This is a genomic window from Aureimonas sp. SA4125, from assembly GCF_019973775.1.
GTDB lineage: Bacteria > Pseudomonadota > Alphaproteobacteria > Rhizobiales > Rhizobiaceae > Plantimonas.
The window spans coordinates 4,582,501-4,806,965 of the sequence record NZ_AP025032.1; the positions used below are offsets into that span (position 1 = coordinate 4,582,501).

212 protein-coding genes, 2 tRNA genes and 6 pseudogenes (1 of these 220 running past the window's edge) are annotated in these 224,465 nt (G+C 67.1%); 94 read left to right on the forward strand and 126 right to left on the reverse strand.

What is annotated here, in order from left to right; all coding sequences use genetic code 11:
- Window positions 1–435, reverse strand: a complete 435-nt coding sequence (locus tag Sa4125_RS21670; protein ID WP_224001565.1) for an OsmC family protein — start codon at window positions 433–435, stop codon at window positions 1–3.
- 192 nt (window positions 436–627) lie between these two features.
- Between Sa4125_RS21670 and Sa4125_RS21675 the strand changes: the two genes are divergently transcribed.
- The 5 genes from Sa4125_RS21675 to Sa4125_RS21695 all read left to right on the forward strand — a co-directional run bounded on the left by Sa4125_RS21675 (window position 628) and on the right by Sa4125_RS21695 (window position 4,785).
- A complete protein-coding gene (locus tag Sa4125_RS21675) occupies window positions 628–1,599 on the forward strand; it encodes a tyrosine recombinase XerC (protein ID WP_224001567.1) in 972 nt (323 codons plus the stop codon).
- 188 nt (window positions 1,600–1,787) lie between these two features.
- A complete protein-coding gene (locus Sa4125_RS21680) occupies window positions 1,788–2,072 on the forward strand; it encodes a hypothetical protein (RefSeq protein WP_224001569.1) in 285 nt (94 codons plus the stop codon).
- 31 nt (window positions 2,073–2,103) lie between these two features.
- A complete protein-coding gene (locus tag Sa4125_RS21685; RefSeq protein ID WP_224001571.1) occupies window positions 2,104–3,114 on the forward strand; it encodes a radical SAM protein in 1,011 nt (336 codons plus the stop codon).
- Window positions 3,115–3,379: 265 nt separating this feature from the next.
- Window positions 3,380–4,492 carry a TraB/GumN family protein gene (locus Sa4125_RS21690; protein WP_224001573.1) on the forward strand — a complete coding sequence of 371 codons (1,113 nt, stop codon included), beginning with the start codon at window positions 3,380–3,382 and terminating at the stop codon, window positions 4,490–4,492.
- Between the two features lie 155 nt (window positions 4,493–4,647).
- A complete protein-coding gene (locus Sa4125_RS21695; RefSeq protein WP_224001575.1) occupies window positions 4,648–4,785 on the forward strand; it encodes a hypothetical protein in 138 nt (45 codons plus the stop codon).
- 106 nt (window positions 4,786–4,891) lie between these two features.
- Here Sa4125_RS21695 and lpdA read toward each other — a convergent pair whose 3' ends face one another.
- The 18 genes from lpdA to Sa4125_RS21785 form a co-directional block, all read right to left on the reverse strand.
- Window positions 4,892–6,310: a dihydrolipoyl dehydrogenase gene (lpdA, locus tag Sa4125_RS21700; RefSeq protein WP_224001577.1), complete on the reverse strand. Its 1,419-nt coding sequence runs from the start codon at window positions 6,308–6,310 to the stop codon at window positions 4,892–4,894.
- A gap of 47 nt (window positions 6,311–6,357) precedes the next feature.
- Window positions 6,358–6,759 carry an MAPEG family protein gene (locus Sa4125_RS21705; protein WP_224001579.1) on the reverse strand — a complete coding sequence of 134 codons (402 nt, stop codon included), beginning with the start codon at window positions 6,757–6,759 and terminating at the stop codon, window positions 6,358–6,360.
- A gap of 88 nt (window positions 6,760–6,847) precedes the next feature.
- Complete coding sequence (locus Sa4125_RS21710) at window positions 6,848–7,603, reverse strand: SDR family oxidoreductase (RefSeq protein WP_224001581.1); 756 nt, start codon at window positions 7,601–7,603, stop codon at window positions 6,848–6,850.
- A gap of 7 nt (window positions 7,604–7,610) precedes the next feature.
- Complete coding sequence (locus tag Sa4125_RS21715; protein ID WP_224001583.1) at window positions 7,611–7,943, reverse strand: pentapeptide repeat-containing protein; 333 nt, start codon at window positions 7,941–7,943, stop codon at window positions 7,611–7,613.
- Complete coding sequence (locus Sa4125_RS21720) at window positions 7,927–8,331, reverse strand: hypothetical protein (protein WP_224001585.1); 405 nt, start codon at window positions 8,329–8,331, stop codon at window positions 7,927–7,929. Before Sa4125_RS21720 ends, Sa4125_RS21715 begins: the two co-directional genes overlap by 17 nt.
- Window positions 8,332–8,352: 21 nt before the next feature.
- The gene (gene odhB / locus Sa4125_RS21725) at window positions 8,353–9,609 is read right to left on the reverse strand and encodes a 2-oxoglutarate dehydrogenase complex dihydrolipoyllysine-residue succinyltransferase (RefSeq protein WP_224001587.1); all 1,257 of its coding nucleotides are present in this window, start codon (window positions 9,607–9,609) and stop codon (window positions 8,353–8,355) included.
- A 77-nt stretch (window positions 9,610–9,686) separates the two neighbouring features.
- The gene (locus Sa4125_RS21730; protein WP_224001589.1) at window positions 9,687–12,671 is read right to left on the reverse strand and encodes a 2-oxoglutarate dehydrogenase E1 component; all 2,985 of its coding nucleotides are present in this window, start codon (window positions 12,669–12,671) and stop codon (window positions 9,687–9,689) included.
- A gap of 213 nt (window positions 12,672–12,884) precedes the next feature.
- Window positions 12,885–13,787, reverse strand: a complete 903-nt coding sequence (gene sucD, locus Sa4125_RS21735) for a succinate--CoA ligase subunit alpha (RefSeq protein ID WP_224001591.1) — start codon at window positions 13,785–13,787, stop codon at window positions 12,885–12,887.
- Between the two features lie 55 nt (window positions 13,788–13,842).
- Window positions 13,843–14,256, reverse strand: a complete 414-nt coding sequence (locus Sa4125_RS21740) for a PIN domain-containing protein (protein ID WP_224001594.1) — start codon at window positions 14,254–14,256, stop codon at window positions 13,843–13,845.
- The gene (locus tag Sa4125_RS21745) at window positions 14,195–14,479 is read right to left on the reverse strand and encodes a DUF6364 family protein (RefSeq protein ID WP_224001596.1); all 285 of its coding nucleotides are present in this window, start codon (window positions 14,477–14,479) and stop codon (window positions 14,195–14,197) included. The genes Sa4125_RS21740 and Sa4125_RS21745 overlap by 62 nt, the downstream gene beginning before the upstream one ends.
- A 55-nt stretch (window positions 14,480–14,534) precedes the next feature.
- On the reverse strand, window positions 14,535–15,728 hold the full coding sequence (gene sucC, locus Sa4125_RS21750) for an ADP-forming succinate--CoA ligase subunit beta (RefSeq protein ID WP_224001605.1): 1,194 nt from the start codon (window positions 15,726–15,728) through the stop codon (window positions 14,535–14,537).
- 90 nt (window positions 15,729–15,818) lie between these two features.
- Window positions 15,819–16,781, reverse strand: coding sequence for a malate dehydrogenase (mdh, locus tag Sa4125_RS21755; protein ID WP_224001607.1), 963 nt, complete (start codon window positions 16,779–16,781; stop codon window positions 15,819–15,821).
- A gap of 506 nt (window positions 16,782–17,287) precedes the next feature.
- Entirely contained in the window at window positions 17,288–18,463 is a 1,176-nt protein-coding gene (gene zapE, locus Sa4125_RS21760) for a cell division protein ZapE (protein WP_224001609.1), read from the reverse strand.
- A 310-nt stretch (window positions 18,464–18,773) separates the two neighbouring features.
- A complete protein-coding gene (locus tag Sa4125_RS21765; RefSeq protein ID WP_224001619.1) occupies window positions 18,774–19,310 on the reverse strand; it encodes a protease inhibitor Inh/omp19 family protein in 537 nt (178 codons plus the stop codon).
- A 330-nt stretch (window positions 19,311–19,640) separates the two neighbouring features.
- On the reverse strand, window positions 19,641–20,315 hold the full coding sequence (locus Sa4125_RS21770) for a carbonic anhydrase (protein ID WP_224001621.1): 675 nt from the start codon (window positions 20,313–20,315) through the stop codon (window positions 19,641–19,643).
- Window positions 20,316–20,402: 87 nt separating this feature from the next.
- Entirely contained in the window at window positions 20,403–21,260 is an 858-nt protein-coding gene (locus Sa4125_RS21775; RefSeq protein WP_224001623.1) for a DUF429 domain-containing protein, read from the reverse strand.
- On the reverse strand, window positions 21,257–22,150 hold the full coding sequence (pdxY, locus tag Sa4125_RS21780; RefSeq protein ID WP_224001625.1) for a pyridoxal kinase PdxY: 894 nt from the start codon (window positions 22,148–22,150) through the stop codon (window positions 21,257–21,259). Before pdxY ends, Sa4125_RS21775 begins: the two co-directional genes overlap by 4 nt.
- Window positions 22,151–22,155: 5 nt before the next feature.
- Window positions 22,156–22,437, reverse strand: a complete 282-nt coding sequence (locus Sa4125_RS21785) for a hypothetical protein (RefSeq protein WP_224001627.1) — start codon at window positions 22,435–22,437, stop codon at window positions 22,156–22,158.
- A gap of 150 nt (window positions 22,438–22,587) precedes the next feature.
- On the opposite strand from Sa4125_RS21785, the gene Sa4125_RS21790 reads away from it, so the two are divergent.
- From Sa4125_RS21790 to Sa4125_RS21805, 4 genes are all read left to right on the forward strand, one after another.
- Window positions 22,588–23,190 carry a LemA family protein gene (locus Sa4125_RS21790; protein WP_224001629.1) on the forward strand — a complete coding sequence of 201 codons (603 nt, stop codon included), beginning with the start codon at window positions 22,588–22,590 and terminating at the stop codon, window positions 23,188–23,190.
- Window positions 23,191–23,275: 85 nt separating this feature from the next.
- On the forward strand, window positions 23,276–24,073 hold the full coding sequence (locus Sa4125_RS21795) for a YgcG family protein (RefSeq protein ID WP_224001631.1): 798 nt from the start codon (window positions 23,276–23,278) through the stop codon (window positions 24,071–24,073).
- Window positions 24,067–24,708, forward strand: a complete 642-nt coding sequence (locus tag Sa4125_RS21800) for a TPM domain-containing protein (protein WP_224001633.1) — start codon at window positions 24,067–24,069, stop codon at window positions 24,706–24,708. Before Sa4125_RS21795 ends, Sa4125_RS21800 begins: the two co-directional genes overlap by 7 nt.
- Window positions 24,709–24,860: 152 nt before the next feature.
- On the forward strand, window positions 24,861–29,756 hold the full coding sequence (locus Sa4125_RS21805) for an NAD-glutamate dehydrogenase (RefSeq protein ID WP_224001635.1): 4,896 nt from the start codon (window positions 24,861–24,863) through the stop codon (window positions 29,754–29,756).
- 345 nt (window positions 29,757–30,101) lie between these two features.
- On the opposite strand, the gene Sa4125_RS24260 is transcribed toward Sa4125_RS21805, so the two are convergent.
- Window positions 30,102–30,236 (reverse strand): hypothetical protein, encoded by a 135-nt coding sequence (locus Sa4125_RS24260; protein WP_267461347.1) that lies wholly within the window; start codon window positions 30,234–30,236, stop codon window positions 30,102–30,104.
- 95 nt (window positions 30,237–30,331) lie between these two features.
- On the opposite strand from Sa4125_RS24260, the pseudogene Sa4125_RS21810 reads away from it, so the two are divergent.
- A pseudogene (locus Sa4125_RS21810) lies at window positions 30,332–31,837 on the forward strand (MFS transporter); the annotation flags it as partial.
- 99 nt (window positions 31,838–31,936) lie between these two features.
- On the opposite strand, the gene Sa4125_RS21815 reads toward Sa4125_RS21810, so the two are convergent.
- The 6 genes from Sa4125_RS21815 to htpX form a co-directional block, all read right to left on the reverse strand.
- The gene (locus tag Sa4125_RS21815) at window positions 31,937–32,266 is read right to left on the reverse strand and encodes a hypothetical protein (RefSeq protein ID WP_224001639.1); all 330 of its coding nucleotides are present in this window, start codon (window positions 32,264–32,266) and stop codon (window positions 31,937–31,939) included.
- A gap of 252 nt (window positions 32,267–32,518) precedes the next feature.
- The gene (gene purH, locus Sa4125_RS21820; protein ID WP_224001641.1) at window positions 32,519–34,183 is read right to left on the reverse strand and encodes a bifunctional phosphoribosylaminoimidazolecarboxamide formyltransferase/IMP cyclohydrolase; all 1,665 of its coding nucleotides are present in this window, start codon (window positions 34,181–34,183) and stop codon (window positions 32,519–32,521) included.
- Window positions 34,184–34,629: 446 nt separating this feature from the next.
- Complete coding sequence (locus Sa4125_RS21825) at window positions 34,630–34,785, reverse strand: hypothetical protein (protein ID WP_224001643.1); 156 nt, start codon at window positions 34,783–34,785, stop codon at window positions 34,630–34,632.
- 58 nt (window positions 34,786–34,843) lie between these two features.
- Window positions 34,844–36,535: a heparinase II/III family protein gene (locus Sa4125_RS21830; RefSeq protein ID WP_224001651.1), complete on the reverse strand. Its 1,692-nt coding sequence runs from the start codon at window positions 36,533–36,535 to the stop codon at window positions 34,844–34,846.
- Between the two features lie 296 nt (window positions 36,536–36,831).
- The gene (locus tag Sa4125_RS21835) at window positions 36,832–38,286 is read right to left on the reverse strand and encodes an RsmB/NOP family class I SAM-dependent RNA methyltransferase (RefSeq protein WP_224001653.1); all 1,455 of its coding nucleotides are present in this window, start codon (window positions 38,284–38,286) and stop codon (window positions 36,832–36,834) included.
- Window positions 38,283–39,308, reverse strand: coding sequence for a zinc metalloprotease HtpX (gene htpX, locus Sa4125_RS21840; protein WP_224001655.1), 1,026 nt, complete (start codon window positions 39,306–39,308; stop codon window positions 38,283–38,285). Before htpX ends, Sa4125_RS21835 begins: the two co-directional genes overlap by 4 nt.
- Window positions 39,309–39,318: 10 nt before the next feature.
- On the opposite strand from htpX, the gene Sa4125_RS21845 reads away from it, so the two are divergent.
- From Sa4125_RS21845 to Sa4125_RS21855, 3 genes are all read left to right on the forward strand, one after another.
- Complete coding sequence (locus Sa4125_RS21845; RefSeq protein WP_224001657.1) at window positions 39,319–39,474, forward strand: hypothetical protein; 156 nt, start codon at window positions 39,319–39,321, stop codon at window positions 39,472–39,474.
- A gap of 59 nt (window positions 39,475–39,533) precedes the next feature.
- Window positions 39,534–39,734 carry a succinate dehydrogenase assembly factor 4 gene (locus Sa4125_RS21850; RefSeq protein WP_224001659.1) on the forward strand — a complete coding sequence of 67 codons (201 nt, stop codon included), beginning with the start codon at window positions 39,534–39,536 and terminating at the stop codon, window positions 39,732–39,734.
- A gap of 188 nt (window positions 39,735–39,922) precedes the next feature.
- Window positions 39,923–40,426, forward strand: coding sequence for a thermonuclease family protein (locus Sa4125_RS21855; RefSeq protein ID WP_224001661.1), 504 nt, complete (start codon window positions 39,923–39,925; stop codon window positions 40,424–40,426).
- A gap of 133 nt (window positions 40,427–40,559) precedes the next feature.
- On the opposite strand, the gene Sa4125_RS21860 is transcribed toward Sa4125_RS21855, so the two are convergent.
- Window positions 40,560–41,129, reverse strand: coding sequence for a carboxymuconolactone decarboxylase family protein (locus tag Sa4125_RS21860; RefSeq protein WP_224001663.1), 570 nt, complete (start codon window positions 41,127–41,129; stop codon window positions 40,560–40,562).
- 67 nt (window positions 41,130–41,196) lie between these two features.
- Window positions 41,197–41,733, reverse strand: a complete 537-nt coding sequence (locus Sa4125_RS21865; RefSeq protein WP_224001665.1) for a cell envelope integrity protein TolA — start codon at window positions 41,731–41,733, stop codon at window positions 41,197–41,199.
- Window positions 41,734–41,865: 132 nt separating this feature from the next.
- Here Sa4125_RS21865 and Sa4125_RS21870 point away from each other — a divergent pair, with 132 nt between their 5' ends.
- The 3 genes from Sa4125_RS21870 (at window position 41,866) to Sa4125_RS21880 (ending at window position 45,749) form a co-directional block, all read left to right on the forward strand.
- Window positions 41,866–43,182 carry a cyclopropane-fatty-acyl-phospholipid synthase family protein gene (locus tag Sa4125_RS21870; RefSeq protein ID WP_224001667.1) on the forward strand — a complete coding sequence of 439 codons (1,317 nt, stop codon included), beginning with the start codon at window positions 41,866–41,868 and terminating at the stop codon, window positions 43,180–43,182.
- Window positions 43,183–43,584: 402 nt separating this feature from the next.
- Complete coding sequence (locus Sa4125_RS21875) at window positions 43,585–43,875, forward strand: type II toxin-antitoxin system death-on-curing family toxin (protein WP_224001670.1); 291 nt, start codon at window positions 43,585–43,587, stop codon at window positions 43,873–43,875.
- Between the two features lie 665 nt (window positions 43,876–44,540).
- The gene (locus tag Sa4125_RS21880; protein ID WP_223998612.1) at window positions 44,541–45,749 is read left to right on the forward strand and encodes an IS256 family transposase; all 1,209 of its coding nucleotides are present in this window, start codon (window positions 44,541–44,543) and stop codon (window positions 45,747–45,749) included.
- 16 nt (window positions 45,750–45,765) lie between these two features.
- Here the strand turns inward: Sa4125_RS21880 and Sa4125_RS21885 are convergent, their stop codons facing one another.
- The 3 genes from Sa4125_RS21885 to Sa4125_RS21895 all read right to left on the reverse strand — a co-directional run bounded on the left by Sa4125_RS21885 (window position 45,766) and on the right by Sa4125_RS21895 (window position 48,971).
- On the reverse strand, window positions 45,766–46,110 hold the full coding sequence (locus Sa4125_RS21885) for a GFA family protein (protein ID WP_345944302.1): 345 nt from the start codon (window positions 46,108–46,110) through the stop codon (window positions 45,766–45,768).
- A gap of 1 nt (window position 46,111) precedes the next feature.
- Window positions 46,112–48,061: an acetate--CoA ligase gene (gene acs, locus Sa4125_RS21890; protein ID WP_224001672.1), complete on the reverse strand. Its 1,950-nt coding sequence runs from the start codon at window positions 48,059–48,061 to the stop codon at window positions 46,112–46,114.
- Window positions 48,062–48,296: 235 nt separating this feature from the next.
- Window positions 48,297–48,971: a YggS family pyridoxal phosphate-dependent enzyme gene (locus Sa4125_RS21895; protein ID WP_224001674.1), complete on the reverse strand. Its 675-nt coding sequence runs from the start codon at window positions 48,969–48,971 to the stop codon at window positions 48,297–48,299.
- 144 nt (window positions 48,972–49,115) lie between these two features.
- On the opposite strand from Sa4125_RS21895, the gene leuS reads away from it, so the two are divergent.
- Genes leuS through holA form a run of 3 tightly spaced genes read left to right on the forward strand, consistent with a single transcriptional unit; the run spans window position 49,116 to window position 53,344 of the window.
- Window positions 49,116–51,719, forward strand: coding sequence for a leucine--tRNA ligase (leuS, locus tag Sa4125_RS21900; protein ID WP_224001676.1), 2,604 nt, complete (start codon window positions 49,116–49,118; stop codon window positions 51,717–51,719).
- A gap of 13 nt (window positions 51,720–51,732) precedes the next feature.
- On the forward strand, window positions 51,733–52,269 hold the full coding sequence (locus Sa4125_RS21905; RefSeq protein WP_224001678.1) for a hypothetical protein: 537 nt from the start codon (window positions 51,733–51,735) through the stop codon (window positions 52,267–52,269).
- 22 nt (window positions 52,270–52,291) lie between these two features.
- Window positions 52,292–53,344, forward strand: coding sequence for a DNA polymerase III subunit delta (holA, locus tag Sa4125_RS21910; RefSeq protein ID WP_224001680.1), 1,053 nt, complete (start codon window positions 52,292–52,294; stop codon window positions 53,342–53,344).
- Window positions 53,345–53,405: 61 nt separating this feature from the next.
- Here the strand turns inward: holA and Sa4125_RS21915 are convergent, their stop codons facing one another.
- From Sa4125_RS21915 to rho, 7 genes are all read right to left on the reverse strand, one after another.
- Entirely contained in the window at window positions 53,406–54,440 is a 1,035-nt protein-coding gene (locus Sa4125_RS21915) for a DUF4424 family protein (protein WP_224001682.1), read from the reverse strand.
- Between the two features lie 185 nt (window positions 54,441–54,625).
- Window positions 54,626–55,591, reverse strand: coding sequence for a ParB/RepB/Spo0J family partition protein (locus tag Sa4125_RS21920; protein ID WP_224001684.1), 966 nt, complete (start codon window positions 55,589–55,591; stop codon window positions 54,626–54,628).
- 100 nt (window positions 55,592–55,691) lie between these two features.
- Window positions 55,692–56,477: a ParA family protein gene (locus Sa4125_RS21925; RefSeq protein WP_224008126.1), complete on the reverse strand. Its 786-nt coding sequence runs from the start codon at window positions 56,475–56,477 to the stop codon at window positions 55,692–55,694.
- A gap of 43 nt (window positions 56,478–56,520) precedes the next feature.
- Window positions 56,521–57,276, reverse strand: coding sequence for a 16S rRNA (guanine(527)-N(7))-methyltransferase RsmG (gene rsmG, locus Sa4125_RS21930; RefSeq protein ID WP_224001686.1), 756 nt, complete (start codon window positions 57,274–57,276; stop codon window positions 56,521–56,523).
- The gene (mnmG, locus tag Sa4125_RS21935; RefSeq protein WP_224001689.1) at window positions 57,266–59,155 is read right to left on the reverse strand and encodes a tRNA uridine-5-carboxymethylaminomethyl(34) synthesis enzyme MnmG; all 1,890 of its coding nucleotides are present in this window, start codon (window positions 59,153–59,155) and stop codon (window positions 57,266–57,268) included. Before mnmG ends, rsmG begins: the two co-directional genes overlap by 11 nt.
- Before the next feature lie 79 nt (window positions 59,156–59,234).
- On the reverse strand, window positions 59,235–60,548 hold the full coding sequence (gene mnmE, locus Sa4125_RS21940; protein ID WP_224001691.1) for a tRNA uridine-5-carboxymethylaminomethyl(34) synthesis GTPase MnmE: 1,314 nt from the start codon (window positions 60,546–60,548) through the stop codon (window positions 59,235–59,237).
- A 268-nt stretch (window positions 60,549–60,816) separates the two neighbouring features.
- The gene (gene rho / locus Sa4125_RS21945) at window positions 60,817–62,082 is read right to left on the reverse strand and encodes a transcription termination factor Rho (protein ID WP_224001693.1); all 1,266 of its coding nucleotides are present in this window, start codon (window positions 62,080–62,082) and stop codon (window positions 60,817–60,819) included.
- A gap of 460 nt (window positions 62,083–62,542) precedes the next feature.
- Between rho and Sa4125_RS21950 the strand changes: the two genes are divergently transcribed.
- Window positions 62,543–65,074: a membrane-bound PQQ-dependent dehydrogenase, glucose/quinate/shikimate family gene (locus Sa4125_RS21950; RefSeq protein ID WP_224001696.1), complete on the forward strand. Its 2,532-nt coding sequence runs from the start codon at window positions 62,543–62,545 to the stop codon at window positions 65,072–65,074.
- A gap of 137 nt (window positions 65,075–65,211) precedes the next feature.
- On the opposite strand, the gene secB is transcribed toward Sa4125_RS21950, so the two are convergent.
- Both secB and Sa4125_RS21960 read right to left on the reverse strand, forming a co-directional pair.
- A complete protein-coding gene (gene secB, locus Sa4125_RS21955; RefSeq protein WP_224001698.1) occupies window positions 65,212–65,709 on the reverse strand; it encodes a protein-export chaperone SecB in 498 nt (165 codons plus the stop codon).
- A 217-nt stretch (window positions 65,710–65,926) separates the two neighbouring features.
- Complete coding sequence (locus Sa4125_RS21960) at window positions 65,927–66,433, reverse strand: FxsA family protein (protein ID WP_224001700.1); 507 nt, start codon at window positions 66,431–66,433, stop codon at window positions 65,927–65,929.
- Between the two features lie 218 nt (window positions 66,434–66,651).
- On the opposite strand from Sa4125_RS21960, the gene Sa4125_RS21965 reads away from it, so the two are divergent.
- The 4 genes from Sa4125_RS21965 (at window position 66,652) to Sa4125_RS21980 (ending at window position 69,647) form a co-directional block, all read left to right on the forward strand.
- Entirely contained in the window at window positions 66,652–67,353 is a 702-nt protein-coding gene (locus tag Sa4125_RS21965; protein WP_224001702.1) for a Tim44/TimA family putative adaptor protein, read from the forward strand.
- A 39-nt stretch (window positions 67,354–67,392) separates the two neighbouring features.
- Window positions 67,393–68,490, forward strand: coding sequence for a murein transglycosylase A (locus Sa4125_RS21970; protein WP_224001705.1), 1,098 nt, complete (start codon window positions 67,393–67,395; stop codon window positions 68,488–68,490).
- On the forward strand, window positions 68,487–69,149 hold the full coding sequence (locus Sa4125_RS21975) for a Smr/MutS family protein (protein WP_224001707.1): 663 nt from the start codon (window positions 68,487–68,489) through the stop codon (window positions 69,147–69,149). The genes Sa4125_RS21970 and Sa4125_RS21975 overlap by 4 nt, the downstream gene beginning before the upstream one ends.
- A 102-nt stretch (window positions 69,150–69,251) precedes the next feature.
- Complete coding sequence (locus Sa4125_RS21980) at window positions 69,252–69,647, forward strand: helix-turn-helix transcriptional regulator (RefSeq protein WP_224001709.1); 396 nt, start codon at window positions 69,252–69,254, stop codon at window positions 69,645–69,647.
- A 141-nt stretch (window positions 69,648–69,788) separates the two neighbouring features.
- Here Sa4125_RS21980 and Sa4125_RS24265 read toward each other — a convergent pair whose 3' ends face one another.
- The 5 genes from Sa4125_RS24265 to Sa4125_RS22000 form a co-directional block, all read right to left on the reverse strand.
- Window positions 69,789–69,911, reverse strand: coding sequence for a hypothetical protein (locus Sa4125_RS24265; RefSeq protein WP_267461348.1), 123 nt, complete (start codon window positions 69,909–69,911; stop codon window positions 69,789–69,791).
- Window positions 69,912–70,108: 197 nt separating this feature from the next.
- Window positions 70,109–70,831, reverse strand: coding sequence for a DNA polymerase III subunit epsilon (gene dnaQ / locus Sa4125_RS21985; RefSeq protein ID WP_224001711.1), 723 nt, complete (start codon window positions 70,829–70,831; stop codon window positions 70,109–70,111).
- A gap of 111 nt (window positions 70,832–70,942) precedes the next feature.
- Entirely contained in the window at window positions 70,943–71,539 is a 597-nt protein-coding gene (gene coaE / locus Sa4125_RS21990; RefSeq protein ID WP_224001713.1) for a dephospho-CoA kinase, read from the reverse strand.
- On the reverse strand, window positions 71,539–72,441 hold the full coding sequence (locus Sa4125_RS21995; protein ID WP_224001715.1) for a shikimate dehydrogenase: 903 nt from the start codon (window positions 72,439–72,441) through the stop codon (window positions 71,539–71,541). Before Sa4125_RS21995 ends, coaE begins: the two co-directional genes overlap by 1 nt.
- A 50-nt stretch (window positions 72,442–72,491) precedes the next feature.
- Complete coding sequence (locus Sa4125_RS22000; protein WP_224001717.1) at window positions 72,492–73,091, reverse strand: Maf-like protein; 600 nt, start codon at window positions 73,089–73,091, stop codon at window positions 72,492–72,494.
- A gap of 531 nt (window positions 73,092–73,622) precedes the next feature.
- Between Sa4125_RS22000 and hemE the strand changes: the two genes are divergently transcribed.
- From hemE to Sa4125_RS22015, 3 genes and pseudogenes are all read left to right on the forward strand, one after another.
- Window positions 73,623–74,651 carry a uroporphyrinogen decarboxylase gene (gene hemE / locus Sa4125_RS22005; RefSeq protein WP_224001719.1) on the forward strand — a complete coding sequence of 343 codons (1,029 nt, stop codon included), beginning with the start codon at window positions 73,623–73,625 and terminating at the stop codon, window positions 74,649–74,651.
- A gap of 14 nt (window positions 74,652–74,665) precedes the next feature.
- A pseudogene (gene hemJ / locus Sa4125_RS22010) lies at window positions 74,666–75,082 on the forward strand (protoporphyrinogen oxidase HemJ); the annotation flags it as partial.
- A gap of 399 nt (window positions 75,083–75,481) precedes the next feature.
- Complete coding sequence (locus Sa4125_RS22015) at window positions 75,482–76,306, forward strand: alpha/beta hydrolase (RefSeq protein ID WP_224001721.1); 825 nt, start codon at window positions 75,482–75,484, stop codon at window positions 76,304–76,306.
- 123 nt (window positions 76,307–76,429) lie between these two features.
- On the opposite strand, the gene Sa4125_RS22020 is transcribed toward Sa4125_RS22015, so the two are convergent.
- A complete protein-coding gene (locus Sa4125_RS22020) occupies window positions 76,430–77,413 on the reverse strand; it encodes a DUF1402 family protein (protein ID WP_224001723.1) in 984 nt (327 codons plus the stop codon).
- Between the two features lie 88 nt (window positions 77,414–77,501).
- Between Sa4125_RS22020 and Sa4125_RS22025 the strand changes: the two genes are divergently transcribed.
- Both Sa4125_RS22025 and Sa4125_RS22030 read left to right on the forward strand, forming a co-directional pair.
- The gene (locus Sa4125_RS22025; RefSeq protein WP_224001725.1) at window positions 77,502–77,678 is read left to right on the forward strand and encodes a hypothetical protein; all 177 of its coding nucleotides are present in this window, start codon (window positions 77,502–77,504) and stop codon (window positions 77,676–77,678) included.
- Window positions 77,679–77,875: 197 nt separating this feature from the next.
- On the forward strand, window positions 77,876–78,673 hold the full coding sequence (locus Sa4125_RS22030) for a class II glutamine amidotransferase (protein WP_224008129.1): 798 nt from the start codon (window positions 77,876–77,878) through the stop codon (window positions 78,671–78,673).
- Between the two features lie 131 nt (window positions 78,674–78,804).
- On the opposite strand, the gene Sa4125_RS22035 is transcribed toward Sa4125_RS22030, so the two are convergent.
- Both Sa4125_RS22035 and hslU read right to left on the reverse strand, forming a co-directional pair.
- Window positions 78,805–79,389, reverse strand: coding sequence for a histidine phosphatase family protein (locus tag Sa4125_RS22035; protein WP_224001727.1), 585 nt, complete (start codon window positions 79,387–79,389; stop codon window positions 78,805–78,807).
- Between the two features lie 32 nt (window positions 79,390–79,421).
- Window positions 79,422–80,729: an ATP-dependent protease ATPase subunit HslU gene (gene hslU, locus Sa4125_RS22040; protein WP_224001729.1), complete on the reverse strand. Its 1,308-nt coding sequence runs from the start codon at window positions 80,727–80,729 to the stop codon at window positions 79,422–79,424.
- Between the two features lie 457 nt (window positions 80,730–81,186).
- Between hslU and Sa4125_RS22045 the strand changes: the two genes are divergently transcribed.
- Window positions 81,187–81,888, forward strand: coding sequence for a LuxR family transcriptional regulator (locus Sa4125_RS22045; protein ID WP_224001731.1), 702 nt, complete (start codon window positions 81,187–81,189; stop codon window positions 81,886–81,888).
- Window positions 81,889–81,992: 104 nt separating this feature from the next.
- Here the strand turns inward: Sa4125_RS22045 and Sa4125_RS22050 are convergent, their stop codons facing one another.
- The 5 genes from Sa4125_RS22050 to Sa4125_RS22070 all read right to left on the reverse strand — a co-directional run bounded on the left by Sa4125_RS22050 (window position 81,993) and on the right by Sa4125_RS22070 (window position 86,744).
- Complete coding sequence (locus tag Sa4125_RS22050; RefSeq protein WP_224001734.1) at window positions 81,993–83,555, reverse strand: glucan biosynthesis protein; 1,563 nt, start codon at window positions 83,553–83,555, stop codon at window positions 81,993–81,995.
- A gap of 217 nt (window positions 83,556–83,772) precedes the next feature.
- Window positions 83,773–84,729, reverse strand: coding sequence for a type I pantothenate kinase (gene coaA / locus Sa4125_RS22055; RefSeq protein ID WP_224001736.1), 957 nt, complete (start codon window positions 84,727–84,729; stop codon window positions 83,773–83,775).
- 8 nt (window positions 84,730–84,737) lie between these two features.
- Window positions 84,738–85,061, reverse strand: coding sequence for a phosphoribosyl-ATP diphosphatase (locus Sa4125_RS22060; RefSeq protein WP_224001738.1), 324 nt, complete (start codon window positions 85,059–85,061; stop codon window positions 84,738–84,740).
- A 217-nt stretch (window positions 85,062–85,278) separates the two neighbouring features.
- Window positions 85,279–86,061, reverse strand: coding sequence for an imidazole glycerol phosphate synthase subunit HisF (gene hisF / locus Sa4125_RS22065; RefSeq protein WP_224008132.1), 783 nt, complete (start codon window positions 86,059–86,061; stop codon window positions 85,279–85,281).
- A gap of 176 nt (window positions 86,062–86,237) precedes the next feature.
- Window positions 86,238–86,744, reverse strand: a complete 507-nt coding sequence (locus Sa4125_RS22070; RefSeq protein WP_224001740.1) for a hypothetical protein — start codon at window positions 86,742–86,744, stop codon at window positions 86,238–86,240.
- Window positions 86,745–86,874: 130 nt separating this feature from the next.
- Between Sa4125_RS22070 and Sa4125_RS22075 the strand changes: the two genes are divergently transcribed.
- Both Sa4125_RS22075 and Sa4125_RS24270 read left to right on the forward strand, forming a co-directional pair.
- Complete coding sequence (locus Sa4125_RS22075) at window positions 86,875–87,066, forward strand: hypothetical protein (protein ID WP_224001742.1); 192 nt, start codon at window positions 86,875–86,877, stop codon at window positions 87,064–87,066.
- A gap of 92 nt (window positions 87,067–87,158) precedes the next feature.
- Window positions 87,159–87,293 carry a hypothetical protein gene (locus Sa4125_RS24270; RefSeq protein ID WP_267461349.1) on the forward strand — a complete coding sequence of 45 codons (135 nt, stop codon included), beginning with the start codon at window positions 87,159–87,161 and terminating at the stop codon, window positions 87,291–87,293.
- Between the two features lie 96 nt (window positions 87,294–87,389).
- Here the strand turns inward: Sa4125_RS24270 and rpsA are convergent, their stop codons facing one another.
- The 3 genes from rpsA to aroA all read right to left on the reverse strand — a co-directional run bounded on the left by rpsA (window position 87,390) and on the right by aroA (window position 91,426).
- Window positions 87,390–89,132, reverse strand: coding sequence for a 30S ribosomal protein S1 (gene rpsA, locus Sa4125_RS22080; protein WP_224001744.1), 1,743 nt, complete (start codon window positions 89,130–89,132; stop codon window positions 87,390–87,392).
- A 273-nt stretch (window positions 89,133–89,405) separates the two neighbouring features.
- A complete protein-coding gene (gene cmk, locus Sa4125_RS22085; protein WP_224001746.1) occupies window positions 89,406–90,074 on the reverse strand; it encodes a (d)CMP kinase in 669 nt (222 codons plus the stop codon).
- Complete coding sequence (gene aroA, locus Sa4125_RS22090) at window positions 90,074–91,426, reverse strand: 3-phosphoshikimate 1-carboxyvinyltransferase (RefSeq protein WP_224001748.1); 1,353 nt, start codon at window positions 91,424–91,426, stop codon at window positions 90,074–90,076. The genes cmk and aroA overlap by 1 nt, the downstream gene beginning before the upstream one ends.
- A 355-nt stretch (window positions 91,427–91,781) precedes the next feature.
- Between aroA and Sa4125_RS22095 the strand changes: the two genes are divergently transcribed.
- The 4 genes from Sa4125_RS22095 to rhuM all read left to right on the forward strand — a co-directional run bounded on the left by Sa4125_RS22095 (window position 91,782) and on the right by rhuM (window position 94,803).
- Window positions 91,782–92,189 carry a TIGR02300 family protein gene (locus Sa4125_RS22095; protein ID WP_224001757.1) on the forward strand — a complete coding sequence of 136 codons (408 nt, stop codon included), beginning with the start codon at window positions 91,782–91,784 and terminating at the stop codon, window positions 92,187–92,189.
- Between the two features lie 139 nt (window positions 92,190–92,328).
- A complete protein-coding gene (locus Sa4125_RS22100) occupies window positions 92,329–93,165 on the forward strand; it encodes an IS5 family transposase (protein ID WP_224001759.1) in 837 nt (278 codons plus the stop codon).
- A 356-nt stretch (window positions 93,166–93,521) separates the two neighbouring features.
- Window positions 93,522–93,597: transfer RNA gene (locus Sa4125_RS22105), tRNA-Ala, on the forward strand.
- 180 nt (window positions 93,598–93,777) lie between these two features.
- The gene (gene rhuM, locus Sa4125_RS22110) at window positions 93,778–94,803 is read left to right on the forward strand and encodes a RhuM family protein (RefSeq protein ID WP_224001761.1); all 1,026 of its coding nucleotides are present in this window, start codon (window positions 93,778–93,780) and stop codon (window positions 94,801–94,803) included.
- A gap of 139 nt (window positions 94,804–94,942) precedes the next feature.
- Here the strand turns inward: rhuM and Sa4125_RS22115 are convergent, their stop codons facing one another.
- The gene (locus tag Sa4125_RS22115; protein ID WP_224001763.1) at window positions 94,943–95,086 is read right to left on the reverse strand and encodes a DUF1127 domain-containing protein; all 144 of its coding nucleotides are present in this window, start codon (window positions 95,084–95,086) and stop codon (window positions 94,943–94,945) included.
- A gap of 287 nt (window positions 95,087–95,373) precedes the next feature.
- Entirely contained in the window at window positions 95,374–95,934 is a 561-nt protein-coding gene (hslV, locus tag Sa4125_RS22120; protein ID WP_275967458.1) for an ATP-dependent protease subunit HslV, read from the reverse strand.
- 230 nt (window positions 95,935–96,164) lie between these two features.
- Here hslV and hisB point away from each other — a divergent pair, with 230 nt between their 5' ends.
- Genes hisB through hisA form a run of 4 tightly spaced genes read left to right on the forward strand, consistent with a single transcriptional unit; the run spans window position 96,165 to window position 98,725 of the window.
- On the forward strand, window positions 96,165–96,773 hold the full coding sequence (hisB, locus tag Sa4125_RS22125; protein WP_224001764.1) for an imidazoleglycerol-phosphate dehydratase HisB: 609 nt from the start codon (window positions 96,165–96,167) through the stop codon (window positions 96,771–96,773).
- Between the two features lie 22 nt (window positions 96,774–96,795).
- Complete coding sequence (locus Sa4125_RS22130) at window positions 96,796–97,287, forward strand: DUF2628 domain-containing protein (RefSeq protein WP_224001765.1); 492 nt, start codon at window positions 96,796–96,798, stop codon at window positions 97,285–97,287.
- Window positions 97,284–97,934, forward strand: coding sequence for an imidazole glycerol phosphate synthase subunit HisH (gene hisH / locus Sa4125_RS22135; RefSeq protein WP_224008139.1), 651 nt, complete (start codon window positions 97,284–97,286; stop codon window positions 97,932–97,934). The genes Sa4125_RS22130 and hisH overlap by 4 nt, the downstream gene beginning before the upstream one ends.
- A 56-nt stretch (window positions 97,935–97,990) precedes the next feature.
- Window positions 97,991–98,725 carry a 1-(5-phosphoribosyl)-5-[(5-phosphoribosylamino)methylideneamino]imidazole-4-carboxamide isomerase gene (hisA, locus tag Sa4125_RS22140; RefSeq protein WP_224001766.1) on the forward strand — a complete coding sequence of 245 codons (735 nt, stop codon included), beginning with the start codon at window positions 97,991–97,993 and terminating at the stop codon, window positions 98,723–98,725.
- 353 nt (window positions 98,726–99,078) lie between these two features.
- Here hisA and Sa4125_RS22145 read toward each other — a convergent pair whose 3' ends face one another.
- The 4 genes from Sa4125_RS22145 to Sa4125_RS22165 all read right to left on the reverse strand — a co-directional run bounded on the left by Sa4125_RS22145 (window position 99,079) and on the right by Sa4125_RS22165 (window position 101,145).
- Window positions 99,079–99,381 carry a BrnA antitoxin family protein gene (locus tag Sa4125_RS22145; protein WP_224001768.1) on the reverse strand — a complete coding sequence of 101 codons (303 nt, stop codon included), beginning with the start codon at window positions 99,379–99,381 and terminating at the stop codon, window positions 99,079–99,081.
- Between the two features lie 312 nt (window positions 99,382–99,693).
- Entirely contained in the window at window positions 99,694–100,311 is a 618-nt protein-coding gene (locus Sa4125_RS22155; RefSeq protein WP_224001770.1) for a ribonuclease D, read from the reverse strand.
- 232 nt (window positions 100,312–100,543) lie between these two features.
- Entirely contained in the window at window positions 100,544–100,936 is a 393-nt protein-coding gene (locus tag Sa4125_RS22160; protein ID WP_224001772.1) for a type II toxin-antitoxin system VapC family toxin, read from the reverse strand.
- Window positions 100,936–101,145: a type II toxin-antitoxin system VapB family antitoxin gene (locus Sa4125_RS22165; RefSeq protein WP_224001774.1), complete on the reverse strand. Its 210-nt coding sequence runs from the start codon at window positions 101,143–101,145 to the stop codon at window positions 100,936–100,938. Before Sa4125_RS22165 ends, Sa4125_RS22160 begins: the two co-directional genes overlap by 1 nt.
- 217 nt (window positions 101,146–101,362) lie before the next feature.
- Between Sa4125_RS22165 and ppk2 the strand changes: the two genes are divergently transcribed.
- The 5 genes from ppk2 to Sa4125_RS22190 all read left to right on the forward strand — a co-directional run bounded on the left by ppk2 (window position 101,363) and on the right by Sa4125_RS22190 (window position 107,255).
- Entirely contained in the window at window positions 101,363–102,277 is a 915-nt protein-coding gene (gene ppk2 / locus Sa4125_RS22170) for a polyphosphate kinase 2 (protein WP_224001776.1), read from the forward strand.
- Between the two features lie 179 nt (window positions 102,278–102,456).
- Window positions 102,457–103,473, forward strand: a complete 1,017-nt coding sequence (locus tag Sa4125_RS22175; protein WP_224001778.1) for a CorA family divalent cation transporter — start codon at window positions 102,457–102,459, stop codon at window positions 103,471–103,473.
- 115 nt (window positions 103,474–103,588) lie between these two features.
- On the forward strand, window positions 103,589–103,855 hold the full coding sequence (locus Sa4125_RS22180) for a DUF3297 family protein (protein ID WP_224001780.1): 267 nt from the start codon (window positions 103,589–103,591) through the stop codon (window positions 103,853–103,855).
- A 134-nt stretch (window positions 103,856–103,989) separates the two neighbouring features.
- Complete coding sequence (locus tag Sa4125_RS22185; protein WP_224001782.1) at window positions 103,990–105,231, forward strand: cyclopropane-fatty-acyl-phospholipid synthase family protein; 1,242 nt, start codon at window positions 103,990–103,992, stop codon at window positions 105,229–105,231.
- Window positions 105,232–105,356: 125 nt separating this feature from the next.
- Window positions 105,357–107,255 (forward strand): EAL domain-containing protein, encoded by a 1,899-nt coding sequence (locus Sa4125_RS22190; protein WP_224001784.1) that lies wholly within the window; start codon window positions 105,357–105,359, stop codon window positions 107,253–107,255.
- Between the two features lie 147 nt (window positions 107,256–107,402).
- Here Sa4125_RS22190 and Sa4125_RS22195 read toward each other — a convergent pair.
- Window positions 107,403–107,487, reverse strand: a tRNA-Leu gene (locus Sa4125_RS22195).
- A 369-nt stretch (window positions 107,488–107,856) separates the two neighbouring features.
- Between Sa4125_RS22195 and Sa4125_RS22200 the strand changes: the two genes are divergently transcribed.
- Both Sa4125_RS22200 and Sa4125_RS22205 read left to right on the forward strand, forming a co-directional pair.
- A complete protein-coding gene (locus Sa4125_RS22200) occupies window positions 107,857–108,858 on the forward strand; it encodes a complex I NDUFA9 subunit family protein (protein WP_224001786.1) in 1,002 nt (333 codons plus the stop codon).
- A 9-nt stretch (window positions 108,859–108,867) separates the two neighbouring features.
- A complete protein-coding gene (locus Sa4125_RS22205; protein ID WP_224001788.1) occupies window positions 108,868–109,410 on the forward strand; it encodes a GNAT family protein in 543 nt (180 codons plus the stop codon).
- A 4-nt stretch (window positions 109,411–109,414) separates the two neighbouring features.
- Here Sa4125_RS22205 and Sa4125_RS22210 read toward each other — a convergent pair whose 3' ends face one another.
- On the reverse strand, window positions 109,415–110,221 hold the full coding sequence (locus Sa4125_RS22210; protein WP_224001790.1) for an undecaprenyl-diphosphate phosphatase: 807 nt from the start codon (window positions 110,219–110,221) through the stop codon (window positions 109,415–109,417).
- A gap of 328 nt (window positions 110,222–110,549) precedes the next feature.
- Between Sa4125_RS22210 and Sa4125_RS22215 the strand changes: the two genes are divergently transcribed.
- Complete coding sequence (locus Sa4125_RS22215; RefSeq protein ID WP_224001792.1) at window positions 110,550–111,242, forward strand: glutathione S-transferase family protein; 693 nt, start codon at window positions 110,550–110,552, stop codon at window positions 111,240–111,242.
- Window positions 111,243–111,307: 65 nt separating this feature from the next.
- Here Sa4125_RS22215 and Sa4125_RS22220 read toward each other — a convergent pair whose 3' ends face one another.
- Together Sa4125_RS22220 and Sa4125_RS22225 are read right to left on the reverse strand one after the other, a co-directional pair.
- Window positions 111,308–111,889 (reverse strand): DinB family protein, encoded by a 582-nt coding sequence (locus Sa4125_RS22220; RefSeq protein WP_224001794.1) that lies wholly within the window; start codon window positions 111,887–111,889, stop codon window positions 111,308–111,310.
- 124 nt (window positions 111,890–112,013) lie between these two features.
- Entirely contained in the window at window positions 112,014–112,208 is a 195-nt protein-coding gene (locus Sa4125_RS22225; RefSeq protein ID WP_224001796.1) for a hypothetical protein, read from the reverse strand.
- Window positions 112,209–112,667: 459 nt separating this feature from the next.
- Here Sa4125_RS22225 and queG point away from each other — a divergent pair, with 459 nt between their 5' ends.
- The 5 genes from queG to Sa4125_RS22250 all read left to right on the forward strand — a co-directional run bounded on the left by queG (window position 112,668) and on the right by Sa4125_RS22250 (window position 116,321).
- Window positions 112,668–113,813: a tRNA epoxyqueuosine(34) reductase QueG gene (gene queG / locus Sa4125_RS22230; RefSeq protein WP_224001806.1), complete on the forward strand. Its 1,146-nt coding sequence runs from the start codon at window positions 112,668–112,670 to the stop codon at window positions 113,811–113,813.
- Window positions 113,806–114,285, forward strand: coding sequence for a hypothetical protein (locus Sa4125_RS22235; RefSeq protein WP_224001808.1), 480 nt, complete (start codon window positions 113,806–113,808; stop codon window positions 114,283–114,285). The genes queG and Sa4125_RS22235 overlap by 8 nt, the downstream gene beginning before the upstream one ends.
- A 2-nt stretch (window positions 114,286–114,287) precedes the next feature.
- Window positions 114,288–115,151: an SDR family oxidoreductase gene (locus Sa4125_RS22240; RefSeq protein ID WP_224008142.1), complete on the forward strand. Its 864-nt coding sequence runs from the start codon at window positions 114,288–114,290 to the stop codon at window positions 115,149–115,151.
- A 166-nt stretch (window positions 115,152–115,317) separates the two neighbouring features.
- Window positions 115,318–115,719, forward strand: coding sequence for a septal ring lytic transglycosylase RlpA family protein (locus Sa4125_RS22245; RefSeq protein WP_224001810.1), 402 nt, complete (start codon window positions 115,318–115,320; stop codon window positions 115,717–115,719).
- A 224-nt stretch (window positions 115,720–115,943) separates the two neighbouring features.
- Complete coding sequence (locus Sa4125_RS22250) at window positions 115,944–116,321, forward strand: hypothetical protein (RefSeq protein WP_224001812.1); 378 nt, start codon at window positions 115,944–115,946, stop codon at window positions 116,319–116,321.
- A 179-nt stretch (window positions 116,322–116,500) separates the two neighbouring features.
- Here the strand turns inward: Sa4125_RS22250 and Sa4125_RS22255 are convergent, their stop codons facing one another.
- From Sa4125_RS22255 to Sa4125_RS22270, 4 genes are all read right to left on the reverse strand, one after another.
- The gene (locus Sa4125_RS22255) at window positions 116,501–118,006 is read right to left on the reverse strand and encodes a tripartite tricarboxylate transporter permease (protein WP_224001818.1); all 1,506 of its coding nucleotides are present in this window, start codon (window positions 118,004–118,006) and stop codon (window positions 116,501–116,503) included.
- 3 nt (window positions 118,007–118,009) lie between these two features.
- Complete coding sequence (locus tag Sa4125_RS22260; protein ID WP_224001819.1) at window positions 118,010–118,474, reverse strand: tripartite tricarboxylate transporter TctB family protein; 465 nt, start codon at window positions 118,472–118,474, stop codon at window positions 118,010–118,012.
- 199 nt (window positions 118,475–118,673) lie between these two features.
- Window positions 118,674–119,648 carry a tripartite tricarboxylate transporter substrate-binding protein gene (locus Sa4125_RS22265; RefSeq protein ID WP_224001821.1) on the reverse strand — a complete coding sequence of 325 codons (975 nt, stop codon included), beginning with the start codon at window positions 119,646–119,648 and terminating at the stop codon, window positions 118,674–118,676.
- 197 nt (window positions 119,649–119,845) lie between these two features.
- Window positions 119,846–121,249 carry an MATE family efflux transporter gene (locus Sa4125_RS22270; protein WP_224001823.1) on the reverse strand — a complete coding sequence of 468 codons (1,404 nt, stop codon included), beginning with the start codon at window positions 121,247–121,249 and terminating at the stop codon, window positions 119,846–119,848.
- Window positions 121,250–121,447: 198 nt separating this feature from the next.
- On the opposite strand from Sa4125_RS22270, the gene Sa4125_RS22275 reads away from it, so the two are divergent.
- Both Sa4125_RS22275 and Sa4125_RS22280 read left to right on the forward strand, forming a co-directional pair.
- Window positions 121,448–122,545, forward strand: coding sequence for a catalase family protein (locus Sa4125_RS22275; RefSeq protein ID WP_224001825.1), 1,098 nt, complete (start codon window positions 121,448–121,450; stop codon window positions 122,543–122,545).
- A 15-nt stretch (window positions 122,546–122,560) separates the two neighbouring features.
- Window positions 122,561–123,283, forward strand: coding sequence for a glutathione S-transferase (locus Sa4125_RS22280; protein ID WP_224001827.1), 723 nt, complete (start codon window positions 122,561–122,563; stop codon window positions 123,281–123,283).
- A 66-nt stretch (window positions 123,284–123,349) separates the two neighbouring features.
- On the opposite strand, the gene Sa4125_RS22285 is transcribed toward Sa4125_RS22280, so the two are convergent.
- Window positions 123,350–124,177, reverse strand: a complete 828-nt coding sequence (locus Sa4125_RS22285) for a lytic murein transglycosylase (RefSeq protein ID WP_224001829.1) — start codon at window positions 124,175–124,177, stop codon at window positions 123,350–123,352.
- 439 nt (window positions 124,178–124,616) lie between these two features.
- Between Sa4125_RS22285 and Sa4125_RS22290 the strand changes: the two genes are divergently transcribed.
- Entirely contained in the window at window positions 124,617–125,693 is a 1,077-nt protein-coding gene (locus Sa4125_RS22290; RefSeq protein ID WP_224001831.1) for an ATP-binding protein, read from the forward strand.
- A gap of 121 nt (window positions 125,694–125,814) precedes the next feature.
- Here Sa4125_RS22290 and Sa4125_RS22295 read toward each other — a convergent pair whose 3' ends face one another.
- A complete protein-coding gene (locus tag Sa4125_RS22295; protein WP_224001833.1) occupies window positions 125,815–126,198 on the reverse strand; it encodes a DUF3307 domain-containing protein in 384 nt (127 codons plus the stop codon).
- A gap of 198 nt (window positions 126,199–126,396) precedes the next feature.
- Here Sa4125_RS22295 and Sa4125_RS22300 point away from each other — a divergent pair, with 198 nt between their 5' ends.
- The 8 genes from Sa4125_RS22300 (at window position 126,397) to Sa4125_RS22335 (ending at window position 135,980) form a co-directional block, all read left to right on the forward strand.
- A complete protein-coding gene (locus tag Sa4125_RS22300; RefSeq protein WP_224008145.1) occupies window positions 126,397–127,245 on the forward strand; it encodes a DMT family transporter in 849 nt (282 codons plus the stop codon).
- A gap of 285 nt (window positions 127,246–127,530) precedes the next feature.
- Window positions 127,531–128,547 (forward strand): ABC transporter substrate-binding protein, encoded by a 1,017-nt coding sequence (locus tag Sa4125_RS22305; protein ID WP_224001835.1) that lies wholly within the window; start codon window positions 127,531–127,533, stop codon window positions 128,545–128,547.
- Between the two features lie 276 nt (window positions 128,548–128,823).
- Entirely contained in the window at window positions 128,824–130,314 is a 1,491-nt protein-coding gene (locus tag Sa4125_RS22310) for a sugar ABC transporter ATP-binding protein (protein ID WP_224001837.1), read from the forward strand.
- A gap of 210 nt (window positions 130,315–130,524) precedes the next feature.
- Window positions 130,525–131,463, forward strand: a complete 939-nt coding sequence (locus Sa4125_RS22315) for an ABC transporter permease (RefSeq protein ID WP_224001840.1) — start codon at window positions 130,525–130,527, stop codon at window positions 131,461–131,463.
- Window positions 131,460–132,437: an ABC transporter permease gene (locus Sa4125_RS22320; RefSeq protein WP_224001842.1), complete on the forward strand. Its 978-nt coding sequence runs from the start codon at window positions 131,460–131,462 to the stop codon at window positions 132,435–132,437. Before Sa4125_RS22315 ends, Sa4125_RS22320 begins: the two co-directional genes overlap by 4 nt.
- A gap of 98 nt (window positions 132,438–132,535) precedes the next feature.
- A complete protein-coding gene (locus Sa4125_RS22325) occupies window positions 132,536–133,441 on the forward strand; it encodes an SMP-30/gluconolactonase/LRE family protein (protein ID WP_224001844.1) in 906 nt (301 codons plus the stop codon).
- 468 nt (window positions 133,442–133,909) lie between these two features.
- Window positions 133,910–135,424 (forward strand): altronate dehydratase family protein, encoded by a 1,515-nt coding sequence (locus tag Sa4125_RS22330; RefSeq protein ID WP_224001846.1) that lies wholly within the window; start codon window positions 133,910–133,912, stop codon window positions 135,422–135,424.
- 121 nt (window positions 135,425–135,545) lie between these two features.
- On the forward strand, window positions 135,546–135,980 hold the full coding sequence (locus Sa4125_RS22335; RefSeq protein ID WP_224001848.1) for a pyridoxamine 5'-phosphate oxidase family protein: 435 nt from the start codon (window positions 135,546–135,548) through the stop codon (window positions 135,978–135,980).
- 61 nt (window positions 135,981–136,041) lie between these two features.
- Here the strand turns inward: Sa4125_RS22335 and rsgA are convergent, their stop codons facing one another.
- The 15 genes and pseudogenes from rsgA to Sa4125_RS22410 all read right to left on the reverse strand — a co-directional run bounded on the left by rsgA (window position 136,042) and on the right by Sa4125_RS22410 (window position 152,698).
- Window positions 136,042–137,139 (reverse strand): ribosome small subunit-dependent GTPase A, encoded by a 1,098-nt coding sequence (gene rsgA / locus Sa4125_RS22340; RefSeq protein ID WP_224001850.1) that lies wholly within the window; start codon window positions 137,137–137,139, stop codon window positions 136,042–136,044.
- 87 nt (window positions 137,140–137,226) lie between these two features.
- Entirely contained in the window at window positions 137,227–138,552 is a 1,326-nt protein-coding gene (locus tag Sa4125_RS22345; protein ID WP_224001852.1) for a folylpolyglutamate synthase/dihydrofolate synthase family protein, read from the reverse strand.
- Between the two features lie 64 nt (window positions 138,553–138,616).
- Window positions 138,617–139,531 carry an acetyl-CoA carboxylase, carboxyltransferase subunit beta gene (accD, locus tag Sa4125_RS22350; RefSeq protein ID WP_224001855.1) on the reverse strand — a complete coding sequence of 305 codons (915 nt, stop codon included), beginning with the start codon at window positions 139,529–139,531 and terminating at the stop codon, window positions 138,617–138,619.
- Between the two features lie 74 nt (window positions 139,532–139,605).
- A complete protein-coding gene (gene trpA / locus Sa4125_RS22355) occupies window positions 139,606–140,439 on the reverse strand; it encodes a tryptophan synthase subunit alpha (RefSeq protein ID WP_224001857.1) in 834 nt (277 codons plus the stop codon).
- A gap of 1 nt (window position 140,440) precedes the next feature.
- A complete protein-coding gene (locus Sa4125_RS22360; protein WP_224001866.1) occupies window positions 140,441–141,496 on the reverse strand; it encodes a CBS domain-containing protein in 1,056 nt (351 codons plus the stop codon).
- Window positions 141,496–142,746 carry a tryptophan synthase subunit beta gene (trpB, locus tag Sa4125_RS22365; RefSeq protein WP_224001868.1) on the reverse strand — a complete coding sequence of 417 codons (1,251 nt, stop codon included), beginning with the start codon at window positions 142,744–142,746 and terminating at the stop codon, window positions 141,496–141,498. The genes Sa4125_RS22360 and trpB overlap by 1 nt, the downstream gene beginning before the upstream one ends.
- Window positions 142,743–143,429 carry a phosphoribosylanthranilate isomerase gene (locus Sa4125_RS22370; protein WP_224001870.1) on the reverse strand — a complete coding sequence of 229 codons (687 nt, stop codon included), beginning with the start codon at window positions 143,427–143,429 and terminating at the stop codon, window positions 142,743–142,745. Before Sa4125_RS22370 ends, trpB begins: the two co-directional genes overlap by 4 nt.
- Window positions 143,426–143,977: a hypothetical protein gene (locus tag Sa4125_RS22375; protein ID WP_224001872.1), complete on the reverse strand. Its 552-nt coding sequence runs from the start codon at window positions 143,975–143,977 to the stop codon at window positions 143,426–143,428. Before Sa4125_RS22375 ends, Sa4125_RS22370 begins: the two co-directional genes overlap by 4 nt.
- A gap of 95 nt (window positions 143,978–144,072) precedes the next feature.
- A complete protein-coding gene (locus Sa4125_RS22380; protein ID WP_224001874.1) occupies window positions 144,073–144,846 on the reverse strand; it encodes a SprT family zinc-dependent metalloprotease in 774 nt (257 codons plus the stop codon).
- Window positions 144,847–144,970: 124 nt separating this feature from the next.
- Window positions 144,971–145,399 (reverse strand): DUF2852 domain-containing protein, encoded by a 429-nt coding sequence (locus Sa4125_RS22385; protein WP_224001876.1) that lies wholly within the window; start codon window positions 145,397–145,399, stop codon window positions 144,971–144,973.
- Window positions 145,400–146,201: 802 nt separating this feature from the next.
- Window positions 146,202–147,404, reverse strand: a pseudogene (gene phaZ, locus Sa4125_RS22390) (polyhydroxyalkanoate depolymerase); the annotation flags it as partial.
- Between the two features lie 341 nt (window positions 147,405–147,745).
- A complete protein-coding gene (locus Sa4125_RS22395) occupies window positions 147,746–148,033 on the reverse strand; it encodes a DUF1330 domain-containing protein (protein WP_224001879.1) in 288 nt (95 codons plus the stop codon).
- Between the two features lie 20 nt (window positions 148,034–148,053).
- A complete protein-coding gene (gene pyrF, locus Sa4125_RS22400) occupies window positions 148,054–148,752 on the reverse strand; it encodes an orotidine-5'-phosphate decarboxylase (protein ID WP_224001881.1) in 699 nt (232 codons plus the stop codon).
- 177 nt (window positions 148,753–148,929) lie between these two features.
- On the reverse strand, window positions 148,930–151,881 hold the full coding sequence (gene polA, locus Sa4125_RS22405) for a DNA polymerase I (RefSeq protein ID WP_224001883.1): 2,952 nt from the start codon (window positions 151,879–151,881) through the stop codon (window positions 148,930–148,932).
- A gap of 415 nt (window positions 151,882–152,296) precedes the next feature.
- Window positions 152,297–152,698: a DUF2442 domain-containing protein gene (locus tag Sa4125_RS22410; RefSeq protein ID WP_224001885.1), complete on the reverse strand. Its 402-nt coding sequence runs from the start codon at window positions 152,696–152,698 to the stop codon at window positions 152,297–152,299.
- A 410-nt stretch (window positions 152,699–153,108) separates the two neighbouring features.
- Between Sa4125_RS22410 and Sa4125_RS22415 the strand changes: the two genes are divergently transcribed.
- From Sa4125_RS22415 to Sa4125_RS22425, 3 genes are all read left to right on the forward strand, one after another.
- Window positions 153,109–154,509, forward strand: coding sequence for a dipeptidase (locus Sa4125_RS22415; RefSeq protein WP_224001887.1), 1,401 nt, complete (start codon window positions 153,109–153,111; stop codon window positions 154,507–154,509).
- A 327-nt stretch (window positions 154,510–154,836) separates the two neighbouring features.
- Window positions 154,837–155,658 carry a MipA/OmpV family protein gene (locus Sa4125_RS22420; protein WP_224001889.1) on the forward strand — a complete coding sequence of 274 codons (822 nt, stop codon included), beginning with the start codon at window positions 154,837–154,839 and terminating at the stop codon, window positions 155,656–155,658.
- Between the two features lie 558 nt (window positions 155,659–156,216).
- Window positions 156,217–158,853: a transglycosylase domain-containing protein gene (locus Sa4125_RS22425; RefSeq protein WP_224001890.1), complete on the forward strand. Its 2,637-nt coding sequence runs from the start codon at window positions 156,217–156,219 to the stop codon at window positions 158,851–158,853.
- Between the two features lie 204 nt (window positions 158,854–159,057).
- Here the strand turns inward: Sa4125_RS22425 and Sa4125_RS22430 are convergent, their stop codons facing one another.
- The 3 genes from Sa4125_RS22430 to Sa4125_RS22440 all read right to left on the reverse strand — a co-directional run bounded on the left by Sa4125_RS22430 (window position 159,058) and on the right by Sa4125_RS22440 (window position 161,809).
- A complete protein-coding gene (locus tag Sa4125_RS22430) occupies window positions 159,058–159,630 on the reverse strand; it encodes an ActR/PrrA/RegA family redox response regulator transcription factor (protein ID WP_224001891.1) in 573 nt (190 codons plus the stop codon).
- 129 nt (window positions 159,631–159,759) lie between these two features.
- On the reverse strand, window positions 159,760–161,115 hold the full coding sequence (locus tag Sa4125_RS22435; protein WP_224001892.1) for an ActS/PrrB/RegB family redox-sensitive histidine kinase: 1,356 nt from the start codon (window positions 161,113–161,115) through the stop codon (window positions 159,760–159,762).
- Between the two features lie 100 nt (window positions 161,116–161,215).
- Complete coding sequence (locus tag Sa4125_RS22440; RefSeq protein WP_224001893.1) at window positions 161,216–161,809, reverse strand: TetR/AcrR family transcriptional regulator; 594 nt, start codon at window positions 161,807–161,809, stop codon at window positions 161,216–161,218.
- 73 nt (window positions 161,810–161,882) lie between these two features.
- Between Sa4125_RS22440 and bdcA the strand changes: the two genes are divergently transcribed.
- Window positions 161,883–162,596, forward strand: coding sequence for an SDR family oxidoreductase (bdcA, locus tag Sa4125_RS22445; protein ID WP_224001894.1), 714 nt, complete (start codon window positions 161,883–161,885; stop codon window positions 162,594–162,596).
- Between the two features lie 59 nt (window positions 162,597–162,655).
- On the opposite strand, the gene Sa4125_RS22450 is transcribed toward bdcA, so the two are convergent.
- Both Sa4125_RS22450 and Sa4125_RS22455 read right to left on the reverse strand, forming a co-directional pair.
- Window positions 162,656–162,997 (reverse strand): Atu4866 domain-containing protein, encoded by a 342-nt coding sequence (locus tag Sa4125_RS22450; RefSeq protein WP_224001895.1) that lies wholly within the window; start codon window positions 162,995–162,997, stop codon window positions 162,656–162,658.
- The gene (locus Sa4125_RS22455; RefSeq protein WP_224001896.1) at window positions 162,997–163,725 is read right to left on the reverse strand and encodes an SDR family oxidoreductase; all 729 of its coding nucleotides are present in this window, start codon (window positions 163,723–163,725) and stop codon (window positions 162,997–162,999) included. The genes Sa4125_RS22450 and Sa4125_RS22455 overlap by 1 nt, the downstream gene beginning before the upstream one ends.
- A 140-nt stretch (window positions 163,726–163,865) precedes the next feature.
- On the opposite strand from Sa4125_RS22455, the gene Sa4125_RS22460 reads away from it, so the two are divergent.
- Window positions 163,866–164,768, forward strand: a complete 903-nt coding sequence (locus tag Sa4125_RS22460; protein WP_224001897.1) for a LysR family transcriptional regulator — start codon at window positions 163,866–163,868, stop codon at window positions 164,766–164,768.
- A 162-nt stretch (window positions 164,769–164,930) separates the two neighbouring features.
- On the opposite strand, the gene hrpB is transcribed toward Sa4125_RS22460, so the two are convergent.
- The 6 genes and pseudogenes from hrpB to Sa4125_RS22490 form a co-directional block, all read right to left on the reverse strand.
- Window positions 164,931–167,510, reverse strand: a complete 2,580-nt coding sequence (hrpB, locus tag Sa4125_RS22465) for an ATP-dependent helicase HrpB (RefSeq protein WP_224001898.1) — start codon at window positions 167,508–167,510, stop codon at window positions 164,931–164,933.
- Window positions 167,511–167,653: 143 nt separating this feature from the next.
- Window positions 167,654–168,277: pseudogene (locus tag Sa4125_RS22470) on the reverse strand (ATP-binding cassette domain-containing protein); the annotation flags it as partial.
- Window positions 168,277–169,962, reverse strand: coding sequence for an ABC transporter permease (locus tag Sa4125_RS22475; RefSeq protein ID WP_224001900.1), 1,686 nt, complete (start codon window positions 169,960–169,962; stop codon window positions 168,277–168,279). The gene Sa4125_RS22475 and the pseudogene Sa4125_RS22470, both read right to left, overlap by 1 nt.
- A 61-nt stretch (window positions 169,963–170,023) precedes the next feature.
- A complete protein-coding gene (locus tag Sa4125_RS22480; RefSeq protein ID WP_224001902.1) occupies window positions 170,024–170,365 on the reverse strand; it encodes a transcriptional regulator in 342 nt (113 codons plus the stop codon).
- Complete coding sequence (locus tag Sa4125_RS22485; RefSeq protein WP_224001904.1) at window positions 170,362–170,646, reverse strand: DUF6516 family protein; 285 nt, start codon at window positions 170,644–170,646, stop codon at window positions 170,362–170,364. The genes Sa4125_RS22480 and Sa4125_RS22485 overlap by 4 nt, the downstream gene beginning before the upstream one ends.
- Window positions 170,647–170,701: 55 nt before the next feature.
- Window positions 170,702–171,922 (reverse strand): ABC transporter substrate-binding protein, encoded by a 1,221-nt coding sequence (locus Sa4125_RS22490; protein WP_224001906.1) that lies wholly within the window; start codon window positions 171,920–171,922, stop codon window positions 170,702–170,704.
- 201 nt (window positions 171,923–172,123) lie between these two features.
- Here Sa4125_RS22490 and Sa4125_RS22495 point away from each other — a divergent pair, with 201 nt between their 5' ends.
- Window positions 172,124–172,882 (forward strand): SDR family oxidoreductase, encoded by a 759-nt coding sequence (locus Sa4125_RS22495; protein WP_224001908.1) that lies wholly within the window; start codon window positions 172,124–172,126, stop codon window positions 172,880–172,882.
- Between the two features lie 60 nt (window positions 172,883–172,942).
- Here the strand turns inward: Sa4125_RS22495 and Sa4125_RS22500 are convergent, their stop codons facing one another.
- From Sa4125_RS22500 to cueR, 8 genes are all read right to left on the reverse strand, one after another.
- Window positions 172,943–173,662, reverse strand: a complete 720-nt coding sequence (locus Sa4125_RS22500) for a hypothetical protein (RefSeq protein ID WP_224001910.1) — start codon at window positions 173,660–173,662, stop codon at window positions 172,943–172,945.
- 235 nt (window positions 173,663–173,897) lie between these two features.
- Complete coding sequence (locus tag Sa4125_RS22505; protein WP_224001912.1) at window positions 173,898–174,485, reverse strand: NAD(P)H-dependent oxidoreductase; 588 nt, start codon at window positions 174,483–174,485, stop codon at window positions 173,898–173,900.
- A 24-nt stretch (window positions 174,486–174,509) separates the two neighbouring features.
- Window positions 174,510–175,139 (reverse strand): methyltransferase domain-containing protein, encoded by a 630-nt coding sequence (locus tag Sa4125_RS22510; protein ID WP_224001915.1) that lies wholly within the window; start codon window positions 175,137–175,139, stop codon window positions 174,510–174,512.
- Between the two features lie 30 nt (window positions 175,140–175,169).
- Window positions 175,170–175,781, reverse strand: coding sequence for an rRNA adenine N-6-methyltransferase family protein (locus Sa4125_RS22515; RefSeq protein ID WP_224001917.1), 612 nt, complete (start codon window positions 175,779–175,781; stop codon window positions 175,170–175,172).
- A 120-nt stretch (window positions 175,782–175,901) separates the two neighbouring features.
- The gene (dnaJ, locus tag Sa4125_RS22520; RefSeq protein WP_224001918.1) at window positions 175,902–177,047 is read right to left on the reverse strand and encodes a molecular chaperone DnaJ; all 1,146 of its coding nucleotides are present in this window, start codon (window positions 177,045–177,047) and stop codon (window positions 175,902–175,904) included.
- Between the two features lie 298 nt (window positions 177,048–177,345).
- Window positions 177,346–179,268, reverse strand: a complete 1,923-nt coding sequence (dnaK, locus tag Sa4125_RS22525) for a molecular chaperone DnaK (protein WP_224001920.1) — start codon at window positions 179,266–179,268, stop codon at window positions 177,346–177,348.
- A gap of 473 nt (window positions 179,269–179,741) precedes the next feature.
- Window positions 179,742–180,233, reverse strand: coding sequence for an MmcB family DNA repair protein (locus tag Sa4125_RS22530; RefSeq protein ID WP_224001922.1), 492 nt, complete (start codon window positions 180,231–180,233; stop codon window positions 179,742–179,744).
- 64 nt (window positions 180,234–180,297) lie between these two features.
- Complete coding sequence (gene cueR, locus Sa4125_RS22535; protein ID WP_224001924.1) at window positions 180,298–180,717, reverse strand: Cu(I)-responsive transcriptional regulator; 420 nt, start codon at window positions 180,715–180,717, stop codon at window positions 180,298–180,300.
- A 240-nt stretch (window positions 180,718–180,957) separates the two neighbouring features.
- On the opposite strand from cueR, the gene Sa4125_RS22540 reads away from it, so the two are divergent.
- Window positions 180,958–181,740, forward strand: a complete 783-nt coding sequence (locus Sa4125_RS22540) for a L,D-transpeptidase (RefSeq protein WP_224001926.1) — start codon at window positions 180,958–180,960, stop codon at window positions 181,738–181,740.
- Between the two features lie 181 nt (window positions 181,741–181,921).
- Here the strand turns inward: Sa4125_RS22540 and Sa4125_RS22545 are convergent, their stop codons facing one another.
- Entirely contained in the window at window positions 181,922–182,614 is a 693-nt protein-coding gene (locus Sa4125_RS22545; RefSeq protein WP_224001928.1) for a ceramidase domain-containing protein, read from the reverse strand.
- Between the two features lie 150 nt (window positions 182,615–182,764).
- On the opposite strand from Sa4125_RS22545, the gene Sa4125_RS22550 reads away from it, so the two are divergent.
- Both Sa4125_RS22550 and Sa4125_RS22555 read left to right on the forward strand, forming a co-directional pair.
- Window positions 182,765–184,378 (forward strand): pilus assembly protein, encoded by a 1,614-nt coding sequence (locus Sa4125_RS22550; RefSeq protein WP_224001930.1) that lies wholly within the window; start codon window positions 182,765–182,767, stop codon window positions 184,376–184,378.
- 151 nt (window positions 184,379–184,529) lie between these two features.
- Window positions 184,530–184,853: a multidrug efflux SMR transporter gene (locus Sa4125_RS22555; RefSeq protein ID WP_224001932.1), complete on the forward strand. Its 324-nt coding sequence runs from the start codon at window positions 184,530–184,532 to the stop codon at window positions 184,851–184,853.
- A 33-nt stretch (window positions 184,854–184,886) separates the two neighbouring features.
- On the opposite strand, the gene Sa4125_RS22560 is transcribed toward Sa4125_RS22555, so the two are convergent.
- The 6 genes from Sa4125_RS22560 to Sa4125_RS22585 all read right to left on the reverse strand — a co-directional run bounded on the left by Sa4125_RS22560 (window position 184,887) and on the right by Sa4125_RS22585 (window position 192,420).
- Entirely contained in the window at window positions 184,887–187,052 is a 2,166-nt protein-coding gene (locus tag Sa4125_RS22560) for a malate synthase G (protein ID WP_224001933.1), read from the reverse strand.
- A 124-nt stretch (window positions 187,053–187,176) separates the two neighbouring features.
- Window positions 187,177–188,220: a small ribosomal subunit Rsm22 family protein gene (locus Sa4125_RS22565; protein ID WP_224001935.1), complete on the reverse strand. Its 1,044-nt coding sequence runs from the start codon at window positions 188,218–188,220 to the stop codon at window positions 187,177–187,179.
- A gap of 9 nt (window positions 188,221–188,229) precedes the next feature.
- On the reverse strand, window positions 188,230–189,894 hold the full coding sequence (betA, locus tag Sa4125_RS22570) for a choline dehydrogenase (RefSeq protein WP_224001937.1): 1,665 nt from the start codon (window positions 189,892–189,894) through the stop codon (window positions 188,230–188,232).
- A 64-nt stretch (window positions 189,895–189,958) separates the two neighbouring features.
- On the reverse strand, window positions 189,959–190,585 hold the full coding sequence (gene betI / locus Sa4125_RS22575) for a transcriptional regulator BetI (protein ID WP_224001939.1): 627 nt from the start codon (window positions 190,583–190,585) through the stop codon (window positions 189,959–189,961).
- 49 nt (window positions 190,586–190,634) lie between these two features.
- On the reverse strand, window positions 190,635–191,069 hold the full coding sequence (locus tag Sa4125_RS22580) for a GFA family protein (protein WP_224001940.1): 435 nt from the start codon (window positions 191,067–191,069) through the stop codon (window positions 190,635–190,637).
- 88 nt (window positions 191,070–191,157) lie between these two features.
- Window positions 191,158–192,420: an ROK family transcriptional regulator gene (locus Sa4125_RS22585; RefSeq protein ID WP_345944303.1), complete on the reverse strand. Its 1,263-nt coding sequence runs from the start codon at window positions 192,418–192,420 to the stop codon at window positions 191,158–191,160.
- Between the two features lie 367 nt (window positions 192,421–192,787).
- Here Sa4125_RS22585 and Sa4125_RS22590 point away from each other — a divergent pair, with 367 nt between their 5' ends.
- From Sa4125_RS22590 to Sa4125_RS22625, 8 genes are all read left to right on the forward strand, one after another.
- A complete protein-coding gene (locus tag Sa4125_RS22590) occupies window positions 192,788–193,822 on the forward strand; it encodes a sugar ABC transporter substrate-binding protein (protein WP_224001942.1) in 1,035 nt (344 codons plus the stop codon).
- A 384-nt stretch (window positions 193,823–194,206) separates the two neighbouring features.
- Entirely contained in the window at window positions 194,207–195,307 is a 1,101-nt protein-coding gene (locus Sa4125_RS22595) for an ABC transporter permease (RefSeq protein WP_224001943.1), read from the forward strand.
- Window positions 195,304–196,086, forward strand: coding sequence for an ATP-binding cassette domain-containing protein (locus tag Sa4125_RS22600; protein ID WP_224001945.1), 783 nt, complete (start codon window positions 195,304–195,306; stop codon window positions 196,084–196,086). Before Sa4125_RS22595 ends, Sa4125_RS22600 begins: the two co-directional genes overlap by 4 nt.
- A gap of 114 nt (window positions 196,087–196,200) precedes the next feature.
- Window positions 196,201–196,452 (forward strand): DUF1902 domain-containing protein, encoded by a 252-nt coding sequence (locus Sa4125_RS22605; RefSeq protein WP_224001947.1) that lies wholly within the window; start codon window positions 196,201–196,203, stop codon window positions 196,450–196,452.
- Window positions 196,452–196,652, forward strand: coding sequence for a type II toxin-antitoxin system HicA family toxin (locus tag Sa4125_RS22610; RefSeq protein WP_224008151.1), 201 nt, complete (start codon window positions 196,452–196,454; stop codon window positions 196,650–196,652). Before Sa4125_RS22605 ends, Sa4125_RS22610 begins: the two co-directional genes overlap by 1 nt.
- A 274-nt stretch (window positions 196,653–196,926) precedes the next feature.
- The gene (locus Sa4125_RS22615) at window positions 196,927–198,135 is read left to right on the forward strand and encodes an IS256 family transposase (protein WP_223998612.1); all 1,209 of its coding nucleotides are present in this window, start codon (window positions 196,927–196,929) and stop codon (window positions 198,133–198,135) included.
- 38 nt (window positions 198,136–198,173) lie between these two features.
- Entirely contained in the window at window positions 198,174–198,764 is a 591-nt protein-coding gene (locus Sa4125_RS22620) for an NADPH-dependent FMN reductase (protein ID WP_345944304.1), read from the forward strand.
- Window positions 198,765–198,989: 225 nt separating this feature from the next.
- Window positions 198,990–199,271, forward strand: coding sequence for a hypothetical protein (locus Sa4125_RS22625; protein WP_224001949.1), 282 nt, complete (start codon window positions 198,990–198,992; stop codon window positions 199,269–199,271).
- Window positions 199,272–199,395: 124 nt separating this feature from the next.
- On the opposite strand, the gene Sa4125_RS22630 is transcribed toward Sa4125_RS22625, so the two are convergent.
- Window positions 199,396–202,041, reverse strand: coding sequence for a bifunctional acetate--CoA ligase family protein/GNAT family N-acetyltransferase (locus tag Sa4125_RS22630; protein WP_224001951.1), 2,646 nt, complete (start codon window positions 202,039–202,041; stop codon window positions 199,396–199,398).
- 265 nt (window positions 202,042–202,306) lie between these two features.
- On the opposite strand from Sa4125_RS22630, the gene minC reads away from it, so the two are divergent.
- From minC to Sa4125_RS22650, 4 genes are all read left to right on the forward strand, one after another.
- Window positions 202,307–203,038 carry a septum site-determining protein MinC gene (minC, locus tag Sa4125_RS22635; RefSeq protein WP_224001953.1) on the forward strand — a complete coding sequence of 244 codons (732 nt, stop codon included), beginning with the start codon at window positions 202,307–202,309 and terminating at the stop codon, window positions 203,036–203,038.
- A gap of 28 nt (window positions 203,039–203,066) precedes the next feature.
- Complete coding sequence (gene minD / locus Sa4125_RS22640) at window positions 203,067–203,882, forward strand: septum site-determining protein MinD (RefSeq protein WP_224001955.1); 816 nt, start codon at window positions 203,067–203,069, stop codon at window positions 203,880–203,882.
- Window positions 203,879–204,154, forward strand: a complete 276-nt coding sequence (gene minE, locus Sa4125_RS22645; protein ID WP_224001957.1) for a cell division topological specificity factor MinE — start codon at window positions 203,879–203,881, stop codon at window positions 204,152–204,154. Before minD ends, minE begins: the two co-directional genes overlap by 4 nt.
- Window positions 204,155–204,329: 175 nt before the next feature.
- A complete protein-coding gene (locus Sa4125_RS22650; RefSeq protein WP_224001959.1) occupies window positions 204,330–204,485 on the forward strand; it encodes a hypothetical protein in 156 nt (51 codons plus the stop codon).
- A gap of 723 nt (window positions 204,486–205,208) precedes the next feature.
- On the opposite strand, the gene Sa4125_RS22655 is transcribed toward Sa4125_RS22650, so the two are convergent.
- On the reverse strand, window positions 205,209–205,544 hold the full coding sequence (locus Sa4125_RS22655) for a hypothetical protein (protein WP_224001961.1): 336 nt from the start codon (window positions 205,542–205,544) through the stop codon (window positions 205,209–205,211).
- Window positions 205,545–205,990: 446 nt separating this feature from the next.
- Here Sa4125_RS22655 and Sa4125_RS22660 point away from each other — a divergent pair, with 446 nt between their 5' ends.
- Window positions 205,991–206,431: a ferritin-like domain-containing protein gene (locus tag Sa4125_RS22660; protein ID WP_224001963.1), complete on the forward strand. Its 441-nt coding sequence runs from the start codon at window positions 205,991–205,993 to the stop codon at window positions 206,429–206,431.
- Between the two features lie 108 nt (window positions 206,432–206,539).
- On the opposite strand, the gene Sa4125_RS22665 is transcribed toward Sa4125_RS22660, so the two are convergent.
- Window positions 206,540–207,052 carry a DUF892 family protein gene (locus Sa4125_RS22665; RefSeq protein ID WP_224001966.1) on the reverse strand — a complete coding sequence of 171 codons (513 nt, stop codon included), beginning with the start codon at window positions 207,050–207,052 and terminating at the stop codon, window positions 206,540–206,542.
- 274 nt (window positions 207,053–207,326) lie between these two features.
- Here Sa4125_RS22665 and glgX point away from each other — a divergent pair, with 274 nt between their 5' ends.
- The gene (glgX, locus tag Sa4125_RS22670) at window positions 207,327–209,615 is read left to right on the forward strand and encodes a glycogen debranching protein GlgX (RefSeq protein ID WP_224001975.1); all 2,289 of its coding nucleotides are present in this window, start codon (window positions 207,327–207,329) and stop codon (window positions 209,613–209,615) included.
- A gap of 184 nt (window positions 209,616–209,799) precedes the next feature.
- Entirely contained in the window at window positions 209,800–210,393 is a 594-nt protein-coding gene (locus tag Sa4125_RS22675; RefSeq protein ID WP_224001977.1) for a hypothetical protein, read from the forward strand.
- Window positions 210,394–210,747: 354 nt separating this feature from the next.
- Here Sa4125_RS22675 and Sa4125_RS22680 read toward each other — a convergent pair whose 3' ends face one another.
- From Sa4125_RS22680 to Sa4125_RS22725, 10 genes and pseudogenes are all read right to left on the reverse strand, one after another.
- Window positions 210,748–210,972, reverse strand: a complete 225-nt coding sequence (locus tag Sa4125_RS22680) for a hypothetical protein (RefSeq protein ID WP_224001979.1) — start codon at window positions 210,970–210,972, stop codon at window positions 210,748–210,750.
- A 492-nt stretch (window positions 210,973–211,464) separates the two neighbouring features.
- The gene (locus tag Sa4125_RS22685; RefSeq protein ID WP_224001981.1) at window positions 211,465–211,917 is read right to left on the reverse strand and encodes an NUDIX hydrolase; all 453 of its coding nucleotides are present in this window, start codon (window positions 211,915–211,917) and stop codon (window positions 211,465–211,467) included.
- A 138-nt stretch (window positions 211,918–212,055) separates the two neighbouring features.
- A pseudogene (locus Sa4125_RS22690) lies at window positions 212,056–212,157 on the reverse strand (ATP-binding cassette domain-containing protein); the annotation flags it as partial.
- A gap of 23 nt (window positions 212,158–212,180) precedes the next feature.
- Window positions 212,181–212,293 (reverse strand): annotated as a pseudogene (locus Sa4125_RS22695) (glycerol-3-phosphate transporter); the annotation flags it as partial.
- A 76-nt stretch (window positions 212,294–212,369) separates the two neighbouring features.
- A complete protein-coding gene (locus tag Sa4125_RS22700) occupies window positions 212,370–213,251 on the reverse strand; it encodes an amidohydrolase family protein (protein ID WP_224008157.1) in 882 nt (293 codons plus the stop codon).
- A 165-nt stretch (window positions 213,252–213,416) separates the two neighbouring features.
- Window positions 213,417–214,454, reverse strand: coding sequence for an aldo/keto reductase (locus tag Sa4125_RS22705; RefSeq protein ID WP_224008160.1), 1,038 nt, complete (start codon window positions 214,452–214,454; stop codon window positions 213,417–213,419).
- Window positions 214,455–214,761: 307 nt separating this feature from the next.
- Complete coding sequence (locus Sa4125_RS22710) at window positions 214,762–215,751, reverse strand: succinylglutamate desuccinylase/aspartoacylase family protein (protein ID WP_224001984.1); 990 nt, start codon at window positions 215,749–215,751, stop codon at window positions 214,762–214,764.
- A 10-nt stretch (window positions 215,752–215,761) separates the two neighbouring features.
- Complete coding sequence (locus tag Sa4125_RS22715) at window positions 215,762–216,721, reverse strand: pyridoxal-phosphate dependent enzyme (RefSeq protein WP_224001986.1); 960 nt, start codon at window positions 216,719–216,721, stop codon at window positions 215,762–215,764.
- Window positions 216,722–216,787: 66 nt separating this feature from the next.
- The gene (locus Sa4125_RS22720; protein ID WP_224001988.1) at window positions 216,788–217,987 is read right to left on the reverse strand and encodes an IS256 family transposase; all 1,200 of its coding nucleotides are present in this window, start codon (window positions 217,985–217,987) and stop codon (window positions 216,788–216,790) included.
- 565 nt (window positions 217,988–218,552) lie between these two features.
- Window positions 218,553–219,086, reverse strand: a complete 534-nt coding sequence (locus tag Sa4125_RS22725; protein ID WP_224001990.1) for an XRE family transcriptional regulator — start codon at window positions 219,084–219,086, stop codon at window positions 218,553–218,555.
- A gap of 148 nt (window positions 219,087–219,234) precedes the next feature.
- Between Sa4125_RS22725 and Sa4125_RS22730 the strand changes: the two genes are divergently transcribed.
- From Sa4125_RS22730 to Sa4125_RS22755, 6 genes are all read left to right on the forward strand, one after another.
- A complete protein-coding gene (locus Sa4125_RS22730; protein ID WP_224001992.1) occupies window positions 219,235–220,182 on the forward strand; it encodes an ornithine cyclodeaminase family protein in 948 nt (315 codons plus the stop codon).
- A 29-nt stretch (window positions 220,183–220,211) separates the two neighbouring features.
- Window positions 220,212–221,345, forward strand: a complete 1,134-nt coding sequence (locus Sa4125_RS22735; protein ID WP_224001994.1) for an aminotransferase — start codon at window positions 220,212–220,214, stop codon at window positions 221,343–221,345.
- 71 nt (window positions 221,346–221,416) lie between these two features.
- Window positions 221,417–222,196 (forward strand): transporter substrate-binding domain-containing protein, encoded by a 780-nt coding sequence (locus Sa4125_RS22740; RefSeq protein WP_224001996.1) that lies wholly within the window; start codon window positions 221,417–221,419, stop codon window positions 222,194–222,196.
- A gap of 46 nt (window positions 222,197–222,242) precedes the next feature.
- Window positions 222,243–223,625, forward strand: coding sequence for a M20/M25/M40 family metallo-hydrolase (locus Sa4125_RS22745; RefSeq protein ID WP_224001998.1), 1,383 nt, complete (start codon window positions 222,243–222,245; stop codon window positions 223,623–223,625).
- Window positions 223,622–224,293, forward strand: a complete 672-nt coding sequence (locus Sa4125_RS22750; RefSeq protein ID WP_224001999.1) for an ABC transporter permease subunit — start codon at window positions 223,622–223,624, stop codon at window positions 224,291–224,293. Before Sa4125_RS22745 ends, Sa4125_RS22750 begins: the two co-directional genes overlap by 4 nt.
- 4 nt (window positions 224,294–224,297) lie before the next feature.
- A protein-coding gene (locus tag Sa4125_RS22755; RefSeq protein WP_224002000.1) for an ABC transporter permease subunit crosses the window boundary here: on the forward strand, window positions 224,298–224,465 show its 5' portion. It continues 513 nt past the right edge of the window; the window shows 168 of its 681 coding nt (coding positions 1–168); the start codon lies at window positions 224,298–224,300; its stop codon lies beyond the right edge, outside the window.

Genomic DNA, 224,465 nt, shown 5'->3' on the forward strand with positions numbered 1-224,465 from the left:
TTACGCCAGCTGGGCGTCGAGGGTGACGCTGATGGCGCCGAGCGCCTTCGAAATGGGGCAGCCGGCCTTCGCCTTTTCGGCGAGTTCCTGGAATGTCGCATCGTCGATGCCCGGGACCTTGCCCTTCAGGGTGATGGCGCTGGACTTCACCTCGAATCCGCCCTCGACCTGATCGACCGTCACCAGTGCCATCGCTTCCAGCGTCTCCGCCGGCGTGCCGTTCTCGGCGAGGAAGTGCGACAGCTGCATGGCGAAGCAGCCGGCGTGTGCGGCAGCGAGCAGCTCTTCCGGATTGGTGCCGGACTTGCCGCTGTCATCCTCGAATCGCGCCTTGAAGGAATAGCCGTGGTGATCGAGCGCGCCGGACTGCGTGGTGATGTCGCCCTTGCCGTCGCCGAGTGCGCCGTGCCAGACCGCGGTTGCGTGACGTTTCATGGAATTTTCCTATCGCGTTGGATGGATCGCGCCAGTCCGGATTTTTCCCGGACGGTCGTTGCCAGATCTAGGAATGTTCGCCGCCATTTTAACCCGTCCCACGCAAGGGTGATGAATCCTCGCCATCGAGGCCGGCGGCGCCTATCCTGCGCCATCCCGTTCTGCCCCCGGCGGATTTCTGAGAGGACCTGCATGTCCGAGACGTTCCTCGTCAATGCCTCGCCCGCGCTGCTGGCGGAAAAGACCGCCTGGCTCAGGGCTCTGGAAGAGGAGCGGCGGTCTGCAGCCAATACGCTCGAGGCCTATGAGCGCGATCTCCGGCAGTTTCTCTCCTTCCTGACGGGCTATCACGGGCGCCCGGCCGACACCGCCGATCTCAAGGATCTGAGACCGGTGGACCTGCGCGCCTTCCTCGCCGCCCGCCGCCGCGACGGCGCGGGCGCAAAGACGCTGGGGCGCGGGCTTGCCGGCGTGCGCTCCTTCATCCGGCATCTCGAACGCCGGGGCCTTGCCTCGGCCGCCGGCGCCAAGGCGATGCGCGCGCCCAGGCAAGCCAAGAACCTGCCGCGGCCGCTCAGCGTCACGGATGCGCTGCAGCTCTCCGAAGACGCCGGCGCGCTCGGCACGGAGCCCTGGATCTCGGCCCGCAACGTCGCGGTGCTGACGCTCCTCTACGGCTGCGGTCTGCGCATATCCGAGGCGCTGGACCTGCCCGGGAATGCTTTGTCGGATCCGGGCGCCCGCTCGATGCCGGTGACCGGAAAGGGCGGCAAGGCGCGCCTGGTGCCGCTCTTGCCGGCCGTCCTGGCCGGTGTCGCCGACTATCGCCGTCTCTGCCCGTATGATCTCGTGGCGGGCGAGCCGCTGTTTCGCGGTCACCGCGGCGGGCCGCTAAGGCCGCAGATCATCCAGCGCGAGATGCAGAAGCTGCGCGGCGCGCTCGGCCTGCCGGACACCGCGACGCCGCACGCGCTGCGCCATTCCTTCGCCACCCATCTCCTTGCCGCGGGCGGCGATCTCAGAACGATCCAGGATCTTCTCGGCCACGCCTCGCTGTCGACGACGCAGAATTATACCGCCGTCGACCAGAACCGGCTGATGACGATCTATGAGAGCGCCCATCCGCGCGCGCGGCGGCGGCCGTCTGACGCTCCAGCGTCCTGAATCTGGCCTGACGCGGGCCCGAACGACAATCGACGTCTTCCCGGCGCCGGCCTTTCTTCGTCCGGTGCGAGTGGCGCTGCCTGTCGCGCCGGACCATCTCGTCCTGCGCCGCACAACCGTTTTCGCTTGATCGGACTGCCGGGCTTTGATATCAACTTCTAGATGTATTTCACAACCTGGAGGATGGAATGGCAACCAAGATCACCACAGACGACGTCCGGGTCGAAGCCGACAGGATCGTCGTGCATGGCGCCGGCGGCAAGGCGCTGGCCAACAGCCTCGTCAAGAAGAACGCGGTGGCTCTCGCCGAAATGGCCGAGAAACTCGGCTTCGTGCATCCAGAAGACATTTCCATCGAGTCCGACGGCTCCGTCGAGATCCGGGGCCAGGGCGTGGTCGACCGGGTGAAAAGCCTGTCTCGCGACGCCGGCGGAGGCTCGAGCCTCTGGGACACCAACTGCGGCTGCAAGTAGCAGGCGCAACCCACGGGAGCGGAGCCGGGCAATGGCGAGCGTCCTTGACCATGAGCGGGCCCGCGGCCTGGCCGCGGACCGTCTCGACCTGATCCTGATGCCGACCGAGAAATGCAACTTCCGGTGCGTCTACTGTTACGAGGATTTCGTCCTCGGCCGCATGGCCGAAGCGACGATCACGGGCATCACAAGGCTTCTGGCCCAACGCCTGCCAAAACTGCGCTCGCTCAACATCGGCTGGTTCGGCGGCGAACCGACGCTGGCGCTCGACATCGTCGAGCGCGTGAACGATTTCATCCTTGCCCATCGCCCGCCGGGCCTTGCCTTCACGTCGGCCATGTCGACGAACGGCTTCAGGCTGGACGGGCGGACCCTTCGCCGCCTCGTCGACCGCGAGATCCGGCTGTTCCAGATCTCGCTCGACGGAGACCGGCAGGAACATGACGCGACACGGCGGCGCAAGGGTGGCGGCGGGTCCTTCGACGTCATCCTCGGTCACGTCGAGGCGGCGCTGCGCACCGATCTCGACTTCCGCCTCGCCCTGCGCCTGCACGCCCGCGCCTCCAATCTGGAATCGCTCGCCCGGCTGATCGACCGACTCGCCGCGCTCTCTCCACCGAGCGGACGGATCTCGCTTTACATCAAGGCGATCGAGCGCCTGGGCGGGCCCGCCGATGGCGGGTTGGACTTCATCGACAACAAGGCCGTTCTTGCCCCGCTGGAGGACAGGATCCGCCAGGCCGGGCTGGAAGAGGAACGGGCCCGGCCGATCGCCTGCTACGCCGCGCTGCCCAATTCCCTGGTGGTGCGGGCCGACGGCCGGATCGCCAAATGTACCGTGGCCTTCGACGATCCGCGCAACACCGTCGGCACACTGCGCGAGGATGGAACCCTCGCAATCGATCACGAACGGTTCCGGCCGTGGGTTCGCGGCATCCTTTCCGGCGAGGCTGCCAGCATGGGATGCCCGCTCTATGGCCTCCCCGGTCCAAAGACAGCAGAAGCCGGAACGGCAGCGTCCGCCGCGACATCGGCGCTCTAGCGTTTCGGGCGATTTTCCGGGACCGCGCGAAACGCCGGCTTTTAAGTTGCCGCGCCGGATACGGCGAAAACCGGTTCCCACTTTTTCGCCCGGCGCTCTAGATGTGAGCGGGTTGCGGCGGCGGTCTCCGGGGACGGCCCGTCCCCGGAGCCGGGGCAGGTGCACCGCGGGGCGCTGGGCCGGATGGCAACGCCCGAGGACTGCCCTCGCTTGACCCGCGGCATCGGCCCGGCTTTTGTTGCCGCCAGCGGCCGGGCCGGCCGCGATGTCCATCCGGCAGGTGGAGACGAGCGGAGTTTTCCAGATTTCCAGTTCCTTCAAACCGCTGCTTCGTTGGGTCTTTCCTTTCGTCTCGGCGCTTGTTCTTTCCGCCGGGGGCGCCACGGCCCTCGCGAAAACCCAAGGCGACGTCCCGGCGACGCCGGCAATCGACGGAAATGTCTCGGCGGCGACCCCGTGTCGTGGCCGCGATCTGATCCCCGAACTCGTTCGCAGCGGCCGTTACGCGGCGATGGAGGAAGCCGCCGCGGGCATCGCGAATGGCCGCGGCAAGCTCTACCGGATCGAGCACGAGGGCATCGCCGCATCGACGCTTTTCGGCACCATGCATCTCAGCGACAAGCGGCTGGCCCCCGGGCCACGAGCCAGGGCTGAGTTCCGCGCGGCCGAGACGCTGGTGATCGAGACCACCGAGAGCCTCGACCCGGCTGCGACCACGGCCGCACTCCTGGCGCGGCCGGACCTCCTCTATCTGCCGCAAGGCCAGACGATGGGCGACCGCCTGACCGCGCCGCAGGCCGCTGCCGTGGCGGAGGGTCTGGAACGGCGGGGAGTCCCGCCGGCCTCGGTCGAGACGTTGCAGCCGTGGTTTCTCGCCGTCAGCCTGATGCTGCCGGCCTGCGAAACCCAACGCCTGGCACGTCGCGAGCGCCCTCTCGACCTCGCGCTCGCAGCCCTCGCCAAGGCAGAGGGAAAGCCGGTTCTCGGCCTCGAAAGCGGCGCCGAGCAACTCGAGGCGCTGGCGTCGATGTCGATGGACCTGCAGGTTTCGAGCCTTCTGTCGACGCTGGCCCTCGGCGACCGTCTGCCCGATCTGTTCGAGACGATGACGCTTCTCTATCTCGGTGGCCGCATCGCGCTGATTGCGCCGCTGGCGGAGGCCATACTGCCGCCGGACAGCACCGCAGCGGCCCGCGACGCCGCCGCCTTCGAGAAACGCCTTGTGACCGATCGCAACCACCTGATGGCCGAGCGGCTGGAGCCGCTGCTGCAACGGGGCGGCGCCTTTGTCGCCGTCGGCGCCCTGCATCTTCCCGGCGACGAAGGCCTCGTCGCCCTGCTCCGGGCAAAGGGGTATCGTCTCACGCGACTCGACTGACGTCACCAAGGCTCGCTCGTCATGACGGAGGGTCGGACCGCGGCGGTTCGCGCAGTCCTTGCAACTGCACCACAACGTGAAGTGCCTGCGACTTGCGCATCTAAGCCGTCAGTTCATATTCTCGGCAGTGCCCAACCATGGAAGGACCAGACGACATGAAGAAGATTTCTGCCGCCGTCCTCACTCTCGGTCTCGTGAGCTTCGCCACTTCGGCATTTGCCTATCCCTGCTCGCAGAAGATCGTGGCTGAGACGCCGCCTGTCGTGACCACGCAGACCGTCGACGAGAGCTGATCTGCAACGACCGACCCTGTCCTCCAGACAGGCAAAGGCCCGGATCCTGCGAAGGCAGGCCCGGGCCTTTGTCGTTTCGTGAGCCGCCGGCGCGGCCCGTATTTTCTCAGGCGTGGATCGGCTTGCCGGAGAAGGCAGCGAACGCCGCTTCGCGCACCGCTTCCGACAATGTCGGATGGGCGTGGCTGGTGCGGGCGAGATCCTCGGCCGAGCCACCGAACTCCATCAGGATGGCCGCTTCGTGCACGAGATCGCCGGCATTGTGTCCGAGGATATGGACGCCCAGCACCCGGTCGGTGTCCTTGTCGGCCAGGATTTTCACGAACCCGTCGGTGGCCAGCATGGCGCGGGCCCTCCCATTGGCGGTGAAGGGAAATTTGCCGACCTTGTAGGCGACGCCATCGGCCTTCAGTTCCTCCTCCGTCCGGCCGATCGAGGCGACCTCCGGCGCGGTGTAGACGACCGCGGGAATGACGCCGTAGTTCACATGCCCGGCCTGGCCGGCAAGGATTTCGGCCAGCGCGACACCCTCGTCCTCCGCCTTGTGCGCCAGCATCTGCCCCCGCACCGCGTCGCCGATGGCATAAATGCCCGGAACGTTCGTCTGGAAATGCGCGTCGATCTCGATCCGGCCGGCGCGGTCCGTCGCGATTCCGAGTTCCTCGAGGCCGAGCCCCGCGGTAAAGGGGCGGCGTCCGGTGGCGACGAGGACGACATCGGCGTCGATCGCCTCCGCCGCGCCGCCGGCGACCGGCTCGAAGGTCACAGAGGCCCCCTCGCCCTTGCGCTCGACGCCCGTGACCTTGGCATTGAGCTTCACCTCGATACCCTGCTTGGCGATGAGCTTCTGGAACTGGGCGGAGACTTCGCCGTCCATGCTGCCGAGCAGCTTTCCGAGATATTCGATGACGGTCACCTTCGCGCCGAGGCGCGACCAGACCGAGCCGAGTTCGACGCCGATGACGCCGCCGCCGACGACGACCATGGTCTTCGGCACCTTGGGGAGAGCGATGGCGTTGTCGGAGGAGACGATCACCTGGCCGTCGAAGGCGACGTCGACGCCGGGAATGCCGGCGACTTCCGAGCCCGTGGCGATGCAGATCGCCTTGGCCGAGAGCGTCTCGGTCGAGCCGTCCGCCTTGGCGACCTCGACCGAGCCGGCCGCCTTGATCGAGCCGGTGCCGGTGATGCCGGTGATCTTGTTCTTCTTGAACAGGAAGGCGATGCCGTCGACATTGGCCTTCACCGTCTTGTCCTTGTGCTCCAGCATTTTTGCCAGATCCAGCGTCGGCGACACCTGGATCCCGAGCTCGCCGAAGGAATGGCCGGCCTCGGCGAACATTTCCGAAGCGTGCAGCAGCGCCTTCGACGGGATGCAGCCGACATTCAGGCAGGTGCCGCCATAGGTCGCGCGTTTTTCGACGACCGCCACCTTCAGGCCGAGTTGCGCCGCCTTGATCGCCGCGACATAGCCGCCGGGGCCGGAGCCGATGACGACGAGATCGTAGAGGGTGCTGTCAGCCATTGATGTTCTCTTGATTTGCCGGACTTGTTGAAGCGGATGTGGGGATTTCAGAGCAGCTGCGAAAGGACGAGGACGATGCCGATCGCCGATGCGATCCAGGCGAGGCTTCGGATATAGGGGATGCCCGCGAGGTACAGCGGGATGTAGGCGAGGCGAGCCAGCAGCCAGAGCCAGACGCCGGCCTCCGACCAGCCGCCGGTGCGGCCGGAAACGACGACGACGAGAACCGCCGCGACGAAGGCCGGATAGGTTTCCCTGAAATTTGCCAGCGCACGTTCCGCGCGGGCGGCCAGAGGCTTCAGGGGCGGCATCTCGCCATCGCGCGGGCCGGCATTCCAGGCAGAGCCCCGCTCGCGCGTCGCCAGCATGCCCTGCAGCGAAATGTGGACAAAGAGGAGCAGGACGGAGAGCGCGAGGATCGTCAGTTCGATCGGGAGCGGCGTGGTCATTGTCTGTCCTTCGATTGAGGCTCAGCCGGCAGACCGGTCGCCGCCGCGGTCACGCTCGGATAGATCCGGGCGCATGCCCCGGCGCGCCTCACGGCAGGATCGCGCGGCCGCCGGACACGTCGAGAATCGCCCCGGTGGAGTAGCTGGCCTCGGGCGAGGCGAGCCAGAGGATCGCCTTGGCCACTTCGTCGGCGGTGCCGGGACGCTTCATCGGCAGGTTCGGCGTCATCTCGGACACGCGGCCGGGCGTGCCGCCGGAGACATGGATGTCGGTCTCGATGATGCCCGGACGCACGGCCGTGACCCGGATGCCTTCGAGGGCCACTTCCTTGGCGAGGCCGACGGTGAAGGTGTCGATTGCGCCCTTCGAAGCGGCGTAGTCGACGAACTGGCCGGGACCGCCGAGCTTGGCCGCGGCCGAGGTGAGGTTGACGATCGCGCCCCCGGCGCCGCCTTTCGACACGGCCATACGCTTGATCGCCTCGCGCGCGCACAGAAAGCTGCCGATGACGTTGATCCGGAACATGCGCTCCAGCCGCTCGGCGCTCATCTCGGCGACGGATGACGGCAGGTCGACGACGCCGGCATTGTTGACGAGGACGGCGAGGGTTCCGAGCCTGTCGGCGGCGGCGAAGATCGCCAGGATGTCCGCCTCGACCCCGACATCGCCGGCAACGGCGACGGCGCGGCCGCCGGACGCTTCGATCTCGCCGACGACGGCGGCGGCCGCGGCCGAATTGGCGGCATAGTTGACCACGACGGCGTATCCCGCGCTTGCAGCAAGCTTCGCGGTAGCAGCGCCGATGCCCCGGCTGCCGCCGGTGATGATCATGACTTGTGACATTGACTACTCAAATGATGGAGGGCTCGGAGATGCCGACACGAACCGACAGTCGGGCACGATCGATGTAAGCCGGCAGTCTGGTACTCTCGTCGAAAATAGCACCGAGAAGCTGCTCGACGGTGAGGTTCCTTGCACCGGTGAGATCGGCGCCGCGAAGGTCCATGCCGGCCATGTCTGCGTCGGCGAAATTGGCGCGCACGAGAATTGCGTCACGCGCATCCGCGCGTTTCAGATTGGCATATGAGAGATTGACGCCCGTCAGGTCGAGCGTGCGCAGGACCGTGCCTTCGAAGTGAAACCTGTGGGGCAGAGATGTTCGTCGCTCAAGCACCGAACTCATCATTCATCCTCCTTCTCAGGACTTCCGCGATAGCCCGGGCATCAGGCGGCGCATTCTCTCCATCAAAGTTCGCCATGGTCGCATCGAGATGCGTCTCGAGCAGCTTGAAGACCGGCCCCGCAAGATCCGGGAAGTCGGCGACCGTCTCGCCGAGAATATAGATTGCCGCGAGCCGGACTTCCATTCGTTCGTCGCCGAGCTGACCCGCGGCGCGATTGAAGAGCTCCATGACATGAGCCCGGCGCGCCAGCGTCGCCTGAAACACCGCCGATCCCGCTTGTGTCGTCTCGGGACCGAGCTTCTTCCAGGCGAGCCATGCGCCGACGGCGGCAGCCGCCGTCAGCGCCAAATTGCGGAGAATCTCGGACAGGGCGACCAGCGCTTCCATCCGCGACCCCCTTGCCGATCCTCAGAGGTCGAGGACCAGGCGCTCCAGATCCTCGAGGCTCTCCTTGACGCGGACGAGGAAGGTCACCGCCTCCTTGCCGTCGACGATGCGGTGATCATACGAAAGCGCCAGGTACATCATCGGGCGGATCACCACCTGGCCTCCGATCGCCACCGGCCGCTCCTGAATCTTGTGCATGCCGAGGATGCCCGACTGCGGCGCGTTGAGGATCGGGGTCGACATCAGCGAGCCATAGACGCCGCCATTCGAGATGGTGAAGGTGCCGCCCTGCATGTCGGCCATGCCAAGCTTGCCGTCGCGCGCGGCAAGACCCAGGCGGCCGATCTCCTTCTCGATCTCGGCGATCGACATCTGGTCGGCATCGCGCACCACCGGCACGACGAGGCCTTTCGGCGTGCCCACCGCGACACCGATATGGGCGTAGTTCTTGTAGACGAGGTCGGTGCCGTCGATCTCGGCATTGACCGCCGGGATCTCCTTCAGCGCATGGCAGACGGCCTTGGTGAAGAAGCCCATGAAGCCGAGCTTCACGCCGTGCTTCTTCTCGAACAGGTCCTTGTACTTGGTGCGCAGCGTCATCACCGCCGACATGTCCACCTCGTTGAAGGTGGTGAGCATGGCGGCGGTGTCCTGCGCATCCTTCAGCCGGCGGGCGATGGTCTGGCGCAGGCGCGTCATCTTCACGCGCTCCTCGCGCGGCGCGTCCTCGGCCGAGGACGGCGCGCGGGCGGCGGCCGGCGCCTTTTCCGACGGCGCGGAAGACGGGCCGCGGGCGATGGCGGCAAGGACGTCGCCCTTCAGCACCTGCCCGCGACGACCCGAACCGTCGACGTCGGAGAGACTGTTCTCGGTCATCAGCTTCTGCGCCGAAGGCGCCGGCGGCATGCTGCCAGCGGTGGGCGCGGGAGCCGACGGGGCCTCGACCTTTGCCGCCGCCGGTGCGGCGGCGGGCGCCGCTGCCGCCGGGGCAGGCGCCGCTGCAGGTTTGGCAGGCGCCGCGGCGCCGGCTGATGCCGTCCCGCCCTCGCCGATCGAGCCGAGGAGCGAGCCGGCCGCGACCGTCTCGCCGTCCCTGACGAGAATTTCCTCCAGAATGCCGGCGGCCGGTGCTGGCACTTCCACCGTCACCTTGTCGGTCTCGAGTTCGGCGATGGTCTCGTCGAGTTCGACGCGGTCGCCGACCTTCTTGTACCACTGGCCGACGGTCGCCTCGGTGACGGATTCGCCCAGCGTCGGAACTTTGATTTCGGTGCTCATCGGATGATCGATCTCTTCGAGGGTCTGCCAGGAAAGCTTTCGCGCATCACGAAAGACTAGGGATAGGGTGGACGGCGTCAGCCGAGGGCTTCCTCGAGGAAGGCCTCCAGCTGCGACAGGTGTTTTGACATGGTGCCGGCGGCGGGAGAGGCCGCGGCGGCGCGGCCGGCGTAGCGGACCTTCCGCTTCTCGGCGCCGATATGCTCCAGCACCCATTCCAGATAGGGGTCGATGAACGACCAGGCGCCCATGTTTTTCGGCTCTTCCTGGCACCAGACGATCTCGGCCTGCTTGAAGCGAGCCAGTTCTCCGATCAGCGCCTTGGCCGGGAAGGGATAGAGCTGTTCGAGGCGCAGGAGGTAGACGTCGTCGACGCCGCGCTTCTCGCGCTCCTCGAAGAGGTCGTAGTAGACCTTGCCCGTGCAGATCACGACGCGCCGCATCTTGGCGTCCTTGACGAGCTTGATCGGCCCGTCCTTCTTGATCTCGGCATCGTCCCAGAGAAGGCGATGGAACGAGGTGTCGCCCGACATTTCCGACAGGCTCGAGACGGCGCGCTTGTGGCGCAGCAGCGATTTCGGCGTCATCAGGATCAGCGGCTTGCGGAAGTCGCGCTTCATCTGCCGGCGCAGGATGTGGAAATAGTTCGCCGGCGTCGTGACGTTGGCGACCTGCATGTTGTCCTGCGCGCATTGCTGCAGGAACCGCTCCAGGCGCGCGGAGGAATGCTCCGGCCCCTGGCCCTCGTAGCCGTGCGGAAGAAGCATCACGAGGCCCGACATGCGCAGCCACTTCGCCTCGCCCGACGAGATGAACTGGTCGATGACGACCTGCGCGCCATTGACGAAATCGCCGAACTGCGCCTCCCAGAGCGTCAGCGCATTCGGCTCGGCAAGCGAATAGCCGTATTCGTAGCCGAGCACGGCCTCTTCCGAGAGCATCGAGTTGATGACCTCGTAGATCGCCTGGCCCTTGGCAAGGTTCGCCAGCGGCACGTAGCGCGTCTCGTCGCGCTGGTCGTAGAGGACCGAATGACGCTGCGAGAACGTCCCGCGCTCGGAATCCTGTCCGGACAGGCGGACAGGCGAGCCTTCCGTGACCAGCGTGCCGAAGGCCAGAGCCTCGGCGGTCGCCCAGTCGATGCCCTCGCCGGTCTCGATCGCCTTCGAGCGGTTGTCGAGGAAGCGCTGGATGGTCTTGTGGACCTCGAACCCCTCCGGTACTTCCGACAGCTTCTTGCCGATATCCTTCAGCGACTTCAGCTGGACGCCGGTGACGCCGCGGCGCGGCTCGTCCTCCTGCTCGGCGCGGCGCAGGCCCGCCCAGGCGCCGTCGAGCCAGTCGGCCTTGTTCGGATTGTAGCTCTGCCCGGCCTCGTGCTCCGCTTCCAGATGCGCGCGCCATTCCGCCTTGCGGGCGTCGACGTCCGCCTGGCTGATCGTGCCCTCCTCGACCAGCTTCTTGGAATAGAGCTCCAGCGTCGTCGGGTGGTTGCGGATCGTGCGGTACATGATCGGCTGGGTGAAGCCCGGCTCGTCGCCTTCGTTGTGGCCGTAGCGGCGATAGCAGAACATGTCGATGACGACGGGCTTGTGGAACTGCATGCGGAATTCGGTGGCGATCTTCGCCGCGTAGACCACCGCTTCCGGATCGTCGCCGTTGACGTGGAAGATCGGCGCCTCGACCATCTTGGCGACGTCCGACGGATAGGGCGAGGAGCGCGACAGACGCGGGTTCGTCGTGAAGCCGATCTGGTTGTTGATGATGAAATGCAGCGAGCCGCCGACGCGGTGGCCGCGCAGGCCCGACAGGCCAAAACACTCGGCGACGACGCCCTGGCCGGCGAAGGCCGCGTCGCCGTGAATGAGGAGCGGCAGGACCTGCGCCCGGACCTCTGCCGGCACGACCTCGGTGCGCGTGCCGCCGACGAGCGCGTCCTGCTTGGCGCGCGCCTTGCCCATCACGACCGGGTTGACGATTTCCAGATGCGAGGGGTTCGCCGTCAGCGACAGATGCACCTTGTTCTGGTCGAACTCGCGATCGGACGAAGCGCCGAGATGGTATTTCACGTCGCCCGAGCCTTCGACGTCCTCGGGCTTGTAGGAGCCGCCCGAAAATTCGTGGAAGATCGCCCGATGGGGCTTTGCCATCACCTGGGAGAGCACGTTCAGCCGGCCGCGATGGGCCATGCCGAAGACGATCTCCTTCAGGCCGAGCTGGCCGCCGCGCTTGATGATCTGCTCCAGCGCCGGGATCAGCGACTCGCCGCCGTCGAGACCGAAACGCTTGGTGCCCTTGTACTTGACGTCGATGAACTTCTCGAAGCCCTCGGCCTCGATCAGCTTGTTCAAAATGGCGCGCTTGCCCTCGGGGGTGAAGGCGACGCCCTTGTCCGGACCCTCGATGCGGGCCTGAAGCCAGGCCTTCTCGGCCGGGTTCGACATGTGCATGAACTCGATGCCGAACGTCGAGCAGTAGGTCCGCGTCAGGATGTCGACGATCTGGCGGAGCGTTGCGAACTCCATGCCGAGCATGTTGTCGATGAAGATCTTGCGGTCGTAGTCGGCCTCGGTGAAGCCATAGGCCTTGGGCGACAGCTCGTTGTAGTCGTCGTCCGGCTGGTCGGCGATGCCAAGGGGATCGAGCTTGGCGTGGAGATGGCCGCGCACGCGAAAAGCCCGGATCAGCATGATGGCCCGCACGGAATCGCGCGTCGCCTGCGTCACGTCCTCGGGGCTGAGCGGCGCTCCCGCCTTCTCGGCCTTCTCCTTGACCTTGCCGGCGACCTTCGCCTCGACCTGGCCCCAATCGCCGTCGAGCGCCGAGACGAGCTCGCCATTGGCCGCGATCGGCCAGTTCTTCTGCGTCCAGGAGGCCCCCTCGGCGCTCTTGATGACCGCCGCCTTGTCGTCCTTCAGCTCGCGGAAGAAATCCGCCCACTCCGGCGTGACCGACATCTCATCGGTCTGGTAGCGGGCATGCATGTCCTCGATATAGTCGGCATTGCCGCCATACAGGAAGGAAGTCATCGCCAGCGCGTCGTTGTCGGTATTGCGTGCCATCGTGTGTCGCGGCGCCGTCGGGACGCCGTCTCCTTCAGTCTGGGTTACGCGCGGCGGGGGCCCCTTGCCCCGCGCTGCACCTCGTCTCGTCCCGGATCCACGCAGTGCGCCCCCGGCTCATTTCGGGCCGCCGACGATGTCGACGGTTCCCTTCGTATCGACCGAAGTCGGCGATCCTGTGCCGACAGCGATGTTTTCCGCCGCCTGTTGGCGTCAGCCGCGCAGGAGCGCCGCCAGGGTCTTGCCGAGCTGCGCCGGCGACGGCGAGACGCGGATGCCGGCCGCCTCCATCGCCGCGATCTTGTCCTCGGCGCCGCCCTTGCCGCCGGAGACGACCGCACCGGCGTGGCCCATGGTGCGTCCGGCCGGAGCCGTGCGGCCGGCGATGAAGCCGACCATGGGCTTGGAACGGCCCTTCTTCTTCTCGTCGGCGATGAACTGCGCCGCGTCCTCCTCGGCCGAGCCGCCGATCTCGCCGATCATCACGATCGACTGCGTCTCGTCATCGGCCAGGAACATCTCCAGCATGTCGATGAACTCGGTGCCCTTCACCGGATCGCCGCCGATGCCGACGGCCGTGGTCTGGCCGAGGCCCTCGTTCGTCGTCTGGAAGACCGCCTCATAGGTAAGCGTTCCCGAGCGCGAAACGATACCGACCGAGCCTTTCTTGAAGATGTTGCCGGGCATGATGCCGATCTTGCACTGGTCGGGCGTCATCACGCCCGGGCAGTTCGGGCCGATCAGCCGCGAGGGCGAGGCATCGAGCCGCGCCTTCACCTTGACCATGTCCATCACCGGAATGCCCTCGGTGATGCAGACGATCAGCGGAATCTCCGCCTCGATGGCTTCCAGGATGGCGGCCGCGGCGCCCGCCGGCGGCACGTAGATCACCGAGGCGTTGGCGCCCGTCCGGTCGCGGGCTTCGGCGACGGAGGCGAAGATCGGCAGGCTCTCGCCCTTCGATCCCGTCCAGGTCTCGCCGCCCTTCTTCGGGTGCGTGCCGCCGACCATCTGCGTGCCGTGATAGGCCAGCGCCTGCTCGGTGTGGAAGGTGCCGGTCTTGCCGGTCAGGCCCTGGACGATGACCTTGGTGTTCTTGTCGACGAGAATGGACATGGATCAATTCGCTCCGTGGCGCAGCCGGGCGCCGGATGAAAGTGCCCCGGTCGCGTTAGCGTTCGGGGAAGGGGTTGACGGCACGGACAGTCCCGTAGAGCTGCCCGTGATTGAGGTCTTCTGTATAGAGCGTCCCGGCCCCGAGGCGCCCTGCTGCGGCGATGAGCGCGGCGTCCCAATAGTGAATCTGGTAGCGCTGCGAGAGGGCGATGCCCTCGACGACGATGTCGGAACCGACCTCGGCGACAGGCATGAGCGACAGCCGGCGGATCCATTCGAAGGCTTCGCCCACCGGCAGTCCGTACTTTTTCGTGGTGACGACATAGAATTCCGCCAGCACCTGTCCGGACAGGCCGTTGCCGCCAGCGGCAAGGATGTCGTGGGCGATCTCCCAGTGTCTCGGATAGTCATGTCTCCCCGTCGCCGCATAGATCAGGACGTTCGTGTCGAGGAAGCACGTGCTCCGCATAGATGCCCTCCCGATCGAACCGATAGCTCGGCCCGAGGCGCGCCGATGTGGTCTCGCTCATCGCGCGCAGTTCGCGCATCGCCTCGGCCACTCGCTCCTCGTTCTGGCCAAGGCTTTCCAGATGCTGACGCACGATGGCGTTGAGCGTCGTACCACGCTTGACGGCATAGGCCCGGGCGCGGTCGAGGACTTCGTCTTCGATGGCAAGAGTGACGTTCTTCATCGCACCATCTCCACAGGATCACACAGTGACAGAATGTGTGATCCTGTGCTCCGATTCAACCCTTGACGGCGGCGACGATCTTCTTCGCCGCATCGTCGAGATCGTCCGCCGCGGTGATGGCGAGGCCGCTCTCGTTCAATATCTTCTTGCCCTCGGCGACGTTCGTGCCTTCCAGGCGCACCACCAGCGGCACGGTCAGGCCGACATCCCGGACCGCGGCGACGACGCCCTCGGCGATGACGTCGCACTTCATGATGCCGCCGAAGATGTTGACGAGGATGCCCTTCACGTTCGGGTCGGCGGTGATGATCTTGAAGGCCGCGGTGACCTTCTCCTTGTTGGCGCCGCCGCCGACGTCGAGGAAGTTCGCGGGCTCGGCGCCGTAGAGCTTGATGATGTCCATGGTCGCCATCGCAAGGCCGGCGCCGTTCACCATGCAGCCGATGTCGCCGTCGAGCGCGACATAGGCGAGGTCGAACTTCGACGCCTCGATCTCCTTGGCGTCCTCCTCGCTCTCGTCGCGCAGCGCCTTGATGTCGTCGTGGCGGTAGAGCGCGTTGCCGTCGAAGGACATCTTGGCGTCGAGGACGCGCAGCCGGCCGTCCTTCATGACGATCAAGGGGTTCACCTCGAGGAGCGCCATATCCTTCTGGGTGAAGGCGTCATAGAGGATGGGGAAGAGCGTCAGACCGTCGGTCCGTGCCTGGTCCTTCAGCTCCAGCGCGTCGCAGAGCTTCGCCGCGTCGGCATCGGTCACCCCGGCCGTCGGATCGATCGCGACGGTCACGATCTTCTCGGGCGTGTCGTGCGCGACCGTCTCGATGTCCATGCCGCCCTCCGTCGAGACGACGAAGGCGACCTGGCCGACCGAGCGGTCGACGAGGATCGACAGGTACAGCTCGCGGTCGATGTCGGCGCCGTCCTCGATGTAGAGGCGGTTGACGACCTTGCCGGCGTCGCCCGTCTGCTTCGTCACCAGCGTGTGGCCAAGCATGTCGCGGGCGTTGGCGACGACTTCCTCGATCGAGCGCGACAGGCGCACGCCGCCCTTGGCGTCGGGGCCGAGCTCGACGAACTTGCCCTTGCCACGGCCGCCGGCATGGATCTGGCTCTTCACGACATAGAGCGGACCGGGCAGCTGCTTCGCCGCCGCTTCCGCCTCGCTCGCCGAGGTGATCGCAACGCCCGCAGCGACGGGCGCGCCAAAGCTCTTCAGCACTTCCTTGGCCTGGTATTCGTGGATGTTCATCGGGGATCTCTTTTCCGTGTGGCGGTCGCAGCCTTTCGGCGCGCCAAGTGTCGGATGCTAAAAGGGCCGGCGCGGGGCCGGCCCAGAGGATCAGGCGAGGTTCGGGGCGATGGTGGCGCAGGCCTCCATCAGGCCGCGCACCGAGGCGACGGATTTCTCGAACTGCGCCTGCTCGTCGCCGATCAATTCGATCTCGATGACCCGCTCGACGCCGCCGGCGCCGATGACGCAGGGCACGCCGACATACATGTCCTTCTGGCCGTACTCGCCCTTGAGGGCGGCGGCGCAGGGCAGGACTCGCTTCTTGTCCTTGAGATAGCTCTCGGCCATCTCGATCGCGGAGGCGGCCGGCGCGTAGTAGGCCGAACCGGTCTTCAGCAGGCCGACGATCTCGGCGCCGCCGTCGCGGGTGCGCTGGACGATCTCTTCCAGCTTCTCCTTGGAGATCCAGCCCATCTTGACGAGGTCGGTCAGCGGGATGCCGGCGACCGTCGAATAGCGCGTCAGCGGAACCATGGTGTCGCCGTGGCCACCCAACACGAAGGCGGTGACGTCCTGCACCGAGACGTTGAACTCGGTCGCGAGGAAGGTGCGGAAACGACCGGAATCGAGAACGCCGGCCATTCCGACGACCTTGTTCTTCGGCAGGCCGGAGAATTTCTGCAGCGCCCAGACCATGGCGTCCAGCGGGTTGGTGATGCAGATGACGAAGGCGTCCGGCGCGTATTTCGCAATGCCGGCGCCGACCTGCTCCATGACCTTCAGGTTGATGCCGAGGAGATCGTCGCGGCTCATGCCGGGCTTGCGCGGCACGCCGGCGGTGACGATGCACACGTCCGCGCCCTCGATGCCGGCATAGTCGTTGGCGCCGGAGAGCTTTGCGTCAAAACCTTCCACCGGGCCGGACTGGGCGATGTCGAGCGCCTTGCCCTGCGGCGTGCCCTCGGCGATGTCGAACATGACGATGTCGCCGAGTTCCTTGAGCGAGGCGAGGTGGGCGAGCGTGCCGCCGATCATGCCGGAGCCGATGAGGGCGATCTTCTTGCGGGCCATGGATGTCCTTCGTATCGGTTGCTTGGCGCCTGTTACGCCGCGATCACTGACAGTTCATTGACGACCACGGGTGGAAACATCACGGGGGTCGCCGCAGCCCTGCCTGAACGATCACTGTCCAATGCGCGGGCGGCACTCTGCCGCAGGGCATAAAGCGCTTCGCCCGTCTTTTCAACAGTTCGCGTTGCAGCATAACGTTTTCAAACGTTTAGTGCGCTCGGCATTTACGTAAACGGAAGAGTGTTTTGCCTGCCGGAACAAGGCGAAGCAGGGGCGGACCACTGTGACAAGAAATTCATCGAATATTTCTATCGGTCGACGGCCTGACGCCCGCAGGCGGGCCGGAAGGATGCTGTTCGTCGGATCGCCGACAGCGTCGCCGGCGTGGCGGCGCGCTCACAGGAAGAGCCGGGAGCTCACGGCGCGGCAGACTGCCCCGTGAAGGAGGCCGTCGCATCTCGCCCGCCGGCAGCGTCGAACGCCGGTCGTTCGCGGTCGGACAGCAATCAGGCCGGCGTCTCCTTGCCGGCGGAGGCGGCGGCCAGATAGTCGGCCGAGCGCATCTCCGTCAGCCGCGACACGGTGCGGGCGAACTCGAAGGCTTCGGTCCCGGTCTGGCCCCGGTAGATCTCGTCGATCGGCGCCTCGGCCGACAGGACGACGCGCCGGCCGCAATCATAGAGCGTATCGATCAGCGTGATGAAGCGCTTGGCCTCGTTGCGCTCGGCCTCGGCCATGACCGGCACACGGTCGATCACCAGGGTATGGAAGCGCTTGGCGAGCGCCAGGTAGTCCTGTGCACCGAGCGGCCGCTTCAAGAGGTCGCCAAAGTCGAACCGCGCCGCGCCATTGCCGGCAGCCGGCACGCGGACGGTGCGCCCCTTGACCGAGAGCGAGGCCGGGCCGGGCTTCTGTCCGGCCAGCAGCGCCGTCCAGACCGTGTCCATGCGCGCATCCGCCTCGGGACCGAGCGGCGTCACATAGAGGTTCTCCTCCCCCACGGCCGCGAGGCGGTAGTCCTCGGCGGCGTCCAGCCGGACGATGTCGACATGGAGCTTCAATTCGTCGAGGAAGGGCAGGAACAGACCGCGGTTCAGACCGTCGCGGTAGAGATCGTCCGGCGCGACGTTGGACGTGGCGACGAGGACGACGCCGGTTTCGAACATCGCCTTGAAAAGGCGCGACAGGATCAGCGCGTCGGCGACGTCGGTGACCGAGAACTCGTCGAAGCAGAGGAGCTTTGCCGTCGCCGCGATGTCGGCGGCGACCGGCGGCATCGGATCGTCGCCGCGCGCGCTGCCGTCCTTGACCGCCGCGCGGTGCGCGCCGATCCGCTCGTGCACCTCGGCCATGAAGGCATGGAAATGCACCCGGCGCTTCGGTGATACCGAGGCCGAGCGATAGAACATGTCCATGATCATCGTCTTGCCGCGGCCGACCTCACCATGGATGTAGACGCCCCGCACCGGCTCGGCCGGCCTGGACTTGCCGAACAGCCAGCCAAGCGCGCTCTGCTTGGAGGCGAGATTGGTTGCCGAGAGCTGGCGATCCAGGAGGTCGAGCCGATCGGCGAGCCTGCGCTGTGCCGGATCCGCCTCGATCTCGCCGCTCGAGACGAGCCGGTCGAGCGCCGACCGGACCGGGCCCGGACGCTGGCGGATCGGCGGGGAGGAAGGGGACATGGCAAGACTCGGGATGCGAAGAGCGATGGATGAGCGATCGACAGTAGGGAGAGGTCCGGTGCCCCGACGCCATCCCGGCTCGATACGACCCCGGTCTTGGCCGAACGCCCTCCCGTTACGCCAGCTTGACCCGGGATCCCTTTCTCGAACGCCGAAGAGATCCGCGGACGGGCCGGCCGCCAAGAGCTGAGCCGGTTCAGAACAACCTCGGTCATGCCGGGTATGGACAGTTCAAGTCACGCCGGTCGCCAGACCGTATCGCGACCGGAACGGACAGGGGATGGCCCCGGCCCGCCGCAGGGCGAAGGGATCAGCGGTAGAGGCTGATCGCCGCGCCGCCGGTGGTCTGGCCGTCATAGCGGGTGCCGCCGGAATTGTTCAGGCTGGCCACGGTCGACCCGCTCGAATCCTTCAGGACGACCTGGCTTCCCGACACGTCCCAGGCCGAAACGTCCGCGACCTGACCCGGGCATCCGCGCGAGGCGGCGCGGTAGCCGCCGGTCCACTTGGTCAGGGCCATGAAGATCTGGCAGTTGCCGCCGCCCGAAGAAACCTTCCAGGCGCCGACGAGGCCCTCGCGCGTGACCGGGCCGGCCGAAGCGGTCTGTACCGGCGCAGCCGGAGAGGCCGGCGTCGTCCCGGCCGTCGGATCGACGGGTGGCGGCGTGGCCGTAGCCACGGTCACCGGCGGGGGAGGCGCAGGCGGCGGCGGCAGCTGGCTCGACGATACCTGTCCGGTCGGGGCGGGCCGCAGGGGTGCCAGTCCGCTGTCGGCCATCGGCGAGACCGAGCGGGTGCAGGCGGAAACCGCCAGAACCGACGCCAGAACCGCACATGTCTTCATCATTCGTGTCATCACTTGGTCTTTCCCCGGCGCCGGCTGTACGGTCCGTGTCGGCCGACAGCGCTCCAGCGCTAACCCTCTTGACCGATTTCCGATCCCTCGACCGTCGCGGTCGATCCGCCATCCTTGCCGAAGGAGAGGCGGCTCGGATGCCGCGCCTCCTGCCGAAAAAGGCTTCATTTCCTCTTAAAGCGGAGCGAACCGGCCTTTCGCAAGGTGGAATAACGCGCATTTGCGCACAATTGGCGGCAAAACGGTCGATCAGGCGGCAGATCGGCCAAATCGCAACAGTTTGCCACAAATGCCACCGGCTGCCGCGACTAGGGGCTTCGATCAGCTGTCGGAATCGGCTTTCGGGATTTCGACGTCGATCATCGGACGGTGGAAATCGCCGGTCACCGGGTCCATCGCCCAGAGCTCGCCGGTGGAGATATCGAACCAGGCGCCGTGAAGGCTCAGCCGGCCCTTGCCCTCCAGGATGGAGACGCAAGGAAAGGTGCGCAGATTGGCAAGCGAGAAGCGGATCGAGATGCGCTCCAGCGCCGTCTGGCGTTCCCCCGTCGTCATCAGACCGTTCGCCATCACGACCTTGGCCGGCGCCTCGACCATGCTCATCCACTTGCCGATGAAATCGCCGGGCGAGAGCGGCTTGGCCTCCGGATCGAGCGCCGCCTTGATGCCACCGCAGCGGCCGTGCCCGAGCACCACGATGTGCTGGACCTTCAGCGCCTGCACGGCGAATTCAAGCGCCGCGGATGTCGCATGGTATTCGCCGTCGGGCGAATAGGGCGGCATCAGATTGGCGACGTTGCGGATGACGAAGAGCTCGCCCGGCGCCGCGTCGAAGATCGTCTCGGGCGCCGCGCGCGAGTCGCAGCAGGCGATGACGAGCGTGCGCGGCTCCTGGCCCTCGCGCGCGAGTTCCCGGTAGCGCTGCTCTTCCGTCCGGTAGCGCCCGGACATGAAGGCCTTGTGGCCGGCAAGAAGATGGTCGGGTAACAGCTCCATGCCTTCGCTCCTACCGCATCGCGGTTCCGCCATCAATCGGCTCCCGTGCGGCGAGCGGGCATCTGCTCTCGCACGCTCGCCTGTCGGCTACGCCCAGATCGCGATCGGCAGGCCCTGCGCATCGCGGTCGGGCGGCGCCGGATGCGCCACGGCGATGCCGGCGACATGGCGCGCGGCCACACACAGCATGGCGCAGGCGTCCAGAAAATCGTCCTGGGCCGAGCCCGCCGGCGCCGGTGCATAGAGAAAGCCGCGGTCGAGCCCGGCGGCCAGAAGAAGCCGGCGCCGCTCCTCCATGCCCGCGGCGTCGACGCTGCCCCGGATCTTCTTCGGACTGGCCACGGGTTCACTGCCATTGAGGAGGCGGAAGGCCAGCTCCGGATGGCTCTCGATCACCCGATCCGCGCGGCGGGGATCGGCGCGCAGCAGACGGTCGATCTCGATGATCTTGGGGAACAGGCCGAATCCCTGGATCGAGATGCGGCGTGGCGGGTGCGACAGCCGCGCGGCGATGTCACAGGCCGCGCGATAGGCTTCGCGGCGATGCAGCTCGGAACGGAAGGGTCCCGCCCCGGCCTCCACCGCCGCCCGTGCCGGAATCGAGAAGACGCTGGACTGGCGCGCGCCGAGGAGCGGCCGCGTCGCCTTTTCCGCTGCCCGTCCCGGTCCCTCGATCCGCTCGGGCAGGCCGATCGGCATGTCGACGGCAAGAACGGCGTCGTCCGGCAAGGCACCCAGCAGAAAATCGAAGCGCGGAAACACCCGCGCCTCCAGCCTCGCGGGCAACAGGGCACCGACAGCGTCCCCGGCTGGCCCCGCGTCTGTCCCACCCAGCCGCCCGATCACCGCCACCCAGCCGGCGCGGCAGCCGTCGACGCCGGCGATCACGCGCCCGCTGCCGGCAGCGTCGGCCGCATCATACGATCCGGTGACGTCCCCGCTCACGCCCGCCGGTTGCCGTGCGGCAGTCCGAGCCGGCGCATCTGCACCATGGCCATCGGATGCTTCAGGCTGTCGGTGTCGGTTTCCAGCGTCAGCTCGTTGGCGCCGCGCTTCGTCGTCCGCGCCAGGATCTCGTAGACCGCTGCCGTCGTCGTCTGCAGCGCCTTTTCGTTCGTCATGCCGGAGAGGATGCGGGCGAGAAATACCGCCGAGGTGAGATCGCCGAGACCGTTCGGGGCGTTCGGGATCTGCCGGTGCTCGGCCAGAGCCGCCTGATATCCGTCGACGAGGAGGTTGCCGGTGCCGCCCTTCAGCAGCGGAAAGGCCGAGGTGACGACCACGGTCGGCGGCCCGAGGGCACTGGCCGCCTCGATGAGATGCGAATTGTCGGAGAATTCGAGCCCGGTCAGAAACTCCAGCTCGAAGCGGTTCGGCGTCACGATATCGGCGAGCGGCAGCAGATGATCGCGGATGGCGACGAGCGTGGCCTCCGGCTGGTACAGCTTTCCGCCGTCGCCGAGCACCGGATCGAGCAGGTAGACGAGGTTCGGATTGACCGTTCGGATCGCCTCGATCAGGCGCGCCGCGGGCTCGACCTGTTCGGGCGCGCCGAAATAGCCGGTGATGACCGCACCGATCTCGCCCAGCCAGGGCGCGCGGCAAAGGTCGGCGACAAGGCTGGCGAAGGTATCTGCGGGCGGCACGATGCGCGTCGACGGGCCGTGGCCGGGATGCCAGGGCAGCGTCACCGTCGGCACGGCCCAGACCGGAAAGCCCAGCGATTCCAGCGCCAGCACGACGGCGCGGTTGCCCACCGTGCCGCGCACGACATGGCTGGAGATCGAAAGGACGGCCGGCAGGTCCCGCCGGGACGAAGCATGTGTCGCGCTCATCGGAACTAGCTGCGCATGAGGTAGAGAACGAGTGAAACCGCCATCGCCAGGAAGGCGATGAAACCCAGGATCCGGCCGATACGCGTGCCCAGCACCTCGATCGGATCGTCTCGGTCGGCATCGACGGCGGAAAGATGGCCCCAGGTATTCGACAGGAGCCGGCCGGTCCCGGCCCCGATCTGCGGGCTGGTCTCCTCGTTGATGCGATGCAGGATGGCCGCCGCCTCGCGGGTCCGCGCATCGTCGCCGGATTCATGCCGGGAAGGGCCTGTGGATGGTTCGCTCATGCCGGGAAGCCTGACGGAAAAGACGGTCGAGAGCAAGCCGCGGACCGTCTGTCGCGCCTGCAAACGCCGTGTTACAGAGGCGGGCGCGCCGGCAGCCCGGCTGGACGTGCCCCTCCCCGGCTTGCCCCGGATCGCCCCTCGGAGCCGATGATGTCCCCTGCCGCCCGCCTCTTCCGTCCCCTACTTGTCCTGGCCTTGCTCGGGCCGCTTCTGTCCGCCTGCGGGATCAACACCATCCCGACGCTGGAGGAGCAGGCGAAGGCCTCCTGGAGCCAGGTGCAGAACCAGTACCAGCGCCGTTCCGACCTCATCCCGAACCTCGTCGAGACGGTGAAGGGGTATGCGGCACAGGAGAAGGAGGTTCTGACCGCCGTGGTCGAGGCGCGCGCCAAGGCGACCGCCACCAATATCGACGCCAGCCAGCTGACCGACCCGGCCGCGGTGCAGAAATTCCAGGCCGCGCAAGGCGAGCTCTCCGGCGCGCTGTCACGCCTGCTCGTCACCGTCGAGGCCTATCCCGACCTCAAGTCGAACCAGAATTTTCTCGCTTTGCAGAGCCAGCTCGAAGGCACCGAGAACCGCATCGCCGTCGCCCGGCGCGACTTCATCGATGCCGTGCGCGTCTACAACACCGAGCTCCGGACGATTCCCGGCTCGTGGTATGCGAGCTGGTTCTATCCGGAGTCCAAGCCAATGGAATCCTTCACCGCCGAGGCCGGCTCCGACCAGCCGCCGACGGTGAAGTTCAACTGAGGTCTTGCCGGTGATTCCCCGGCCTGCAACGGCTATCCCGCCCGGCGGTGACCGGGGCAGCTGGCGGGGGAAAGCGCTCGTCATCGTGTTGGCGCTCTTCGTCGTCGCGCTGGTTTCCGGCGTGCAGCCGGCGGCGGCTCAGGACTACCCGGCCCTCACCGGCCGCGTCGTCGATGCGGCCGATCTGCTCGATCCTGCGACGGAAACGGCCCTCGACCAGAAGCTTGCGGCCTTCGAGCAGACATCGTCCGACCAGGTCGTCGTCGCCACCGTGCCCGATCTCCAGGGTCAGGCCATCGAGGAATTCGGCGTCGGTCTCGGCCGTGCCTGGAAGATCGGCCGCGAGGGCGAGAACAACGGCGTCGTCCTCCTCGTCTCCCGCGACGACCGCAAGGTGCGCATCGAGGTCGGCTACGGCCTCGAAGGCACGCTCACCGACGCCCTGTCGTCGCTGATCATCCAGAGCGATATCCTCCCCTCCTTCCGGGCCGGCGACTATCAGGCGGGAATTACCAACGGCGTCGACGGCATCCTGAAAGTGCTCTCCGGCGATGCCGCCGAGCTCCAGGCGCGGGCCGAGCGCAATGCCGGATGGGAGGGGGAGGACGTCGAAGGCATCGTGTTCTTTCTGCTCTTCGCGCTGGTCTGGATCTTCGTGATCGGGGCCGGCATGATGAGCTTCTTCGCCCGCCGCTTCGGCACCAAGGTCGGCAAGAACCGCTGGCGCTGGCTCGGCATGGTCTGGGCGCTCTCGCAGTCGAGCGGCGCCGGCCGTTCCGGCAGTTCCTTCGGGGGCGGCGGATTTTCCAGCGGTTCCTCGGGCGGCGGCTTCTCCGGCGGCGGCGGCTCCTTCGGCGGCGGAGGCTCGTCCGGCTCATGGTGAAAAACCTCGCCTTCACCAAAGCCGACCACGCCCGCGTCGACGCGGCGATCCGCGCGGCCGAAGCAAGGACGAGCGGCGAGATCTTTGCCGTCTTCGCACGGTCGAGCGACAGTTACGTCTTCGTCTCCTCCTTCTTCGCGCTTCTCCTCACCTTCGCCGCGGCGCTCATCTCGGCCCTCGTCGCCGCCATCGCGGACATCCCCGTCTCGGGCCTGACGCTGCAGGTGACGGAGCTGGTCCTCGCAGGTCTCCTGCTGCTGGCGCTTCGCCTGTCCGTGCCGCTGCGCATGCTCTTCGTCCCCGCCGGGCTGAAGGCCGAGCGCGCGCACCGCACCGCGCTTGCGCAGTTCATGGCGCACAATCTCCAGGCGACCGAAAACCGCACCGGCGTCCTCATCTTCGTCTCCGAGGCCGAGCACCACGCCGAAGTTATCGCGGATGCCGGCATCAACGAAAAGGTGCCCCAGGCCGAATGGGACGCGCTTGTCGCCATGCTCGTCGAGGCGGCGAAGGCCGATCGCCTCGCCGACGGCTATGTCGAGGCGATCGCCGCCGCCGGCCGCATTCTCGGGGCGCACTTTCCCGCCACCGGCAGAAACCCGAACGAAATCCCGGACCGCCTCGTCGAACTCTGACGGACGCCGGCGGCACCCGCGATGGCGAGGCCGCGATCGTCCCGTCATCCGGGCATGACATGCTGCGCCGAGCCGCATTCATGAGAAGTCGCAAGGGTCGAATCGCCGTCCCGCCCTATGTTGCCGTGAAGACCGATGGAGGACGAGACCGCATGACCCCTGCCAAAGCCGACATCCTGGCCGCCGTTCTCGCCACGCTCGATACCGCGGGCGATGCCGCGACCCTCGCGCCGCTTCTCTTCGACCGGCCGCCCGCCGACGATCTCGCCGGCTTCGAGCCGGCGGCCCTGGCCTTTGCGGCGGCCCACGCCGCCGCCGCGCTGACCGCCCATCGCGCCGGGTCGCCGGTCGTCGCCGTCGAAATGGCCGACACATTCGCTGTTGCCGGCACCGAACTCTTGCTCACGACCATCGTCAACGACGACATGCCATTCCTCTTCGACTCCGTCATGGCGGAGATCGCCGAACGGGCTGCCGGAATCGCCTATATCTCGCACCCGATCCTCGACATCGCCCGCGACGCGGGCGGGACGATCCGGAGCTTTTCCGCTGCCGGCGCGCTGGGGTCCATCGGCGAAAATGCCGCCCGCGTCAGTCTGATCCAGGTCGCGATCGAGCCGGATTCCGACCCGGACGGCGCCGCCCGTCTTGCCGCCGCGCTCGACCGGATCCTGCGCCAGGTCCATCTCGCCGTCCGCGATTTCCGCCCCATGCTGAAGCGTGTGGGCGAGGCAGCGGCGGACATGCGCGAGCGTGCGAACGCCCTCGCCGGCACGCCGCAGCAGGCGATGGTTGCCGAGTCCGCCAATCTTCTGGACTGGCTTCTGGCCGACAATTTCATCTTCCTCGGCGCCCGCGAGTTCGACTATGTCGGCGCCGCGCACGAGGAAGCGCTGGTGCGCCGCGACGAGGAAGCGCTCGGCATCCTGTCCGACCCGGAAGTGCGCGTCCTTGGCCGTGCCGGCCAGGCCGTGACGACGACGCCGGAGATCCGCGCCTTCCTGCAGGCGCCGAACCCGCTGATCGTCACCAAGGCCAATTCCCGCTCCTTGGTCCACCGCCGCAGCTACATGGATTACATCGGCGTCAAACGCTACGCCGAGGACGGCAGCTTCATCGGCGAGCTGCGCATCGTCGGCCTCTTCACCTCCTCGGCCTACACCCACTCCATCCTGACCATCCCCTATCTCCGGCTGAAGGCCGAGACCGTGATCGCGCGCTTCGGCCTCGCCAGCGGCTCGCACTCGGCCAAGGCGCTCCTCAACGTCCTGGAATCCTATCCGCGCGACGAAATGTTCCAGATCGACGTCGATCTCCTCGAGCGCTTTGCCGGCACCGTGCTCGACCTCGGCGAGCGGCCGCGGGTGCGGGTCCTGCCGCGCGTCGACCGCTTCGACCGTTTCGTCTCCATCCTCGTCTTCGTGCCGCGCGACCGCTATGATTCGCGCCTGCGCGAGCGCATCGGCCAGCTCCTCGCCGAAAGCTTCGACGGCCACATCTCGGCCTACTACCCGGCCTTCCCCGAGGGTGGACTGACGCGAGTCCACTTCATCGTCGGCCGCCCCGGCGGATCGACGCCAACGGTCGACGCCGCCGCGCTGGAGCAGCGCATCGCCGAGATGGCGAAAGCCTGGGAGGACGGCTTCATCCGGGCGATCCACGCCGAGGGCGCGTCGCACGACCTCGTCGACTTCGCCGCGGGCCTGCCCGACAGCTATCGCGACGTCGTCGCGCCGGCCGAGGCGGTGGGCGACACGCAATGCATGGCGGAGCTCAGGCAGGACGCGGCGCTCTCGGTCGACTTCTACCGTCGTCCCGGCGATCCGGACACGCTGGTACGGCTGAAGATCTACCATCTCGGCGCCGCCGTCGCCCTGTCGACGCGCGTGCCGATCCTCGAAAACATGGGCTTTTCAGCCATTTCCGAGCGCACTTTCCAGATCCGCCGCCCGGACGGCGAGACGGTCCACCTCCACGACATGGACCTCGTGCGCCAGCGCGGGGGGGCGATCGTCCTTGCCGACGACGGCGCGGCCCTGCAGGTGACCTTTGCCGCGGTCTCCGCCGGCGAGATCGAGAATGACGGCTTCAACGCCCTCGTCCTCGAAGCTGGCCTTTCCTATCGCCAGGCGAATGTTCTCAGGGCCTATGCGCGCTATCTGCGCCAGGCCGGCATCGCCTACGGCCAGGATTTCCTCGCCGCGACGCTCCTGCGCCAGCCGGCGATCGCCGCTTCGCTCTGGCAGGTCTTCGACGCGAGCTTCAATCCGGCCCACGCACCCGTCCCGGCCCCCGCAACCTCGGACAATCCGGAGGATCCGGCCGATCCGCAGGCCGTCCAGCGCCGCCTGGCCGAGGCGCATGGCGCCGCGAAATGCTTCGATGCCGTCATCGAGGCCTTGGACGACGTCGACAGCCTCGACGACGACCGCATCATCCGCCGCTTTCTCGGCGTGATCCTGGCGACCCTGCGCACGAACTTCTACGCCGTCGACGGCACCTCGGCCGAGGAGGGCTCCACACCGACCCATGTCGCGCCCGCGCTCGCCTTCAAGCTCGATTCCTCGGCCGTCGAGGGGCTCCCCGCGCCGGTGCCGTTCCGCGAGATCTTCGTCTTCGATGCCCGCGTCGAGGGCGTGCACCTGCGCTTCGGCCGCGTCGCCCGCGGCGGCTTGCGCTGGTCCGACCGCAGCCAGGACTACCGCACCGAGGTGCTCGGCCTCGTCAAGGCGCAACAGGTGAAGAACGCCGTCATCGTGCCGGTCGGCGCCAAGGGCGGCTTCTTCCCCAAACGCCTCGGCGATCCCGCGAGCCGCGACACCTGGTTCGAGGCCGGCCGCGCGGCCTACGTGGTCTTCATCGCCTCGCTGCTCTCGGTCACCGACGATATCGACGGCGCCGACATCGTGACGCCGGACAAGGTCAAGCGCTATGACGGCGAGGATCCCTATTTCGTCGTCGCCGCCGACAAGGGCACCGCGACCTTTTCCGACACCGCCAATGCCATCGCACAGGCCAACGGCTTCTGGCTCGACGACGCCTTCGCCTCGGGCGGCTCGGTCGGCTACGACCACAAGGCCATGGGCATCACCGCCCGCGGCGCCTGGGAAGCGGTGAAGCGGCATTTCCGCGAAATGGATCGCGATATCCAGACGGCGCCCTTCACCGTCGTCGGCTGCGGCGACATGTCGGGCGACGTTTTTGGCAACGGCATGCTCCTGTCGCCCGAAACGCGGCTCATCGCCGCCTTCGACCACCGCGACATTTTTCTCGACCCCAATCCTGACGCGGCCGCATCGCTTGCCGAGCGCCAGCGCCTGTTCGCCCTTCCGCGCTCCTCCTGGGCCGACTACGACAAGGCGCTGATCTCGGCCGGCGGCGGCGTCTTTTCGCGGCGGGAGAAGCTGATCCGCCTGTCGCCGGAAGCCGCCGCCGCCATCGGCTGGGACCGGATGTCGGGGACACCCGCGGAAATCATCAACGCCATCCTGAAGGCGCCGGCGGACCTCCTCTGGTTCGGCGGCATCGGCACCTACATCCGCTCGTCCGCCGAGACCAATGCCGATGTCGGTGATCGCGCCAACGATGCCCTGCGCGTTACGGGCGCCCAGGTCCGGGCGAAAGTCGTCGGCGAGGGTGCCAATCTCGGCGTCACCCAGCGCGGCCGCATCGAATATGCCCGGGCCGGCGGGCGCATCAACACCGACGCCATCGACAATTCCGCCGGCGTCAACACGTCCGACGTCGAGGTCAACATCAAGATCGCGCTGAAGAGCGCCATGGCCGAGGGCCGCCTCACCCGCGAAAGCCGCAACGTGCTCCTGGCCTCGATGACGGCCGAGGTCGGCCAGCTCGTGCTCGCCAACAATTACGAGCAGACGCTGGCGCTGTCGCTGGAGGCGCGGCGCGGTGTCTCGGCCCTGCCGCTGCAGGCGCGCTTCATGACGGTGCTGGAGGAGGCGGGCCTGCTCGACCGCGCCGTCGAGCTCCTGCCGACCGATGCCGGGCTCGCCGACCTGCGGGCCTCCGGCATCGGCCTCTCCCGGCCGGAAGTCGCGGTGCTGCTCGCCTATTCCAAGATCGTTCTGTTCGACCAGTTGATCGACAGCAGCCTGCCCGACGATCCCTATCTCCGCGATCGGCTGTTCACCTATTTCCCGGCGCCGATGCGGCAGGCGCATGCCGGCGACATCGAGGGCCATCGCCTGGCCCGCGAAGTCGTCGCGACGGTGCTGGCCAATCTTGCCGTCAACTGTCTCGGTCCGACCTTCGTCACATCGGTGCGCGACGCGACGGGCGCCGCGCCCGCCGAGGTCGTCGCGGCCTTCGTCGCGGCCTATGACGGGCTGGGCGGCGGCGGCCTCCTCACCCGGATCGACGGACTCGATGCGAAAATCCACGGCGAGACGCAGAACGCACTCTACGCCGCCGCCTCCGGCATGCTTCAGGGCGTGACCCGCTGGTTCGTGCAGAATGGCGACCTCGGCACGGGTCTGGGCACCGCCATCGCCGCCGTGCAGGAGATCGCCGCGACGCTGCGACCGCAGCTCCTGTCGCTTGCGAGCAACCGTGCCCGCCAGGAGGCCGAGGATCGCGTCAGGCAATGGCAGGAAAAGGGCGTGCCGGGCGATCTCTCGGCCGAGATCGCGCTCCTGCCGCTTCTCGCGCTCGTGCCGGACATCGCCTTTGTCTCACGTGAAACAGGAACGCCGCTGCAGTCGGCCGTGTCGGCCTATTTCGACATCACCCGGCTGTTCGAGATCGGCCGGCTGGAGGCAGCCCTCCAGCGGCTGGAGCCGGTCGACTACTACGAGATCCTGGCACTCGACCGCGCCGCCAGCCAGATCGCCAGCGCCCGCCGCCGCCTCACGGCGCGCGCGCTCGCCGAATTCGGCGCGGCGGCAGCTCCCGTCGCCGCCTGGGCCGAGAGCCGCCAGGCGACGGTCGGCCGCATCACCGCCCAGATCGCCGCCCTCGCCGGCAGCGGCGACACCTCGGTCGCGCGTCTGACGGTGGCGGCGGGATTGCTGTCGGATCTGTCGGCCTAGAGTCTCGGGCGATTTATCGAGATCGCCCTATAATCTAGGTCTTTGCTTGCCGCGCCGGATGCTGCGAAAAACCGGATTCCGCTTTTTCGCCCGGCGCTTTAGGCGCGTCGGGGATGGGTATTGTCCACCGTGGGCCCCCTCATCCAGCCCTTCGGGCCACCTTCTCCCCGATGGGAAGAAGAACAGGCGTCGAGGCCCTGACAGAACTTGGTGCCATTCCTCGCCCCGCAGGGGAGAGGGTGGCCGGCGCAAAGCGCAGGACGGAAGAGGGGCGGCGCAGACTTTGGCTTTACTGGTCGCACGCCTTCCTCAGGCTGGAAGCCGTCGGCCTCTCAGCCCCCATCCTCACTTCTTCTTGTCGGCGCCCGTCGTCTGGGCTGCTGCGAACTTGCCTGGGACGGTCGAGGGAACCGCGGCCTTGGCCTTGTCGGCCTTGGGTTTGCGGGTTTCCTTGTTGCTGCGCATCTGACCTTTGGCCATGGTCTTTTTCCTCACTGGGTTGAAGGTGGGCGAACCTAGCATGGGCCGAAGCGGCGAGGCAGGGGGATTCGGCGGTTGCCAGCCCGGTCGGTGGCGCGGCGTTCGCGCACTGGCATCTTGTCCGCCCGCGCGTCACAGTGGCACTTGCCCCGGCCCGTGGCCGGCCCTGCCCGAGCCCCGGAAGACCCATGCCGACAGTTGACACGCCGCCTTTCGCCCACCCGCTCCGGCAGAAGGCGGTCTGGGGCTGGATGGCCTTCGATTTCGCCGCCCAGCCCTTCTTCACCGTGATCATCACCTTCGTCTTCGGGCCCTATCTGGTGTCGCAGATGGCGACCGACCCGGCCACGGGCCAGACCGCCTGGGGGCTGGCCGCCGCCGCCGCCTCAATCACGGTTGCCCTGTTCTCGCCCTTCCTCGGCGCCGTCGCCGATCGCACCGGCCCGCGCAAACCCTGGATCGCCTGTTTCGCCGCGGTGAAGATCTTGGCGCTCTGCGCGCTCTGGACGGCAGCACCCGGCACCAGCCTGTTCGCCGCCCTGGCGCTTCTGGTGCTGGCGCAGGTCGCGGCGGAATTCTCGATCGTCTTCAACGACGCGATGATCCCGCGTCTTGTCCGGCCCGCCAATATCGGGCGCGTGTCGAACCTTGCCTGGGGTCTAGGCTATCTCGGCGGGATGATCTTTCTCGGCCTGACGCTGGCCTTCATCGCCGGGAGCCCGGACACCGGGAAGACGCTGGCCGGCCTGCCGCCGCTGTTCGGGCTCGACCCGGCGGCGGGCGAGGGAGCGCGGGCGACGGCGCCGATGGCGGGACTCTGGTACCTCGTCTTCGTCCTGCCGATGTTCCTGTTCACGCCCGATGTCGCCGTGCGCGAGCCGATCGGACGGGCGGTGCGCGACGCGCTCGGCGATCTCGCCGGCACGGTCAGGGAGGCCCGCACGCGCCGACCGCTGTTCCGCTTCCTGCTCGCCCGGATGGCCTACCAGGACGGCGTCAACGCGCTGCTGGTTCTGGGCGGCGCGTTTGCGGCGGGCATGTTCGGCTGGTCGGTGACCGAGTCCGGCCTTTTCGGCATTCTGCTCACCGTCACGGCGATTCTCGGCTGCGCCGCCGCAGGGCTGCTCGAGTCGCGGCTGGGTTCCAAGCGCGTGGTGATCGCCTCGATCCTCTGCCTGATGCTGGCGACGCTGGGCATCGTCTCGACCGCGACGGACTCGACCCTGTTCGGGATGCTGGCCTGGCCGGCCGTGACCGCGGACGACCGTCTGTTCGCAACGCCGGCCGAGCGGGCCTATCTCGGCTGGGGACTTCTCATCGGCCTCGCCTTCGGCCCGATCCAGGCCTCGTCGCGGGCCTGGCTCGCGCAATCGGTCAGTGCCGACGAGGCAGGCCGCTATTTCGGCCTCTACTCGCTGACCGGCCGGGCGACGTCCTTCCTCGCCACGCTGTCGGTCGCGGCGCTGACCTTCCTGGCGGCGCAATGGACCAGCCCCGAACTGGCGACGCGGATCGGCATGTCGGCGATCCTCGCCTTCTTCCTCGTCGGGCTCGTCTTGTTGTGGGGCACACCCGCACCAGCGCGCGAAACCCTCCGCTGACCCAGCGGCCGATCCCGCGGCCCGGCCAGATTTCCAGGAGGCCCAGTTTTCGAAGAGGCCAGTTTTCGAAGAGGCCCGGTTTTTAAAGGGCTCGGTTTTCTAAGAAGCAGTGTCGACAGGGATGGTGAAACTCACCTTTTCGTGGCGGATCATCGCCTCGGTATAATCGTTTCCGGCCGGGCTTTCCCGGTAGGCGACCTCGACCGCCGTGATGACCTCCAACACAGGGCCGGCCGGCGGCGTCGCCCTGATCTCCAGAATTTTGATCTGCGGATTGATCCCTTGGGGGACGGCCGCGACGAGGTCGATCGTCCAGCCCGACGTTGGTGCCTCGCAGGTGCCCTTGACGATGAAGCTGGGCGTCGCCCCGGGGCCCGGCATGGCGTCGATCCAGGCCGAAAAGGTTTCCTTCTGCACGACGATGGCCATGGCTTGCCTCCCCCTTTCGACAATCGAACCGATCAACCCCTGCGAGCAGTACAGCGCAAGATGCTGAGATCGGCAAGTGGGTGGCAGCGGCCATGTCGCCCGACACCGGCCGCGGCGCGTCTCAACGCCCCCGCGGCCAATTCAGCGGCCCACATCTCTGCCCGTGAGCGCCACGCCCCGGGAAGAGGAAGGCGATACCTTGGGAAGACCACAAGCGGTGACCGCGCAGGCGACCGCCGCGGAGACCCCCCGTCAGTGCCGGAAGTGGCGCATGCCGGTAAACACCATGGCGATGCCGTGCGCGTCGGCGGCGGCGATCACCTCGGCGTCGCGCATCGAGCCGCCCGGCTGGATCACCGCCGTCGCCCCCGCTTCGATCGCCGAGATCAGGCCGTCGGCGAAGGGGAAGAAGGCGTCGGAGGCGACCACGGAGCCGTGCGTCAGCGGGACGATGGCGTGCTCCAAAACCAGCCCTGCCACGACTTCCGCGCCGGAGCGCAAGGTCGCCATCGCCCGCGCGGCATCCTCGGCCTTGCGCGCGGCGATGCGCGAGGAATCGATGCGGCTCATCTGCCCGGCGCCGATGCCGACACTGGCGAGGTCCTTGGCATAGACGATGGCGTTCGACTTCACGTGCTTGGCGACGCGAAAGGCAAAGCGCAGATCGTCCATCTCGGCCGCCGTCGGTTCCCGCTTGGTCACCACGGTCAGCTTGAGATCGTCGACGACGCCGTTGTCGCGCGACTGCACGAGAAGGCCGCCGGCGACGGATTTCACCGTCGTTCCGGTCGCGCGCGGGTCCGGCAGGCCGCCGGTGAGGAGCAGGCGCAGGTTCTTCTTCGCCGCGACGATCGAGATCGCCTCGGCATCCGCGTCCGGCGCGATGATCACCTCGGTGAACACCTCGACGATCGCGCGCGCAGCTTCCGCATCGAGCGTCCGGTTGAGCGCGACGATGCCGCCGAAGGCCGAGACCGGGTCGCAGGCGAGCGCGGCGCGGTAGGCGTCGGCAAGGTTGAGCCCTTCCGCGACGCCGCAGGGATTGGCGTGCTTGATGATGGCGACCGCCGCCGTGCGCGCGGGATCGAACTCGGCGACGAGCTCGAAGGCGGCGTCGGTGTCGTTGATGTTGTTGTAGGACAGCGCCTTGCCCTGGACCTGGCGCGCCGTCGCCACGCCCGGCCGCGCGGCGCCGTGGCGATAGAAGCCGGCCGTCTGGTGCGGGTTCTCGCCATAGCGCAGCGTCTCCGCCAGCGTCCCGGCAAAGCTGATCTTCTGCGGCGCAAGATCTTTAACTTCGTCGGCAAACCAACCGGCGATCGCACTGTCATAGGCCGCGGTACGCGCAAAGGCCCGCGCCGCCAGCCGCTTGCGAAGGTCGAGCCTTGTCTCGCCGGTGCCCTCGACCAGTGCCGCCAGGATCTCGGCATAGTCGGAAGGATCGGTCGCGACGGTGAGATAGGCGTGGTTCTTGGCCGCCGCCCGGATCATCGCGGGCCCGCCAATGTCGATGTTCTCGACTGCGGAGGCATAGTCGGCGCCGGCCGCGACCGTCGCTTCGAAGGGATAGAGATTGACGACGAGGAGGTCGATCCCGGCAATCCCATGCGCTTCCATGGCCTTCGCATGGGCCGGATCCGCCCGCACGCCGAGGAGACCGCCATGCACGCCCGGATGCAGCGTCTTCACCCGCCCGTCCATGATCTCGGGAAAACCCGTGAGATCGGCGACGTCGCGCACCGCAAGCCCCTCCGCCTCAAGCGTCTTGCGGGTACCGCCGGTCGAGACGAGTTCGACACCCTGCGCCGCCAGCGCCCGGGCGAGGTCCACCAGCCCGGTCTTGTCGGAGACCGACAAAAGCGCCCGGCGGACGGCGACGCGGTCGGGCGCGGGAAAGGCACTGGCGGTGACGGCCATGGGAAATCCTCTGGAAAATTGCGAAAGTCCGCTGTTTCCGGGGTGATACCGTGCCGGGCCGGAGGGAGCAATGTCGGGCCTTGGCCGCCTACGGCCTGATTCGTCGGCAATTCCGGAAGAGGCGGCCGCAAGGCCGGACGCGCCGAAGGCGCGGAGCTGTCCAGTTACGTCCGGGTCGAGCGGAAGCGCGGATACCTCTTTGGACCCAATGGGACCCTCATCCCGCTGCCTGTCCAGCGGATTGATGAGTAACAGAACTGCCCGGATGGATGGGTTACACCTCTTCGGTTTTGGAAGGGTCCCTCTCTGCGTCGGCTGGGGGTTTCGGTCGTATCGGGCGGCGGAGTTTTCGGTGGGTCTGATCGATGATGCCGAGCGGCAGGCCGATGAGGGGGCAACCGGCGGCAGGCCTGCGATGCCGTGGAAACAGCGCGCCGGCCAATCCCCTACTGCCCCGTCGCGGAATCCGCCGCGCCGCGCAAGGCCGCGCTCTTTTTCCCGAGATCGTCGAACGTGTTCGGCACGACGCCCACCGCGCGCGTCATGCCGCCGCAGCCGGCGAGAACGAGAAGCGCCACCGTCAATGCCATCAGCTGTTTCATGCCCATCCCTCTTCCGCTGGCATCGGCATGCCGGCGAAACATGGCAGAGATCCGGCTGTCAGCGGCGCTTGACGAAGCGCCAGGCGACGGCGTCCTGGTCCCGCGGGTCGAAGGCGACGACGATCTGCAGCGTCGGCCGCGCCCCGGAATTGTCGGCAAAGAAGATGGAATCCTCGATCTCGACCGGGAGGTTGGCAGAGAAATGCCATTCCTCGCGGCCGGCGGCGAGCGTCACGCCCTCGACCGTCCGAATCGCCGCAACGCCGGGATGAAGGTGGAAGCGCAGGGCCGCCGGCGTGCGGTCGGGCAGGCGGACGGGGCGCCGGCCGGCCGGAAACAGGCGGTCTGCGCCTTCGATCAGGCCACCGTCGCGGGCAAGGAAGAGCGTTCGCTCGTGCGCGAGGCCGAAGCGGGCGGCATAGCCGTCATGGGCGGCGGTGAAGCGCTGACCGGCGTCGCTGTCGTCGCGGCTGACCGGCACGCGCGTCGGTCCGCCGATCAGCGGTGCGCCGAGAAAGCGCTCGACGAGGCCCTGGCTGGAAAAGCGGGCGGAGGAATGGTCGGCGACCGTCAGGGTCGAATGCGCAGCGGTGGTCCGGGCAAGACGCCGCCAGTCGGAATCGGCCCGCGCCGGCGCGCCGCAGTTGACGACGAAGCGATGGGCGCCGCTGGAAAATTCGAAGGCGAGCGTGCCGGCATGCGCCTCGCCCGAGACGGCGGAGGGCGGCGGCAGGCCGGTATCGGCGATCACCACGGTGCCGCCCGCGGCAAGCCGCTGATAGCCGGAAGGGCGGGCATGGCTGATCGGATCACCGAGCGTTTCGTCGTGGCGCAAGAGCGCCGTCAGGAGATGCGCCTCCGAAACCCCGGCGCCGTTGAACAGCGCCAGCGCGCCGTCGCCATGGCGGAAGAAGCGCAGCGCCGGCAGCATCCGGTCGATCGCCTTGATCAGGCCTTTCGGCACCGGCTGGTTCTGCTCGGCGAAGGTCTGGCGCAACGGCAGGAGGTCGGCGAGGATCACGAGATTGGCGGCCGGATTGCGCGAGATATGGACGCCGTCGACAAAGATCTGCCGGTCGAGTTCGTCGGAGAGGTGCCGGGCGGCGCTGCGCATGTGGCCAACGCCGGTCGGCAGGCACAGCGACAGGAAGGCGAGCGCGATCCGGGCCCGCAGGCGTGGGAGGCCGTCCGGCGCCTCGGGCGCGACCGAGCGCAGAATCCGCGTCTCGCGGGCAAGACTGCGCAGGAATTTCCGGTAGAAGCCGAGATCCGCATCGGCGAGGATGAGGTTGGCATGGGTCAGCCAGGCGATGGCGCGCCGGGCGGCCACGTCGACGTCATGGGTGCGCGGCGTGATCGTCGAGCCCGACAGGCGCTGCCAGTCGGTGAACAGCGCCCGCGCATTGGCCGAAGCCAGGGCATCGCCGGCCTCGCTGAGATGGCGCAACCATTCGAACGACTGCAGTTCGGCGTTCCAGCCCGGCGAGGGCGGGACCGCCTGGAAGGGGGACTGACCCGAGGTGTCGACGAGACGGCCGGAAAAGTAGAATATGCCGGCATAGAGATCGGCGGCGATCAGCGGATCGCCCCGGCGCAGTTCGGTCGGCGTCACCAGCAGGCGATCGGGCGCGCCGCCGGCAAAACGCCAGCGATGCAGGGGCCCGATGCGAAGACGCCGGCGCACACGGCGCCAGGCCTCCTTCAGCATCAACGCCGCAAGTTGCGGTTCTTCGGCCAATTCCGCTGCCACTCCAGGTCCGCTCCGCACAGGTCGATAAGGGCCCGTTCGACCTCGCAGGGACGGCTGGGCACAGGCGGACACACACAGGGCCGCCCGAATCATTTTCTGCCATTAAGGTAAATGCATTGCTAATACGGCACTGTAGCACGCTCACTGAGCGATTTTTGCAGGCGTTCGGGTTGGATGGGCGTCTGGTTCGGCCGGCCCCTGGGCCGGGCGCCGCTGTCTCGTGATTCAGCGGGCGCGGACCTTCGGCGGGGGCAGCTCCCGCCGAAAAAGCACGGCGGCGGCGAGGCGCCAGATCCCTAAAGCTTGCGCAGCCGAGCGGCGAAGAAGCCGTCGAGGCCGGCAAGGCGCGGATCCTCCGCCGGCAGCAGGTCGGGCGCCGTGCGCAACATCCCCTTGGCGTCGATGGCCGCCTCCAGACCCGGCAGTTCCTCCGGCCTGATCGGGTCCACCCCGAAATCGGCGTGCACGGCCAGGAATTCGGCGACGACAATCTCGCCCTCCCGGGGATCGAGCGAGCAGTTGGAGAAGACGAGGATCCCGCCCGCCCGCACCAGCCGCGCCGCTTCCCCGAGGAGCCGGGCCTGAACCTCGGCGAGCTTTTCCACCTCGGCATCGTCCTTGGTATAGGCAACGTCGGGATGGCGCCGGACGGTGCCGGTCGAGGAGCACGGCGAATCGAGGAGCACGGCGTCGAAGGGCGTCTCCGGCACGTAGCGGGCAAGGTCCGTCACGACAGTCTCGACATCCAGCTGCAGCCGGCCGAGGTTTTCCTGCAGCCGCTTCATCCGGTTGGCATTGATGTCGAGCGCGGTCACCCTGGCGCCCGCAGAGGCAAGCTGCGCCGTCTTGCCGCCGGGGGCGGCGCAGAGGTCGGCGACCCTCAGCCCCGCGACATCGCCGAAGAGCCTCGCCGGCAGCGCGGCAGCAGCGTCCTGCACCCACCAGGCGCCCTCGGCAAATCCCGGCAGCGCCGTCACCGGTCCGTCGAAGGCGCCGAGCCGCACCGTTCCCGTCGGCAGCATCACGCCGCCGAGCTTTTCGGCCCAGCCGGCGGCATCGCTCTTCACCGTGATATCGAGCGGGGCGGGCGTCAGGTGCGCGGCGGCGATCGCCAGAGCACGCTCCTTGCCATAGGCGCCGACAAGCTTCTGCATCAGCCATTCCGGCACGTTCTCCCCGGGCTTGGAGACGAGCTTCAGGCTTTCCTTCTCGCGCGAAAGGCGCCGCAGCACGGCGTTGACCATCCCGCCGAAACGCTGGCTGCGCGAATCGACGGCACAGGCGGCGACGGCAAGGTCGACGGCCGCCGAATCCGGCACGTCGAGATAGAGCACCTGCGCCGCGCCGACGTGCAGGATGTGCCGCAGCGCCACTGCGTTCGGCGGCAGCGGCCGGTCGAGGCAGCGGTCGATCGCGCGCTCGATCGTGCCGCGAAAGCGCAGAGCCGTCAGGATGATCGCCTTGACGAGACCCTGGTCGCGGCCCTCGAGCGCACGGAAGCCGGGATGGCCGTTGCCGCCGTCGAGAAGGCCGTCGGCGGACGTCTTGGCGTCGACGATCGCCGACAAGAGTTTTGCCGCGACGAGACGGGCACCGAGGCCGGGCCGGTCGCCGGCGGAATAGCCGTCCTGGACATAGGTGTCATGCGCAGCCGGCCGGGCGGCGGGCGCCTTGCCCGGCAGCGGCTTCTTGCGGGGTGCCGAACGCGTGGCGTCGAAATTGCCGCCGCGGCGCGGTGTGTCGGCGCTCAACCCCACGGTCCCTTGCCGGTCGCGGAAGGCGGCCGCCGATCGGCACCGCGCGACCAGGGTCCGGCGGGCCCTGCATCGCCACCCGTACCGCGCCCGGCATCGCCCCCGGCGCCGCTATTGACGCGGGCCTGCCGAAGGCCCGGCGCGGCGGAGCGGCCGGCGATCGGTGCGCCGGGGCGGCCGATATCGGTCATCGCCCGCAAGGCCTCGATGCGGTTGGCGGTATCGGGATGGGTGGAGAACAGGCTGTCCATGCGTTGGCCATTCAAGGGGTTGATGATGAACATGTGGGCCATCGCAGGATTGCGCTCGGCATTTTCGTTCACCGTGAGGTGGGCAGCGCCGGCGATCTTGGCCAGCGCCGAGGCAAGCGACAGCGGCGCGCCGGAAATTTCCGCGCCGCGCCGGTCGGCGGCGTATTCGCGGGTGCGCGAGATCGCCATCTGCACCAGCATGGCGGCAAAGGGTGCCACGACCATCGCGACGATCACGCCGACAAAGCCCATCGGGTTGTTGTTGTCGCGGTTGCCGCCGAAGAAGAAGGCGAAATTGCCGAGCATGGAGATCGCGCCGGCGAGCGTCGCCGTCACCGTCATGATCAGCGTGTCGCGGTTTTCGACATGGGCGAGCTCGTGCGCCATCACGCCCGCGACCTCGTCGGCCGACAGCCGCGAGAGAAGTCCGGTGGTCGCGGCAACGGCGGCATTTTGAGGGTTTCGGCCGGTGGCAAAGGCGTTCGGCTGGTCTTCCTGGATCAGGTAGACGCGCGGCATCGGCAGGCCGGCATTCTGGGCGAGGCGTTCGACGAGCGCGTAGAACTCCGGCGCGGTGCGGGCGTCGACCTCCTGCGCATTGTTCATCCGCAGGACGAGCTTGTCGGCATTCCAGTAGGAATAGACGTTCATGCCGAGCGCCACGACGAGCGCGATCATCATGCCGGCGCGGCCCCCGATAAGCAGGCCGATGCCCATGAACAGGGCGGTCATGAAGGCGATCAGCATCGCCGTCTTCATCATGTTCACGAGACCCTCCTTGCTGGCACCGATCGGCCGCGATATCCGCGCCCGGACCCTTGGACGCCATCAAAAACTGGGGATCGTCGCTCCCGCGTTCAAGCTGGGAGACGCCGGCCGCTTCGCCGCCGAAGCGCTACACATCGCGCCGGGGATCGCTACATACGGGCTCTAACACAGGATCGGCGTGGCGGCGACCGCTGCCATCTGCCGAAATCCCGGAGCCACAACTTCATGAACGATCCGATCCCGATGGACGAGACCCCTGCGCAGGACACCCTCTCGCCCGCCGCAAGGCGCGCTCTGGCAGAAGCCGCCGAACGTCGGCGGCTTCGCGAGGAAACCGTCCTGCCGCCGGAAAAGGGAGGCCGCGAGGGTCCGGACCCCGTTCGCTACGGCGACTGGGAGCGCAACGGCATCATCTCGGATTTCTAGGAAGGGTTGTAGGATTTTCACCCTACGGCCATACCGCCCGCCCTATCTTCCATCAACGCCCCGTCGATCATCCGCTTGATGCGACAGGATCGATTGTCTCGTCCGATTGCGCCTGGCGTGAGATTGCAATCTGAGGCGGAGGGCAGTATAGGATTATTGTCCTTACACTGGAACTTACCTGACCTGCCATGCCCCAGTCTTCTCTTTTCGGCTATCGCCTCGTCCTGCTCCTCGTCGGTGCAAGCTTTCCCGCCGCCTCGACCTTGGCCGCAGAACCACGCATTGCCGGGCCGGTCGCAGCCGATATCGTCAAGGTCCGGGATGGCGATACGGTCGAGGTCGAGGCGCATATCTGGCCGCAGCAGGTGGTGCGGGTCGCGGTACGGCTTCGTGGCATCGACGCACCGGAGCTGAAGGCGCGTTGCGACGCAGAGAAGACCGCGGCGATCGCGGCGAGGACCCGTCTGACGGCGCTGCTGGCTCCCGGCGGCGTGACGCTCTCGAACATTTCCGGCGACAAATATTTCGGCCGGGTGCTGGCCGAGCTCAACACCGCAGATGGCACCGATGTCGGTCGCGCTCTCCTGCGCGAGGGGCTCGTCGTCGCCTATGGCGGCAAGACGCGGCGCGACTGGTGCAAGACACGCCCAACTCCCCATTCGGCCGGAGCCGCGACGGGTCACGCCGGATAGACGGGCGGGGCAGAGAGAGCGCCGCGACAGGCGCACAGCCCTCGTTCGCGGGGAAAAGCAGCGGCACGCCGCCGCCCGGATACGCTCGCTCGCCCACGACAGCCTGCTGCCGGAAACCAGCGGGTGCGGGCCTTCAGTCCTCCTCGTCCGGGACCGGGACGTCGAAACCATTCAGTGTCACCGATACCAGGCAGTAGAGCCCGACGAGCGTGATCAACTCGTAGGTGCCCTTCGCCCCGAAAGCCTTGATCGACGCCTCATGCAGATCGTCCGGCAGGCTGCCACCCCCGAGCAGCGCGAAGGTGACGTCGTGCGCGGTCTCCTCGTCGGGCGTCAGATCGTCCGGCTTTTCGCCGGCCAGCAGCGCCTGGATCCGTGCCTGGCCAAGGCCGTCGCTCTCGGCAATCGCGACATGGGCGTAGATCTCGTAGGCCGCGTCGAAATCGACGCCGACGACGAGGATGGCGATCTGCCGGATGTTGTCCGGAAGGACCGAATGCAGCGACATTGCTTTCGTCAGTTCCCAGACCGCCCCGCCGATCTTCGGTTCGTGCAGCCAGGGATTCCACGGACCGAGAAGGGCGCCATTCCTGTCCACCGTCTTGAAGGCGTCGAATTGCTCCGAAATTCCAGCCTTCATGTCGGCATAAAGAGGCTTCTGCGCCTCGGTCAGAGCGTCGGGAGCGATGAGGGGAAGGCGCATGATCAGAACTTTCTCCGGGGGGCGTCGCACCGACGATGCCGCATGAGGACGACATCGGCACGACGGCTCAGAAGTCGAGGGTGTCGAACACCAGCATGAGATCCTTCCAGCTCTCGTACTGTTCGGGCGGCAGACGGTAGGGCGCACATTTGCTGATCGCCGCGGCGGCGCTTTCGGCAAAGATCCCGCCCAGCCGGCCGGCCGGCTTGTCGATGATCGCCGGCGGCGCGGCAAGCGTGCCGTCAGGCTGCAGCTTCACCCGGATGCGCGCGACGCCGCCCTCCCCGATGTCGCCCTTCATCACCGGCACGGACCAGCATTTCTGGATCTGGCTGTCGATGACGCCCGGCAGGAGTTCCGGCTGACCCGTGGGAATGGCCGAGGGACGGACCGGCGGCGCTGCGGGGTCGGCGCCGAGAGGGCCAGGCGTCGGCTGTTCCGTTGCATCGTTCAGGGCGCCCGGCGCCGAGATCGCCGGCAGATCGGGCTGCGGCGCTTCCATGACCTCCTGAGCCCCAGCCGGAGCCACCATCGCCACCAGCATGCCGGCGAGGGCGACTGCCCTCCTGATGCCGATCCCCATCATCTTATCCGTCGGGTACATTCTTCTTCCTCGCATGGCGGACGGAGTTTCACGTGAGACATCCGCTGGCCGCCTTTCACATGCTGCAGACAGACCACGTGACAAGGCAAGCCGGATCGTCTTAGCTTGCCCCAGGGGAAGCGGAGACGCGTCATGGATGTCCGGATTGCAGGCAGCAAGGTGCAGGCGCGGGCGGATGCCTTTCGCACCTTTCTCTCCCATGCGCGCGAGCGCCTCGGCCTGACGCTTGGCTTCCGGTTGTGGGATGGCTCGCGCGTTCCGGCCGACCTTGCCGACGACGCCTTCGCGGTCTCCTTCGCCGACGAGAACCTCGTCGCCGCGCTGATCCGCCGGCCGACGATGGAGACGCTCGCCAATCTCTGGGTTTCCGGGCGCATTGACCTCGTCAACGGCTCGATCTTCGATCTGGTAAAGCACCGGCCAAGCGTGAAGACCGCCGAGTTCCGCCGGACGGTCGATAAGATGCTGGCGCTGCGCACGAACCTCAAATTCCTCTTTCTGCCCCGCGGCGGCCCCTGGCCGCTCGAGACCGTCGGCGAGGAGAAGCCGAGCGACGGCAGCCCGACCGAGAACAAGAAGAACATCGCCTATCACTACGACGTCTCCAACGCCTTCTACGCGCTCTGGCTCGACCAGGAGATGGTCTACACCTGCGCCTACTGCACCGACTGGGACAACGACATCGACCGGATGCAGCAGGACAAGCTCGAGCTGATCTGTCGCAAGCTCCGCCTCAAGCCCGGCGACCGCCTGCTCGACATCGGCTGCGGCTGGGGTGCGCTCTCCTGCTATGCCGCAGAGCACTACGGCGTGACCGCGCTTGGCGTGACGCTGTCGGAGCAGCAGGTCGCCTACGGCCAGGAGAAGGTGAAGCGCCTCGGGCTCGAGGACCGTGTGCGGATCGAGCTGCGCGACTATTCGACCGTCGAGGGCAGCTTCGACAAGGTCGCGGCCATCGGCATCCAGGAACATATCGGCATCGACAACTACCCGACCTACTACCGCACCGTGAAGCGCGTGATGACGAAGGACGGGCTGTTTCTCCACCACGCCATCACCCGGCCGGCCAAACGGAACGACAAGGTATTTCGCCGCAAGCGCCCGGAATTTGCGCTGCTGACGAAATACATCTTCCCCGGCGGCGAGCTCGACAACATCGGCACCACCGTGAAGAACCTCGAGCAGAACGGTTTCGAGGTGCACGATGTGGAGGCCTTGCGCGAGCACTACCAGCGCACCTGCCGCCATTGGCACGACCGGCTGCTCGCCCGCTACGCCGAAAGCGTCGCCGAAATCGGCGCGCCGAAGACTCGGCTTTGGCTCGCCTATCTCGCGGCCTGTTCGATCTCCTTCGAGCGCAACACCGTCTGCCTCTACCAGACCCTCTCCTCCCGCCGCCACCGCGGGGCTTCCGGCCTGCCGCCGACACGGGCGGATCTGTATCGCTGACGCGTGCGTCGATGATCGACAGCGTCCGGCGACTGAGACAAGGCTGATTGGACTCTTGTGCTGCCAACTATAGATTGGGCAGACAGATTCTGGTTTCACAGGGGCACAACTTGAGCAAAACGCCCGGCGCCGGCCCTTCCATCGGCACAGAGCTTGATGCCGGTTCCATTCGCGAGGTTGAGGCCGAGAGGGAGCCGGGGGCAACTCTTGCGCCCCGCCCCGTTCAGTTCGCTTCGACAGCGGAGGCTCTCGCCTCGGCGCGTCGCATCATGGAGAAATACGATCCTGTCCTCGTCGAACTGGCAAAATGAGCCGTGTTCTTCCTCGATCTCGAGACCGTTCTCGAAATTCACCGGATCGAGAGTGAGAAGCGACAGACGCGCCCAGGCGTAGGGATCTGCGTTGCTGGAATCGGCTCTTGGCCGTGCGGTCAACCACTATGCCTATGCCGACGATCCGACCGTCGCGAGCACAGCTGCAGCCCTCGCCTTCGGGCTCGCCATGAACCACCCATTCATCGACGGGAACAAACGCACGTCCTTCATCTCAGCGCTCGTCTTCGTTGACTTGAATGGCCAGAGTCTCAGCGTCTCCGACAACGAGATTGTCGATACTTGGCTGGCATTGGCGTCACGCGGACTGAGCGAACAGGATCTCGCCTCCGGGTTCAAGCGACACCTGCAGCAGCGCTGACACGACATCGAGCCATGACCGGCTAGTGGTGCCAATCGACATCCAGCGCAGAGCATCTGCCGCCCCCAGAGAAACACAAAAGGCCGCTCCTCATCTCTGAGAAGCGGCCCCGTGAAGTCTGTCATGCCGGCGGTCGTCGGACCCTAGCCGGATCGACATATCCTAAGCGCGTGAAGGAGACTGCTCCTTGGAAACACCGAGATACAAAGACCCAGCCGGCATTTGGAAATCACTCGACATTGGATCACCTCCTTTCACTGCGTTGAACACAAAAGGAGTATGGGGCGCGAAATGAGGCAGCGCAAGAGCCTGCACCCAAAAAAGCCAGCTCCGCGCAAGGTACTGGTGCGGCAGCAGGAACCGGGCTGCCATGACGCTTCCGGGTTGCTTCGGCGGACATGGGACCCCTCATGATGCTGTCTGCGCGAACTCGGCCATCAACGCCGGATACTGTTCCGGCGGTGGATACCCCTCGAAACTGTGCACTGCCGGCGTGGTCGCCCAGCCAAGCTTTTCACCGGTGCAGACCTCGATGAACGGCCGATATTGCGGGTAGTGTCCGCGCTGGTGGTGGAAACTCGGATCTCAGATGGTGCGACGGAGGTGGCCACCGGATTGGCCGGCTAAGGTGGAGTTGCGAGACTTCAACCTGACCGGAGCACCCGATGACCGAGGACAGATTACCGCTTGCCGAGCTTCTGGCAAAAGCCGGAGACGGCGATTTCCTGAGGACGATAGCCGAGAGCGTGATGCAGCTTCTCATGGAGGCCGACGTGGAGGGCATGATCGGCGCCGGGCGCCATGAACGCACCCTGGAACGGGCGACCTATCGCAACGGCTACCGGGACCGCTCGTTCGATACCCGGCTTGGCTCCTTGCAGCTTCGCATCCCCAAGCTTCGACAAGGCAGCTACTTTCCGCCGTTCCTGGAACCGAGAAAGCTCTCGGAGAAGGCGCTTGTCGCGGTCATCCAGGAGGCCTGGATCAGCGGCGTGTCCACGCGTCGCGTCGACGATCTGGTGCAGGCCATGGGACTGTCGGGGATCGGCAAGAGCACGGTGTCGAAGCTGTGCAAAGATATCGACGACCGCGTCGGCGGCTTTCTCGATCGCCCGCTCACCGGCGACTGGCCCTATCTCTGGCTCGACGCGACCTACCTGAAGCAGCGCGAAGGCGGCCGTATCGTCTCGGTGGCGGCAATAATCGCTGTCGCCGTCAACACCGACGGCAAGCGCGAGATCGTCGGCCTTCACATCGGGCCCTCGGAAGCGGAGACCTTCTGGTCGACCTTCCTCAAGAGCCTCGTGCGCCGCGGCCTTTCCGGCGTGAAGCTCGTGATATCGGATGCCCATGAAGGGCTGAAGGCCGCCATCCGCCGGGTGTTCAGCGCCTCCTGGCAGCGCTGCCGCGTCCACTGGATGCGCAACGCCCTGTCCTATGTCCCGAAGGCGCAGCAAAGCATGGCGGCTGCGGCCCTGCGCCAGGCCTTCATCCAACCCGATCGCGCCGGCGCGGCCCAGGCGCTGCGCCACGTCGCCGACCAGCTCCGGGGAAAGTGTCCCAAGCTCGGCAGCTTCATCGACGACAGCGAGACCGACGTGCTGGCGCATCTGGACTTTCCCGGTCAGCATCGGACCCGGATCCATTCGACCAATTCCCTGGAGCGCCTGAACAAGGAGGTGAAGCGGCGCGCCGATGTCGTCGGCATCTTCCCGAACGAGGGCTCCATCATCCGCCTCATCGGCGCCGTCCTCCTCGAGGCCAACGACGAATGGCAGACGCAAAACCGCTACATGCAGACCGAACCCATGGCCGAACTCATGTCCAACAGCACCAAGCCCGAAACCGTACGTATTTCCACCGCAGCCGCCTGAAACCGAGCCGCTTCAGTTACACCCCAATTTCCACCACGTTGACGGACACGACCATATTGCGCGGCATCATCGAGAAGCGGCGACCGGACCATGACGAAGCCCTCCATCCCCGCCGGCCGGGTGAACAACCAGCTGAGGCAGGTCGGGCAAAGAAGTGGCGATGCTCACCGTGGAGAGCTCCGAGCACCGGATTCCCGTCGGCAACGTCGAAGGCCTCTGCCGCAAACAGGCTGCTGAGGGAAAAAGCGCTCGCCGTCATCTTCTGGCAGCCGGTACAGTGGCACGCCATCGTCATCAGAGGTTTTCCGCTCATGCGAAGCATCACCTGCCCGCAACGGCAGGCGCCTCGGGTGTCGGCCATGTCAGGTCCTCTTGTTCTGCCGATGCTCGATCAGATCCTCGACCACCGCCGGGTCGGCCAGGGTCGACGTATCGCCGAGCGCGGAAAAGTCGTCCTCGGCGATCTTGCGCAGGATGCGGCGCATGATCTTGCCCGAGCGCGTCTTGGGCAGGCCGGGGGAGAACTGGATCTGGTCGGGCGAGGCGATCGGGCCGATTTCGGCGCGAACATGCGCCACGAGTTCCTTCTTCAGGGCGTCCGAGGGCTCCTCGCCGGCCATCAGGGTGACGTAGCAGTAGATGCCCTGGCCCTTGATGTCGTGGGGATAGCCGACGACCGCCGCCTCCGAAACCTTGGGATGCGAGACGAGCGCCGATTCGACCTCGGCCGTCCCCATGCGGTGGCCGGAAACGTTGATGACGTCGTCGACGCGGCCGGTGATCCACCAGTAGCCGTCCTCGTCGCGCCTCGCCCCGTCGCCGGTGAAGTATTTCCCGGGATAGGTCGAGAAATAGGTCTGCTCGAAGCGTTCATGGTCGCCATAGACCGTGCGCATCTGCCCCGGCCAGGAATCGGTGATGCAGAGATTGCCGGAGACCGCGCCCTCGAGAACGCCGCCTTCCGAATCGACGAGCTCGGGGATGACGCCGAAGAAGGGGCGCGTCGCCGAGCCGGGCTTCAGCGCCGTTGCGCCCGGCAGCGGGGTGATGAGAATACCGCCGGTCTCGGTCTGCCACCAGGTGTCGACGATGGGGCAGCGCTCTTCGCCGACGATCCTGTAGTACCAGTTCCACGCTTCCGGGTTGATCGGCTCGCCGACGGAGCCGAGCACCCGCAGGCTTTTTCGCGAGGTCTTTTGCACCATCGCGTCGCCCGCGCCCATGAGGGCCCGGATCGCCGTCGGGGCGGTATAGAAGATGTTGACCTGGTGCTTGTCGATCACCTGCCAGAAGCGCGAGGCGTCGGGATAGTTCGGCACGCCCTCGAACATCAGCGTCGTCGCGCCGTTGGCGAGCGGGCCGTAGACGATGTAGCTGTGGCCGGTGACCCAGCCGACATCGGCCGTGCACCAGTAGACCTCGCCCTCGCGTACGTCGAAGACGTACTGATGCGTCATCGCGGCATAGACCAGATAGCCGCCGGAAGTGTGGAGGACACCCTTCGGCTGGCCGGTCGAGCCCGAGGTGTAGAGGATGAACAACGGGTCCTCCGCACCCATCGGCTCGGGCGCGCAGGTCGCGGAGACGGTGTCGCGCGCCTCGTGCCACCAGATGTCGCGGCCGGGCGTCACCGCAACGTCGCCACCGGTGCGCCTCACGACGAGGACGGTGGAGACCGCCTGACCGGCCTTGGCGGCGATCTCGACGGCGCGGTCGGCGTTTTTCTTCAGGGGCACGCTCTTGCCGCCGCGCTTGCCCTCGTCGGCGGTGATGAGCACCGAGGAGCCGGCGCCGGCAAGCCTTCCGCCCAGCGCATCGGGCGAAAAGCCGCCGAAGACGACCGAATGCACCGCGCCGATGCGGGCGCAGGCGAGCATGGCGTAGGCCGCTTCCGGGATCATCGGGAGATAGATGGTGACGCGGTCGCCCTTCTCGACGCCCTTCGCCTTCAGCACATTCGCCATGCGGCAGACTTCGGCGTGAAGCTCGCGATAGCTGATGGCGCGGGAGTCGGAGGGATCGTCGCCCTCGAAGAGGATCGCCGTCTGGTCGCCGCGGTTTTCGAGATGCCGGTCGAGGCAATTGGCGGAGACGTTGAGGACGCCGTCCTCGAACCATTTGATCGAGACATTGCCGGGGGCAAACGAGGTGTTCTTTACAATGGTGAAAGGCTCGATCCAGTCGACCCGCTTTCCATGCTCGCCCCAGAACGCGTCGGGATCCTCGATGCTCTTCCGGTACCAGGCCTGATAGTCGGCATCCGAAAGCAGCGCGCCTTGTTTCCACTCGTCCTTGACCGGAATCGTCGTCATGTGGCCTCCCGCCGTTCCTGCAGCCCCCCAGGCCGCGGGCGCCGGGCTTTTGCCGGCGCGTTTGGGTCCAATCTAGAAGCAGAGCCGAGAAGGGTCCAGCCGCCGGGGCTTATACTTTCGCGGGGCGCGCGCGCGCGCGTCCGCCGGACAACGTTCTCGGCTGACGTGTTCCCGAACCGACGCGCCACACGGGCTCGCGCTGCGCCCGAGAGGACGCGGGCCGCACACCCTCTCCTCACCCCTTCGGCCTCGCACCAAAGATCGCCGAGCCGACGCGCACCGACGTCGCGCCCTGGGCGATCGCCGTCTCGTAGTCGCCGGACATGCCCATTGACAGCCTGTCCACTCCTGCCTCCCGCGCCAGGGCGGCCAACTGGCCGAAATGCGGGGCGGGATCGTCCTCGGCGGGCGGGATGCACATCAGGCCCTCGATCGCGAGCTTGTGCACGTCGCGGCAGCGCGCGACGAAGGCCACCGCCTCGCTTGGCAGGATACCGGCCTTCTGCGGCTCGGCACCGGTATTGACCTGCACGTAGAGACGCGGCGTCCGGCCCTGCTTCGCCATTTCGGCGGCAAGCGCCTTCGCGATCTTCTCGCGGTCGACCGTCTCGATCACGTCGAAGGTCGCCACCGCCTCCGCCGCCTTGTTGGACTGCAGCGGGCCGATCAGATGCAGCTCGATGTCCGGAAAGCGCGCGCGCAGCGCCGGAAACTTCGCGATGGCCTCCTGCACGCGGTTTTCGCCGAAGACGCGCTGGCCGGCCGCCGCGACCGGCGCGATATCCTCGACCGCATAGGTCTTCGACACCGCCACGAGCTGCGCGCTGCCCGCCGGGCGTCCGCCCTTCGTCTCCGCCTCGGCGATCCGCCGCAGCACCGCCTGCCAGTTGTCGACCGTCGTTTCGCCCATCGCCTGCCCGCCTGCTCCAGCCGTTTCGCACCCGCCCGCCCTGCCGCGTCACGCTTCTTGTTGACGGGGTGCGTGCCGCCGTGTTGAACGGCGTCACCCCGAGATAAGTCAATATCGACTGTCGTGAACCGACGGACCTGCCGAATGTCCAGCGAACGCTACAATCCCCGCGAAGCCGAACCGCGCTGGCGCGCCGCCTGGGACGCGGAGAAGCTGTTCGAGACGGACGACAATGCGCCGGGCGAGAAATACTACGTCCTCGAGATGTTTCCCTATCCTTCCGGCCGCATCCACATGGGCCATGTGCGCAATTACGCCATGGGCGACGTGGTGGCGCGCTACAAGCGGGCCCGCGGCTTCAACGTCCTGCACCCGATGGGCTGGGACGCCTTCGGCATGCCGGCCGAGAATGCCGCGATGCAGAACAAGGTGCATCCGCGCGAATGGACCTACCAGAACATCGCGACCATGCGCGCCCAGCTGAAATCCATGGGCCTGTCGCTCGACTGGTCCCGTGAATTCGCGACCTGCGACGTCGACTACTACCATCGCCAGCAGATGCTCTTCCTCGATTTCCTGAAAGAGGGGATCGCCTACCGCCGCAACGCCAAGGTCAACTGGGACCCGGTCGACATGACCGTGCTCGCCAACGAGCAGGTGATCGACGGCAAGGGCTGGCGCTCGGGCGCCCCGGTCGAGCAGCGCGAGCTGACACAATGGTTCTTCCGCATCACCGACTATGCCGAGGACCTCTTGGCCGCACTCGACACCTTGCCGGAATGGCCGGAAAAGGTCCGGGTGATGCAGAAGAACTGGATCGGCAAGTCGGAAGGCCTGCTCGTCCGCTTCGCGCTGGAAAAGGCGCCGGATGCGGCGGAAGACGTCACCGTCTTCACGACGCGGCCGGACACCCTCTTCGGCGCTTCCTTCATCGCGGTCGCGCCCGATCATCCGCTGGCCAAGGCCGCGGCGCAAAACAATCCGGTGCTGGCCGAGTTCATCCTCGCCTGCAAGCGCGGCGGCACCACCGCGGCGGCGATCGAGACCGCCGACAAGCTCGGCATGCGCACCGGCATCGAGGCCGTGCATCCCTTCGATCCCGCGTGGAAGCTGCCCGTCTACGTCGCCAATTTCGTGCTGATGGAATACGGCACCGGGGCGATCTTCGGCTGCCCCGCGCATGACCAGCGCGATCTCGACTTCGCCCGGAAATACGAGCTGCCGGTCACGCCCGTCGTCCTGCCCCCGGATGCCGAGGCCGCGAGCTTCACGGTCGGCACCGAGGCATTCGTCGGCGACGGAACGCTGTTCCATTCCGCCTTCCTCAACGGCATGACCCCGGCCGAAGGTTTTCAGGCGGTGGCCGACAGGCTGGCCGCCACCGATCTCGGCGGAAGGCCGCAGGCCGAGCGCAAGATCAATTTTCGCCTCCGCGACTGGGGCGTGTCGCGCCAGCGCTACTGGGGCTGCCCGATCCCGGTCCTCCACTGCGAGACCTGTGGCGTCGTGCCCGAAGCGCGCGAGAACCTGCCGGTCAAGCTTCCGGACGACATCGACTTCGACAAGCCCGGCAATCCGCTCGACCGCCATCCGACCTGGCGCCACGCGCCCTGCCCGCAATGCGGCGGCAAGGCGCTGCGCGAGACCGACACGATGGACACGTTTGTCGACAGTTCCTGGTATTTTGCACGGTTCACCGCGCCGCATGCCGAGGAGCCGACCGATCCGCAGCGCGCCAATGCCTGGCTGCCGGTCGACCAGTATATCGGCGGCATCGAGCACGCGATCCTGCATCTCCTCTATTCCCGCTTCTTCGTCCGGGCGATGCGGGCCTGCGGCCACGTCGCGCTGGACGAGCCGTTCAAGGGCCTGTTCACGCAAGGCATGGTCGTGCACGAAACCTATCGCGCGGGCCGCGACTGGGTGGCCCCGGCCGACATCCGCATCACCGAGGAGGGCGGCACGCGCACCGCGACGCGGATGAGCGACGGCGCCCTGCTCGAGATCGGCTCGATCGAGAAGATGTCGAAGTCGAAAAAGAACGTCGTCGACCCCGACGACATCATCGCCTCCTACGGCGCCGACACCGCGCGCTGGTTCATGCTGTCGGACTCGCCGCCCGAGCGCGACGTGATCTGGACGGAATCGGGCGTCGAGGGTGCCCACCGCTTCGTCCAGCGGCTTTGGCGCCTCGTCGCCGACGCCGCGCCGCGGTTGGCGGCATCCACCGCAGGCGAGTCGGACGCCGCCCGTTCCACCGAGATCCGCCGCGCTGCGCACCGCACCATTGCCGGCGTCGCCGACGACATCGAGCGGCTCGCCTTCAACAAGGCGGTCGCGCGGCTCTACGAACTGGTCAACACGCTGTTTGCAGCCTTCGGCGAGGGCCGAAGCCTTGCCGGCATCGAGGCGGCGGCAGGCGAGTCTCTCTCCATCCTGACGCGCCTCGTCGCGCCGATGGTGCCGCATCTGGCGGAGGAATGCTGGACGACGCTGGGCCATGCCGGCCTCTGTGCCGCCGAGCCCTGGCCGGCCGTCGAGGCCGAACTTCTCGTCGTCGACGAGATCATGCTGCCGGTCCAGCTCAATGGCAAGAAGCGCGGCGACTTGACGGTTTCCGCGAAGGCCGGCAAGGCTGACATCGAACGCGCCGTGATGGAACTCGACTTCGTCAAGGCGGCACTGGAGGGCCGTGTTCCCCAGCGGATCGTGGTCGTTCCCGGAAGGATCGTGAATGTCGTCGTCTGATCGGGCTCGCGCCATGAAGGCCGGACTTCTCCTCTGCTGCGGGCTGGTGATGCTCTCCACCTCGGCCTGTACGGTCGCCCCGCTCTACGGCAAGTCGCGGGTCGACGCGCTGTCCACGGGCGTGCCGGGAACCGAACTCGCCGACATGCGCGGACGCATCAGTGTCTCCCAGGCAAACAACCGGACGACGCAGATCGTCCGCAACGCCCTGCTGTTCAACCTCAACGGTGGCAAGAAGCCCGAGGCGCCGGTCTACGAGATCCGCAACAGCGTCACCGGCCTTGAAACCGTGGTATCGATCCAGTCCGGATCGGGCGTTCCTTCGGCCAGCACCTACAAGATGACCGTCGCCTACCAGGTCGTGCGCCTCGCCGACCAGACCGTCATCGCCACGGGCTCGCGCAACGCCACCGCGCCCTTCGACCGGTCCGCGCAGCTCTTCTCGTCGTCCCGCGCTCTACTCGACGCGCAGAGAAAGGCGGGCGAGCTCGTCGCCGGCCAGGTCGAGCTCGCCGTCGTCTCCGCCATCCGCAAGGACCTCCAGAAGTGAGCCGCGGCGCGGCGCGGGCCTGATGGCGGAGAAGAAGGCCGGGGAGGTCGAGGCCTTTCTCTCCCGCCCCGACACCAGCTTTCCGACCGTCCTTCTCTACGGCCCCGATTCGGGGCTCGTTTCCGAGCGCGCCGCAAAGATCGCGAGCCTCTCCGGCGTCAACCTGAAGGACCCGTTCGCGGCGATCGCCCTTTCCGCCGACGAGCTCGAAAAGGACATCGGTCGCCTCTACGACGAGGCCCGGACCATTTCGATGTTCGGCGGCCGCCGCCTGATCCGGGTGCGCGGCGCCGGCACGGGCAGCGGCAAGGCGCTGGCCGAGGCTGTGGCGGTCTTCGGCAAGGAACCGCCCGTCGACGTTACCATCATCATCGAGGCCGGCGACCTGAAGAAGAGCGCGCCGCTGCGCGCCGCCGCCGAGAAGGGCAGGGCGGCGATGGCGCTGCCCTGCTACCAGGATGAGGGGCGGGCCCTCGACATGATGATCGACGAGGAGATGAAACTCTCCGGCCTCACCATTGCCCGCGACGCCAGGGAGGCCCTGCGCGCGCGCCTCGGTGCCAACCGCCTGGCGTCGCGCGGAGAAGTGCAGAAGCTCTGTCTCTACTGCCTGGGGAAGACGGCGGTGGAAGAGGCCGACATCGAGGCGATCGTCGGCGACGTCTCGGTCGACACGGTCGAGGAGACGATCGATGCGGCAGCGTCGGGCGAGGTGCGCAAGCTGCCCGAGCTGATCGCCCGGCTGACCTCCGCCGGGACCGCGCCCTTTCTCCTGCACCAGGGTCTCCTGCGCTATTTCCAGGCACTGCAGCTGATGCGCCAGTCGGTCGAGCGGGGCGGCCAGACGGTGTCGCGCGTCGTCGAGAGCCGCCACCCGCATTTCCGCCGCAAGGCGGCGATGGAGGCGGCCGTCGGCCTGTGGAGTCTCGACGCCGTCGGCCCGGTTCTGGCCGGGATCGAGGCCGACATCCTTGCCAGCCGCAAGGAATCGGCTCTCGCGCAGACCATCGTCCGCCAGACGCTCCTCACCGTCGCCGTCGAGGCCGCACGCCTGCGCTCGCGCGGCCGGCGATAGGGGATTGCCTGCGCCGGCCGGGCTGCCGCCACGGGGCGTCACCGCCTGTCCGGAAAGTCGGTCACTGTGGCGCGCGCAAGCCTTCATTGTCGGGCGAGGCGAACAGGATCGCGAGGTCGCGCTTCGGCACGTAGTCCCTGGCGGTGAATTCGAAGGTCGTCGGCGAGGTCTTCGTCAGGCCGTCCTGGCAGAGGCTGACGACGTTGCCCGGTGCGCCCTTGTCGATGGTCAGGCGGAATGTACCGATCGGCCCCGCCCAGTTGTTGGCGGTCGTGAGAATGTACTGGACGACCGCGCTGTAGGCGACGCCGTCCATCGGGTCGGCCTTGAGCCCTGCATTCTCCACGGGATCGGCTTCGTAGCTCGCCGCGGCCGCCTTGCGGATGACGCCGGCCATCGCCCTCTTCGTTCCCGCGTCGATACAGTAGGTCCTTGTGTCGGCAGGATCGCCGATCGAGGACTTCACCAGGAAGGTGCGTCCGGTCACCGGACGGTAGGAATGCGTGACGGCAACCGGCCGGCCGGCGGGAAACGTCTGGTCGAAGTGGAACTTCGCCTCGTAGCGCCAGAGCGCCTCGCCGAAGTCGCGCGGGGTCGCGATGCCCTGGCTCTCGAGCTCGGCATAGTCCTCCGCGCTGAGATCGCCGAGCGCCTTTTCGCCTGTCCCGAGGGGATTGAGGCCGAGCCCGTGGCGCCGCAGGATCGCCGTCACGTCCCGGTCGCCGACAAAGGCACGCTCCTCCAGCTCTGGCTCGATCGCCTTCCCGTCGACCGCGACGGTGAAGCCGACGAAGTTCGGCTGGTCCGGAAAGGGCAGATCGACCGGCTGCTGCGACAGGCCGAAACCCTCGATGGCGGGGAGCGGAAAGGCGACGGTCAACTCCTGGTCCTCGGTTCCGTCATTTTGGAAGACATACTGGATATCGATCGCCGTCGGAGAGATCCGGAGGTCCTCGGCAACCATCCGGACCCGATCATTGGCAATGAGTTCCAGCCCGCCGGCGGCCTTCTGCGCAGACGAATCATTGGCGTGCGCAAGAGCGCTCGAACTCGCCAGCCATGCGAGCGACAGGACAAGGAAACGGCGGGTTTTCATGACTTGACCTCCGGCCCGGGAAACCTCTCTTCCCACAGGTCGTGCGCCATCCGATAGGCCTTTCCGCCCTTGCCATCAGCGCCGCCCGCCTCACCAGACGGCCAAGGCAGATCCGGCGCAGATCCGGCGACGCCGGCGCGCGAAGGTCGCCGACACGCAGGATAGTCAGCCGGAAGCCGGTTGCCTCAGAAACTCACCACCCGCGGCTCGGCGGCGCGCTTGGCCTTGGCCTGCAGGAGGCGGCAGATTTCGTCGAGCTGTTCGAGATTGCCGTAGTCGATGCGCAGGTCGCCGCCTTCTTCGGGCAGTCTGATCTCGACGCGCATGCCGAGCGTCTCAGACAGAAGCCGCTCCAGCGCCCGCGTGTCGGCATCCTTCTCGCGCGGAGCCGGCACGGGCGGCGCTGGCGCCTTCACCGTGCGGGGCGATCGCGGCGCGGCAGGGCGCGCCGGTGCCTCCACGGGTCCGCGGGCCATTTCCTCGGCCTCGCGCACCGACAGGCCGCGCTCGACGATCTGCCGCGCGAAGGCTTCGGGGTCCTCGGCCGAGACGGCCGTGCGAGCGTGTCCCGCCGAGAGCTCGCCGCGATCGAGCATGCCGCGAACGGCGTCCGGCAGCTTCAGGAGCCGCAGTGTGTTGGCGACGTGGCTGCGGCTCTTGCCGAGGACGTCGCCGAGATCGCTCTGGGTGTAGCCATGCTCGTCGATCAGCATCTGGTAGGCATTGGCTTCCTCCAGGGCGCTGAGGTCGGCGCGCTGGACGTTCTCGATGATGGCGATTTCCAGCGACTCGCGGTCGCTGATCTCGCGCACCACCACCGGCACCTCGGCAAGGCCGGCAGCTGCGGCCGCGCGCCAGCGCCGCTCGCCCGCGACGATCTCGTAGCGGTCGTTGCCGAGCGCGCGCACCAGGATCGGCTGCACCATGCCGTGGCTGCGGATCGACTGCGTCAGTTCGGCAAGCTCCGCATCGCCGAAATGCCGGCGCGGATTGCGCGGATTGGCCGACAGCCGGGCGAGGGGAACGCGGCGCTCGCCGGCCTCTTCCTGCGGGGCGAAGGCGGTCGAGTGCCGGGGCTGGACGGCACCGCCGGTGCCGATCAGCGACGCCAGGCCGCGCCCGAGCCGCTGCCGCGATCTGTCCTCGTTCATCCCCATCTCCCTGTGCTGCCGGATGTCCCGACCCGTACGCTGCCGTAGCGCGGGGCGGAGCGCATCGTGCCGGCGCCCGTCGCGGTCTTGCCACCGCCGCTCATGCGACCTCCAGCCGACGCTCGCGCTGGATCACCTCCGAGGCCAGCCGGATATAGGCCTGGCTGCCCGGGCATTTCATATCGTAGAGGATCGCCGGCTTGCCGAAGGACGGCGCCTCCGACACCCGCACATTGCGCGGGATGATCGTGTCGTAGACGTGCCGTCCCATGTAGGAGCGCACGTCGTTCACCACCTGCGACGCCAGGTTGTTGCGGCCGTCGAACATGGTCAGGACGATGCCGTGCAGGGTCAGCGCCGGATTGAGCGAGTCGCGCACCTGCTCGACCGTCTGCAGGAGCTGGCTGAGACCTTCCAGCGCAAAGAACTCGCACTGTAGCGGCACGAGGATCGAGTCGGCCGCGGCCATGGCGTTCACGGTCAGGAGGTTCAGCGACGGCGGGCAGTCGATGAGCACGAAATCGAACTGCGGGCTTTCCATCGTGTGGAAGTGAAGTGCGTCGCGCAAGCGATAGGCACGGCCCGTCGCACCGGAGATCTCCATCTCCAGCCCGAGAAGATCGAGCGTCGAAGGCACCAGAAAGAGGTTCGGCACCGCCGTCGCCATCGACGCCTCGGTAATCGATGCCTTTTCGACCAGCACGTCGTAGGACGACACGTCGCGGTCCTCCCGGTCGATGCCCAGACCCGTGGAAGCATTGCCCTGGGGATCCAGATCGATCAGCAGTGTCTGGCGCCCGACGGCAGCCAGCGCCGTCGCGAGATTGATCGCGGTGGTCGTCTTGCCGACTCCACCCTTCTGGTTTGCGATGGTGATGACTCGCATCCGTCTCGGCGTCATGACATCCATCATTCGTCCCTGGCGATCATCATTTCGACGACGAAACGGTTTCAGTCGCGACCGTCTTGTCGGCAGAAGAGCCACGGCGCGCGATGGAACGAACCTCCAGGATCGCAGCATCGTCGCGCGTTGCCGAAGCATGCTTCACCAGTGTGAATCGCCAATGGCGCGACGCGTCAACGATTTCTTCGGAATGGGCTCCCCCTTTGGCGAAATAACAGGGGATTTCCGGCCGGATACGCCCGGCGACGAAGCCGAAGAGCAGATCGAGAGAAGCCAGCGCCCGGGCGCTGACCGCATCGGCCCGGCCAAGGATCGCGGCACAGTCCTCGATGCGGGCCGCATGGACGGTGGCGGAGACGCCCGTTTCGCGGATCGCCGCGCGCAGAAAAGCGGCCTTCTTGTCATTGCTTTCGATGAGATCGACATGCGCATCCGGTATGCCGACGCCCAGGATCGCCGTGACGATCCCCGGAAATCCGCCGCCCGACCCCAAGTCGCACCATCGGGCCGTGGTCGGCGCGAGCTCGGCGAGTTGCAGGGAGTCTTCCAGATGGCGGGTCCAAAGTTCTGCCAGGGTCGAGGAGGCGACAAGATTTGTTTTCGCCTGCCATTCGAGCAGCAGCGAGACGTAGCGGTCCAGCCTCTCCAATGTTTCACGTGAAACAGGCCGGCGCGACAGAAAGGCGGCACGGTCCGCCGCCAGGATCGTAGGATCCACCCGGTCCGGCTTTTTCGTCCGTCGAACGGCGACGCGGGGTGGGGGCTCGCGTTCAGGCCGCATCGACGGTCTCCTTCCGCATTGCCTTCCGGATACCGATGAGAATCAGTGCCAATCCCGACGGTGTCATGCCGTCGATGCGCTCGGCCTCCGCGAGAGAGGCTGGTCGATGCAGAGTGAGCTTATGCTTCAATTCATTGGACAGCCCCGGAAGCTGGCTGAAGTCGAATCCGGTGGGAATGACCACCGCCTCGTCGCGCCGCAACCGGTCTTGCTCGCGCTGCTGACGGTCGAGATAGACGTCGTATGTCGCCTCGATTTCGATACGCTCCCGAATCGATCCGCCGATGTCGGCAATTTCTGGCCAGATCGACGCAAGCCGAGAGAGATCGATATCCGGCTGGGCAAGCAGGCCCCAAGCGCTGCGAGGGCGTCCGTCACGATTGAGAGACAGGCCGAGCCGCTCGCCGCTGCTCGGAGAGATTGTCAGCTTTTCCAACGTCTCCCGCGCCGAGGCGAGCAGAGCCTCGCTGGATTGGAAGGCTGTTTCCCTCTCGCTGCCGACCAGGCCGAGCGACAGCCCCAGCGGCGTCAGCCGCCGGTCGGCATTGTCGGCGCGCAGCGACAGGCGGAACTCGGCGCGCGAGGTGAACATGCGGTACGGCTCGCTCACACCGGTGCGCGTCAGATCGTCGAGCATCACGCCGAGATAGGCGTCGGCGCGGCCGATGCGGACGGGTTCCGATCCGCCGGCGCGGCGAGCGGCATTCAGCCCGGCCCAAAGCCCTTGCGCCGCAGCCTCTTCGTAACCCGTGGTCCCGTTGATCTGTCCGGCAAGAAACAGGCCGGGAGCCGCGCGAACCTCGAGGGTCGCGTGCAGCTCGCGCGGATCGACATGGTCGTATTCGATGGCGTAGCCGGGCTTCAGGATCTCGACGCGTCCAAGACCTGGAATCGACCGCAAAAACTCCTGCTGAACCTCCTCGGGGAGCGAGGTCGACAGGCCGTTCGGATAGACCGTGTCGTCGTCGAGGCCCTCCGGCTCGAGGAAGATCTGATGACCGTCGCGTTCGCCGAACTTGACGATCTTGTCCTCGATCGACGGGCAGTAGCGCGGGCCGACGCCCTCGATCGCACCGGAATAGAGCGCCGATCGCTGGAGATTGTCGCGGATGATCTGATGCGTCTGCGGCGTCGTGCGCGTGATGCCGCAGGCGATCTGGCGATTGGTGATCGTCTGCGTGAGATAGGAAAAGGGCTGCGGCTCGTCGTCGGCCATCTGCATGTCGAGGCCTGACCAGTCGATCGTCTTTCCGTCGAGGCGTGCGGGTGTGCCGGTCTTCAACCGGCCCAGGCGCAATCCAAGGCGGCGCAGAGTGCCGGAGAGGCCGAGCGACGGATCCTCGCCCATGCGACCGGCCGGGATCTGGCGGTCACCCATATGGATAAGACCAGAGAGGAAGGTACCCGTGGTCAGGATGGCGGCGCCGCACCGGATCGTGCGACCGTCGGCGAGGATGACGCCGTTAAGGACATTGTCCCCGGAGAAAGCGAGGTCGAAGACATCGCCTTCAACGACGGTGAGATTGGCGGTGTCGCGGATCGCTGCCTGCATCGCCAGGCGATAGAGCTTGCGATCCGCCTGCGTCCGCGGCCCTCGAACCGCCGGGCCTTTTCGCCGGTTGAGCAGGCGAAACTGGATGCCGGCGGCGTCCGCCACCCGGCCCATCAGACCGTCCAGCGCATCGATTTCGCGAACCAGATGGCCCTTTCCGATCCCGCCGATCGCCGGATTGCAGCTCATCGCGCCGATCGTGTCGAAGCGATGGGTGACGAGCAGCGTCCGCGCACCGAGCCGGGCTGACGCCGCCGCCGCCTCGCAGCCGGCATGGCCACCGCCGATGACGATAACGTCGCAGGATGGATTCGGATTGTCTTGCATGACGAGGGTTAAGCCGATGGGTGGCCTGCCTGTCAATGGAAGCTCACGTCCTCGCCGGCGTCCGCCTGTTTCACGTGAGTCACTTGCCGATGCAGAATTCGGAAAAGATGACGTCAAGAAGGTCCTCGACCCCGACCCTTCCCGTCAGCGCGCCCAGACGATCGGTCGCCCGACGCAACCCGTCCGCCTGGATCTCCGGCGCCGACAAGGCCTGCGCATCGCCAAGCAAGGCCAAGGCATCGGCGACGATTTCGCGATGACGCAAACGGACGGGAACGACGGCGCCAGGATCACCCGCGGCCTCTTCTGCATACCGCGCGAGCACGGACAAAAGCTGGGAAAGCCCCTCGCCCGTCGCCGTTGAAACCGCCAGTGTTTCGCAGCCGAATCGATCGTCGCGCGACATCAGGTCAGATTTCGTCCTCAGCCTGAGATACTTTTGTCCCTCGCCACTCCCGCCATGTTTCACGTGAGTCGCGGTCCCGTCGTCCAGCACCAGAACAAGATCTGCCGCTGCCGCCGCCTCCTGAGCCCGGGCAATTCCGATGGACTCGATTGCATCCTCGGTGTCGCGAAGGCCGGCCGTATCCGAAATGCGGACGCGAATACCGCCGAGGTCGAGGGATACGTCAATCACATCGCGCGTCGTGCCTGGGATATCGGAGACGATGGCGACATCGCGGTCGGCGAGGGCGTTCAGCAGGCTCGACTTGCCGACATTCGGCGCACCGATGATCGCGACGCGAAATCCGTCGCGCAAGATCTCGCCCCGATGGGCCGAAGCGAGATGGGTCTTCATCTCCGTGGCAAGTCTTGCCAAAGCGGGCGCCACAGCATCGGCAGCGTCTTCGCCGACGTCTCCCTCATCGGAAAAGTCGAGCGATGCCTCCAGCATCGCGCGCGCCTGCACCAGCGAGGTCATCCAGCCTTCGTACAGCCCGCGAAGGCTGCCACCGACCTGCGACAGCGCCAGGCGGTGCTGCGACGCAGTTTCGGCCGCCAGGAGATCGGCGAGACCCTCGGCCTCCGTCAGGTCGATCCGGCCATTTTCGAAAGCGCGGCGGGTGAACTCGCCGGCCTCGGCCAGACGGATTCCGGGCAGGGCGGTGAGTGCCTCGAGGCAGGCGGCGACAACGGCCCTTCCACCGTGAAGATGGAGTTCGGCCAGATCCTCGCCCGTGACCGTCGCCGGTCCCTGGAAGAAGAGAACGAGACCCCGGTCGATCTCGAGCCCCTCGATATTCCCGATCCGCCGCAGCACGGCTCGCCGCGCGGCCGGAACGGATCCTGTCAACGCTTCCAGCGCGACCGTGCTGGCGGGACCGCTGATGCGCACGACCGCAATGCCGGACGGCAGCGATCCCGAAGACAGCGCGACGATGGTCTCTTGCAAGGGCGTATCCGACGTTTTCCGAGAGAGATTGCCAGCAGGTGATGCGAGGTCGTTCGTAGCGGTCGGTCCGGATCCGAATCAATTTATTGACAAGGAAACTGTACCGGAAATCCCGCGGTCGGCGGGCGCCCCTAGGCTGGAACCCGTCACCCCAGCGCCGTTCCAAGCGCGGCTCTCATCATCGATGGCGCAGCGAGAATCCCGGGCCGAACGCAAAACGGTCCGACCCCTGAGGGATCGGACCGCCTGCGAATCGATGCCGGATCGATCAGGTATTCATGGAGTCGAAGAAGTCCGCGTTCATCTTCGTCTGCTTCAGCTTGTCGTTCAGGAATTCGACCGCATCGGTCGTGCCCATGGGCGCGAGGATGCGGCGCAGAACGAAGATCTTCTGAAGGTCGGCCTTCGGAACGAGCAGCTCTTCCTTGCGCGTTCCGGACTTGAGGATGTCCATGGCGGGGTAGATGCGCTTGTCCGCGACCTTGCGGTCAAGAACGATTTCCGAATTGCCGGTGCCCTTGAACTCTTCGAAGATGACTTCGTCCATGCGGCTGCCGGTGTCGATCAGGGCGGTCGCGATGATGGTCAGCGAGCCGCCTTCCTCGATGTTGCGCGCGGCGCCGAAGAAGCGCTTCGGCCGCTGCAGGGCGTTCGCGTCGACGCCGCCCGTCAGTACCTTGCCGGAGGACGGCACGACGGTGTTGTAGGCGCGGCCGAGGCGGGTAATGGAATCGAGGAGAATGACGACGTCGCGGCCATGCTCGACGAGGCGCTTGGCCTTTTCGATGACCATTTCGGCGACCTGGACGTGGCGCACCGCCGGTTCGTCGAAGGTCGAGGAGACCACCTCGCCGCGGACCGAACGCTGCATGTCGGTGACTTCCTCCGGCCGCTCGTCGATCAGGAGGACGATCAGGTAGCATTCCGGATGGTTGGCGGTGATCGAATGGGCGATGTTCTGCAAGAGCACCGTCTTGCCCGTCCGCGGCGGTGCGACGATCAGCGCGCGCTGACCCTTGCCGAGCGGTGCGACGAGATCGATGACGCGGGCCGAGAGATCCTTCGAGGTCGGATTCTCCAGTTCCATGTTGAAGCGCTCGTTCGGATAGAGCGGCGTCAGATTGTCGAAATGGCTCTTGTGCTTGATCCGCTCGGGATCATCGAAGTTGATCGTGTTCACCTTGAGGAGCGCGAAATAGCGTTCGCCGTCCTTCGGGCTGCGGATCGGGCCTTCGACGGTGTCGCCGGTCTTCAGCGAGAAGCGGCGGAGTTGCGAGGGCGAGATGTAGATGTCGTCGGGGCCCGGCAGGTAGTTCGCATCGGGGGAGCGCAGGAAGCCGAAACCGTCCTGCAGCACTTCGACGACACCCTCGCCGATGATCTCGACACCCTGGGCCGCGAGGTTCTTCAGGATCGCGAACTGCAGTTCCTGCTTGCGCAGGACCGGCGCGTTCTCGACCCCGTTCTCCTCGGCAAAGGCGATGAGCTCGGGGGCCTTCTTGTTCTTCAGATCCTGAAGCTTCATTTCGGACATGGGAGTTATGGGGCTCCGTCCCGCTCGCTTGGTCGGTTTCGACCGGGGGGACTGCTGTGACATGGGAAAGTAGGGATGCGGAGCGCCGTCGATGCGACGGCTTCGGCAATGCAAAGGCGGGGCGGAAACGCCGGCCCGCGCCTCGGAAGGCGGGAAGTCTCTTTTTGCTATACGGCCACGCGCCCGCCGGTGCAAGCCCATTTCGCTCGCTTGACGCGCACCCGCCGCCGGAGGTCGGCACCCGCATACCGGGGTATGCGCCTGCCGGCCGACCATGGATGCAGCATTTGGACCGCAAAATGCCGGGGCCATGCCCTTTTCATGCAGCACGGGGCGACTAGGTGGCACCTCAAGGCCTTATCGGCCCTCGCCGCCGTCGAACAGGAACCGGCAGCCGGACAGCTTTCAGCGAGCGCCGGGCCGGGACGTCGTTCCGACGAAGCCGCAGAAGGACAGATTCATGTTTCACCGCCGCCATCCCGCCCTCTGGGTCGCCGTTGCGCTGCTTGTGCTTTTCAGTCTTGCAAGCGCGGTCGGCGGCATCTGGCTGATCACGCTCGGCGGCTCCTGGTACTATGCAGCCGTGGCGATCGGCTTCGCGGCGACGGCGGCGCTGCTCGTCGCGCGCCGCCCGGCGGCCCTGTGGGTCTACGCGGCGCTGGTCGCGGGGACCCTCGTCTGGGCGCTGTGGGAGGTCGGCTTCGACTGGTGGCCGCTGGCCGCGCGCGGCGACCTGATCTTCCTTCTCGGCCTGCTGCTCCTCACGCCCTGGGTCACCCGCTCGCTGTTCGTGCCCGACGTGCGCACGGCCATGGACGGGACCGCGACGCCACCCGGCGCCTGGCGCGGCGGTGGCCTGGCCCTCAGCCTGTCGCTGCTTCTCGTGCTCGCCGTCGGCGTGACCTCCTGGTTCACCGACCTGCACGACATCGAGGGCACCGTGCCGGAGCGCACGGCCGCGTCCAGCCCGGATGCGACCATGCCCGACGGCGAGTGGCAGGCGTATGGGCGCACCGGCATGGGCCAGCGCTTCTCGCCGCTCACCGAGATCACGCCGGAGAATGTCGCCCTGCTCGAGACCGCCTGGACCTATGAGACCGGCGACGAGAAGCAGCCGGGCGATCCGGTCGAGACGACCTTCGAGGTGACGCCGCTGAAGATCGGCGACCGCCTTTTCCTCTGCACGCCGCACCAGAACGTCATCGCGCTCGACGCCGACACCGGCGAGGAAGTCTGGCGCTACGATCCGAAGATCCAGGGCGCACTGGCGCTGCAGCACCTGACCTGCCGCGGCCTCTCCTACCACGCCGCATCGGCGTCGCCGGCAGCCGCGACGCAGGCCGCCGCCGCGTCGCAGGCCCCCCCGGCACCCTTGACCACCCCTGCCGACGCCACCGCGACCGCCGCAGATCCGGCCGACCCGGACCTGCCGGTCGCAGCGGCGACCGCCGCAAACACCACCGCATCCTGCGGCGCGAAACTCTTCATGCCGACGGCCGACGGCCGCCTCATCGCCCTCAACCCCGACACCGGCGCCGTCTGCGCCGATTTTGGCGGCGGCGACGGACAGCTCGATCGCTGGTCGCAGATGCCCAACGTCAATCCCGGCGCCTATTACTCGACATCCCCGGTCGTCGTCACCGCCAACATGATCATCGTCGCCGGCACCGTTCTGGACAATGTGTCGACGGCGGAAGCGTCGGGCGTCATTCGCGGCTATGACGTCGATACCGGCGACCTCGTCTGGGCCTGGGACAGCGCCAAGCCCGACCAGACGGCGCCGCTGCCGGAAGGGCAGACCTACACACCGAACTCGCCGAACTCCTGGTCGATCTCGAGCGTCGACGAGGCACTGGGCATGGTCTACATCCCGATGGGCAACCAGCCGCCGGACCAGTGGGGTGGCAACCGCACGCCGGAAGTCGAGCGCTTCTCGTCCTCGGTCGTCGCGCTGGACATCGCCACCGGCGAGGTTCGCTGGGTCTTTCAGACCGTCCATCACGATCTCTGGGACTACGACGTTCCCTCGCAGCCAAGCCTGATCGACCTCACCATCCAGGGCGAGACCGTCCCGGCGCTCGTGCAGCCGACCAAGCAGGGGGAGATCTTCGTCCTCGACCGCCGCACCGGCACGCCGGTCCTGCCGGTGACCGAAATCCCGGCGCCGCAAGGTGCCGCGCCCGGCGACCGGACAGCCGCGACGCAGCCGACATCGGCGCTGAGCTACGACCCGCCGGAGCTGACCGGCAGGGACATGTGGGGCGCCACCATGTTCGACCAGCTCGCCTGCCGCATCGCCCTGAAGAGCCTGCGCTACGACGGCCGCTACACGCCACCGTCCGAACAGGGCTCGCTGATCTATCCCGGCAATTTCGGCGTCTTCAACTGGGGCGGCGTCGCCGTCGACCCGCAGCGCCAGATCGCCTTCACCACCCCCACCTACCTCGCCTTCACCTCGCAACTGGTGCCGCGCGCGGACGACGAAACGCTCTACGTCCAGGACGGCGGCCAGAAGCCGGCGGGCGCCCTGCCCTCGCTGAACGAGAATTTCGGCGCGCCCTTCGCGATCAAGCTGAGCGCCTTCACCTCGGTTCTCGGCCTGCCCTGCCAGGCGCCGCCCTGGGGCTATGTCGCGGCCGCCGATCTCACCACCGGCAAGGTCCTGTGGATGCACAAGAACGGCACCGTGCGCGATTCATCGCCGATCCCGCTGCCGTTCAAGATGGGCGTGCCAAACCTTGGCGGCCCGGTGATGACCGCGGGCGGCGTCGCCTTCCTGTCAGGCACGCTCGACCAGTATCTCAGGGCCTATGACGTCTCGACCGGCGAACAGCTTTGGGAGTCGCGGCTGCCGGCCGGTGGCCAGTCGACGCCGATGACCTATACGGGCAGGGATGGCCGCCAGTATGTCCTGGTCGTCGCCGGCGGCCATGGCTCGCTCGGCACCAAGATGGGCGACTCGATCATCGCCTACAAGCTGCCCGCGGGCTGAGCATAACAGGGTCTGGAGGCAAGACCTTCAGGGCTCGCCACCAGCCGTGTGGCATCGGCCGCGAAGGTCAAGACATGAAGAAGGGCGCCACGGCGCCCTTCTTCATGTCTGCAGATCGTCCGCTTATCCCGGAAGCGTCAGGCCGACTGGACCTGCGCCTTGGCGCGTTCCTCGGCCATGCGCTGGGTGAACAGCGCGGCGAAATCGATCGGGTCGATCATCAGCGGCGGGAAGCCGGCATTGCGGGTGACGTCGGCGACGATCTGGCGCGCGAAGGGAAAGAGCAGCCGCGGGCATTCGATGAAGAGCACGGGCAGGAGGTGCTCCTGCGGAAAATTCTGCAGGCGGAAGACGCCGCCATATTCCAGCTCGACATGGAACAGCATGTCCTTGCCCTCGCCGGCATTTGCGGTGAGCGACAGCTTGATATCGTAGTCGCCCTCTTCGGCATTGACCGGATTGGCGCCGACATTGACGCCGATGTTGATGCCGGGCGCCTTGCCCTGATTGCGCAGGGCCGCCGGCGCGTTCGGGCTCTCGAAGGAGAAGTCCTTGATGTACTGGGCGAGGATGTTGATGGACGGTGCCGGGGCGTCTTTGAGAGCGCCGTTGGTTGCCGGATCGATATGGGACATGGATATCTCCGCTTTCGTGCTCTGGCCGGACAGGCGCCGCGGCGCGGCTGCCTCCGCCGTGATGTCGCTCCGCACGCCGCGCCGTCAGGGGCCGGCACGGGTTGGGTGACCCGCCGCGTGCCGGAGCGCTAACACTTCGCACCCTGGGAGACAAGTTTCGCCCAGCGGCGCAGCGTCCCCGCGGCGGGCCAGACGCGTGCTGCAGAGGCGGTGCCGGTCAGTGCAGCGTACCGCCCCGGCCGTCGGACCAGGGCGAATTCGGCGAGGCTGGGCGGCGCTCGAAGTCCTCGACCTCCAGTTCGACGACGCCGGGCATCGGCTGCGGCGGGGCCGCCGGGTCGCGGCGCCAGCCCCCGCCCATCGGGACGGCGACGATGCGACCTTTCAGAAAGCGCCAGCCCGCATCGCGAATGGCCGGAACGAACAGGAGATAGCCGATGGTGTCGGTGATGAGGCCAGGCGTCAGCAGGAGGACGCCGGCAACGACGATCATCACCCCATGCACCATCTCGCGGCCCGGCATACGACCCGCGGCGACTTCCTTCTGAATGCGCGACAGTGTCGAGATCCCCTGCGAGCGCAGCAGCAAGGCCCCGAGAATGGCGCTGCCGATCACGAGACCCAGCGTGGGCCAGAGGCCGATCAGGTTGCCGACCAGGAGGAAGACGGTAATTTCCAGGATCGGAACGATCAGAAGCATCAGCGGAATGAGTGAGAGCGGCATAGGTTTCTCCGTGTTCCCCAACGATCAGTCGCTTCATTCGCAAGGCGAACGAAAGTTTTCCGGCACCGTTCGTCACAAAGTAGATAGGATCACCAGACAAGGATTTGAATGCGCCGCCCAGTTTCTTATATGACGGCCATCAGATGCGGCGTGGTTGGCATCGGCCAGCCCGACCCGACCCTACAAGACCGCCCCGATCAGACAGGAATGCGAACACGATGACCTTCGGCACGATCTTCTTCATCATCGTAGCGGCGATCGTGCTGTTTCAGCTGCGCAACGTTCTGGGCCGCCGCACGGGCAACGAGCGTCAGCCCTTCGACCCCTACACGCGGCCGGAAAAGAAGGTCGATGGCCCGACACAACAGGGTAATGTCATCACCCTGCCGAGCCGCCGCGAGGGAACCGTCATCGAGGCCGTTGCGGCCGAACCCTATGCCGAGATCGACTCTATCGTTCCCGTCGGTGATCCGGTCAATGCGGAACTGCGCCGCGTCCAGGATGCCGACGCCTCGTTTGCGCCCAAACAATTCCTTGAAGGCGTCAAGGTCGCCTATGAGATGATCGTCACGGCATTCGCGACGGGCGACCGCAAGACGCTGCGCGGTCTTCTCTCGCAGGAGGCCTATCAGGGTTTCGAGAGCGCCATCACCGATCGCGAAAGCCGCAACGAGACGATGACGTCGGTCTTCATCGGCATCGACAATGCCCGTATCGTCTCCGCCGCCGTGAGGGACCGCGAGGTGCTGGTCACCGTGAACCTCGTCTCGCAGCTGATCTCATCGGTGAAGTCGGCCACGGGCGAACTGGTCGACGGCGATCCGGAAACGGTGGTGGAGGTTCGCGACGTCTGGACCTTCGCCCGCGACGTGCGTTCGCGCGATCCGAACTGGAAGCTGGTGGAAACCCAGTCGGCTTGAGCCGACTGCCGTCGACGCCAACCCCGTGAGCCAGACGCCATGCTGACCCCGCTTCTGTCGCGAAGGACGTTTGCCGATCTCGCTGCCTGGAACGGTGCCGACCATCGCGATGCGCTCGCAGCGTTCCGGCGCTCTGCCGCGCGGTTTCTCGCGGGCGCCGTCGACCCGGGAAGCCTCGGGATCGAGCCCGGAGCGTTCCTTCCCGCGGCCGAGGCGGCGCGGACCGCCAGCCCCGACACGGCGCGAGATTTTTTCGAGACGCATTTTCAGCCCGCCTTGCTGTCACCGGCCGAGCCGGGTTCGCGGGGTTTTCTCACCGGCTATTACGAGCCGGAGGTCGAGGCGGCGCTCGTGCCCGATGCGCGCTTCCGCTTTCCGCTCTACCGGCCCCCGGCCGATCTCGTGAAGGTGGACGACGCGACACGGCCGGAGGGTCTCGACGCATATTTCCGCTTCGCCCGGCAGAACGAGGATGGACGCCTCGACGAATATCCCGACCGCGGCCAGATCGAAGCCGGTCATCTGGCCGGTCAGGGGCTTGAGATCGCCTGGCTCGACAGTCCGGTCGATGCCTTCTTCATCCATATCCAGGGCTCGGCACGCCTTCGCCTTTCCGACGGGCGGCGGCTGCGCGTCACCTATGCAGCCAAGACCGGTCATCCCTTCACCGCGATCGGCCGGATCCTCGTCGAAGAGGGCGAACTGACGCTTGCTGAAGCCGACATGGACGGCATCCGCACCTGGCTCGCGGCACATCCGACCCGTGTCCGCTCGCTTCTCGACCGCAACCGCTCCTTCATCTTCTTCCGCGAGGCCGTCGTCGAGGACGAGAGCCTCGGCCCGGTGGCGGCAGCGAAGGTGCCGTTGACGCCGATGGCCTCGATCGCCGTCGACCGCCTTCTCCACACGTTCGGAACGCCCATCTTCATCGACGCACCGTCGCTCGTCCTCGGCGAAGCGCCGTTTCAACGCCTGATGATCGCCCAGGATACCGGCTCGGCGATCCTCGGACCCGCGCGGGCCGACATTTTCGTAGGCTCGGGCGAGGCTGCCGGACGCCTTGCCGGACGCGTCCGCCACCCCGGCGATTTCACCCTGCTGCTGCCGACGGCGCTTCATGAAAGGCTCGGTCGGTGAGGCGGCGGCGAGACCTCAGCGACGAGGAGGCACGTTTGTGGGCCGGCATCGCCAGACAGACCCAGCCTCTGCCGGGGAAGGTCGTGCCGGAGGTTGCTGCGGGAAAGCAGATCGTCGCGGGAAAAGCGGTGCCGGCAGCCCCTGCACCGTCCCGCAAGAGTGCCCTCCCCAAGGCCATCGCCCGTCGCATCGCGGCAGCGGTCTCGGCGTCGGCGGTCAAGACCGCTGCCGCCTCGCCCGAGCCCATGCCGCCGCACCCGACGTCGGCAGTGCCGGCGGCGACGCGGATGCCCGCTTACCAGGCGCCCGCGCTGAAGCGGAAAGTGCCGACGCTGCATCCGATCGAACGGCCGGTGACCAGGAAGCTCGGCAAGGGCCGGCTGGCGATCGAGGGGCGCATCGACCTGCACGACAAGTCGCAGATCGTCGCCCACTATGCCCTTCTCGGTTTCCTCAGGCGGGCACAGGCCGACGGCATGCGCCATGTCCTCGTCATCACCGGCCGGGGTGCTTCGTTCGGATCGCGCGGCGTGATCAAGCGCTCGCTGCCACACTGGTTCGACACGGCCGAGTTCCGGCCGCTCGTCGCGGGCTTCGAACCGGCCGAGCGTGGCCATGGCGGCGACGGCGCCTTCTACGTCCGGGTTCGGCGGCGATGACGCTGGCGGGAGAGCGCCGTTGCCAGCATTCCCTTCGGCGCGCGATGATCGGTCCCTGTCCCGCAATCCTTCGACGGCTCGTCGCATGACTCCCTTCGTCGCATGACTCCCTTTGGCGAAAGAATTCGTGCGCTGCGGCGCGAGCGCGGCGTGACGCAGGGCGACATGGCGAGAGCCCTCGGCGTGTCCAGCGCCTACCTTTCCGCGCTCGAGCACGGCCGACGTGGCCGGCCGACCTGGCAGATGCTGCAGCGGATCATCGGCTATCTCAACGTGATCTGGGACGACGCGGAAGAACTGGAGCGCCTGTCGGCGCTGTCGCATCCTAAGATCAGCGTCGAGACCGCCGGTCTCAGCCCGCAGGCGACCGAACTTGCCAACCGGCTGGCGGAATCGATCGGCACGCTGTCGCAAGAGGACATTTCGAGCCTGCTCACGCTTTTGGAAGAAGCTTCGGCGCGGGCGGCCCTGCTTCAAAGGTCGAAACGTCGCCGGTAAGGACGGTTCCAGCGGATGCTCGCCGATGCATCGGGTGCGGCCCTACCTGATGAGAGCTGCACTGCTTCCCACAGAGATGCACCAACGCTCTCGCGGTGTGTATCCCGTCGGGATATCCATCTAGACAACGTTGGCTAGACTTCAGTCCTCGATCGGATCGCCGTTCTCGTCGAACAGGTCGTCACCGATATCGTCGCCGATCAGGCTGGGATCGGGCGTGCCGTTGTAGCTGTTGTCGGTCCGGCGCACGAAATGCGACGCCAAGCCACCGGCATGCCCCGGCTGCCCAGTCTCTGCCGTCTCTGACGCGACCGAGACGTCGTCTTTCGCCGGCTTTGGGCCAGCCGGCAAGACACCCGGAAGAGTTTTGGTGGATCGATCTATGTCAGTCATGGCGTCGTGCTCCCTGTCAGTCAAGGAAAACGGATGGCGGCCTTACCCGTTCCGCCGCGCTCGGGCCGTCAGCCCGCAGCCGCCAGCGTCGCTTCGGCGGGCAGGATGGACAGCCACAGCGCCTCGCTCCCCAGCGTCTCGACGAAGGCGCGGTGACGCGCCGCCTCGTCCGCCGTCACGCGCGGGGGGAGCGGGACCTGGCGGGGCTGGATGCGGATCACCGCGCCGTCGGCGTCGCGCTGTTCTTCCTGGTGCGAGGAAACCAGGCCGAGCGCCGCCTGCCTGCCGCCGATGAGTTCGATATAGACGCCGGCGAGAAGCAGCGAATCGACGAGGGCGCCATGCTTGTCGCGCTTCGTCGTGTCGATCGAGAAGCGCGAGCAGAGAGCGTCGAGGGTCGCCGGTGCCATCGGAAATTTCCGCCGCGCCATCTGCAGCGTGTCGACGATGCGGCCGGGATCCAGCGGCGGCCGGCCGACGCGGGCCAGTTCGGCATTGAGAAAACGCATGTCGAAGGAGGCGTTGTGGGCGATCAGCGTCGCGTCGCCGAAGAAGTCGAGCATCGCTTCGACCACGGCGGCAAAGCCGGGCTTGTCCTTCAGGAAATCGTTGGAGATGCCATGCACGTCGAAGGCGCCGGGATCGACCCGGCGGCTGCCGGGCGAAACGAAGCAATGCCACTCCCGGCCCGTCGGGATATGGTTCCAGAGCTCGACCGCGCCGATCTCGATCACCCGGTCTTCGGCAAAATCGAGCCCGGTGGTTTCCGTATCGAAGACGATCTCGCGCATGGTTTCTCCAGACTGCACCCAGCAGTCGCCAATCGCCGCCGCCAGTTCAAGCGGCGCGCGTGAAGACGACAGGATTATCCCCACTCTGCTCCAGATGTTCTTTCTTTGTTCTTAAGTTCGACGGTCATGCCCGAGAAGATCGGCGATGATGGCGTGAAGATCGCGCTCGGCCGCCGCCAGACCTTTCGACGTGTCGATGACGTAGTCGGCTTTCGCACGCTTCTCCGCATCCGGCATCTGCCGGGCAAGAATGGCCTCGAACTTCTCCACCGTCATTCCCGGCCGGGCAAGGACGCGTTCCCGCTGGACCGCGGCGGGAGCGCTGACGACGAGGATCCTGTCGACGGCGCCGGTCCGTCCGGATTCAAACAGCAGCGGCACGTCGAGAAGGACCAGCTTTTCGCCGACCGCGCGGCAGGCATCGAGGAAAGCTGCCTCTTCGGCGCGAACCATGGGATGGACGAGCGCCTCCAGCGCCATCATCGCCCTGGGATCGCCGAGGACGCGCCTGGCCAGCGCTTCGCGGTCGACGACGCCGTCCCTCGTGGTGCCCGGAAACAGTGCCTCGATCGGCGCGGCGAGCGGCCCGGCATAGAGACGATGGACCGCCGCATCGGCCGAATGGACCGGAATGCCCGCGGCCTCCGCCATGGCAGCCGTCGCCGACTTGCCCATGCCGATCGATCCGGTGAGGCCGAGAACGAGCATCAGCCCTCCCGGTCGATATCGGCGACGACCAGCGCCCTCAGCGCCGCGTCCACGGTTGGCCGCTGCCCGAACCAGCGCTCGAAGCCCGGCACGGCCTGGTGCAGGAGCATTCCGAGCCCGTCGGCGACCGTCAGACCCCGCGCCCGCGCGGCGGCGATCGTCGGCGTCTCCAGCGGGACATAGACGATGTCGGTGACGAGAGCCTTGTCGGACAGGCCGGAGAGATCCGGCAGCGGCGGCGACCAGCCGTATTTTTCCTCGTCGGGCTCCTTGGGCGGCACCGGCACGGTGTTGACGAGAAGATCGGCGCGCGACAGCAGCGTTTCGCGCTCGTCCTCGCCATGCCCGGAGACTCTCGGCCCAAAGCTCTCGGCGATGGCTGCGGCCCGCGCCGCCGTACGGTTGACGATGCGCACACGGCCAATGCCCCGGTCGAGCAAAGCGAACACCACGGCGCGGGCGGCGCCGCCTGCCCCCAGCACCAGCGCTTCCTCGGCCGCGTCCCAGCCCGGCAGGAGCGCGTCGAGATTGGCGGCAAAGCCATAGGCATCCGTGTTGCCGCCGGTGAGCTTTCCCTCCTCCAGCCAGAGCGTGTTGATCGCGCCGATGGCTTGCGCCGCCGCATCCCGGCGTTCGACGAGCGAGAACACCGTTTCCTTGTGCGGGAGGGTGACATTGCCGCCGACGAAGCCGTTGCCGGCAAAGTCCGCGAGGAAGTCGCCGATCTCCTCCGGCGGAATTCCAAGCCGTTCGTAGGAGCCGGAAAGGCCGAACTGCTTCAGCCAGGCACCGTGGATGAGAGGCGAGCGCGAATGCCAGACAGGCCAGCCGGTCACGAAGGCCCGCGGGCCTTCGATGGTCTGGCGAAGGGTCTCGTCGTCGGCAAAGACATGCTGGGTCATGCGGGCATCCCTGGCGTTCTAGCGGCGGCACGGCGCCGCCTCGAGGCTTCTTACCCGTCGATCTCGCCGAGCGCACGCAGTTCGGCCAGAAGCGGCAGCAGGGGCAGGCCGATGATGGTGAAGATGTCGCCCTCGACGCGCTCCATCAGCTGGATTCCCTCGGCCTCGATCTGGTAGGCGCCGACGCTGCCGAGCGCGCGCTCCTTCACCGCTGCCAGATAGCGGCCGATGAAGCGGGGATCGAGGGCGCGCATGGTGAGTTCGGCGACGCCGACATGGCGCCAGACGACAGTGCCGTCGCGCACCAGCACGACCGCGCTGTTCAGCCGGTGCGTCTGACCCGACAGAGCAAGCAGGTTCCGCCGCGCAGCCTCCATGTCGGCCGGCTTGTGAAACACCCGGTCGCCGAGCGACAGCGTCTGGTCTGCGCCGATGACGAGAAGGCCGGGATGGCGACCGGACACGTCCATCGCCTTCGCCTCGGCCAGGATCAGGGCGACATCCTCGGGCGAGGTTCCCGACTGCTGCAGCGGCGCTTCGAGCGCCCGCTCGTCGAGCGTCGAGGCCTCGACGGTGATGTCGACGCCGGCCTTGCGCAGCATGTCACGGCGAAAGCTGCTGCCGGAAGCGAGAAGGATACCCTTGGTCACGATCGGTTTTCCCTTAAAACTTTATTCATAACCTTCTGGCTTGATGGGGATCCAAGCAAGCCGTCTTGCCGCGCCGCGACTCGATTCGCGCTGAAGACGCAAGGCAGGATCGCAACAACCCCCGCGATTCTCGGGGCCCTGTTGATGACGGCCGACTTATCCAAGGCCTCCGCCGCGGCCCTGCGAACGGCCCGCCAAACCGCCGACATATCAACATTCTGGGACGCTGTGGACGCTTTGCGCTTCTGATTGTGAAGCCTGGGGACAAGCTTCGGCAGCGACATATCGGCTCGATGCCGTGCCCGATTTGTGCACAGGCTGGACACTTTCCAAACCACTACCAGGTAAGGAAAAAACGATTTGTCCCCCGCCTGTGCCCGCCACCGGCTTCCCGTCGCTGCATCGCACGCTGCCCGTCCCGTTCCCGGCATCCGGCTTCCCGCTCCTGTGGATTCCGGCTATTCACCGACTCTTAGAATAACAATCAATTTCCTTAGAAACTTTTCTTTAAGAAAGAGGGAGAGAAACCGCATGGAAAAGCGCTCGATGATGCGGGTCCTCGAGGGAGAGACGGTCTTTCCGCCGCCGATGTGGCTGATGCGACAGGCCGGCCGCTATCTCGCGGAATACCGGGCGGTGCGCGAAAAGGCCGGAGGCTTCCTCGATCTGTGCTATGATCCGGCTCTGGCGACCGAGGTGACCCTCCAGCCGATTCGCCGTTTCGGCTTCGATGCCGCCATCCTCTTCTCCGACATCCTGGTGATCCCCGATGCACTCGATCGCGGCCTGCATTTCGTCGTCGGAGAAGGTCCGAAACTGACGCCGATCCTGGCACGCGAAATCGCCGGCCTCGATCCGGGCCGGGCCGAGACGCATCTGGCGCCGGTGATCGCGACGGTCGCGCGGCTGCGCCGGGAACTGCCGGAGGAGACCACGCTCATCGGCTTCTGCGGGGCGCCCTGGACGGTGGCGACCTACATGATCGCCGGCCACGGCACGCCCGACCAAGCGCCGGCCCGGCTGTTCGCCTATAACCATCCCGAAGCCATGGCCGAGCTGATCTGGATGCTCGCCGACATGTCGGCGAACTATCTGATCCGACAGCTGCAGGCCGGCGCCGACTGCGTGCAGGTCTTCGATTCCTGGGCGGGCGTTCTCGACGAGGCGAGCTTCGAGGCCTATTCGGTGGCGCCGATGAAGGCGATCGTCGACAAGGTTCGGGCCGCCGTTCCCGGTGCCAAGATCATCGGCTTTGCCAAGGGCGCCGGACCGCTCCTGAAGAACTACCGGGAAAAGACCGGCGTCGATGCCGTCGGTCTCGACTGGTCGGTGCCCCTCTCCTTCGGCGCCGAATTGCAGCAAAGCGGCGCCGTGCAGGGCAATCTCGACCCGCTGCGCCTCGTTGCCGGCGGAAGGGCGCTCGACGAGGGCGTCGACCGGATTCTGGATACCCTGGGTGGCGGCCCCTTGATCTTCAACCTCGGCCACGGCATCACGCCGGAGACGCCGATCGCACATGTCGAGGCCCTCATCGCGCGGGTCCGCCGGACGAGGAACTAGACATGGAATTCGACCTCTGGATCAAGGCATTGCACGTCTTGGCGGTGATCGCCTGGATGGCCGGGATGCTCTATCTGCCGCGCCTCTTCGTCTACCATGCGCAAGTCGGCCCCGGCACGCCGCAGTCCGAGACGTTCAAGGTGATGGAGCGCCGGCTCCTGAAGGGCATCATGCTGCCCTCGATGATCATCACCTGGGCCGCCGGTCTCTGGCTCGCCTATTCCACCTTCGCCTTCCAGGGCGGCTGGCTGCATGCCAAGATCGCCCTCGTCGTGGCGATGTCCGGCATCCACGGCTACCTCTCGGCCTCCACCCGCAAGTTCGCCGAAGACCGCAACGTCAAGAGCCCGCTGCACTGGCGGGTCATGAACGAGGTGCCGACGGTGATCCTCGTGCTGATCGTCATCCTGGTGATCGTCAAGCCCTTCTGAGCGGAGGGGCGCGGGCGTGCAGCCGCGGTCTTGGCATGCTGACGGGGGCGAGCGTTCCCCTCCGCGGCTGCCCCTCGGCACGGGGATGTTCTGGCCCGAGGCTGCAGTCGTGGGGCGAAGCATGCCGCCCTGCGCCGGCGATCTCGGGTCCTGTTCGAGATCCGGCCCAATTTTGGCTGGCTGAAAGTTGCGGGCGGCGCGGCCCGGTGCTTGCGCGGCGACGCCGTTCCTTCCAGAATTAATCGTCCCTTACGGATGCTGTCGCCGGGCGGCAGCGGACGCGCGCATCACGCCGGTCGATTTGCGATCCGCCCGCGGGATGGCAGCCATTCCGCTGACGGTCTTTCGACTGCTGTTCACACTGCCATGCCTTTCCGACCCTTTGACAGGAAACCGAAAATGGGCACGCTCACCACCAAGGACGGCATAGAGATTTTCTACAAGGACTGGGGGCAGGGCCAGGCCATCGTCTTCCACCATGGGTGGCCCCTCAGCGCGGACGACTGGGACGCCCAGATGCAGTTCTTCCTGGGAGAGGGGTTCCGCGTCATCGCGCATGACCGCCGCGGCCATGGCCGTTCGACACAGACGGCGACCGGCAACGAGATGGACACCTATGCCGACGACGTCGCGGCTCTCGCCGAAGCCCTCGACCTGAAGGAGGCCGTGCATATCGGCCATTCCACCGGCGGCGGCGAGGTCGCCCGCTATCTCGGCCGGCACGGTACGGCCCGCGTCGCCAAGGCCGTGCTCATCGGCGCCGTGCCGCCGGTCATGCTGCAGTCCGACACGAACCCCGGCGGTCTGCCGCTCGGCCTCTTCGACGATTTTCGCGCCCAACTCGCCGCCAACCGCGCGCAGTTCTACCTCGATATCGCCAGCGGCCCGTTCTACGGCTTCAACCGCGAGGGCGCCAAGGTCAGCGAAGGCGCCACGCGCAACTGGTGGCGGCAGGGCATGATGGGCGGCATCGCCGCACACTACGACTGCATCAAGGCCTTTTCCGAGACCGACTTCACCGCCGACCTCGAGAAGATCGACGTGCCGGTGCTGGTTCTCCATGGCACCGACGACCAGATCGTTCCGATCGACAACTCGGCCCGGCTCAGCGTCAAGCTGCTGAAGCACGGAACGCTGAAGACCTATGAGGGCCTGCCCCACGGCATGTGCACGACGCATCCCGAGTTGATCAACGCGGATCTTCTCGCCTTCATCAGGAGCTGAGGTGGAGGGCGGGGCATCCGTCTCGCCTTGATGGCCCCGACGGGCGGTCTAAGCGAGCCGGCAAGGGCGGAGGGATACAGGTTCCGCCTTTGCCCGGGACCGGGAGCCGCTGCGCCGGTCGTCCTACCGGATCGCGGTTTGCAGCTCGTCCAGCTTGTCGTTGGCGAGCCAGCCGTAATAGTTCTCCTCCGGCAGCTTCGGCGCCTCGCCGGCGGCCGCGCGCCGGCGGTTTTCGGCTGCCAGCGCGATGGCCCGTTTGCGGGCATTGCCGACATTGTAGAGCGTCGCGGTGATGCCGGGATTATCTGAAATGTCCATGCCGGCGATGTCGCGATAGGCCGAGATGGCGCCCTTGATCGTCGCGGCCATGTAGGCGAGCGACCGGTCCGGATCCATGATCGCCTGGTAGACCTCCGGCGCCTTGTCCGCCTTCAGCTCGGGAAAACCGGACACGCGGTGGACGACATCGGAGAAGGAAAGTGCCGTCAGCGGGTTGATCTGGCCGAGACCGAAGGTCTGGCCGGCATAGAAGGGCTGGAAGAAGACGGCGCCGAAGCGGTCGTCCGGATAGGACCGGCCGCCGACCGTCCGGCCGCGGAAGGAGGCGTCGAAGACGGTTTCGCGGCAGCTCCAGACGGCCTCGTCGCTGCTCTCGCCGGAACAGGCCGAAAATTCCGGCCGCGCCACGAAATCCTCGATGCTCTCGCCGTCATGGGCAAAGTCGACACCCGACGAGAGATAGGACAGGGCCTTGACGTAGTAGGTCTGCAGCCGGTCCATCGCGTCGACATTGTAGGTGTGCTCGCCGACCAGAGCCGCGACGATATGGATCGGATCGATGCCATAGGCGCGCGCGGCCTTGCCGATCTTCTCCTTCAGATCGGCATTGCCGGCGATGAGGTCACGGATCTTCTCGTATTTCAGCTGATAAGTGCTCTTCAGCGCGGCCGTGCGCCGGGCAGAGGCTGCGGGCACGCCTGGCTGCTCGGCATGGCGATTGCCCGGCGGCACGACGCTGAGCGCCGCGGCCGGCTGAACCGGTACAAGGTGCCATGCCAGGACGCAGGCCAGGATCGGGGCGAGCCGGGAAAAGCGGTCACGCGTCATCGTTCTGCTCTCTTGACGGGAGGACGGCTGGCGCCATGCCTATCCTTAGAAGCCGTGGGAATCCCTGTCGAGAGAGGGGCTGTCACACGTGAGACATCAGCCCGACGCCACGTCCATCACGATCGCGTGCGGAACCTTCGCCTTGCTGTTCCTGTTTGATGACCGAAGCAACAGGAGAGCGGCGATGTTCAAGGGCGGACTCATGTGGCTGATCGGCATCCCGATCCCGATCATCCTGATCCTCTGGTTTGCCGGATATCTCTAGGCGATGTGAGCTGCGGCACCATTGCTGGCGCAGAGGTCTGCCGGACCCGTTCGCCTCCCTCGGGGCGGACGGGTTTTTTGCTTCGGGGCACGCCCGAACGGGACCAGCCCCGCAAAGGGTTACAGCCTCAGATTAGGTCTTTCGGCCATCGCGGCCGAGACCCATTCCTTCAGGCCATGCCCCAGAGAACCAAGCCGATGTGCCGCTTTCTCGCCTATACCGGAACGCCCGTCTTCCTCGACCATCTTCTGATCCGGCCGAAAACCTCGTTGATCTCCCAGTCCCTGTCCGCGCGCGAGGCGAAGACGGTGGTCAACGGTGACGGCTGTGGCGTCGGCTGGTACGGTGAATGCGAGGAGCCGGGGCTCTACCGCGGCATCCTCCCGGCCTGGTCGGATGCCAACCTCGCCTCGCTCTGCCGACAGATCCGCTCGCGGCTGTTTCTCGCCCATGTGCGCTCGGCGACCTCGGGCGAGGTGGCGACGGCCAACTGCCACCCCTTCGCCGTCGGCCGCCACCTCTTCATGCATAACGGCCAGGTCGGCAGCTACGACCGCCTGCGCCGCCGCGTCGACGCGCTGATCCCCGACGATCTCTACCCCTTGCGCAAGGGCACCAGCGATTCCGAGGCGATCTTTCTGGCAGCCATGGGTCTTGGTCTCGACGACGATCCCGTCTCTGCCGTCTGCGCGACGCTGCAGGCGATCACCTTGGCGACGGAGGGCGAAGACGCCCCGCTGCGCTTTGCGGCCGTCCATACCGACGGCGAGACGCTTTACGCCTATCGCTGGGCCAGCGACGGCCGCCCACCCTCGCTCTACTGGCGCCATGCGGGCGAGGGCATGCTGATTGCCTCCGAGCCCTGCGACGAGAATGCCGGCACTTGGAGCCTGGTGCCGTCGGGGACGGTGCTGACGGTCGCCCCTGGCCGCAGCCCGCGCATCAGCGCCTTGACCATCGACGCGCCAGAACCAGCCCGCTCCCTCGTCGCCTGACGACGGACCGAGGCGCCGACTGACCGTGCCGGATCCTGCCAAAAGCCGGACTCCACTCTTTCACCCTGCGCTGGCATCTAAGTTGCCGCGCCGGATACTGCGAAAAGCCGGTTCCCACTTTTTCGCCCGCTTTAGCGGGGCGCGATGGGCCGCCAGCCGTGGATGACCCGTCGAGCGGCCCGGTCGAAGCAAAAGTAGTGCCCCTGGAAGGGCTGATCGGCCGAACGACTGATCGCAAGGTCCTGGAGGCGGCACAGGAGGAGCGTTCCGACGCCACCATGCGCAACGATGGCGACGTCACCCGGGGGAGCACGATTCAGCACGGCATCCACGGCGGCGACGATCCGGTCCTGCGCGTCGATGGCCCTCTCCCATCCCTCCACGCTGACCTGCGGCTGGGCAAAGAAGGCATCTGCCATCGCCTCGAACTCCGCCGGCGGCAGGAAACCGGTGGCGCTCCGGTCGTTCTCGCCGAGCCGTTCACAGACAGACACACCGAGCCCGAGATGGGCCGCCAGGATGCCGGCGGCCTCGACCGCCTTGGTCTCGCCGCTCGACCACACGCTGCCGACGGCAGCAAGGTCCGGGTTCGCGGCGAAAACGCGCATCCGCTGCACGCCGCGATCCGACAGATGCCACGCAGGCACAGGACGCACCGGGTCCACCACGACTTCGGGATGGCTGATGAAGAAGGCCGTCTGGCCCCGTCCGCGCATCCCAAGATCGTCTCCGCTCGCCATCTGCGGCGCTACAGGATGTAGCGCGACAGGTCGACGTTCCCGGCAATGCCATCCAGGGCCTTGTGCACATAGGCAGCGTCCACGACGTAGGTCGCGCCCGGCTTGTCCGGCGCCTCGAACGAAATCTCGTCCAGCACCCGCTCCATGACCGTCTGCAGCCGCCGCGCCCCGATGTTCTCGACCGAGCCGTTCAGCGACACCGCGAGATCGGCGATGGCGTCGATGGCGTCGGCCGTGATCTCGAGGTCGACCTTCTCGGTCTTCATCAGGGCGATGTACTGCTTGATCAGCGAGGCCTCGGTCTCGGTCAGGATGCGGCGGAAATCGTCCTTCGTCAGCGCCTGCAGCTCGACGCGGATCGGCAGGCGGCCCTGCAGTTCCGGCAGGAGGTCCGACGGCTTCGACACGTGGAACGCACCCGACGCGATGAAGAGGATGTGGTCGGTCTTCACCGGGCCGTGCTTTGTCGCCACCGTCGTGCCTTCGACGAGCGGCAGGAGATCGCGCTGCACGCCCTCGCGCGAAACGCCGGCGCCGCCATGGCTGTCCCTGTTGTTGGCGACCTTGTCGATCTCGTCGAGGAAGACGATGCCGTTGTTCTCTACCGAGGCGATCGCCTCGGCGACGACCTGCTCCTGGTCGAGCAGCTTGTCGGATTCCTCGCCGATGAGAAGGGCGTAGCTGTCCTTCACGCTGGTGCGGCGCTGCTTGGTGCGCCCGCCCATCGCCTTGCCCAACATCTCGGAAATGTTCATCACGCCGATGCCGCCGGGCATGCCCGGGATTTCCATGCCGCCCATCGGGCCTGACGTGTCGGCGACCTCGATGTCGATCTCCTTGTCGTCGAGTTCGCCCGAGCGCAGCTTCTTGCGAAAGCTGTCGCGCGTCGCCGGCGAGGCCGTCTTGCCGACAAGCGCTTCGAGAACACGGTCCTCGGCACCCTGATGCGCCTTCGCCTTGACGTCCTCGCGCTTCTTCTCGCGCACGAGGCCGATGCCGATCTCGACGAGGTCGCGGATGATCTGCTCGACGTCGCGGCCGACATAGCCGACCTCGGTGAACTTCGTCGCTTCGACCTTGATGAACGGCGCTCCGGCGAGGCGCGCGAGGCGGCGCGAGATCTCGGTCTTGCCGACGCCCGTCGGCCCGATCATCAGAATGTTCTTCGGCATCACCTCTTCGCGCAAGGATCCCTCCAGCTGCTGGCGGCGCCAGCGATTGCGCAGGGCGACGGCCACGGCGCGCTTGGCGTCGTTCTGGCCGATGATGTGGCGGTCGAGCTCGGAAACGATCTCGCGGGGAGAATAGTCACTCATGAATCACTCTTGGAAAGATGGCCCGGACAGAGGAGGCCGGGCGAGATTGCCGCCGTGGGTCGGCGTTGGTCGTCAAATGGGGGCTCTTCCCGCCGAGCGCCACTGTCGCGCCCGGGAGGGAGGCGGGGAGGCGGAAGCCGATGCGCCGACCCTCGTACCCCGCCGAACGGCGACACGTGGGCCCGCGACCATGAGGCCGTGATGCCTTGCATCGCCGGTCAATACACGCAAACGTCGTCAACAGTTGATTGACCGTCCTTCCGGCGTCGTGGACAAAACGAAATAACAGCGGTCGACCGCTCCCGGTTTGCGCTATGGTGCGTGAGTCGACGCTGGTGGCAGCTGCAGGTTTCGCTTGAGCCGCGGCGGCCATCGGCCTGGGCGGTTCGGGAACTGGCGCAGCCATGGCGCCGGGATCCAAGAAATGGGGAAGCCCGCGCAGATTATGTCCGATGCGATGTCGATTCTTCAACGCCTGGATCGTCCCTGGGAAGAGGTGCAGCTGGCACAGGCGGTCGAACAGGTGGCCCTTCTGTACGGCTATCGGCGGTTTGCCATCTTCACGCTGCCGGCTGCCGACGACAATCGCGCTGCGCTGAGCTTCCTGTTCGGCAACTGGGAACTTTCCTTCCTCGCGGCTTACGAAAAGCTCGGCCTGCTGCGCTTCAGTCCGGTCATCCGGGCGCTGAAGGCGGGGCCGGCGCCCTTCGTCTGGGATGTCGAGATGCTGCACGGGGCGGAGGAGGAGGGGGAGCCGAACCCGCCGGCGCAGCTTCTCAACGCCCACGGCTTTCACAGCGGCATCTATGTTCCGATCCAGGGCATGACCTCGTTCCACGGCGCGCTGGCGCTCGCGGGCGAGGGCCCGCCGCTTTCGGAAGAGCAGGCGGCCGAGTTGCAGCTGCCGGCCTTCGCCATCTTCGGCATGCTCGCCGCCTGCCGCTTCGAGGAAAACCGCCGGAGCAACCCGCTGTCGACGCGCGAGCGTGACTGCCTGAAGCTCGCCATGCTCGGCAAGACGTCGTCGGAGATCGGCATCATCCTGTCCCTGTCCGAATACACGATCTCGCAGTACCTCTCCTCGGCCACGCGCAAGGTGAACGCCTCCAACCGCACCCACGCCGTCGCGATCGCCGCGCAGATGGGCTATCTCAGCTGAGCGCCCGGAGCGCGGCGGCATCCCGCCGCCGCCATGGCATGCCCGCCCGGCCCTATCGGCCCGATCGGCGCTGACGCCCTCGCGCCGGGAGGCGGCCCAAAGCCTCAGGCCGGCTCTTCCGGCGCCAAAGGCAGGAACTGGTAGGCCCAGGTCTCGGTCAGCGCGATGTCGCCCTTCTTCAGGAACAGCCGCAGTTCCACAGGCTCTCGGCCGTCCACCTTGAGGTCGAAAGTGGCGCGCCAGACGGTGCCGACCTTCAGGCGATAGCAGTGTGCGAGCGAGACGGTGCCGCGCGAGGCCGCGACGATCGTGTCGACGCCCAGGGTCCCGGCGTCGAGCGCGGCGATGGCGCCGCCATCGAAATCCACCACGAAGCGCGTTACGCCCGGCGGGCGTGGCTGGCCGGTAATGCCGCCGCGGCCCATCCGCGTCGCCACGACCTTGCCGGCCGCGACCGGATGCGGCGCATCCCTCGCCCAGGTCAGACGGTAGTCGTAGGCGAGCGCGTCGCCCTTGGCGACGGGCTTGGCGGCGAGCCAGTAGGCGGCGATGTTGTCGTGGATCTCGTCATCCGTCGGGATCTCGACGAGCTGCACGGCGCCGTCGCCCCATTCGCCCTTCGGCTCGATCCAGACGCTGGCGCGGCGCTCGTAGAAGACACCGTCATCCTGGTAGTGATCGAATTCGCGGTCGCGCTGCAGCAGGCCAAAACCCTGCGGCGCCTTGCCGGAAAAGGTCGAGGTCATGACCGTCTCCGGGTTGTTCAAAGGCCGCCAGAGGCGCTCGCCCTCGCCGGTCCAGATCGCAAGCCCGTCCGAATCGTGGATCTCGGGGCGCCAGTCGATGCGCCGCTCGCGGTCGGTCTCGGAATACCAGAACATCGAGGTGAGGGGCGCGATACCGACCCGCTCGATGGCGTCGCGGGCGAAATAGCGCGACCGGATCTCCATCACGATCGGCCCGTCCTTCGTGCAGTCCATCTCGAGGACGCCCGTGATGCGCGGGCTGTTCATCGCGCAGGCGATCTTGATCCGGCCGCCGATGTCCGACGGCGCGAGGTAGAAGTCGGTGAAGCGGGGAAACTCCTCGGGTGTCGGCATGGCGACGTCGATGGCCAGCGCCCGCGCCGAGAGGCCGAACTGGTCGAGTTCGCCCGAGGTGCGGAAATAGGCCGCGCCCAGAAACGACAGCCAGTCGCGGTCGCCATCGGGCTCCAGCACGCGAAACCCGGCAAAGCCGATGTCGTCCGGCAATTCCTTGGCCGGATTGTCCGACGGGATGCGGAAGAGCCCGGGATCATAAGTCACCTGGCGGGCGGTCTCGCCGTCGACGACATGGATGCCGACGGGCAGCTTGAAATAGCGCCCGAGGTGGAAGAAGCGGATCGGCGCCTTGCCGCCGTCGAAATCGAGCGTGTTCTGCCGGAGATATTCGATGCGCTGGTGCTGGTCGTAGTCGATGCGCTCGAGCACGTCGCCGGCGCGCGGCACTTCCGGCACGTAGGCCTCGGCGGCGAGGGCCTGCATGCGGGCGACCAGCGCGTCGAAGGAATAGGGCTGCGGCGCGCCGAAGGTCAGCGCATCCGCCGTCGCGGCGCCGGCGCGCAAGGGCAGGGCGACGCCGAGGGCGGCGAGCGAGGCGAGGATCTGGCGGCGGGTAACGTCCATGAGGGGCTCCAGGAGATCGGCACGGTCATATCGGGTCAAACGCCACGAGCGCGGCGGCATTGCGGCCGACCCGGTCTGTCCCGGAACTGCCGGGCTCGCCGGTACGTTGGTCGAAGCGAAAGCGGGCTCGCGGCGTGGTCGCCCGGGAACGGGTTTCATGCCGGCTGCAGCGTTACGCCCGCGCCAGAGGTCCGGCAAGGCGATCCGGCCGCAGCGCTCACAGTTTCCTCAGGGCCACCTGCTCGATGCGGTGGGCCGAGCCCTTGCGCAGGATCAGGTCGGCACGCGGCCGGGTCGGCAGGATGTTCTCGTAGAGATTTCGCCCGTTGATGTTGGTCCAGAGCCCCAACGCGATCTCCAGCGCCTCCGCCTCGCTGATCTGGGAGTAGCGGTGGAAGAAGGAGCCTTCGTCGCGGAAGGCCGTCTCGCGCAGCCGCATGAAGCGCTCGACATACCACCGCCGGATGTCGATCTCCTCGGCGTCGATATAGATCGAGAAGTCGAAGAAGTCGGAGACGAAGGGCACGATCTTGCCGTCCTTCGGCAGGTCGCGCACCTGGAGAACGTTCAGCCCCTCGAAGATCAGAATGTCCGGCTGGTCAACGGTGACGTGCCGGCCCGGCACGACGTCGTAGACGAAGTGCGAGTAGACCGGCGCCTCGACATGGCGCACGCCCGATTTGATGTCGGAGAGGAAGCGCAGGATTGTGCCGACGTCGTAGCTCTCGGGAAAACCCTTGCGCTGCATCAGCCCCTCGGCCTCGAGCACCGCGTTGGGAAACAGGAAGCCGTCGGTGGTGACGAGGTCGACCTTGGGCGAGGTCGGCCATCGCGCGAGCAGCTCCTTCAGGACGCGCGCGGTGGTCGACTTGCCGACCGCGACCGAGCCGGCGATGCCGATGATGAAGGGCGTCTTCGTCGCCTTCGTCCGGGCCAGGAATTTTTCCCGTTGGCGAAACAGCCCCTGCGAGGCCTCGACATGGGCATAGAGGAGGCGCGAGACGGCGAGATAGATGCGCCCGACTTCGTCGAGATCGACGGGATCGCCCATGGTGCGCAGCCGCGTGACCTCTTCCTCGGTCAGCGTCAACGGCTGGCCGGCGCGGAACGCCGCCCATTCCTCGGCGGAATAGAAGCGGTAGGGCGAGAATTTCGACGGCGTCATCTGGTCCATGCCCGTTCTCAGACGTCCTGAGGCCGTCGGGCCTTCTCCTCCAGCCCGGTCTCGGCGGTGCGGCGCTGGAGTTCGGCGAGAACGTCGGCCAGCGGCACCTTCCGGAGATGCAGGACGACCATCAGATGGTAGAGGAGGTCGGCGCTTTCGCCGACAAGGGCGGCGTCGTCTTCCGAAATTGCCGCGATCACCGTCTCGACCGCCTCCTCGCCGAGCTTCTTGGCGGTCTTCGCGACGCCCTTGGCGGCGAGCTTGGCGGTGTAGGAGCTTTTGTCGCCGGAAACCGCGCGCTGGGCGACGATGGCTTCGAGATCGCTGAGGGTGAAGCTCATCGGGCGGTTCCGGTCGGGTACGTTTCGACAGAGGCCAGCGGCGGCGTACCCCCCTCTGCCTTGCCAGGCATCTCCCCCTCAAGGGGGGAGATCAGCAGTTGCGCCGTCGGCGAGGTTCGACCTCCCCCCTTGAGGGGGAGATGGCCGGAAGGCCAGAGGGGGGTGCCCAACGCAGACTCCTGCAGCAAAAACAATGGGAAAGGTCGCAGAACCTGGCTCACTTCCCGTCCCGCCGCATCGCAAGCCCGGCGCCCGCCATGTGATCCTTCGCCTCGGCGATGGTATAGGTCCCGAAATGGAAGATCGAGGCGGCGAGCACCGCCGTCGCATGGCCGTCGCGGATGCCGGCGACGAGATGGTCGAGCGTGCCGACGCCGCCCGAAGCGATCACGGGAACGCTGACAGCATCGGCTACGGCCCGCGTCAGGCCGATGTCGAAGCCGGCCTTGGTGCCGTCGCGGTCCATCGACGTCAACAGGATCTCGCCGGCCCCGAGTGCCGTCACGCGGCGGGCGAAATCGACGGCGTCGATTCCCGTCGCGGTTCGTCCGCCATGGGTGAAGATCTCCCAGCGACCCTCTTCGTCCTCGGCGCTGACGCGCTTGGCGTCGATGGCGACGACGATGCACTGGTTGCCGAACTTGTCGGCCGCCTCGGCGACGAATTCCGGCCGGGCGACGGCCGCCGTGTTGATCGAGACCTTGTCGGCGCCGGCCAGCAGCAGCTTGCGGATGTCGGCGACCTGGCGCACGCCGCCGCCGACGGTCACCGGCATGAAGCAGCGCTCGGCCGTGCGCGCGACGACGTCGAAGATCGTCTCGCGGTTTTCCGACGAGGCGGTGATGTCCAGGAAGCAGAGCTCGTCGGCGCCGGCAGCATCGTAGGCCGCGGCGGCCTCGACGGGATCGCCGGCGTCGACGAGGCCCTCGAAGCGCACGCCCTTGACGACACGGCCGTCCTTGACGTCGAGACAGGGGATGATGCGCGATTTGAGGGTCAGGTTCGTGTCCTCGGCAACGTTCGCGCCGCTTATGCGACGGCATGGCGGTCGACGGCAAGGGCAGCGTGATGCCGACACCCCCCGGCGGTATGGGAGCGGACGGCGCGGGGCAGCCTCGCACCAGCCTCGACCGCTATCTCTGTGGCACCACGCGAAGCGCCGCGGAAAAGCCGGCGTTACCGGGCGAGCCGCGATCCCGCCTGGTCGATCAGCATGTTGGCGATCGTCATGCGGCGGTTGGCACGGTCGCGATAGGCAGGCCTGACGCGGTCGGGGTGGTTCTGCAGGGCGAATTTCCGCCGAAGCCTGGAGAGGGCCTCGCTGGACGTCAGGGCGGCAAGTCCGAGTTCCTCGGCGATGTCCTCCGGGTCGAGGCTGAGCTCGCCATAGGCCCATTCGTCGATAAGTGTCGCCGGCGAGGGGATGCTGTCGGTGTGATACGCGGCCTTGGCCTTGGCGTCGACGGACCCGCTGCCCTCGAGCTGGTCGAGCACCTGCCAGAATTCCGGCGAGGCGACCGATCCGCTGTGCCGGTACGCGTCGTCGTCGCCCGGTACTGCGGGCCTGGCGATCTCATCGAGGATGTCGGCAAAGTCCATGTCGGTTCTCGCTGCGTCTGCCGCTTCGCTGGACCCGCCGATCATGACGTGGATCGCCCGCGAAGAACAGACACGATCCTGCATCGTTCCGCTGAATCCCGGGTTAATCAGCCAGCCGTATAACACTCGGCGCCGCGTTAACCCCTCGTGCGCACGGAACCTGTGCGCGTTCCGCCGCGTCTTCTCGCATCGGAAGCCAGCAAAGGACGGGGCGATGAGCGATCTCAAGGACAAGGCCGAAACGGATGACGCCGAGGTGTCGCCGATGGAAGCCCAGAACGAGGGTGTCGAGCACACCGGGCCGGCGAAGGAATCGCTGCCGGCGACATCCGGCACACCGGCCGACACCGCGCCGCCCTCCCCGATCCGCCAGGGCGGCGAGGACGAAAGCCGCGACGACCTGTAGGGACGAGGCTGCGACCGGGAATTTCGAGCCTTTGCGGAACGGCGGTGCCCCCTCGCCGATTGTCTCCGCGAAACCCGTCTGAGGAGGATGACATGGACAAGGAAAAGCCGCTGAAGGACAAGGCCGCCGAGCCGGACGCCGCCGGGAACGCGGCCAAGTCCGCGACGAACGAGGCCGGGCGCCACAAGGTCGGCGAGACGCCGGCGAAGACCGAGGCGAAGAAGTAGCGACCACGCGTCAGAACCTGGCCGGTGTCGGAAACGGAAAAGGCCCGCGGGGATGTCCCGCGGGCCTTTTCATGTCTTGTCGGATGCGGCCGAAGCCTACTCCTCGTCGCCGCGACCCTTCAGGGCAGCGCCGAGAATGTCGCCGAGCGAGGCGCCCGAGTCGGTCGAACCGTACTGCTGCACGGCCTCCTTCTCTTCGGCGATCTGCAGCGCCTTGATCGACACGCCGATGCGGTGTGCCTTCTTGTCGAACTGCGTGACGCGCGCATCGACCTTCTGGCCGACCTGGAAACGCTCCGGACGCTGGTCCTCGCGGTCGCGGGCAAGATCGGCCCGACGGATGAACGAGGTGAAGTCGCTGTCGGCGATCCGGACCTCGAGGCCACCGTCGGTGACCGCGGTCACTTCGCAGGTGACGATCGAGCCACGGCGCATTTCACCCGAATCGACCGGGGCCGAGGACGAACCGGAAGCGCCGGGGGCACCCGCCGTACCGGAGCCCTGGCCTTCGCCGCCGACCTGCTTGATGCCGAGCGAGATGCGCTCCTTGTCGATGTCGACGTCGAGGACCTGGGCCTTGACGATGTCGCCCTTGTTGTATTCCTCGATGACCTGCTCGCCCGGACGGTTCCAGTCGAGGTCGGAGAGGTGGACCATGCCGTCCACATCGCCTTCGAGGCCGATGAACAGGCCGAACTCGGTCTTGTTCTTGACCTCGCCCTCGACCATCGTTCCGATCGGGAACTGGTCGCGGAAGGCTTCCCATGGGTTCTGCAGGGTCTGCTTGAGACCGAGCGAGATGCGGCGCTTGACCGGATCCACCTCGAGCACGACCACTTCGACTTCCTGCGTCGTCGAGAGGATCTTGCCGGGATGGACGTTCTTCTTCGTCCAGCTCATCTCCGAGACGTGGATCAGGCCTTCGATGCCCGGCTCCAGCTCGACGAAGGCACCGTAGTCGGTGATGTTCGTGACGCGGCCCGTGACCTTGACGCCCATCGGGTACTTCACGCCGATGCCGTCCCAGGGATCGGCCTCGAGCTGCTTCATGCCGAGCGAGATGCGGTGGGTTTCCTGGTTGATGCGGATGATCTGGACCTTGACGGTCTGGCCGATCTGCAGGATCTCGGTCGGGTGGTTGACGCGGCGCCAGGCCATGTCGGTGACATGGAGCAGGCCGTCGATGCCGCCGAGGTCAACGAACGCACCGTAATCGGTGATGTTCTTGACGACGCCGTCGACGGTCTGGCTTTCCTCGAGGTTCTGCACGATTTCCGAACGCTGTTCGGCGCGCGACTCTTCGAGGACGGTGCGGCGCGAGACGACGATGTTGCCGCGGCGCTTGTCCATCTTCAGGATCTGGAACGGCTGCGGCGTGTTCATCAGCGGCGTGACGTCGCGGATCGGGCGGATGTCGACCTGGGAGCGCGGAAGGAAGGCCACGGCGCCGTCGAGATCGACGGTGAAGCCGCCCTTGACCTGGTTGAAGATCTGGCCTTCGACCTTTTCGCCAGCGTTGAACTTGACCTCGAGATTGACCCAGCTCTCTTCGCGGCGAGCCTTGTCGCGGCTCAGCACGGCTTCGCCGAGGGCATTCTCGATGCGCTCGACATAGACCTCGACGGTGTCGCCGATCTTCAGCTCGGCGCCGCCCTTGCCGCCGAATTCCTTCAGTGCGACGCGGCCTTCGACCTTCAGACCGGCGTCGATGACGGCCATGTCTTTCTCGATGCCGACGACGATGCCCTTGACCACGGCGCCTTCGGCGACATCGTGATCCTGGTACGAGGCTTCGAGCAACGCGGCGAAATCATCGCGCGATGGGTTGGTGTTTGACATTCGTTCTCCTTGGAACCTCATCGCCCGTGTCGTCGGGGGGAGGTCGTGCGCCGCGTGTTCGTGTTTCGGGTCGCCGTCAGGATGGTCCCGCCCCGTTCCGACAGGCGGAGGAGGGGCCCGGAAAACGCCCCTCTCGGGAAGAGCTCCGGCTGGCGCGGTGGACCGGCCCTGGGCAGGGTTCTATCGTCTCGGCCCGCCGGCAGGGCGCGAACGCGCACCATCTCCAACATGGCCGAAAAGGGCGCGCCCTCCTGCGAGAGCCGCCCTCATGCATCATTCCGGGCGATTAAGGGACCGATCGATCAGTCCGCAAGCCGTCCAGAATGCCGTTTCTATATCCATTTCACTGGTATCGAGCAAGTGGGCGTCGAGGGCGGGCTTCAGCGGCGCCGTGGCGCGGCCGGCGTCGCGCGCGTCGCGCTCCTTCACCTCGGCGAGGATGCGCTCGAATTCCGGCGGCCGCCCCTTCGCCGCCAGTTCGTCGGTCCTGCGGCGGGCGCGGACCTCGGCCGAAGCGGTGACGAAGATTTTGACGTCCGCGCCGGGGCAGATCACCGTGCCGATGTCGCGACCGTCGAGCACGGCGCCCCTTGGCCCCGCGGCGAAGGCGCGCTGGAAATCCTCCAGCGCCTGGCGCACCGAGGGGTGCACGGCGACGCGCGAGGCGCGCTCGCCGGCCTCGTGGCCGCGCAGCGGCGCCTCGTCCAGATGGTCCGGCGCGAGGCTGCGGGCGATGTCGCCGGTGGCAATGGGGTCGTCGAGATCGACGCCGCGATCGAAGGCGAGCTTGCCGATGCCGCGATAGAGAAGGCCGGTGTCGAGATAGGGCAGGTCGTAATGCTGCGACAGGCGCTTGGCCAGCGTGCCCTTGCCGGCCGCGGCCGGTCCGTCGATGGCGATGACGACGGGCCTTCTGCGCACCGCTTCGGCGATGCCGGCCATCAGGACAGGCTCTCGAGCTTGGCGCCGAGCGCCGTCATCAACCCGGTGAATTCGGGAAAGCTCGTCGCGATCATCGCCGCGTCGTCGATCGTCACCGGTCTTTCCGCGGCCAGGCCGAGGACGAGAAAACTCATGGCGATGCGGTGGTCGAGATGCGTCGCGACCGTGCCGCCGCCGATGCCCCTGCCGTCCGGGCGCCCGGTGACGGTGAGGGTCTCGGGACCCTCCTGATGCGTCACGCCGTTGGCGGCAAGCCCGGCGGCGACGGCGGCGAGGCGGTCGCTCTCCTTGACGCGCAATTCCTCGAGACCCTGCATCACCGTCACCCCGTCGGCAAAGGCGGCGGCGACGGCGAGCACGGGATATTCGTCGATCATCGAGGGCGCCCGCTCGGCCGGCACGGTGACGCCGGTCAGCGCGGCATGGCGCACGCGCAAATCCGCGACGTCCTCGCCGCCCGAGGAGCGCGGATTCAGGATCTCGATCGAGGCGCCCATTTCGAGGAGCGTCGCGATCAGCCCGGTGCGCGTCGGGTTCATCAGGACGTTCATCACGGTGATGTCCGAGCCCGGCACGATGCAGGCGGCGACGATCGGGAAGGCGGCCGACGAAGGATCGCCCGGCACGACGAAATCGGCGACACCCGTGAGCGTGCCCTGGCCCTCAAGGCGGATGGTGCGCACGCCGGCGGCGTCGGTTTCGACGGATATCGTCGCGCCGAACCCCTCGAGCATCTTTTCCGTGTGGTCGCGCGTCATCACCGGCTCGATCACCGTGGTGACGCCCGGCGCGTTGAGGCCGGCGAGCAGCACCGCCGACTTCACCTGCGCCGAGGCCATCGGCACGCGGTACTGGATCGGCGCGGCGACGCGGGGCCCGCGGATCGACAGCGGCAGCCGGTCGCCGGTGCGCGCGGCGACCTGGACGCCCATCAGCCGGAGCGGATCGAGCACCCGGCCCATCGGTCGGCGCGACAGCGAGGCGTCGCCGACGAAGGTCGCGCCGAAATCATAGGGGCCCACGAGCCCCATGGTCAGGCGCACGCCGGTACCGGCATTGCCGAAGTCGATCGGCGCCTCGGGCTCGAGCAGGCAGCCATTGCCGACGCCGTCGACGAGCCAGTGGTCATCCTCCTTGACGATCCTTGCACCCATCGCGCGCATGGCGCGGCCGGTGGCCAGGACGTCCTCGCCCTCGAGGAGCCCGGTGACGCGGGTGCGGCCGGCGGCGATGCCGCCGAACAGGAAGGCGCGGTGCGAGATCGACTTGTCGCCGGGGATTTTTGCCGCGCCGGCAAGGCCGGGGCTTCGTGACGCCTGCATCGGCCGGGGCGTCGAATCATGTCCGCTCATGGCTTGTCGCCTTCCATCCCGCCCCCACTTCCGGGGTCCGGTCGCTCGCCTTCGGAAGGCGCACGGGCGGCGCCTTCTTCCGGGCCGGGAGTTAGCACGGGAGAAAAGGCCGCGTCACCCTGACGCCGGCACGATTCCTCGACCCTTTCGGGCCGCTTTCGGCCCGCAGAGGCGCGCCCGGCTTCCGCTTTGACAAGCTTTCGTGCACGACGTAAGGGACCAACCGGTTTTCATGCCCGGTGCGCGTGTCGAGGCGCCGGGAAATGGGACGGCTGGCGCGCCGCGCGCCCCTTCCCCTCGACCCGGCGCACGACGCGGGGCGACCCTTTGAGATTTTTGAAAGACGCGAGGACCCATGGCAAATCCAGAACTCGGCACCAAACGCATCTGTCCGGAGACGGGCCGAAAATTCTACGACCTGAACAAGGATCCGATCGTCTCGCCCTATACCGGCACGAGCTATCCCGTCTCCTTCTTCGAGATCCCCGCCCGTCCCAAGCGCGGTGCGGCGGCCGCCGTCCCTGAAGCCGAGGCGGAGGTCGTCGAGGTTGCCGACGACGCCGAGGACGCACCGGAGACCGTGTCGCTGACCGACATCGAGGAGGACGAGGAGGTCGCGGTCAAGAAGGAGACGATCGACATCGACGACGACGAGGACGAGGAGGTCGAGGCCGACGACGCCGACACCTTCCTCGAGCCCGACGAAGACGAAGACGACGACATGACCGACATCATCGGCTCGCGCGACGACGACGACGACTGAGCGACGCGTTTTGCAAGTTGCCGCGCGGCGTCTTTCGGCGGCGCGCGGCGCGGTGCTTCTAAGAGCCCAACCCGAAAAGAGTTGAGCGGTTTCAGCAGGTTGTGATTCCATCAGGTTGCGAGACGCGATGGAGTCAACGATGCCCTGGACCGAAACCGCTCGGCGCGATTATGCGCGCCGGGGAAAGCGCTATTCAAGTGATCTCAGCGATCGGGAATGGGCGCTGATCTTACCCTTCTTGCCCGAGCCGCGGCCGATCGGCCGTCCCCGGACGACGGATCTGCGAGAGGTGGTGAACGCCATCCTCTACTTGGCATCAAGCGGCTGCGCATGGTCGCTGCTGCCCAAGGATTTCCCGCCCTATACGACAGTCCAGCGCTACTTCTATGACTGGCGCGACCGAGGCCTGCTTCAGACGATCAGTTGCCATCTTACCATGGCGGCGCGCGAACTGGAGGACCGCGAGGCGAGCCCGACCGCCGGCGTCATCGACAGCCAGAGCGTCAAGACCACCGGAAGCGGCGGAATACGGGGCTTTGATGCCGGCAAGAAGGTGAACGGCCGCAAGCGCCATATCGTCACCGATACGCTCGGCCTGCTGGTCGGGCTCGTCGTCCACGGCGCCGACATCCAGGATCGGGACGGTGCCGCCTTGGTCCTTGCCTCGATCCGCCATCGTTACCCCTGGCTGCGCCATGTCTTTGCCGATGGCGGATATGCCGGGGAGAAATTGAGAGGGCGGCTGCGCAAGATCGGCCAGTGGACGGTCCAGATCATCAAGCGGTCCGATCACGCCAAAGGCTTCGAAGTCTTGCCGCGCCGATGGGTCGTGGAGCGGACATTCGCCTGGCTCGGTCGCTGTCGCCGCCTTGCCAAGGACTGGGACAAAACCATCGCCAGCGCAGAGGCTTGGATCTTTGTCGCCAACCTTCGCATCCTCACAAGACGCCTCGCAAGGTCTTGCTGCCATTCATAAAGTTTCGAGTCGGGCTCTAAGGCCGTGCCACTAGGGCAGTGTCTCCACGGGTGGCGACGCAGTGTCTCCACGGGTGAATGCCCCGGGACGATCAACTGCCATCCCGCGCGAAAATGCTCCCGCGACCCCCGCAAGCAGATCATGGGGGGCCGGAGAGTCTGCTGCGGCGGATACAGGCTCCGCCCGGACGAGCCAAAACCTTGCGCCAAGCCGGCTTTTCCGTCCGGCATGACCGCAGAATGACGGCGGCGCCGATTTGCCGCTTGATCTTCCCGGCAGGCTTCAGTATGAACCCGCCACACCCGAAGCGCCCCAAACGTTTCGGTCCGGACCGCGCCCTCGGGCGACGCTCCAGTGGGGCCATAGCTCAGTTGGGAGAGCGCTTGCATGGCATGCAAGAGGTCGTCGGTTCGATTCCGTCTGGCTCCACCAAATTTCCACAGTCATACTTCGACTTGGTTGCCTGTATCTCGATGCTGGTCGGCGTCGGGCCATTAGTCATGATCGCGTCCTTATATGCTGGCTGCCGCAAGGCGACAGAAGCCTAGGCTGCCGTCGGCTCATGTGGACTGCTAGCGATTGACCTCAGTTGAACTCCGGAAGCTGGGCAAAATGAGCGACAAAGAGATGGAGCCTGTTCACCTGGTCGAGGATGAAGTCACAGGCGATCGGTTCCTTGTTTATGGCACTGAAAAGGGCTTGCGCCTCGATATCCGGTATGAGGGCGAAGCGCTGTGGATGACGCAAGCGCAGATCGTACAGCTCTTCGGACGCGATCAGTCGGTCATTTCTCGTCACATATCCAATGTTCTGGAGGAGGGCGAATTGCCCGAAGAGGGCAATATGCAAAAAGTGCATATTGCTAGCGCTACTCGGCCTGTCACCCTTTACAGCCTGGATATGGTGATATCAGTCGGCTATCGGGTCTCCTCGACACAGGCGACCGTTTTCCGCCGGTGGGCCACAGGCGTTCTCGTCCAGTTCGCCAAAAAGGGGTTCGTCGTCGATGCTCTCCGCCTGAAGGAGCCGGGCAACGCAGGCCGCATCGCTGAACTTCGCGAGATCATCCGCGACATTCGCGCCGACGAGGCGAACGTCTATGCGGAGCTACGCAGCATCTGTGCCCTGTGCCAGGATTACGACCCCAAATCCGACGCGGCTCGCCAGTTCTTCCTGCGTACGCAGGCCAAGCTCATCTATGCCGTCACGTCTCACACACCAGCAGAGATTATCGCCTCCAGAGCTCGCGCCGACCAGCCGAATATGGGCCTACAGACCTGGCCAAAAGACAACATCCGCAAAAGTGACGTTGCAACTTCCAAAAGCTATCTCGCCGAAGGAGAGATGCGGGAGCTCAATCGCCTGACCACTATCTTGCTCGACATTTTCGAGGATCAAGCCGAGTTCGGCCGGCTCATCGTCATGGAAGACGCGCGTGCTCTTCTCGATAAACAACTTGCCGGTTTAAATCGCGCCATCCTGAGAGGCGGCGGACAAGTTTCTGCCGAGGATGCGAAGCGACTGGCAGAATACCAGTACGAAATATTCGATGCGCAACGAAAATACGAGCGCAGGTCGGAAGCCGACACGCGCATCGCCGAACTCGCCAGGGAAGCCAAGGGACTGCCAAAGAGATAATTGAATACCCCCAAACGACAACGCCCTTGCCGGGGGAGGACCGGCAAGGGCGTCTTGGGGTGGCCGTCGGCGGTGGGAGGAACCGCGCGGCCGATCCGCTGGGGTCGTGGGAGGACGACCCCGGCGAAGCTCTGAAAGGTTAGCGGACGGCCTGGCGGGCGATCATCGGGATGTCGGCGCGGGAAATGCCGAGGTCGGCGAGTTCGCGGTGCGTCAGGCGGTTCAGCTCGGCTTCAGTGTTGCGGGCCTGGCGCCAGGCCTGGAAGGAGCGGGCGATGTTCATGGGAAGTATCCTTTGCGGTCCAGCCTCTCGTCGGTGGTGGCTGGGCGGTTCGTTTCGTTCGACATCCCCGATATAGGCGGTCGAGCCGCGCAGCAGGAGCGCTGATGCGGCATGGCAGACCCGGCAAATGCAGCTATCGGCCTGATGCAGAGCGGGTGTGCACATGGCGCATGGCGCTGACTGTGCCCAAGGAGTGCTCCGTCCTCGGCCGCTAGCGACAGCACCGGCGACCATTCTGGCGACCGCGCCGCCGACTGCCAAGGCGGCCGCCGGCGCGGTGTGGCGCGTTACGCCGCTTCGTCGATGCTTTCGAGGACGATGTTGGCGTTGGTGTAGATGCAGATCTCGCCGGCGATCTTCATCGCCCGCCGCGCGATCTCCTCGGCGTCGTAGTCGGTGTCGGCGAGCGCCTTGGCGGCGGCCAGGGCATAATTGCCGCCCGAGCCGATCGCCATGATGCCGCCCTCCGGCTCCAGCACGTCGCCATTGCCGGTCAGCGCCAGGGTGATGGACTTGTCGGCGACGAGCATCATCGCCTCCAGCCGCCGGAGATAGCGGTCGGTGCGCCAATCCTTGGCGAGTTCCACCGAGGCGCGCATCAGCTGGTCGGGATATTGCTCGAGTTTCGCTTCCAGCCGTTCGAGCAGGGTGAAGGCGTCGGCGGTGGCGCCGGCAAAGCCGGTGATGACGTTGCCGCCCTTGCCGATGCGCCGGACTTTTCTGGCATTGCCCTTCATCACCGTGTTGCCGAGCGATACCTGTCCGTCGCCGGCGATGACGACGCGGCCGCCCTTGCGCACGGTGACGATGGTGGTCGAGTACATTTTCAAGGGATCGTGGTCTTGCATGGCTCTCTTTTCCGATAGGGCGGTGCCCCGCGTTGCGGCCCCGCCTGTCCGGGCCTCATGTAAGGGCTCCCACCGCCATCGCCAGTCACCGGCCAAGCGGGCGAGGGGAGATCGGCGTCCGCCGGCGGATTTCTGGCGTCGGGCCTTCGCGCCGGCGGCGAACTGCATTAAAGCCGGGGCATGAGCCAGGGACGGGACCGGGCGCTGGCAGCCCCGGAAAGGACGATGAGATGAACGTTACCGCCGGACGGCGTACGGCAGAGATCCTGCGCAAAACGAACGAGACCGCGATCGAGCTGCGCGTCGACCTCGACGGATCGGGGCGTGCCGACGTGGCGACCGGCGTCGGCTTCTTCGACCACATGCTGGAACAGCTCGCCCGGCATTCGCTGATCGACATCACCGTCAGGGCGGACGGCGACCGCCACATCGACGATCACCACACCGTCGAGGACACCGGCATCGCGCTCGGCCAGGCGATCCGCAAGGCGCTCGGCGAGCGCCGCGGCATCCGCCGCTACGCCTCGCTCGATCTTGCCATGGACGAGTGTCTGACGCGCGCCGCGGTGGATGTCTCCGGCCGGCCCTTCCTCGTCTTCACGGTGGAATTCAAGCGCGAGAAGATCGGCACGTTCGACACCGAACTGGTGCGCGAGTTCTTCCAGGCGCTGGCGCAGAATGCCGGCATCACCCTCCACATCCAGTCGCTCTACGGCGACAACGCCCACCATGTCGCCGAAACCTGCTTCAAGGCGGTGGCGCGCGTGCTGGGCGAGGCGATCGCCATCGATCCGCGTCAGGCCGATCTCGTGCCCTCGACCAAGGGCATGCTGGCATGAGCCGGCGCTTCGGGGGCAACGCATGACCCGCTACGTCGTGTTCGAGCCGCCGACGGACGATGGGCTGCGGCCGAGCGAGGGAGCGGTGTTCCTGCGCGACGGCCTGACGCGATGGGCGGTGCTGTTTCCCCATCTCTGGCTGTGGCGGCACAAGATGGTGCTGCCCGGCCTTCTCGCGCTGGCGCTCGTCCTCTTTCTCGGCTGGGCCGCCGAGCGCGCCGGCCTTGGCCTTGCCGGCACGGTCCTGCCGCTGCTCGTCGGCCTCTATGTCGCGCTCGAGGGCCCGAGCCTTCGGGCCGCCCGCTATCGCCGCCGGGGCTTCGAGGAAGTGGCCGTCGTCGATGCCGAGGACGAGGCGGAGGCGACGATCCTCTACTACGCCGGCGAGGCGGGCCACGCCGAGGTTCGGCCGGCCGCTGCCTCCCCGTCCCCGGGCGACGGTCGGACCCCTAGCCGCCGGCTGGCCGAGCGCCGGGCCTCGCTCGGCCTTTTCGATCCGCAAGGGATGCGCTGATGCTGGCGATCATCGACTATGGCTCGGGCAATCTGCGCTCGGCGACAAAGGCCTTCGAACGCGCCGCGCGCGAGGCGGGGCTTGCGACGGACATCGTCCTCACCGACGATCCCGAGACCGTCCGCCGCGCCGACCGTGTCGTCCTGCCGGGTGTCGGCGCCTATGCCGACTGCCGGCGTGGCCTCGACGCGGTGCCGGGCATGACCGAGGCGCTCGTCGAGACCGTCGAGACGCGCGGCCGGCCTTTTCTCGGCATCTGCGTCGGCATGCAGCTGATGGCGACGCAGGGGCTGGAAAAGACGGTCACCAAGGGGTTCGGCTGGATCCCCGGCGACGTCGCGCCGATCGTGCCCCATGATCCCGCGCTCAAGATTCCGCAGATCGGCTGGAACACGATTCACGTGAAACAGGCCCATCCCCTGCTTGCCGGCATTGCGACGGGGGAGGAGGGGCTGCACGCCTATTTCGTGCATTCCTTTCAGCTGCAGGTCGAGAACGATGCCGACCTCGTCGCCACGACCGACTATGGCGGCGACGTCACCGCCATCGTCGCCCATGGCAACAAGGCCGGCACGCAGTTCCACCCGGAAAAGAGCCAGACGCTCGGCCTCGCGCTGCTGACCAATTTCCTGACCTGGGCGCCCTGAGCCGTCAGTGCCGACCCGCCGCTCCCACGCCCATCCGTCTCGCTGAAAGCTGCCTCATGCCCATCCTCTTCCCCGCCATCGACCTGAAGGAGGGCGCCTGCGTGCGCCTGAAGCTCGGCGACATGGACCAGGCGACCGTCTACAACGCCGACCCGGCCGCGCAGGCCCGCGACTTCTTCGATCTGGGCTTTCGGCACCTTCATGTCGTCGACCTCAACGGCGCCTTCGAGGGCCGGGCGGTGAATGCCGGGGCGGTCGAGGCGATCCTCGGCGAGGTCGGGGCCGAGATGGCGGTGCAGCTCGGCGGCGGCATCCGCTCCATGGCCGATATCGAGCGGTGGCTGGACAAGGGCGTCGGCCGGGTGATCCTCGGCACCGTCGCTCTGCGCGATCCCGCGCTGGTGCGCGAGGCGGCAAGCCGCTTTCCCGGCCGCATCGTCGTCGGCATCGACGCCAAGGGCGGCAAGGTGGCGGTGGAGGGCTGGGCCGAGACCTCGGCGCTGGACGTCGTGGAGCTTGCCCGCCGCTTCGAGGACGCGGGTGTTGCCGCGATCGTCTACACCGACATCGACCGCGACGGCATTCTGGCAGGCATCAACTGGGAATCGACCATCGCCCTGGCCGATGCCGTGTCGATCCCCGTCATCGCCTCCGGCGGCCTCGCCTCGCTTGCCGACATCGTCCGCCTGACCATGCCGGATGCGACGAAACTGGAAGGCGCGATTTCGGGTCGGGCGCTCTACGACGGCCGCATCGATGCCGCCGAAGCGCTGCGGGTCCTGGCGCAGTAGGGCACTGTCCTCGACGACGAGCTTTTCGGAGACGATCCGACGCAGCTTGACCCCGGCCAAAGCCCGCGGCCTCCGAAGCCTTGTCATCCCGGCTTGAGCCGGGACCCATGCCGAAGCGACGGGGAGCTGCTGCGGTTCAGGATGGCCTGGCCCGACCGTCCGCGGTCCAGGAGCAAGTTCCACCGGACTGCGCTCGTTCAGCGACCCGGCATGGATCCCGGGTCAAGCCCGGGATGACGAGCGGAGGGAATGCGCCACCTCCGTCCTTGCAGCGCCAGCGCGAGCCAATCTGCTCGCCGCTGGCTCAAAGGTTCTCGCCGCGGCCGTTCCTGGGGCCGTTGCACGATGGCCCTTCAGGCAACCTGATCGAGCCAATGCCGCAGCGCGTCGTTGGCGCGTGACTCCCAGCCTGGCCCCGTCGCCTTCAGCCGCTCGACGAGATCGCCGTCGAGATCGACCGGCACCGGCGGCCCGGCCGCCTTGAGGTCACGTGCGGCCTGCGCGGCGACGAGCTTGGCATAGAGCTCCGGCATCGCCTCGGCCATCGGCTGGGCGTTCGCGAGGTCTGCTTCCGTCCACTCGGGATTGTCGGAAACAGCGTCCCAATCCTCGCGGCTGTAGCCACGGCCCTCGACGAATTTTTCTTGTTTAGCCATGAAGCAGCGCTCTTTCCCGGGCGGATGCGGGGCGCAGGTCGATGATCGACAGCGCCTCCGTGCCTAGCGGACGGAACGGCAACCAACAGACTGTCTCCGAGCTGACCCATCGCCAAGGTGCGCCCTGAATGTCCGGGCCGCAGCAGGGCGGTCGCGAAGAACGCCATGTCGAGGTCCGCAAAATCGAGGCCATGCTTGGCAAGATTGGCTGGGCGTTTTACCCGATCCCAGACAATCTCCATGATCTACCATACAGGTTACGAAGGACGGGTGCCATTGTCTCCGCGGCATAGGCACCGGAGGCTCCGACCCTCACACCGAATGCGAGAAGATGTCTTCTTCGTCCCAGCCGAGCAGGTCGAGCTTGGCGCGCGTTGGCAGGTAGGCGAAGGTCTCGCGGGCGATGTCGAGGCGCTCTTCGCGTTCGAGCTTCTTCAGGAGAACGGCCATCAGGTCGTGGAGGTAGAGCACGTCCGAGGCGGCGTATTCGACCTGCGCGGGTGTCAGCGTCTCGGCCGCCCAGTCGGAGGACTGCTGCTGCTTCGACAGGTCGACGCCGATCAGTTCCTTGGTGAGGTCTTTCAGGCCGTGCCGGTCGGTATAGGTGCGCGTCAGGCGCGAGGCGATCTTGGTGCAGAAGACGGGCGCGGTCATGACGCCGAAGGCATGGTAGAGCGCGGCGACGTCGAAGCGGGCGTAGTGGAAGATCTTGACCCGCGTCGGATCGGCGAGGAGCTGGCAGAGGTTCGGCGCCTCGCGCTGGCCCTTTGCGATCTGGATGACGTCGGCCGTGCCGTCGCCGGCCGAGAGCTGGACGACGCAGAGGCGGTCGCGGCGGGTGTCGAGGCCGAGCGTCTCGGTATCGATGGCGACCGAGCCGGTATAGCGGGCGAGATCGGGCAGGTCGCCCTTGTGGACGCGGATGGTCATGGGTGGTGCCTCTTCGGGGACGGGCCGCTTTCGCCGCGGCAAAATTCGGGACGCCGCTCCGGCGTCGTGTGGGATGTCAGAAACGCAATCGGTGGTCCGGGTCAAGCGCTGGTCGCGCCGTGGGTCCGAGCGCGCCTCCGGCGATCCCTCAGGAAAAGTTCGTCGAGACGCCTTTGCAGGTAGCAAGCCGGGTGTCGCCCCCGTGCGTCCACACCCGCCGTTCACCCGAACGTCAGGCGGCCTCGATGTCCGTCGCGGCGAAATGGCGGCCCTTGTAGAGCAGCGGCAGGCGGTAGTAGCGCGCCGCGGCGTAAGCGAGGCAGTCGTCGCGCGACAGACCGGCCGGCTGCCCGGCGCCGAACCGTTCGAGCGCCTCTGCGGCGGGCGTCACCAGCTGGGCCGGCAGCGACATCACCTTGATCCCCATCAGCGACAGGAACTCGCGAACGGCCTCCTCGCTCTCGCCAAGGGGCAGGCCGAGCGCGGCGGCGACGCCCTCGGCCGCCTGGAGCGCGGCCAGTGGCGAGGTCAGGCGCTGCGCGGCACCCTGCAGGCGGGCGGCGAGGATGCGCGCCTCGTCCTCGTCGAGGAGCATGGCGAGAAGGGCGGAGACGTCGACGAACATCAGTCCACCGGCGGGCGTGGCGACGGTGCGCGCGCGCGAAGCGCGCGGCAGAAGCCGGCGGCGACATCCGCCAGAGCCGGCTTTGCCGTTTCGCGCGCGATCGCCTCCTGCAGCGCCAGGTGCACGGCCTCGGTCAGCCCGAGATGCTTCATCCCGGCGAATTTTCGCGCCAGGGCGTCGGTATCGGGGTTCTTGATGTGGAAGGGCATGAGGCACCGTCGCTTGCGGATAGATCGACGGGTATAGAAGGATATCGTGCCGTGTCTAGCCGGACCATGACGATGACGCGAGCAAGGTCAGCCTAGCATGACGACCGGCCATGTGGCAGCGCCGCGTCGCGGGAGGGATGACGGACAGGGCGGCGCTCTGTCACATATCCGCAATCAATCCCGCGCAAGGCTGCAGCAAAGCCCCGAGGAGCCCGCCATGGACAATGCCCAACCCCCGCGCCGCATCGCCGACTTCGACCGCATCCGCGCCGAGATCGCCGATTCGCTCGACGAGGAACTCGAACTGCAGATGGACGAGGAGAGCCTCGAAATCCCCTCGGCCGATGCCGATGCCGCGGGGATCGAGCGCCGTCGCTATTTCCGCGAGCTGTTCCGGCTGCAACGCGAGCTGGTGCGGCTGCAGGACTGGGTGCAGGACCAGAAGCTGAAGGTCGTGGTGATCTTCGAGGGGCGCGATTCCGCCGGCAAGGGCGGCGCCATCAAGCGCATCACCCAGCGCCTCAACCCGCGCGTCTGCCGCGTCGTCGCGCTGCCCGCCCCCTCCGAGCGCGAGCGCAGCCAGTGGTATTTCCAGCGCTACGTGCCGCATCTGCCGGCCGGCGGCGAAATGGTCCTGTTCGACCGCTCCTGGTACAACCGCGCCGGCGTCGAGCGCGTCATGGGCTTCTGTTCGGCCGAGGAGGTCGAGGAATTCTTCCGCACCGTGCCCGATTTCGAGCGCATGCTTGTCAGTTCGGGGATCATCCTCATCAAGTACTGGTTCTCGATCACCGACGAGGAGCAGGAGTTCCGCTTCAACATGCGCATCCACGACCCGCTGAAGCAGTGGAAGCTGTCGCCGATGGACGTCGAATCCCGCCGTCGCTGGGAGGACTACACCCGCGCCAAGGAGGCCATGCTGGAGCGGACCCATATTCCCGAGGCGCCCTGGTGGGTGGTCGAGGCGGTCGACAAGAAGAAGGCACGGCTGAACTGCATCGCCCATCTCCTGGCCCAGATCCCCTATCAGGACGTCGCCAAGCCCGAGGTGACGCTGCCGCCGCGGGTGCGCAACGACGACTATGTCCGCCATCCCGTGCCCGACGACATGTACGTGCCGGATATCTACTGACCCGCCGAGGATAGCGAACGTCCTGCCGCCGGACCGCTCGGCGACGGAACGACGGGGGATGAGCTTTGCCCCCGTCGCCCCGGCGTGACGGCGACTTTCCCGCAGGAAGGGCCGTGCCGGATTCCCCTCCTCCTTCGAGGACTTCTTCGATCGCGCCCGATCTTTCCCGGACACCACGGATGTTGATGGCGGTCAGCCAGCCGAGCCTCGTCTGGGGTTTTGACTTCGGCGACGGCGCGACCGTGCGGCTGGACGGGCCGAACGGCGTGGCGGTGCCGGGCGGCGGCGGCGACGATCTCCTCGACCCGAAAGCCGGGCATCTGCGCTGGCTTCATGTGAACCTCGCGGACCAGTCGAGCTGCCGCTGGATCGCCGGCCTGTCGTCGCTGCCGGAAGCCGTGCGCGATCTCATCCTCTCCCCGGACGGCCACCAGCGGGCGCTCGTCGAGGGCGGCTACGTCGCCTGCGTGCTGCACGACTTCGAGGTCGACTTCGCCCGCGGCGAGACCTCGCGCGTCGGCGCCCTGCAGGTCGCGATCGGGCCGGGCATGATGATCACCGCCCGCCATCACCCGCTGCATGCCGCCGACGTCGTCAAGCGCCGCATCGACGCCGGGACGCGGCCCGCCGACGCGGCCGGGGCGCTCGATCTCCTCGTCACCTCGATCGCGGCCGTCGCGGCGACGTCGACACGGACGATCGCCGCGAAAGTTCAGGCGAGCGAGGACGCGCTTCTGGCCGACGGCTGGGAGCCCGACCAGCGCGACCTCGTTGCCCTGCGCCGCCGCACGGTGCAATTGCATCGCCAGCTCTCCGGCATTCGCGGCGTTCTGTTGCGGCTCGAGGAGGACGAGGACCTGCCGCCCTCGCTCCTGTCGGCGGTGGAACGACTCGGACAGCGCGTCGCCGCCCTCGACAGCGACGTCGTCTCGGCCCAGAGCGATCTGCGCCTCCTGCGCGAGGAACTCGATCTCCAGGCGCAGCAACGCACCAACCGCAATCTCTACGTCCTGTCCATCCTCTCGGCGCTGCTCCTGCCGGCGACGCTCGTCACCGGCTTTTTCGGCATGAACACCGCGGGCATGCCGTTCCAGCACTCGCCCTTCGGCACGTTATATGGCGGCCTCGTCGCCGCGGCCTCGGCCGGCGCGGTCTATCTCTGGCTCCGCAGAAAGGGGTTTCTCGGCGGAAAATGAGGCGGCGCGGGTAAACCGTTGCACGATCCGCCTCCTTCGCCGCGAAGCGGCGGAGTTGGCGAACGCGCCATGACGGGCTATGGGCTCCCTTTCCTTCTGCGAAAAGAGCTTTGCCATGACCGACACCCCCGACACCCCCGACACCCCCGCGCTGCCCGACCGCCTCGCGGCCGATCCGACGAGCCCGTTTCACGATGCCGAGCTGCTCGCGCGCGGCATCGGTGTGCGGTTCAAGGGCGTCGAGAAGACCAATGTCGAGGAGTACTGCGTCTCCGAAGGCTGGATCCGCGTTCCCGCCGGCAATGCCAAGGACCGGCGCGGCAATCCGATGACGCTGAAGCTGAAGGGTCCGGTCGAGGTCTACCTGCGCGACAGCGAATAGGGCCGGGCGCGGCGGACGAGGCGGGCACCGGCCCGGGCGGTTAGACGTCGGCGACGCGACAAGTCGGCGCGCGCCACTGTTGCATCGGCGCGCGGGCATGCCAGACTGAAGCCTGATCTTCAGGGGGCCTGCCGATGTTTCCGCTGTCGCACATGCTAAAGAGCTTCATCCAGAAGGGCAGGCTCGACGTCATCGATGCCGATGGCCGGCGACATGTCTTTTCCGGCGAGCCGGGCCGAGCGGTGGTGATGCGCCTTGCCGACAAGGCGCTCTACCGCAAGCTCGTGTTCACACCCGACATGAGCGTCGGCGAGGCCTATACCGAGGGCACGCTCTCCTTCGAGGAGGGATCGAGCCTGCGCGATTTTCTCGCCCTCTTCTCCGACAACCGTCGGGGCCTCGGCAGCTATCCCTTGCAGAAGTTCGTCCGCAAGCTGTCCGGCCCGCTGCGCCAGCGGCGGCTCAGCAATGTCGTCGGCAAGGCGCAGGAGAACGTCGCGCACCACTACGATCTCGGCAACGACTTCTACAAACTCTTCCTCGACCAGAACATGCTCTACTCCTGTGCCTATTTTCGCGAGGAGACGGACAGCCTGGAACAGGCGCAGCGCAACAAGCTGCGGCTTCTGGCGGCAAAGCTCGACCTGAAGCCCGGGCAGCGCGTGCTCGACATCGGCAGCGGCTGGGGGGATCTGGCGCTCTACATCGCCGCGATGGCCGAGGTCGAGGTGCTGGGCGTCACCTTGTCGACCGAACAGCAGAAACTCTCCACCGAGCGCGCGGCGGCGGCGGGCCTGTCGAACCGCGTGCGCTTCGAGCTTCTCGACTACCGCACGGTGACCGGGACATTCGACCGCATCGTCTCGGTCGGCATGTTCGAGCATGTCGGCCTCAGCCACTACGACGAATTCTTCGGCCAGATCAACGCACTGATGCCCGACGACGGGATCGCGCTGCTGCACTCCATCGGCCATATGAGTCCGCCGGCGCGCACCTCGTCCTGGCTGCGCAAGTACATCTTTCCCGGCGCCTATTCGCCCTCGCTGTCGGAAGTGTTTTCCGTCGTCGAGCGCCATTCGCTCTGGGTCGCCGACGTCGAGGTGCTCCGCCTGCACTATGCCAAGACGCTGGCGATCTGGGAAAGCCGCTTCCAGGCCAACCGGCCGACGGTCGTCGAGATGTATGGCGAGCGCTTTGCGCGGATGTGGGAGTTCTATCTCCTTTCCTGCGAGACCATGTTCCGCACCGGCGCGCAGATGGTCTTCCACATGCAGCTCTGCCGCGAGCGCACTGCCGTGCCGATCGTGCGCGACTATGCCGTCGATACCCAGCGCCTGTTCGCCGCGCGCGAGGCCGAACTGCTGCCGGCAGTATGAGGCGCGGCGTCGATCCGGAAAAACCTTGCCGTCGGGAGGGCCGGAACATCAAATACGGTGGCTTTGCTTAATAGCTTTACAAGGAGCGTGTGATTGTCTGACTGCAATACAACCGCGAGCCAGCGATGTCCTTCACGCCCGACATTCCCCTGTATGACCTTCAGAGCGAGGTTCTCGAAGCGATCGCGACGGGGATGGAGCTGAAGGACGTCGCCCTCCTTCTGTGCCAGCGGGCCGAGGCGCTGGCGCCCGACGCGGTGTGCACGATCCTGTCGGTCGACGAGGCCGGGCTTCTGCGCCTGCAGGCGGCGCCGAGCCTGCCGGAGGACTATGCGCGCTCCGCCAACGGCACAGCCATCGGCGAGGGCGTGGGGTCCTGCGGCACCGCCGCCTTCCGCGGCACGCCGGTCGAAGTCACCGACATCGCCACCGACCCTCTTTGGACCCTGTACCGGGACGACGTTCTGCCGCTCGGTCTGAAGGCCTGCTGGTCGAGCCCGATCGTGGAGCCCGACGGCCGGGTCGTGGCGATCTTTGCCTTCTACTACCGCACGCGGCGCGGACCGACCGACCTCGAGCGCCACATCGTCAAGACCTGCGTGCATCTGTGCCGGATCGCCGCCGCCAGCGCCACGATGCAGCGCGACAACCGGCGCCTGGCCTACTACGACCAGCTGACGAACCTGCGCAATCGCCGCAGCTTCGACCAGAACGCCGCCGCGATCTTGGATGTGAACGAGCCAGCCTTCGGCATGCTGCTGGCCGACATCGATCACCTGAAGACCGTCAACGACACGCTCGGCCATGGTGCCGGCGACCGGCTGATCTGCGAGGTAGCCGAGCGGCTGAAGCAGGCCGGGGGAACGACCTACCGGATCGGCGGCGATGAATTCGTCCTCCTGATCCCCGGTTGCCGCGATGCGGGCACGCTCGAGGCCGTGGCGAACAAGGCGATTGAGAGCATGGCGGTGCCGTTTTCCTGCGAAGGCGGCGAGATGGTGCCGTCCGTCACGATCGGCGGCGTCGTCTACGGCGTCGACGGCACCGATCTCGAAACCCTGCGGCAGAATGCCGATTTTGCCCTCTATCATGCCAAGGGGCGGCGTCGCGGTGGCTATGTCTGCTTCGAGCAGAGCATGCGCACCGCGCGGATCCAGCGCAGCGAGACGATCGCGCAGGTCGAGCGGGCGCTGGCCGAGAACCGGATCGTGACCTACTACCAGCCGCTGGTGCGCCTCGATACCGGGGCGATCGTCGGCGTCGAGGCACTGGCGCGGCTGCGCACGCCCTCCGGCGACATCCTCACGGCCGGCGCCTTCCATGCCGCCTTTTCCGACCCGATCGTGTCGATGCGCCTGACCGATGTGATGCTGGCCCAGGTCGCCCGCGACATCCGCACCTGGCTCGACAATGACGTCCCCTTCCGCCACGTCTCGATCAATCTGGCGATGGCCGATTTCCAGCGCGGCGATCTCGACCGCCGCCTCACCGCCGCCTTCGCGCGGCAGTCGGTCAGCCTCGAGCATCTCGTGCTCGAAGTCACCGAAAGTGTCTTCATGGACGGGGCCGACAACGATGTGGCGCGCGCCGTCGAGCGGCTGCGCGGCAAGGGCATGCTGGTGGCGCTCGACGATTTCGGCACGGGTTTCGCCTCGCTCACCCACCTCCTGACCTTTCCCGTCGACATCATCAAGATCGACAAGAGTTTCGTCGACAGGCTTCTGACCGATCGGCCGAGCCGCGCCATCGTCGAGGCGCTGATCGATATCGCGCGCAAACTGGGAATGAACACGGTAGCCGAAGGCGTGGAGGATGCGGCCCAGGCCGACGTCCTGCGCGGGATGGGCTGCCTGCTCGGCCAGGGCTACCATTTCGCCCGCCCCGCCGACGCCAAGACGACGTCGCAGCTGCTGTCGCTGTTTGCCAGAACCCCGGGAAGCGCCGCCAGGCCAGGCGGCAGTCCGGCGCGCCTCATGCACGCGATCGGCGACGCCGCGGCCGCCATTCGTCCGGACTGGTGTTAGGCCTTCGGCACGCAATCGGCTCGGACGTTCGATCGCCCTGGACTGACGCCTGCCTGCGTCGGCGCGCCACGCCGCCCGGCCTACATCAAGCCTCGCCCTCGAAGACCATCGTCGCCGAAGACTTTGCCAGTCTCAATTTTTTGGAAATGGTGCCCAGGAAAGGACTCGAACCTTCACACCTTGCGGCACACGGACCTGAACCGTGCGCGTCTACCAATTCCGCCACCTGGGCACTGGGGCGGAGCATTAGTGGGTCGGCAAAAGCCTGTCAACGCGGATTTCACGTCGCGCGGAAATCGTCCTGTCGGCCGATTGCCGGATCCGGTCGTCGCGGGCGATGGGGTCGGCATCGGTCTGCCGCGAGAAGAACGCGGCGCTGCCGTGGCGGTGCCGGCGGTGCGACGAGGCGGCAAGGCTCGGGTGTCCCCGGCGGGGTGACGGGCAGCGCTGCTTTGCGCCTTCACGGCCGGCGCTTTAGCCGCTATGAGGCTGACACTGTTTGAGGTCCTGGAGGCCGCCCTGCGGAGGGAACGGCGCTCGGTGGACGGGGGGCTGGCCCGATGCGCCCCGGCGCCCGAAGGATCAGGCCGGAGGAGCGGATATGACGATCGATACGGAAAAGACGGTGACGGTCTTCGGCGGCTCGGGCTTTCTCGGGCGCTATGTCGTGCGGGAGCTCGCCAAGCGCGGCCACCGCATCCGCGTCGCCTGCCGCCGCCCGGACCTCGCCTACCACCTGCAGATCACCGGCAATATGGGCCAGGTCATGCCGATCCAGGCGAACCTGCGCTATCCCTGGTCGATCGACCGCGCCGTCGAGGGCGCCGACCATGTCGTCAATCTCGTCGGCGTCCTCGCCGAGACCGGCCGCCAGACCTTCGACGCGCTGCAGTCCTCCGGCGCGCGCCTGGTGGCGGAAGCGGCGCGCGGCGTCGGGGCCGGCATGACGCAGATGTCGGCGATCGGCGCCGACGGCAGCTCGGCCTCGGGCTATGCCCGCACCAAGGGCGAGGGCGAGCGCGCGGTGCTGGAGACCGTGCCGGACGCGCGGATCCTGCGCCCCTCGATCGTCTTCGGCGCCGAGGACCAGTTCTTCAACCGCTTCGCCGAGATGTCGCGCTTCGCGCCGGTCCTGCCGCTGATCGGCGGCGGCAAGACGCGCTTCCAGCCCGTCTGCGTCAACGACGTCGCCAAGGCCGTGGCGATGAGCGTCGACGGCCTCGTGCCCGGCGGTGCGGTCTACGAGCTCGGCGGCCCGGAGATCCTCACCTTCCGCCAGATGATGGAAAAGATGCTGGCCGTCGTCCAGCGCAAGCGCGGCTTCCTCAATCTCTCCTTCCGCGCCGCCGAGCGGCTGGCCGGAATGATGTCGTTCCTGCCCGGCGCGCCGCTGACGTCGGACCAGGTGCAGCAGCTGAAGCTCGACAACGTCGTCTCGGATGCCGCCATCGCCGAGGGCCGGACGCTCGCCGCCTTCGGCATCCAGCCGCAGCTCCTGGAGGCGATCCTGCCGACCTATCTCGTCCGCTACCGGCCGCAGGGACAGTTCACCCAGCCGGGAAGCCGGGACAACGGCCTGAACCGCCCCGAAGAGACCGCGTAACGCGTCGGCGTGGATCTGACCCTCCGGCCGTTTCAGGACGAGGACCGCGCGATCCTCGCCGGCTGGTTCGGCGACGAGGCGGCGCTCATCCAGTGGGGCGGGCCGGACATGCGCTTTCCGCTCGACGAGATGCAGCTGCGCGCCATGCAGGCCGGCGCCGAGGAGGAGCCGCCCCGCCGCCTGCTCTGGACCGGACTTCGCGCGGGCCGGGTCGCCGCACACGGGCAGGTGTTTCTCGACTGGCGCCATGGCGTCGCGCGCCTGGCACGGATCGCCGTCGATCCCGCCTGTCGCGGCGAGGGGCTTGCCGTTCCATTTCTGGACATGCTGATTCTGGGCGTATGGGCGCGACCGGAATTCTTCCGCATCGAGCTCAACGTCTACACGTTCAACACCGCGGCGATCCGGGCCTATCGCCGGCTGGGTTTTGCCGAGGAGGGCGTGCGCCGCTCGGCGGTCGCCGTTGGCAGCGATCGGTGGGACGTCGCGCACTACGCGCTATTGCCAGCCGAGCGGCCGGGCGTGGAGGAAACCCGCCCCGGCGCGGGCTGAAGCCTCAGCCCCAGATGCCGAGCGCCACGAGGCCGAGGCTTCCGACGGCGATGCGCCACCAGGCAAAGGGCGCAAAGCCGTGCCGGGAGACGAAGTCGAGGAGATATTTTACCACGAACAGCGCCACGACAAAGGACACGGCGAAACCGATGACGATCAGCGACAGGTCGTCGGCCGAGAGCACGTTGCGGTTCTTGTACAGGTCGAGGGCGAAGGCGCCTGCCATGGTCGGCATGGCGAGGAAGAAGGAAAACTCCGCCGCCGAGCGCTTGTCGGTCCCCATCAGGAGCGCGCCGGCGATGGTGGCGCCCGAGCGAGAGGTTCCGGGGATCATCGCCAGGCACTGGAAGAGCCCGATCTTCAGGCACAGCGACAGCGGATAGTCGGTGATCTCGGTATGGATGGGCGTGACCGTCCTCCGGTCGATGAGGAGCAGGATGATGCCGCCGACGAGAAGCGCCACGCAGATCGTCGTCGGTGATTCGAACAGCACCGTCTTGATGAAGTCGTGGGCGAACGCGCCGACGATTGCCGCCGGCAGGAAGGCGAGGAGGACGCCTGTGACGAAATGGCGCGAGCGCGGGCTGGACGGCAGCGTGACGACAAGCTGCCAGATCTTGGCGAAATAGACCGAAAGCACGGCGAGGACGGCGCCGAGCTGGATGAGCACCTCGAAGGTGCCGGCCTTGGAATGGAAGCCGAGGAAATGTCCGGCAAGGAGGATGTGCCCGGTCGAGGACACCGGGATGAACTCCGTCAGACCCTCCAGAAAGCCGAGGATCGTGGCATTGGCGACGGCAGCGATGTCCATGACTACTCCTTGTACCCCCGGCCCGCTTCCGCCAATCGGCCGACTTCCCCGGGCAGGAGAGATTCATGCGGCGCACCATAGCGTCAAGGCATTAACCATTTCTCGCGACGTTGCGCCTGCGCCCTGTCGGAACGATCGCCCGACGCGCCCGTTCAGACCAGACGCTTTCCGGGCCTTGCGCAATCGCTTCGTCCTGCTATTGGCCCCGTCATTGTCCCGGATGGGGACCAAATTTCCCTTTCCTTGACGTTTAACTGAGATGTTTCGGTATGTGTCGCGGCGGTTGCAGCGGCCGCTCTCCCCTTTTGAAAGATCGTTGCCACACGCCATGCTGAGGCTCCATCATCATCCCATGTCCGCGGCGTCGCGATTTGTCCGGCTGATTCTCGGGGAATACGGCGAACGGGCCGAACTGGTCGAAGAGCGCCCCTGGGAGCGCCGCCCGGAATTTCTCGCCCTCAACCCCGCGGCGACCTTGCCCATCCTGACGGAGGATTCGGGTCCTGCCATCGTCGGCGGCATGGTGATCGCCGAATATCTCGACGAGACGCGCGGTGCCTTCCAGCGGGAGAAGCGCCTGCTGGCCGAAAAGGCCCTCGAACGCGCCGAGATCCGCCGCCTGACCGAATGGTTTCTCGTCAAGCTCGACGGCGAGGCGACGCGCTACCTCGTGCGCGAGCGCGTCTTCAAGCTGGAGATGCGTCCCGAGGACGGCGGCGGCTCGCCGGATGCCTCGGCCATCCGCGCCGCCCGTGCCAACCTGAAGCACCACATGCGCTATGTCGGCTGGCTTGCCGAAAGCCGCAACTGGCTCTCCGGGCCCGAGCTTTCCTATGCCGATCTGGCGGCGGCGGCGGCCTTCTCGATCCTCGACTATCTCGGCGAGATTTCCTGGGAGAAGGAGCCGCTGGCGAAGGAATGGTACACGCGCGTGAAGTCGCGCCCGTCTTTCCGACCCTTTCTCAGCGAGCGCATCCGCGGCATTCCGCCGGTCGCGCACTATGCCGAGCTGGATTTCTAACGCCGGCAGTGCAGCGGAACGTCCGGCGGCGCCGACCTGTCGACGGCGGGCCCGGCCAAAGCGGCTTAAATCCCGCCGAGGCCGAGGGTCTCGATCTCCACCCGGCGCAGCGGTGCGTCGAAATCGAGAAAGAACTCGTCGAGTTGCGGTGGCGGCACCGAGGTCTGCGACAGCATCGCATGCGCCTGGCCGCGGTGGTGCGTCTGATGCGTGAAGAGGTGGAGCAGCAGCGCGTCCGTGCGTTCGGCGAAGATGCCGCGCGCGCCGCGATCGGTGGCAATCGTGGCGGCGAGAGCCCCGGCGTCGGGGCCGTCGCGGTTTGGGCCGTCGCAGCCTGGGCTGTCGCAGCCGAGGCTGTCGCAAAAGGCGATCAGGCGCGTGTCGCTCTGGTGCTGCCGCTGCCGCAGTTCCTCCGCCTTGTCCGAGGCAATGAAATCGTCGAAGGCGCGGGGCCCCAGCCCGCCTCCGGTCAGCGCATCGACATAATAGAGGTCGACGGCGAGGATATGGTTCAGCGTCGCATGCAGCGAGGGGAAGAAGCCCGTCCGCGGCGCCTTGAATTCGCCGTCGCCAAGCCGGGTGACCGCTGTCAGCAGCCGGTGATTGGACCAGGCATTGTTCTCGGCCAGCGCGCGAAACAGCCTCACGACAGCGAGATCCCTCGGGGGCGGCGACCACCAGAATCCGGGTGCGCTTTGCCCGCGATCGAGGACCGCGTCGATCGCCTGCCGGGATCGCAGGAGAGTGCGGCGGGTCCTGTGATGCCGGCCCTCATCGCGCGATCACCGACAGTTCCTTGGGTTCGCCCGGCAGGACCTGGACCTCGCTGTCGAGGAGGCCTCCGTCGCTGCCGCGGGTCTGCAGCTTGTAGGTTCCCTGCTGAAGACCGTCGAACTCGAAATAGCCGGTGCTGCCGGTGAACTGCGACTGGCATGTCGTTCCGTCCCGCGAGCAGATCTCGACCATCTGGTTTTGCAAGGGAACCAGCGGCTGCCTGGCCGCACCGGCGGCAGGAAGAGGCGCGCGTTCTGGGATTGTCGAGGACGACCACATCGGACCCTCCCTCGGTGGGTGAAGACGTCGGACGCTTCTTCTGCAGCACCACCGGCTGGAACTTCAGCGTTCCGGCGCTGGCGGGAGTGGCGCCGGCCAGCGTCAGCTTCTCCGTCCTGTAGCCGGCATTGCCCCTGGGCCGGCAGGAAGCGGTAGAGGCAGAAGGCCGGCACCATCGGCAGAAGGATGACCAGCGCCATGGTCATCCAGTTGACCAGGTATTCGGACATGCCCCGCTCCCGCTGAAGCCCGATCATCAAAGGCCGAGTATACCACGCTGTGCCGCCAAGGGACAGAGATGACGATGGGGAAGAAAAGGGGTGCCGGGGGCGAAGGCGTGTGTCGCCGCCGCCGATCGTCTATATCCCAGCGATGATCCAGGATGGGCTGAAATCATTCCTTCATGCCGACGCACGCCGCCTCGGCTTCGACGCTGTCGGCATCGCGCCCGGCGAGGGCGATGTCGCGTCGGCGGCCGGGCTCGACGCCTTCGTCGCCGACGGCCGGCACGGCACCATGGCCTGGATGCCCGAGACGCTGGAGCGCCGCCGCTCGGCGCGGGCGCTGTGGCCGGAAGTGCGCTCGATCATCGTCCTCGGCATGAACTACGGGCCAGACGAGGATCCCCTGGCGATCCTTGCCCGGCCGGAGCGCGGTGCGATCTCGGTCTATGCGAGGCACCGCGACTATCACGACGTCATCAAGGGACGATTGAAGGAACTGGGCTCGCGGCTGATCGCCCGGGCCGGCAGCGACCACCAGATGAAGGTCTTCGTCGACACCGCGCCGGTGATGGAAAAGCCGCTCGGGCAGATGGCGGGGCTCGGCTGGCAGGGCAAGCACACCAATCTCGTCTCGCGCGACTTCGGCTCCTGGCTGTTTCTCGGCTCGATCTTCACCACGCTGGACCTTGCTCCCGACGCGCCTGGAGGCGACCTCTGCGGCTCCTGCCGGGCCTGCCAGGACGCCTGCCCGACCGATGCCTTCCCCGTGCCCTACCGGCTCGACGCCCGCCGCTGCATCTCCTACCTCACCATCGAGACGAAGAACCCGGTGCCGGCAGAGTTCCGCGTGGCCATCGGCAACCGCATCTATGGCTGCGACGACTGCCTTGCGGTCTGTCCCTGGAACAAGTTCGCGCAGAGTGCGCGCGAGGCCAAGCTCGTCGCCCGCGAGGATCTCAAGGCGCCGCGCCTGGAGGAGCTGCTGGCGCTGGACGATGCGGCGTTTCGAACGCTGTTTTCGGGCTCGCCGGTGAAACGGATCGGCCGGGAGAAATTCGTCTCGAACTGCCTGATCGCGGCCGGCAATGCCGGCGGTTCCGCCCTCCTCGGCGCCGTCCGCACATGCCTCGTCGATCCCGCGCCGCTGGTCAGGGCGATGGCGGTCTGGGCGCTGTACAGGCTGGAGCCGCAAGAGGCCTTGGCAAGACGGCAGGCCGCCCTCCATAGCGAGGAAGACGAACGCGTCAGGAGCGAATGGCATGCGCTGGACGGGAAGGAGCAGGGCTATGGATGACTCCGCCGCTGATGCCGAGACGGCAGGCGCAGAAGACAGCAGGGACACCTCTTTGCTGACGCTGGAGCGGGCGAAAGCCTCCCTTGCCAGGGGCAAGCGGCACCGAGGCGCTCTCCGGCGCGGGGAAGCGCGCCACGGCGTCGCCCTCGGCGGCCTCGCGGTGGGAGCGGAGGCCGTCGGTGCAAAGGCCGTGGGCGCAGAGGCGATCGGTGCCGAGGCCATTGGCGCGGAGGCTGTCGGGGCCGAGGCCGTCGGTGCCCTGGCGCTGGGGGCGCTTGCGATCGGTGCGCTGGCCATCGGCGCCGTGGCCGTTGGCGCGTTTGCCATCGGCCGGCTGTCGGTCGGCCGGGCCCGGATCGGCACGGCGGAGATCGGCCGGCTGCGCATCGGTCGGCTCGAGGTGGACGAGTTCGCGGCACCACGCGACAGCGCGGCACGCCGAGCACGCGGCACATGGGAGGAGGACCTTTGAGCATGCGCCTTTTCGTCTTCGGCTGCGGCTATTCGGCGACCGCCTTCGTCGAGAGGCTCGATCCGTCCGCGGTGGCGGGCGTCACCACCCGCTCGCCGGGCAAGGCGGCGGCCTTCGCCACGCGGGGCCTCTCCGCCTTCGTCTTCAGCGGAACCGAGCCCGGGGCCGGGATCGAGACGGCACTGGCGGAAACCACGCACCTTCTCGTCTCCATCGCGCCCGGTGCCGACGGCGATCCGGCGCTCCGCCAGTACCAGGAGACCATTCTGAAGCGGATGCCGAAGCTTGCCTGGATCGGCTATCTCTCGACGGTCGGCGTCTATGGCGACCACGACGGCGGCTGGGTGGACGAGGAAACGCCGGTCCGCCCGGTCTCGCAGCGCTCGGTCGAACGGGTGGCGGCAGAGGAGGCCTGGACGCAAGTCGCCGCAGCGCGGAGCGTGCCGCTCGCCGTCCTGCGTCTCTCCGGGATCTACGGTCCGGATCGCAACGCCCTCGTCAACCTGCGCGAGGGCAAGGCACGGCGGCTCGTCAAGCCCGGGCAGGTCTTCAACCGCATTCATGTCGACGACATCGCCGGCGCCCTGATCCTCCTGGCCGGCAGCAACACCGCCGGTATCTTCAACGTCACCGACGACGAACCGGCACCGCCGCAGGATGTGGTCGAATATGCGGCGAAACTGGCGCGGTTTCCGGTCCCTCCCGCGATCGACTTCGACACGGCCGCCCTGTCGCCGATGGCACGAAGCTTCTACGGGGAGAACAAAAGGGTATCGAACGCCAAGCTGAAGCGCACGGGGTACACGTTTTCTTTTCCGACCTATCGCGAGGCACTTGCCTATATCATAGGCGATCGAGCCCGGTAGACATCACGAAAAATGCCATTCATATTACGGACTTTAATGTTTCGTGATGGAACTGTCCTTTTTTAGGTCGGGTCCGGTCGTCACCAAGGCCCTCGTCAAACACGGGGGCCACGAGGAACAAAGGCTCGGTTACCCGTGAGAAATCAACGGGACAAGGACCGGACGTTTGAAGTTTGTGACGATGATGGCTGCCGCCTCGCTGACCGCCAGCGCACTTTTCGCCCCCACCCTGGTGCAGCAGGCCGATGCCAAGCCGAAGCTCGGCCTCTCCTGCGGCGGCGCCTCCTGGTACGCCCTGCGCTCGCGCACCGCATCGGGCGAGATGATGAACCCCTCCGCCATGACCGCCGCGCACAAGACGCTGCCGCTCGGCTCGAAGGTAAAGGTCACCAATCTGCGCAATGGCAAGGCCGTCGTCGTCCGCATCAATGACCGCGGTCCCTTCATCAAGGGCCGGCTGATCGATCTCTCCCGCGGCGCGGCCAAGAAGCTCGGCTTCATCAATGCCGGCCACACCCGCGTCCAGATCGAGCCCGCCGACGGTTCGGTCACGCAGGACTGCGCCTGACCCCCTATCTCCCCGGGATGCTGTCTCCTCGGCATGGTGGCCTTCTTTCCCCGTCAGGGGAAGTCGGCCCCGGCCGATGCCCGGAAATCCTGTTTGTTCCCCTCACCGGACACGCTATGACGTTAACGCGCCACTGAGCGGCTGGCCCGCGCAGTCGGCGGGGCGTCACGAAGGGCGGGCCGCAGCAAGCCGGCCGTGCCCTTGGGGTTTAACGGGGGGAACCGATGAAGACCTTTGCCATGCTGCTGACGCTGTCGGCGCTTTCCTGCAGCACGGGTGCTATCGCCCAGACGTCGATGGATCCGATCGAGAGCTACTGCGCCACGATGGGCGAGGAGGATCATTTCGCCTCGGACGGCTACCGGCTGCAGGATGCCGCCGCGATCATCCGCCAGGACCGCGCCAATTTCCATGCTTTCGGCAAGCAGGATCCCAGCGACGAGGACGACTCGACCTTCGGCTCCAAGGCGAACCGGGCGCGCCTGGAAGCCATGCTGAAGCGTGGCAGCCTCAGCCGCGCCGACGCCCGGGCGATCCTGAACGGCACGCCCGACGTCTGCGTCGACGTCTACGAGGATTACATCAACGTCTTCGTGAACTGACCCGCAGCAGGCGCGTCGTTCTCTTCCCAAACCAGGGATCGCCCGGCAACGGTCGGGCGACGACGACCATTGCCGACTTCTGCCCCGCGGAGCATTCCGCAGCCGCGCCCTGACCGCAAGGTGACGGCACCGGTCCCCGCGGCGGCCGCCGCGCGACGCGGGCCGTGCCGGGCGGGCTACTACTCGTCCTCGACGAATACTTCCTGGCGCTTGCGGCGCACCTGCGGCAGCACGGCGATGACGACGGCGGCGACAGCCAGCGCCAGCAGCGCCGCCGAGATCGGACGCTCGATGAAGACCATGAGGTCGCCGCGGTGGCGGATCATCGCCCGGCGGAAGTGATCCTCCATCAGCGGGCCGAGGACGAAGCCGAGGAGGAGCGGCGCGGGCTCGCAGCCGAGCTTCATCAGGACATAGCCGACGATGCCGAAGAAGACGATGGCGTAGATGTCGAAGGCGTTCTGGTCGATCGAGTAGCAGCCGAGGCAGGCAAAGGCGATGATTGCGGGAAACAGCACCTTGTAGGGAATGGTGAGGAGCTTCACCCAGAGCCCGATCAGGGGCAGGTTGAGGAGAACCAGCATCAGATTGCCGACCCACATCGAGACGATGATGCCCCAGAACAGCGCCGGCTCGTCGGTGATGACGTTCGGCCCGGGGGTGATCCCTTGCGTGATGAAGGCGCCGATCATCAGCGCCATCACGGGGTGGGCGGGAATGCCGAGGGTGAGCAGCGGGATGAAGGATGTCTGGGCCGCGGCATTGTTGGCGCTTTCCGGCCCCGCGACGCCGGCGATGGCGCCATTGCCGAACTCTTCCGGATGCTTCGAGACCCGCTTTTCCACGGCATAGGAGGCAAAGGACGCGAGCACGTGGCCGCCGCCCGGCAGGATGCCGAGGATCGAGCCGAGCGCCGTTCCCCTCAGCACCGGGCCGATGATCGCCTTGAAGTCGTCCTTGGTGAGCCAGAGGTTCTTGACCGTCTTGACCATGACGTCGCGCGTCGTCTCGTTCTCCAGATTGCGCAGGATTTCCGCGACGCCGAAAATGCCGATCGCCACCGAGACGAAGCTGATGCCGGCATAGAGTTCGGGAAAGCCGAAGGAATAGCGCGGCGTGCCGTCGAACCCGTCCTGCCCGACGGTGCCGAGGAGAACGCCGAGGACGATCATGCCGAGCGCCTTCAGCACCGAGCCCTGCGCGAGGGCGATCGAGGCGAGAAGGCCGAGGATGATCAGCGAGAAATATTCGGGCGCCGAGAAGGAGAGGGCGACGGCCGCGAGCGGCGGGGCGGCGAGGACGAGGATGAAGGTCGCGACCGTTCCGGCGAAGAACGAGCCGAGCGCCGCCGTCGCCAGCGCCGGCCCGGCGCGGCCCTGTTTGGCCATCTGGTAGCCGTCGATGGCGGTGACGGCGGAGGAGGATTCGCCCGGCAGGTTGATCAGGATCGCCGTGGTCGAGCCGCCGTACTGCGCGCCGTAGTAGATGCCGGCCAGCATGATGAGGGCGGTGACCGGCGCGAAGGCGAAGGTGATCGGCAGCAGCATGGCGATCGTCGCCGTCGGCCCGATGCCCGGGAGAACGCCGACCAGCGTGCCGAGGAGCACGCCGACGAAGCAGTAGAGGACGTTGACCGGATCGAGCGCGGTCTGAAAGCCGAGGGCGAGATTGGCGACGAGATCCATGATCTAGAACCTCGTCCAGGGGCCGAAGAGCGGCACGACGACGCCGAGGCCCCGCACGAAGATGACGTAGCAGATGAGCGTCATCGCGGTGGCCAGGGCGACCGCCGCCCAGGGGGCCAGCGTGCGGCTGGCCAGCGCGCTGGCGAGGACGGTGACGAAGAGGGTCGGCAGGAGGCCGAGGCCGCGCACGCAGAGTCCGAAGAAGGTGAGGGCCGACAGGATCAGCACCGCGCCCCGCCACGGAATGGTGCCGAGATCCTCGGCCGGCCCGCGGTGGAGGAACCCCTTGACGAGGACGGCAAGGCCGATGACGCAGAGGATCAAGCCCAGCGCGAACGGAAAGAAGCCGGCGCCCATGCGCAGCGCCGTGCCCATGGGATAGCCAAGCGCGGTGATGGCGAAGGCGGCGCCGAAGCCGAGAAAGATCAGGCCGGACAAAATGTCCTTGGCGGATTTCTGCAGTTCCACGGGGGGCCTTTCCGGGGGTGTCATCAGGGGGTTGCGGCGGTGCGCCCCCTCTGCCCTGCCGGGCATCTCCCCCTCAAGGGGGGAGATCAGGCGCACGGCCGCTGGCGCTTGGCGATCTTCCCCCTTGAGGGGGAGATGCCGGTAGGCAGAGGGGGGTGAAGCGGCCCATGCGGTGATGAGGCGCCATCCTCCGCAAATCTCAGTCGGCGAAGACGCCGGCCTTTTCGATGATCGGCTTCCACAGGGCGATCTGCTCGGAGAGATAGGCCTTGTGGGCGGCAGGCGTCGCCTGGTCGGCGGCGACCGGCGCGGTGCCGAGTTCGGCGAAGCGCTCGATCACGGTCGGGTCGGCGAGGGCCTTCTGCAGCGCGGCCGAGAGCTTGGCGACAACGTCCTCCGGCGTGCCGGCCGGGGCATAGAGGCCGTGCCAGACGCCGACCTGGAACCCGGGCAGGCCGGCTTCCGTCGTCGTCGGCACGTCAGGCAGGTTGCCGAGCCGCTCTGGCGTCGTCACCGCATAGACCTTCACCTCGCCGCCCTTGATCTGGCCGGTGGTGTTGGTGGACTGGTCGCACATGAAGTCGACCTCGCCGGCGAGGATGTCGGTCATCGCCGGGCCGGTGCCCTTGTAGGGCACGGTGGTGACGGCGGTGTCGATGGCATTCATGAATAGCATGCCGCACAAATGCGACGCCGCGCCGATACCGGCATTGGCGTAGACGACGGTCTCCTTGTTCGCCTTCACATAGGTGACGAGCTCTTCCAGCGTGTTCGGCTCAAAATCCTTGCGGGCGATCAGGGTCATCGGAACGTTCGTGACGAGGCCGACGGTGGCGAAGGCGGTCGTCGGATCGAAATCGAGATTGCGGTAGAGCGTCGGGGCCGTCGACATGCCGATATGGTGCATGAGGACGGTGTAGCCGTCGGGCGAGGCCTTGGCGACCTGGCCGGCGGCGAGCGTTCCACCGGCACCGGCGACGTTCTGGATGACGATCTGCTGGCCGAGTTCCTTGCCCATGGGGTCGGCAATGAGACGCGTGACGGTGTCGGTCGGCCCGCCCGCGGCAAACGGCACGACGATGGTGATCGGCTGCGTTGGAAAGGCTTCCTGGGCGCGTGCGGCGCCTGCAGTGACCGCCAGCGCCGCGGCACACAGAGCAGTGACGAATTTCATGATGGATCCTCCCGGAGAGACGGTAGGGAGCCGGATCTTCGCCGGCTTCCGAACCTGATGGAAAAAACGTTACGGGCGAGGCAGCCGGGGGTCAACCGGCTTGGGTGCGGGAGCACCCTCTATGCGGCTAAAGGCGAAGAGGGCATTTGCCGCGGCCCGCACCGCGCTGGCGGGCCGGCAGCGGGCAGGACGCCGGTTCAGGCCGCGGTGAGACCCAGCGCCACGCGGCGATGGAAACGCCAGGTCATCAGCAGGGCCGCGACGAAGAGGCCCGCGGCAAGACCGGTCCAGATGCCGGGGCCCCCGAGATGAAGCGTGAAGCCGAGGACATAGGCCACCGGCATGCCGATGGCCCAGTAGCTGAACACGGCCATCAGCATGGGCACCCGCGTGTCCTTCAGGCCGCGCAGCAATCCCGCCGCCATGACCTGCACCGCGTCGAAGATCTGGAAGGCGGCGGCGACGGCCAGGAGCGGGATGCCGACGGCCAGCACCGCTGCGGCGTCCGGATTGCCCCTGTCGATGTAGAGCGCGATGAGGGCCGTCGGCGCAAGGAAGAACAGGAGCGCGCCGAGGACGGCGATCACCGCGGCCAGCGCAAGGCCCGTATGGGCGGCGCGCCCGAGCCTGGCCCAGTCCTCGGCGCCATGGGCCCGGCCGACCAGCACGGTGGCGGCGTTGGAGAGTCCGAGCGGCACCATGAAGGCGATCGAGGCGAGTTGCAGCGCGATGCCGTGCGCGGCCAGCGCGATCGCGCCCAGCCAGCCCATCATGACCGACGCCGCGGCGAACAGGCCGACCTCGGCGATGATCGTCGTCGAGATCGGCCAGCCGAGCCGCAGCACCTCGACGAAGGCCGGCCAGTCCGGCCGCCAGAAGCGGACGTAGAGTTCGTAGCGCTTCAGTCCGGGGCTGAGCGCGGTGTAGATGATGAGGATGGCGCACATCGCGATGTTGGTGGCGAGGGAGGCGATGGCCGCGCCCTGCATGCCGAGCGCCGGCAGGCCGAAATGGCCGAAGATCAGGAGGTAGTCGGCGAGCGCGTTGATGAGCGCGCCGATCAGCGTGATGACGAGGACGACATGGGCGCGGTCGAGCACGCTGAGATAGGATCGCAGCCCGACGATCGCCAGCGCCGGAAACATCGACCATTGCAGCACCCGCATGAAGGTGCCGGCAAGCGCGGCGATCTCCGCGTCCTGGCCGAGCGCCAGGAGGATGGCGTCCATGTGCCAGAGCGGTACCATGGCAAGGGCAGCATAGGCGAGGATCACCCACAGCCCCATGCGCACCGATCGCCTGACGCCGCGGATGTCGCCGCGACCGGCGGCATTGGCCGCGACCGGCATGACCGCCTGGGCAAAGCCCGCGCCGAACATCCAGAACAGAAAGAAGCCCTGCGTCGCCAGCACGGCGGCGGCCAGCGGCTTCGGCCCGAGCCAGCCGATCATCACCGTGTCGGTGACGTTGATCGACATCTGCGCCAGCTGGACGCCCACCAGCGGCAGGCCCAGGCGCAGCATCGCGCCGAGATGCGATCCCCAGGACAGGCCGGGGGACGTCGGGAGCTGACGGCTATCGGGCGAACGCAGGGCGTCCATGCAGGCCTCGGGCGTTGGGAGGAAAGCGGCGGATCACGACCCGTCTTGCGGCCTGGGTTAGGGGCCTGTGCCGGGCTTGTCCACCCCAGCGGTGCCTGCCGGGCGCGCCCGCCGCCCCGGTTTGCGGAACGGATGTCGCCGCCGCCGCCTTACCTCCAGGCTGGCGCACCGCGCGCCCCGACTGGAATGGAAAATTGCATGCACGCTCCCCTGCACCCTCTCCTCTATGCGCCCGACTGCGAGATGCTCGAGCCGGACGAAGCTGAGACCGCGGCGGCGATCGTCGAGACGCTACGGTCGATCATGGAGACCACCTCGGCCGACTATGGCCACGCCGTGCGCAGTGTCCACGCCAAGAGCCATGGGATCTTGCGCGGCGAATTGCGGATATCGGACATATTGCCGCCGGAACTCGCCGAGGGCCTGTTCGCCCATGCCGCCACCTATCCCGTGGTGCTGCGCTTCTCCACTAATCCCGGCGACATTCTCGACGATTCGATCTCGGTGCCGCGGGGCCTCGCGATCAAGGTCGTCGGCGTCGAGGGCGAGCGGCTCGAGGGATCGGACGGTTCGGTGCAGGACTTCGTCATGGTCAACGGGCCTGCCTTCCTCTCGCCCGATGCCAAGGGGTTCCTGCGCAGCCTCAAGCTTCTTGCCGGGACGACCGACGCGCCGCAGGTCCTGAAAAAGGTCGTCTCGGCCGCCCTGCGCGGGGCCGAGAGCCTGGTCGAAGCGGTCGGCGGGCAGAGCGGCACCCTGAAAGCGCTGGGCGGTCACCCCAACACGCACATTCTCGGTGAGACCTTCTACACCCAGGCGCCGATCCGCTACGGACGCTATGTCGCTAAACTGTCGGTCGCGCCCGTTAGCGCCAACCTGACGGCCCTCAAGGATGCCAGGATCGCTGTCGCCGGCCATGAGAACGCCCTGCGCGAGGCCGTCGACGCCTTCTTCGCCACCAACCGGGCGGAGTGGGACCTGCGCGTCCAGCTCCTGACCAACGCCGAGACCATGCCGATCGAGGATTGCTCGGTGCCCTGGCCCGAGGACGAAAGCCCTTTCCTCCCCGTCGGGCGGATCACGGTGCTGCCGCAGCCCGGCTGGAACGAAGCGCGCTCGCGCGCCGTCGACGACGGCATGTCGTTCTCGCCGTGGAACGGCCTTGCGGCGCATCGCCCGCTCGGCTCGATCATGCGGTGCCGCAAACCGGCCTATGACATGTCGGCGGATTTTCGCGCGCGCTTCAACGGCTGTCCGATCCACCAGCCCGCTTCGGCCGGCGATCTCGATCTCTGACAACGGAGCCGGCCGATGGCCTATGATCTCTATTACTGGCCAGGCCTGCCGGGGCGCGGCGAGTACGTCCGTCTTGTTCTCGAGGCGGCCGGCGCCCCCTACCGCGACGTGGCGCGCCTGGAAGGGCAGGGTTGCGGCATCGAAGCGATGTTTGCCTTGATGCGCGACGGCCATCACGGAGCCGTGCCGCTGGCGCCGCCTTTCCTCGTCGACGGTGCGACGCTCGTCTCGCAGGCGGCAATTGTTGCCGCCTATATCGGGGAGCGGCACGCACTCGCGCCGGAGGACGAGGCCGGCCGGCAGTTCGCCAGGAGCATTGCGGCGACGACGGCGGATTTCGTCGCCGAGGCGCACGACACGCACCATCCCGTCGGCACCACGCTCTACTATGAGGACCAGAAGCCGGAAGCGCTCCGGCGCGCGGTCGAGTTTCGCGAGCAACGCATGCCGAAATTCCTCGGCTGGTACGAGAACCTGTTGCGGCTGAATTCCGCCGGCTGGCTCGCCGGCGGGCGCATGAGCTATGCCGATCTCGGCCTTTTCCAGACCATCGAGGGGCTGCGCTACGCCTTTCCCCGGCGTCTCCAGGCGATCGCCGGCGACACGCCCGCGGTGATGGACCTTGCGGCCCGCATCGCCGCCCACCCGGCGCTCGCCGACTATCTCGGCAGCGACCGCCGCCTCGCCTTCAACGAGGACGGCATTTTTCGCCGCTATCTCGAACTCGACGCGGACTGATCCTGCAGCGGGGCCAGGAGACGGCTGAAAAGCCTGGCGCCGGGCATCAGGCTTGTCGAAAGCGGCCTAGTTGGCGAGCTTGTTGGCGAAGAGGGCGAGCGCCTTCTGGTAGACGCCGGCGCTGTTCCATTCACCGAAAACAGCGTTGTTCGCCTCGCCCGGCATGTAGCCGGCCCCTGCGCGCCAGCCCTTGGCCTTCAGAAAATTGGCGGTCGAGGCGAGCACGTCGGCCTTGGAACGGATCAGGTCGCGGTGCCCGTCGCCGTCACCGTCGACGGCAAAGCGCAGATAGTTCTTGGCGAGGAACTGCGTCTGTCCGATTTCGCCGGCCCACGCGCCACGCATGGCGCTCGCGGGCATGTCGCCGCGGTCGACGATTTCGAGCGCCGACAGAAGCTCCTCGGTGAAGAAGGCCGAGCGCCGGCAGTCGTAGGACAAGGTCGCCAGCGAGCGAAAGATGTTCATGTTTCCGGAATTGGCGCCGAAGCCGGTTTCCATGCCCCAGATGGCCACCAGCACCTCGCCCTGGACGCCGTAGCGCTTCTCGATCGAGCTCAGCAGTTTCGCGTTCTGCGCGATGATCTTCTTGCCCTTGGAGACGAAGGAGGCCGGGGCGCGGCGCTCCATGAACTGGTCGAGCGACAGCTTGAAGCTCTTCTGGTTGCGATCGAGGCTGATCACTTTCTTGTCGTAGGAGACGCCGCCGAGGGCCGACTCTATGGTGCGCGCCGAGACGCCGGCGGCGCGGGCCTCGCTCTTGAATTCCTCCAGCCAGCCGGGGAAGCCGCCGGCGTTGTTGCCGCAGGTGGCGGCCGAGGCAGGCGTCGAGGCGATCGCGCCGACAAAGCCGGCGGCAATCAGAAGGGCCTTGGCGGCCTTGGCGATGGTCGTCATGAAGTTTCCTTTGTTCGTTGATCCGAGATGCCGAAGCACCGCACTGCCATGGGTTTGTGGCGCTTCTGCCACCCTCCCCGCGATAATACCACCACTCTGTTACCGGTGTCTCACCTCCGGCGGCTTGCCTGCGAGGGCAGGACGGTCCGGGAGGGAACCGGTCGGCCGGCGAGTGTTGCCGGAACGGCTTGGGCTGCAACGTTCTCACGGCGAACTGCATGCACCGCCATGGACGCGCCATTCCTGCCACCCGCCGTCCGATTTCCGCCGCCGACGAACACCGGCCAGCGCTCCGACAGGAAGATAACAACTCCTTATAATAGATGATCTCTGCTTTTGCGATAATCCCTGTGGGCAGACGTAAAGTATTGACGTCTCGTTAATTTGTGATTCAGTCGTGAAGTCGGCGTGTCGATTCGCCGCAAGAGGAATTCCGTTCATGCAACAACTCCTCCGCACGGCGCTGCAGCACGTCCCCGGCATCATTTTCGCCAGGAATGCCAGCGGCAGGATCGTCTATGGCAACGACGATTTCCTTGAGCTGTTTGCTCCGTCGACCCGCAAGAAGATTACCGATCCGACGCAGGAAGAGAACAGCATTCCGGAAAACCTGACGTTCTTTTTGTCCGATGACTTGCATGCCACCGCGAGGAACCATGCCGATATGGTCTACAGCATCAGCGACTGGACCGGGCGGGTGCGCCGGCTGCGGGTCCGCCGCCGCCCCTTCGAATTGCCGGGCGAAACCTTCCTCTTGGTGATTGCCACGGACGTCGTCGAACTCGAGGCGCGGGAGGCCGAACTCGTCAGGGCCGCGGCCCGGCTTCGGGAATGGGCTTCCGTCGCGTCGCACGATCTGCGCTCGCCGATCGGCTCCTACGTCACCGCCATATCGATGATCCAGAACGACCGCGAGAACGTCCTCAGTGCGCAGACGCAGCAGTATCTCGAGCTCATTTCCGCCAGCGCTTCAAGCGTCGTGCAGCAACTCAGCGCGATGATCGTGCGCGAGCGAGGCGATGCGCAGCTCGATGCCGTGACCCTCGGCTGCGACCTGAACCTGGCGCTCGCCGAGGTGCGGGCCGCCATCGCGGCGCAGCTCGCGCAGAGCCGGGTCGTCCTGCACGCGGCGCGGATGCCGACCATCGCGGGCGACCGCGCTGCCTTCCGGCGCGTGTTCCAGGCGCTCTTCGAGAACTGCATCCGCCGCCGCGCAGAGGATAATTCCCGCATCGTCCTGCGCTACGAGCGCGGCGCCAGCGAGCATTGCCTGTCGGTCGAGGACAATGGCCGTGTCATGGGAACGGAGATGCAGGAGGCGCTCTGCCGGCCGTTCGACGAGGGTGCTCCCGTCGGCCGCGTCATCGGCCTTGTCGACTGCCAGCGCGCCGTTGCCCGCGATGGCGGCCGGATCGCGGTGGATCAGCAGTTTCGCGGCGGCTGCCGCGTCGTCGTCCATGTCCCGGTCGTCTCGGCCGCCGGCACCCTTTTCCACGCCGCCGGCCAGAGGGCGTGAGGGCCTGGAAGCGTTGCCGCTAAGGCGGGATGGCTTTTCTTCGAATCGCCAAGCCGCTTTCGTTCTTTGATTCCGCTTGATCTCTTTCCGAAAGCCGGAAGCCACCTTTCGGGATCATGCTCTATGCCGGGACGTGCGTGACGACGAGCAGCACGTAGCCGAAATGGGTGAGCTGGTGCGCCATCTGGTCCGCGCCGAGCGCCCACCAGAAGCGCGGCTCGTTCATCGCCATGCGCGTCGTCGCGCGTGCCTTGACCCGGTCGATCCCGGCGTGCAGGCCGAAGTCGACGATCGCCAGCCAGAACAGCGCCGGCGCTGCCAAGAGGACGATCAGCAGCGTTCCCGCCGCATGCGTCGCCGCATGGGCGAGGAGCGGGGGCAGCCAGCTCTCGTGCCGGCACTTCCCCTTCGCCATCCAGGTCGTCTGCAGCAGGAAATCGCAGACGAACTGTTTTGCGGCAAAGGCGAGATAGAGGACGACGAGGGTCTGCAGGGGGATCAGCACCAGTCCGGCTCCGACCGCGGAACTGCGGCGGGAAACAGTCGCGCCAAAACACTAAAGTTGCATTGAGCCGCGTCTCGTCGCATGGAGCGAACCTTTCCGGACGCGCCGAAGGATGACGACCCGATGCCAACACCCGTCGCTTCCCCGGTAGGACAGCGAAAGCGGCTCCTGTCCGCCCAGAGCCTTGGCGCCGCGATCATGCTCGGCGCCATGCTGATGTTCTCCCTGAACGACACCATGGGCAAGTGGCTTGTGGCCACCTATCCCGTCGGCGAACTGCTCCTGCTGCGCAGCGCTGCCGGCCTCCTCTTCCTGACGCCCTTCCTGCTGCGGCTTGAACGCGGGGCGCTGTTCCACGTCGAGCGGCCGAAGACGCAGGCGCTGCGCGTCTTCTGCTCGACCGCCGAAGTCATCTGCTTCTATGCCGCCGTGGCGACCTTGCCGCTGGCCGACGTCATGACCTACTGGCTGGCCGCGCCGATCTACGTCGCGGCGCTGTCGCCGCTGATGCTGGGCGAGCGCGTCGGCTGGCGCCGCTGGGCGGCGATCGGCGTCGGCTTCCTCGGCGTCGTCGTCGCGCTCGACCCGTCGGCGGCGACGTTGACCCTGCCGGCGCTGATCTCCGTCGTCGGCAGCTTTCTCTTCGCCCTGACGATGGTCTACGGCCGCCAGCTGCGCGGGACGCCCGACACCGTCCTCGTCTTCTGGCACATCGCCGGCGCGGCCGTCGCCGGTCTCGTCACCGTCCCCTTCGCCTGGGTGACGCCGGACCTTCCGGACTTCCTGATGCTGAGCCTTCTCGGCGTCGTCGCCATGCTCGCCCATATCGGCGTCAACCGCGCCCTGAAGCTCGCCGACGCGGCGACCGTGGCGCCCCTCCAATACACGCTCCTGTTCTGGGCGATCCTCTTCGGCTGGCTGTTCTTCGGCGAGGTGCCGAGGACGACGACGATGATCGGCGCGGCGATCATCGTCGCCTCCGGTCTCTACATCGTCTGGCGCGAGCGCCAGCTCGGCCGCGAGCCGGTACCGCTCGATCCCTCATGAAGGGCCGGCGCTGCCCTTGACGGCAGCAGCCAGGCGTCGGAGCATCGGCCAGGCACAGCATCGCCGCCCATTCAGCTATCCGGAATGCGGCGTCGCCGCCGACGGCAATCTGCCGCAGCTGTGTCCCGGCAATTGACCTCCGCTAAAAAATATTAAATATTCTTCCCAGCGTCGGCGACTCTCGGGAAACCTGAAGGGCGCCCTTTGGCGTAAGGGCAAGGCGGTGGCGGGGAGGAACCCGGCCGCGCCATGCACACCGAAATCGATCATCCTGGGAGGGATACCATGACTTCTCGACTGACGTCGTCGCTGCTCGCAGCTGTCGCGCTCACCGTTCTGGCCGGCGCTGCCGGTGCGCAGGAAGCATCCGACAAAACCTTCGCTCTGTCCAACAACTATGCCGGCAATTCCTGGCGTCAGGCGATGATCAAGAGCTGGGAGACCGGCACCAAGGCCGCCGTCGAGGCAGGCGCCGCCAAGGCCGCCGACGCCTTCACGACAGGCGAGAACTCGCCGACCGAGCAGGCCGCGCAGCTGCAGAACCTGATCCTGCAGGGCTACAACGCCATCGTCCTCAACGCCGCCTCGCCGAGCGCCCTCAACGGTGCGGTGAAAGAAGCCTGCGACGCCGGCATCACCGTCGTCTCCTTCGACGGCGTCGTCACCGAGCCCTGCGCCTGGCGCGTCGCGGTCGACTTCAAGAAGATGGGCGTCGACCAGATCGACTATCTCGCCACGCGCTATCCCGACGGCGGCAACCTCCTCGAGATCCGCGGCCTTGCCGGGACCTCGGTGGACGACGAGATCCATGCCGGTCTCCTCGAGGGCATCGCCAAGCACCCGAAGTTCAAGATCGTCCGCGAGGTCCAGGGCGACTGGACGCAGACCGTGGCGCAGAAGTCGGTGGCGAGCGTCTTGCCGAGCCTGCCCGAGATCGTCGGCGTGGTGACGCAGGGCGGCGACGGCTACGGCGCGGCGCAGGCTTTCGAGGCGGCCGGCAAGCCGCTGCCGACGATCATCATGGGCAACCGCCAGGACGAGCTCGCCTGGTGGAAGGAGCAGAAGGACAAGAACGGCTACGAGACCTTCTCGCAGTCGATCGCGCCGGGCGTCTCGACGCTCGCCTTCTGGGTCGCCAAGGAGATCCTCGATGGCACCGAGGTGCCGAAGGATCTCAGCGTCCCGACGCTCCGGATCGACCAGGACGGCCTCGAAAAGGGCCTGGAGATGACCCCGGAAGGCGGCGTCACCAATGTCGAGTACACCGAGGAAGAGGCCAAGGCGGTGATCGCCGGGAAGTAAGCCTTCCTCGCGCGCTTCATCTCCCCGCAACACTGCCACCCTCATCCTGAGCCTGTCGAAGGACGGGGGTGGTCGGCACGGCGGGGACGCTGCTTCTTCGCCCCTCTGGGGAGAAGTGGCCGGCAGGCCGATGCGGGGAGCGCCGACGGCGCCTGGCGATCCCTGGCCCGTCTCCGCTTTCAGCGACGACGGCTTCGCCGCCCTCATCCCGCTGCCGCGACCTTCTCCCCGTTGGGGAGAAGAATGCAGCTGACGCCCATCGGAATTTCCAGGCCCATGACCGCATCCCGCGCCCTGTCCCCCGCCCCCCTCATCACCCTTGCCCGCGTCACCAAGTCCTATGGTGCGGTCAAGGCGCTCGGCGGCGTCGATCTGACCATCGCGCCCGGCGAATGCCTCGGGCTCGTCGGCCACAATGGTGCCGGCAAGTCGACGCTGATGCAGATCCTTGCGGGGACGCTGACGCATGACGAGGGAACACTGGCGGCGGCCGGCAACCCGACCTCCGCCTTCTCCGTCTCGGCCGCCCATGCCGCCGGCATCCGCTGCGTCTTCCAGGAGCTTTCGCTCTGCCCGAACCTCACGGTCGCGGAGAACACGCGGCTGCGCCATCCCGGGCTGAAGGGGTTTGGCTGGCGCAAGCCGGCGGGCGCCTTGATCGCCGCGACGCTGTCGGAAATCTTTCCCGGCCACACCATCCGCCCCGACGACCTCGTCGCCGATCTCGAACTCGGCGAACGCCAGATGGTCGAGATCGCGATGAATTTCACCGCCACCGGCGACCGGCCGCGGCTGGTGATCCTCGACGAGCCGACCTCCTCGCTCGACCATTCCGTTGCCGCCCAGCTTCTCGCCCATGTCCGGCGCTTCGTCGCCACGGGCGGCAGCGTCATCCTCATTTCGCACATTCTCGGCGACATCCTCGGCACCTCCGACCGCATCGTCGTGATGCGCGACGGGCGCGTCGTCGCCGAGCGGCCGGCGGCCGAATTCGACCGCGCGGCGCTTGTCGCCGCGATGGGCCATGTCGCCGAGACCGCGCCGGAAACGGACGGCGCGGCCGTGACGGCGGCGCATCCCGCCGGACGGCCGATCGTCGAGGCGCGGCCGCCGCGCCAGCGCGGAACGCGCGCGCTCACCCTCTATCCCGGCCAGATCGTCGGCCTTGCGGGTCTCGCCGGGCACGGCCAGACGGCGCTGCTCCGGCTGATCCAGAACGCCGCCGGCACCGCGTCGCGCTATGCCACGGTCGAGGGCAGCGTCGCCTTCGTCGCCGGCGATCGCCAGGCCGACGGCGTCTTCCCGCTCTGGTCGATCGGCCAGAACGTCACCATCCGCTCGCTCGGTGCCCTGTCGCGCTTCGGCCTGATCGATGGGCGCCGCGAGCGCGCGGTCGAGACGGCGGCGCGCGAGACCTTTCAGATCAAGACGCCTGACATGGACGACAACATCCTCACCCTCTCCGGCGGCAACCAGCAGAAGGCGCTGTTTGCCCGCGCGCTCGCCTCGGACGCCGCGATCATCGCCATGGACGACCCGATGCGCGGCGTCGACGTCGGCACCAAGCGCGAGGTCTATGCCCGCATCGCCGAGGAGGCCGCCAAGGGCCGCGCCTTCCTCTGGTACACCACCGAATTCGACGAGCTCCTCAACTGCAGCCATGTCTACGTCTTCCGCTCCGGCGAGATCGTCGCCGACCTCGCGCGCGGCGAATTGACGGAGGAAAAGGTGCTGCAATCCTCCTTCGAGGAGACGGCGGATGCCTGAGGCTTTGGTGTTGCAGCGGGGCGCCCACCCCCCTCTGTCCTGCCGGACATCTCCCCCTCAAGGGGGGAGATCGGCTTGTCCGGAAAGGGTATCGCCATCGACGCGCCTGATCTCCCCCCTTGAGGGGGAGATGCCGGCAGGCAGAGGGGGGTGTGCAGCACTTCCGCCGGCGTGCTTGCTCCCGACAGCCGAAACGCTCGGAATCCCCGCATGACCCGCGCCTCCTCCCGCATGCTGCGCTCGGCCGTGCCGGCGCTGTCCTTCGTGGTCATCCTCGCGGCGATCTTCGTCATCCAGCCCCGGGCGATGAGCTATGTCGGCATGAACCTGATGCTGAACCTCGCGCTGCCGATCGCCTTTGCCACCATCGCCCAGCTGTTCGTCCTCACCGTCGGTGATCTCGATCTGTCGATCGGCGGCTTCGTGTCGCTCGTCGCCTGCATCGCCGCGACCTGGCTGAACGACACGCCGCTTCTGGGTATCGCCGCGCTCCTCGCCTGCGTCGGCGTCTATGCCCTGCTCGGCGCGCTGATCCACTGGCGCAACCTGCCCTCGATCGTCGTCACGCTCGGCATGTCCTTCGTCTGGCTGGGCTGCGCCGTCCTGATCCTGCCGAGCCCGGGCGGCAGCGCCCCGGCCTGGCTGACGGCGATCGTCAAGTTCAAGACGCCCTATGTGCCGCTGTCGATCCTCGGCGCGGCGGTGCTGGCCGTCGTCGTCCATATCGCCCTGATGCGCTCGGCCGCCGGTGTCGTCCTGCGCGGGGCCGGCGGCAATGCCCAGGCCGTCGCGCGCGCCGGCTGGTCGCTCCTCAAGGTGAAGGTGACGATGTATGCGCTGGCCGGCGTGTTCGGCGTCCTGTCGGGCCTCGTTCTCGTCGGCACCACCACGTCCGCCGACGCCAACATCGCGCTGCGCTACACCCTGTTCTCGATCGCCGGGGCGATCCTCGGCGGCGCGGAGTTCACCGGCGGCCGGGTCTCGCCGATCGGCGCGGTTCTCGGCGCCCTGACGCTCGCCCTCGTCGGCTCGCTCCTCTCCTTCATGCGGATCTCCCCGGACTGGCAGATCGGCGCGCAGGGGATCATGCTGATCGCGGTGCTGGCGCTCAGAACCCTCGTCAACCGGCTGGAGGCGAGAGAAGCATGAGCGAGGCAACTCTCACCAAAAGCCTTGGCGTAAAGCGCCTCGGCCGCAGCTATCCCTTCCTCTTCTCCTTCGTCGGCGCCGCCGTGATCTTCGCCGTGACGCTCGTCGTCAACAGCTTCAACGGTGCCGGGCCGATCCTGACGGCGGCGCTGACATTTGGCGCCTTCACCGTGGTCGTCGGCCTCGGCCAGATGTTCGTCATCACCACCGGCCCCGGCAATATCGACCTGTCCGTGCCCTCGACCATCGCCTTTGCCGGCGCCGTGGCGATGAAGTTGATGGAAGGGCAGGACGGGCTGATCCTGCTCGGCCTTGCCGCCGCCCTCGGCGTCGGCCTCGGCGTCGGCGCCTTCAACTACCTGCTGATCCGGGCGCTGAAGATCCCGCCGATCATCGCGACGCTCTCGTCGAGCTTCATCATCCAGTCGCTCGCCATCGCCTATGGCCGCGGCCTGATGGTGAAGCCGCCGCCGCTGTTGGCCGAGATCGCCACCGGCCGCGTCGCCGGGCTGCCGATCGTCGCCCTCGTGGCGCTGGTGCTCAGCATCGTGATGGCCGTCGTCCTGCATCGCACGATCTACGGCCGCTCGGTCGCCGCCATCGGCCAGAACATCCGCGCCGCGGGTCTTGCGGGCGTTCGGGTCGACCGCGTCAGGCTTGCCACCTACGTCCTTTCGGCCATGCTGGCGGCGCTCTGCGGCACGCTTCTCGCCGGCTTCTCCGGCGGCGCGTCGCTGAACATGGGCGAGGAATATCTGCTCGCCTCGATCGCCGTCGTGGTCGTCGGCGGCTCGGCCGTCGCGGGCGGCGCGTCGAACGTCTCGGGCATCTGGGGCGCCGCGCTGTTCCTGACGCTGCTCGTGACCATGCTGAACACTTTTGGCGTCGGCGCGGGTGTGCGCCAGCTCCTCACGGGGCTGATCATCATCGCCGTCATCACCCTTGCCGGCGGGGGGAAGGGCAGGCGACACTAGACACTGCGGCAAGGGCTTAAGGCCTGCGCCGATCGGCGACCAATGAGAGCGGCCGGGAAACAAGGCCGGTGTTTCACGTGAGACAGGTGGAGGAAACAATGCGCATCAAGGAACCCTACGACATTCGTGACGAGCGTTTTGGCGCCATCGTCATGAACAATGTCGACCTGCACCAGCTGACGGACGAGTGCGCCTGGGCGGAAGGCCCGGTCTTCTTCGGCGACGGCAACTTTCTGCTCTGGAGCGACATCCCGACCAACCGCATCCTGCGCTGGATTCCCGGCGTCGGCACCTCGGTGTTCCGAGCCGATTCCGGCAATTCCAACGGCCACACGCGCGATCGTCAGGGCCGCCTCGTCTCCTGCGAGCACCGCAACCGCCGCGTCAGCCGCACGGAATATTCCGGCGCGGTGACCGTTCTCGCCGACCGTTTCGACGGCAAGCGCCTGAACTCGCCGAACGACGTCGTCGTGCGCCGTGACGGCTCGGTCTGGTTCACCGATCCGTCCTACGGCATCCTGTCGCAGTACGAAGGCGACCAGGCCGAGCCCGAGCAGCCCTGCCGCGGCGTCTACCGCATCGATCCCGCGGGCCGCGTCGACCGCGTCGTCGACGACTTCAACCAGCCGAACGGCCTCGCCTTCTCGCCGGACGAGCGGATCCTCTACATCGCCGATTCCGGCGCCAGCCACGACGGCAGCCTGCCGCGCCACATCCGCGCCTTCGACGTCTCGGAAGACGGCAGGCTCTCCAATGGCAGGGTGTTCTCGGAGATCGTCGACGCCGGCATTCCCGACGGCATCCGCGTCGACACGGCGGGCCGCGTCTGGTCGAGCGCCAGGGACGGCGTCCACTGCTTCTCGCCGGAGGGAACGCTGCTCGGCAAGATCCTGGTGCCGGAGACCGTCGCCAACCTCACCTTCGGCGGGCCCAAGAAGAACCAGCTCTTCATCGCCGCGACGCGCTCGATCTATTCGATCTTCGTCAACGCCGAAGGAGCGTGAGGGGAGAAAAGTCCGTCGCTCCGGGGCAAGACAAGGGCAAGGGAGAGGAGCAAGGCGCGAAGTGAAGGGCGCTCAGGCTTAAGAACTCGTCATCCCGGCCTTGAGCCGGGATCCATGCCGGAGCGCTCTCACTGCCAAATCGTTTCAGGAGGAAGGTCCACCGTTCTCGAACATGCGGCGTCTTGGCATGGATCCCGACTCAAGGCCGGGATCCATTCCAAACCATCTGAAACGAAGGCGCAGGGCGTCAGCCGTACCCACTCATCTCGTTCAGCGTGACGGCATGGGTCCCGAATCAAGTCCGGGATGACGAATTCTGAGAGGCCCGCGCGTCTCGCTCTCTTGCTGCCTCCCTCTCTCCGCACCAATGCCAAACAGCACGCCATGTCCGCCCACGCCACACCACCGCCAACCCGACATCGCATTGAGACGCCAGACCCTCGATCCTCCAACCGAAACGAGCCCGCCATGGCCACTCCCACCGTCCGCCTCGACACTGCCGACAACGTCGTCACCGCCCTGCGCCCGCTGGAGGCCGGGATCTTCGTCGAGACCGTCCAGACGCTCGCGATGATCCCGCGCGGCCACAAGGTGGCGACGCGGCCGATCGCGCGGGGCGAGGCGGTGGTGAAGTATGCGCAGGTGATCGGCTATGCCGCCGTCGACATTCCGGCCGGCGACCATGTCCACGTGCAGAACGTCGAGTTCCGCAACACGGTGCACGACTACCAGTTCTCGACCGATCTCAGGCCCGTCGCCATGGTGCCGGAGGCCGAGCGCGACACCTTCATGGGCTATGCCCGCGCCAACGGCACGGTCGGCACGCGCAACACCATCGCCATCCTCACCTCGGTGAACTGCTCGGCCACCGCCGCCCGCCAGATCGCCGCCGCCTTCGGCCCGGCGGAACTGGCGGCCTATCCGAACGTCGACGGCGTCGTCGCCTATGTCCACGGCACCGGCTGCGGCATGGCCGGCGACGGCGAGGGGTTCGACGCGCTGCAGCGGGTGATGTGGGGCTATGCCCGGCATCCCAATGTCGGCGGCGTGCTGATGGTCGGCCTGGGATGCGAGGTCAACCAGATCGACTGGCTGCTCGAGGCGAACGGCATCGAGAAGGGACCGCTGTTCCATGCCATGAACATCCAGGACGTCGCGGGTCTCCGGCGCACGATCGAGGTCGGCGTCGAGCGGGTCAAGGCGATGCTGCCGCTCGTCAACGAGGCCAGGCGCACGCCGTGCCCGGTGTCGGAGATCATGGTCGGCCTGCAGTGCGGCGGATCGGATGCCTGGTCGGGCATCACCGCCAACCCGGCGCTCGGCTATGCCTGCGACCTCCTCGTCGCGCAGGGCGGGACCGGCGTTCTCTCCGAGACGCCGGAGATCTACGGCGCCGAGCATCTCCTGACGCGCCGTGCGGTCGACGCAAAGGTCGGCACCAAGCTCGTCAAGCTGATCGACTGGTGGGAGGACTACACCGCCCGCAACAAGGGCTCGATGGACAACAATCCGAGCCCCGGCAACAAGAAGGGCGGTCTCACCACCATCCTCGAAAAGTCGCTCGGCGCCGCCGCCAAGGGCGGCACGTCGCCGCTGACCGGCGTCTTCAAATATGGCGAGCCGATCCGCACCAAGGGCTTCGTCTTCATGGATTCGCCGGGCTACGACCCGGCCTCGGTCACCGGCCAGATCGCGTCGGGCTGCAACATGATCGCCTTCACCACCGGCAGAGGCTCGGCCGCGGGCTACAAGCCGGCACCCTCGATCAAGATCGCCACCAATTCGGAAATGTACCGGCGGATGACCGAGGACATGGACGTCGATTGCGGCCGCATCGTCTCGGAAGGGCTCTCCATCGAGGAGTCCGGCCGCGAGATCTACGACCTGATCGTCCGCGTCGCCTCCGGCGAGCAGTCGAAGTCGGAAGCGCAGGGGCTCGGCGACTTCGAGTTCGTGCCCTGGCAGATCGGCGCGACCATGTAGCGGTGCCGGCGGACGGCTCGGAGCGCCTTGCCGCCGTGCCGTCTGCCGCATCGTCAGGGTGCCGATGGATCGATGCGGGGTCCGAGGCATTGATAGGCATTCATCCAAATGGAGATGCCCCGTGACCGACATGACTCTTGCCGACCTGTCCAAGAAGATGGCCGACATCGATTTTGCCATGCTGTCCACCCGCGCCGAGAACGGCGCCATCGCCGCCCGCCCGATGAGCAATAATGGCGACGTCGAGTATGACGGCGATTCCTGGTTCTTCACCTACGAGGAGGCCCATACCGTCGCCGACATCGAGCGCGATGCGAAGGTCGGCCTGTCCTTCCAGGGTGCCAAGAGCCTCCTCGGCAAGCCGCCGCTGTTCATCGCCGTCGAGGGCACGGCCGAGCTCATTCGCGACAAGGTGGCCTTCGCCGCGCATTGGACGAAGGACCTCGACTACTGGTTCGAGCAGGGCATCGACACGCCCAACATCGTGCTGATCAAGGTGAATGCCAGGCGCATCCACTATTGGAACGGCAAGGACGAGGGCGAGATCCGCCTCTGACGGCCTCGTCCCGTCGCGGCGATGCTGCGCCGAACACCGTTCCCGGGCCTGAAGGTTCGGGTTAGCGCTTCCTGCCGCGCGGCGCCGTGACCCGGTTGCCGCGCGGTCCCGTCTGCACCGGTGTGTTGGCGGTGTTCTCGCCCTGCAGCTTGCGCCAGCGCGTCAACCGGTCGGGATCGAGCACTCCTTCCCGGATCGCCGCCTGCACGGCGCAGCCGGGCTCGTGCGCATGCGTGCAGTCGCGAAACTTGCACCGCGGCGCGAGCTCGGTGATCTCGGCAAACAGTGTATCCAGTCCGTAGCCCGAGTCGGAGACGTGCAGCGTGCGCATGCCCGGCGTGTCGATGACCCAGCCGCCGCCGGCGATGGCGTGAAGCGAGCGCGCCGTGGTGGTGTGCCGGCCCTTGGCGTCCTGCTCGCGGATGCCACCCGTGACCTGCGGCGCCGCCATGCCGGGACCGGCGAGCGTGTTGACGAGCGTCGACTTGCCGACGCCGGACGAGCCGACGAGGGCGACCGTTCGGCCTTCGCCGCACCAGGGCGCCAGCACCGCCGGCGCGTCGTCGGCCCGCGGATTGATGAAGATGACCGGCAGCCCGCGTTGCAGCGCCCCCGCCTTCGTCCGATAGTCTTCCGCCGTCATGCCGGCTTCGCCGGCGTCATGCCCTGCTTCGGGTCCCGCCTGGCCGATCATGTCGGCCTTGGTCAGCAGGATCACCGGTTCCGTGCCGGCCTGGTTGGCGAGCGCCAGATAGCGCTCCAGGCGCGCCGGGTTGAAGTCGGCATTGCAGGAGGTGACGATGAACAGCGTGTCGACATTGGCGGCCGCCAGCTGCGGCTCGCCGGCGCCCCCGATGCGCCGCTCGAGGACGGTGCGCCGATCGAGCCGGCGGCGCAGCATCTGCGTTCCGGGATCGACGAGCACCCAGTCGCCGACGGCGTAGTCGCCGGTATTGGCATGCGGCGGCAGCACGAGGCGCACCGTCCCGCCGGGGCTCAGCGCGGTCAGCCGGGCGCGGTGGACATTGGCGATCCGGCGCGGGACGAGATCGGCATCCTCCGGCCCGAGCTGCGCCTCGAAGAATTCGGACCAGCCGAGGATGGCGGGCGAGAGCGGAACACCGTCGGGCGAAACGGGGGGGTCGGCAGGATCTGTCACGGCACGTCCATGTCTGAGGCAAGGAGCAGAAAGAACGCCCCGCCATCGTCGGTCGTTCGTCGGCGGGGTTCCGCCGGCGATCTCTGGCTATTTCGGTGCGAGCCCGCTGAGGGCCAGTACCTCGCCGACGAGATAGAGCGAGCCGCAGATCAGGAAACGCGGCGCGGGTTCGCTCTGCCAGTTCGTGCAGACGAGGCGGATGGCCTCCTCGACGCTGTCGCAGGGCTCGGCATCGAGGCCGGCCTCGATCGCCGCGTCGGCGAGGATGTCGGGATCGATCCCGGCGTCGGACGTCGACACCGGCACCGTGAAGACGTGGCGCACCATGCCCTTGAAGGCGGCGAAGAAGCCGAGCGGATCCTTCGTGTTGATCATGCCGACGATCAGGAACAGCGGCCGCTGCACCCTGTCCTCCATCTCGGCCACGGCCTCGGCGATGACGAGGCCGGCGCCGGGATTGTGGCCGCCGTCGAGCCAGATCTCGGTGCCCGGCACGGCCGCCCGCGCAAGCGGCCCGGCCGTCAGGCGCTGCAGCCGTCCTGGCCATTCCGCCGCGAGGATGCCGGTGGCGATGGCGGCGTCGCTCGGGTCGAAGCCGGCCGCCCGGAGTCCGGCGATGGCCACGGCGGCATTCGTCATCTGGTGGCGGCCGGGCAGGCGCGGCATCGGCAGGTCGAGGAGACCGTGGTCGTCCTGGTAGACCAGACGACCGTTCTCGGCGAACGCAAAGAAATCCTCGCCATAGAGGAGGAGCGGCGCTTTGGCCCGGACGGCGGCGGCACGAATGACCTCGGCGGCCACCGCCTCGCTCTGATGGCCGACGACGACCGGCACGCCGCGCTTGATGATCCCCGCCTTCTCCGCCGCGATGAGCTCGACGCGGTCGCCGAGAAAGGACTGGTGATCGAGCGAGATGGTGCTGATGACGCAGGCGGCGGGCGCCTCGATGACGTTTGTCGCGTCGAAGCGGCCGCCGAGGCCGACCTCGACCAGCGCCGCGTCGGCGGGATGCTCGGAAAACAACAGGAATGTCACGGCCGTCAGGATTTCGAAGACGGTGATCGGCTCGTCCGCATTGGCCCTGGCGACTCGCGCGATCGCTTCGGCCAGCACCGCGTCCTCCACGAGCCGCCCGCCGCCGACCTGGCCGAGACGGTAGCGTTCGTGCCAGTTGACGAGATGCGGCGAGGTGTGGGTGTGCACCGACTTGCCGTCGGCCTCGAGGATGGCGCGCGAGAAGGCGACGACCGATCCCTTGCCGTTGGTGCCGGCGACGTGCAGCACCGGCGGAAGCTGGCGCTGCGGATCGCCAAGGCGCGTCAGCAGCCGGCGGATCCGGTCGAGGGCGAGATCGAAACCCTTGGGATGCTTCAGCAGCAGCCGGTCGATCTCGGCAGCGGCGAGCCCCGTCATGGTCATGTCCTCGTCTGGTCCACCCTGAGCGTGATCGGGCGCAGGCGCCCCGGCAAGGCCGACCTCATGCCGCCTCGATCGCCTCGACGGGCATCTCGCTCGGCGCAGTGTCGACGTCGGCCAGGGGCGCCGCGGTCTTGGTCAGCAGCTTCAGGAGCCTCGCAATGGTGGATTTCATCTGGTGGCGATGGACGACCATGTCGACCATGCCGTGCTCCATCAGATATTCCGCCCGCTGGAACCCCTCGGGGAGCTTTTCGCGAATCGTCTGCTCGATGACGCGCTGCCCGGCAAAGCCGATGAGGGCGCCCGGCTCGGCGATATGGACGTCGCCCAGCATGGCGTAGGAGGCGGTGACGCCGCCGGTGGTCGGGTTGGTGAGGACGACGATGTAGGGAAGCTTTGCCTCCTTCACCATCTCGACCGCGACCGTGGTGCGCGGCAGCTGCATCAGCGACAGGATGCCCTCCTGCATGCGCGCGCCGCCGGAGCCGGCGAACAGCACCAGCGGCCGGTGCTCGGCGACCGCCGTCTCGGCCGCCGTGACGATGGCCTCGCCGGCGGCAAGGCCGAGCGAGCCGCCCATGAAGGAGAAATCCTGCACCGCCGCGACGATCGGCAGGCCCTCGATCGTGCCGGTGCCGACGAGGATGGAATCCTCCATGCCGGTCTTCGCCCGGCTGTCCTTCAGGCGGTCGGTATAGCGACGCTCGTCGCGAAATTTCAGCGGGTCGACCGCGACCTTCTTCAGCTCGATCGCGTGGACCGCACCGTCGTCGAGAAAATGCTTCAGCCGCTCGCGGGCGGAGATGCGCATGTGATGGCCCGAAGTCGGGATCACCCACTGATTGGCCTCGAGGTCCTTGTGAAAGACCATCTCGCCGGTCTCGGGACACTTGATCCAGAGATTCTCCGGCACTTCCGAGCGCGTCAGGAGGCTGGTGATCTTCGGGCGGACGTAGTTGGTGATCCAGTTCAAGCGGTTCTTCCCGTTTGGCGGAGCGAGCGGCGGCGGCAAGCCGGAGCGTTCATCGCCGTCACATGGCCTTTAATTCAGGCCTCTGCAAGGCTCGGCGCGCGCACGCCGCTGGCAAGCGCCCGGACGAGATCCAGCACGGCCTCCTTCGTCCCCGGCGTCGCGCGACCCTCCTCCAGCGTCGCCTCGATCGCCCCGATCAGCGCCGAGCCGACGACGACGCCGTCGGCAGCGTGGCCGATGGCGTTCGCCTGCTCGGGCGTGCGCACGCCGAAGCCGACGCAGACCGGAAGGTCCGTGTGGCGCTTGATCCGCGCCACCGCCGCGCCGACCTTGCCGGCATCGGGCGCGGCCGCCCCGGTGATGCCGGTGATCGAGACGTAGTAGACAAAGCCCGAGGTGTTGGCGAGGACGGCCGGCAGCCGCTTGTCGTCGGTCGTCGGCGTCGCCAGGCGGATGAAGTTGAGGCCCTGGGCGAGCGCCGGCAGGCAGAGCTCGTCGTCCATCTCCGGCGGCAGGTCGACGACGATGAGGCCGTCGACGCCGGCCGCCAGTGCCGCCGCGACGAAGGCGTCGACGCCGTAGACGTAGATCGGGTTGAAATAGCCCATCAGGATGATCGGCGTCGCCTGGTCGCCCTGGCGGAAGCGCGCGACGGTGGCGAGCGTCTTGCGCAGCGTCTCGCCGCCGTTCAACGCCCGAAGCCCCGCCTTCTGGATCGCCGGCCCGTCGGCCATGGGATCGGAGAAGGGCATGCCGAGCTCGATCAGGTCCGACCCCGCGGCCGGCAGGGCGGCCATGATGTCAAACGCGGTCTCGCCATCGGGATCGCCCGCCATCAGGAAGGTCACCAGCGCCGGGCGCCCCTCGGCCTTGAGGCTGGCGAAACGGTCTTCGATGCGTGTGGTCATTTTAAGCCATTGTCTGTAAAACTTGGAGATAACGGGATGTCTTGCGAAGCATAGGCAGGGTAGAGTCCGGCATCGGATCTGGACTAAAATGCATCACTTCGTTTCGTACAACTCTTACTGCATCAAGGGTTGAGCAGAACTGAGTTCTATCAATATTAAGAGGAAACGGATTTGGGATTATATCGACATTTTGGAAGATCCTAAGATACTGGCCAAATGTTAAATCATATACACTATTATATTTGTCAGTTAGATTCAAAATTTTGATTAGTGTAAAATTATCGCATTTTATCCATTTTTGTAAAATAATTCTTATTTGGCTTTCAATCTCATTAAGAAGCAAAAATGGCTCAGTAATCTGTTGAAACTGTAAGCTAAGATCAGTAGTTGTTACAATACCAGACAATGTCTGATCAGTATCTCTAACGAGAACGTATTCATTATCGATTACTTGTCGGATTGTGGAGAACAAATAGCTATTTTTATTGATGATAACTGCCGAATCCATAAAGTCCTTCACCGTCTTCCCGCCCACGCCTGACGCAAGGCGCTCTCCTATGGATCTCCACGAAATGATGCCCTTAATTTCACGGGGTGTTGTGAGCACTGGAAGCTGGGAAAAGTCGTGAGTCATCATTAATGTTACTGCTCGACCTATAGAGTCGTCAGGTGCAACCACTATCATTCTAGTTGACGCTGATGGAAGCGACCCAACACGTAGCAATGGGTCAGTAAAGTTAATTGAAGCTTGCTCAAAAACCGCCTCTACTGCGACTGATTCTTCAGATTTATCTGGTTTAAATAAGCAAATTTGAATTACATCGTCTATATACGTTTCCGTATAGTCAGGAACAGTAACTAAATTGTATGTATTTAAAAGGCTATTGATCCAAGCGACTTTGCTAGGCCCTCTGCGCTGCGCATCAAACCACCACAAAAATTCTCTGACCGTAATATCTACAGGCTCCGCACCGCCTTCCAAAGCTAATTGGACCTCTTCAAGGATCTCCTCCGAAGTTTCAAAATGATCATACGGTTTCGATAGACTGTACGACATCAGATCGCCATCCCGAGATGCTTCGCCACCGTGTGCACGTCCTTGTCTCCGCGGCCGCAGAGGTTCATCACGATGATCTGGTCGCGCCCCATCTTCGGCGCGCGCTTGATCACTTCGGCGAGCGCGTGCGCCGGCTCCAGCGCCGGGATGATGCCCTCGGTGCGGGTCAGCATCTTGAAGGCTTCGAGCGCTTCCGTGTCCATGATCGGCACGTATTCGACGCGGCCGGTATCCTTCAGCCAGGAATGCTCGGGCCCGATGCCGGGATAGTCGAGGCCGGCCGAGATCGAATGGCCCTCCTTGATCTGGCCGTCGCCGTCCTGCAGCAGATAGGTGCGGTTGCCGTGCAGGACGCCCGGTGAGCCGGCGGTCAAAGAGGCGCAGTGCTCCTCGCCGTCGAGCCCCTTGCCGCCCGCCTCGACACCGACGATCGCGACGTCCTTGTCGTCGAGGAAGGGGTGGAAGAGGCCGATGGCGTTCGAGCCGCCGCCGACGGCGGCGACGAGGAGATCCGGCAGCCTGCCTTCCATCTCCAGCATCTGCTCGCGCGCCTCGCGGCCGATCACCGACTGGAACTCGCGCACGAGCTCAGGGTACGGATGCGGGCCGGCGGCGGTGCCGATCAGATAGTAGGTCGAGTCGACATTGGTCACCCAGTCGCGCAGCGCCTCGTTCATCGCGTCCTTCAGCGTGCCGTGGCCCGACGTCACCGGCACCACCTCGGCGCCGAGCAGCTTCATGCGAAACACGTTCGGCGACTGCCGCTCGACATCGGTCGCGCCCATGTAGACGACGCAGGGAAAGCCGAAGCGCGCCGCGACCGTGGCGGCGGCAACGCCGTGCTGGCCGGCGCCCGTCTCGGCGATGATCCGCGTCTTGCCCATCTTGCGGGCGAGCAGGATCTGGCCGAGGCAGTTGTTGATCTTGTGGCTGCCGGTGTGGTTCAGCTCGTCGCGCTTGAAGTAGATCTTTGCGCCGCCGTCGAGTCCCTGCGCCGCCGCGACGCCGCGCAGTTCCTCCGTCAGTCGCTCGGCGTAGTAGAGCGGCGACGGGCGGCCGGTGTAGTGCTTGTTGAGATGGGCGACCTCGGCCAGGAATTCCGGGTCGACGCGCGCCTCGTTCCAGGCCTCTTCGAGTTCGAGGATCAGCGGCATCAGCGTCTCGGCGACGAAACGTCCGCCATAGATGCCGAAGCGGCCCTCTTCGTCGGGTCCGGCGCGGAAGGAATTCGGGGCTGGGGTCTGGTTCACGAGGCGCTCCGTTCCGGGTGCAGGCCTGCCCCGTTCATTCGGGCCTGATCCAGGGCGTCGAAGAAGCCGTGGATGAGGCCGGTGTCCTTGATGCCGGGGGCGCTTTCGACGCCCGACGACACGTCGAGTCCGGAAGGCTGCGTCCGGCTCAGCGCCTCGGCGATGTTGCCGGCATCGAGCCCTCCGGAGAGCATGTATTCGGCGCCAGCGTCAAGCGCGGCGAGAAGCGCCCAGTCGAAGGAAACGCCGTTGCCGCCGGGCAGGACCGAGCCTTTCGGTCGCTTGGCGTCGAGGAGAATCCGGTCGGCGATGCCGCGATAACGGTCGATCGTCTGGAGATCGCCGGCAGTGCCGATGGACAGCGCCTTCATCACGGGAATGCCGGTGCGCTGGCGGATCTCGGCGACCCGTTCGGGCGTCTCGTGGCCGTGCAGCTGGATCATGTCGGGCCGCACCCAGTCGGCGATCGCCTCGATCGTGGCATCGTCGGGATCGACGGTGACCACCACCAGCCTTGCAGGCGCCGCGACGCGAGGCCGCAGCGCGGCCATCTGCGCGACCGAAAGATGGCGCGGGCTCTTCTCGAAATGGATGAAGCCGACATGGCTCGCACCCCGTTCGAGCGCCGCTGCAATGGTCTCCGGCGTCCTCAGCCCGCAGATCTTGATGTCGAGAGGGGTCATGGCGAGCCACTGGTCTGTTCTTCGGCCTGCGTCAGGCCCGATATATCGAGAATGCCGTCCAAAGTGTCGAAACGGCGGTGCCAGTCGTGGTGGCGGGCGGGGTCTATCCTGTCGCAGAGCGACGGAGCGCGCGCAACATAGTCCAGCGCCAGCGCCCGGGTCACTTCCTTGTCATAGCGGAAGATAGCGGCGTAGATATCGAAGTACAGCTTGACGAGTTCGGCATTCTGGCTGCCGAGCGTCAGCGCCGCCGTGGCGAAGCTCTCCGGCGAGGGCGGCACCTTGAACCGCCCCATGAAGGCGTCAGCCACCATGTTCCAGCCGGCATAGACGAGCACGCGCGGGTCAATGTCCGGCTGCGCATGGCCCGCCAGCTTCGCACCGGCGACCGTCTCGACGTCGCGTCGGTTGAGCACCTTCGTCACGGCCTCGAACATCCTGACGCGGGTCAGGTCGCGAAAGCGCCGCGCGTCAAATTCGGCGAAGGGCGTGGTGACCTTTGACAGCCGCAGCCTGCCGCCCGCGCGGCCATAGGCCAGGGCGGTCATCCCGGCAGCGTAGATCGCCAGCCCAGCGATGAGAGCTTGCCACACGGTCGGCCTCCCGGTCCCGGTCGAGCCACGACTATAGACCTGACGCTGCGTCAGTCAAAGACGATGGCGTGCAAGCCCGCGCCCTCGCGCTTCAGCCAGGCGCGCCCATGATCCATGTCGGGACAGAGATCCCGGCACAGCGCCCAGAACTTCGGGCCGTGGTTCATCTGGCGAAAATGCGCCACTTCGTGCGCGGCCAGGTAATCGAGCACGGCAGGCGGCGCCATGACGATGCGCCAGGAGAAGGCGAGCCGCCGGTCGGCCGTGCACGAGCCCCAGCGGCTGGTCGTGTCCTTCAGCGTCAGCGCCGCCGGCTTCAGCCCGACGGCGGCGGCGTGGCGATCGACGGCCCCCTGCAGGTCGCGCCGGGCCTCGCGCTTCAGCGCGTCGACGACCCGCCGGGCGAGATGCTGGGGATCGCCGCCGACATGCAGAACCGTTTCGCCCGGGCCCGTTTCGAAACGCGAGACGCGGTGGCCGGGCGCATGGGCAATCCGCAAGCTTCCGCCGCGAAACGGCAGCAGCGCGCCTTCGGCGATGCGCACCGGCGCCGGTGCGGCGCCGAGGCGGCTTTCGGCCCAGCCCTTGTGACGCTCGATGAAGTCCAGAATGACCTTTGCCGACATTCTGGGTGGAGCCGTGACGGAAAGCGTCGTCGCGCCTGGCGAGAGCCGCATGATCAGCCGCTTGGCGCGCGGATTGCGCCGGACGACGAGCGGCAGGCTCTGCGACGCGAACTCGACCATCGCCGGCAGCGTCTCGGGCTTGCCAGGCTTTGCTGGAGCCGGCGGACGGGTCAGGAAGGACGGTAGGCGCAGCGGCATGAGACCCGTTCGATTCGGCAGGACACCCGATTCAACCATGCCCACCACAAAAAAGCGACGGCGACCCGGAGGGCCGCCGTCACAAGCGTCAGTCTGCCGTTCCGCCGGAGGCGGGCAGTGCCGATCAACCGTCGATGGTCGTCCCGGTCGGGCCAGCCGCAGTGTTGCGGCGGGCCGACATGAAGCGGTCGAACTCCTCCTGGTCCTTGGCCCGGCGCAGTTCCCGCGCATAGGCCTCGAACTCGGCGCTCGCCTCCATCAGCCGGCGCCGCTCGGCGTCGAGCCGGGCAAGCTCCGTCTCGCGCCAGTCGTCGAAAGCGACGTTTCCGGTGCGGGGCGTGGCAAACGGCATGGAAGCGCCCGAGCGCTTCAGCCCGCCGAAGAACCGGTCGGTCGAACGATTGACGTCCGTCCGGAAGCTCTCGAGGCGCTCACCCCAGAGGATATAGGCGATCATGGCCAGTCCAAGCGGCCAGTAGATCATGAAGCCGACCACCATCAGACCAATGGTCGCCGGTGTCCAGGCTGGACGAATCAAGGCGTGCGAAGACATCAGTGCGCTTCCCTTTCAAGGAGACTGCGATGCACCAAGCATCGCGTGACTTTGAGATGGGAAGGATGAAATCCCGGCGCAAGAACATCGAAATATTTTTCGGCAGGTCTTGCGCCGGTTGGGTCTCTACAGTCTCCGCAAGGAGATAGGCTGCCGTGCCTGGACGTCAGGGCCTGCGCTGGCCACGCCGTGCGGGGGGCCGCCCCTTGAACCCCGCGCCACGCGGCGCCGTGGCGGACGGCGTCACTGGCGCGAGAGGGGGCTGAAGCGCCTCATCGAGGGCTGCAGTCGAGAGGGGCGCGACAGGCGTGTCGGCGACCTTCCCCGGCAGAACGTCCGCGGGGGTGACCGACGCCGGCGCGACGGATGCCAACAGCGCAGGTGTCGTGGGTGTCGTGGGCGTCGCGGCTGGCGGCGCGGAAACGGTCACGGCCGCCGTTGCGGGCTTCGCGCGGGCGACCTTCGGCGCCGCGGATCGTGCCGCGCGCAGAGCGGCGGCGGCGGGCGGCTTGGCGGCGGCAGTCGCCGGCGACTTGCCCTTGCGGCCGGCCGGCCGGTCCGCCGGCTTGTCCGTCCGCGGCGCAACAGTGGCAGCGGCAGGCTTTTTCGCCGCCTCTGCGGAGGGGGCCGGGGCGACCCTCTTCGGCGCCGCCGCCGCGGGCTCCTTGCCAGCTGGCGCGGCCGCGGCAAGGTCTGCGTCCATGGCAACGGGCTTTGCCGGTTCGGCTGGCGCTGCCGGCGCCGGGCGCTTGCGAGGGAGCGCCGCGGCGGCATGGGTGGTGCCGTGCGTCAACGCGAAGTCGATGATGCGCGGGGCGATCTCGGCGCGGTAGCGCGAGCCGTTGAACACGCCGTAATGGCCGACCTTCGGCTGGAGGTAATGCACCCGCATGTCCTCGGGGATTCCGGTGCACAGGGTCTGCGCCGCCTGCGTCTGGCCGACGCCGGAAATGTCGTCGTTCTCGCCCTCGACCGTCAGGAGCGCGGTCCGCTCGATCGCGGTAAGGTCGATGCGCTTGCCCCGGTGCATCATCTCGCCCTTCGGCAGGGCATGGGTGATGAACACGGTCTCGACCGTCTGCAGGTAGAACTCGGCGGTGAGGTCCATGACGGCCATGTACTCGTCGTAGAACTCGCGGTGCTTTTCCGCCGAATCGCCGTCGTCCTTCACGAGGTGGCCGAAGAATTCCTTGTGCGCGTCGACATGCCGGTCGAGATTCATCGACATGAAGCCGGAGAGCTGCAGGAAGCCGGGATAGACGTCGCGCAGGAAGCCGGCATGCGGGAACGGCACCTTCATGATCACATTGTCGCGGAACCAGCCGATGCCCTTGTCCATCGCGAGCTTGTTGACGACGGTCGGGTTGATGCGGGTGTCGATCGGCCCGCCCATCAACGTCATCGTCGCGGGATAACAGGGGTCGTTCTCGGCCTCCATGTGCGCCACCGCCATCAGCACCGGCACGGCCGGCTGGCAGACGGCCATGACATGCGTGTCCGGCCCGAGGAAATGCAGCATCTCGACGACGTAGTCGACATAATCGTCGAGATCGAAGGAGCCCAGCGCCAGCGGCACCGTGCGGGCGTCCTCCCAGTCGGCGATGTAGACGTCGGCATAGGGAAGCAGCGCCTCGACCGTGCCGCGCAGCAGCGTTGCGTAGTGGCCGGACATCGGCGCGACGATGAGGAAGCGCGGATCGGCCTTGTGCGTCCGTGGCAGCTGGCGTTCGAAATGCAGGAGCCGGGCGAACGGCTTCTGCCAGACGGGCTTGTCGATGACGGGAACGCGCAACCCGTTCACCACGGTCTCGGTGATGCCGAATTGCGGCTTGCCGTAGACGCGCGTCGAGCGCTCGAAGACCTCGGCCATCGCCGCGAAGGTTCGCCCGGCCTCGGTATGCGAGATCGGGTTCAGCGGATGCTGGTAGAACATCCGGGCGGCATCGGCGAAGGCCCGGAGCGGGGCGATCGCCGCATGGTTCCATTCGTAGAAATGATACAACATTTGCTCCCGCTCTTTCCGTCTTTTGGAAAACCTATCATCTTTGCCGCAATGCACAAAGCAGCGTTTGCTTTCCCGTCGGGAAAGCTTTTCTCGCGGTGAGCGGAAGGTCGCTGCGCCGAGGCTGCGTCTTCGCCCCTCTGGGAAGAAGTGCCGGCAGGGCGAAGAGGGGCGCGCAGGGGTTCGAGACGGTGCACCGCGGCTTTTGCCGCGGCCCCTCTCCCGCCTCGCTGCACAAGGCACCCGGGGTCGAGCCGCTTTTCTCGACCCGTCCTTCGGACCCCGTCCGGGCGAGGAATGGCGTCACGTCCGTCACTGACCGCCGAGAAGCCTTCGCACCGCCGTCAGGCGCCCTCAACGATCAGCATTTCCGCCTCGGCGCACTCCTGCCGGATCCTGGCGGCCGCCTGGTAGGCCGGGCTGTCGTAGCAGGCCTTGGCCGCCTCGACGCTTTCGAACTCGATGACGACGTTGCGGCCGCGCGCCGGCCCTTCGAGATGCGTGACCGGCCCACCACGGGCAAGGAACTTTGCACCGAATTCGGCAAAGGCGGGCGCTGCCGTCGAGACGTAGTCCTTGTAGCGCTCGGGGTCGCGAACGTCGACGCGGGCGATCCAGTAGGCCTTCGGCATGGACGTGTCCTTTTCAGGGGTCAGGCAGCCGCCATCTCGGCGAGGATGGCGAGCGCGGCTTGGCGCCGGTCGGGCGCGGCGATGATCGGGCGGGCGACGACGAGGTGCGAGGCACCGTCGCGCAGCGCCTCGGCCGGGGTGGCGATGCGCTTCTGATCGCCGGCGGCGCTGCCGGCGGGGCGGATGCCGGGGGTGACGAGCGCCATGCCCGGACCGATCAGGCGGCGCAGCGCCGCCGCCTCCGCCGCCGAGGCGACGAGCCCGCCAATGCCCGCGTCGCGCGCCTGGACCGCGCGCGCCGCCACGAGATCGGCGATGCCTCCGGCATAGCCCGAGGCGGCGAGATCGGCCTCGTCGAGCGAGGTGAGGACGGTGACGGCGAGAATGAGAAGGTTCGAACCCTCCGCCGCCTTGGCCGCGGCCGCCATGGCATGGGGATAGGCGTGGATCGTCGTCATCGCGGCGCCGAGCCGGGTAATGCTCTCGATGCCCTTTTCGACGGTATTGGCGATGTCGAGGAGCTTCATGTCGAGAAACACGTGCTTGCCCGCGCGCGCCAATTCCTCGACCAGCGGCAGGCCGCCGGCGAAGACCAGCTGGTAGCCGATCTTGTATGTCGAGACGGCGTCGCCAAGCTCGGCGACGATCGCCTCGGCCTCGGCCCGCGAGGAGACGTCAAGGCCGACGATCAGCCTGTCGCGCAATGCGGTTGTAGTCATGTCCGTTTCCCCTCGTCGCCGCCGCGGCCGCTGCCTGGCCGCGCTCTGGCTGGAGCTAACGCAGCTTCAGGCCGCGATCAATGTGGCGCTGGAGGCGCCGAAGGCGATCAAATGTCGGCGGGGTCGCAAAGAGGCGTGATCGTCGGCCGGTTCGACACTCTCGTCCGGTCGGCGCGGCTAGTGCGCTTCGTCCCAGTTGCCGGCGGCACGGGCGTCGACGACGAGCGGCACGGAGAGCGCGACGCGCGGCAGCGCCGCCCCCTCCATGACGGCCTTCACGACCGGGATGGTCGCCTCGATCTCGTCGTCGGGCACCTCGAACACGAGCTCGTCATGCACCTGCAGGAGCATCCGGGCCGACAGCCGCTCGGCGGCGAGCGCGTCCTCCATGCGAATCATCGCGCGGCGGATGATGTCGGCGGCGGTTCCCTGGATCGGCGCGTTGATCGAGGCCCGCTCGACCGCCGCGCGCACCGAGGCGTTCGCATGCTTGATGTCGGGATAGTGAGCGCGGCGGCCGAACAGCGTCTCGACATAGCCGCGGCGGCGGGCGAATTCCTTCGTCTCGTCCATGTAGTCGCGGATGCCGGGAAAGCGCTCGAAGTATTTGCGGATGTAGAGGCCTGCCTCCTCGCGCCCGATCGCCAGCTGGTTGGCGAGGCCGAAGGCAGAAATGCCGTAGATGATGCCGAAGTTGATCGCCTTGGCCCGGCGCCTGACGTCCGAGGGCATGCCCTCGACCGGCACGCCGAACATTTCCGACGCGGTCATGGCATGGATGTCGATGCCGTCGGTGAAGGCCTTCGTCAGCTGCGGGATCTCGGCCATGTGGGCGAGAATCCGCAGCTCGATCTGGCTGTAGTCGGCCGATAGCAGCTTGTAGCCTTCGGGCGCGACGAAGGCGGTGCGGATGGCGCGGCCCTCCTCGGTGCGCACCGGGATGTTCTGGATGTTGGGCTCGGACGAGGACAGCCGTCCCGTCGTCGTCGAGGCCATCGAGAACGAGGTGTGGATGCGGTCCTCGCGGTCCATGTAGGCGGGCAGGGCGTCGGTATAGGTGCCTTTCAGCTTCGTCAGCTGGCGCCAGTCGACGATGTGACGCGGCAGGAGATGCCCCTCGGCGGCGAGGTCCTCCAGCACCTTGACGTCGGTCGACCACTGTCCGGTCTTGGTCTTCTTGCCGCCGGGAAGACCGAGCTTGCCGAACAGGATGTCGCCGAGCTGCTTCGGCGAGCCGGGATTGAAGGCTTCGCCGGCCATTTCGGCGATCTCCGATTCCAGCGCCGCGGCACGCTGCGCGAAGCGGCCGGACAGGCGCGACAGGATCTGCCGGTCGGTGCGGATGCCGCGCTGCTCCATGCGGGCGAGCACCGGCACCAAGGGACGTTCGAGCCGCTCGTAGACCGAGGTCATGCCCTCGGCGGCGAGCCGCGGCTTCAGGACGCGCCAGAGCCGCAGCGTCACGTCGGCATCCTCGGCGGCGTATTCGGTCACCTTGTCAATCGGGCAGGCGGCGAGGGCCTTCAGCGACCTGCCGGAGCCGCAGAGCGCCTTGTAGCTGATCGGCTTGTGGCCGAGGAGCCGCTCCGACAACTCGTCCATGCCGTGCCCTTCGAGCGAGGACGAGGCGTCGAGCGCATAGGAGAGCAGCATGGTGTCGTCGAACGGGGCGATGGCGATGCCGTGGCGCAGCATCACGAGGTAGTCGTACTTGAAGTTCTGGCCGATCTTCAGGATGCCGGCATGCTCCAGCACCGGCTTCAGCATCGCCAGGGCGTCGCCGAGCGGCACCTGCGGGCCGACGCCGGCCTTCGTCTCGTCGCTGGCCAGGAGATCGCCGGCGCCGTCGGCGACATGGGCGAGCGGCAGATAGGCGGCTTCGCCGGGGGCGACGGCGAAGGAGACGCCGACGAGATCGGCGGTATTGGCATTCAGCGAATTGGTCTCGGTGTCGAAGGCGAGGATGCCGGTCTCGGCCGCCCGGTCCATCCAGGCCGACAGCGTCGGCAGGTCGCGGATGGTGACATAGGCGGCATGGTCGAAGGTTTCGGCCGCGGCGGCCTCGCGGCGGGCCGCGACCAGAATGGCGGGCGTCATCGGCAGCACCGCGTCGCCGTCGAGCGGCTGGGCCGACACGCTTGGTGCCAGCCTGCGGGCGCCGCCGGTGGCCGGATCGAGGTCGGGTCCGCGGGCGACGCCGTCGACGGTGATCTCGGCCGCGGCGATGGCACCGGCGTCCTCGCCGAGCCGGGCCGCGACGCGGCGGGTGAGGGTCGCGAACTCCATCGCCTTCAGGAAGCCGATCAGCCGGTCGCCGTCCGGCTCGTGGATGAAGAGGTCCTCCAGCGGCACGTCGAGCGGCATGTTCTGCTCGAGCGTCACGAGCTTCTTCGACAGCCGCGCCTGGTCGGCGAAGGCGATGATGTTCTCGCGGCGCTTGGCCTGCTTGATCTCGCCGGCACGCGCGAGCAGCGTTTCCAGATCGCCATAGGTCTCGAGCAGCTCGGCCGCGGTCTTCGGGCCGATGCCGGGAACGCCCGGCACGTTGTCGGAACTGTCGCCGACCAGCGCCTGCAGGTCGATCATCTTGTCGGGATAGACGCCGAACTTCTCCTTCACCTCCTCCGGTCCGAGGCGCTTGTCCTTCATCTGGTCGTAGAGGATGACCGAGGGACCGACGAGCTGCATCAGGTCCTTGTCGGAGGAGACGATGGTGACGTCGCCGCCGGCCTCGACGGCGAGCCTGGTATAGGTGGCGATCAGGTCGTCGGCCTCGAACCCCTTCTTCTCGATGCAGGGCAGGTCGAAGGCGCGCACCGCCTCGCGGATCAGCGCGAACTGCGGCACGAGGTCTTCCGGCGGCGCGGTCCGGTTCGCCTTGTACTGGTCGTAGAGCTCGTTGCGGAAGGTGGTGGAGGAGTGGTCGAAGATGACCGCGAAATGCGTCGGCACGACCCCGACCGACGTATCGCGCGATTCCTCGACGAGCTTCCACAGCATGTTGCAGAAACCGGCGACCGCGCCGACCGGCACGCCGTCGGACTTGCGCGTCAAAGGCGGCAGCGCGTGGTAGGCGCGGAAGATGTAGGCCGAGCCGTCGACCAGGAAGAGATGATCGCCTTTTTTCATGGCCGTTGACTATCGCGGCACGTGAAAAGAGTCCATCGATCAGCCCGCCCCGTACCCGGCCGACTCCGGCCGAAAAGCGGATGGGGACACCAGCGTCCGCCTGTCAGGCGGGGGCTCTTCCAGCCTGCTCGGCCAAGCCTGATGAGCACGCCGTCACCTGTCGAAGATTTAACCTGAACGTGATGGTAAAAGCACCCGAGGAGCCTGGCGTCTGCTTGAATCGCGCCCGTCCAAAGCTCACATCATCTTGGACGGCGACAGTATGCCGTCTTCGGCCGGGGAGTCCCCCGCCTTCTCGGTCGAAGCCTGTCCGGTCCCTCCCCCCTCGGGACCGGCGGCATGGAGAAGACAGAGCCGTCGTGGCATCCCCCTCGCGCCACGGCGGCTTTGCTTTGTCGGCCGTCGGACGGCCGTGTCAGGGCAGCGTCTTCTTCGGTCGGCCGCCCTTCATGCCATTTCGTCTCGCTGCGGCGACCTTGGCCTCCGATGTCGCCTCTCCACCCTTGCGGCCCATGAAACGGGCGGTCCCGAAGATGCCCGCCATCAGCCCGGCGATCCGGAAGTCGACGTCCCGGCTCTCCCAGTGAAGGCCGGTCTGCCCGAGCAGTTCGACCTCGGCGAGTTCTTCATCGGTCGCGTCCTGGAGCCCTTGGAGCGATCGTGCCGGCACCATGAAACCGCTGCCATTGGCGAATTCGACAACGATCCGCCCATTGCTGCGATCGTACCGGACCGCGGTCGGGACGGGCTCTCGCGAGGCGGCCCCCGCGGCCCTGGCCGCCTCGACCATCTCATCCGTCAGGACGAATTCACCCATGGATTTCCTCCCATCGTTCAAGAAACAATTCGCGGTTGGCGGCGACGTTGGCGACTGCCTTTTCCAGGTCGCGCCGGCGCATGCCACGAAACGAGATCGGCTCGAGGCGAAGAAGGTCCGCGCTTCTCCATCGGCGTAAACATGGACATGCGCAGGCTCATGGTCGTCGGAGTAGATGACGAAACGAGAACCACCCCGGCGCAGGATCGTGATCACAAGGGTGTAATAACCCAAGCGCTTGCGTTCTTCAATTCGCCCCGGGGACGGCAGGCCGTTGGCGCTGCGGATTATAGCGGTCTGCGGACGGGATCGAAACTTCGACTGGAATGAGGACTTCCCTGCCGCTATCAAGCGAGGCCTGCGACGGCTTCGTTATTGAACCGCCATTCCAGCCGTGCCCCGGAGTTCCCATGCCCAACCTCGACAGCGTGCTCGCCTGCCTCGATCTCAACATCGACCGTTCGGTCGAGCGGCTTTCCGATCTGATGAGGATCCCCTCGATCTCGACCGATCCGGCCTATGCCGCGGACTGTCGGCGGGCGGCGGAGTGGCTGGCGGGGGATCTTGGCGCCATCGGGTTCGAGGCCTCGGTGCGGGGCACCACGGGCCATCCGATGGTCGTCGCCCATCACCACGGCCCCGCGGGCGCACCGCATGTCCTCTTCTACGGCCATTACGACGTGCAGCCGGTCGATCCCCTGAACCTGTGGGAGACGGAACCCTTCGACCCGCAGGTAAAGACCATGCCGGACGGGACGAAGCGCATCGTCGGGCGCGGCTCGGCCGACGACAAGGGCCAGCTGATGACCTTCATCGAGGCCTGTAGAGCCTACAAGGCGGAAACCGGCGGCCTGCCCTGCAGGGTGACGATCTTTCTGGAAGGCGAGGAGGAATCGGGTTCGCCCTCGCTCCTGCCCTTTCTCGATGCTCACCGCGACGAGCTCTCCGCCGACGTCGCGCTGATCTGCGACACCAACATGTGGGACAAGGACACGCCGGCGATCTCGACGGGCCTGCGCGGTCTCGTCGGCGAGGAGGTGACGATCTCCGCCGCCGACAAAGACCTCCACTCCGGCTATTTCGGCGGCGCCGCCGCCAACCCGATCCGGATTCTTGCCGAGATCATCGCCGACCTCCACGACGAGGCCGGCGCCGTCACGCTGCCCGGCTTCTACGACGGCGTGCCGGAACTGCCGGCCGAGCAGCGCGCGATCTGGGACGGCCTCGGCTTCGACGAGGCCGCCTTCCTCGGCCAGGTGAACCTCTCGGTGCCGGCCGGCGAGACGGGCCGCAGCGTCCTCGAGCAGACCTGGTCGCGCCCGACGGCCGAGGTGAACGGCATCACCGGCGGCTATACCGGCAAGGGCTTCAAGACCGTCATCCCCTCGCAGGCGACGGCAAAAATCTCGTTCCGCCTCGTCTTCGACCAGGATCCGCAGAAGATCCGCGAGGCGTTTCGCGCCTTCGTCACGGCGCGGCTGCCGGCCGACTGCACGGCCGAATTCCACGAGCATGGCGCCTCGCCGGCGATCCAGCTGCCCTTCGAGTCGCCCGTCCTGCAGACGGCGCGCGCCGCGCTCTCGGCCGAATGGCCGAAGCCGGCGGTGATGATCGGCATGGGCGGCTCGATCCCGGTTGTGGGAGAGTTCAAGCGGCGGCTCGGCATGGGCTCGCTCCTGATCGGCTTCGGCCTCGGCGACGACCAGATCCATTCGCCGAACGAGAAGTACGAGCTCACCTCCTTCCACAAGGGGCAGCGTTCCTGGGCCCGTGTCCTCACCGCCCTCGGCCAGAACGGCGCCAAGGGGTGAGGCCAGGGAGGCCTGCCGCCTCCCCGGCCGACGAGACGGCGGCGGCTTTGGGCTCGCCGCCTTCGGTTTCCGCGGCAGCTGGCCGGGAGTATTCGCAAACTCAATGAGTTGCCCAGCGGTCTCTTGAAATCTGACCCATCGCGCTCGCGGGTCCCTGGCTGCGCCGCCCGATCGTGGCCTTCCTGCAACGCTGCTGCAGCAAAGCCCTCGCGATGGTCTCCCGGACGGCGCCAAGGGGCGTTTGTTATTGAACCGTTAGCCGTTTCGGCGGAGAGACTGGACCCAAGGCCGACCCGCTTGCCGGGCGCCATGATCCGGAGTTCCCCCATGTCCCGTTCGTTCGCCCTCACCCTTGCAGCCTCGCTCCTCGCAGTGGCCGCCGCTGCCCCGACCGCCGGCGCCGCCGACGTCGCGGTCTACGACGAGGCGCCGGTCGTCGCTGCTGCCAGCAACACCGACATCGTCATCGAGCTCGGCCTCGGCGGCCGGATCTCGCCGGAATACGAGGGGTCGAAGGACTACGAGGTCTCGCCCTTCCCGATCATCAGCCTCGGCTATCTCAACATCCCCGGCGTTCTGGAAATCGGCAGCCTGTCGCCGCAGGGCGGCGGCCTGTCGATCGGTCCTTCCTTCGGCTATGTCGGTGAGCGCGAGTCGCGCGACTATGACGAGCTGACCGGCCTCAGCGATGTCGACGCGACCTACGAGGCCGGCATCAAGGTCGGCTACGAGTGGCAGTATGCCGAGGTCTACGGCGCCGCGCGCTACGCCTTCGGCGGCGGCGAGGGCTTTGTCGGCGAGGTCGGCGCCAATGCGATCGCGCGGCCGATGCAGGAACTGGAACTGAAGGCCGGCCCCTTCGCAAGCTTTGCGTCGGAAGACTACACCGAGGCCTATTTCGGCGTCAGCGCGGCCGATTCCATCAGCAGCGGTCTTGCCGCCTACGATCCGGATGGCGGCTTCAAGAGCGTCGGCGTCGCTGCCTCGGCGCGCTACGAATTCCGTCCCGACTGGTTCCTGAACGCCGACGCCTCGTACAGCCGCTTCGTCGGCGATGCCGAGGATTCGCCAATCGTCGCCGTGGGCGACGACAACCAGTACACATTCGGCCTCGGCCTCTCCAAGCGCTTCACGCTGGACCTGTTCTAGGTCGCTTCGACTCCAGGCAGCGTCGTCTCGAAGGCCGGTTCTCCGAAAGGGGAGCCGGCCTTCGGCTTTTGTGGCATCGTCCTTTCACGACGCCGAGACCCGGGGAACGGCCATGGCGCTGGCATCGCCCTTCCTCATAGGCTCGCAGGCGGGCCGTTCGAGGGGTTCCCATGCCGTTCGTCACCACCGCCGACAAGACAGACCTGTCCTGCAAGGATTGGGGCCACCGACAAGGAGAAGCCGGTGGCCGATCTTGCGGCCTTCGCCGCCAGCTGATCTCCCGGAACGCTTGACGGTGCCCCCGCTGCTTGCGAGGGCACAGGCCACCGGCGGATGACAACTCGACGCCAGACGGGCGGTGGGAATGGCCCGTCATCCCGGCTGGCTTTCCTTAACGCCCCGTTAAATCGCCGCATTTACTGTCCATCCGACGGACAGGACGTGATGGCCGGGCCAGACGGGCGACGTGGGACGCCCGGGTGCGCGCAAGGCCTCCGCGGGCAGTATCAGGGGCACGCCCGCATCCCCTCAAGTCCTCCACGGTAAGGCAAGGAACACATGGCCGGACGGCGCAAGGGCGAACGCATCGAACCCAGTTTCCAGGCCAAGCGGGGCGCCGACGACTTACGTCTGTCGGCCGACGACCGGGCCGTGGCGGCTGATGTCGAGCCCGCTCGCCAGCGCCCGAGCAAGGTCGCGCGCGAGAAGGCGGCGGCGAGTGAGAAACTGTCGCGGCGCCGTGGTTTTTTCGGGCGCGGTGGTGGTGGTGGTGGTGGTGGTGGTGACGAAAGCGGCCGCCCCCGCCGCCGGCGCAGCTTCGTCGGCCATATCTTCCGCCTCGCCTTCTTCACCGGCCTCTGGGGCACGGCCGCGGTCGCCTGCGTCGTCGCCTTCTTCGCCATCAAGCTGCCGCAGGAGGCCTGGGCCGTTCCCGACCGGCCGCCGAACGTCAAGATCGTCTCGGTCACCGGCGATCTCTTGGCCAATCGCGGCCTGACCGGCGGCGAGGCCGTCTCGCTCGACGAGATGAGCCCGAACATCCCGAAGGCCGTCATCGCCATCGAGGACCGTCGCTTCTATTCCCACTATGGCGTCGATCCGCTCGGCATCATCAGGGCCTTCAGCGAGAACATGGCGGCGGGCGCCACCGTCCAGGGCGGCTCGACGCTGACCCAGCAGCTGGCCAAGAACATCTTCCTCAATCCCGATCAGACCCTCCAGCGCAAGATCCAGGAGGCCATCCTCTCGGTCTGGCTGGAGCAGAAGTTCTCCAAGGACCAGATCCTGGAGATGTATCTGAACCGCGTCTATTTCGGCTCCGGCGCGACCGGCGTCGAGGCAGCGGCGCGGCGCTACTTCAACAAGTCGGCCAAGGACGTCACGCTGTCGGAGGCGGCCCTGCTCGCGGGGCTTCTGAAGGCGCCTTCGCGCCTGTCGCCGGTGCGCGATCCCGCCGCCGCCAAGGCCCGTGCCGCCGTCGTGCTGCAGGCCATGCTGGAAGAGAAGATGATCGACCGCGCCGATTTCGACGCGGCCATCGCCGAGCAGCCGACCAAGCAGCGCGCCTACTGGAACGGCGCCGAGAACTACGCCGCCGACATCGTCATGCGCGACCTGAAGACGCTGGTCGGCGACGTCCATGCGGATGTCGTGGTCGAGACGACGATCGATCTCGGCCTGGAAAGGGAGGCCGAGGCGGCGATCCGCGACACCATTGCCAACGCCAAGCAGAACGTCAGCCAGGGCGCGCTCGTCTCGCTCGACGGCACCGGCGCCATCCGCGCGCTCGTCGGCGGCAAGGACTATGCCGAAAGCCAGTTCAATCGCGCGGTCGACGCCAAGCGACAGCCCGGCTCCGCGTTCAAGCCCTTCGTCTACGAGACGGCGCTCGAATACGGCTGGAGACCCGAGACAGGGGTCGACGACGGGCCGACGCAGATCGGCAACTGGTCGCCGATGAACTACGACCGGAAATATCGCGGCCCGGTGACGGTGGCCTACGCCCTGGCGCATTCCCTGAACACCATCGCGGCGCAGCTGACCGAGAAGGTCACCGCCAAGGCGGTGATCGACACAGCCCTGCGCATGGGCATTTCCTCGCCGCTGGTCGACAATCCCTCGATTGCGCTCGGCACCTCGGAAGTGACCCTCCTTGAACTGACCGGCGCCTTCGCGCCGTTTGCCAATGGTGGCTACCAGGCCGTGCCGCATCTGGTGAACCGCGTGACCGACACCGACGGCAAGGTTCTCTACGAACGCGGCGCCGAAGTGCCGCCGATCATCGTCACCGACGACACGGTCGCGATGATGAACGCCATGCTGAAGGGCACGGTGACGTCCGGCACCGGGCGCAAGGCCGCGCTGAAGGGTTGGGAGTCGGCCGGCAAGACCGGAACGACGCAGGACTTCAAGGACGCCTGGTTCATGGGCTACACGGCGAACCTGACCACCGGCGTCTGGTTCGGCAATGACAACGGCGCGCCGATGAAGAAGGTCACCGGCGGTGGGCTGCCGGCCGAGGCCTGGCACCAGTTCATGACCGCTGCGCACGAGGGACTGCCCGCGATGCCGCTGCCCGGCAACTACACGATCGGCGGCGAGCACGAGCCGCTGACCGCGTCCAACGGCGGCATGGCGCCGGGCGATCCCGGCGGCTTCTACGACAGCGAGCTGCCGCCGCCCTCCGCCGACGAGATTTCGCCCGCCTCTGACGGCGGGGCGCCGGCCTCGGCCGATCCGTTTGCCGACATCATCGCGGCGCCGGCGCCGGACGCTCCGGTTTCGGAGGAAGTCCTGCCGCGGCGGGCTCGGCCCGACCGGTCCGAGTCACGGCAGGCCGAACGGCCGACGCGGCGGGAGCGGGAGCGGGAGCGGGCGGCGCGCGAGGAAATGCCGAGGAGGAATGTCGAGGCCGATCGCGGCTACGCCGATCCGCGCGACGAGGAAGAGGACGTCTACGGCATGGCCCCCCTGCCGCCCGAGCGTGACATCTACGGCAGCGGCGACCTTCCGCCCGCGGACTACTATTACGACGACGACGGCGCGATGCGGGCACCCGAGGAGATCGCCCCGGTCCGTGGCCCCTCGCGCATCGTCCGCGGCACGCCGCCGCCGGGCGCCATCCTGGAAGGCCGCGTCGAGGATGTCGGAAGGGCCAGCGACCGCTCGCTGTTCCGCGGCCTGTTCGGCGGCTGACGCTCCGAGCAAGATCCGCGATGCCTGCGGAGCGTATACTCCTGGCGTCTGGCCGTGCAGAAACGCGTCGTTGAAGCCCGGCCAGTCGGTGGGCTGGACCGAAACAATTTCCGGAAGGCGGCATCCCGCCTCCGGATGATCATATTCTTGCAAACAGCCTGTTCGGCAGGCGCTTCGGCGAGCGCGCGCCGCTCCAAGCGAGGCTTACCGCGGGGCGCGCTTGGCGAGGATGCGCTGCAGGGTGCGGCGGTGCATGGAGAGGCGGCGGGCGGTCTCGGAGACGTTGCGCTCGCACAGCTCGTAGACGCGCTGGATGTGTTCCCACCGCACCCGGTCGGCCGACATCGGGTTTTCCGGCGGCTCGGCCTTGTCGCCCGGTGCACGCATCAGCGCCGCGATCACTTCGTCGGCATCGGCGGGCTTGGCGAGGTAGTCGATGGCGCCGAGCTTCACCGCCGTCACCGCCGTGGCGATGTTGCCATAGCCGGTGAGGACGACGACGCGGGCATCGGCGCGGCGGCGCTGCAGCGATTCGATGACGTCGAGGCCGTTGCCGTCGGCAAGCCGCATGTCGACGACGGCGAAGGCCGGGGCATTGGCCTTGATCGCGGCAAGGCCTTCGGCGACGCTCTCGGCCGTCCGCACCGCAAAGCCGCGCTGTTCGAGAGCCCGGCTCAGCCTGAGGAGAAAGGGGCGGTCGTCGTCGACGAGGAGCAGCGAGCGCTCTCCCTCGGGCAGGTTGCTGGCGACGAGCGTGGCGGTGGCTTCGTCGATCATGTCGGGCGTCTCCAGTCAGCGGTCGCAGCGGTGGCACGAAACCCCGGCCGTGCCGGTTCTCGCCGCGTCGATGGGGCGCGGTCTGCGTCGCCTGTGACTTGGCGTCACCCCGCCCCCGGTTCAAGCCCGTTATGGCCTGTGTGACGATCCGTCCTCGCGCGTCGCCTGGCGGGCCGAGAAGCTCGCCTTCGGCCAGAAGATCTCCACCTCGGCGCCGGCCGTGCCGCGCCGGTTGCCGAAGGAAATGGTCGCGCCCGAGCGTTCGAGGAGGGTCTTGGCGATGAAGAGGCCGAGGCCGAGCCCGCCGCCGGCCTTGCGGTCGCGCGGCTCGCGGTTCGACATGTAGGGATCGCCGATGCGGGCGAGAACCTCCGGCGTGAAGCCGGGGCCGTCGTCGAGGATTTCGAGCGTGACGCCCCGCGCCGACCAGGACGCGCGGATGAGGACTTCGGTCGCGGCGAAGTCGACGGCGTTCTCGACGATGTTGCCAAGCCCGTAGACGACGCCGGCATTGCGCCGCATCACCGGTTCGTCGGTATCGCGCTCGCCCGCCTCGACGCGGATCTCGACGCCGAAATGACGGTGCGGCTCCGACACTTCCTCGACGAGCGAGAGAAGCGGCAGGCGCGCCATGTGCTCCTCGCTGGAGGAGGAGAGCGTGGTGATCTGGCGCAGGATGTCGCGGCAGCGCTCGGACTGCGCCATCAGGAGCTCGACGTCCTCGCGCTGCGGGTCGCCCTTCGGCGTGAGGCGCCCCATCTCCTTGGCGACGAGCGCGATGGTGGCGAGCGGCGAGCCGAGCTCGTGGGCGGCGGCCGCCGCCAGCCCGTCGAGGGCGGAGAGATGCTGCTCGCGCTGCAGCACCAGCTCGGTCGCGCCCAGCGCATCGGCGAGCGATCGCGCTTCGGCGGCGACGCGGTAGACGTAGATGCCGGAGAAGACGAGCGTCGAGACGATCGCGAACCACAGACCGCCGATATAGGACGAGGGCAGCTGCAGCGCCGACCCCTCCGCCCAGGGCAGCGGCAGGTGGAAGAAGGCGAGGACCGTCGCCGCGATGATCGACAGGAGGGCGAGCCCCGCCGTCGTCTGCGGCGGCTGCGTCGCCGAGGCCATCACCACCGGCACGATCAGGAAGACCGAGAACGGGTTCTGGATGCCGCCGGTCAGGAACAAGAGGCCGAAGGGCTGGACGACGTCGAAGGTGAGGACCGACACCGCCGCCCAGGGCGACAGGCGCCAGCTGCGGGGATAGAGCAGGCCGAGCCCGACGTTCAGCCCCGCCGACAAAGCGATGAGGAGGAGGCAGGGGCCGACGGGATAGGGATACCAGAGCCCGTAGGCGACGAAGAGGCAGGCGGCCGTCTGGCCGCCGACCGACAGCCAGCGCAGCCGCGTCAGCGTCGCCAGCCTCAGCCGCTGGCTTTCGCGCATGGTGCTGACGAAGGGCGGAAGGCCGAAAGGGGCGCGCGAAGTCTGTTCCATCGGAAATCAGTAGCGCGGCGGGGCGGGGACCGCCAGCAGCGGCGGCGGGACGTGGAGTCGCGGCGAGGCCGATCGGCGCCGGGGGAGGGAAGGCTTGCGCTCAGGCGGGCAGGGCCTGCGCAAGGGCAAGACCCGCGAGGCGGGCGGTGGAAAGGAGGCGGTCGAAGCCATGTCCGTTGCGCGCCTGGGCGGAAAGACCTGTCATGACGGTGCTGACGAAGTCGGTCAGATGTTCGGCCTCCTCCGGATGGCGCGCCGCGATATAGGCGCGGATCATGTCCTCTCCGGCGGCGCGGTAAGTGCAGGCTGACCGGCGCGCCTCGCGATCGTTGGAGCGTGTGCCCTCGACGACCAGGCAGCCGGCGGCGGCGGGATCGGCGGCATAGCGGCGGGCGGCCTCCTCCAGAAGCACCGCCAGGCATTCAGCCACGGGGCGGTCGGAGCGCAGGAATTCGGCAAGGGGAATAGCGTCGGCGCCGGAATAGCGGTCGAGGACGCGGGTATAGAGGCCGGCCTTGTTGCCGAAGGCGGCGTAGAAGCTCGGTGGATTGATGCCGAGCGCTTCGGTGACATCCGCGACACTGACAGCGTCGTAGCCGCGGGCATGGAAGAGCTTCTGGGCCGTGGCGACGGCCGTGTCGGAGTCGAATTGGCGGGGGCGTCCGCGCGGACGAGAATTATTTGTAGTACTCATTACAAAATGCCTTGACGGTGATTTTCACCCGAATTATGTAGCGCTTCCTATGTTAATTCTCAAGGAGGGCCCGATGGCCGCTTTTACCGATAAATCCGTTCTGGTCCTCGGCGGCAGCCGCGGCATCGGCGCCGCGATCGTCCAACGCTTTGCCGCCGACGGCGCGAAGGTCACCTTTACCTATGCCGGGTCCCGCGCGGCGGCGGAGCAATTGGCGAAGGACACGGGAAGCACGGCGCTTCAGGCCGACAGCGCCGACCGGGACGCGGTGATCGCCCGGGTGCGCGAGAGCGGCCCGCTCGACGTGCTGGTGGTCAATGCCGGCATCGCCGTCTTCGGCGACGCGCTGGACCAGGACCCGGACGCGATCGACCGGCTGTTCAGGATCAACATCCACGCCCCCTATCATGCTGCCGTCGAAGCCGCGCGACGGATGCCCGAGGGCGGCCGGATCATCGTCATCGGCTCGGTGAACGGCGACCGGATGCCCATTCCCGGCATGGCGTCCTACGCGCTCAGCAAGTCTGCCCTGCAGGGCCTGGCGCGGGGACTGGCACGCGATTTCGGGCCGCGCGGGATCACGATCAACGTCGTGCAGCCGGGTCCGATCGATACCGAGGCAAACCCGGCGGACGGCCCGATGAAGGATCTCATGCACAGCTTCATGGCCATCAAGCGCCATGGGCGGCCGGAGGAAGTGGCGGGCATGGTGGCCTGGCTCGCCGGTCCGGAGGCCGGCTTCGTGACCGGCGCCATGCACACGATCGACGGCGCCTTTGGCGCCTGACAACCCTGAAGCCCCGGGAAGGGCAGGCTCCGGCCTGCTCCTTCCCGGGGTACCGCCCTCTACGGACGACGTCGCAGGATCATGCCGCCATGGTGGAGGGTGTTTGCATCGACAAAGTCGCCGTCGGCAGTGAAGCCGGTGTCGTCCCAGTAGTCGATATGTGTGCCCGAGACTTCGTAGCGCCCGCGATAGGCGCTTTCGCGCGTGCCCCGCGCCTCGTCATAGCGGCCGTCCGGCAAAAGGGCGTGGCGCACCTGCCCGTCGTCGGTAACCCAGAGACCGACATAGGGATGGGCTGGGGGATGGGCTGGGGGATGGGCCGGCATTGTGGTCGTCTCCTGCGCCGCAGCCAGATGAATCGAAGCCAGCAGCAGGAGCGCGCCGCCGAGAGGGCCGCGCATCAGGCGGCCGTCCGCGTTGGCCGAACGACGATCTCGTTGACGTCCACGTCCTCTGGCTGTTCCAGCGCGTAGCGCACGGCACGACCGATCGCGTCGGGCTTCAGGGCGATGCTTCGATAGGTCTTCATCAGATCGGCCGTCGCCGGATCGGTGATGGTCCCGGCAAGCTCGCTTTCGACGACGCCTGGATGAATGCAGGTTACCCGAAGATTCTGATGCTCCTGCCGGAGCCCGTCCGATATCGCGCGGACGGCAAACTTCGTCGCGCAGTAGACCGCCGCCGTCGGGGAGACCGAGAGCGCGCCGATCGAGGCGATGTTGATAATGTGGCCGGAGCCGCGCGCCATCATGTCGGGCAGGACGGCGGCGATGCCGTAGAGGACGCCCTTGATGTTGACGTCGATCATCCGGTCCCACTCGTCGACCTTCAGCGATGCCATTGGCGAAAGGGGCATGATGCCGGCATTGTTGACGATCGCGTCGACACGCCCAAAGGCCGCGCGTCCGGCGTCGGCGAAGGCGGCGACGTCGGCCCGGTCCGTCACGTCCAGGCGCCGGATGGCGACCCGCGCACCCGCCTGGCGAAGCTCGTCCGCCAGCGCCTCGAGACGATCAATCCGGCGGGCGCCGAGCATCAGGGTGGCGCCAGCGGCGGCAAGCGTTCGGGCAATGCCCTCGCCGATCCCGCTGGAGGCGCCGGTAATGAGAACGACTTTGTCGATGGCCATGGGACTGTGCCTTTCCAAGGGTTTTTGACGTCGCCGCGAGCGATGGATCTGTGCTTCCCGCGGTTGCCAGGAACCTAGCGGCTTGCCATTGTCGCCAGAAGTCGCTCTCTCCTGAACATAATGGAAAGCTAGCCTAACCAATGCGGGCCGACCTCAATACTCTTGCCGTCTTCGCCGTGGTGGCCGAGGAACACAGCCTGCGGGCCGCGGCCGACCGTCTCGGCGTCACGCGGTCCGCCGTCAGCCAGTCCGTCCGCCGGCTCGAGGAGACGCTCGGCATCGCCCTCCTCCGGAGGACCACGCGCAGCATGAGCCTGACGGAGGCGGGCGAGCGGCTTCGCGCCGAGATCGCGCCGGCCCTTGCCGAGATGCAGGCGGCGGTCGACGGCACGCGGCAGTTCGGTGTGGCGATCCGCGGCCAGCTGCGGCTCGCCGTCTCGTCGATCGCCGAAACCGTCCTGTCCGGCCCGCTCCTTGCCGGCTTTGCAAGGGCGCATCCCGCGGTGGAGATCGATGTCCTCGTGACCGACGAGGTCTTCGACATCGTCGCGGAAGGCTTCGACGCCGGCATCCGGCTCGGCGAGGTGATCCAGCAGGACATGGTGGCGGTCCCCGTCTCGGGCGACCAGCGCCAGCTTGCCGTCTGCGCGCCCGCCTATCTCGAGGGCAACGCGCCGCCGCGCCACCCCGGCGACCTCGCGGCGCATCGCTGCATCGGTTGGCGCCCTGCACCGCGCGCGGCCCCTTATCGCTGGGAGTTCACCGAGGACGGCCGCGACTTCGCGGTGGCCGTGGAGCCCGAGATCACGACCAACGACATGGGCCTGATGGTCCGCCTCGCCCTCAGTGGCGCCGGCATCACCTTCGGCATGGAGGAGACGTTCCGGCCCCATCTCGATCGCGGTGAGCTCGTGCCGCTGCTCGAAGCCTTCTGCCCCCGCTTTCCCGGCTTCTTCGTCTACTATCCCAACCGCCGGAACATGGCCCCGAAGCTGCGGGCTTTTGTCGACCATGTGCGCCGGAGGCAGCCGGAGCTGCGCTGACCTGGCTCGCATCGTCGCACATGGCGGCCGCTTCCGGCAAAGGCCTGGACGGGGAAATCCATCGATGCTGGACGGTTCCGTCGCGGCCCAAGGCCTTGCACGCGGCACGCAGCGGACCGGCGGTCGCTACCGGATCGGTCGGCCGCGTCTCGCCGCCGCCCCTCACGTCCCCCGCGGCTTCGCCCGTGCCGTCGCGGTCGCCTCGGCCGGGTTTTCGGGCCAGGAGTGACGAGGGTAGCGGCCGCGAAGGTCTGCCCGGACGTCGCGCCAGGAGCCGGCCCAGAAGCCGGGGAGGTCGCGGGTGATCTGGATCGGCCGGTGCGCCGGCGAGAGCAGTTCCAGCGTCAGCGGCAGCCTGCCGTCGGCGATGGACGGATGCTCGGTCAGGCCGAAGAGCTCCTGAACCCTGACCGACAGCACCGGCCCCTCGGCATCGTAGCGGATCGGCAGGCGCGAGCCGGAGGGCACGTCGACATGCGACGGCGCCAGCGCCTCCAGCCGCCGCTGTAGCTCGGACGGGACAAGCGCACTGAGGGCGGTTCGCAGCGTGCCGGCATCGATGCCGGACAGCTTTGTCACGCCGGGCAAATAGGGCAGAAGCCAGTTCTCCAGAGTGGAGAGCAGGCTGTCGTCTGACAGGTCGGGCCAAGGCGCGCCGAAGGCCGCGGCGAGAAAGCGCAGGCGCAACAGCAGGCGCTCGCCCTCGCTGCCGAAGGGGAGGGCGGCAAGGCCGCGGGCACGGATGCCGGTCGCCAGCGCCGCGCTGGCCTTGGCTCCTTCGGGTACCTTGATCTGAGTCTCCGCCAGCGTCGCCTTCCCTAGCCGCCGCACGCGCCGGGCCCGCACCTGGCCGCTCGCGGCGTCGAAGCTGACGACCTCCTCCTCCGTTATGCGGTCGGCAAAGAGGCCTTCCAGCGATTCACGTGAAACAGAAAGCGCTGCATGGATACGCCCGTCGCGGGCCTGGCCCTGTAGTTCCGCAACGACGAGAAGCTTTGCGTCGGCAAGGCCCGAGCCAAGATCGACAACGCCGCCCCGGCCGTTGGCAAGGACGAAATGGCCGCGCGCGCCGCGCGCGACGGCTACCCGGTCGGGGAAGGCGAGGGCGAGGAGGGAGCCCGGCTCGACATCGACCGGCAACACGGACAGGGACTCGTCGCTGCCGCGGGTCCCGCCTGCGGCTCCGCCGAGATCGGCGCGACTGTTCTCGCGGCTGCCCTCGTGGCTGTCGCTCGTGCCGGCCCGACTGTCGCCGTTGCCACCGCGATCGCGTCGCGAATCGCCGCCCCCGCCGCCGGCAATGCGTCGTGCGAGCGTCTTCGCCGCCTGCGCCCGCGCTCCGCGGTCGATGCGAAAGCGTCGCAGACGGCTTTCCAGATCGACGTCCGTGCCGCCGAGGCCGCGCTCGGTGAGGAGCACCGCAAGGTCCGCGGCGAGTTTTCGCGCCGCGCCGGCACGGGCGACCATGGCGGCGAGGCGTGGCGGCAGTGGCAGGTCGCGCATGACAGCGCCCTGCGGCGTCAGGCGGCCTGTCTCGTCGAGCGCGCCGAGCGCGGTCAGAAGCGTTGCGGCCTCCGCCAGCGCCGGGCGCGGCGGCGGGTCGAGAAAGTCGAGGCTCTGCGGGTCGGCGACGCCCCAGGCGGCGCAGTCGAGGACGAGGCCGGAGAGATCGCTCGACAGGATTTCCGGCCGGTCGAAGGCGACGAGCCCTTCCGCCTCGCGCCACAGCCGGATCGCCCGTCCCGGCCCCGTGCGCCCGGCACGGCCCGCCCGCTGGTCGGCGCTAGCGCGCGACACGCGCACGGTCTCGAGGCGCGACAGCCCTGTCGCCGGCTCGAACAAGGGCAGGCGCCGCAGGCCCGAGTCGATGACGGTGCCGACGCCGTCGATGGTGATCGAGGTCTCCGCGATCGAGGTCGCGAGCACGATCTTGCGCACGCCCGGCGGGGCGGGGCGGATGGCGACGTCCTGCGCCGCCGCCTCCATCACGCCGTAGAGCGGGGCGACGAGAAGCTTTGGCGAGGCGAGCGGCGCCAGGCGCTCGGCCACCCGCTCGATCTCGCGCTGGCCCGGCAGGAAGACGAGGAGGCTGTCCGTCGTCTCGTCGAGCGCCGCGCGCACGGCCTCGGTGACGGCGTCCTCGATCGGCTGCGTGCCCGGACGGTCGCGGTAGGAGACCGTCACGGGAAAGGCGCGGCCGAGGCTCTCGACGACGGGCGCGTCGCCCAGCAGCGCCGCCACGCGCGCGCCATCCAGCGTCGCCGACATCACGAGGAGCCGGAGATCCTCGCGCAGGGCGCCTTGCACGTCGAGCGCCAGCGCCAGCGAGAAATCGCCGTCGAGCGAGCGCTCGTGGAACTCGTCGAAGATGACGGCGCCGACATCCGGCAGGTCCGGGGCGGCGAGGATCATGCGGATGAAGACGCCCTCGGTGACGACCTCGATGCGGGTGCGGGCGGAGACCTTGGTATCGAGCCGCATGCGCCAGCCGATGGTCTCGCCGACGGCCTCGCCGACAATCTCCGCCATCCGCCGGGCAGCGGCGCGGGCGGCGAGGCGCCGCGGCTCGATGAGGACGATCTTGCGGCCGCCCAGCCAGGGCGCGTCGAGGAGGTCGAGCGGCACCAGCGTGGTCTTGCCGGCGCCGGGCGGCGCGACGAGCACGGCGTTCGGCCCCCCGGCCAAGGCCGCGCGCAGTTCCGGCAGGACGTCGCGGACTGGCAGGAGCGGATATGCGCTCATGGCGCCCCGTCCGGAGAAGGCGGTCTTCCCAGGGGCGTTCGGGCTTGGGCTTCGGTGGATCGCGTCCCGGCGCCGAGAGGCTCGGTGCCGAGAGGCCCGGTGCTTTGCGCCCCAGTGCACTGCGCCTCGGCGCCTTGCGCGTCGAGATCGATGATCGCGCCGCCGGCGGCCTCGGCATCGGCCCGGTCATGGGTAACGAGGATGGCGGGAATGGCGCGCTCGCGCACGAGGTCGAAGACGAGACGCCGGACACTCTGGCGCAGCTCCGTGTCGAGGCGCGAGAAGGCTTCGTCGAGGAGCAGCGCCTGCGGCTCGGCGAGCAGCGTGCGGGCGAGCGCCACCCTTGCCGCCTGGCCGCCGGAGAGCGTCGCCGGATCGCGGGAAAAGAGGCCGGCGAGGCCGACATTGTCGAGCATCGCTTCCGCGGCGGCGCGGCGGCGCGCACGGCCGGTGACCGTCGGCACGAGGCCGAAAAGGAGGTTCTGGCCGACGGAGAGATGCGGCAGCATCAGCGCGTCCTGGAACAGCAGGCCGACGCGCCGTTCCTCGGGCCGCGCATGGGTGATGTCGCGGCCGCCGAGGAGCACCCGCCCCGTGGCGGTGAAGGCGGGATCGAGAAAACCGGCAATGGCGTCGAAGAGCGTCGACTTGCCCGAGCCCGAGGCGCCCATCACCGAGAGGATCTCGCCCGGCGCGATCACGCGGTCGAGCGCGACGAGGCGGCGATCGCCGAGCGACAGGCAGAGATTTTCGAGGACGAGACCCATCACGCCCTCATGCCGCGACGGCCGCGGTGAAGCAAGGCGGGCAGGAGGCTCGCGGCGAGGAAGACGAGGCCGGGCAGCAGTGTCTGAAGCACGGCGGTGACGCCGATGACGCGGCGGTTGCCGCCCGAGGCGAGCGCCACGGCCTCGGTCGTGATGGTCGGCAGGCGGCCGGCGCCGATGAGGAGCGTCGGCAGATATTGCCCGGCGGAGACGGCAAAGCCGATGGCGAGCGCCGTCAGGATCGGTCCGGCGAGGAGCGGCAGGCGCAGGCGCCAGAAGGCCGCGCGGCGCGACCGGCCAAGGCTTGCCGCCATCCTGTCATAGCGCGGATCGAGCGCGAACCAGGGCGCGGCCAGCGCCAGCGCGACATAGGGCGCGACGAAGACGAGATGGACCGCGACGAGGAGCCCCGTCGAGGGGGCGATGCCGGCCGCGAGGACGAGGATCTGCAGGCCGAAGATGAAGGCGACCTGCGGCACGATCAGCGGCAGGTAGAGGAGCGCGGCGACGCCCGGCGACAGCCGTGCCGGCCCGGTACCGGAATGCGTCCGGCGGCGCTGCTCCAGCATCGCCACGACGAGCAGCAGCGCCACCAGCGCCGAGCCGAAGCCGAGAACCGCCGTTCGCGCCAGCGGCGCGGCGAGGGAGGTCAAGCTGTCCCGCCAGCTGCGCAGGGTGAGCGTCGGCGGCAGGATGTCCGGAAACGTCCAGAGCCCGGCGATGGACCAGAGGGCGAGGAGAAGGAGGCCGAGCCCGGTGGCGGCAAAGGCGAGCGCGACCGGCAGCGCGGCGGCCCGTCGCATCGGCCGGTCGCGGTGAAACCGGGCGCCGCGCGCGGCCATGCGCCGGCAGACGAATGCCCCGAGGCGTTCGACGCCGAGCCAGAGGGCAAGGACGGCGAGCGTCAGGCCGAGCTGCAGCACGGCGCCGGCGGCGGCCTGGAAGCGCAGGGAGAGGTCGGGATCGCCCATCCATTCGACGAGCCGCACCGCCAGCGGCGCCGGGGTCATGGGGCCGAGGATCAGCGCCACGTCGACCACGGAGGAAGCGAAAGCGGCGACCGCAAGGACCGGCAGTCGGATCTGGCGGTAGACCGCGGGCCAGACCGCCAGCGTGAAGCCGGCCACCCGCCCGTAGCCGAGCGAGCGCGCGAGCTTCAACCCCCGTTCGGGATCGGCCTGGGGCAGCGCGGCGATGACGACGAGGAGGAGAAAGGGCAGTTCCTTGACGATCAGCCCCGCCATCATGGCAAGGCCCATGGGGTCGCCGACGATGAGGAGATCGGGCGGCGTCGTCAGGCCGAGAGGCGCGGAAACGAGGCGTACGAGGAGACCCGAGGGCGCGATCAGGAAGGCGAGGCCGAAGGCTGCCGCCGCATGCGGCACGCCGAGCAGGGGTCCCAGCCCCCGCCGCGCCAGGCGAAAGCCGCGCGTGCCGGCGAAGGCGGCGGTGAAGAGAAGCGTCGCGCCGACCGAGACGAGCGTCGTCAAAAGGCCGGCGGCGAGGCTGAGAAGGGCGGACGCGGCAAGGCCCGGCACGGCGAACAGGTCGCGGAACGGCTGCAGCGAGAACGCCGTGCCCCCCAGCGCCGGCAGATAGCCGAAGGCCGGCAGGATCACGCCGACGAGGCCGACGACGACCGGCGCGGCGAGGAGCAGCGCCAGCGGATGCGGCCAGCGGGTCAAGCGAAAAAACCGGACCGATCGGTCTGCGGGGCATGAGATAGGGCGCCCGTGCTGCCCTCGGTCATGCGGCATTCAGATGGAAGTCGACATGGATGCCGTCATAGGGAAAGACGATCCGCCCATCTTGCCCGCGTTCCAGAATGCCTTGTGACAGCAGAGCCGTGACGTCGGCATGGACCGCTTTGACGTCGCGGCCGACACCACGCGCGAGCCCGCGGATCGACATGGGTCCCGCACCCCTCATGGCCTTCAACAGCGCCCAGCGCTTGTCGGTCAGTACCTGCCAGATCAGATCGGGCGAGGCGAAGGAGATGTGGTGCCCCTGCTTCTCGCCTTTCATCGCGCCGGCGAAGCGGCGGCTGACGTCGTCCCGGGACGCCACCGAAAGCCTTACCATGGTCATTGTCGCCTCCATTCGTCGACGGCGGCCCAGAAGTCGGCCAGCAGTTTTTCTGCCGACAGGAACTGATAGGCCGTCTCACGTTCCCCTCGATGCCAGTGATCGCCCTTGCCGGCCTCGTTGTCGAAGCGCAGGACACAAACGCCGTTCTCTACATAGGCGAGGGAATACTTGAAGGGATGGTCCGATCCGCGAACCGGGAGCGGTACGCGCCAGACCGTCAGCGCCACGAAACAGGCGTCGCCCAGAATATGGCGTTCCCTGAGTAGCAATTCGGCCGCCATCGACGGTCATTCTGCCACTGAGACGCATGTTGTCAATGGCTCCAACAGCGCGTCCTTAGGACCCATACCGCTTCAGCCATTCCGCCTCGATCCGGCCCATCCAGCTCGGATGCGGCTCGGGCAGCACCGGCCCGAGCGCTTCCGGGGCGAGCGTCGCGGCGCCGCGGTCGATGGCGGCGAAGGCGGCACGGTCCTCGGGCGGAAGCCTGTCCATGGCGAGAACGGTCGGGTCTCCCCAGTATTGCGGGTCCTCCTTGCGGGCCTGCGCTTCGGGCGAGAGCAGGAAGTCGGCGACGACCTTCGCCCCGGCCTTGGCGCTCGAATTGAAGGGGATGGCGACGAAATGCGTATTGCCGAGCGTGCCCCTTGCGAAGGTGAAGGAGCGCACCGTGTCCGGCAGTTCGCCGGCAGCAATACCCCCCGAAGCCTCGGCCGGGTTGAAGGCGAAGACAATGCCGAGCTCACCGTCGGCGAGCAGCTGCTTCATCGCCGGGTAGTTCTGCGGAAAGGTCCGGCCCTGCCGCCACATCACCGGCGTCAGTTCGTCGAGATAGGCAAACAGCGGTTCCGTGACGGCGGCGAACGACGCTTCCTCCACCGGCCTCTGCAGCACGGCAGGGTCGGCGACGGCTTCCGACAGCACCTGCTTCAGGAAGGTCGAGCCGATGAAGTCCGGGGGCGCCGGATAGGAGAAGCGGCCGGGATGGGCCTTCGCCCAGTCGAGGAGTTCGTCGGCGGATTTCGGCATGGCGTCGATCGGGCCGGTGCGCGCGGTGTCGGCGAAGAAGACGAGCTTGGCCATGCCCCAGGGTGATTCCTGGCCGTCGGTCGGAAGGGTGAAATCGACGCTGACGGTCGGCTTGTTCTCCGTGTCGACATAGGCCCAGTTCGGCAGATCGGTGGCAAAGCCCGGGGCCAGCAGGCCCTGGCTCTTCATTGCGGCAAAGTTCTCGCCGTTGATCCAGACGAGGTCCACCGCCCCGTCCGATGTCTTGCCGGCCGCCTTCTCCGCCACGACGGTGGCGACCGCCGTCGCGGTATCCTCCAGCTTCACGTGCCGGAGCGTGACGCCGTACTCCGCCTCGAGCCGACCTGCGGCCCATTCGAGATAGCGGTTGATGTTCTCCGAACCGCCCCAGGCGTTGAAATAGACGGTCTGGCCGCGCGCCTCGGCAACCGTCGCCGGCCAGTCCTCGGCACCGACCGGGGCGCCGGCGAGGGGTTGCACGAGCACTGCGACAGCGAGCGCGCTGGCGAACCTGACAGGAATCTTCATATATTCACTCCGAGTCTTCCGCCACGCCCGCCCATCCCGTAAATCGACCGCGACATTGCCGGCGGGAAGCCCTAGATGTGCCGACAATGGCGACGAAGGCAACGGCCGGCGGCGCCGCGAGCCGCGTGATGACTGCACCGTGATGGACGGCGCAGCGACGAGCGGATATGAGCCGTCCCCCGGACGAGACGAGGACACGCAATGCCCAGCGAAGCCGCCACAGATTCCCGCAAGGCCCTCGTCCTCACCGGCGCCTCGCGCGGCATCGGTCATGCCACGGTCAAGCGCTTCTCGCGCGAGGGATGGCGGGTCATCACCTGCTCGCGCCAGCCCTTCGCGGAGGACTGTCCCTGGCCGGCCGGTCCCGAGGACCACATCCAGGTCGACCTTTCCGATCCCGAGGATGTGGGCTTCGCCATTTCCGAGATCCGGCGGCGGCTCGAGGCGAACGGCTCCAGCCTCCACGCCCTCGTCAACAATGCCGCGATCTCGCCGAAGGGCGAGGGCGGATCGCGGCTGGATTCCATCCGCACGCCCATGCACATGTGGCGCGACGTCTTCCAGGTGAACTTCTTTGCCCCGATCATGCTGGCGCGCGGCCTGTTCAAGGAACTGTCGAAGGCGCAGGGCTCGATCGTCTCGGTCACCTCGATCGCCGGCGGGCGGGTGCATCCTTTCGCCGGCACCGCCTACGCCACGTCGAAGGCGGCGCTCGCCTCGCTGACGCGCGAGATGGCCGCCGATTTCGGTCCCTCCGGCATCCGCGTCAACGCCATCGCGCCGGGCGAGATCGATACCGCGATCCTGTCGCCGGGTACCGAGAAGCTGATCGAGAACATTCCCCTGCGCCGCCTCGGCCAAACCTCGGAAGTCGCCGACATCATCTATTTCCTGTGCTCGAACCAGGCGAGCTACGTCACCGGCGGCGAGATCCACATCAATGGCGGCCAGCACGTCTGAGGCGGCGCGTCGCCGAGTGGGATCCGCTCCCGGCGGCCTAAGGCGCGCTTGTCGCCCGATCTAGTCGCGCCAGAGCGTCATCGGCGTCCCGTCGGCCATCGTGCCGGAGAAGTAGTTCATGCCGTCGCGCTTCAGCGTCGCGAGCACCGTCTGTCGATTGGACGCAAGAATCTGCAACGGCGCGTCGTAGCCCGTGAAGCTGTGGCCGAGCGTCCAGCGTGCGGACTGCGCCAGCAGCGGGCTGGTGCAGCTGTCCGACTGGATCCTGCCCGCCGTCGCCGTCTGGCCCTGCAGGTTGATGCCGGCATTGACCGTCAGGGTGCATCCGCAGGTGGGGGACCCGTCGGTCGCCGTCCACTTCCCCTTGAGATCCTGTTCGGGCCGGACCTGATCGTTGGCGACGGCGCCCGCCACCACGCCGCCGAGCGGGCCGGCAATGGCGCCGCCAAGGCCGGAAATGATGCTCTTGCCGACGTTCCTCCCGATGTTCTTGCCGACGGCCGTGCCGAAATCGGCGCCCTTGGCGGGTTTGGGTGGCGGACCACCGGCGATCGTCACGGCGCAGAGCGCGCCGGAGGGCGCGGCCGGCTGGCCCCCATAGGCCGCCACCGTCCCTGCAGCCGTCGGTTCGGCGGTCTCGCTCGCGGCGGCTCGGGCGGCTGCCGCTCCCGTGCCGGCCGGTCCGGCCGTGCTGGACGAGGCCCCCGACTGGCAGGCGGCGAGCACGAGCGCGGCAAGAGCTGCGGCAAGACCCGATGCTCTCGGCATTGGTGCAGACATAGATGATCCCTCCCCTCACATTCCCCTACGTCAATGAATTGTGTGGGCAGCGGGGAGTCAAGATGGAGACGGCCTCTGTGGAGGGGTCGGAACGTTCTGAGGGTCTGGCGATGGCTGGCCGATGCTAAAGCGGGATGGCTTTTCGTCGAATTGCCGTCCCGCTTCAGCTCTTTGTCTTCGCATGATCTGTTCCAAAAGCCGGAAGCCACCTTTCGGGATCATGCTCTAGCCCCGGTCAGAACTGGTGGCGGCCGAGCAGCCTCGCATGGCCGACGAGGGACTCGACCAGGGTTTCCAGCGACAGGCGCGCATGCTCCTCGCGCAGGCGTCCGTCGGCATCGAAGCCGTTTCCGGTATCGGCGAGCGTCACCTGGGAGGTGAGGACCTCGGTGCCGAGCGCGAGGCAGATCGGCCGCAGCGCCACGAGCGCGCGCAGCCCGCCGAGCCGCGAGGGCGAGGCTGCGGCGAGGGCGACGACGAGGCCGCGAAAGGGCTGGACCGGCCGACCCCTGATCTTGCGTACCCGGCTGACCCAGTCGAGCGCGTTCTTGAGGAGGGGCGGGATCGAGGCGTTGTATTCCGGCGTGACGATCAGCAGCGCGTCCTGCGCCGCGATCATTTCCGCGAGCCGCAGGGCAGCTTCCGGCGGGCCGTCGCTGTCCTCGTCGTCGCCGCAATAGATCGGCATCGGATAGTCGGCGAGATCGACCAGCGAAACGCTGGCCGCCGTCAGCGCCAACTGCCGCGCCGCTTCGGCCGCCAGCAGCCGGTTGACCGAGGCCAGCCGGAGCGAGCCCGGAAGGACGAGGATGCGCGGGCTCATGTCGCGACCTTCATGCCGCCGTCCTCACGCCGGCACCGGCGCGCTCGGCCGGGTGTCTCCCGCCAGGGGCGTATAGATCCAGACCCTCGCCGGGGGAATGTTGTCCCAGACGATCGGCGAGGAGGAGACGGTGAAGACGCCCGGCAGCGGCTTGATCGGAGCGGTGACGAGGTAGGAGAGCTGGGTGACGTTGCCGCCCGGTCGCAGCCGCTCGAAATAGCCGCGCAGGAGGGCCTGCCGCTTCTCCTGGCTGAAGCCGACGATCGGGATGGCGAGGAGGATCGCGGCAAACTTTTCGTTTCGCCGTTCGCCGAGCGTCGTGTCCAGATCGAAGCCGTCGCCATGGATGACGTTCACGCGGGGGAAGCGCTGCTTCAGGGTTCGGGCGAAGTCGCCTTCATACTCGATCGAGGTGATGCGCTCGGGCGCGACCCCCTTGTCGATCAGCGCCTTGGTGACGACGCCGAGCCCAGGGCCGAGCTCGAGGATCGGGCCGTCGACATCGGTGCTGGCGTGCCGAACCATCATCGCGCAGTAGCTCGGCGAAGACGGCGCGACCGCGCCCATCTGGCCGGGATGGCGCACCCAGTTGGCGAGAAAGCGGGCCCAGTCGCCGCCGCGTCCGGCGGATGAAGCTTTCGCGTTGTCGGTCACGTCCAGGATCCTTCTTCCGGTGTCCTCTGGTCAGCCGCGACGATAGACGAGGACGCGTGCCGGCGGCAGGTTCAGTTTCACCCAGGAGCCGATTTCCACGGAGGCGCCGATCCGGTCGGGCTTCACGGGCAAGGTCAGCGCATAGGAGAACTGGATGAAGGGACTGCCCGGCGCCATGCGGTCGAGCGATCCCGAGATCACCGCCTCGCGCACGCTGTCGGGCTTGGTGAAGAGCGGCAGGCCCGAGACGACGGCGGCGACGCTGCGCCCTGCGAGTGCCTTTTCGACGTCGCCGTTCGGCGCGTAGGCGTCGCCGCGCACGATCCGGGCCTTGGGGAAGCGGCTGGCGAGAAGCTCGCAGAACTCCGGCGAATACTCGGCGAGGACGAGGCTCTCCTCCGGCACGCCACGGTCGATGAGGCACTGCGTGACGGCGCCGGTGCCCGGGCCGATCTCCAGCACCGCCATGTCCGCCATTCCGGGCCCGACCGGCACAGAGGCGGCCATCGCCCGCCCCAGCCGGCGCGAGGACGGCGACACGGCCCCCATCACCAGCGGGCGCCGCAGCCAGCCGCGAAAGAAGCGGACATCGTCGGACGACCGGTTGCGCGGATCCGCGGCGCGGGAACTGGAGACTCTCATGGCGTCCTGTCTCCAGAAAGACTGAGCGCCGAAGGGCGCGGCGGGAGGTTGATCATGCAGGGCGAGCGCTTGGAGGGCGAGGCCGGAGAGACGTCGGGTCGGCCGGCCGACAGTCAACCACTAATCGGTGAGACCCTCGAAGAAGTCCTTCATCCGGGCAAAGAACCCCGTCGACTGCGGCGAGTTGTCGGAGGACGACGTCTGCTGGAACTCCTCCAGGAGTTCACGCTGGCGCTTGTTGAGGTTCTGCGGCGTCTCGATCTGCACCTGGATGAAGAGGTCGCCGGTCTGGGACGAGCGTAGCACCGTCATGCCCTTGCCGCGGACGCGGAACTGGGTGCCGCTCTGCGTGCCTTCGGGCACCTTCACCCTTGTCTTGGCGCCATCCAGCGTCGTCACCTCGAAGCTGCCGCCGAGCGCTGCCGCGGTCATCGATACCGGCACGGTGCAGTAGAGGTCGGCGCCCTCGCGCTGGAAGAGGTCGTGGCTGCGCACGGACAGGAAGATGTAGAGATCGCCCGCCGGGCCGCCGCGCAGGCCGGCCTCGCCCTCGCCGGCGAGGCGGATGCGGGTTCCGTCCTCGATGCCGGCGGGAATGTTCACCGAGAGTTGACGCTCTTCCGGCAGGCGACCGTCGCCGCCGCACTTGCCGCAGGGGTCGGCGATGATCTGGCCGCGGCCCTGGCAGGTGGGACAGGTCCGCTCGATCGAGAAGAAGCCTTGCGCGGCGCGCACGCGCCCGACGCCGCCGCAGGTCGGGCAGGCTTTCGGCGCCGAGCCGGGCTTGGCGCCGGTGCCGGTGCACTCGTCGCACTGGATCGTCGTCGGCACGCCGATCTCGGCGGTCTTGCCGGTGAAGGCCTCTTCGAGGCCGATCTCCATGTTGTAGCGAAGGTCCGAGCCGCGCTCGCGGCCGTTGCTGGACGCCGCGCCGCCGCGTCCGCGACGCTGGCCCATCATCTCGCCAAAAATATCGTCGAAGACGTCGGCCATGGACGAGCCGAAATCGCCGCGGAAGCCGCCGCCGCCGCCGGGGCCGCCATTCTGGAACGCGGCATGACCGTAGCGATCGTAGGCGGCGCGCTTCTGCGGATCCTTCAGGACCTCGTAGGCCTCGCCGAGCTCCTTGAACTTCGCCTCGGCCGCGGTGTCGCCGGGATTCTTGTCCGGGTGGAACTGCATGGCAAGCTTGCGGAAGGCGGTCTTCAAGGTCTTGTCGTCACACGTCCTGGTGACGCCGAGCATCTCGTAATAGTCGACTTTCATCGAGACGGGTCCATCGCTTGTCGTGAGGTCGAGGCAGCTCCGGCACGCGCGGGTGCGGTGCTGCCAGTGCGCCTGATGTGGGGGCGTAGGCTGCGCGTTACCATAGCAAATGCCGCGGGGGAAAGCCGGAGCATGTCAGTCGAGCCCCGTCGAGACTTGTCAATCCCTGGCGAAGTCGCACCCGGGCGCCGCCGTCCGCTCCCGCCGCAGGCACCATCCATGCCAGCGTCATTGCCGGGAGCGGACATGAAAAAGCCCCGGCGACGGTCGCCGGGGCTCCTGTCTGGCCGTCGAGCGGTCAGGCCGACTTCTTGCGGTCGTCGTCGTTGACTTCCTCGAAGTCGGCATCGACCACGTCGTCCTGCGAATTATCGCCGGTCGGCTGGGCGGCCGCATCGGCCTGCTCGTTCTGCGCGGCCTCGTACATGGCCTGACCAAGCTTCATCGAGGCGGCGGCGAGGATCTCGCTCTTGGCCTTGATCGTCTCGGCATCCGGCTCGGAGGCTTCGAGCGCCGTCTTCAGATCCGCGATGGCGGAAGAGATTGCGGTGCGGTCGGCTTCCGAGACCCGGTCGCCGTATTCGGCCAGCGACTTCTCGGCCGAGTGGACGAGGCTCTCGCCCTGGTTCTTGGCCTCGACCGCGGCACGACGCTTCTTGTCGCTCTCGGCATTGGCCTCGGCTTCCTTCACCATCGCCTCGATGTCGGCATCCGACAGGCCACCGGAAGCCTGGATGGTGATCCGCTGCTCCTTGTTGGTGCCCTTGTCCTTGGCCGAGACGTTGACGATGCCGTTGGCGTCGATGTCGAACGTGACCTCGATCTGCGGCATGCCGCGCGGTGCCGGCGGAATGCCCTCGAGGTTGAAGCGGCCGAGGCTCTTGTTGTCCTGGGCCATTTCGCGCTCGCCCTGGAAGACCTGGATGGTCACGGCGTTCTGGCTGTCCTCGGCGGTCGAGAAGACCTGGCTCTTCTTCGTCGGGATCGTCGTGTTGCGGTCGATCAGGCGGGTGAAGACGCCGCCCAGCGTCTCGATGCCGAGCGACAGCGGCGTGACGTCGAGAAGGAGGACGTCCTTGACGTCGCCCTGGAGAACGCCGGCCTGGATGGCCGCACCCATGGCGACGACTTCGTCCGGGTTGACGCCCTTGTGCGGCTCCTTGCCGAACAGCTGCTTGACGACTTCCTGCACCTTCGGCATGCGGCTCATGCCGCCGACGAGAACGACCTCGTCGATATCCGCGGCGGTGAGGCCGGCATCCTTCAGCGCCGACTTGCACGGGCCGACGGTGCGCTGCACGAGATCATCGACGAGGCTCTCGAACTTCGAGCGCGTCAGCTTCATCGTCAGATGCTTCGGCCCGGAGGCGTCGGCGGTGATGAAGGGCAGGTTGATCTCGGTCTGCGAGGCGGAGGACAGCTCGATCTTGGCCTTCTCGGCCGCTTCCTTCAGGCGCTGAAGGGCGAGCTTGTCGTTCTTCAGGTCGATGCCCTGGTCCTTCTTGAACTCGGCCGCGAAGTAGTCGACGAGGCGCATGTCGAAATCCTCGCCGCCGAGGAAGGTGTCGCCGTTCGTCGACTTCACTTCGAACACGCCGTCGCCGATCTCGAGCACCGAAACGTCGAAGGTGCCGCCGCCCAGATCATAGACCGCGATGGTCTTGCCGTCGTTCTTGTCGAGACCGTAGGCGAGCGCGGCTGCCGTCGGCTCGTTGATGATGCGCAGGACTTCCAGGCCGGCGATCTTGCCGGCATCCTTGGTCGCCTGGCGCTGGGCATCGTTGAAGTAGGCGGGAACGGTGATGACGGCCTTGTCGACCTTCTCGCCGAGATAGGCCTCCGCCGTCTCCTTCATCTTCTGCAGGATCATGGCCGAGATCTGCGAGGGCGAGTACTTGTCGCCGGCCGCCTCGACCCAGGCGTCGCCATTGTCGGCGCGCACGATGCCGAAGGGCACGAGCTTCTTGTCCTTCTCGACCGTCGGGTCTTCGTAACGGCGGCCGATCAGGCGCTTGACCGCAAACAGCGTGTCCTCGGGATTGGTGACGGCCTGGCGCTTGGCCGGCTGGCCGACGAGACGCTCGCCGTCGTCGGTGAAGGCGACGATCGACGGGGTCGTGCGCGCGCCCTCGGCGTTCTCGATGACCTTCGCGGTCTTGCCGTCCATGACGGCGACACAGGAATTCGTAGTGCCAAGGTCGATACCGATCACCTTCGCCATGTTCTTCTCCTTCTTGAGCAAACCGCCCGGACCCTCGACGAGGCGTTCCTCATGGCGGCTCCTGATTCTTTTGTACCGGCGGGATCACCCGGAGGCGACCGCCCCGCCGAAGCTGGTGGGTATATATGAAGGTGCTGGGGGACACGCAAGACGGACGATGGGGCTGGGAGTGCACGGATTTTTGCGAGGGCCCGCCTTCCATCGTCGGCGATCGGACCATCGCGACACGGAACCCTTGCCGCGTTTTCGACTTACTTCCCGGAGTGGCACTCGGCGGTCCATCGGCACACAGCCCCGGGACCGGGCGAGCGTCCATCCGGACTTCGCCATCTGCAAAACAGGAAATGCGTCATGAACGGTATCATCTATCTCGTCGGCCTGGTTGTCGTGGTTCTCGTCATCGCGTCGTTCCTCGGCCTTCGCTGAAACGCGCGAGCCGCATCGCATCCGCGATGCGGCAGAGACTGGCCAAGCTAAGGCGGCGACGTGACCACCGGATTGGCCGACCACTCCGCCTGCATCAACCGGTCGGCGGCGAGACGGGCAAGCATCAAGGTCAGCGCCTTGCGCCGCGCCGGCGCCAGGCGATGCTCCGGCGCGTCCCGCAGCATCTCCGCCGCATAGCCGTCCGTGACGATCAGCCCACAGTCTTCCGGAAAGATCTCCTGGGGGACGCCCGGATGGGTCGCGAAGTAAAGCTGGTCGCAGTGCAGGCGGTACTGCGGCCATTTCTGATCGACGCGGAAATCCTGGACCGAGGTCTTGATCTCGACGATGAGGATGGCGCCGCCGCCGGCGACCCCGACGAGATCGGCTCGCCGTCCTGACGCCAGCGAGACCTCCGGCAGCACCGCGATCCGCCGCATCATCATCAGCCGTTGAACACCGCGCCGCACGAGCATCGCGCGATCGGATTGGCGTCCGTCGATCAGCGGCTGGTAGGAATGGGGCGAGACGATCGGCATGGGGCAGACTAGCCCACCCATTCGAACGAGGGCAAGCGAGAAGAACAAATCAGGAATAAAAGCGTCACGCCTCCGCGCGGCGACTGTGAAAGGCGACGGCCTCTCCGGCGATCTCGTCGAGGATCGGGCAATCCGGCCCCTCGCCACCAGGGCATCGCTCGGTCAAAAGCGACAGCTCGCGCTTGAGCGACTGCAGCTCGGCGATCTTGCGGTCGATCTCCGCCATCCGGCCGCTGGCCATCGACCGGACATCCTCGCTGTGGCGGTTGTCGTCGGCGTAGAGCGCGAGAAGCTTGCGCGCCTCCTCGATCGAGAAGCCGAGCGAGCGTGAACGCTGCAGGAATCGCAGTAGGTGGACATCGCGGTCGCGATAGGAGCGATAGCCGTTTTCTGCCCGGGCCGGTCGCAGAAGGCCGACTTCCTCGTAATATCGTATGGTCTTGGGCGGCAGTCCCGAGCGCCGCGACGCTTCCCCGATGTTCATGAGAAGTCCTCGATCCGTCTTTCACGTCGTCCCGCAACGGAGATGTCGCAGCGGCGGCGAACGTCAACTGTGACCAGGTCGCAACAAAGACTTTATTAACCATGACTGTATCTACTGTCGGCGTTGTCAGACTCGTTGGCACGGCCTATCCAGAAGCTACGCACAACATGGAAACGGCTGCCGTCGCGCGAGTATTGCCCGGCCCCTGAACCTCACTCCGACGCCCTGGATTTCGCCGCCATGTCTTTCAGTCTGAAGTCTCTCACCCTTGGCGCTGCGGCGGTTTCGGTCGCCCTTCTGTCCGGCTGCGCGACCTCTTCCAACGTCGTCGCGCAGAATACCGCGGTCGCGGTGTCGCGCATCACGGCCTACACCTCGCCCAGCATCGGCGATGACCGCTCGTTCGGCGTCGCGCCGGCGACGGCCTACGCCGCCACCGTCGATGGCGATTTCGCCCTGCCGGCGATTCCCTCCGACAAGATCGATCCGAAATACCTGCGCCAGCGCGTCGTCTACGATGCCGGCGGCTACGAGGAGGGCACGGTCGTCGTCGATACCGGCAACCGCTTCCTCTATGTGATCGAGCGCGGCGGCACCGCCATGCGCTACGGCATCGGCGTCGGCAAGGCCGGCTTCTCCTGGGCCGGCGAGGCCAAGATCGGCGACAAGCAGCATTGGCCGCGCTGGTTCCCGCCGATGGAAATGATCGACCGGCGCGACGATCTGGAAAAGTTCCGGGACGGCAAGGGCATGGACCCGGGCATCGACAACCCGCTCGGCGCCCGCGCGCTCTATCTCTACCAGGGCAACAAGGACACGCTCTACCGCCTGCACGGCTCGCCGGAATGGCGCTCGATCGGCACCGCCGCTTCCTCGGGCTGCATCCGCCTGATGAACCAGGACATCATCGACCTCTACGAGCGCATTCCGCTCGGCGCGCGGGTCGTGGTTCTCCAGGGCAGCGAGCGGCTGGTCGACCAGGACAAGCCGGAGCCGACCAAGCGCCGCGCTAAGGCGAGCTGACGGCGCCGCGCCGGCCATCGGCGCGACGGCAGGTCCGAGTCTGACCATCGGACGTAAAGACGGGCCATCGGACGTGAAGACGGGCCGTAGAACGTGAAGACGGGGGACCGTCACTGGGCCGGATGCTTCGGGGGAAGCATCCGGCCCTTTTTCGTTGCGCGATCCGGCTGGGTGCGAACCGTCAGGCGGTGATCCGGCGCGGGCGCCGCCGCGGCCCGTGACGGATGGCGGCGACGAGCAGCAGGCCAAGCGTCACGGCATTGAGGACATGCCACAGGAAATGCGTGCCGACCGGCCATGTCGGGCACAGAGGGGCGTCGGCGATGCGCAGCGCCAGCGACAGGGTGAAGACGAGGCCGGCCGCCAGAACGAGCGGGCCTTCCGGCTTGCGCCTGGCGAGGAGTGCCAGGCCGATCGCGAACAGCGCGAGGAGCGCCGGCACATAGGATGCCGAGCTGCCGACGATCCCGCCGAAGACGTCGCCGGCAAAGCGCGACAGCCCGATGAAGCACAGCGTCCCCAGTGCGGCCGTGATGGCGCCGAGGCCGACCAGCCGGTACAGCGCCAGGGCGAAGTAGGCATAGATGAAGACCGCGATGGGAAGGACGTCGGCAAGGCTCGACCAGAGATTGGCGAAGGTGTGGAAGAGGAAGGAGCCGACGCCGATCACCGCGACGACACCGACCAGCGCAAGGCTTGCCCAGTCCCGTGCCTGCCGCGCTCCGCGGCCGTGCCGGTCGATGCGCCGCCACAAAGCCAGGCCGAGCCCGGCGGCGACGAGAAAGGCCAGGTTCGAGACTGCGTTCACCGGCTCGGCCCAGAAACTCGCGGTCAGGCGCTCGCAGTAGCCGTCGATCGGATCGGTCCAGTTCATCGAAGGAACCTCCCACTGCTGGCGTGTCTCTCCGCCAGAATGCTTGAAGCAGCCTTCCGGCTCGCATCCAAATGAATCTTTCCCGATCACTAATCATCAAGCCTTAGCGGATAGGTTGCACATGGGCCTATTGTTGATGTGGCGGCGCTCATGAAAACCTTGCGGAAATTCCTGTCACAGCGTGGCGGCAACTTCGCCGTCATGGCGGCACTCGGAGCCATTCCCCTGATCTTTGCGTCCGGAGCGGCGCTCGACATCTCGCGAATGTATTCCGACCGGATCCGCCTGCAGGCAGCGATCGACTCGGCGGCGCTCTCGGTGGTCAAGAACTCCGGCTTCGACACGGCGGCGGCCGACACGATCGCGGAGCGGATGCTGCTGGCCAATTACGGGCCGGGCTATCGCAGCCTGACGGTCGAACTGACGCAGTCCGGCGCGAAGGTCTCGGCCGAAGTGGTGACGCCGACGACCCTGACGGCCGTGCTCGGCTACAAGGAAATGACGACGAGCGTCAGCGGCACGGTGGAATATCCGCAGACGCGCTACGAGATCGGCCTCGTCCTCGACACGACCGGCTCGATGTCCGGCACCAAGCTCGCCGAGATGAAGAAGGCGGCCGCCGCCATGATCGACCAGTTCGGCGCGACGGAGATCCTGCGCCGCCGCGTCCGCTTCGCGCTGGTGCCGTTCTCGGCCTATGTCAATGTCGGTAAGGACAAGCTCAACGCCTCCTGGATCGACACGGACGGCCTTGTGCATCTGCCGGGGAGCATCATTCCGACGGGCGTCAGCCGCACCCGGATCTTCGAGAACGGCTTCTGGCGGGAGGGATGGCGCGGCTGCGTCGAGGCCCGCATCGAAAGCGGCACGGAGAACCATTCGGTCGACGATACGACGCCGCGGAAGAACGCGCCGCGGACGCTCTTCGTGCCCCTGTTGTCTCCGGACGAACCGGCGCAGAACTCCGTCAACAACTACTCCACCGACAGGACTTTGTCGGGGCTCGGCGTGACGATGAAGAACGGCGTGCCGAGCTATGCCGAGGCCGCCCTCGACGTGCCGGTGGGTGTTCCGCCCGGCGGTCTGGCGCCGCAGGGGCCCAATCTCGGCTGCGATGCCCAGCCGATCACGCCCCTGACCGCGGATTTCGACGCGGTGAAGGCCGCAATCTCCCAGCTCAAGGCTTCCGGCAACACCAACATCACCGAGGGCATGGCCTGGGGCGCGCGGGTTCTCTCCCCGGCCGAACCGTTCACCGAAGGCCTCAGTCCCGACGCCGACGTGCAGAAGATCATCGTCCTCCTGACCGACGGCGACAATACGATGCGCCAACTCGCCAATGCCAAGGGGTCGGCCTATTCGGCCTACGGCTATCTCAGCGACTGGCGCTGGGACAAGTCGTACAAGAACGGCGGATACGGCAAGATCTGCGACGACGACGACGATGACGATGACGACGAAGACGAGGCTGACGGCGACGGCAACTGCTCGGCCAAGAAGGGCGAGGATGTCGCTGCCGTGAAGCAGGCCCAGATCGTCGCGGCGATGAACGCCGACACCCTGGCCGCCTGCACCAGTGCGAAGGAGGCGGGCCAGGAGGTCTACACCATCCGCCTCGAACTCGACACGAAGACGAGCTCGACGCTCCTGTCGAACTGCGCCACCGACACCGCACACTACTACGACGCCCAGAGCGCGTCCGACCTGCCGGCGATCTTCGACGCCATCACCGAGCGCATCCTGAAGCTGCGCATCACCTCGTAGGGCAGGGTGGTGGGGCGTCCGGCCCGGTAAGAGTGGCGCCGCGCTTGTGCCGTGCCGCGTGCCTGCCCATATCGGGGAGGCGAGGCCACGCCCTCCCCCTTGCGGGCCTTTTCGACCGGGACGTCCCGGCTTTCCGGAAGGAGGGCCGATCATGGCCTGGACCATGCTCCTGGCGGCAGGGTTTCTCGAAATCGTCTGGTCGCTGTCGATGAAGCAGTCGCACGGCTTCACCCGGCTCCTGCCGAGCCTCGTCACCGCCACGGCCATGCTCGCGAGCTTTGCTCTTCTGGCGGCCGCGATGAAGACCCTGCCGCTCGGCACGGCCTACCCGATCTGGACCGGCATCGGCGCGATCGGCGCCTTTGCCGCCGGCATCCTCTTCCTCGGCGAGGCCGTCACCCCGCTGCGGCTCGCCGCGGCGGGGCTGATCCTGTCCGGTCTGGTGCTGATGAAGGTCGCCACACCCGAGGCATGAGCTGCGAACGGGCGGGCTACCCTCGGCCCTCTCTCAGCCGCGCGCCTTCTTTTCCAGCCGGCGGCGGTGAAGGACCGGCTCGGTGTAGCCGTTCGGCTGCTCGCGCCCCTTGAAGACGAGGTCGCAGGCGGCCTGGAAGGCGATCGAGCCGTCGAAGTCGGGCGCCATGTTCTCATAGGCCGGGTCGCCGGCGTTCTGCGCGTCGACCTTCGCCGCCATCTTCTGCATCGCCGCCATCACCTCGTCCTTCGAGACGACGCCGTGGTGCAGCCAGTTGGCGATGTGCTGCGAGGAAATGCGGCATGTCGCGCGGTCCTCCATCAGGCCGACATCGTTGATGTCGGGCACCGTGGAGCAGCCGACGCCCTGATCGACCCAGCGCACGACATAGCCGAGAATGCCCTGCGCATTGTTCTCGACCTCGGCGACGATCTGCTCGTTCGGCCAGTTGGCGCGGCCGGCGAGCGGGATGGTCAGGATGTCGGACAGGATCGCGCGGCGACCCTTGGCGGCGATGTTGTCCTGCCAGGCGAGCACGTCGACGCGGTGGTAGTGCGTGGCGTGCAGCGTCGCGGCGGTCGGGCTCGGCACCCAGGCGCAGTTGGCGCCGGCCTGCGGATGGCCGATCTTGACCGCCAGCATGTCATGCATCTTGGCCGGCATCGCCCACATGCCCTTGCCGATCTGCGCCTTGCCCTTGAGGCCGCAAAGAAGGCCGATGTCGACGTTCCAGTCCTCGTAGGCGCCGATCCAGGTGCGGTCCTTCATCACCGTCTTGCGCACCATCGGCCCCGCTTCCATCGACGTGTGCATTTCGTCGCCGGTGCGGTCGAGGAAGCCGGTGTTGATGAAGAAGACGCGGTGCTTTGCCGCGCGGATGCACTCCTTGAGGTTCACCGTGGTCCGGCGCTCCTCGTCCATGATGCCCATCTTGATTGTGTTCTCGGCCAGCCCCAGCACCGCCTCGACGCGGCCGAAGATCTCGGCCGAGAAGGCGACCTCCTCCGGCCCGTGCATCTTCGGCTTGACGATGTAGACCGAGCCGGCGCGCGAATTGCGCAGGCCGTCCGTCTTCTTCAGATCGTGCAGGGCGATCATCCCCGTCACCATCGCATCCATGATGCCTTCCGGCACCTCGGACCCGTCCTTCAGGTGGATCGCCGGATTGGTCATGAGGTGGCCGACATTGCGGATCAAGAGCAGCGAGCGGCCGGGCAGCGTCAGCGACGAGCCGTCGGGCGCGGTATAGCTGCGGTCGGGGTTCAGGCGGCGCGTCACCGTCTTGCCGGCCTTCTCGAAGGAATCCTCGAGGTCGCCCTTCATCAGGCCGAGCCAGTTGCGGTAGACGGCGGTCTTGTCCTCGGCATCGACCGCGGCGATCGAATCCTCGCAGTCGCAGATCGTCGAGATCGCCGATTCCATCAGCATGTCGGCGACGTGGGCGCGGTCGCGCGAGCCGATCCGGTTCTCGGCGTCGATCTGCACCTCGATGTGCAGGCCATTCTGCTTGAACAGCACCGCGGTCGGTGCGGCGGGATCGCCGACATAGCCGGCGAAGGCGTCGGGGGTCTTCAGCATGGCCTTCTTCGGACCGCCAAAGTCGGCGACCAGCGAGCCGCCCTCGACGGCATAAGCGGTGACGTCGATGTGGCTGACGCGGTCGAGCGGCGCGACGCCGTCGAGAAAACCCTTCGCCCAGGACACGACGCGCGCGCCGCGGGCCCGGTCATAGGGGCCGGACGGCGGGGCGTCGCCCATCGCGTCGGTGCCGTACAGCGCGTCGTAGAGCGAGGTCCAGCGCGCATTGGCGGCGTTCAGCGTGTAGCGCGCGTTCATCAGCGGCACGACGAGCTGCGGTCCGGGGATCGTCGCGATCTCCGGATCGACATTGGCGGTCTCGATCTGGAAGTCGGGACCTTCGCTCTGGAGGTAACCGATCTCCTGCAGGAAGGCGCGGTAACCGGGGGCGTCGACCGGCTTTCCGCGGCGGGCCTTGTGCCAGTCGTCGATCTCTGCCTGCAGCCGGTCGCGGACGGCGAGCAGCGCGCGGTTCTTCGGCGCGAGATCGTCGAGGATGTCGGCAAAGCCCTTCCAGAAGCGATCGGGCTCCACCCCGGTTCCCGGCAGCGCTTCCGTGTCGATGAAGGTCTTCAGCTCGGCGGCGACCGTCAGGCCATGAATCTCGATCGTGTCGGACATGTTCTTCTCCTTGAGGCTTTCGGCAAGCGGGCGGCACGGTCCGCTTTTGCGGACGTCAGGGGGAAGCAGCATCGCCTGTCGCCGGATCGACGTCGCCGGGAAGTCGGCCATGACGACGCGTCTGTCAATCCAGACAATCGGGCGAGGCGTCGGGCTCGGGGCTTGCGTCGGCCTCGGCCGCGTTTCTCCCCAGCCGCAGCTCGTCCCCCCATCGCAGCCGCCGCGCGGCGGCGTAGGCCGGCTTCTGCCGCCTGGGAACGAGGGCCACCGCGACCGTGCCGTCGGTGCCGCAAAGCTTGGCCGCGACCGCGATCTTCGAGGTTTCGGGCCGGTCGAGGATGCGGCCGGCGTTAGCCTCCTTGAACAGCGCCGGGCGCACGGCGACGAGATAGGAGAACTTTTCATCCTCGTAGCCGAGCGTCGCGGCCTTGGCCGCCATGTGGTCGCGGCTGCGGGAGAGGCGCACGGCAAAATGGCACCAGTCCGGCGCAACGAGCGGGCAGGGCGCCTGGTGCGGACAGGGCGCGAGGATCTTCGCCTGGAGCCCGATCAGGACGTCGCGAGCGGCGAGGATGCGCTGATAGCCGGCGGGTGTTCCCGGCTCGACGATCACGAGGGCCCCGGCGGTCGCCGCCCAGAGACGTTCCACGACCTCTCCCTGCGAGGGTTGCGCGAGTTCGGCAAGGGCATAGCCGAGGACGACGAGGTCGCTTTGCGGCAGCGGCGCCTTGCCAACGAGATCGGCGAGACGCTGGACCGGCTGGCGCAAGGCCGTACTTACCGCATCCGCTGCGAGCGTCCGGGCGAGGTCGAGGAAAGCGCGGTTGCAGTCGACCTGCGTCAGCGCCGACAGGGTCGGAAAAGCCTCGGCCATCGCCCAGCTGGCGGTGCCGGGACCCGCGCCGACGTCGAGCCCCGAGGCGGGCGCGAAGTCCGGACAGCGCTCGACGAGGCGGTCGAGAACGTGGCGCACGGCTGCATAGGTCGCCGGCAGGCGGCTCACGGCATAGGCCAGCGCGTCGCCCGCCTCGCGGACGACGCCGGTCGACGTCGCCCCGGCGCGATAGGCGTGCGAAATCCTTCCCGCCCGCGCATGAAGATCGCCGCGCTGGCGCCCTTCCATCAGCGCGTCGATCGCCGCGCCGAGCGCTGCGGGAAGCTCAGCCACGGGCCGCGCTCATCGCTGGTGTTCCTGCCAGCGCGGATGCTGCCAGGCGACGAGGTCGAGGGACGGCAGCATCGGAACCCCGAGGATATGGTCTGCGGCCTTCTCGCCGACCATGATCGAGGGGCCGTTCAGATTGCCGTTGGTGATGCGTGGAAAAATCGAGGAATCGGCGACGCGCAGGTTTTGCGTGCCGATGACGCGGCATTCCGGGTCGACCACCGCCAGCGGATCGTCGGCGGCGCCCATGCGGCAGGCGCCGCAGGGGTGATAGGCGCTCTCGGCATGCTCGGCGATGAAGGCGTCGATCGCGTCGTCGCTCTCGACCGCGGCGCCTGGCTGGATCTCCCGGCCCCGATAGGGCGCAAACGCATTCTGCGCGAAAAGCTCGCGGGTGAGACGCACGGCAGTGCGAAAATCGGTCCAGTCCTCGGGCTGGCTCATATAGTTGAAGCGGATCGACGGCGCGTCGGAGGAGGAGGGGCCGGTGAGCTTGATGCTGCCGCGCGATTTCGACCGCATCGGCCCGACATGCGCCTGGAACCCGTGGCCGGGCGCGGCCGAAGTGCCGTCGTAGCGCACGGCGGCCGGAATGAAGTGATACTGGATGTCGGGATAGTCGACGCCTGGGGCAGAGCGGACGAAGCCGCAGGCCTCGAAATGGTTCGTGGCGCCATGGCCGGTGTGCAGCAGCATCCATTCCAGACCGACGCGGCCCTTGGCGAAGAGGTTGAGGTAGCCGTTGAGGGTGATCGGCTGCGTGCATTCCTGCTGGATATAGACCTCGAGATGATCCTGGAGATTGCGCCCGACGCCCGGCCGCGAGACGAGCGGCTCGATGCCGGCGGCCTTCAGTTCCTCCGGCGCCCCCAGCCCCGAGCGCAGGAGAAGGAGCGGCGAGTTGATCGCGCCGGCGGCCAGCACCACTTCCCGCCGCGCCCGGATGATCCCCGGCAGCCGGCGCCCGCGCCGAACCTTCACGCCGGTCGCCTTGACGCCGTCGAAGACGACATTCACCGCCTCGGCGTTGATCAGCCGGCAGTTGCCGCGCCGGATCGCGGGCCGGAGATAGGCGTTCGCCGTCGACCAGCGGCGGCCGCGCCAGATGGTGTGCTGCATCGGGCCGAAGCCCTCCTGCTGCGCGCCGTTGTAGTCGTCGGTGACGGGAAAGCCGGCTTCGCGCCCCGCCTCGATGAAAGCCCGATAGAGCGGATTCAGCATGGCGCCGCGCTTCATGTGCAAAGGCCCGTCGAGGCCGCGCCAGACCGGGTCGCCCTCTTCCATCGCCTCCATGCGCTTGAAATAGGGGAGAACGTCGCGATGCGCCCAGCCTGTCGCGCCCGACTCGGCCCAGTGGTCGAAGTCGCGGGCATGGCCGCGGACATAGACCATGCCGTTGATCGAGGAGGAGCCGCCGATCACCTTGCCGCGCGGCGTCGCCAGCCGGCGGTTGCCGAGCGTTTTCTCGGGCTCGGCGCGATAGCCCCAGTCGTAGCGCTTCATGTTCATGGGAAAGGACAGCGCGCCCGGCATCTGGATGAAGGGCCCGGCATCCGTTCCGCCGGCCTCGACGACGATGACGTCGTAGCGACCGTGCTCCGACAGCCTGTAGGCGAGCGCCGCACCGGCCGAGCCGGATCCGACGACGACATAATCCGCTTCGGCGATGATACGCATGCAAGTCTCCGGTGAGGATCAGGTCTGTCTTTGGAAGGCAAATTTGTAACGGATACGAAACGGATCATTTCGTCGGCGAATCGATACCGATGGCGGCAGAAATTTCGCTGTCGATGAAGCGCTCGACGACCGCGGCTGCTGCTTGGCGGGTGGGGGCATGGACGGCCGCATCGCCGCCATGTGGCGCGAGAGCGTGGCGCAGCCAGACGCCATCGATCAGCGATCCGGCCGCCTGGGCGATCGGACGAGCGGCGGTGCGGCCGACAAGGGGCGTCAGCGCGGCGACCAGATTGGATTCCAGCCGCCGGAAATAGATCGCGAGCAGCCTGGCCGCTTCGGCATTGCGCCGGGCGTGGAGATAGAAGACCAGCCAGGCCGCGACCGCCTCGCCGGTGAACTGACGCGGATCGAATGATCCTTCGAGAATCGCCGAGATCCTGGCCCGCGGCGTCTCGGCGGCGCGCAGGCGTTCCGTCACGCCGCCGCGGTATTCGCCAAGGAGATGACGCATGGCCGCCAGCATCAGATCGTCCTTGGCGCCGAAATAGTGATGCGCCAGCGCCGGCGACACGGCGGCTCGCCGGGCGATCTCGGCCATGGTCACGCCGAGCGATCCCTCGCCGTCGATCGCGCCGATCGCCGCCCTGATCAAGGCTCCGCGCCGCTGTCGTTCGATTTCGCCCTTGGACATGGCTCCACCCTCTGTTCGAGAGCGCTTTTAGGGCCGATTGATTGACTGATCAATCAACCATTTTTGGGGGGTGGGAACCGACGTCTCCATTCCCGTCTTCGTCGCGCCGCGTCGCGTCGCGGTCGCGCTCGTAACGCTGTGCCAGCGGAAAGGGCGGCAGCCAGGATTCGCGCCGGAGGGTCCAGAGCTCATAGGTCGGCACGAACTGGTCGGGGGCGTCGAAGGAGCCGAGATGGACTTCGACCTCGTCGCCGCTGCGCCCGAAGACGGGCGAACCGCAGCGCGGACAGAAATGCCGCCCGGCATAGTCGCGCGTCTCCCCGGCGACCACGACGGCATCCTGCGGGAAGATCGCGGAGGCGTGGAAAAGCGCGCCGTGATGCTTGCGGCAGTCGAGGCAATGGCAGAGGCCGACCCGGTAGGGTGATCCGCAAGCGGTGATCCGCACGTCTCCGCACAGGCAGCCGCCGGTCAATGTGTCCATGCCTGGCTCTCCCTCGGGTGCCCCGATCGACGTCACGATGGGGCGGTCCTTGCGCCGGCGTCGAGACCGGCCAGCACCGTCCGGGATCTCAGCCCTTTTCGGTATAGAGCACGCGGTGGTCGAGCAGGAAGCGGGCGAAGAAGGGAAGGCTTGCGCCGCCGATCTCGCGGGCAGTGGCACCGATCGTGCCGGGCCGGATGGTCACCGGCGACAGGCCTTCGCGCCGGATCCGTCCAAGGGCTGCAGCGGTTTCCGCCACCAGCCGGTCGCGAACGTCCGTCGGAAAGCTGCCGTCGATGATGGCGCATTCGAAATCATAGACCGAGGTTGCCGAGACGATGGCATGGGCGAGGCCGCAAGCGGCCATGGCGAGCCAGCGGTCGAGACTCGGGCCGAGATCGGGCCATTCGCCCTCGACGCGCCAGAGGTCCTGCGGATCCCGGCCCTCTGCCCGCATCATCTTCTCGAGGACATGGATCGAGGCGGAATTGATCAACTGGTCGTAATTGCCGGGCCGCCCTCCCGCCATGTCGGGCCGAGGCACCAGCATCGAGCCGAGCGCCCCGGCATTGCCCGAGCGACCGATCACCAGGTCGCCGTCGATGACGATGCCGCCGCCGACAAAGGCACCGATGAAGAAATAGACGTAGTCGGCGCATTTCGACGTACCGAAGACATGTTCGGCGGCGCAGGCGGCCGTTGCGTCATTGGCCAGTTGCACCGGCTGGCCGGTCAGGGCGGACAGTTCGGCGGCGATGTCGACATGGCGCCACTCGTCCATTTCGCCCGCCGGCGCACCGAGCTCCTCGGCCCAGTCCCAGAGGGCATCCGGAATGGCGACGCCAAGGCCGGTGACCCGCGTCCTGCCATGGTCGTCGATGGAGTCCAGCAAGGCTTTCGTCGACTCGGCAACGAAAGCCTTGATCTCCGAGACCTTGGGAAGGGGATAAGGGCGGCGACGGCTCGCCCGGATCGTGCCGACGAAATCCATCAGCACCAGCTCGACCGAGCGACGGCCGATCTTGAGGCCGAGCGAAAACGCCCCGTCGGGGTTCAGCCGCATCGGGATCGACGGCTGGCCGACCCTGCCGCGGCGCGGCGCATCGCGCAGGACCAGGCGTTCGGCCTCGAGCACGCGCATGATGACGGAGGCGGTCTGCGGCGACAGTCCGGTGCGCCGGGCAATGTCGGCTTTCGCCATGACGCCGTGACGGCGGATGAGGGACAGCACCGCGCGCTCGTTGTGCGCCCGGAGCCCGGACTGGTTGGAGCCGCGCATCCGCTCCGTGGACACCCGCGCGTCTCCGGCCGGCTCCGCCGCCAGGGTCTGTTTGCCATTGAACTCGTTCAAGCGATCAACTCCTCAGGCCCGACCCCGCGGGATCATGCCTCGGCACCCTCTCCCAAAGGTGCCTTCCGACTTGTCACCACGCGACGATCGGCGCATTCTGCCGAACGAGCCATCGGCGGCGGCACCCGTTCCAGTTTCTGTTCGGTCGAATTACGAATTCACTCGACGCATCAGCAGGTTCGCTGGACAAGGTTGTCCCCGTTACACCTCGCTGTCAATATTTAAATCCGCATGAGTTATTTATGTTGACAGGCACGCTGCGGTCGGGTTGTCTGGCTGCCAACCGAGGCGGCGAGGAGGCCGCACCCGGAAACCGTCGCCACGGCCGCGCGCCCGGCGAAATCAGTTCATATCTGGGAGGATATCCATGACGCTTCGCACACTCTTCGCCACGACCGCGCTTGCCGCCGTCGCCGGCTTCGCCTCGCTGGCGACGCCTGCCGTCGCCGCCGACGGTCCGCTCGTTTGCCTGATCACCAAGACCGACACCAATCCCTTCTTCGTCAAGATGAAGGAGGGCGCGCTCGCCAAGGCCGAGGAGCTCGGCGTGCAGCTGCAGACCTATGCCGGCAAGATCGACGGCGACACCGAGAGCCAGGTCGCGGCGGTGGAGAGCTGCATCGTCGGCGGCGCCAAGGGCATCCTGATCACCGCCTCCGACACCAAGGCCATGGTCGCCCCGCTGCAGGAGGCCCGCAAGGCCGGCATCCTCGTCATCGCGCTCGACACGTCGCTGGAGCCGATCGATTCGGCCGACGCGACGTTTGCCACCAACAATTTCACGGCCGGCGAACTGATCGGCAAGTGGGCCAAGGCCTCGCTCGGCGACAAGGCGGCCGACGCCAAGATCGCCTTCCTCGACCTGATCGCGGCCCAGCCCTCGGTCGACGTCCTTCGCGACCAAGGCTTCATGACCGGTTTCGGGATCGACACCAAGGACGTCGCCGTCATCGGTGACGAGGACGACGCCCGCATCGCCGGCCACGACGTCACCAATGGCAACGAAGAGGGCGGCCGCACGGCCATGGAGAACCTTCTCCAGAAGGAGCCGGGCATCAACGTCGTCTATACCATCAACGAGCCTGCCGCTGCCGGCGCCTACGAGGCGCTGAAACAGGCGGGCATGGCGGAAGACGTCCTCGTCGTCTCGATCGACGGCGGCTGCCCCGGCGTGAACAACGTCAAGGACGGGCTCATCGGCGCGACCTCCATGCAGTATCCGTTGAAGATGGCCGCGCTCGGCGTAGAGGCCGTCAAGGCCTTCGTCGATACGGGCAAGAAGCCGGAAAAGACCGCCGGGCTCGACTTCACCGATACCGGTGTCGACCTCGTCACCGACAAGCCCGTCGATGGCGTGACGTCGATGACCTCGGAAGAAGCGCTCAAGGCCTGCTGGGGCTGATTTCCCGGCTGCACTTCTTTGAACATCGGGCCCTAGAGCATGATCCCGGAAAGTGGATTCCGGCTTTCGGAAAAGATCATGCGAGGACAAGGACCTAAAGCGGGTCGGCGATTCGAAGAAAAGCCATCCCGCTTTAGAAGCGGTGCCGATGTTCGATTGTCCGAAGCGTCAAGTCAGCAACCCCTGACTGTTCCCTCTGCCAGTGAAACCCTGCGGCGCCCCGGCGCCGCGGGTGCCGGCCCGTGACGCCGTCGGCGGATCGCTTGCCTCCATCCCGCACCGCCGCATGATCCGCCCCTTGCGGTCGACGGAAGGGCGGATAGGATCGGGCGATACTCGGTCGCCTGCCGGTTGCTCTGATCCCGTCGATGAGAAGGTGAACCCATGTCAGACAGCCCCGGAACGCCCCCGGTAGCGCCCGCAAAGCCGGCCGCCGCCGATTTCGAGCAGGCTGCGGCGCAAGGCGAGTCGAAGGTTGCCGCCTTCGACGCGAGCCACAGGGGCGGCCTCGCCCGCCTCCAGCATTTCCTCCACGCCAACCCGACCATGGTGCCGGTCCTGGTGCTGGCGGTCAGCATCGCCGTCTTCGGGCTGATGCTCGGCAGCCGCTTCTTCAGCCCGCAGACGCTGAACTTCATCCTGCAGCAGGTGACGATCGTCGCCATCATCGGCGTCGCGCAGACGCTGGTGATCATCACCGCCGGCATCGATCTCTCCGTCGGCGCGATCGCCGTCCTCTCCTCCGTGGTGATGGGCCAGTTCGCCGTCAATCTCGGCCTGCCGACGCCGCTTGCGATCGCCTGCGGCCTTGCCGTCGGTCTCTGCTGCGGCCTCATCAACGGCTTTCTCGTCGCCAAGCTGAAGCTGCCGCCCTTCATCGTCACGCTCGGCACCTGGTCAATCTTCCTTGCCGCCAACTTCATCTATTCGGCCAACGAGACGATCCGGGCCCGGGACATCAGCGACGCCGCCCCGCTGCTGCAGTTCTTCGGCACGACCTTCCGCATCGCCGGCGCGACCTTCACCTATGGCGCGGTGCTGATGGTCGTCCTCGTCATCGTCGTCTTCTACATCCTCAACAACACGGCCTGGGGTCGACACGTCTACGCGCTCGGCGACGATGCCGATGCCGCGCGTCTCTCCGGCATTGCGACGACGCGCACGCTGATCTCGGTCTATGCCGTCGCCGGCCTGATCTGCGGGCTCGCCGGCTGGGCGCTGATCGGCCGCATCGGCTCGGTCAGCCCGACCTCGGGCCAGGAGGCGAACATCCAGTCGATCACGGCCGTGGTGATCGGCGGCACCTCGCTCTTCGGCGGCAGGGGCTCGGTCTTCGGCACGCTGATCGGCGCCCTCATCGTCGGCGTCTTCGCCATGGGCCTCCGAATCTGGGGCACCGACCCACAGTGGACGCAGCTCACCGTCGGGGCGCTGATCATCCTCTCTGTCGCGGCCGACCAGTGGATCAGAAAGGTCTCGGCATGAACCAGGTCCCCGTCCTCTCCGCCCGTGGCCTCAACAAGCGCTATGGCCGCGTCGTCGCCATCGACAATGCCGACTTCGACCTCAGGCCCGGCGAGATCCTCGCCGTCATCGGCGACAACGGTGCCGGCAAGTCGACGCTGATCAAGGCGGTGTCCGGCGCCGTCATCGCCGACAGCGGCGAAATCCTGCTCGACGGCGCGCCGATCACCTTCGACAATCCGCAAGGGGCTCGCGACGCCGGAATCGAGACCGTCTACCAGCAGCTCGCTCTGTCGCCGGCGCTGTCCATCGCCGACAACATGTTCCTCGGCCGCGAGATCCGCCGCCAGGGTTTTGCCGGCAAGTGGCTGCGCATGCTCGACAAGCCGAGAATGCGCCAGATCGCCCGCGACAAGCTCTCCGAACTCGGCCTGATGACCATCCAGAACATCGATCAGCCGGTGGAGACGCTCTCGGGCGGCCAGCGCCAGGGTGTCGCGGTGGCCAGAGCCGCCGCCTTCGGCTCGAAGGTGCTGATCCTCGACGAGCCGACGGCAGCCCTCGGCGTGAAGGAATCGCGAAAGGTCCTCGACCTCATCCTCGAGGTGCGCTCGCGCGGCCTGCCGATCGTCCTCATCTCGCACAACATGCCGCATGTCTTCGAGATCGCCGACCGCATCCACATCCACCGCCTTGGCCGCCGCCTCTGCCTCATCGACCCGAAGAGCGCGACCATGTCGGATGCCGTGGCGCTGATGACGGGCGCGAAGACGCCGGAAGCGTCGATGTTGGCAGCTTAGGGCTGGAGCTTTCTCCAGTTTCGACCTGACGCTTCAGGTACCGTTGCGCCTGCCTGCGACTGCGCAGATGATCGGACTGGCAGGATTGGCGGCCGGCCTCAAAGGAGAACGTCGATGGGGCTTGCGGCGCGGCCAACAATCTTCATGGTTTCAGCCATTTGGGATGCGGATGCGTCTGTCTGGGCGGGTTCCTGCGATGCAGTGCCCGTCGCGGCCGAAGCTGACACTCTGGACGCACTGTTGCAGAAAATCGGCGACATGACGTCGGATCTTCTGGCCGACAATCACCCGGGCGTCGAACCCGCCTCGGTCTTCTTCCAGCTTTCGGCACTCCGCGAACTGGAGCGACACTCCGACGCGGCATGATGGCGCCGCGGACCTTCGATCGTGAAGTGCGCCTGTTACTGCGGGCTGCCGGCTGCCATGTCTTGCGGCAGGGGACAGGCAGTCACGAGATCTGGTTCAGCCCGCTGACAACGCGCAGCTTTCCGGTCCAGGTCGGCATTGCGAGCCGGCACACCGCCAACGCGATTCTACGTCAGGCTGGATTGCCCAAATCCTTCTGATCGCTCTGATGTCACTGGAACTGAGCTAAAGCCCGTACCTCTCGGCCTCCCGCGAACTGCACCGCGCGACTGCCGCCCGCGACCCATATCGCGCGACGACGTTCGCCCGCGACGCGACAGGCGCTATCTCAGCTATCGGCCCCGTCACAACAAAGGACCTGGTAGTGTCCGCGCTGGTGGTGGAAACTCGGATCTCAGATGGTGCGACGGAGGTGGCCACCGGATTGGCCGGCTAAGGTGGAGTTGCGAGACTTCAACCTGACCGGAGCACCCGATGACCGAGGACAGATTACCGCTTGCCGAGCTTCTGGCAAAAGCCGGAGACGGCGATTTCCTGAGGACGATAGCCGAGAGCGTGATGCAGCTTCTCATGGAGGCCGACGTGGAGGGCATGATCGGCGCCGGGCGCCATGAACGCACCCTGGAACGGGCGACCTATCGCAACGGCTACCGGGACCGCTCGTTCGATACCCGGCTTGGCTCCTTGCAGCTTCGCATCCCCAAGCTTCGACAAGGCAGCTACTTTCCGCCGTTCCTGGAACCGAGAAAGCTCTCGGAGAAGGCGCTTGTCGCGGTCATCCAGGAGGCCTGGATCAGCGGCGTGTCCACGCGTCGCGTCGACGATCTGGTGCAGGCCATGGGACTGTCGGGGATCGGCAAGAGCACGGTGTCGAAGCTGTGCAAAGATATCGACGACCGCGTCGGCGGCTTTCTCGATCGCCCGCTCACCGGCGACTGGCCCTATCTCTGGCTCGACGCGACCTACCTGAAGCAGCGCGAAGGCGGCCGTATCGTCTCGGTGGCGGCAATAATCGCTGTCGCCGTCAACACCGACGGCAAGCGCGAGATCGTCGGCCTTCACATCGGGCCCTCGGAAGCGGAGACCTTCTGGTCGACCTTCCTCAAGAGCCTCGTGCGCCGCGGCCTTTCCGGCGTGAAGCTCGTGATATCGGATGCCCATGAAGGGCTGAAGGCCGCCATCCGCCGGGTGTTCAGCGCCTCCTGGCAGCGCTGCCGCGTCCACTGGATGCGCAACGCCCTGTCCTATGTCCCGAAGGCGCAGCAAAGCATGGCGGCTGCGGCCCTGCGCCAGGCCTTCATCCAACCCGATCGCGCCGGCGCGGCCCAGGCGCTGCGCCACGTCGCCGACCAGCTCCGGGGAAAGTGTCCCAAGCTCGGCAGCTTCATCGACGACAGCGAGACCGACGTGCTGGCGCATCTGGACTTTCCCGGTCAGCATCGGACCCGGATCCATTCGACCAATTCCCTGGAGCGCCTGAACAAGGAGGTGAAGCGGCGCGCCGATGTCGTCGGCATCTTCCCGAACGAGGGCTCCATCATCCGCCTCATCGGCGCCGTCCTCCTCGAGGCCAACGACGAATGGCAGACGCAAAACCGCTACATGCAGACCGAACCCATGGCCGAACTCATGTCCAACAGCACCAAGCCCGAAACCGTACGTATTTCCACCGCAGCCGCCTGAAACCGAGCCGCTTCAGTTACACCCCAATTTCCACCACGTTGACGGACACGACCAAGGACCTGCCCATGGCTCTCACGCTCAACGTCGTCACCACGTCCACCCGTCCCGGCCGCAAGGGGCCCGTCATTGCCGAGTGGTTCGCCGGCTTTGCGCGTGAGCATGGCGGGTTCGAGGTCGTGGCGGTGGACCTGAAGGAGGTCGGATTGCCGCTCTTCGACGAGCCGGAGCATCCGGCCCGGCAGCAGTACCAGCACGACCACACGAAGCGCTGGGCCGCCCTGACCGACAAGGCCGATGCCTTCGTCTTCGTGCTGCCGGAATACAACTACAACCCGCCGCCGAGCTTCTTCAACGCGGTCGACTATCTCAGCCGCGAATGGAACTACAAGCCGGTCGGCTTCGCCTCCTATGGCGGCGTCTCCGGCGGCATCCGGGCGGTCCAGGCGGCCAAGCCGCTGATGACGACGGTGAAGGCGATGCCGATTCCCGAAAGCCTCGCCGTCCAGACATTCACCAGATACATCGGCGAAAAGGGTTTCGAGCCCCAGGAATTCCACCTGTCATCCTCGAAGGCGATGCTGGACGAACTGCTGAAATGGGCGGGCGCGTTGAAATCCTTGCGGCCCTGATTTCCCTCGGCCCCGTCCGGCGTTTTTTCAGAAACGATCGAAAAGCCATTCCTGGTCAATGCCTTGTACGGCGGATGCACGGCCGTTCATCGACCCGGTGAAACCGCGGGCGTGTCGGACCATGAGGCACGGGTGATCTTTCCCGGAACCTTTCGTGCACGGACCTGTTACCACGGCGACTCCGTCGGCGCCGCCGGCTTTGACTGCGAAAGGAAGAAACACGCCATGACCCATACTCCTCCCCCGCCACGCCAGGGCGGAAGCCTCAACGCCGTCTGGTTCATTCTGGGCGGACTGGTCATCCTGGCCGTCCTCTATTTCGCGTTCTTCTCCGGCGGCCCGGCCGCGACGCCGACCGCGGGTGACACGACCACGAACACGACGATCGAGGCCCCGGCTTCCACAGCCCCCGCCGCCGATCCCGCCCCGGAAGCACCGGCTGCCGCGACCCCCGAGCCCGTCGAGCCGGCCACGCCTGCTCCGACGACGCCGGCCCCGGCCAACTAAGACTTCGGTCGACAGAGCCTGCAAGAAGCCGCTGGAGCAATCCGGCGGCTTTTTCGTGCCGGAATGACGGCCTGCCGACGGACTCGTCCGCTGCTGGATGGCCCGCAGGGACCGAGCGCCACGCCTATTTTTCCGCACCCGTCTCCAGCGCACTCGTCGCGACATGCACGACGGAGGGATCGTCGGGGCTTGACCGCACGGTGAAGCCGAGCGCTCGAACCAGCCGCAGCATGCTGGTGTTCTCCCTCAGGACCTCCCCCTCGACCCGGCCGATGCCGCGTTCTCGCGCATAGGCGAGGATCTCCGTCATCAGGAGGGAGCCGAGGCCCGTGCCCTTGAGGTCCGAGCGCACCATCACGGCGAACTCGCCCTTGTCGTTGTCGGGCGCGGCGATCAACCGGACGACGCCGCTGATCTCGGCGCTGCCCGGCGTCTGTGCCACGAAGGCCATTTCACGATCGTAGTCGACCTGCGTCAGGCGCGCGGCGAAGGAGTGACCGAAATCGCTGCGCGGCGCAAAGAAGCGCAGGCGGACGTCGTCGCGCGAAGAGCGCTGCAGCATGTCGACGATGGCCGCCTCGTCGTCCGGACGGATCGGCCGGATGTCGTAGGTGATGCCGCGTTTCGTCGCCGCCCCATGGGCGAGGCGGCGGGGATAGGGCCGAATGGCGGACAGCGGCCGCACGCCGCCCGGTCGGCGCAGCACCACGCGCGCGTCGAGGACGATGACACCGCCGGCATCGGCGCGCAGGGGGTTGAGGTCGAGTTCGCTCACCGCCGGCATCTCGGCCGCCAGTTGCGACAGCTTCACGAGGGTCGTCGCGACGGCGGCGAGATCGGCCTTGGGACGGTCGCGGTAGCCGGCGAGAAGCCGTGACACGCGGGTGCGCGAGATCATGTCGTGCGCCAGGACGTCGTTCAGCGGCGGCAGGCCGACGACGCGGTCGCCGATCACGTCTGTCGCCGTGCCGCCCTCGCCGAAGAGAATCACCGGGCCGAACACCGCGTCCTCGGCAATGGCGAGCACCAGCTCGGTCGCCCCCCGCCGCATCATCGGCTGGACGATGAAGCCGTCGACTCGCGCATCCGGGGCCTTCTCCCGGATCGTCTCGAGCATGTCCTCGGCTGCCTGCCTCACCATGGGCAGCGAGGCGATGGAGAGATGAACGCCGCCGACGTCGGATTTGTGGGTGATGTCGCGCGACAGGATCTTCAATGCCACCGGCAGGCCGATCGCCGTCGCCGCGGCGCAGGCCTCGACCGGGGTGCGGGCGACGATCGTGCGGATGACCGGGATGGCGAAGGCCGAGAGAAGGTCGAGCGACTCCGGACCGGTCAGGACGAAGCGCCCTTCCGCAAGCGCCGAAGCGACGATCGCCTCGGCCCTGGCACGATCGATGGCAAACCCTTCGGCGACCGGCGTCTCCATCAGGAGCTCCTGGTTGCGCCGATAGTCGTCGAGCTGCACGAAAGCCGCGATCGCCCGCTCCGGGGTCTCGTAGGTGGCGATCCGCTTGGCATCGAAGAGCTTGCGCGGTGCCAGCGCCGAATCGCCGCCGAGCCAGCAGGTGAGGAGCGGGCGTCGCGGACCCGAGGGCGTATCGGCGACCGCATGGGCGGCCGCCATGCGGTCGGCGAGCGCCGTCGGGCCGTTGAGGACGAGGATGGCGTCCGCCGTGTCGGCAGCGTGGATGGCGTCGAGGGCCTCGCGGTAGCGGGCCGCATCGGCGCGGGCAAGGATGTCGACCGGATTGCCGAGTCCGCCATCGCCGGAAGGCAGCTCGGCAAGCCGCGCGCCGGAGCGCGCCACCGCATCGGCGGCGATCACCCCGAGACCGGCGCCGTTGGTGAGGATGGCGAGTCGGTCGCCGCGGACGCGCAGCCCGCTCGAAAGTGTCGCGACGGCCTGGAAGAGCGCGTCCAGCGTGTCGACCCGGAGCATGCCGGCCCGGCGGAAGGCGGCGTCGTAGATGGCGTCCTCCCTGGCGATCGCGCCGGGATTCAGTGCCTCCACGGCCGCGCCGTGGATGCTGTGCCCGGTCTTGACGACGACGACCGGCTTCGTGCGGGCCGCGATGCGGGCCGCCGAGAGGAACTTTCGCGCCTCCGTCAGCTGCTCGACATAGAGGAGGATGATGCGGGTCCGGGCGTCCGATTCCAGGAAATCGAGAAGGTCGCCGAAATCCACGTCGCTCATGCCGCCGAGCGAGACGACATGCGAGAAGCCGATGCCGCGCGCGGCGGCCCAGTCGAGCACCGAGGTGGCGACGATGCCGGACTGGGTGAGGAAGGCGATGTGGCCGGGCAGGGGCGCCCGGTGGGCGATGCTGGCGTTGAGCCCCGCCGCAGGCGACATCAATCCGAGACAGTTCGGCCCGACGATGCGCAGGAGATGCGGCTTGGCGGCGTCGAGCATGGCCTGCCGCAGACCGAGCCCCCGAGCGTCCCCGTCCTCGCCGAACCCGCTGCTGATGACGACGGCGGCGCGGCAGCCGCGCCCGCCGAGCGCCGCGACGAGGTCGGGAATCTCGGCGGCAGGCGAGGCGATGACGGCAAGATCGGGCGTCAGCGGCAGGTCGTCGACGGTCTTGTAGGTCAGCACCGAGCGGATCGCCTGCGTCGACCGGTCGACCGGCAGGATCGGCCCCTTGAAGCCGCTTTCCAGGAGATTGCGTGCCAAAACCCCGCCGATCGACGCATCGCCGGGCCCGGCGCCCAGAAGCGCGATGGCGCGCGGGGAAAACAGCGCGTCGAGATTGCGGATGGTCACCGCGTCTCCTCTTTTTCGACCTCTGACGGTCCTACAGCTAGGCCGTCACCCGGCTGGGGAAAGCAAGCCTCAGGTCATCCCCGGCATGCAAGGAGGGGGCCTGCCCGGCCCGGATCGTGTCGCGGTGGAGGCGCCGCCTGACGGGTAATCGTGTGTCGCTGCCGCATCGGCGATCCACAGGCTTTCCTCCAGCCGGCCGGTTCATCTTAACGCCTTATTAACGACGCCGCCCTTAGATCGACATGGAAACCAAGAATTAACCAATATGACCGAAGCCTTAACCATGATCAAACCGGTTCGCCTGCGTGGCCGCTCCTTCCTGGCGCTGGTGCTGTCGCCGGAACTGCCCTTCCGCGACTGGCTCGCCAGCCTCGACGATCTGGCGGCCCGCTCGACCGGCTTCTTCCTCGGCCGCCCGATCGTGCTCGACGTCGCCGGACTGAAGATCACGCGCGAGGATCTTTCCGACCTGCTGGCAGCACTGGCGACGCGCAATGTCCGGATCATGGGCATCGAGGGCGCGGCGTCCTCGCTGCTCGGCCCCGGCATGCCGCCCGAGATGCGCGGCGGCCGCGCGGCTGGCGACATCGTTCCGGACGAGACGCCGGCGGAGGCCGAAGCCGGGCGACCGAAGGTCGTGGGTGCGCCGCCGATCGTCCCGGTGCTGCAGGGCTCGCTCGTGATCGATTCGCCTGTGCGCTCCGGCCAGTCGATCGTCTTTCCCGAAGGCGACGTCACCATTCTCGGCTCCGTCGCCTCCGGTGCCGAAGTCATCGCCGGCGGCTCGATCCACGTCTACGGCTCGCTGCGCGGAAGAGCGCTCGCCGGCTCCGCCGGACAGCCGACGGCGCGCATCTTCTGCCGCAAGCTCGAGGCCGAGCTGATCGCCATCGACGGGCTCTACAAGACCGCCGAGGACATCGAGCCGCGCTTCATCGGCCAGTCCGTCCAGGCCTGGCTCGACGGTGACGAGCTGAAGACCGTGGCCCTCGGCTGACCCGACCTCAACGAACAAGGAAATGCATATGGCCAGAGTGATGGTGGTGACATCGGGCAAGGGCGGCGTCGGCAAGACGACGTCGACCGCGGCCCTCGGAGCGGCGTTGGCGCAGGGCGGACAGAATGTCGTCGTCGTCGATTTCGACGTCGGCCTGCGCAATCTCGACCTCGTGATGGGTGCCGAACGGCGCGTCGTCTACGATCTCATCAACGTCGTCCAGGGCGACGCGAAGCTCTCGCAGGCGCTGATCCGCGACAAGCGCATCGACACGCTGTCGCTGCTGCCGGCCTCGCAGACCCGCGACAAGGACAACCTCACGATCGAGGGCGTCGACCGCGTCATGGCCGAATTGCGCGAGCGCTTCGACTGGGTGATCTGCGACAGCCCGGCCGGCATCGAGCGCGGCGCGACTTTGGCCATGCGCCATGCCGACGTCGCCGTCGTCGTCACCAATCCGGAAGTCTCCTCGGTGCGCGATTCCGACCGTATCATCGGGATTCTCGACGCCAAGACGCTGAAGGCCGAACGCGGCGAGCGCATGGAGAAGCATCTCCTCCTCACCCGCTACGACGTCGCCCGCGCCGAGCGCGGCGACATGCTGAAGGTCGAGGACGTCCTCGAGATCCTGTCGATCCCCCTCCTCGGCATCATTCCGGAGAGCCCCGAGGTGCTGCGCGCCTCCAACACCGGCACGCCCGTCACCCTCAGCGATGCGTCGAGCGCGCCGGCCCGGGCCTACATGGACGCGGCGCGGCGGCTGAACGGCGCCGACATCCCGATGACCATTCCCGGCGACCGCAAGGGCCTGTTCGGCCGACTGTTCGGCAGGAGGGCGGCATGAGCCTGTTCGGCTTCTTCAACAAGCGCTCCACCGCGCCGGCGGCGCGCGAGCGCCTGCAGGTGCTGCTCGCCCATGAGCGCGCGACCATCGGCCAGTCCGACCTCGTCGCCGTCCTGCGCGAGGAGATCCTCGCCGTCATCGCCAAGCATGTCGCCATCGACCGCGACAAGGTGAAGGTGAAGATGGAGCGCGGCGACGTGGTCTCGACGCTGGAGGTCGACATCGAACTGCCTGTCCTTCCCAGCCAGCGGACCTTTGCCGCGGCGCATTGATCGCCGGGAGCCGACCGCGGCGTGCCGATTCGGTCTGCCGCAAGCTTCGGCTCCCATACTCCGACCATGGTCCGCAGAGGGATCATGGGCCGGCGCCGCCATCACGGCGCGTCGGCGACACAGGCCGGGCGGCCGGAAGTCGGCCATCCCGGATCAGCTTGAAAGGACCCACGCGATGAATAGAGCCGAGCTTCTGAAGCGTCTGCAGGAAGTCCAGGACGCGCCGCAGCTGAAGGGCCGCGACGTGCGCAGCATCACCGCCATGCTCGGCATGGATGCCCTGCGCAAGCATGTCGAGGTCTGCGAGGCTGCCGCCGGCCGCAGTCACTGATACCAGCGCGCTTGCGGGCGCCCCGGCCGGCCGCAGCAGCGGGCGGCCCAAGCCCCGGGCATGCGCAAGACCGATTGGCGCGACCCGTCGTTCGCTCGGCCGGCAAGGCGTCGCCCCGACGCGATAAGCTTGGCCGGGCACAACGGGATGCCGGCCGGAAAACCCGGGTCGCGCTGTCGGCCCTGTCTCCGGCCCCGTTCCCGGCAAGGCTTACGGTCGCCGGCGAAGGACGGGGCACGGGCGGATCCGTCGCCGGCCGGCCGAATTTCTTCGGTGCCGGGAGGACGCCGCCAAAGATCCAGCAGTCTTGTCAGGCTGCGATGGGGAAGGGCCTCAGCATGGCCTGTGCCTGACGCGAGCGCGGCGGATCGATACGCACGTCCGTTGCCGCGGGAACTGTCGCCGGCTTGTCGAATCCGCCGCGTCCGCCAGCCCATGATGACGTCCGTGGCGAGCACGCTGGCGCATCGGACGTGACGGCGCCTACGGGCATGTCGGCCCCTGTGCCGTGGCTCGCTGCCGAGCCCGAGGAGGGTTGGCAGGTCGCAAATAGGGATCTGGACAAAATAACCCGACGGTCCGTGCAGGGCTTTTCAGCAGGAATGGGGGCTGTCGCCGCGGAAACCCGCCGCGTCTGGCGACGCGCGGTCGGGCTTCTACGGTGCCGAAGACGTTCTGCCGCCGGCGATCGCTCCCCGGCCGCGAGCGTCGGGCGTCAGGGCCTCAGGCAGCCACCCTGGACAGGGAGATGCGCTTGCGCCGCTGCGGGTTGAGCTCGATCTCGACGGCGCTGCCGTTGCGAGACTGGTCGAACAGGACCTCGCCGACGGCGCCGGCGACCGTTGCCAGCGAACGCTCGTCGCAGTGCGACGCGACGACCAGGCCGAGGGCGCGCATGTGCGAGCGGCCGTAGCAGAAGGCGGCGAGCGAAGCCCGCTGCAGCGGCGGCAGCTGCACGACGACTTCCTGGATACGATCCGCGTTCGAGCGCAGCAGCAGGGCCAAAAGCTCCAGCGCGACGGGGCATTGGGCTTCGTTGGGAGCATAGCGGTTGTGCATCGTCCGACCTCTCTTTGGATGGCCTCTAAAATGCCGGCAATATCGTTAACGAAACATTAAGGAACGGCGCCCGGCACGACTATCACCTTGCTGTTGCGGCATAATTGCCGCAGGCGACAAGCCTGGCGATAGCCGCGAATCCGTCCAGCCAGGCGGTGCGCCTGCGCTCTTCGGGAACGTTCCGCCCTCCGGCGGCAGGAACCGGCTGCGGCTTATGCTTGCGGCGGGAAATCGCTTCACCCCTCGCGGAAAGCCCTGAACCTGCCGGTGGGCGTTAGCCCGGACCGGACGGGGCCTTGCGGCGACCGGATCGGTGCCGGGCGCCGGAAATGTCGGTCAGCCGGGCTCTGGAGCGAGGGCAGGACCGTGCAGCAGACTAAGGAAGTAATCTGAACCCATCATCGCCCGGGTGCATTCCTTGGGTCCAACCCCCGAAGGAGAGATCCATGGTGACGACAGTCGGTACCGAAACCACTTTCGAGAAACTCGTTCAGAACCTTCTCGTTCTCGAGCACGACGCCATCGCGGCCTATGACAGCACCATCGCCAAGCTCGACAACGAGACTTCGCGCACCAAGATCGCCGAGTTCAAGGACGATCACGTGGCGCACGTCGCCGAACTGACGCGGATGGCCGGAACCCTCGGCGTGGACGCGCCGACCGAAGGCGATCTCAAGCAGTATCTGACGACGGGCAAGGTCGCTCTCGCCTCGATCATCGGAGACGGCGCCATCCTGAAGGCGATGTCGACGAACGAGATCGAGACCAAGATGGCCTACGACCACGCCGCCAAGAACGCCGCGGCGCCGGCCGATGCGCAGGCCTATTTCCGCAAGGCGTATGATGACGAGAGCCGTCACAAGGCCTGGATGGACGCGAACGCCTGATCTGGCGGACGTCACGTTTTCCGCGGGACTTTCCTGCGGAAGACGTTTGGAGACGAAGAGGCCCGCCGCATCGCTGCAGCGGGCCTCCTGCTATGGGGTGGAGAGCGATCAGGCGGCCTTGGCCTTGGCGCCGCTCTTGCCCTTCGGCATCGAGGCGTTGGCGATCTGCGTCAGCAGTTCGTCGGTCTTCTTCTCTTCCTGCAGGGTCGCGTCGAGAAGCGCCGCCGCCTCGTCGTAGCCAAGCTTGGTCGCCCAGGTCTTCAGAAGGCCGTAGCGGGCGATCTCGTAGTGCTCGAGCGCCTGTGCGCAGCCGATCAGCACGTCGTCGCTCGCCTCGGTGCCCGCGAAATCCTCGAGATCCTCGTCCATCTCGTTCATCAGGCCGACAGTCGCCTCGCAGGTCTTGGCGCGGGGCGTCTTGCCGATCAGCTCGAAGACCTGCGCCAGACGCTCGACCTGGTTCTGCGATTCTTCGCCATGGGTCTTGAAGGCCGCCTGCAGCTCGGGCGACTGCGCCGCCTTGGCAGCCTTCTTCTGCGCCTTCACCGAGGCCTTCTCAGCGTAGTAGACGTCCTTGAGGGTCTCGTAGAAGGCGTCTTCGAGGGTCTTTTCCTTGGCCATGTGAAATCTCCGTGATCGTCGCCGCAAAACGCGGCCGATGGACTCGCAGAAGCATCCAATGGGCGTCGCGGTTCCCGGTTTGCCGGCCACTTCTCGCTTGGCACCCTACCGATTCAGCGGCGTGCCCGTGCTGCTGCCGCCATCGCGTCCTCGGCTTCCCGCCGCGACTCGGAGCCGGCTGGCGTCTTCCAGGACGGATGGGCGAGCTGAGCGGGGAACCAAGCGTTTGCAGCGCACTTAACCCGGCACGTTCCTCCCGCACGCGAGATCCCCCTTGAGCCAGTCGTCCACCGCCATCAACGCCTTTCCTTCTACGCCCCGCGCCCGTCGTTCCCGGATCGAGACCGGCCGCCCGTTTCCCCTCGGCGCGACCTGGGACGGGCGCGGCGTCAACTTCGCCATCTTCTCGGCCAATGCCACGAGGGTCGAGCTCTGCCTGTTCGATATTCTCGGCGAGCGCGAGGTCGAGCGCATCGAAATGCCGGAATATACCAGCGAGGTCTTCCACGGCTATCTGCCCGAGGCCCGTCCCGGTCAGGTCTACGGCTATCGGGTGCATGGTCCGTACGAGCCCGACGTCGGGCACCGGTTCAATCCGAACAAGCTCCTCCTCGATCCCTATGCCAAGCAGCATCTCGGCGAGGTGAAGTGGGATCCGGCGCTGTTTGGCTACACGATCGGCTCGCCCGACGGCGATCTCTCCTTTGACGAGCGCGACAGCGCCGCCTTCGTGCCAAAATCGCGCGTCGTCGACGAGGCCTTCACCTGGGGCGATGAGCGCCGTCCGAATGTCCCGTGGGAGCGGACGATCTTCTACGAGACCCACGTGAAGGGTTTCACCCAGCGCCATCCCTCGGTTTCCGACGCCGATCGCGGCAAGTTCGCCGGCCTGATGAACCCGGATGTCATCGCCTATATTCGCAGCCTCGGCGTCACCTCGGTGGAATTCATGCCCGTCCACTCCTTCGTCGACGACAGCTACCTCGTCGAAAAGGGGCTGAGAAACTACTGGGGCTACAACACGCTCGGCTTCTTCGCGCCGGACCCGCGCTATCTCGCCAGCCCCTTCGTCAACGAATTCAAGGAAATGGTCTCGACCTTCCACCACGCCGGCATCGAGGTGATCCTTGACGTCGTCTACAACCACACGGCCGAAGGCAATGAGAACGGCCCGACGCTGTCCTTCAAGGGCATCGACAATGCGAGCTACTACCGGCTGATGCCGGGCGAGCCGCGCTACTACATCAACGACACGGGCACCGGGAATACCGTCAATACCAGCCACCCCCGCGTCATGCAGATGGTGACGGACAGCCTGCGCTACTGGGCCGGCGAGATGCGGGTGGACGGATTCCGCTTCGACCTCGCGACGATTTTGGCCCGCGAGCCGAACGGCTTCAGCGAGGAGTCGAGCTTCCTCCACGCCTGCCAGCAGGATCCGCTGCTGAGCCAGGTGAAGCTCGTTGCCGAACCCTGGGACTGCGGTCCCGGCGGCTACCAGGTCGGGCGGTTCCCGCCCGGCTGGGCCGAGTGGAACGACGGCTACCGCGACACCGTCCGCTCCTTCTGGCGTGGCGACGAAGGCAAGGTCGCGGCCGTGGTCTCGAAGATCAGCGCCTCGGCCGATCTCTTCGACAAGCGCGGTCGCAAGCCTTGGGCCTCGGTCAATTTCCTCACCGCGCATGACGGCTTCACGCTCCACGACCTCGTCTGTTTCAACGACAAGCACAATGAGGCGAACGGCGAGGACAACCGCGACGGCCACTCCCACAATCTCTCGAACAACTACGGCGTCGAGGGCCTGTCGGATGATCCCGAGCTGAACGAGCTGCGCTTCCGCCAGCTGCGCAACTTCTTCGGCACCCTCATGTTTTCGCGTGGCACGCCGATGATCCTGGCCGGTGACGAGTTCGCCCGCACCCAGAACGGCAACAACAATGCCTACGCCCAGGACAACGAGATCGGCTGGATCGACTGGGATGTCACGCCGGAGGGCGTCGGCCTGGCGGAGTTCGTGAAGAAGCTGATCATGGTCCGCCAGTCGCTGCCGATGTTGCGGCGAGGGCGCTTCCTGCACGGTACCTACGACGAGGAGCTCGGCGTCAAGGACGTGGCCTGGCTGGCGACATCCGGCGAGGAAATGTCGGAAGCCGAATGGAGCGATTCCGGCACCCGCTGCTTCGGCGTGCTCCTCGACGGACGCGCCCAGTCGGAAGGCATCCGCCGCCCCGGCAACGACGCGACGATGCTGATGATCCTCAACGCCCACCACGACGTGGTGAACTTCGTCCTGCCGGAAGCCGCCGGTGGCCGGCGCTGGCGGTGCGTCATCGATACCAACCTTCCCGACCGCGAGGAACTCGAGCCGTTCGATTTCGGGACCGAATACATGATGACGGGCCGCTCCTTCCTCGTCTTCCTGTTGGAGCCGGCAAAGGGCGACGCCTCGACCGAGGCGGCGCGACGTTCTTTCGTCCATGTCAGCGAGACTTTTCTTCAGGCCTCGATTGACCGCGTCCATTTCGTCGCCGCATCTCCCGAGGGGGATCGGCCGGCGGAATGACGCAGGCACTCGGGACGTCCCGGGCGCGAGTCGGGCGGCGGCATGACAAGTCAGCTGTCAGGTACCGCCCGGCATGTCCCGGGTGACATCCGGAAGAACACGTCGCGGCTGTGTTTTACTTCAGGAACTGTCGTGGCGTGCTGCCGTTTCCTCGATTGTGGGCAATAACAAAGGGACTACTGGGATGAAACGGATTTCCTCTCTCTTTATCGCAGCGACCATGACGGCAGCCGCCACGGCTCCTGCCTTTGCCGACTGCGCGGCTGACATTGCTTCCCTCAAGGCGAAGGAGACCACGGCATCGACGACGGCCGAGGGCGGCAAGACCACGAATTTCGACGCTTCAGCCGGCTCGGCGATGGCGCCGAGCACAGGTCCCATCTCCAAGGACGGCACCGTCGCGCCTCTTGGCACGGCCGACGCCGCTGCCCCGGCGGCGGGGGATGCATCGTCCACAGCGGCGACCTCTGCAACGGCGGCAACGCCTTCAACGGAGGCGACTGCCTCCGCGAGCGGCGGCACGACCACGACGCCCGGACAGTCGGCGACGGGCGGCGAGATCTCGAAGGATGGCAGCTCAGCGCCGCTGGAGACGGCTTCCGGCGGAACCGGTGCACAGATCGCGACGTCCGGCCAGGATGTCGCCTCGCAGCAGTCGGGTCAGGCACCGGCGGCAAGTTCTGCCGAGGTGACCGCCGCTCTCGAGAAGGCTCAGACCGCTGCCGATGCCGGCGACGAGGCGGCATGCCAGGCGGCGCTCAAGCCTATCATGGGCTGAGCTTGGTCTGATCTGCCTGAAGTCCGTGGCAGCGTTTGGCGATGGCTCCGGCGGGGGGAGCGGCCCATGCCACTCCTCGCCGGACTGGCACATCGGTCCCGCTGACCCCAGTCGGTCGGCACGACGCAACGACCAGGGCGGGTCCCAAGGATCCGCCCTTCTTTATGAATTTCAGAACGCATCCATGACGATCGGCCGGTCCGTCCTTGAGACCCCTTGGGAAATCCGATTCGATTGAGCGGGGAGCGCTTTCGCCTGAGGACCCCGAGCGTTCGGGGCCTCGGACGCGTCCATACCGTCCATCGGCGACATCACGGCGATCGGGCTGCTGGCGCAGGCGCAGTTCAGCGAGAGTCAGTCGCGGGGCTTCAGCGGGGTGATTCCACCCTCGTCATTGTCCGGAATGGCCCCGGCTTCGCTGTCCGTCGTGGCATTGGCCAGAGCCTCGGCATGGAAGTCCGGGTCGGGCGAATCCTTTGCCCCGACGAGGGTGTCCGAAGGACGCGGCGTTTGGCCTGCCTCCGGCACCCTGTCGTTTTCGGTTGCCGAGTTCCGGGAGAAGACGTGCGGGTCTGTCATGGAATTTCCTTTGGCGGCGCGCCGTTTGCGCTCGTTCATCTGGGATAACCGCAGGTCGCGCGAAGTGTTCCGGTCGCAGACCGGTCGCAGCCGAACGCCGATGGAAAGCTACGGGCACGGCGGCTGGAGCCATGACTTCGCTCATGCCGATCCTGACGACAGGTCACAAGTACTGCGCCGGCTTATTAACTTCTGCTGCGGGCTGGGCCGACGAGCGCTGCTGCCCAGCGGCCTGCTGGAGTTTTCCGCTGCCCCGCAGCCAATGTCCGGCCGACGCGTCCATGCGCCGTTGGCGCGCGTGCCCGACGACGGATCGCAGACTTCGGCCGGCTCGCGCCATCGAGGCAACCAGCCTTTTTACCTGGACGCCGGACTTTGCCTGTCGGCGCGTCGGATCGGGGGAGGCAGGGGGCCCGTCGTAGCCGGTGTCGCCGGACGGCGGAGCAGCCGAGTGCGCCCGCCTGCCCGCGGGCCCGATCGTCTATGCGAGAGCTAAGCGGTGAGACGCGACAGAAATGCGCGGGTGTCGGGCCGGGCGATAACAGACTCGATCAGCGTGATCAGGTCCGGTTCCTGAACCATCCCGGCGGCATCCTTCGCGTCGATCCAGCAAAGATCCCTTTGGCCCTTTTCCTTCCATGCGCCGAGCTGCCCTTCGACGCCCATCAGGAAGACGCTGACCGAGGTGAGCCGGAAATCGCGCTTGGTGCGACGCCAATAGGTGTACCGGCCGACGGCATTCTTCAGCACCCGTCCCTTGAGGCCCGCTTCCTCTTCGGCCTCCTTGGCCGCGGCCCGGTGATCCTTGAGGCCCTTCATCGACCAGCCCTTGGGAATGATCCAGCGGCGCGTTTCCCGCGAGGTCACGAGAAGCAACTCGATGACGCCGGCTTCCGTCAGCCGCATCGGCAGCGCCGCGACCTGACGTCCTGACTTAGCGCCCATGGCGACACGGGGCCTTCGTCCCGGACGGCTGACCGCCTGTGTCGGGATCGGCCAACCTCACCGCCGTCTCGACCCGATACGCTTGCCGTCCTGTCCGAAGGCATGCAGCGCGGCGGCGGCGAAGAAGATCCCGGCGGGCTCGAGGCCGGCGATCATGGGCAGAAGCGTGAATTTTCCGCAGCCGGACGGTCCGACGAGGACGAGAGTCTCGCCGTCCGCGATGTCGCACGAGATGCCGCGCCCGGTGTCCTTCTCGTCGCAGCTTGCGACTCGACGAGGCCCTTGACGAACCCTCGCTGCCTGAGAAGCACGGCGAGAACCGGTGGCAGGATCGCGTAGATCGCCGTCACCATCACGAGTTCCACGGCGTCTGCGCAGGGCGATTCCCGGCGACAGAGGCCCGCTCGTCAGGCCGATCAGGCGCAGGCCGGACGCTCGGCAGGTCACTGATGTCATTCGGCGGACGTTGCCGGCACCCGGCGTTCCCCCAAGCCGTAGAAGCGAACCGCGTTCGCCCCGAAGATGGCTGCCATCCCGTCCGGGCCGAAATGGCGGCCGAGCAGGGCGCGGGCGGCATTGCTGACGTCGCCGTAGGTCGCGGCGAGTGTCGACACCGGCCAGTCGCTGCCGAACATCAGCCGGTCCGCGCCGAAGACAGCGGCGACGTGGTCGACGAACGGTTCCAGGTCGGCCAGCGCCCAGTCGGCCCTGGCTTCCGTCACCATGCCGGAGACCTTGCAGGAGACGTTGGGAAAGGCGGCGACGGCGGCAATATGCTCCCGCCACGGGTCGAGGGTGCCCGCGGCGATCGCCGGCTTGGAGATGTGGTCGACGACGGCGCGAAGGCCGGGCGTCGCCTCCAGCGCTTCCACCACGTGCGGCAGGTGGCGCGGGAAGGTGAGGATGTCGAAGGCCAGACCCGCCTCCGCCACCGCGGCAAGGCTTTGGAGCACCCTCGGCCGCAGGATCCAGGCGTCGTCGTCGAGATCTTGCAGCATGGGTCGCAGGCCGACGAACCACGGGTTCTGGCGGAAATGGCCGAGCCGTTCCGGAAAGGCGGCGTCGTCCATGTCGAGCCAGCCGACGACGCCGGCGATGAAGTCGGTCTCGGCGGCAAGCGCGAGCAGGAACTCGGTCTCCGCCTCGGTTTCCGCCGCCTGGACCACCACGGTGCGGTCGATGCCGGCGCGGGCCATCAGCGGGCGCAACTCGTCCGGAAGAAAATCGCGCAGCAGCGGCGCGACATGCGGCCCCATCCAGCCGTAATCGCCGCGGTCGATTTTCCAGAAATGCTGGTGGCTGTCGACCGTCATGCCACTGCCGCTCATGCTCATGGCCAAGAGACACCCTTTCGCGGGAAAATATTGCCGGGGAGCGGGCGCTCACCGGGTTTGCCGTGGACGCTGTCGTCGGGGATGGCGAGGCGGTGCCCGGTCAGCCGCCGGTTGACGATCGTGGACATGATGAAGCCTTGCGCGAGGAAGAGGAAGAAGCCGGCGTCACGCGATCGGCGGGATCAGGCCGTCGTCTTCCAGCGTCTGCCAAAGCGCCTCGGGGATCGGCATTTCGAACCAGGCGACGTTCTGCTGCACCTGGGCCGCGGTCTTTGCGCCGATGACCACATTGGTCGCGGCGGGATGGCGCAGCGGGTACTGGATCGCGGCGGCTGGCAGCGGCACGTCGAAGCTGCGGCAGGCGGCTTCGAGCCGCTCGACCTTGGCCAGCACCTCCGCCGGCGCGTCGACATAGTTGAACTTCTTGCGGCCGGAGGACGATGCGAGGATGCCGGAGTTGAACACGCCGCCGATGACGAGGTCGACATCACGCTTCAGCGCCAGCGGCAGAAAGGTTTCCGCGGCATCGCCGTCGAGGAGGGTGTGGCGGCCCGCGAGCAGGCAGATGTCGAGATCGGCCTCGTCCATCGCGTCGCGGATCACCTGCCATTCGTTGACGCCGAGGCCGAAGCCGGCAATCAGCCCGGCTGCCTTCAGCTCCTCCAGCGCCCTGAAGCCGCCGCCCTTGGTGAGGGCCGACCAATGATGCTCGTGCAGCTCGCCATGGGTGACGCGGCCGATATCGTGCACGAAGAGGATGTCCAGCCGGCCGAGCCCCGTGCGCTGGCGGGAATCGTCGTATGACCGCAGCATCGCGTCATAGGAATAGTCGAAGACCTCGCGGAACGGCAGGCCGTTGTGCCAGCCCGAATCGAACTCGTTCTTGGGCGGTTCCGGCGGCAGGGTGCGGCCCGGCCGATCGAAGCTCATCAGCCGGCCGACCTTCGTCGACACGTGAAAGCTTTCGGGATCGGCCTCGCGCAGCAGCTCTCCGACGAGATGCTCGGCGCGGCCCAGCCCGTACATCGGTGCCGCATCGAAATGCCGGATGCCGGCATCCCAGGCGGCCTTGAGCGCGGCGCGCGCGTCCTCGAGCGCCACCGGCGCGTAGAGCCCGCCCAGCGGCGCCGTGCCCATGCCGAGGAGGGTCAGCTCGATGTTGGCGCGCTTGAGACGCTTCTTGTCGGTTGCCTTCACGGGAATGCCTTTCAGCTACAGTCGTGCGCGCGTCTTGCGGCACGTCCAAACAACAGGGGCGACGCCCGCAAGCAGGGTCGCTCGGACGCTTTGGCGGGCCTGATCGACCCGGCCGAATGGGGCGCCGCCGCGGAGCGGCGGTGTGCGAGCGTGCCGAGGCCTCGGCGATCCGCCGATCGACGGCGACGGTGGGGGTCGGCGCGACAGAAACGGTCGCGTCGCGATAGAACGACGGCGCCGCCGGCAATGTAAAGCCCTGACGGGCTCAGGTCTGCCCTGGGTCAAGCAGGGAGCATCCTGCCTCTCCGCCGGGTTACTCGCCATACGGTACGGCGATCACGGCGATGACGTCGTCGCGGCGCACGAGCCCTTGTCCGTGAACGCAGAGAAGAATGCCGCCGAGAGGAGCTCGAAGGGGCTGGGGGGCGCGGTCGGCCCGGTCGACAAAGTGAAGGCGACCGATCACCGTTCCCTCTGCGACCGACCTGCCGATCTCGACCATCGGCTCATAGGTGCCGAGATCGTCGGCATGGAGGTAGGCCTGCGGGCCCGGGACCACGAGCCGCCGCCCCGGCGCTGCCGGCGGGAGATCGGCCGCCGAGAGATGGCCAAGATGCGCGAGCAGCCGGAGCAGCCCGTCCCGCGTCAGTCCCATCGTGCCGGGGCTGATTGCCGCGCTCCCACCCAGCTCGCTCGACACCATCAGCCTGCCTGACCGCTCGACCACGTCGTCGAGCATCTGCCCGGCATGGGGTTCGCGGATCACGACGGTGAACGGCGCGCCGAAACTGTCGGCCGCCGCGAGACATCGACGCGTCAGCTCCCCGTCGGCCTGCTCGTGAACCAGCGTGCAGGGCGCAAACAGGAGCGAACGCCCGCCCGAGTGAATGTCGTAGACGGCATCCGCGCGGGGCACGAGCTCCGACACCACGAGGGCGGCGAGCCGCTGCGTCAAGGATCCCCGGGGATCGCCGGGGAACTCGCGGTTGAGGTTGCGCCCGTCGACGGGGGAAAGCCGCGCCCCGGCGAGGACGGCCGGCAGGTTCAATGCCGGCACGATGATGACCGAGCCGGTGATCCCGGCCGGATCCAGCGAGTGGGCAAGGGCCGACAATCCCGTGATGCCCTCGTATTCGTCACCATGGTTGCCGCCGAGGAGAAGCGTGCACGGCCCCTCTCCGTTGCGGAACAGGTAGACGGGAACGCGCAGGTCCTGCCAGGCGCTGACATTCGTCGAGTTCGGCAGATGAAGGTAGCCGGCCTGTCGCCCGTCGCGATCCCAGTCGATATCGATGGCGCTCATGGCGTGCGTCTCACGCGTCGGCTCGGATGAGCGGCATGATGCGATCCGGCGCAAAATTGCTCCCGCACAGGACGACGACGCTGCGCTGCCCCGCGAGGCGGTGGGCAAGGCTGCGGTATCCGGCCATCGCCAGGGCCGCCGCGCCTTCGACCACCTGGCGCTCGTTCAGCGCGATCGAGGCGATCTCGGCGACGATCGCGTCCTCGTCGCAGACGACGACCTCGTCGATGACGGCCATTGCGAGGGGCAAGGTCATGCTGTCCTCGTCGAGGCCGCCGGCGACGCCGTCGGCGATGGTGTCGCGGTGCTCCGTCTCGACGATCCTGCCCGCTTCCATGGAGGCTGCCAGCGCCATCGATGCCGCCGCACTGACGCCGATGACGCGGGTCCGGGGGCTGAACGCCTTCAGCACGGAGCCGATGCCGCTGATGAGGCCGCCGCCGCCCATCGAGACGAACACGTTGTCGATCCGCTCCGCCTGTTCGAGCAGTTCGAGGGCGATCGTTCCCTGTCCGGCGATGATGTCCCGGTCGTTGTAGGGCGAGACGTAGACGAGGCCGCGGGCGCGCGCCAGTTCCTGCGCATGCCGCTCCGCTTCCCCGGCCTCGTCCCCATGCAGGACGACCTCGACGGCGAAGGAGCGGATCCTCGCGAGCTTGCCCGGCGAGACCGACCGCGGCAGCACGACGGTCAGGCTCTGGCCGATGGACGACGCCGCCATTGCGGCACCGATGCCGTGGTTGCCGGACGAGGCCGTGATCAGCGCCTGACCGGGGTCCACCGCCGTCATCTTCGCGGCCGCCCCGCGGATCTTGAAGGATCCGGTGATCTGGAAGTTCTCGGCCTTGAACGCGAGTTCCTCACCGCCCCTTTCCCGCGAGGGCAGGAGGGGGGTCTGGTAGATGAACGGACGGATCCGGGAGCGGGCCTGGACCGCGTCGGCGGCGGTAGCGGTGATGATGGGGTTCATGGATCGTGTCCCCTAGCGTGGTGTAGCTGACGGCGTCACACGTCGGTTCCGGCCAGGCCGGGTTGATCAGCGCGTCATTGCTGGCAGGCTGACGAGAGGATCATCGCTCAAGGGTGCAACGGATTCCAGCGTCATGTACCTCGCCCGCTGCACGGCCCACTCGTCATTCTGCTCGAGCAGCAGAGCGCCGACGAGACGCAGGATGGCCTCGTCGTTCGGAAAGATGCCGACGACGTCGGTGCGCCGCTTGATCTCCCCGTTCAGCCGCTCGATGGGGTTGATGCTGTGCAGCTTGGCGCGATGCTCCCTGGGGAAGGTCATGTAGGCCAAGACATCCTCTTCGGCGCCGTCGAGGATGGCGGCGAGCTTGGGCACCTTCGGCCGGATCTGGTCGGCGACGGAGCGCCATTGCAGGCTTGCGGCCTCGGGCGTCTCCTGGGCGAAGGCGGTGGCGATGAAGGCCGACACCACCCGGCGTCCGCTCTTGCCGGCATGGGCCAGCACGTTGCGCATGAAGTGCACCCGGCATCGCTGCCATGTCGCCGTCAGGACCTTGGTGACGGCCGCCTTGATGCCCTCGTGCGCATCGGACACGACGAGCTTCACGCCGCGCAGGCCGCGCCGGGTCAGCTTGCGCAGGAATTCGGTCCAGATCGGTTCGGCTTCCGAGGTGCCGACCTCCATGCCGAGCACCTCGCGCCGGCCATCGGCGTTGACGCCGACGGCGATGATCACTGCGACCGAGACGATGCGCCCGCCGCGGCGGACCTTCAGGTAGGTCGCGTCGATCCAGAGATAGGGCCAGTCGCCCTCGATCGGCCGTTCGAGGAAGACCTTCACCTTGCCGTCGATCTCTTCGCAAAGCCTCGACACCTGGCTCTTGGAGATGCCGTCCATGCCCATCGCCTTGACCAGGTCGTCGACCGAACGGGTCGAGATGCCCTGGACATAGGCTTCCTGGATCACGGCCGTCAGGGCCTTCTCGGCCATGCGCCGCGGCTCGAGGAAGCCGGGAAAGTAGCTGCCCTTGCGCAGCCTGGGAATGCGCAGCTCGACGGTGCCGGCACGGGTATGCCAGTCCCTGTCGCGATAGCCGTTGCGCTGGGCGAGGCGCTCGGCGCTCTTCTCGCCATAGCCGGCGCCGGTCGCATTGCCGACCTCCAGTTCCATCAGCCGCTCGGCGGCAAAGCCGATCATCTCGCGCAACAGATCGGCGTCCGGGGTCTTCTCCAGAAGGCTGCGCAGGCTCATCATGTCGTCGGTCATCAGGGGATCTCCGGTTGCGGTTAGGTCTCGCAACCCAAGCCTAACCGGAAACCGCTGGTGACCACCGCGTCGCCAATCCCGTCCTACAGCGCAATCAAAGGCGCGGGCGAGATCGGCGACGCTACCGTCGAGCTACACCACGGGCGGGGACACGACCGGTTCATGTGTCACTCATGCATTGGAACGAAGGAACGGGGGAACGAAAGAACGGGGAACTGGAAGAACGGAAGAACGGGGGACCGGGGACCGGTTTCGGCCTTCAGGGAGCGGGAGGCGGCGGGAACGGAACGGGCGCGGCCGACGCGTTCGGCCCAGCCGGGTGTCGGACGGTGGCGATCGCGACCATGAGCGCGGCGGTGACCATGAGGCCGGGAGCGAGAAGGCGACGGGTCCTGCGCCCTGCGGCACGCTCGGGGCGGCGGCCGAAACAAACCAGCGATAAGAGGAGCCACGGACGGGGATTCCCCTCGCAGAGCAGGACGCCGGCGGGTTCGCCCGCTCGTGGTTGGCTGGTCATCGTGGATCCATTCGGCCGGCAGCTTTCAAAAACCCTTCGGCGACGCGCTCAGGACACCACGTTCCTGATGAAGCGGACGGGAACCGATCCCGTATTGGCGTAGGAGTAGGTCTGGGTGGTGGGGTAAGCTGCATAGGAGCCCGCCGGATGCTGCTGGACGCCTTCGGCCAGAAGGAGGTCGAGCACGCCCTCGGTCACGAACACCATCTCGTGCCATCCCTGCGGGTCGGGCTCGGCGTCGTATCGGTCTCCGGGTCCGAGGGACCAGAGCCACATCTGCGTCTCGGTCGTGGCCGGGGCGGAGCAGAGCAGCACCGCCATGCTGCCGGGCGCCTCGCCCCGCCACGTGACCTCGTTGATGTCGGCGCGCGATTCCCGCGCCGGATCGCGGACGAGATCGACGAAGCCGACACCCATTGCGGCCGCCAGTTTGTCGAGGCTGGAAAGGCTGATGTTCGCTTCCCCGTTCTCGACCGACACGATCATGCGCCGGCTGATGCCGGACGCCTTGGCAAGCGCGGCCTGGCTGAGGCCCGCCGCCTGGCGCAGCCGGCGCAGATTGTCGGAAACGTGGGCCAGCACGTCGCCCCCCTCTTGACTGCGCAATATAGTGCTCATAGGGTCCCTCTAACTCAGACGTATTTGCACTTCAACAGTTTTTCTTCCGGTATTCCATGAATAGTGGCTCCGGATTGCCTGTACGCGTACCGATGATGAAGTGAGACGGAAGATGACGATCCAGCCTCCGATGGTATTCGACGACGCCGCCATCCAAAGTATAATAGGCAAGATCGATATGCGCACCGCCTTGGTGGGCATGTTTCGCGCCCTTGCTGGCGGCTCTGCGACGCAGCCGGCCCAGACGCTCAGTCTCTTCCCCCACGATGGCGGCGATTTCATTACCTATCTCGGCGTTCTGGCCAGCGAGAAGGTCTTCGGCGCCAAGCTGTCCCCCTACATCCCGGGTGACGGCAAGGCCTTGGTTACTGCCTGGACCGTGCTCATGTCGATGGAGACGGGCGCGCCCTTGCTCCTCTGCGACTCCAAACGCCTGACGACCGAGCGCACGGCCGCGACGACCGCGCTTGCCGTCGATCTTCTCGCGCGCAAAAATGCCGGCATCCTGACGGTCGTCGGCACCGGCGCCGTCGGTCTTGCGCATCTTCGCCATGCCGAGGGGGTGCGACCGTGGCGCGAGGTGCGCCTGTGTTCGCCCTCGGCGGGCCGCAAGCCCGGCCTTCCCGACAAGCTTGCCGACGGCACGCCCGTCGTCACCTTCACCGATGCCGACAAGGCGGCGTCCGGCGCCGACGTGGTCATGCTCTGCACCTCGTCCGGAACCCCCGTCATCGATGTCGGCCGGCTGCCCGGCGGCGTCCTCGTCACCTCCATCAGCACCAACGTCGCCAATGCGCGCGAAATCGATCCGGCGGCCCTCTCCGGGCTCGACGTGTACTGCGACTATCGCGCCACCACTCCGGCATCGGCAGGGGAGATGAAACTGGCCGCGGCGGCCGGAACCTGGAGCGCCGACTGCCTGCTGGGCGACCTGCCCGAACTCGTCACCGGGCGCGCGACGCTGCCAAGCCGGACAAGGCCCGCCTTCTTCCGCTCGATCGGCCTTGGTCTCGAAGACATCGCGGCGGCCGCCGCCGTGCTCGCAGCCGCCCGCACCTGATCCCAATCCACCCATCGAAGGAGTGCCCCATGAAGATCCGCGACTTTGGCGTCGAGATCTGGATGAACCGCTACGAGACGCAGTGCGAGTGGAACCTCGCCGAGACCTGCGTCGAGTCGCTGACGGTCGACGAGTTGCTCAAGATGGCGGGCAAGACGGACAGCATCCTCGGCGAGCTCCTCCCGATGAAGCTGACCTACGGGGCCATCGAGGGGAGCGAGCGGCTCCGCCGGCTGGTGGCGGGGCTCTATGAAAAGCAGGAGCCCGGCAACGTCACCATCACGCACGGCGCGATCGGCGCGAACGCCCTCGTCTACGAAACCCTGGTCGAGCCGGGCGACCGCGTGATCTCGGTGCTGCCGACATACCAGCAGCACTATTCCATCCCGGAAAGCTACGGCGCGGACGTCCAGATCCTGAAGCTGAGGGAGGAAAACGGCTTCCTTCCGGACCTCGAGGAACTGCGCCAGCTCGCCACGCCGGGCACGAAACTCATCGCCATCAACAACCCGAACAACCCGACCGGATCGTTGATGGACCGGGCGTTCCTCGAGGCGATCGTCGACATCGCGCGGGATTGTGGTGCCTGGGTCCTGTGCGACGAAGTCTATCGCGGCATCGACCAGGCTGGCGACGGTTCGACGGCTTCCCTCGCCGACCTCTACGAGCGGGGCATCAGCACGGGGAGCATGTCGAAGGCCTATTCGCTGGCCGGACTGCGGCTGGGCTGGGTCGTGGCGCCGCGGGAGCTGATCCACGCCGTTTCGGTCCACCGCGACTACAACACGATCAGCGTCGGGATGCTGGACGACCACTTCGCGGCGATCGCGCTCGAGAACCGGGACAAGATCCTCGCCCGCAACCAGGCCATCACGAGGACCAACCTGGCCATCCTGTCCGACTGGGTCGATGCCGAGCCGCTGATTTCCTGGACGAAGCCGAAGTCCGGCACCACGGCGCTCCTGAAGTACGACCTGCCGATGTCGTCGGAGGCGTTCTGTGTCCGGCTGCTGGAGGAGACCGGGGTGATGCTCACTCCCGGCAGCGCGATGGACATGGAGGGGTACCTGCGCATCGGCTACGCCAACAGCGACCACGTTCTGCGCGAAGGTCTCGCCCGGATGTCGCGGTTCCTGCGCGAACGCCGCGCCGCGGCCGCCTGACACCGCGATCCGTTCATCGAAATCTCGGGGGCGCCCCCGGGAAAAGCCACAACCCAAGCAAGGAGTGCAGCATGAGACTGCTTTTGACCGCGCTGACATTGGCCCTCATGGCGGGCACCGCCGGGGCAGAGGACCTCCGCATCGGCAGCAGCGCCGACTACCCGCCGTGGGAGTCGGTCGATGCTTCGGGCTCGATCGTCGGCTTCGACAAGGATATCGGCGACGAGATCTGCAAGCGGATCGGCGCCACCTGCGCGTGGGAGAACCAGGCCTTCGACGGTCTGCTCCCGGGCTTGCAGGTCGGCAAGTTCGACCTCGTCATTTCCGGCATCTCCATCAACGAAGAGCGCGCCCAGAAGGTGGATCTTTCGGTCGCCTATGCGGATGCTCCAAACACGATCGTCGTGCCGGCGGGAAGCGACGCAGCGTCCGCCAAGACCGCGGCGGAGCTGGTGGAGAAGCTGGCGAGCGCGGCGATCGGCGTGCAGACGGGGTCGACCCACGAGCAGGTGATCCGGGCGCATTTTCCGGGCGCCGACGTGCGCGTCTACGACCGCCCGGACCAGATTGCCGACGACCTGACGGCCGGACGCATCGAGGCGGGCCTGATGGAACGCTCCGCCTGGGATCCCCTGATCAAGGACCGCGGCGCCGACAAGCTCGTCTATGCCGGTCCGCTCCTGACGAGCGCCGACTTTCCCGAGTTCGGCAAGGGCCAGGGCGTCGCCATGGGCAAGGGAAAGGCCGAGCTGAAGGCGAAGGTCGACGGCGCCGTGACCGCCATGCTGGCGGACGGCACCATCAAGACGGTCTCCGAGAAGTGGTTCGGCTACGACATCTCCAAGAAGTGACGGCGAGGGGCGGCACTGGCCGCCCCTCCCCATCGGGGACCAGCACATGGCGCATCACGCCGACATCATTGCCCATGCCCGCCGCGATCTCGCCGACCTAGTCGCCATTCCCTCGGTCAGCGCCAGGGGAGAGGGGCTGGAGGCGTGTGCGGCAAGGGTCGAGGCGCTTCTGCGCGACGCGGGATTGCAGACCGATCTCCAGCCGGGCGACGTCGCGCCGTTCGTCGTCGGCGAAACGGGACAGGGGCCCTTCACGCTGGTGATCTACAATCACTACGACGTCCAGCCGGAGGACCCGCGGGAGCTCTGGAATTCGCCGCCCTTCGAACTCACCGAAAGGGACGGAAAGCTGATCGGCCGCGGATCGGCCGACGACAAGGGCGAGTTCGTCAGCCGCCTCGCGGGCTGGCGCGCCTTCCGGGACACCCATCCCGAGCCTTTGCCATTCCGCCTGATCTGGATCGTCGACGGCGAGGAGGAGATCGGCAGCCCGTCTCTTGAACGCTTCCTCGCTTCCCGGTTTCCCGACACCAAGGCGGATCTCTGCTGGTGGGAGTACGGCGAGATCGACGCGAGCGGCCGTCCCGTCGTCCTGATGGGCTTCAAGGGCTGTGTCGCGATCGAACTGACATGCCGAACCGCGCGTGCCGATCTTCACTCCAGCCTCGGCGCGATCTTCGACAACCCTCTCTGGCGCATCGCTGCGGCCGTGGCTTCCATGCGCGATGCCTCGGGGCGCGTCCTCATCGAGGGCTTTTACGACGGCATCGAGGAAGCCGGCGCGCGCATTCGTGCCCTTGTCGGCAGTCCTCCCTTCACCCTCGACAGCATCATGGACGCGACGGGCGGCGGACGGCTCCTTCAGGGCGTCAGCGCGCAGACCTTCTACGAGCGCCTGAACCTTGCTCCCTGCCTCAATGTCAACGGCATTCATGGCGGATACGACGGCGAGGGCGCCAAGACCGTCCTGCCCGCGACGGCGGGGGCCAAGCTCGACTTCCGCCTCGTCCCGGGACAGGACCCGAAGGCGATCGCCGAACTCGTCCGGCGCCATCTCGGCACGGCCGGCTTCGCCGACGTCGTCATCACCGTGCTCGACGACGAGATGCTCGGCGTTCGCAGCGACCCCTCGCACTGGGCGGTCGAGCTGGGCACGGCGCTTCTCGAGGAGTGGTTCGGCAGGAAGCCCGTTCTCCAGCCGAGCTCGCCTGCCTCCGGTCCGGCCTACGCCTTTGTCCGGGACATGGGCGCGACCCTGTTCGGCGCCGGCATCACCCATCACGGCGCGATGCTGCACTCGCCCGACGAGAACATTCTGATCGACCAGTTCGAGCGGATGATCGGCTTCTCCGCGGCCTTCTTCGACGCCCTCGCGACGCGGTTCCGCTCTTCCGCCGAACAACCGCCGCCGATCGCGGCCTCCTCATGATCGAAGCCGTCGTTCAATACTCGCCGCAGCTCCTGCACGGCCTCGGACTGACGCTCGTCGTCGCTCTCGGCAGCTTCGTCGTCGGGTTTCTGGTGGCGGTGGTGCTTGCACCGGCGGCCGTCTATGGCCGCCCGGCGGTGCAAAAGCTCATCGCGGGATATGTCGGCCTCATCCGCGGCCTTCCCGAGCTCCTGGTCATCTTCCTCGTTTTCTATGGGGGAACGGTATTTCTCACCTGGCTCGTCGGGGATTATGTCGAGGTGAATGCGCTGACGGCCGGCATCGTCGCCCTGTCTGCCGTCTCGTCGGCCTACCTGACGGAGATCCTGCGGGGGGCGCTGGTCAGCGTTTCCGAGGGGCAGTGGGAGGCGGCGCTCGGGCTCGGCCTGCGCCGGTGGCGCGCCTTCCGCCTGGTGGTGCTGCCCCAGATGATGATACGCGCGCTTCCGGGCCTTGGAAACCAGTGGCTCGTGATCCTCAAGGAGAGCGCGCTGGTCTCCGTGGTCGGCCTGGAAGAGCTGATGCGCAAGTCGGTCGTTGCGGCAGGCGCCACCCACCAGCCCCTCGCATTCTACCTCACCGCCGCTGCCCTCTACGTCATGGTCACGGGGGTTTCGACGCTGCTGATCAATGCGTACCGCCTGCGCCTAACCCCCCATACGCGGTGACGCCATGTCCATCGAACTTTTCGGTCCGGCCTTCCTGGCGATCAAGAACGGCTTTCTCCTCACGCTGATGATCACCCTGGCAAGCTTTGCCCTGGGTCAGCTCCTGGCACTGCCGCTCGCCCTCGCGCTCCTGTCGCGCAAGCGCTGGATCCGGCATCCCGCGGCAACCTAC

Excerpts from the sequence above, each read along its gene's own strand:
- Sa4125_RS21695 (WP_224001575.1), top strand. The coding sequence starts at position 4,648 with ATGAAGAAGATTTCTGCCGCCGTCCTCACTCTCGGTCTCGTGAGCTTC.
- Sa4125_RS22375 (WP_224001872.1), bottom strand. The coding sequence starts at position 143,977 with ATGACCGCCCTGGCCTATGGCCGCGCGGGCGGCAGGCTGCGGCTGTCA.
- Sa4125_RS21920 (WP_224001684.1), bottom strand. The coding sequence starts at position 55,591 with ATGAACGAGGACAGATCGCGGCAGCGGCTCGGGCGCGGCCTGGCGTCG.
- betA (WP_224001937.1), bottom strand. The coding sequence starts at position 189,894 with ATGCGTATCATCGCCGAAGCGGATTATGTCGTCGTCGGATCCGGCTCG.
- Sa4125_RS22505 (WP_224001912.1), bottom strand. The coding sequence starts at position 174,485 with ATGAGCCCGCGCATCCTCGTCCTTCCGGGCTCGCTCCGGCTGGCCTCG.
- queG (WP_224001806.1), top strand. The coding sequence starts at position 112,668 with ATGATCCAGGATGGGCTGAAATCATTCCTTCATGCCGACGCACGCCGC.
- Sa4125_RS21765 (WP_224001619.1), bottom strand. The coding sequence starts at position 19,310 with ATGATGAAGACATGTGCGGTTCTGGCGTCGGTTCTGGCGGTTTCCGCC.
- Sa4125_RS21680 (WP_224001569.1), top strand. The coding sequence starts at position 1,788 with ATGGCAACCAAGATCACCACAGACGACGTCCGGGTCGAAGCCGACAGG.
- Sa4125_RS22660 (WP_224001963.1), top strand. The coding sequence starts at position 205,991 with ATGGTGACGACAGTCGGTACCGAAACCACTTTCGAGAAACTCGTTCAG.
- Sa4125_RS22610 (WP_224008151.1), top strand. The coding sequence starts at position 196,452 with ATGGCGCCGCGGACCTTCGATCGTGAAGTGCGCCTGTTACTGCGGGCT.
- holA (WP_224001680.1), top strand. The coding sequence starts at position 52,292 with ATGGCGGAGAAGAAGGCCGGGGAGGTCGAGGCCTTTCTCTCCCGCCCC.
- Sa4125_RS22045 (WP_224001731.1), top strand. The coding sequence starts at position 81,187 with ATGTCGATTCTTCAACGCCTGGATCGTCCCTGGGAAGAGGTGCAGCTG.
- Sa4125_RS22730 (WP_224001992.1), top strand. The coding sequence starts at position 219,235 with ATGACGATCCAGCCTCCGATGGTATTCGACGACGCCGCCATCCAAAGT.
- rpsA (WP_224001744.1), bottom strand. The coding sequence starts at position 89,132 with ATGTCAAACACCAACCCATCGCGCGATGATTTCGCCGCGTTGCTCGAA.
- Sa4125_RS22210 (WP_224001790.1), bottom strand. The coding sequence starts at position 110,221 with ATGGACATCGCTGCCGTCGCCAATGCCACGATCCTCGGCTTTCTGGAG.
- Sa4125_RS22500 (WP_224001910.1), bottom strand. The coding sequence starts at position 173,662 with ATGTCTGCACCAATGCCGAGAGCATCGGGTCTTGCCGCAGCTCTTGCC.
- Sa4125_RS22430 (WP_224001891.1), bottom strand. The coding sequence starts at position 159,630 with ATGATCGACGAAGCCACCGCCACGCTCGTCGCCAGCAACCTGCCCGAG.
- Sa4125_RS22655 (WP_224001961.1), bottom strand. The coding sequence starts at position 205,544 with ATGCACAACCGCTATGCTCCCAACGAAGCCCAATGCCCCGTCGCGCTG.
- minE (WP_224001957.1), top strand. The coding sequence starts at position 203,879 with ATGAGCCTGTTCGGCTTCTTCAACAAGCGCTCCACCGCGCCGGCGGCG.
- Sa4125_RS22615 (WP_223998612.1), top strand. The coding sequence starts at position 196,927 with ATGACCGAGGACAGATTACCGCTTGCCGAGCTTCTGGCAAAAGCCGGA.
- Sa4125_RS21885 (WP_345944302.1), bottom strand. The coding sequence starts at position 46,110 with ATGGCCGACACCCGAGGCGCCTGCCGTTGCGGGCAGGTGATGCTTCGC.
- Sa4125_RS22035 (WP_224001727.1), bottom strand. The coding sequence starts at position 79,389 with ATGCGCGGACGGGGCCAGACGGCCTTCTTCATCAGCCATCCCGAAGTC.
- coaA (WP_224001736.1), bottom strand. The coding sequence starts at position 84,729 with ATGGACCAGATGACGCCGTCGAAATTCTCGCCCTACCGCTTCTATTCC.
- Sa4125_RS22155 (WP_224001770.1), bottom strand. The coding sequence starts at position 100,311 with ATGACCATCCGCGTCCACAAGGGCGACCTGCCCGATCTCGCCCGCTAT.
- Sa4125_RS22060 (WP_224001738.1), bottom strand. The coding sequence starts at position 85,061 with ATGAGCTTCACCCTCAGCGATCTCGAAGCCATCGTCGCCCAGCGCGCG.
- Sa4125_RS22720 (WP_224001988.1), bottom strand. The coding sequence starts at position 217,987 with ATGACCGACGACATGATGAGCCTGCGCAGCCTTCTGGAGAAGACCCCG.
- Sa4125_RS22325 (WP_224001844.1), top strand. The coding sequence starts at position 132,536 with ATGCGCATCAAGGAACCCTACGACATTCGTGACGAGCGTTTTGGCGCC.
- Sa4125_RS24270 (WP_267461349.1), top strand. The coding sequence starts at position 87,159 with ATGGACAAGGAAAAGCCGCTGAAGGACAAGGCCGCCGAGCCGGACGCC.
- hslU (WP_224001729.1), bottom strand. The coding sequence starts at position 80,729 with ATGAGTGACTATTCTCCCCGCGAGATCGTTTCCGAGCTCGACCGCCAC.
- Sa4125_RS22715 (WP_224001986.1), bottom strand. The coding sequence starts at position 216,721 with ATGAACCCCATCATCACCGCTACCGCCGCCGACGCGGTCCAGGCCCGC.
- Sa4125_RS22555 (WP_224001932.1), top strand. The coding sequence starts at position 184,530 with ATGGCCTGGACCATGCTCCTGGCGGCAGGGTTTCTCGAAATCGTCTGG.
- Sa4125_RS22130 (WP_224001765.1), top strand. The coding sequence starts at position 96,796 with ATGACCCGCTACGTCGTGTTCGAGCCGCCGACGGACGATGGGCTGCGG.
- Sa4125_RS22320 (WP_224001842.1), top strand. The coding sequence starts at position 131,460 with ATGAGCGAGGCAACTCTCACCAAAAGCCTTGGCGTAAAGCGCCTCGGC.
- Sa4125_RS22330 (WP_224001846.1), top strand. The coding sequence starts at position 133,910 with ATGGCCACTCCCACCGTCCGCCTCGACACTGCCGACAACGTCGTCACC.
- Sa4125_RS22225 (WP_224001796.1), bottom strand. The coding sequence starts at position 112,208 with ATGGTCGAGATCTGCTCGCGGGACGGAACGACATGCCAGTCGCAGTTC.
- dnaJ (WP_224001918.1), bottom strand. The coding sequence starts at position 177,047 with ATGAAAGTCGACTATTACGAGATGCTCGGCGTCACCAGGACGTGTGAC.
- Sa4125_RS21715 (WP_224001583.1), bottom strand. The coding sequence starts at position 7,943 with ATGAGTTCGGTGCTTGAGCGACGAACATCTCTGCCCCACAGGTTTCAC.
- Sa4125_RS21770 (WP_224001621.1), bottom strand. The coding sequence starts at position 20,315 with ATGGAGCTGTTACCCGACCATCTTCTTGCCGGCCACAAGGCCTTCATG.
- Sa4125_RS21815 (WP_224001639.1), bottom strand. The coding sequence starts at position 32,266 with ATGGCCATCGTCGTGCAGAAGGAAACCTTTTCGGCCTGGATCGACGCC.
- Sa4125_RS22625 (WP_224001949.1), top strand. The coding sequence starts at position 198,990 with ATGACCCATACTCCTCCCCCGCCACGCCAGGGCGGAAGCCTCAACGCC.
- Sa4125_RS22750 (WP_224001999.1), top strand. The coding sequence starts at position 223,622 with ATGATCGAAGCCGTCGTTCAATACTCGCCGCAGCTCCTGCACGGCCTC.
- Sa4125_RS22250 (WP_224001812.1), top strand. The coding sequence starts at position 115,944 with ATGAAGACCTTTGCCATGCTGCTGACGCTGTCGGCGCTTTCCTGCAGC.
- Sa4125_RS22710 (WP_224001984.1), bottom strand. The coding sequence starts at position 215,751 with ATGAGCGCCATCGATATCGACTGGGATCGCGACGGGCGACAGGCCGGC.
- aroA (WP_224001748.1), bottom strand. The coding sequence starts at position 91,426 with ATGAGCGGACATGATTCGACGCCCCGGCCGATGCAGGCGTCACGAAGC.
- mnmG (WP_224001689.1), bottom strand. The coding sequence starts at position 59,155 with ATGCAAGACAATCCGAATCCATCCTGCGACGTTATCGTCATCGGCGGT.
- bdcA (WP_224001894.1), top strand. The coding sequence starts at position 161,883 with ATGGCCGCTTTTACCGATAAATCCGTTCTGGTCCTCGGCGGCAGCCGC.
- zapE (WP_224001609.1), bottom strand. The coding sequence starts at position 18,463 with ATGTCCCCTTCCTCCCCGCCGATCCGCCAGCGTCCGGGCCCGGTCCGG.
- Sa4125_RS21685 (WP_224001571.1), top strand. The coding sequence starts at position 2,104 with ATGGCGAGCGTCCTTGACCATGAGCGGGCCCGCGGCCTGGCCGCGGAC.
- Sa4125_RS22015 (WP_224001721.1), top strand. The coding sequence starts at position 75,482 with ATGGGCACGCTCACCACCAAGGACGGCATAGAGATTTTCTACAAGGAC.
- Sa4125_RS22385 (WP_224001876.1), bottom strand. The coding sequence starts at position 145,399 with ATGTCTTCGCACGCCTTGATTCGTCCAGCCTGGACACCGGCGACCATT.
- hisA (WP_224001766.1), top strand. The coding sequence starts at position 97,991 with ATGCCCATCCTCTTCCCCGCCATCGACCTGAAGGAGGGCGCCTGCGTG.
- Sa4125_RS21675 (WP_224001567.1), top strand. The coding sequence starts at position 628 with ATGTCCGAGACGTTCCTCGTCAATGCCTCGCCCGCGCTGCTGGCGGAA.
- Sa4125_RS22550 (WP_224001930.1), top strand. The coding sequence starts at position 182,765 with ATGAAAACCTTGCGGAAATTCCTGTCACAGCGTGGCGGCAACTTCGCC.
- rho (WP_224001693.1), bottom strand. The coding sequence starts at position 62,082 with ATGTCCGAAATGAAGCTTCAGGATCTGAAGAACAAGAAGGCCCCCGAG.
- Sa4125_RS21745 (WP_224001596.1), bottom strand. The coding sequence starts at position 14,479 with ATGAAGAACGTCACTCTTGCCATCGAAGACGAAGTCCTCGACCGCGCC.
- Sa4125_RS22175 (WP_224001778.1), top strand. The coding sequence starts at position 102,457 with ATGTTGATGGCGGTCAGCCAGCCGAGCCTCGTCTGGGGTTTTGACTTC.
- Sa4125_RS22070 (WP_224001740.1), bottom strand. The coding sequence starts at position 86,744 with ATGCAGGATCGTGTCTGTTCTTCGCGGGCGATCCACGTCATGATCGGC.
- dnaQ (WP_224001711.1), bottom strand. The coding sequence starts at position 70,831 with ATGCGCGAGATCGTCTTCGATACGGAAACCACCGGGCTCGATTTTGCC.
- Sa4125_RS21865 (WP_224001665.1), bottom strand. The coding sequence starts at position 41,733 with ATGTACCCGACGGATAAGATGATGGGGATCGGCATCAGGAGGGCAGTC.
- Sa4125_RS22435 (WP_224001892.1), bottom strand. The coding sequence starts at position 161,115 with ATGGAACAGACTTCGCGCGCCCCTTTCGGCCTTCCGCCCTTCGTCAGC.
- Sa4125_RS22650 (WP_224001959.1), top strand. The coding sequence starts at position 204,330 with ATGAATAGAGCCGAGCTTCTGAAGCGTCTGCAGGAAGTCCAGGACGCG.
- Sa4125_RS22460 (WP_224001897.1), top strand. The coding sequence starts at position 163,866 with ATGCGGGCCGACCTCAATACTCTTGCCGTCTTCGCCGTGGTGGCCGAG.
- Sa4125_RS22300 (WP_224008145.1), top strand. The coding sequence starts at position 126,397 with ATGCTCGGCGCCATGCTGATGTTCTCCCTGAACGACACCATGGGCAAG.
- sucC (WP_224001605.1), bottom strand. The coding sequence starts at position 15,728 with ATGAACATCCACGAATACCAGGCCAAGGAAGTGCTGAAGAGCTTTGGC.
- Sa4125_RS22515 (WP_224001917.1), bottom strand. The coding sequence starts at position 175,781 with ATGAGAGTCTCCAGTTCCCGCGCCGCGGATCCGCGCAACCGGTCGTCC.
- hisB (WP_224001764.1), top strand. The coding sequence starts at position 96,165 with ATGAACGTTACCGCCGGACGGCGTACGGCAGAGATCCTGCGCAAAACG.
- Sa4125_RS22345 (WP_224001852.1), bottom strand. The coding sequence starts at position 138,552 with ATGACGGGGCTCGCCGCTGCCGAGATCGACCGGCTGCTGCTGAAGCAT.
- Sa4125_RS22095 (WP_224001757.1), top strand. The coding sequence starts at position 91,782 with ATGGCAAATCCAGAACTCGGCACCAAACGCATCTGTCCGGAGACGGGC.
- Sa4125_RS22665 (WP_224001966.1), bottom strand. The coding sequence starts at position 207,052 with ATGGCCAAGGAAAAGACCCTCGAAGACGCCTTCTACGAGACCCTCAAG.
- hrpB (WP_224001898.1), bottom strand. The coding sequence starts at position 167,510 with ATGAGCGCATATCCGCTCCTGCCAGTCCGCGACGTCCTGCCGGAACTG.
- Sa4125_RS22050 (WP_224001734.1), bottom strand. The coding sequence starts at position 83,555 with ATGGACGTTACCCGCCGCCAGATCCTCGCCTCGCTCGCCGCCCTCGGC.
- Sa4125_RS22145 (WP_224001768.1), bottom strand. The coding sequence starts at position 99,381 with ATGGCTAAACAAGAAAAATTCGTCGAGGGCCGTGGCTACAGCCGCGAG.
- Sa4125_RS21915 (WP_224001682.1), bottom strand. The coding sequence starts at position 54,440 with ATGAAAACCCGCCGTTTCCTTGTCCTGTCGCTCGCATGGCTGGCGAGT.
- Sa4125_RS21905 (WP_224001678.1), top strand. The coding sequence starts at position 51,733 with ATGAAGGCCGGACTTCTCCTCTGCTGCGGGCTGGTGATGCTCTCCACC.
- Sa4125_RS22485 (WP_224001904.1), bottom strand. The coding sequence starts at position 170,646 with ATGGCGGCCGAATTGCTACTCAGGGAACGCCATATTCTGGGCGACGCC.
- Sa4125_RS21970 (WP_224001705.1), top strand. The coding sequence starts at position 67,393 with ATGCTGACCCCGCTTCTGTCGCGAAGGACGTTTGCCGATCTCGCTGCC.
- rsmG (WP_224001686.1), bottom strand. The coding sequence starts at position 57,276 with ATGCGGCCTGAACGCGAGCCCCCACCCCGCGTCGCCGTTCGACGGACG.
- Sa4125_RS21855 (WP_224001661.1), top strand. The coding sequence starts at position 39,923 with ATGCCCCAGTCTTCTCTTTTCGGCTATCGCCTCGTCCTGCTCCTCGTC.
- Sa4125_RS22740 (WP_224001996.1), top strand. The coding sequence starts at position 221,417 with ATGAGACTGCTTTTGACCGCGCTGACATTGGCCCTCATGGCGGGCACC.
- Sa4125_RS22370 (WP_224001870.1), bottom strand. The coding sequence starts at position 143,429 with ATGACCCCTCTCGACATCAAGATCTGCGGGCTGAGGACGCCGGAGACC.
- polA (WP_224001883.1), bottom strand. The coding sequence starts at position 151,881 with ATGAAAAAAGGCGATCATCTCTTCCTGGTCGACGGCTCGGCCTACATC.
- Sa4125_RS22700 (WP_224008157.1), bottom strand. The coding sequence starts at position 213,251 with ATGAGCATGAGCGGCAGTGGCATGACGGTCGACAGCCACCAGCATTTC.
- Sa4125_RS22160 (WP_224001772.1), bottom strand. The coding sequence starts at position 100,936 with ATGTTCGTCGACGTCTCCGCCCTTCTCGCCATGCTCCTCGACGAGGAC.
- Sa4125_RS21880 (WP_223998612.1), top strand. The coding sequence starts at position 44,541 with ATGACCGAGGACAGATTACCGCTTGCCGAGCTTCTGGCAAAAGCCGGA.
- minC (WP_224001953.1), top strand. The coding sequence starts at position 202,307 with ATGACCGAAGCCTTAACCATGATCAAACCGGTTCGCCTGCGTGGCCGC.
- Sa4125_RS22115 (WP_224001763.1), bottom strand. The coding sequence starts at position 95,086 with ATGAACATCGCCCGCTCCTTCCAGGCCTGGCGCCAGGCCCGCAACACT.
- Sa4125_RS22425 (WP_224001890.1), top strand. The coding sequence starts at position 156,217 with ATGGCCGGACGGCGCAAGGGCGAACGCATCGAACCCAGTTTCCAGGCC.
- Sa4125_RS22605 (WP_224001947.1), top strand. The coding sequence starts at position 196,201 with ATGGGGCTTGCGGCGCGGCCAACAATCTTCATGGTTTCAGCCATTTGG.
- rhuM (WP_224001761.1), top strand. The coding sequence starts at position 93,778 with ATGAGCGACAAAGAGATGGAGCCTGTTCACCTGGTCGAGGATGAAGTC.
- Sa4125_RS22360 (WP_224001866.1), bottom strand. The coding sequence starts at position 141,496 with ATGTCGTACAGTCTATCGAAACCGTATGATCATTTTGAAACTTCGGAG.
- Sa4125_RS22595 (WP_224001943.1), top strand. The coding sequence starts at position 194,207 with ATGTCAGACAGCCCCGGAACGCCCCCGGTAGCGCCCGCAAAGCCGGCC.
- Sa4125_RS22030 (WP_224008129.1), top strand. The coding sequence starts at position 77,876 with ATGTGCCGCTTTCTCGCCTATACCGGAACGCCCGTCTTCCTCGACCAT.
- Sa4125_RS21825 (WP_224001643.1), bottom strand. The coding sequence starts at position 34,785 with ATGAAACAGCTGATGGCATTGACGGTGGCGCTTCTCGTTCTCGCCGGC.
- Sa4125_RS22580 (WP_224001940.1), bottom strand. The coding sequence starts at position 191,069 with ATGGACACATTGACCGGCGGCTGCCTGTGCGGAGACGTGCGGATCACC.
- Sa4125_RS22395 (WP_224001879.1), bottom strand. The coding sequence starts at position 148,033 with ATGCCGAAGGCCTACTGGATCGCCCGCGTCGACGTTCGCGACCCCGAG.
- Sa4125_RS21995 (WP_224001715.1), bottom strand. The coding sequence starts at position 72,441 with ATGACCCAGCATGTCTTTGCCGACGACGAGACCCTTCGCCAGACCATC.
- Sa4125_RS21965 (WP_224001702.1), top strand. The coding sequence starts at position 66,652 with ATGACCTTCGGCACGATCTTCTTCATCATCGTAGCGGCGATCGTGCTG.
- Sa4125_RS22075 (WP_224001742.1), top strand. The coding sequence starts at position 86,875 with ATGAGCGATCTCAAGGACAAGGCCGAAACGGATGACGCCGAGGTGTCG.
- Sa4125_RS21960 (WP_224001700.1), bottom strand. The coding sequence starts at position 66,433 with ATGCCGCTCTCACTCATTCCGCTGATGCTTCTGATCGTTCCGATCCTG.
- Sa4125_RS22530 (WP_224001922.1), bottom strand. The coding sequence starts at position 180,233 with ATGCCGATCGTCTCGCCCCATTCCTACCAGCCGCTGATCGACGGACGC.
- coaE (WP_224001713.1), bottom strand. The coding sequence starts at position 71,539 with ATGCTCGTTCTCGGCCTCACCGGATCGATCGGCATGGGCAAGTCGGCG.
- Sa4125_RS22680 (WP_224001979.1), bottom strand. The coding sequence starts at position 210,972 with ATGACAGACCCGCACGTCTTCTCCCGGAACTCGGCAACCGAAAACGAC.
- Sa4125_RS22735 (WP_224001994.1), top strand. The coding sequence starts at position 220,212 with ATGAAGATCCGCGACTTTGGCGTCGAGATCTGGATGAACCGCTACGAG.
- Sa4125_RS24260 (WP_267461347.1), bottom strand. The coding sequence starts at position 30,236 with ATGGCCAAAGGTCAGATGCGCAGCAACAAGGAAACCCGCAAACCCAAG.
- Sa4125_RS22020 (WP_224001723.1), bottom strand. The coding sequence starts at position 77,413 with ATGACGCGTGACCGCTTTTCCCGGCTCGCCCCGATCCTGGCCTGCGTC.
- Sa4125_RS22280 (WP_224001827.1), top strand. The coding sequence starts at position 122,561 with ATGGCCTATGATCTCTATTACTGGCCAGGCCTGCCGGGGCGCGGCGAG.
- Sa4125_RS22540 (WP_224001926.1), top strand. The coding sequence starts at position 180,958 with ATGTCTTTCAGTCTGAAGTCTCTCACCCTTGGCGCTGCGGCGGTTTCG.
- Sa4125_RS21870 (WP_224001667.1), top strand. The coding sequence starts at position 41,866 with ATGGATGTCCGGATTGCAGGCAGCAAGGTGCAGGCGCGGGCGGATGCC.
- secB (WP_224001698.1), bottom strand. The coding sequence starts at position 65,709 with ATGTCCCATATCGATCCGGCAACCAACGGCGCTCTCAAAGACGCCCCG.
- hemE (WP_224001719.1), top strand. The coding sequence starts at position 73,623 with ATGGAAAAGCGCTCGATGATGCGGGTCCTCGAGGGAGAGACGGTCTTT.
- Sa4125_RS22745 (WP_224001998.1), top strand. The coding sequence starts at position 222,243 with ATGGCGCATCACGCCGACATCATTGCCCATGCCCGCCGCGATCTCGCC.
- Sa4125_RS22200 (WP_224001786.1), top strand. The coding sequence starts at position 107,857 with ATGACGATCGATACGGAAAAGACGGTGACGGTCTTCGGCGGCTCGGGC.
- Sa4125_RS22285 (WP_224001829.1), bottom strand. The coding sequence starts at position 124,177 with ATGACGACCATCGCCAAGGCCGCCAAGGCCCTTCTGATTGCCGCCGGC.
- Sa4125_RS22480 (WP_224001902.1), bottom strand. The coding sequence starts at position 170,365 with ATGACCATGGTAAGGCTTTCGGTGGCGTCCCGGGACGACGTCAGCCGC.
- Sa4125_RS22415 (WP_224001887.1), top strand. The coding sequence starts at position 153,109 with ATGCCCAACCTCGACAGCGTGCTCGCCTGCCTCGATCTCAACATCGAC.
- Sa4125_RS22410 (WP_224001885.1), bottom strand. The coding sequence starts at position 152,698 with ATGGGTGAATTCGTCCTGACGGATGAGATGGTCGAGGCGGCCAGGGCC.
- Sa4125_RS22185 (WP_224001782.1), top strand. The coding sequence starts at position 103,990 with ATGTTTCCGCTGTCGCACATGCTAAAGAGCTTCATCCAGAAGGGCAGG.
- hslV (WP_275967458.1), bottom strand. The coding sequence starts at position 95,934 with ATGCAAGACCACGATCCCTTGAAAATGTACTCGACCACCATCGTCACC.
- trpA (WP_224001857.1), bottom strand. The coding sequence starts at position 140,439 with ATGACCACACGCATCGAAGACCGTTTCGCCAGCCTCAAGGCCGAGGGG.
- Sa4125_RS22600 (WP_224001945.1), top strand. The coding sequence starts at position 195,304 with ATGAACCAGGTCCCCGTCCTCTCCGCCCGTGGCCTCAACAAGCGCTAT.
- Sa4125_RS22315 (WP_224001840.1), top strand. The coding sequence starts at position 130,525 with ATGACCCGCGCCTCCTCCCGCATGCTGCGCTCGGCCGTGCCGGCGCTG.
- betI (WP_224001939.1), bottom strand. The coding sequence starts at position 190,585 with ATGTCCAAGGGCGAAATCGAACGACAGCGGCGCGGAGCCTTGATCAGG.
- odhB (WP_224001587.1), bottom strand. The coding sequence starts at position 9,609 with ATGAGCACCGAAATCAAAGTTCCGACGCTGGGCGAATCCGTCACCGAG.
- Sa4125_RS22380 (WP_224001874.1), bottom strand. The coding sequence starts at position 144,846 with ATGCCGCTGCGCCTACCGTCCTTCCTGACCCGTCCGCCGGCTCCAGCA.
- Sa4125_RS22495 (WP_224001908.1), top strand. The coding sequence starts at position 172,124 with ATGCCCAGCGAAGCCGCCACAGATTCCCGCAAGGCCCTCGTCCTCACC.
- Sa4125_RS21670 (WP_224001565.1), bottom strand. The coding sequence starts at position 435 with ATGAAACGTCACGCAACCGCGGTCTGGCACGGCGCACTCGGCGACGGC.
- Sa4125_RS21925 (WP_224008126.1), bottom strand. The coding sequence starts at position 56,477 with ATGCGAGTCATCACCATCGCAAACCAGAAGGGTGGAGTCGGCAAGACG.
- Sa4125_RS22180 (WP_224001780.1), top strand. The coding sequence starts at position 103,589 with ATGACCGACACCCCCGACACCCCCGACACCCCCGCGCTGCCCGACCGC.
- pyrF (WP_224001881.1), bottom strand. The coding sequence starts at position 148,752 with ATGACTACAACCGCATTGCGCGACAGGCTGATCGTCGGCCTTGACGTC.
- Sa4125_RS21690 (WP_224001573.1), top strand. The coding sequence starts at position 3,380 with ATGTCCATCCGGCAGGTGGAGACGAGCGGAGTTTTCCAGATTTCCAGT.
- Sa4125_RS22685 (WP_224001981.1), bottom strand. The coding sequence starts at position 211,917 with ATGGGCGCTAAGTCAGGACGTCAGGTCGCGGCGCTGCCGATGCGGCTG.
- Sa4125_RS22440 (WP_224001893.1), bottom strand. The coding sequence starts at position 161,809 with ATGAGTACTACAAATAATTCTCGTCCGCGCGGACGCCCCCGCCAATTC.
- lpdA (WP_224001577.1), bottom strand. The coding sequence starts at position 6,310 with ATGGCTGACAGCACCCTCTACGATCTCGTCGTCATCGGCTCCGGCCCC.
- Sa4125_RS22450 (WP_224001895.1), bottom strand. The coding sequence starts at position 162,997 with ATGCGCGGCCCTCTCGGCGGCGCGCTCCTGCTGCTGGCTTCGATTCAT.
- Sa4125_RS22310 (WP_224001837.1), top strand. The coding sequence starts at position 128,824 with ATGACCGCATCCCGCGCCCTGTCCCCCGCCCCCCTCATCACCCTTGCC.
- Sa4125_RS21805 (WP_224001635.1), top strand. The coding sequence starts at position 24,861 with ATGACCCCTGCCAAAGCCGACATCCTGGCCGCCGTTCTCGCCACGCTC.
- Sa4125_RS22560 (WP_224001933.1), bottom strand. The coding sequence starts at position 187,052 with ATGTCCGACACGATCGAGATTCATGGCCTGACGGTCGCCGCCGAGCTG.
- Sa4125_RS21980 (WP_224001709.1), top strand. The coding sequence starts at position 69,252 with ATGACTCCCTTTGGCGAAAGAATTCGTGCGCTGCGGCGCGAGCGCGGC.
- Sa4125_RS22240 (WP_224008142.1), top strand. The coding sequence starts at position 114,288 with ATGCGCCTTTTCGTCTTCGGCTGCGGCTATTCGGCGACCGCCTTCGTC.
- Sa4125_RS22490 (WP_224001906.1), bottom strand. The coding sequence starts at position 171,922 with ATGAAGATTCCTGTCAGGTTCGCCAGCGCGCTCGCTGTCGCAGTGCTC.
- cmk (WP_224001746.1), bottom strand. The coding sequence starts at position 90,074 with ATGGCCGGCATCGCCGAAGCGGTGCGCAGAAGGCCCGTCGTCATCGCC.
- Sa4125_RS21710 (WP_224001581.1), bottom strand. The coding sequence starts at position 7,603 with ATGTCACAAGTCATGATCATCACCGGCGGCAGCCGGGGCATCGGCGCT.
- Sa4125_RS21800 (WP_224001633.1), top strand. The coding sequence starts at position 24,067 with ATGGTGAAAAACCTCGCCTTCACCAAAGCCGACCACGCCCGCGTCGAC.
- Sa4125_RS21850 (WP_224001659.1), top strand. The coding sequence starts at position 39,534 with ATGAACGATCCGATCCCGATGGACGAGACCCCTGCGCAGGACACCCTC.
- Sa4125_RS22255 (WP_224001818.1), bottom strand. The coding sequence starts at position 118,006 with ATGGATCTCGTCGCCAATCTCGCCCTCGGCTTTCAGACCGCGCTCGAT.
- sucD (WP_224001591.1), bottom strand. The coding sequence starts at position 13,787 with ATGTCCATTCTCGTCGACAAGAACACCAAGGTCATCGTCCAGGGCCTG.
- dnaK (WP_224001920.1), bottom strand. The coding sequence starts at position 179,268 with ATGGCGAAGGTGATCGGTATCGACCTTGGCACTACGAATTCCTGTGTC.
- Sa4125_RS21950 (WP_224001696.1), top strand. The coding sequence starts at position 62,543 with ATGTTTCACCGCCGCCATCCCGCCCTCTGGGTCGCCGTTGCGCTGCTT.
- Sa4125_RS21785 (WP_224001627.1), bottom strand. The coding sequence starts at position 22,437 with ATGAGCGAACCATCCACAGGCCCTTCCCGGCATGAATCCGGCGACGAT.
- Sa4125_RS22545 (WP_224001928.1), bottom strand. The coding sequence starts at position 182,614 with ATGAACTGGACCGATCCGATCGACGGCTACTGCGAGCGCCTGACCGCG.
- Sa4125_RS22265 (WP_224001821.1), bottom strand. The coding sequence starts at position 119,648 with ATGAAATTCGTCACTGCTCTGTGTGCCGCGGCGCTGGCGGTCACTGCA.
- Sa4125_RS21895 (WP_224001674.1), bottom strand. The coding sequence starts at position 48,971 with ATGGGCGAAACGACGGTCGACAACTGGCAGGCGGTGCTGCGGCGGATC.
- Sa4125_RS21730 (WP_224001589.1), bottom strand. The coding sequence starts at position 12,671 with ATGGCACGCAATACCGACAACGACGCGCTGGCGATGACTTCCTTCCTG.
- Sa4125_RS21860 (WP_224001663.1), bottom strand. The coding sequence starts at position 41,129 with ATGCGCCTTCCCCTCATCGCTCCCGACGCTCTGACCGAGGCGCAGAAG.
- Sa4125_RS22420 (WP_224001889.1), top strand. The coding sequence starts at position 154,837 with ATGTCCCGTTCGTTCGCCCTCACCCTTGCAGCCTCGCTCCTCGCAGTG.
- Sa4125_RS22100 (WP_224001759.1), top strand. The coding sequence starts at position 92,329 with ATGCCCTGGACCGAAACCGCTCGGCGCGATTATGCGCGCCGGGGAAAG.
- Sa4125_RS22675 (WP_224001977.1), top strand. The coding sequence starts at position 209,800 with ATGAAACGGATTTCCTCTCTCTTTATCGCAGCGACCATGACGGCAGCC.
- Sa4125_RS22290 (WP_224001831.1), top strand. The coding sequence starts at position 124,617 with ATGCAACAACTCCTCCGCACGGCGCTGCAGCACGTCCCCGGCATCATT.
- mdh (WP_224001607.1), bottom strand. The coding sequence starts at position 16,781 with ATGGCCCGCAAGAAGATCGCCCTCATCGGCTCCGGCATGATCGGCGGC.
- Sa4125_RS21790 (WP_224001629.1), top strand. The coding sequence starts at position 22,588 with ATGTCCCCTGCCGCCCGCCTCTTCCGTCCCCTACTTGTCCTGGCCTTG.
- cueR (WP_224001924.1), bottom strand. The coding sequence starts at position 180,717 with ATGAACATCGGGGAAGCGTCGCGGCGCTCGGGACTGCCGCCCAAGACC.
- leuS (WP_224001676.1), top strand. The coding sequence starts at position 49,116 with ATGTCCAGCGAACGCTACAATCCCCGCGAAGCCGAACCGCGCTGGCGC.
- Sa4125_RS22455 (WP_224001896.1), bottom strand. The coding sequence starts at position 163,725 with ATGGCCATCGACAAAGTCGTTCTCATTACCGGCGCCTCCAGCGGGATC.
- Sa4125_RS21740 (WP_224001594.1), bottom strand. The coding sequence starts at position 14,256 with ATGCGGAGCACGTGCTTCCTCGACACGAACGTCCTGATCTATGCGGCG.
- Sa4125_RS22215 (WP_224001792.1), top strand. The coding sequence starts at position 110,550 with ATGCTGAGGCTCCATCATCATCCCATGTCCGCGGCGTCGCGATTTGTC.
- Sa4125_RS22235 (WP_224001808.1), top strand. The coding sequence starts at position 113,806 with ATGGATGACTCCGCCGCTGATGCCGAGACGGCAGGCGCAGAAGACAGC.
- Sa4125_RS21720 (WP_224001585.1), bottom strand. The coding sequence starts at position 8,331 with ATGGAAGCGCTGGTCGCCCTGTCCGAGATTCTCCGCAATTTGGCGCTG.
- Sa4125_RS22270 (WP_224001823.1), bottom strand. The coding sequence starts at position 121,249 with ATGGACGCCCTGCGTTCGCCCGATAGCCGTCAGCTCCCGACGTCCCCC.
- purH (WP_224001641.1), bottom strand. The coding sequence starts at position 34,183 with ATGGCCGTCACCGCCAGTGCCTTTCCCGCGCCCGACCGCGTCGCCGTC.
- Sa4125_RS22190 (WP_224001784.1), top strand. The coding sequence starts at position 105,357 with ATGTCCTTCACGCCCGACATTCCCCTGTATGACCTTCAGAGCGAGGTT.
- ppk2 (WP_224001776.1), top strand. The coding sequence starts at position 101,363 with ATGGACAATGCCCAACCCCCGCGCCGCATCGCCGACTTCGACCGCATC.
- Sa4125_RS21705 (WP_224001579.1), bottom strand. The coding sequence starts at position 6,759 with ATGACCACGCCGCTCCCGATCGAACTGACGATCCTCGCGCTCTCCGTC.
- minD (WP_224001955.1), top strand. The coding sequence starts at position 203,067 with ATGGCCAGAGTGATGGTGGTGACATCGGGCAAGGGCGGCGTCGGCAAG.
- pdxY (WP_224001625.1), bottom strand. The coding sequence starts at position 22,150 with ATGAGCGCGACACATGCTTCGTCCCGGCGGGACCTGCCGGCCGTCCTT.
- Sa4125_RS22275 (WP_224001825.1), top strand. The coding sequence starts at position 121,448 with ATGCACGCTCCCCTGCACCCTCTCCTCTATGCGCCCGACTGCGAGATG.
- Sa4125_RS22165 (WP_224001774.1), bottom strand. The coding sequence starts at position 101,145 with ATGCCCTTCCACATCAAGAACCCCGATACCGACGCCCTGGCGCGAAAA.
- acs (WP_224001672.1), bottom strand. The coding sequence starts at position 48,061 with ATGACGACGATTCCGGTCAAGGACGAGTGGAAACAAGGCGCGCTGCTT.
- Sa4125_RS22590 (WP_224001942.1), top strand. The coding sequence starts at position 192,788 with ATGACGCTTCGCACACTCTTCGCCACGACCGCGCTTGCCGCCGTCGCC.
- Sa4125_RS22305 (WP_224001835.1), top strand. The coding sequence starts at position 127,531 with ATGACTTCTCGACTGACGTCGTCGCTGCTCGCAGCTGTCGCGCTCACC.